Origin of the sequence: Oxalicibacterium flavum, from assembly GCF_014635065.1 — a bacterium.
In the GTDB taxonomy this organism is placed as follows: Bacteria; Pseudomonadota; Gammaproteobacteria; order Burkholderiales; family Burkholderiaceae_D; genus Oxalicibacterium; species Oxalicibacterium flavum.
In genome coordinates this window covers 1-226,600 of record NZ_BMCG01000006.1, presented here as the reverse complement: position 1 = coordinate 226,600, position 226,600 = coordinate 1, and the positions used below count along the sequence as shown (strand labels likewise).

Here is a 226,600-nt window from a genome sequence, read left to right as displayed (position 1 = left end):
GAAGCCGGGCAACGGCGCGGCAGCCGGCTGGCTGACCAGCGTCACGGTATCGCCCACGCGCGCCGCCTTCAGTTCCTTGATGCCGGCGATGATGAAACCCACCTGTCCGGCCGTCAGTTCGTCGCGCGCGATCGACTTCGGCGTGAACACGCCCACGCTTTCCACCAGGTGCGTGGTGCCAGTCGCCATCAGGCGAATCTTGTCCTTGGGCCGCAGCGTGCCGTTCTTGACGCGCACCAGCATCACCACGCCGACGTAGTTGTCGAACCACGAATCGACGATCAGCGCCTGCAGCGGCGCGGTGGCGTCGCCAACCGGCGGCGGCACCTTGGCGATCAGCGATTCCAGCACGTCCTGCACGCCGAGGCCGGTCTTGGCCGAGCAATGCACGGCATCACTGGCATCGATGCCGATGACTTCCTCGATTTCGGCACTGGCGCTGTCGGGATCGGCCGAAGGCAGGTCGATCTTGTTGAGCACCGGCACCACTTCCACGCCGAGGTCGAGCGCGGTGTAGCAGTTGGCGACCGTCTGCGCCTCCACGCCCTGCGAAGCGTCAACCACCAGCAGCGCGCCTTCGCAGGCCGATAGCGAACGGCTGACTTCATAGCTGAAATCGACGTGGCCCGGCGTATCGATGAGATTGAGATTGTAAATCTGGCCGTCTCTGGCCTTGTAGGTCAGCGCTGCGGTCTGCGCCTTGATGGTAATGCCGCGCTCGCGCTCGATATCCATCGAATCGAGCACCTGGGCTTCCATTTCACGATCGGACAGGCCGCCGCACAATTGAATGATGCGATCGGCGAGCGTGGATTTGCCATGGTCGATGTGAGCGATGATGGAAAAATTGCGGATGTTGTTCATTAACCAATTAACGACTACAAAAAAAGCGCTCCATGCGGGAACGTTCTTCCCAGGCGAGCGCCTTGTGACAGATGGATGACGGCCCCGGCATTCTACCGGAATTCAGAGGGGAAAAGCCGGCAAATTGCAGCCGCCCGAACCCTGCCGCACTGCCTGCCCGCTCACTGTGCGGCCTCGGCAAACGCACGTACCGCCGCTTCGTCGAGAAAATAGTGACAGAGTTGCATTGCCTCGCCGGTTGCTTTCACCCCCAGCAGCACCGGCACCAATTCGTCGTAGCGCGCCACCAGATCGGAATCCGCATCCACATCCACCACGTCCAGCGTATAAGGCATGTCCAACTGCAGGCCGATCAGCGCGGCCCGCATGTCCTCGCAAAGGTGGCAATAGCTGCGCGAATAGAGAATGAATCGGAGCACGCGAAGATCCAAAAGAAAAAGGCTGCAGGCCTCGCGGCATGCAGCCTTTGGTTCGATTGCCCTACTGCCCTTTTATTACGGCAGGGGCTTGACCGTCACGAACTGCGATGAGTCGCCGCGCCGTACCAGCAACAGCGTGGTTTTCTTCGCATCCAGCTTGGCGACCAGCTCGTTGAACTGCCTGCTGTCCTTCACATCCGTGTTGTTGACCCGCAGGACGATATCGCCTGCGCGCAGGCCAGCACGCGCTGCCGCTCCCTCCGACATTTCAACCAGCGCACCGCCATCGATATTCAGGGCGCGCAATTGCGTCGGCGTCAGATCGGCAACCACCAATCCCAGCATGTTGGCCGAACGCGGCGCTTTCGGATTCTGCTGTTGCGGCGCGGCCGTCTGATCGGATTCGAGTTCGACGATATTCACGCTCAGATCGCGCTGCGCACCCTTGCGCCATACGGTCACGGTCGAACGCGAACCGGGCTTGGTGGCGCCCACGATGCGCGGCAGGTCGCTCGAACGTTCGATCTGCGTGCCATTGAATTTCAGGATCACGTCGCCCGCCTCAAGGCCGGCCTTCTCTGCCGGACCGTCTGGCTCCACGCGCTGCACGAGCGCACCCTGCGCGCGCGCCAGGCCCAGCGATTCGGCGACATCCTTGGTCACTTCGCCGATCTGCACGCCGATGCGGCCGCGCGTGACCTTGCCGGTCGTGCGCAACTGATCCGCCACGCGCATCGCTTCATCGATCGGCACCGCGAACGAGATGCCCATGAAGCCGCCCGAGCGGCTGTAAATCTGAGAATTGATGCCGATCACCTCGCCACGCATGTTCAGCAACGGGCCGCCCGAGTTGCCCGGATTGACCGCGACATCGGTCTGGATCAGCGGCAGGTAGTCGCCGGTGTCGCGCGCCTTGGCAGAAACAATGCCGGCGGTCACGGTGCTGTCGAGTCCGAACGGCGAACCGATCGCGACCACCCATTCACCGACGCGGATCTTGTCGGAATCGCCCATCGTCAGCCGAGGCAGGTTGCTGCCCTCGATCTTGACGATCGCCACGTCGGTACGCTTGTCGGCACCCACGATCTTGGCCTTGTATTCGCGCTTGTCGGTCAGCGTCACATAGACTTCATCGGCGCCGTCGATCACGTGCGCATTGGTCATGACGAAACCGTCGGCCGAGATGATGAAGCCGGAACCCACGCCGCGCGGCACCTGTTCCTCGACTTCAGGCGCGGCATTCGGTTGCTGGCGACGGCGCGGCGCCGGCTGCTGCGGCAGCGGTGCGCCGAAGAAGCGGCGGAAGAACTCCTGCATTTCCTCGTCCTGCGTCATCGCTCCGCTGGCGTTGGAGCGTACGCGCTCCGTAGTACGGATATTGACGACGGCCGGTCCGGCTTTTTCCGCCAGATCCGTGAAGTCCGGCAAGCCGGCCACGGAAGTCGCCGCCAGCGCCGATGGCGCCAGGCCAGCAGCAGCGGGAACGAACAATGCGCCGATGGCACTCAGCAGCGCAACCGAGAATTGTTTACGGAACAGCTCTTTCGTTTTCATACAACCTGACAGGGAAGGAAGAAAATTAGGGATTGAACTCGATGGAGTTGGCGACCTGCCGGATCGCGGCCGCCGGCACTTCGCCGACGATGGTCAGCCAGTAATCGCCCTGGCGCTTGCCGACGATGTTCATGGCGCCCTGCTGCATCGTGCCTTCGGTGCGGCTCTGCGAGCCGGCTTCGATGAAGACGGAGATGGCTGCCAGACCGTCGGTATAGACGATCTGCGAGACTTCACGCTGCACCGGCTGACCGCCCTCGGCGGGCACGTCGGTCACCAGGCGTTTCATCTGACGCGTCTTCTTGAAGCCTGGCGGCATGGCCTTGACCGACCAGCCGGACAGGTCGGCATCCTGCATCACCGCGTTCTCGACCTGCCAGCCCTGGGTATTGCGGAAGCTCGGCTTGACCGACGCCGCATCCACATTGCCGATCACGATCTGGGTGAAGGCGATCTGCTCGACCACGTCGTTCTTTTCATTGAGCGTCTGCGCCTTCAGCAACAGGCCGGTCGACTGCTCGACCCACAGCTTGTAGCCGTAGCGCAGCTTGTCCCTGGGCGCGAGGACGATAGTCTGGCAATCATGACCGGCCACGCGGCCGACCTCGCCCTTCTTCAACGCATAGTGCTGCAGCAGTTCGTCCGGCTGCGCGCCAAGGATGGCCGGGAACACATCCTGCGAGACACGCTTCTCGACGCGAATGGATTTGTTCTCCGGCACGTAGCAGGCGATTTCCTCGTTGTTGCGGATGTACTCGCGCGGCTTGCCGTCGAGGATCTCGAGCTTCTCGAGCTCGTTGCGACCGCTGCGGATATGCGAGATGCGCGAGGTGCGCACCTGGTTGCCCTGCTGATAGACAAAAGTACCGGAGTAATCGAGCTGCTTGGCGGAAGTCTGAATCTTCTTCAGCCATACCTGCGCATCACGTGCCTCGCCGGCCTGCTCGATACTCTCGGCATGGGAGGTAAATGCCAGCAGGCTCGAAAAAAGAACTACAAACTTGAAGAGGCCTAATGTCTGCCGCATAACCGTTATTTTTCCGAATCAACGGCGAAGGTCGCCGAGCGCGCATATTGTGCCGTGCTGTAAACAGATGGCGAGAAGCGTTGATGCGCCGCCAGATAATCGTCGATGCGCGGGTCGCGCAGGACTTCTCCGTTTTCACTGGAGACGCTGACCGTCTCCGGCGTTGCGCTTGCCACTACAACCGGCTGCGCAACCGGAGCAGACGCCAGGGTCGGCGCCTGTTGCGGCAGCATGTTGGGTACCGCGAGGAAAGCCACCGCAGCAACAGCCGCTGCAGCCATGCCGGGCACGGCAAAACGCCTGACGCTGCCGGTTTGCGGAGTAGCGGCGTTTTTTTTGTTGACCGGCGCCAGGATCGTCGGCTCGGCCTCCAGACGCGCAAACATGCGCTGGTTGAAGTCCGCGCTCAATGGCAGATTCAGTTCATCGGAACGCAGCGCATCACCGATCTGGTGATAGATGTCCCACGCACCACGTGCTTCTTCCTGACGCAAAGCCGCCAGCGCGATATCGACCTGCCCGTCGGCCAGTTCGCTATCGATCAAGGCAGAAATCTGTTCCCGCGTCATGTTCATCGTATTCATCACACCCTCGAAAAATTAAGGCTACCCCTGTATTTGCAACAAAACAGCGTTTTATATCTTTACCAACGTTTGTCGAGTGCCGTATCCAGCAGCGGCCTTAACTTCTCCGAGATGGCTTCGCGCGCCCGGAAGATCCGGCTGCGCACCGTGCCGATCGGACAACCCATCGACTCGGCAATCTCGTCATAACTCAATCCCTCGATCTCTCGCAGGGTAATCGCCATGCGCAACTCTTCAGGCAGTTCCCCCATCGCCACGTTCAGCGTCTGGGCAATCTGCTTGGTTGCCAACAACGATTCCGGTGTATTGATATCTCTTAGGTGATCGCCGTCGTCAAAAGTTTCGGCCTCCTCGACATCGGCTTCGGTGGAGGTCGGCGCGCGACGTCCCTGTGTCACCAGATAGTTCTTGGCCGTATTGATGCCGATTCGATAAAGCCACGTATAGAACGCCGAATCGCCGCGAAATTGCGGCAGCGCACGATACGCCTTGATGAATGCTTCCTGCACCACATCTTCGGCTTCCGCCTGGTCGCGCACGAGCCGCGAAACCAGTCGCATCAATTTTCGTTGGTACTTGACCACCAGCAGCTCGAAAGCCTTCTTGTCGCCACCCTGCACTCGCTCGACAAGCTGTTGGTCAATATCGCGTTCTGTCGTCAATCCTGGTCCCTTGTAATGCTGCAACACGCACGCGGTTCGAGCTGTTGACTGGACGTAACATGAATTAGTTCAAAGATTCCGACATTAATTCTGCCGCACCTGCGGTGCTTCTGCTGCGGAAGCGCGCATTGCGAGCCATCGGCAGGCCACCAGCAACGCATGGAAAGTTTCCGCAGGAACGCAATCGCGCAATATCACGATCACTTCCTTGCTGCCTGCTGCGTCCTGCAAATGCAAAATCATCAAGTGCGACCACAGCGTCGAAACCGGCAGCAGCCGCCATGTCCGGGCATCTTCCTCGGCGAATACAGCCGGCATGCCCGGCGTCACTCCCTGCAACCGGATCTGGCCGTTGGCGGATATCATCAGCCGTTGCCAGCCTTGACGCCTCGACCAGCTGCGCCAGCAAAAGAATGCAATGATCGCACATCCGGGAAACAATCCCCACCACACGTACGTCTGCACGCCGTTTGCCGCGACGAATCCGGCCGGCAAGGCAACCACCCCGGCCAGCACGCACATCGCTGTCAGCATCCGTGACAGCAATCTTGACGGTTTGATCAGGGCGCTGACCGCGATCGACATGACGAAAAGGAAAAAATCCGGTCATCCTCTCGGATGGACCGGATTCGATCAGACCTTGCCGAAGATCAGCGTACCGTTGGTACCGCCGAAACCGAAGTTGTTCTTCATCGCATATTCGATCGGCATGGCGCGCGCCGTGTTGGCGCAGTAATCAAGATCGCATTCCGGATCCTGATTGAAGATGTTGATGGTCGGAGGCGAGACCTGATGATGCAGGGCCAGCACGGTGAAGACCGATTCCAGCCCGCCGGCGCCGCCGAGCAGGTGGCCCGTCATCGACTTGGTCGAGTTGACGGTCAGCTTCTTCGCGTGCTCGCCGAATGCCGCCTTGACCGCATCCGATTCGTTCTTGTCGCCCAGCGGCGTCGAGGTGCCGTGCGCGTTCAGGTACTGCACCTGGTCGGCATTGATCTCCGCATTCTTGAGTGCGTTGACCATGCTGCGACGCGGACCATCCATGTTCGGCGCGGTGATGTGATACGCATCGCCGCTCATGCCGAAGCCGGCCAGTTCCGCATAGATCTTTGCGCCGCGCGCCTTGGCATGCTCGTATTCCTCGAGCACCATGACGCCCGCACCTTCGCCGAGCACGAAGCCGTCGCGATCCTTGTCCCACGGACGCGATGCCGTTGCCGGATCGTCATTGCGGGAGGACAGTGCGCGCGCCGCGGCAAAACCGCCGAGGCCGAGCGGCGAAATCGTCGATTCCGCGCCGCCGGCGATCATGACGTCGGCGTCACCGTACTCGATCATGCGACCGGCTGCGCCGATCGAATGCAGGCCGGTGGTACACGCCGTGACGATCGCCAGGTTCGGCCCCTTGAAGCCGTAGATGATCGACAGGTGGCCGGAGATCATGTTGGTGATCGAGGCCGGCACGAAGAACGGGCTGATGCGGCGCGGGCCGCGATTGGTCAGTTCCGCATGCGTTTCCTCGATCAGCGGCAGGCCGCCGATACCGGAGCCGACCAGAACGCCGATGCGCTCCGCATTTTCTTCGGTCACGACCAGTCCGCTGTCCTTGACAGCCTGCATGCCTGCCGCGATGCCGTAATGGATGAAGGTATCCATATGACGCGCTTCCTTGGCAGGAATGTACTCGTCGATATGGAAGTCTTTTACTTCACCGGCGAAATGCGTGCTGAACGGCGACGCATCGAACTTGGTAATGGTGGCGATCCCGGATTTGCCCGCAGTCAGAGCATTCCATGCATCGGCGACGCTGTTGCCAACAGGAGAGATACATCCAAGACCGGTGACAACAACACGACGTTTACTAGAGCGGCTCAAGCAATTCTCCTGGAGTCGTTCAGATTTACGCTTTGACGTGTGCCTTGGCGTAGTCGATCGCCTGCTGCACCGTGGTGATTTTCTCTGCTTGTTCGTCAGGGATTTCCATTTCGAACTCGTCTTCGAGTGCCATCACGAGTTCAACGGTATCCAGAGAATCGGCGCCGAGGTCATCGACGAAGGACGATTCGATCTTGATGTCTGCTTCGGCGACGCCGAGTTGTTCAGCGACGATTTTCTTAACGCGTTGTTCGATGTCCGACATGTTTAACTCCAATGAGTGATTACAGAAAGTGCGCGCATTTTAGCAGGTTTGCGCATCGATAATTCACTTTCGGCTTTTGTCCCCAAGAAACGGGAAACATGCGCCAAAAGTGCCCAATTAAAAACAACTTAGCTCATGTACATGCCGCCGTTGACGTGCAGCGTGGTACCGGTGATATAGCTCGCCTGCGGCGATGCCAGGAAGGCGACGGCGCCCGCGATATCCTCGGGCTCACCCAAACGGCCAAGCGGAATCTGTGCCTTCAGGCCGTTGATCTGCTCTTCGTTGAGTGCCTTGGTCATGTCGGTGTCGATGAAGCCCGGTGCGATGCAGTTGACGGTGATGCCACGGCTGCCGATCTCGCGCGCCAGCGCACGGCTCATGCCGGCCACGCCCGCCTTGGCCGCAGCATAATTCATCTGGCCCGGATTGCCGGCAGAACCCACGACCGAAGTAATGTTGATGATGCGTCCCTGGCGCGCCTTCATCATGCCGCGCAGCACGGCGCGCGACAGGCGACCGACAGCGGTCAGATTGGTGGCGATCACGCTGTCCCACTCCTCGTCCTTCATGCGCATGGCGAGCTGATCCTGCGTGATGCCGGCATTGTTGACGAGAATGGTCACGGCGCCGACTTCCTTCTGGATGTCGTCGATGACGGCAGCCGAACGTGCGGCGTCATTGACGTCGAGCACGATGCCCTTGCCGCCTTCGCCCAGGTATTCCGAAATGGCGGCTGCCCCCGATTCCGAGGTGGCGGTGCCGATCACCCTGGCGCCCTGACGCGCCAGTTCCTGCGCGATGGCACGGCCGATGCCGCGCGAAGCACCGGTAACCAGCGCGACCTGTCCTGCGAGTTGCTTGTTTTCCATTATTTCAAAGTCTCCAAAACGGCATCGAGCGATGCCTGATCGACAATGGCGTGTCCGGCAACGTCACCGTTGATGCGCTTGGTCAGACCGGCCAGCACCTTGCCCGGGCCACATTCGACGATGTCGGTGACGCCGTCGGCAGCCATCTTCTGCACGGTCTCGACCCAGCGCACCGGGCTCGCGGCCTGGCGCACCAGCGCATCCTTGATGCCATCGACATCATTGACGATCGCCACATCGACGTTGTTGATCAGGGGAATCTGCGGCGCAGAGAACGCCAGCGGCGCCAGATACTCGCGCAGGCGATCCGACGCCGGCTTCAGCAGCGAGGAATGGAACGGCGCCGACACCGGCAGCGGCAAGGCGCGCTTGGCACCCTTGGCCTTGGCGGCTTCGCAGGCGCGTTCGATGGCGGCCTTGTGGCCCGCGATCACGACCTGCGCCGGCGCGTTGAAGTTGACGGCTTCCACCACCTCGCCCTGTGCCGCTTCGGCGCAGGCAGCCAGCACGTCGGCGTCCGACAGACCGAGGATGGCAGCCATGCCGCCCTGCCCGACCGGCGTCGCTTCCTGCATCGCCTTGGCACGGAAACGCACCAGCGGCACCGCGTCCTTGAATGCGATCACGCCAGCGGCAACCAGCGCCGAATACTCACCCAGGCTGTGACCGGCGACGACCGACGGCACCTTGCCGCCGGCCGCGATCCAGGCGCGGTACATGGCAACCGCGGCGGTCAGCATCACGGGCTGGGTATTGGTGGTCAGGTCCAGCTCTTCCTTCGGACCTTCGGAAATCAGCCTGGCGAGATCGAACTGCAGGGCGTCCGAGGCCTCGGCCAGCGTCTGCTGCACGACAGGGTTGTCGGCAAAGCCGTTGAGCATGCCGATGGCCTGCGAACCCTGTCCCGGAAAAACGAATGCGAATGTGGTCATGCCGTCTCTTCTGCTTTTATATATGAATGCCCGAACGGGCGGGATTTTACATAGGGACGAGTTACATGCGGACCAGTACCGCGCCCCAGGTGAAGCCGCCGCCCACGCCTTCCATCATGACGTTCTGGCCCGGCTTGATGCGGCCATCGCGCACGCCGACGTCGAGCGCCAGCGGAATCGAGGCTGCCGAAGTGTTGCCATGCTGATCAACCGTGACGATCATCTTGTCCATGCCCAGGCCCAGCTTCTTCGCCGTACCCTGCATGATGCGGATGTTGGCCTGGTGCGGCACGATCCAGTCAACGGCCGAGGCATCCATGCCGGCCAGCTGCAATGCCTCGTTGGCGACCTTGTCAAGCAGACCGACCGCCAGCTTGAACACTGCCTGACCGTCCATGTACATGAAGGAATTGCCTTCGATGACGCCGTTGGCGATGCGGCCCGGACCGCACAGGATGTCGCCGTAGCTGCCATTGGCATGCAGCTTGGTCGCCAGCACGCCCGGCTCGTCGGACGCGCTCAGCACGGCAGCGCCGGCACCGTCGCCGAACAGCACGCAGGTGGTACGGTCCTTGAAATCGATGATGCGCGAGAACACCTCGGCACCGATCACCAGCACGTTCTTGTGCGCGCCGGATTTGATGAACTTGTCGGCCGTGGTCAATGCATAGATGAAGCCGCTGCAGACCGCCTGCACGTCGAGTGCCGCGCACTCGTTGGTGATACCGAGCTTGTTTTGCACCACGCAGGCCGTGCTCGGAAAGCCGCCGAAGAAGTCCGGCGTCGAGGTGGCGAGAATGATCAGGTCAATATCGTTCGGTGCCAGGCCGGCCATGTCGAGCGCACGCTTGGCCGCTTCGACCGCCAGATCGCTCGATTGCGTATCGGCGTCGGCATAGTGGCGTGCCGAAATGCCGCTGCGCGAGACGATCCATTCGTCCGAGGTTTCGATTCCCTGGGCAGCCAATTGTGCAGCCAGATCATGGTTGGTGACGCGCCGGGGCGGCAGATAGCTGCCGGTCCCGATGATTTTGCTGTGGAGAGTCATGCGGTTTTCTGTTCTATGTTTTCTGTTGCAGTCATCTGGCTCGCAGCCGCGTCGTCGGGCTGCGGCATGAAGTCGGCCATCTTGGAGGAAATGCGGGAAATCAGATCATTCCGGGCGGCATCGAATGCGCGCCGTATCGCCCATTGATAACCATAGGCATCAGCGCCGCCGTGGCTCTTAAACACCAGGCCACGCAGTCCCAGCAGACTGCCGCCATTGTAGCGGGAGGGATTGAGGCGTTGTGAAATCTTCTTCAACGCGCCGCGCGCGATGATCGCGCCCAGCATGTTGAGCGGACCGCTCTTGAGTTCGGTAGTCAGCACGCCCTTGACGAAGCGGCCGAGGCCTTCGGATGCCTTCAGCGTGACATTGCCGACGAAACCGTCGCAGACGACGATATCGGTCGTGCCCTTGAAGATGTCGTCGCCTTCGACGTTGCCGTAGAAATTGAGGGTGCCCTTCTCGTGGTCGGCACGCAGCAGCAAGGCGGTCTGCTTGACCAGATCGTTGCCCTTGATGTCTTCCTCGCCGACGTTGAGCAGGCCGACCGTGGGACGCGGCTTGCCTTCCATCGCGGAAACCAGCGCCGAACCCATCAGCGCGAACTGGTGCAAGTGCTGCGGTTCGCAGTCAACGTTGGCACCCAGGTCGAGCATGTAGGTCGGGCCGTCCTTCTGGTTCGGCAGCAGGCTGCAGATGGCGGGACGATCGACGCCGGGAATGGTCTTGAGCACGTAGCGCGAAATCGCCATCAGCGCGCCGGTATTGCCGGCCGAAACACAGGCGTCGGCCTGCCCTTCCTTGACCAGGTTGATGGCCACGCGCATGGAAGAATCGCGCTTGCGGCGCAGGGCGACTTCGAGCGTATCTTCCATCGTCACCATCTCGGTGGCATTGACGACACGCAAACGGGGATGATTGTCGGCCTTGAGTTTCTTCAATTCCGCGGCAAGCACGGCTTCGGGACCGACCAGGACAAGTTCGGCTTCCGGCTCGCTGTCGGCAAACGCGACGGCGGCAGGAATGGTGACCGCCGGGCCGTGATCGCCACCCATGCAGTCGATAGAAATTTTAATTGTCATCGGATTGATTCAGGGCGCAGTCCAGCCACATTATGGGCCAGAAATTCGGCTTGATCAAAATGACGCAATGCGCTGGATCAGCATATGAAAAAACGGCGCAAAGTGGTGAACCCAACGCGCCGCTTTCTTCGCCTGAACGAGAATGGATTATTCGTCGTTTTTGGTTTTCAGTACTTTACGGCCGCGATAGAAGCCGTTGGGGCTGATGTGGTGACGCATGTGCGTCTCGCCCGTGGTTTGCTCGGTGCTCAGCTGCGGCGCGACCAGGAAGTCGTGCGAGCGGTGCATGCCGCGTTTGGACGGGGTTTTCTTGTTTTGCTGAACAGCCATGATGACGACTCCTAAACCTTAAGTTCGAAAATTCTAACATATTCGCTTTGCAAAACGCTGCAAATCGACAATTTCTGCTACGTGTACTACCTATGGCAACGCCTGCATCGCTGCAGCCGCTGCGAATTACTGCTTCAGCCCTTTCAGCACATCGAAAGGAGAAGGCTTGCGTACTTCTTCCAGACGCGTTTGGGACTCCTGGTCGGGGCATGTTTCGTGCCGCGGCGACGACGGCAATGCGAGCAATGCCTCATCCTCGACCAGATCGACGATCTTCGTCGAACGGTCACCCACGATGACATCGACGGATTCGTCGTCAAGCAGGCTCTCGATTTCGTCGGCCTGCGCATCGTTCTTTGCCAGCACCAGCACTTGCGCACTCTCGACCGGGAAGTCGAACGGCCTCATGCAACGCTGGCAGATCAGGGACACCTTGCCCGTCACCTGCATCGTCAGCTCGGGATGACCGTAGCTGTTGGTGCTGCCCTGCAATGACCAGTCGAGCACCACCGCATCGTCAACCGCTTCGGCCTTCAGCCGGGGCAGATCGCCCGCCGAAAACGTGCCGCTTTGCTGCTCTGCACGCCGACAGAATTCAAAAACGTCGATGACGGAAGCGCTCATGGCTGGCCGGACCCGGAAAACCTGCGATAATAACAGGCTTTTTCCTTATTCGTCAAAGCGTTAGCGCGTCTTTGTTGAGCAGTCATTCAAAAAAACATCAAAATGTCTTCTTCCAGCACACCACCGCGCCTGATTCTGGGTTCCAGTTCGATCTATCGCAGGGAATTGCTGTCGCGCCTGCGCCTTCCCTTCGACGTCATGACGCCCGATATCGACGAGACGCCCTTGGCCGGCGAACAGCCCGAAGCCACCGCATTGCGGCTGGCCCAGGCCAAGGCTGCAGCGATCGCTGCGCAAATGCCCGATACCCTTGTGATTGGCTCCGACCAGGTCGCCACACTGGACGGCAGGCAGATCGGCAAGCCCGGCAACCACGCCAACGCCTTGCAGCAATTGCAGACCATGCGCGGCCGCACGGTCGTCTTCCATACCGCCTTGTGCCTGCTGGACAACAGGACGGATGCCGCGGCGCCGCTTCAGATTGACAACATTCGCACCCGCGTCACCTTCCGCGATCTGCCGGACGCCGAGCTCGACGCCTACCTGCGCGCCGAGCAGCCCTACGATTGCGCCGGCAGCGCCAAGAACGAAGGACTCGGCATTGCCATTCTTTCCAGCGTGGAAAGCAGCGACCCAACCGCCCTCACCGGCCTGCCGCTGATCGCGCTGACCTCGATGCTGCGCCGTGCCGGCGTCGCCTTCTTCCGGGATTGAGCATGGCCGGCGTTCTCTACCTGATCCCCAACACGCTGGGCAATGCTGCCGACACCGGCAGCGATCCGCTGGCCCACATCATTCCCGCTGAGGTGCAGGCGATTACGGCTAGCCTCGGCTATTTCGTCGCGGAAAATGCGAAGACCACGCGCGCTTTCCTGAAGCTGGTGGCAGCGAACGTGCCGCTGGCGCAGCCGCTACAGGAAATCCGTATCGCGGAACTCAACGTCAACACCGACGCCAAGGCCTTGCCGACACTGCTGGAACCCATCCTGGCTGGCGCCGACGGCGGCCTGATCTCCGAAGCCGGCGTGCCGGCCGTGGCCGATCCGGGCACCAACCTCGTGCGGCTGGCGCACGCGCGCGGGATCACTGTGAAACCGCTGGTCGGGCCATCCTCCCTGTTGCTGGCCATCATGGCCAGCGGCCTGAGCGGCCAGAATTTCGCCTTCAACGGCTATCTGCCGGTCGAGCACGCGGCGCGCATCAAGCACATCCAGCAACTGGAAAACCGGGCGCGCGCGGAAAAGCAGACCCAGTTCTTCATCGAAACGCCCTACCGCAACGCCGCCATGCTCGAAACACTGGCCCAGACCTGTCAGGCGCAGACCTTGATATGCGTTGCCACCGATCTGACCCTGCCATCGGAGACAATCAAAACCCAGAACGCGGCACGCTGGAAAGACGATCTTGCCAAGGGAAAAGGACCGGACTTCCACAAGAAGCCGACGGTCTTTCTGCTGCTCGCGGGTTAAGGCGACGCTGCATCTGCCGTTCGACGTCTCGACGCAATAAAAAGCAGCCCATAAAAACGCAAAGCGGCGATATTGCATCGCCGCTTTGCCTGCCTTCCTAGAAGGCATCTGGATGGGTCATGGACCCTGATGTCACCGTGACATGAATATAGACAACCCCATGTTGCGTATATCTTTATCCCTCATCTCTTGATGACGGTGACGATTCCACTATAGAACGACGTGCCAAAAGGTCAAGGGTTGGCACCGCGTTTTTCCATTGCATTACTTGAGCGAGGGCGTCACCAGTTCCGGCAGCGCTGCCTTGATGGCGGCCGCGCCGGCTGCCGCGCCGAATTTCCTCAGCACACGGTCGGAGATGCCTTCGCGCTGCGTGTAGTCAACGATGTTGGTTGACTTGAACTGCTCGCGTGCCACGCTTTCCACCGTGCCGAAGCCATCCGCCAAGCCGAGTTCCACCGACTTCGCGCCGCTCCACACCAGGCCGGAGAAGGTTTCCGGCGTTTCACGCAGGCGCGCGCCACGTCCCTTGCGCACCACGTCGATGAACTGCTGGTGGATCTCGTTAAGCATGTCCTGCGCATAGATCTTCTGCGTCTCCGACTGCGGACTGAACGGGTCCATGAAACCCTTGTTTTCGCCGGCCGTCAGCAGACGGCGCTCGACGCCGATCTTCTCCATCGCGCCGGTGAAACCGAAGCCATCCATCAGCACACCGATCGAACCGACGATGCTGGCCTTGTTGACATAGATGCGATCAGCCGCAGCCGCGATGTAGTAGCCGCCCGATGCGCAGACCTCGCCGACCACCACGTAGATCGGCTTCTTCGGATTCTCGGCGCGCAGGCGCGTGATCTCGTCGTTGATGATTCCGGCCTGCACCGGGCTGCCGCCAGGGCTGTTGATCTGCAGGATGATGCCAACCGAGCTCGCGTCGTTGTAGGCCTTGGTCAGCGCAGAGATGACGCTTTCCGCGTCGCCGGCACCCTTGGCTTCGATGGTGCCGTCGATCTTGATCAGCGCCGTGTGCGGACCGACATTCTGCGCGTTGTCGCCAGTGGTAGTCATGCCGGTCCAGATCGCGAACACGATCAGGCTCAACACCGCCAATTTGAAGAAGATGCCCCAGCGCCGCCGGGCGCGCTGCTCCTTGATGGTCGCGAAAGCCAGCTTTTCCAGCACCTCGCGCTCCCACCCTTCCTTGCGCGGCGTTGCCGGGCGTTCGGAAGAAACCTGCCTGTCCTGCTCGTAATCGTTGCTCATGTTCACACTCGTTGGATGCCGCGCGGCTCATGCGCACGCGGGAATGTTGCATCGTGGTCCGGCTGTCAGCATACCCGATCGTCGCTAGAAAGACGTTCAGGCATTCTGGTTTAGCCATGCATGCAGCTCCGGTACCGAATTGGCTGCATACAGCGGGTCCATCGCGCACAGATCGGCCGGCGTGTGCGCACCGTAATGCACGGCAACACCTGCCGCGCCGGCGTTGCGCGCCAGTTGCAGATCATGCGTGGTATCGCCGATCATGACTGTGCGGTTCATCTCTTGTCCAAGCTCGTTCGTCAGTTCCTGCAGCATGGCCGGATGCGGCTTGGAAAAGGTTTCGTCGGCACAACGCGTGGCGTCGAACAGCGGCGCCAGACCGGACACGGCCAGCGCACGGTTCAGCCCGACGCGGCTCTTGCCGGTTGCCACCGCCAGGAAATAGCCCTGCCCGGCCAAATCCTCGAGCATGTCGCGCACGCCGTCGAACAGGGTCAAACCATGATCCTGGGTCAGATAGTGGTAGCGATAGCGCTCGACGATCTGCGGATAGAAGGCCGGGTCGACATCCGGAATCGCCGTCTCCATCGCACTCTGCAGACTCAGGCCGATCACATGCGATGCGGCGCGTTGATCGGGTACCGGCAATCCCAGATCGGCAGCCGCTGCCTGTATGCATTGCACAATGGTGGCCGTGCTGTCCATCAGCGTGCCGTCCCAATCGAAGACGATGAAGTCGAACTGTTTCTTTGCCATATCCGGGTGACAGTGGTCACCGCTCCTTGCTTGCCTGATCGAGATTGAAAATGCCTGCCGAAACCCGCCTTACGCGACCTTGACCAGGCTGTTGAGAAAACGCTCGCACTCGGGCGGAAGCGGTGCATGGGAAGTCATCTGCTGGCCGGTTTCCGGATGCAGGAAGGTGATCTGATGCGCATGCAGGAACATGCGCTTGAGCGGTGCGCGCTCGCCTTGCGCCTTTTGCAACTCGCGGTTCAGCGCAAAATCGCCGTACTTGTCATCGCCCGCTATCGCAAATCCGCTGGAAGCCAGATGAACACGAATCTGGTGAGTCCGGCCGGTTTTCAGTTCGGCTTCCAGCAGGGCAAAATCTTCGTAGCGCTGTCGCAGGTTGAAAATGGTATGCGACGCCATGCCGTCGGCCTGTACCCGCACGCGCCGCTCGCCATCCGGTGTCGAATATCTATGAAGCGGCAGCTTGACGTGCTGGCGCGCATTCTTCCAGTCGCCGTGCACCAGCACCAGATAACGCTTGTCCGGTTCGCCGTCGCGAATCTGTTCGTGCAGGTTGGTCAGCGCAGAACGTTTCTTGGCAAGCAACAGAACACCGGACGTCTCGCGATCGAGTCGATGCACGAGCTCCAGGAATTTGGCATCGGGGCGCGCGGCGCGTAATTGCTCGATGACACCATAACTGACGCCCGATCCGCCATGCACCGCCACACCGGCCGGCTTGTCGATGATGAGCAGGTGGCTGTCTTCGAAGATGATCTTGAATTCCGCGCCCGGAACTGCGGTCGCGGATTTTTCCGCCATGCGGACTGGCGGGATGCGGACCATATCGCCCTCTGCCAACCGATAGGTTTGGTCTATGCGGCCTTTATTGACACGCACCTCACCCGAACGCAGCACTCTATATATATGACTCTTGGGTACGCCCTTGCAGACGCGCAGCAGGAAATTGTCGATGCGCTGGCCGGCCTCTTCGCCGGAGATCGTGACGAACTGGACCTGCGCAGATCGGGCCGGCGCAGCGTTCTGAGCCTCTTTCCCTGAAAATCTCGCTAAGTCCTTCATTTTGAATATATAATCGATTCGCACCGGCAAAGCGCCAGTGCAGTGTAAGAATAAAAAGCACATTCTACACAGGGGCGTCTCCATCGGCCTCGCCATTTCGCAAATTCGATGGGAAAAGATGTGTATGCACCGCCCCTGTGCGAATCAAGGTTGCACCGTTGTTGCAATCGGATAACGCGCCTGGGTGTTGGTCAAGAATGTCTGGATTGTCAGGATTAAAAGTCCGCCCAGCCTGTCGAGAACGACGAGCTGGGCGGTCGATGCAGTTGAAGTGCGTTTTTTTGCCGTTTGCCATGTTTCGCCAGGCTCGATGTTCTCCTTGCGATTGTGTCCGTCGCGCTCGTGAATGCGAAGCGCACCCGCACAGCATGGCTTCGACCGGCCACGCGTTTCGCTGCATCCGCGCCCGTTGTGACGGCAGCGCCCAGCGCTGAGCCTCACACATATGGCAATTCCCCTCCCCAGCCCTTCCTGCCTCGCGTACATCCCTGTACTTTATTTGCCGTTCGATGACGCACGACGCCATCAACGATGATGCAAGCGCTCGTCGGCTGCAGGCTGCCGCGAACCCGATGGCCACGCCATCGAAGCCTTCGCGCAGCAACCGGCTGACTGCGAGCGCCTGTCATTATTGATGCTGCCTTGCGGCAAGACGGCATTCATGACCCTAGGGTCGCGGAGCAATAAAAATGAAGCGTATGCTTTTCAACGCAACGCAGCAGGAGGAACTGCGCGTTGCCATTGTCGATGGGCAAAAACTCATCGACATCGATATCGAAACCGCCGGACGCGAACAACGCAAGTCCAATATCTACAAGGGTGTCATCACCCGCATCGAACCCTCGCTCGAAGCCTGCTTCGTCAGCTACGGCGAAGACCGCCACGGTTTTCTCCCCTTCAAGGAAGTCGCCCGCACCTATTTCAAGGAAGGCATCGACGTGCGCAATGCCTCCATCAAGGATGCGCTGCGCGAAGGCCAGGAAATCATGGTCCAGGTCGAGAAGGAAGAACGTGGCAACAAGGGCGCGGCCCTGACCTCGTTCATCTCGCTGGCCGGCCGCTACCTAGTCCTGATGCCGAACAATCCGCGTGGCGGCGGCGTCTCGCGCCGCGTCGAGGGCGAAGACCGCCAGGAACTGCGCGAAACCATGGACAAGCTGGATTTGCCGCAGGGCATGTCCGTCATCGCCCGTACCGCCGGCATCGGCCGCAACGTCGATGAACTGCAGTGGGACCTGAACTACCTGATGCAGCTGTGGCGCGCGATCGAAGGCGCCGGCAAGTCGGCGCCGGGCGCCTTCCTGATCTATCAGGAATCGTCGCTCGTGATCCGCGCGATCCGCGACTATTTCCAGCCGGACATCGGCGAAATCCTGATCGACACCGACGACATCTACGAACAGGCCCAGCAGTTCATGAGCCACGTGATGCCGGACATGGTGCATCGCGTCAAGCGCTACCGCGACGACGTGCCGCTGTTCTCGCGCTTCCAGATCGAACACCAGATCGAAACCGCCTACGCGCGCACCGTGCCGCTGCCTTCGGGCGGCGCCATCGTCATCGATCACACCGAGGCGCTGGTCTCGGTTGACGTCAACTCGGCACGCGCCACGCGCGGCAGCGACATCGAAACCACCGCGTTCCACACCAACTGCGAAGCCGCCGACGAAGTGGCGCGCCAGTTGCGCCTGCGCGACCTCGGCGGCCTGATCGTGATCGACTTCATCGACATGGAGAACGCCAAGAATCAGCGCGAAGTCGAATCGCGCCTGAAGGAAGCGTTGCACCATGACCGCGCCCGCGTGCAGATGGGCAAGATCTCGCGCTTCGGCCTGATGGAACTGTCGCGCCAGCGCCTGCGTCCGTCGCTGTCCGAAGGCAGCCACGTGACCTGCCCACGCTGCAACGGTACCGGCCACATCCGCGATACCGAATCGTCGGCCCTGCAGGTGCTGCGCATCATCCAGGAAGAAGCGATGAAGGAAAACTCCGCTTCGATCCACGTGCAGACGCCGGTTGACGTCGCTGCCTTCCTGCTCAACGAGAAGCGCGGCGAAGTGCTCAAGCTCGAAACGCGTCACCGCGTCTCCGTCATCCTGATCCCGAACAAGCATCTGGAAACGCCGCACTACAAGCTCGAGCGCATCAAGCACGACGATCCGCGCCTCGAAGACATGAAGGCCAGCTACGCGATGGCGGAACAGGCCGACACCGACATCAGCTACGGCAAGCGCAACAAGGACGAAGCCGCCAAGCCGCGTCAGGAAGCCGTGGTCAAGGGCATCACGCCCGACCAGCCGGCACCGATCTTCGAGCGCAAGCCGATCGACAGCGCGCCTGTGGCAGCGCCTGCCCCGGTTCAGCCGCAAGGCTTCTTCCAGAAGATCATCGCCTTCTTCACCGGCCCGACCGAAACCGCGCCCACGGCAGCGGCCAAACCGGCAGCCGAGGAAAAAGGTCAGCGCGGCACGCGCGAACGTGGCGAACGCAACGCCGCTGCCGGCAACGGCCGCAACCAGCGCAACCGTAGCCGTGGCGGTCGTGGCAACCGCGAACGTGGCGAGGAGCGCGAGGAAAACGCCAAACCGGCGACTGCAGCAATAGCAGCAACGGAAGCCACGGCACCACGCGCTCCGCGTGAACCGCGTCCGCCGCGTGAGCCACGCGAGGCCCGTGAGCCGCGCGAACAGCGTGAAGGCGGCGAAGGCCGCCGCGAACGCGCGCCGCGCGCACCGCGTGAAGATCGCAACAAGGAAGTCGTGGCCGAGACCGCCGAACAGCTGGTGATCGCACCGGTCGCCGCAGCAGCCCTGCCGGTTGCCGATGAAGCCGCCATCGACGCCGTGATCCTCGACGTCAACGGTCAACCGCTCGAAGCTGCCAGCGGCGACGAGCAGCCGCGCCGCCGCCGCCGTCGCGGCGGACGCAACCGCAATCGCCGCGACCGCGACGGTTCGGAAACCGCAGGCGATACGGAAGCGGGTGAAACGGGCGAAGGCATCGAAACTGCTGAAACCGTTGAAGCCGCCGACGACAACAGCGCACCGGTCATCGCCGCTGCAGCCGTTGACGAAACCACGGCTGCTGCCGTGGCTCCCGTCAGCGTACTCGACAGCGTGATCGCCGCACCGCAGGAACCGCAAGTGGTAGCGCAGGAGCAGGAAGTTGCTGCCGAACCGGCTGCCGTCGCCGAGGTCGTAGCCGAAGCCACGCCAGTTGCCGAAGCCGTGATCGAACCGGTCCCGGTGGTAGCGCTCGATGCCGAATCGCTGGCCGAAGAACCGGTGGTCGAAGCGGCCGAAACCGCACAGGTATCCGCGCCGGCCCCGGTTGCAGTTGAACCTGTGGCACCGGTTGCACCTGCTGCTGCCGCATCCGCAGCGAAGCCTGCCATCAACGGCAGCGCCAACGGCCATGCCGGCGATCTGGATGCCGTGCTGCATGCCGCTGGCCTGGAACTGGCTTCGACCGATCCGGAAAAACTGCGCCGTGCACAGGAGGAAGCCGCCCGCTTCGTGCCTGCTCCGCGCGTACCGCGCGAGCGCAAGCCCTTGCCGCCGCTCTCGTCCGAGCCGCTGGAACAGGTCGAAACGCGTCACTGATCGTCCTGCATCGCCGTCACGGCGATGCAAGGCAACAAAAAAGGGAGCCTGCGGGCTCCCTTTTTTATTTCCGTGCGTTGCCTGTGCCTTGCTTACGCCGCGATACGCTCCTGCAGCAGGTGATCGATCTGCTGCAGGCGCTGGATGGTATCGGCACACGCATGGGCGGCTTCCCTGCCCTTGACCAGGAAATGCTGGAAGAAGAATTGCTGATGCTCTTCGTGCGCATGGAACTGGTGCGGCGTCAGCACGGCCGAGATGACCGGCACTTCGGTTTCCAGCTGCACCTGCATCAGGCCGCTGATGACGGCCTGCGCGACGAATTCGTGACGATAGAGACCGCCGTCAACCACCAGGCCGGTACCGACCACGGCGGCGTAGCGACCGCTCTTGGCGAGCACCTTGGCGTGCAGCGGGATTTCGAAGGCACCGGCGACCTCGAAGAAGTCGATGGCATCCTCGCTGTAGCCGCGCTTGCCCATTTCCTCGACGAAGGCGACGCGGCATTGATCGACGATGTCCTTGTGCCAGCTCGATTGAATGAAGGCGACACGACGCGCGGATTTCGATTTGATATCGATGGCTTGTTGCATGATGGATAAAGCTCCTGTTGCAGATGACAATAACAGGGGGTGTGGAATATCAAGCGGGAATGACAAGACGACCGGCGGCAGGCGCCGCGTCGCGATGAGGCTTCCCGTTCTCTATCATCCGGACTATGACCGTCGGCCCTGGAATCGCACCAGATCTGCTGACCCTGCCGAGGCGGCCTGCGGGAGCAGGCGGAAGCTTCGTCAGGCGCTCGCGGGCTGGATGCTTGCGCATCATCACCGCCGGTGGGGAATCTCGCCCCGCCCCGAGAACGAAACCGATGAAGTGCAATGCTGCTGTTCAGCGCACTACGTTCATCGGCAACAGAGAATTTATCACGGCTGGAAAAATCCTGCCGGCGCGCAAGGACTACGCGGCGTCACTCCTTGTCGTCGAGCAGATCGTCGATGGACTCGCCGCCGAGCAATTGCTGCGCCGCTTCGGTCGGCAGCGCCTCGACCGACTTGAGCTTGCGCGACATCTGGCGCGTGCGCGTCTCCGCCTGCTCAATGTTGCGCGCAGCGCGTTCGAGCGTGGTCTTGGTGGCAGCCAGCACGTCGCCGAACTTCGAAAACTCGGTCTTGACCGCACCAAGCACCTGCCACACTTCCGACGAACGCTTTTCGAGCGCCAGCGTGCGGAACCCCATTTGCAGGCTGTTCAGCAGCGCCGACAACGTTGACGGGCCGGCGATGCTGACGCGATAGCTGCGCTGCAGATCGTCGCACAGGCCGGGCCGGCGCATGACTTCGGCGTACAGACCTTCGGTTGGCAGGAACAGGATTGCAAAGTCCGTGGTCAGCGGCGGCGACAGGTATTTCTCCGCAATCTTCTTCGCCTCACCTCGGATCACGATTTCCAGTTCGCGGCCGGCCGCCAGCACGCCTTCAGTATCGGCGCGGTCGGCTGCCTCGGCCAGGCGTTCGTACTGCTCCTTGGGGAACTTGGCGTCGATCGGCATCCAGACCTGCGTGCCGGCATCGTCCTTGCCCGGCAGCCTGACGGCAAATTCGACGCGCGCGCCGCTGCGCGGAATCGTCTCCACGTTCTTCGCATACTGGTCAGGCGTCAGCAACTGTTCGAGCAGCATCTCGAGTTGGACTTCGCCCCAGGTGCCGCGCGTCTTGACGTTGGTCAGCACGCGCTTGAGATCGCCGACGCCGATTGCCAGCTGCTGCATCTCGCCGAGGCCCTGATGGACTTTCTCGAGCCGGTCCGACACCAGCTTGAACGATTCGCCGAGGCGCTGTTCGAGCGTCGCATGCAGCTTTTCATCGACCGTCTTGCGCATCTCTTCGAGGCGCGTGCCGTTGTCGGTCTGCAGGTCGCGGATCTTCGCTTCCAGCGTGGCACGCACTTCGGCCATGCGCTGCGCGTTCGATTCGGTCAGCGCGTTGAGCGACTGGCTCAACGACTCGCCGAAGCGCTTGAATGCCACCGCCTGCTCCTCCCGTCCGGTCTGCGCCTGCTGGCCGATCGCCTGCCGCATCGCCTCCAGTTGCTGCGCGTTGGCTTCGTTGAGCTTGGCGAGCTGCTGCGCGAAGCTGTCGATCTGGTTGTTCTGCATCGTCGCCACGCTCGTCAGCTGCGCGGCAAGCGCCTGCTGGAACTGCGAGAAGTTGCTGCCAAGCTCCTGCCGCGTGGCTTGCGCCGAGGCATGCACCTGCTCGCGCAGTTCGCGCTCGAGCCGATCGCCGCCCTGCTGCTGGCTGCGCTGCAGTTCAGACTGCAAGGCGGCCAGTTGCGGCGCGACATCGGTGCCGCGGCCGCGCAGCAGCAGGATCAATTGCAGGACGACGATGACGGCAACGGCCGCCAGCAGGATCAGGAAATGCAGTTCGGTCATGGAAAAACCTAGATGGTCGTCAGCCTCGTGCTGAACGAAAAAAGAAAATCGGGGCTCGCGCGATCAGCCGTGCGTATTGCGCATCCAGTCGGCGGTCTCGGCAAACGCCTTGCGCATGTATTCCTGCAGCGCCGGCACCAGGCCGACTTCGTTCATCGCCATGTCCATGCACTGCATCCACTGGTCGCGTTCGCTGATGCCGATCGCGTACGGCAGGTGACGGGCGCGCAGGCGCGGATGGCCGAAGCGTTCGATGAACAGATTGGGGCCGCCGGTCCAGCCGGACAGGAACCAGAACAGCTTGTCGCGCGAACCGTCCAGCGTGGGCGGATGCATGGCGCGGATGCCGGCGAACTGCGGCTCGAGATCCATCAGATCGTAGAAGCGGTCAACCAGCGCCCGCAGGCCGGTTTCGCCGTCGAGCAGCTCGTACAGGGTGTGCTGCGGCTTTTCCGTTTCCTGCGTAGTTTGCGCGGTCGGCGTGGATTGGTTTTCTGCAGTAGTCATGGCCGTCATGATAGCGCATCGGCGGCCGCTTCTGACGGCCGCCGCACGGCTTTCATCAGGCTTCGCGCAACGTCTGCAGCGGCGGCTGGCGCAACACGTGGCGCAGGCCCACCCAGCCGCCGACGAAGGCGCAGGCGGCGCCGATACCTATCCCCGCCAGCCATACCACCGGGCTGAAGACCCAGGAGAAATCGAAGACGAAGTAGGCCAGACTCCAGCCCACTGCCGTCGCGCCGGCTGCCGCCAGCAGGCCTGCCAAGCCGCCGACCAGCACGAACTCGATCCACTGCGCGCGCGACAACTGCGCGCGCGTGGCACCGAGCGCGCGCAGCAACCCTGCCTCGCGCTTGCGCTCGTCCTGCGAACTGACCAGCGCCGCGTACAACACCAGCATGCCCGAGGCCAGCGTGAACAGGAACAGGAATTCGACCGCTGCCACCACCTGATCGACGACGTCCTGGATCTGCTTCACCACGCTGCCGATGTCAACCACCGTCAGGTTCGGAAAATCGCGCGTGAGCAGGTTGTCGAGCGCGGCTTTTTCCGGCGGCAGGTGGAAGGCCGTGATCCAGGTCTGCGGCATGTTCTGCATCGCGGCCGGATTGATGATGACGAAGAAGTTGACGCGCATCGAGCCCCATTCCAGATCACGCAGGCTGGTGATGGCGACATCGACCGTCTCCCCCGCGATCTCGAAGCGCAGCATGTCGCCGAGCTTGAGATTGAGGGTTTTCGCAAGACCGGATTCGATCGAAGCTTCCGGCTTGCTGTCGTCATACCAGCGTCCGGCCTTGATCTCGTTTCCGTCCGGCACTTCCATCATGGTCGACAGATTGAACTCGCGGTCAACGAGCCGTTTGGCGCGGTCCTCGATAAAGGATTCGCCGTTAACGGGCGTATCGTTGATCGCCAGCAGACGTCCGCGAATCATCGGGAACAGCTTGGCATTGACGATGCCGGCCTGCGCCAGACGTTCCTCGATCTGCGCCTTCTGCTCGGGCTGGATATTGATGACGAAACGATTGGGCGCATCCGGCGGCGTGGCCTGCCGCCAGGCGTCAACCAGGTCGCCACGGATCACGGTCAACAGCAGCAAGGCCATCAAACCCAGCGCCAGTGCGACGATCTGCACCACGGTCGCTCCGGGACGCCGCTGCAGCGAAGTCAGGGCAAAACGCCAGTTCGGATGATCGGCTGCCGCACGCAGAAAGCGCAGTGATTTCAGTGCCCCCCAACCAGCCAGCGCAAACACCGCCAGGCCACCGAGGAAACCGCCGGCAGTCATCAGTCCCAGACGCAGATTGCCGGCCTGCCACAGCAGCAGACCGACGAAGGTCAGCAATCCCAGTCCATAGGTCGCCATGGTCATCGGCTGCGGCAACGCCTGTTCCTGGCGGATCACGCGATTGTGCGGCACGTTGCGCAGTTGCAGGATGGGCGGAATCGCAAACCCCACCAGCAGGATCAGCCCGGTCACGATGGCCTGCACGGCAGGTATGAAGGAAGCCGGCGGCAGATCGCCGGTGACCAGTCGGCCCAGCCATTCGATCAGCACGAAATGCGCGCCGAAACCGATTGCCGCACCGACCGCGCTGCCGATCAGCCCGACCAGCAGAAATTCGATCAGATACAGTCCCGTCACCTGATTCTGGGTCATGCCCAGACAGCGCAGCATGGCGCATGCATTCACGTGCCGCAGCATGAAGCGACGTGCCGCCATCGCCACCGCCACCGCGGCGAGCATGGCGGACAGCAGACTGACCAGCGACAGGAACTGTTCTGCACGTTCGAGCGTGGCGCGCATTTCCGGGCGTCCCGATTCCAGCGACTCGAGACGCACGCCGCGCAGCTTCTGCTCATCGATCTGCTGTTCCATGTACCGGCCGAAATCGGCAACCGCGCCCTTCTCTCCCGCGACCAGCAGACGATAACTGACACGCGAACCGAACTGGATCAGATTGGTGGCGGCCAGATCGCTCTGCGCAAGCATGACGCGTGGCGCAAAGTTCATGAAGCCGGCACCGCGATCGGGTTCGAACGTGATGACGCCGGCAATCCTGAAGGTCTTGTCGCCCAGACGCAGCGCATCGCCCACGCGTGCATCCAGACTACTGAGCAGCGCCGCGTCGGCCCATACCGTGCCCGAAGCGGGAATGGCAGTGGCAGGCGTGCCTTCGACATCGATGGCGTCGGCAATCTTTACCGCTCCCCGCAAGGGGTAGCCGGAACTGACCGCCTTGATCGACGCCAGTCTGGCGACACTGTCCTCTCCTGTTCCGATGCCCGCCATGCTCGGAAATACAATGGTTTCCGCCAGTTGCAGTCCGCGCCTTTGGGCCTCGTCGCGCAGGGCAGCCGCAATCGGTTCATCGGTGCGTATCACGAGATCGGCCGCCAGCAGCTGGTTGGCGTCGCGCGCGAGTTGCGCGCGCATGCGGTCGACGAAGAAGCCGACCGAAGAAAGTGCTGCCACTGCCACGATCAGCGCCACCAGCAGAAAACGCAGTTCACCGGCGCGCCAGTCGCGCCTCGTCATTCTTAATGATTGCACCAGCATTCGCGATCCATTCAGAGAGGAGGAAACAGCAGGATATCGGTTGCACGAAACATCCATGCAAAACAAGTTTGCAAGCCTAGCCTAAAAGCGGAGTTCCCGCCGATGCACGCGGCAAACGCGTGCAGCCCAGTCCGTCCGGGAATCTTTGCCGGGCCGCACAGTCAAGCATTGAGGAGCTTGTGCCATGCAGGCGCCAGCCATCGCCCGTCCGGGTATCGATACGCATGCCATTGTCATGCATTCCGGCAAGTGAGCGCGTTTCAGAAAAAAGGAGGATCGAATGGGCATTCCCGTCAATCAATTCGGCATCCCGCAATATCCGCACGACGATGCGCGCCGCCTGTTTGTGCTGGCCTGCGCCATCGACCTGCTGGAACGCCCGACTCCGTCCGCTCTCGACGATTTGACCGGCATCGACCGCACCATCATCGATGAAGCAGTACAAAAACTCTGCGAACAATACGGCATGACCATCCACAAGTTCGGCGATGCCTACCGGATCGAATCATGGGGCGACATTCTCAACAAGGATGGCGTACAGAAAATCATGCGCCCGGCCGCCTGATCCATGACCTCACGCTCTTTTTCCTGCTGCCGCAGCATTGGCCAAGGGAATTCCTTGCGCGTCTTCATAGTCTCGAAAATCCACGCATATTCACGAACGTATAGAAAAACTAGTGCTGAACGGATAGAACTTTGATCGGCCTTATGCGCGTATGTATAGTCGGCCGCATGAATATCGGAAATCGCCTGGACCAGGCAATGAAAGCCGCAAGAATCAAGTCTCAAAGCGAGCTTTCGCGTCTGTCCGGCGTTCCTCAGGCCACCATCAGCCGCATCCTCAAGGACATCGGCGCCAAGGGCCCTGAAACAGAAACCATCAAGAAACTCGCGAAGGCATGCCGTGTCTCGTTTACCTGGCTGAACGAGGGCGAGGAAGACAGTCTTCCGTCTTCTCAAGGCACTGCCGACCCGCTGCTCGATCAACGCATTGCCCATGCGCTGAGGGTCATGCAGCAAATGCCCGAATACAAGCTGAACCAGATCGTCAAGATCATCGATACGATCGCCGAGCCGCTGCCTTTTGAGAAGAGCGACAGCGCCGACACGCGCAAGTCCTGACCCGCTCGCCCTCTTCCTTCGCCTTCCGGTCCACTATTCCGATTTTTATCGCCGTTCGTCAGTCCGGCATGCCGAAACGGCAGAGATACGGTATTTTGCTGGTCTGATGCATTCAAAAGCCTGTAATTGTCACAAAAATTAACCGTTCACGAATTGACATATCAATCCGTTCTCGCATAAATTGCATGATAGAAATCCACACGGTTCGTACAGTAAAACAGCTGCCTGCGGGGCAAGCATGCGGTAAAAGTCATTGAGATGGAAAAACAGGGAAAGCGTTATACACCGCGTCGGGGCAGCAAGGTCGCCATTGCCATCGAGGCCATACAAACCCGGCCTCGCACCACGCGTGAACTGGGCAATATACTCGAGTGCACTTGCAACGCTGTGCGCTCGATGCTGCTGCGGCCTCTTTCGCGCGGCGTCATCGTCAAGGTAACGGACGATGCCGGCAAGCTTTATTTCGCCATGCCCCAGGCCGCCCAGCACGCCGCATTCACTGCCGCTGCAGTGGAACGCAAAGCGCCTTCGTGCGCGAAGCAGCGCCTGCCCTCCCCGGCCAGCGTTGCACCGGCCGCCAAGGCGCCATCACCCGCCCATCCGCCGGCTCATCGCAATGCCATGCGCGGCCTCGCCATGAACGCCGAATCTCCGATTGTCGCGTCATTCTTCCTCAACGGAGAACTGACCATTACCGCCAACGGCGAATGCATTCGCCTCGATGCCACGCAGCGTCAGCAACTCTATTCCTATTTGCACAAGCTCCGGCACGTACGCTGAGTCATTGTTTTGCTGCGGCATCAACCGCCCGCCAGCGTCCGCACTCTCGTCGCCAGCCGCAACGCTCCCGTTCTTGCCATCACTCCTGCGTAGTCAGCCGCAGCGCGACGCGCCTCTTCCTCACTCTGCCATTGTCCGGGCACCATGATCGCCACCGGCGGCTCGCATCGTTCGCCATCGTCCAGCACGCAAACCGATACCACGCCGGCAAACAGATGCGCCTGTATCGGTCGCGCCGCGACCGCTATGCGGTGACCGCAGACTTCTGCAGGACACCCATGCGGCTCCCGCACGGCCGGCGTATCGGCGTCAGTCATGGGCTTTCATATTGTCTATGTAGCGCCGCCCCTGCTGCAATGCATGCTCGGCTGCCTCTTCGGCCTGGCCGAACTCCGCATCCAGAACGCTGATGCTGATGACAGGAAGACCGCTCCTTGCCACATGAAAGCTCCCGATCCACTTGCCGCTATCGTGCTTTTCACTGGTACCGTGCACGTCGTAGCCCTTGTGATTCTCGACATTGGTATGACTCATTTCGCTCCTCCTCCGGTCTTGTTCGCAACCCTGCGTGTTGTGCCGGCAAACCCGTCACGCCGGCCATTCGCCCCTGCTGGCCCCCGACACCCGGCGATCGAGATAATGGGCCGCGCTGATCAATGCCAGATGCGTGAATGCCTGCGGAAAATTTCCACTCAGCCGTGCGTGCACATCGAACTCTTCGGCGTACAAGTGCAAATGGTTGGCGTAATGCAGTACCTTCTCGAACACCAGACGCGCCTCATCGACGCGACCGGCACGCGCCAGACACTCGACATACCAGAACGAACAGGCGGCGAACGCGCCTTCTTCGCCGCGCAATCCATCCTCGTTGCGATAGCGATAGACGAGCCCGTCGTCCGACAATGTCCTGCCGATCGCATCGAGCGTTGCCAGCCAGCGCGGATCGGTCGCGCTGACAAAGCGCACCAGCGGCATCAGCAGCAGCGAGGCGTCAAGCTCCGTGCGTCCCTTGCTTTGCACAAAATGCCCGCCCTTGTCGTTCCAGAAATTTTTCCAGATATCGTCGTGGATCGCGTTGCGTGCACGAATCCATTTATCGAACGGCGCCGCCAGCGAACGCTTGCTGGCAAGACGGATCGCGCGATCGACCGCAACCCAGCACATCAGGCGCGAGTGCAGATGGTGACGCGGCTTGCTGCGAATTTCCCAGATGCCCGCGTCCGGCTTCTTCCAGTCGCGGCAGACATGGTCAACCACCCGCCTGACGCCCGCCCATTGTTCGTGCGAAATGGCGTCGCCATACTTGTTGCTCAGATAGATCGAATCGAGCAACTCTCCATAGATATCCAGCTGGATCTGATCCACGGCATCGTTGCCGATACGCACCGGCACTGCGCCGCCATAGCCGGAAAAATGGTCGAGGATCGTTTCCCTGGGCGGAATGCCGCCATCCAGGGCGTACATCACCTTCAACGTGCCGCTTCGGTCGGAATGCACGGCAAGCCGACCCAGCCATCCATAAAACGCGGACGCCTCTTCCTGATAGCCCAGACGCATCAGTGCATACATGGCGAAGGAAGCGTCGCGTATCCAGGTAGCGCGATAGTCCCAGTTGCGCTCCCCGCCTTCCGCTTCCGGCAGACCGAATGTGGCTGCCGCCACCATGGAGCCGTGCTGGCGCGACGTCAGCAGCTTGAGCACGAGCGCCGAGCGAGTGACGGCCTCGCGCCAATGGCCCTTGTAGCTTGAGCGCGCCGTCCACTCCTGCCAGTAACGGATGGTATAGCGTTCGAGTTCATGCAGATCGTGTTGCGACAGCATTGGCATGTCGTGTTCCTCGAACACGAAATCGGCATACTCGCCCTGCTGCAGGACAAGCTCGGCCGTCGCCTCGTTTCTGCCTGCATGAAAGGCAGCCGGACCGGACAGGCGCAGCGTGGGATGACCATGACTGGAAAAAACCGCACATCCCTCTTCGATGCGCACCTTGAGCGGCGCCCTTCCATAATCGAAGCGCGGCGCGCAACGCAGCTGAATGCGCACCTGCCCGCGGGTGGCCCTGACCTGCCTGACCACGCGCGTCGGACAGGCGCCGTCTGCCAGCGGCATCGGCATCATGTCGATCACCTCGGCGCTCGCTTCGCGCGCAATCCAGCGCGTCATCAGCACATTGGTATCCGGCAGATACATCTGGATCACCCGCGCATCGTCCAATTGCGGAGCGAGCATGTAAGCCCCTCCCTTGTCGGGATCCAGCAGCGCGGCAAAAATGGCGGGACTGTCGAAACAGGGCCAGCACAGAAAGTCGATTGCGCCATCGGTGGCGACCAGCGCCGCCGTCGATAGATTGCCGATCACGCCATGGTCGGCGATCGAACGCGGAATGCGGCTCGACGCCGTCGCAGCCTTGGCTTTTCGTAGCGATGCCTGCTTGCGCGGCGTTGCTGTCTTCTTGTTTTGCGCCATCAACCGTTGTCCTCGAATCCGGGGTACAGCGACATGCCGCCATCGATGTACAAGGTGGTACCGACCACGTAATCGGCCATATCCGACACCAGGAACATAGCCGCGCGCGCAACATCCTCGGGATCGCCGATACGGCCCCAGGGGATCAGTTCCAGCAGCTTCTTCTCGCCGTCGCCCTGCGTCACGTTCTCATTGATCGGGGTACGAATTGCGCCTGGCGCAATCGCATTGACCCGAATTCCCTCGGCCGCCACTTCCTGCGCCAGCGACGCCATCAGCAGCGCGACGCCTCCCTTGGAGGCGGCATAATTGACATGACCGGCCCACGGAATGCGCTGATGCACCGAACTCATGCACAGAATCTTCCCGCGTGCGCGCGACACGCCACGGTCACCCTGCACGCGAAATGCCTTGACGGCCGCCCTGGCGCACAGGAACTGCCCGGTCAGGTTGACCTTCAGCACCGAATCCCACTGCTCGAGCGTCATCTCGGCAAAACCCGCATCCTGCTGCATGCCCGAATTCGCCACCAGGATATCGACCGCACCGAAACGCTCGATGGTTTCGGCGAACAGACGCTCGACATCGGCTTCCTCACCGACATCCGCCTGCACGGCCAGTGCCGCGCCGCCGGCCCGTTCGATCTGCGCGACCACTGCGGCAGCGGCCTTGTCGTCGCGCCGATAATTGACGACAACCTTCGCCCCCGCCTGCCCGAACGCAAGACAGATGGCTCGTCCCAGTCCCGAACTGCCGCCGGTGACGATCGCAACCTGATTTTCCAGCGTGATATTCATTGGTGGCGCGCTCCCCAAATGATCGATATGCTGCGTGAATAGCAATTCCTATTAAAAAGCAGGATGGAGAAATCGGTGTGTAGGACAGGTACACCAGTTTTCGTAGGATGATCGGAAATTCTCCGACAAGCCGGCAAACACGCCGTCGGCAGACGTTTCCACTACGGTAGAATATTTTCCATGCCCCATGACGCATTTCGCCCCGATACCCCCATGTCAGTGCCCGCACAGCCTTCTTCCGCTAACGATTTGAGCCTGATCGAATTGCATCGCTTCCGGCTACTCATCAATGCCATTTCGGATTACGCGATTTACATGCTCTCTCCGGATGGCACCATCGTCAGCTGGAACGAAGGTGCTCGCCGGCTCAAGGGTTACGAGACGCAGGAAATCATCGGTCAGAACTTCTCGCGCTTTTACGGCGCGGACGATCTGGAAAGGGGCATGCCGGCACACGCCCTGCATCTGGCCGAAACGACAGGCAAGTTCGAAGGGGAAGGATGGCGTTTTCGCAAGGACGGCACACGCTTCTGGGCTTCCGTTTTCATCGATGCGGTACGTGATCAGGATGGCCAACTGATCGGCTACGCAAAGATCACGCGCGACATCACCGAACGCAAGCAAGCGGCGGAAGCCCTGCGTGCCAGCGAACGGCAATTCCGTCTGCTGGTGCAGGGCGTCACGGATTACGCGATCTACATGCTCGATGCCGGGGGGATCGTCACCAACTGGAATGCCGGCGCCGCACGCATCAAGGGCTATGCCGGCGAAGAAGTCATCGGCACCCATTTTTCGCGCTTTTACACCGAACAGGATCGCGCAGAAGGCAAACCCGCCTTCGCCCTGGCATCGGCACTGTCGAACGGCAGGTACGAGCAGGAAGCCGTTCGGGTACGCAAGGACGGCAGCCAGTTCATGGCCCATGTCGTGATCGATCCCATTTACGACGATACCGGCACCTTCATCGGTTTTGCCAAGATCACGCGCGACATCACCGAAAAGCTGGAAGCCGCGGCCACCCTGAAGAAGACCGAGATCGCCCTCCAGCAGTCCCGCAAACTCGAAACCATCGGCAAGCTGACCGGTGGCGTCGCGCACGATTTCAACAACCTGCTCCAGGTCATTTCCGGCAATCTGCACCTGCTCGGCAAGGAGATCGGCGACAATCCGCGCGCGCAGAAGCGCATCGCGCGCGCCCTCGATGGCGTCGGACGCGGTGCCAAACTCGCCAATCAGTTGCTCTCCTTCGGCCGGCGCCAGCCTCTGGAACCCAAGGCGGTCAATCTCGGCCGTTTTCTCTCGAACTTCCAGGACATGGTGTCACGCACGCTGGGCGAATCGATCGAGACCGAGGTCATCACTTCCGCCGGCTTGTGGAATGCCATGGTCGATATCGTGCAACTCGAAAATGCGGTGCTCAACCTCGCCATCAATGCGCGCGACGCGATGCACGGCACGGGCAAGCTGACCATCGAAGCGGGCAATGCATTTCTCGACGAGAACTACGCGCGCAAGCACAGCGACGTCAATCCCGGCCAGTACGTCATGCTGGCAGTGACCGATACCGGTACCGGCATGTCGCCCGAGGTCGTGGCCCAGGCCTTCGAACCGTTCTTCTCCACCAAACCAGAGGGCAAAGGCACAGGACTCGGGCTGTCGATGGTCTATGGCTTCATCAAGCAGTCGGGCGGCCATATCGGCATCTACAGCGAAATCGGGCACGGCACCACCATCAGGCTGTACCTGCCACGCACCACCGACACCGAACACATCGTCACGCCACCGGAAGAACAGTTCGTGATCGGCGGCTCCGAAACCATTCTCGTCGTCGAAGACGACGAGCAGGTGCGCAGCATCGTAGTAGACATGCTGCGCGAACTCGGGTACCAGATCCTGAAGGCGGCCGATGCGCAAAGCGCTTTTGCCATCATCGAAAGCGGCGTCAGGATCGACCTGCTGTTTTCCGACGTGGTGATGCCTGGTCCCATGCGCAGCACCGAGCTGGCACGCATGGCACGCGAACGCATTCCCGACATTGCCGTGCTGTTCACCTCGGGCTACACGCAGAATGCCATCGTGCACGGCAACCGGCTCGATGCCGGCGTGGAACTCCTGAGCAAACCCTATACGCGGGAAACACTGTCGCGCAAGATCCGCCATGTGCTCGCCAAGCGCTCTTCATCCTGACGGCAACGTATCCCGAATAAAAACCTTCAGCACTTCAGCGCATGCTGTTGCTGGCGCAATTTGCGTTTCTTCTGCGCCAGCCGATCCTGGCGACGCGCCGTGATTTGCTGGCGCGCCTCGGCCTCGATATCGGCAATGTCCCTTTCCAACGCATCGCAACGAGGCTTACGGTCCGACGGCTTGGCCTGTTCCCCGACCATCGCACCGATACTCTTGGTGCCGGATACTGCGTTTGCCGACGCCGCCATCTCGGCCTGCACCCGCGCGCGCGTGGCGCGGATCGTCTCGCGGTCCGGCGCCACATTGCCGACCCGATCGTCGCGCACCTCGAACCGCTCGTTCTGCGCATCGTCTGCCGCGCAAGCCTTTTCGGAATAAATCGTCCTGCCCTGATGAACGCATTTATAGATGTCCTGCGCATATGCGGCAGGGACGAGCAGGACGAAGAAGATCGTCAACGATACGGGTCGCATGGCAGGCATCGGAAGCTGGAAGAAAGCCGATTATATTGCCTGATCGCAATCCCATCGCCAGCGACAGCGACAGCGATGCATGAAACCGTCAGTCGGATGGTTGCAGTTCTCCGACGGGCATCGATGTGCCTGAGAAGCTGGAGAATGTAAGAAAAATGCGCTGCTAACGTACCGTCAACCAAGCCGTTTTATCTGTGGCCGGATGCCAGGGCGCGGCGACGAGGCTGATCGGACTCCACCAGGAAATCCACCTTTTCGATCGCATGCTGCAAGGCAGAACGCTCCGCATCTTCCCGGGAGGAATACAGTCCGACGTTCTCCATAATCATCACGCGTCGGTCCCGCCTGCTTCTCAAGATATATCGCGCCAGCCAGAACTGACTGCGCGTCAATTCACCGTCGGTGGTGATTTCGTAGTCTCGATAGGGAGTCCTGGAAGACATGGCATTCCTTCCGAAAAGTGGGGCCGTTCAGACGATCTGCTGGTTTGACCCACACATTTTTCTTCAGGTCCAACGCAATATCCATCAGACCCGGACGCGAGTGCGCGTAGGAATTCGTCTCTTCTCCGAGCTGTCTCGGCCCGTTCATGCAAAAGCACATATTCCGTTACGCGAAATAGAGGCACACAGGAGAACAAAACAATAGGCATGCGCATGCCTGCAAATACCTACCACCGGATTCGCACGCCTGCCATCCCGCTCACGCCGCGCTGCTTCTCTCCACCGAGATCGGTCATATACCCGATCGACAGATAGGCGTCGACGTTATCTGCCCATTTCATCGTCATGCCGCCGCGCAACTCCAGCGAAGTGCCATCAAGCTCGGTGGATATATTCGTGTCGCCGAACCTCACGTTCGACTTCTTCGAAAAGTTGTGCCACACGTCGGCACTGACAAAGGATTGCCACGGCCGGCCACCAACGAGCGTGTTGTTCTCCAGCCGCAAGCCCAGCCGCCCAGTGAAAGCGTCGAAGTGACGATAGTCGATGGAAGAATAAGGATCGCGCGTATCCTTGAAGTCCACATACTGCCAGATGAGCTGTCCCTGCGGCTCGAGCGTCCAGGTCCCATTGAGCGGAAACGGGATGCCGCTTTCTATGGAAGCGGCAATGGCATCGCCCCGAGTCTTGGCGCCGACGTTCATATCCGACCAGGCATTTCCTTCGAACCGCGTGTACATGGCGACAGCATCGAGATACCAGCGACTGGAATCGACGCGCGTCCAATAGAGGCCGAGACTGTCGCCATTCAGCGTCAGTCTGCCTGAGCGATTGCCCTCGACCGCCAGCGTATTGCCGAAAACGGTTCCACGCGTCTCGGTATGTGAATAGAACGCACCGGCGCGATCCTCACCGCCGTCTTCATCGTTGCGGACGAACAGGTCTGAACCTATCTGCAGGCCCCACATGCGACTCTCTATCTTCGGCGCAAGCTGATAGCCGGAATCTCCGATCGTCGAACTCCAGCGCTGATCGTGCTTGCCGCCCAGCGCGCGTACCCACACGTTGCTGTTCGCTCCAGCGCTGTCCAGAAATGACTGGTCGCCGCGACGTTCGTGGAACGTACCGAGGGTAACGATGCCCCCCCGTTGCGCCATCGCGGGTCCGAGCACATACCCCGGAATTTCGGGGCGAATCAGCGGCGTTTCAGGCGGCGGCGTCTCTCCCGGCGGTGGCGGAACAGGCGGCCCCGGTGGTCCCGGCGGCAGCGGCGGCGGTGGTTCCGGCGACGGCGGTGGCGGCTCCGGCGGCGGGTCGACAGGCGGCGGCGGGTCAGGCGGCGGCTCGGGCGGCGGCGCAGGCATTGGCGGCGGCGGCGCAGGCAATGTCGTCGGTGGCGATGGTGGAGAGGGTGGTGGTTCCGGCGGCTCTGGTGGCGCCAGCGGAATGAGCGGCGCGGGCGCCGGCAACGTCATCGGCGGGGATGGCGGCAGAGTTGGCGCCGGCGCCGGCAGCACCGTAATAGGCACCAGCGGGTTGCTTACGCTAGAACGCAGAAACCAGTCGTTGTCATTGGCCGTATCGGCCGTCACGCCGCCACGAAAGAGCGCATACTCGTACACGCCGGCTGCCACTCGGCTGCCAAGCACGAAAGCCTCCGACGTAGTCGTGGCGCCGCCAACTGCATCCACCACGCGGATACCGTTGCCGACAGTCATGGCTCCCAGACCGTTCAGATTGCTCACATTGAGCGCGGTCAGGCCGGACGCGGCCGGGTTGGCCGTCGCCGTCGAGTTCTTCTGGATCACGAGCTGATCCGACGGCGAGTCGTCGCCGCCCAGCACCGTCTGCAGATTGAGGCGCCCGTTCTGGCCGACGTAATTGCCATAGACCACAAAGCGGTCGGTCGCCGTCGCCGGTCCGTTGGTCAGATCGATGAGCCCCGCATTGTTGACGGTCGCCAGCGCACTTGGCTCCCACGGCCGCACGGCATGCGTGCCATTGCCGGCCAGCACGATACTGCTGCTGTCGATGGAAAGAACGCCTGTCCCCGTTCCGGGATCTCCCAGGGTCAGCGTGCTGTAATTCTTGAACGTGAGCTGGGAACGGGAGTGCAGTGCGATGCGCTCCCAGTAGGTGAGCTGAGCCACGTCAAGACCCGTGCCGTTCTGCGTGTTGCTCCAGGTCATGCTGTCGTTGCCCGTTCCTCCGTCGACGATCAGCCCCTGCACGAGGTTCGTGGCATTCAGGCCGGACAGTAGCGCGGTATCGTTGTCCTCGCCCATCCGAACGCCGCTGACGATCTGACCACCTTGCCAGACGAAAAGATCGTCTCCCGCACCCGCCTGCACATCAGAACTGATCACACCTCTGACGATGAATGCCTGATCGTTGCCGGCTCCGAGATTCACCGTACAGCACACGGTGCCGTCCATCATCAGGAACAAGTCGTTGTCGTCGCCCAGATTGATGCCGCCATTGGTCTGCGCACGGTTGGTGAAGCGATCGTTGCCGGCACCAAGATTGGTAGGGCCATTGATCACGCCGCCATTGTCCACGCTGTCGAACGAAGCGCCGTTGCTGTTGATGCCGTTGATAACGCCATTGCCCCGGTTGGTAATGACGTTATCGTACTGGTTGGCGGCAGAGTGAGCACCGGTGAACTCCAGCCCCTGATTGAACAATCCTTCGTTGTCGATGATATTGGAAGGCCCCGACAGCGTAAGCCGGTTGATCGCCGCGCCGGCGCGGTTGATGACGGTGTTCGAAGATGTTGCGGTCAGCGTGACGGCATTGTTGAGTACACCGTAGTTGTCGATGCGATTCTGCGCCCCTGACATGATGAGGGTATCGATCGAACGGCCGGTCCGCACCGTCACGCTGTTAGTCCCCGTTCCATCGACCGAAAGCGTCGTCCCGCCGAACGTGCCATTCTGATCGAACGTGAAATCGCCGTTGTTAGTGACGGTGATGTTACCGTTGATCTGGCCGTTATTGTTGAAAACGAGAGACAAAAGGCCGTCGATCGACATGCCCATATTCACCGTTGCGCCAGCCACCACGGTGAGCGCGACATTGGGACCGGGCGGTGGCGGAGGAGCGATGGTCAGTCCATCCGGATCGGTACCCGAACAGGTCACCGTACCGGCATCGTCGACAACGCATTGCGCAAACACCGCGCCAGGGAGCAGCCCCCACAAAATGACCGATCCCGCAATCGTCCTCCATGGCACCAAGCGAAAAAGGTATCGTCGGCCTCTTCCCTGTTTCGCCTCGCTGGGGCTGTGCGGCGGATTGTCGATGCCACCCAACACATCGCTGTCGCAAGTCGAGTATTGCATGAGTCTGCCACCTCTCCGATCATTGTTCGTTCCGAGATGAACCGCACCTTTCCGACCAACTACACCCGGCTGAATGACATTGAAAATGCCTCACCGACCGGCCCGACCCAACCCAAAGACGTTGTGATCGGCACCGCATTTGAACTCCTTGCTCTTGCATGATGCCCGCTGTCTGAAAAATACACGAACGCCGATATTGTTTGCAACAAATTCCTCACCACAAGATTTGCTGGCGAAAATCCCATCATCCGGGTTCTTTGAATCTGCTCGGCCGTCAAATAGGCTACCGCTCTGGTCTGCACGAGGATATGCAGCTTGTCTGATGGCGGAAGCGGTGGGATTCGAACCCACGGACGGTATCACCCGTCGCTGGTTTTCAAGACCAGTGCCTTAAACCACTCGGCCACACTTCCATTCGATATCGATGCTCTGCAGAAAAGCAGGGACGCATCGATTGGCGGGAGGCCGCATTATACCCAACTCCCCTGCCATTGCCGACTGCGGGAATTCCGGTGCTGGTACCGAAACCCGTCTGCACGCTTCAAAATCGGGCTATACAGCATACGGGGCAAACCCGCACGTTCATCAATCGGCCAGGAACAGTTCCTGCAAATCGTTCAGGAAACGGCGCCCCAGCTCGGTCGGCTTGAGCGTCATGTGGTCGCGGTACAGCAGTCCCTTGGACTCCGCCTCGTTCAGCGCGCGCTCGATGACATTCAGCGGCATGCCGGTACGCTCCATGAAGAGGTTGACCTCGACGCCTTCGGTCAGGCGCATGGCATTGAGCATGAACTCGAAGGCCAGTTCGCTGCGCGCGACTTCCACTTCTTCCTGCACCGGATTGCCGCTTCGCATATGCTCGAGGTAGGACTTGGGCTGCTTGTAGCGCGCCTGGCGGATCACGCGGTGCGGAAACGACAGCTTGCTGTGCGCGCCGGCGCCGATGCCCAGGTAGTCGCCAAACTGCCAGTAGTTGAGATTGTGCCTGGCCTTGCGCGTGGGTTGCGCATAGGCAGAGACCTCGTAATGCGCATAACCGGCGGCCAAGGTTTCCTGCGCGATCATGTCCTGCATGTCGGCGCTGGCGTCGTCGTCGGGTACCGTTGGCGGGTACTTGGCGAACACCGTGTTGGGCTCCATCGTCAGGTGGTAGAGCGACAGGTGCGGCGGCGCGAAACCGATTGCGGTCCGCACGTCCTGCCGTGCTTCTTCCAGCGTCTGCGACGGCAGCGCGTACATGAGGTCGAGATTGAAATTGTCGAAATTGGCCTGCGCGATCTCGACTGCGCGGCGCGCCTCGTCGCCGTCGTGGATGCGGCCCAGTGCCTTCAGATGCCGCGCATTGAAACTCTGGATGCCAATCGACAGCCGATTGATGCCGCTGGCGCGGTAGGACTTGAATTTGTCCGCCTCGAAGGTGCCGGGGTTGGCTTCCATCGTCACCTCGATACCCGGATCGAAGGGTATCAGGGTGCGGATATCGGACAGCAGCCGATCGAGTCCGGCCGCCGACAGCAGACTCGGCGTGCCACCGCCGATGAAGATCGTATGCAGCTTGCGGCCCCAGATCAGCGGCAGCGCCATTTCCAGGTCGGCGCGCAGGGCCGACAGATATTCGTCTTCCGGGATATCGCCGCCGGCCTCGTGCGAATTGAAGTCGCAATACGGGCACTTGCGCACGCACCACGGAATGTGCACGTAGAGCGACAGCGGCGGCAAGGCCGTCAGTGAAAGCGTGCCGGGCTTCAGGTAGGCGGTCGCGACACGCGCCGGCTCGGCGTGGTCGAGACTGTCCGCGATGTCCGCGCCGATCGGCCTGATCGGAATCATCCGAGCTTCTCGATCAGCGCGCGCAGCGCCTGGCCGCGATGCGAGAGACGATTCTTTTCTTCCGCACTCAATTCGGCCGCAGTCTTCTGCAGCGACGGGATCCAGAAATGCGGATCGTAGCCGAAGCCGCCCTCGCCGCGCGCGGCGGCGATCATTTCGCCGTTCCAGCGGCCATCGGCAATCACCGGCTGCGGATCGTCGGCATGGCGCACGAACACCAGCACGCAGTAGTAGTAGGCGGACTTGTCGACATGCGGCGCCAGATCGGCCAGCAGCTTTTCATTGTTGCGCTGGTCGGATTTCGGCTCGCCCGCATAGCGCGCGGAATAGACGCCGGGCGCGCCGCCCAGTGCGTTGACGCAGACGCCGGAATCGTCGGCCAGCGCCGGCAGGCCGGTCAACCGCGATGCGTGGCGCGCCTTGGCAATCGCGTTCTCGACGAAGGTGGCGAACGGCTCCTCCGCCTCCGGCACGCCGAACTCTCCTTGGGTGTGCAACTGGTAATCGAGCCGCGCCAGCAGCGCGCCGAATTCCTTCAGCTTGCCGACATTGTTGGAAGCCAGGATCAGGGATTGAGGCATGACAATCTAGAAATGAACAGGATGGATGCCCGACGGCACCGGGCGCACCAGCGCATGGACGCGCCGGTATCGCAGCGATGCATCGTCAGGCGGACAATCCCGCTATTTTACGCAGCAATCGCCAGCGCCTGTTTCTGCAGGACGATCAGGTCGCGGATGCCGTTCTGCGCCAGGTCGAGCAGCCGGTCCATGGTGGCGCGGTCGAACGCCGCGCCTTCGGCCGTGCCCTGGACTTCGATGAAGTGGCCGGCATCGGTCATGACGATGTTCATGTCGGTATCGCAGTCGGAATCCTCGGCATAGTCGAGGTCCAGCACCGGCTGGCCACGATAGACGCCGACCGAGATCGCGGCGACGAAGTGCTTGAGCGGGATCGCCGGGATCAGACCCTGCTCGGCCAGTTTGGCAAAGGCATCGTAGGCCGCGACCATGGTGCCGGTGATGGCCGCGGTGCGCGTGCCGCCGTCGGCCTGGATCACATCGCAGTCGAGATGCAACGTACGTTCACCGAAAGCCTGCAGGTCGAAGGCGGCACGCAGCGAGCGGCCGATCAGGCGCTGGATTTCCTGCGTGCGGCCCGACTGCTTGCCGCGCGCGGCTTCGCGATCCATGCGCGTATGCGTGGAGCGCGGCAGCATGCCGTACTCGGCGGTCAGCCAGCCCTGCCCCTTGCCTTTCAGGAAGCCCGGCACGCGGTCCTCGATGCTGGCGGTGCAGATGACCTTGGTGTCGCCGCATTCGATGAGGACCGAACCTTCGGCGTGCTTGGTGTAGTGGCGGGTGATGGTGATGGCGCGCAGCGCATCGGCGGCGCGGCCGCTGGGACGTTTTTCGAACAGCATGGAGCGTTAATTCCTGGAAGTGATTTTGGATGACTTTTCGATGGCGTTGCGGATTTCCTCGATCGCCTTTTCGATCTCGGCGTCATTGTACGTGTCTGTCGGCTCGGAATCGACATGACGCGGTGCCTGGATGGTAGTAGTGACGCTGCCGATGGGCAGCGTGTTGGTGGTGATGGTGCTGTTGCCCTGCAGGTTTTCGGCGCTTTCCCACATCATCGCGAGTGCCGTCGCGTTGTCGCTGTTGCGGCCGGCGATGCCGGTTGCAGCGGCCAGCAGCTCCGGTACCGCGCGCACGATGGTGTTGTGGTGCAGGCGATGCGCGAGTTCGTGATCGGGCAGCATCGACCACAGGCCGTCCGAACACAGCAGCAGCACGTCGCCAGCCTGCAGCGTGGCGCGGCGCGAGAGTTCGACGATCGGCATGTTGGGTGCGCCCAGGCAGTTGAACAGCTTGTTGCGGTCCGGATGCGTGTCGCGCTCGGACGGATCGACCTTGCCCTGCGCAATCAGCGTTTCGATGCGCGAATGGTCGCGCGTGCGCGCCAGAATCTGGCCGTTGCGCATCCAGTACAGGCGCGAATCACCGCAATGCGCCCAGATCGCGCTGTTGTGCTGTACCAGGCAGGCGACGATGGTGGTGCGCGGCGTTTCCGGCAGGTTGTTGATGGCGCGGTAGCGGTGGATTTCGCGGTGCGCGGCGAGGAAGCTGTCCTCGAGGAAGCGTTCAGGCTTTTTCACATACGACTTGGCGCTTTCCTGAAACAGCGAGGCAATGGTCTGCATCGCGATCTGCGCCGCCATCTCGCCCATCAGGTGACCGCCCATGCCATCGGCCACCAGCAACAGCAGCGCGTCGCGCGTGAAGCTGTAGCCCATGCGGTCCTGGTTGGTCTTGCGACCGCCGATGTGGCTTTCTTGATAGACGGAAAATCGCATGGTCTGATTCGCCCAAGGTGAGGAAAACTAGCGTGTGTGTTCCTGGATCGTCGTTTCGGCGTTGTAGCGCTGCCGCCCCAGGCCGCCGAACATGCCCTTGACGCGGCGCGCCAGGCGCTGCAGGCTGGCCGTCTCCTGCTGCTCCTGCAAGGGTTCGCGCAGCGCCTTCTGCAGGGCGAACACGCTTTGCGGGCGCTGCAGCGGATCGAGCATCAGGCTCCAGCGGATGACCTTGATCAGGTCCGGCGAATAGACGCCTTCGAGCCGGCTGAAATGACCGTCCATCTTGTCGTTCAAGCGGCGCTGGTCGGCCGGCTGCGGCGGCGCGCCGACCATGCATGCGAACATCGAGGCACCGATGCTGTAGATGTCGGTCCACGGGCCGAGGCTGCCGTTCTTCACGTAGAGTTCGGGCGCGGCGAAACCCGGCGTATACATCGGGTACAACTTGGGCATGTCGGCCGTCAAGGTCTGGCGCGCGGCACCGAAGTCCAGCAGGATCGGCGTGCCATCAACGCGCAGATAGATGTTGGCCGGCTTGAGGTCCAGATGCAGCAGCTTGTTGGTGTGCACCTCGCGCAGGCCGTTCATGACGTGGCTGAACATCTTGCGGATGAAGCGCTCCGACACCAGCGGCTTGTCGCCCTTCTCGCGGCGGCGCAGGATGTGGTCCTGCAGCGAGCGGCCCGACTCGTAGCCCATGACCATATAGACAGTCTCGTTGGCGCGGAAGAAGTTGGTGACGCTGACCACGTTCGGATGCGCGATGCGTGCCAGCGCCCGGCCCTCCTCGAAGAAGCACTTGAGTCCGATGCGGAACACCGGCAGGTTCTCGGGCGAGATCGCCGGCACCAGTTCGCCCGGCTGGCGCAGCGCCAGCGAACTCGGCAGATACTCCTTGATGGCGACGGCATTGCCGTCCTCGTCGTACGCCAGATAGACGATACTGAACCCGCCTGATGCAATCTTCTTTACAATGCGATATCCAGCGATTTCCAGTCCATCCGGCAACGGAGCGTTGTTTTGCGCAGCCATGTCGTCCCAGTTTTGATGATCATGGGCTGGCCGCGGCGCGACCGGCCTGGTGAGTAGGATGTTGCCGTCAACGCCTGCTTGGCGGCATGCGTTGAAGATTGTGTGGACAAATCGCCGCTTTGTAAAGAAAGAAAACAAAGGATTCCATTTTGACCATCAGCAGCATGACCGGCTATGCCGTGACCACGCATGAAACCGGCAACGGCACCCTGACCATCGAACTCAAAAGCGTCAACTCCCGCTTTCTGGACCTGCAGTTCCGCATCAACGACGACCTGCGCGCACTCGAACCGCAGCTGCGCGAAGCCATCATGGCGCGCATCACGCGCGGCAAGGTCGAATGCCGCGTCAGCTTTGGCCGCAAGGCGACTACGCCCGCCATTCCCGCCCTCAATGCCGGCGTGCTCGACTCCCTGTCTGGGCTGCAAGCCGGCGTGCTGCAGCTGTTCGCCGATGCGCGGCCGCTGTCTGTCAACGAGCTGCTGCGCTGGCCCGGTGTGATCGAAGAAGCCGAGGTCAGCCAGGAAGCGCTGCAGGCCGAAGTCGCCGCCGCCATGCAGGCCACGATGACGGCCTTCGTCGAGAGCCGCAACCGCGAAGGCGCGGCACTGCAGACCATGCTGCTGTCGCGCGTCGATGACATGGAGGCCATCGTGCAGCGCATCACGCCGCTGATTCCGCAGGTGGTAGCGCAATTCCAGCAGAAAGCCACCGAACGCATGCAGGAAGCGCTGGGGCTGGCGCAGAAGACGGCCGATGGCACGGCCCAGCCGGCCGTCAGCCGCGAGGAAGCGCTCGACCGCATCCGCCAGGAAGTCACGCTGTACGGCATCCGCATCGACGTCGCCGAAGAGCTGTCGCGCCTCGCCGCCCATCTGGCGGAAACGCGCGCCATCCTGGCCAAGGGCGGCCAGGTCGGCAAACGCCTCGACTTCATGATGCAGGAACTCAATCGCGAGGCGAACACGGTTGGCTCCAAGGCGGCTGTCAAGGACCTGGCCGACGCCTCGATGGCGATGAAACTCCTGATCGAACAAATGCGCGAACAGGTGCAGAATCTGGAATAAACCGGATTCATCCCGCCCATCATTCAACCTTTCATTTCCTGCGTATGCAAACGTTCGAGCAAACTCCTTCTTCCGGCAGCCTGTTTCTGGTGGTCGCGCCATCGGGCGCCGGCAAATCCAGCCTGGTCAATGCCCTGCTGCAGCAGGAACCGGCGATCAAGCTGTCGATCTCCTTCACCACGCGCACGCCGCGTCCGGGCGAGGAAAACGGCCGCGAATACTTCTTCACAGATGCCAAGGATTTCCTGGCCCGCCGCGATGCCGGCGAGTTCCTCGAATGGGCCGAGGTGTTTGGCAATTATTACGGCACCTCGCGCATCCAGATCGCCGACCAGATGGCGGCCGGCACCGATGTGTTGCTCGAGATCGACTGGCAGGGTGCGCAGCAGATCAAGAAGCAGTTTCCGCATGCGGTCGGTATCTTCATCCTGCCGCCATCGATCGATGCGCTGGAGGAAAGACTGAAGAAACGCGGACAGGACGAACCCCACGTGATCGCGCGCCGTTTGCTGGCCGCGGGCGGCGAAATCGCCCACGCCGCCGAGTTCGAATATGTTATTATCAATCAAGAGTTTACAGTCGCTTTGTCGGAGTTGAGCGCGATCGTAAAGGCCACGCGTTGCCGCTTTGCGCAACAATCAACCCGCAATGCTTCCCTGTTCGCCCAACTGGGCATCCATGCCAATTTAAGCTGACCTATCAGCCGACACATTCAGGAGTTACACCATGGCCCGCATCACCATCGAAGATTGTCTGAAACAGGTCCCCAACCGCTTTCAACTGACGCTCGCCGCCACCTATCGCGCACGCCAGTTGCTGCAAGGCCATACCCCAAAAGTTGACGCCAAGGACAAGCCGACCGTGCTGGCCCTGCGCGAGATCGCTTCCGGCCAGGTCGGCCTTGAAATGCTCAAAAAAGTACCAAGCTGATCGGTAAGTCCCCTTACCACAGCGAGGCACCGCGATCGGCATGAACACACCGGCAGATTCGACCCTCTCCCTCGTCCCCGACAATCGGGGCGTGTCGGATCGCTCGGCCTCGCCATCGTCGGTCGCTGTCCAGCAGCCGGCCATTGCGCCCGGTGTCGCTTCTGTCACACACCTGACCGACCGTCTGGCGGAATACCTGACGCCGGCCGAACTCAAGAAGGTCAAGGAAGCCTACCGCTTCTCCGACGAGGCGCATCTGGGCCAGATGCGCATGTCCGGCGAACCCTACATCTCGCACCCGATCGCGGTGGCCGAAATCTGCGCCGAGTGGAAACTCGATGCGCAGGCCATCATGGCCGCCTTCCTGCACGACGTCATGGAAGACCAGGGCGTGCGCAAGGAAGAGCTGATCGAACGCTTCGGCGCGCCGGTCGCCAATCTGGTTGACGGGCTGTCCAAGCTCGAAAAACTCGAATTCCAGAGCCAGGTCGAGGCGCAGGCGGAAAACTTCCGCAAGATGCTGCTCGCCATGGCGCGCGACGTGCGCGTGATCCTCGTCAAGCTCGCCGACCGCCTGCACAACATGCGCACGCTCGGTTCGATGGCGCCGGCCAAGAAGCGCCGCATCGCGCGCGAGACGATGGAAGTCTATGTGCCGATCGCGCACCGTCTCGGCCTCAACAACATTTACCGCGAACTGCAGGATCTCTCCTTCTCGCACCTGTATCCGATGCGCTACCGCGTATTGGCCAAGGCGGTCCGGGCGGCACGCGGCAACCGCCGCGAGGTGGTCAGCAAGATTCTCGAGTCCGTCAGTTCGACGCTCGAGGCGACTGGCATTCCGGTCCAGGTCTATGGCCGCGAAAAGACGCTGTACGGCATCTATACCAAGATGGCGAGCAAGCACCTGTCGTTCTCGCAGGTGCTGGACGTCTATGGCTTCCGCATCGTGGTCGACAGCTTCGCCAACTGCTATGTCGCGCTCGGCACGCTGCATGCGCTGTTCAAGCCCATGCCCGGCAAGTTCAAGGACTACATCGCGATTCCCAAGCTCAACGGCTACCAGTCGCTGCACACGACGCTGATCGGCCCCTACGGCACGCCGGTCGAGTTCCAGATCCGCACGCAGGACATGCACCGCGTGGCCGAATCGGGCGTGGCCGCGCACTGGCTCTACAAGGACGACGAAGGCAACCTGTCGGACCTGCAGCAGCGCACGCACGCGTGGCTGCAATCGCTGCTCGACATCCAGAAGCAGACCGGCGACTCGGCCGAGTTCCTCGAGCACGTCAAGGTCGATCTGTTCCCGGATTCGGTCTATGTCTTCACGCCGAAGTCCAAGATCATCGCGCTGCCGCGCGGCGCCACCGCGCTCGACTTCGCCTACACCATCCATACCGACATCGGCGACCGCACGATCGCCGTCAAGATCAACCTCGAACAGGTGCCGCTGCGCACCGAGCTGCGTAACGGCGACATCGTCGAGATCATCACGGCGCCGACCTCGCGCCCGAATCCGAACTGGCTCAGCTTCGTGCGCACCGGCAAGGCACGCTCGGCGATTCGCCATCACCTGCGCACCATCAACCTCGCGGAATCGATCGAACTCGGTCGCAAGCTGCTGTCGCAGGCACTGGTCACGCTGAATCTCGATCCCGAACTGCAGCCGACACTGGCCGAGCGTCTGCTCAACGAATCGAGCGCCAAGTCGCTCGACGATCTGTATGCGGACATCGGCGTCGGCAAGCGCATGGCCGCCCTCGTCGCGCGCCATATCCTGACGCTGGTCGAACACGACACACCGGTCGCGCACCCTGCCATCGACAAGAACGGCGAACTGCTGCCGAAGAAGATCGACCCGGTCGTCATCTATGGCAGCGAAGGCATGTCGGTGCAACTGGCTTCGTGCTGCACGCCGATTCCGGGCGACCGCATCGTCGCGCAGATGAAACGCGATCAGGGACTGGTCGTCCATACCCAGGATTGCGATGCCGGGCATCGCCAGCGCCTGCGCGAACCCGAGCGCTGGATCGAAGTGGTATGGGGGGAAGACATCGACCGCCGCTTCGATTGCCGCATCACGCTGCTGACGCGCAACGAGAAAGGCATCCTGGCGCGCGTGGCGGCCGAGATCGGCGAGTCCGATGCCAACATCACGCACGTCGGCATGGACGAAGACAAGGATCACATGATCACGCAGCTGCACTTCACGGTGCAGGTCGAGGACCGCGTGCATCTGGCACGGCTCATGCGCAACCTGCGCAGCATCGACGGCGTGGCACGCCTGCTGCGCGACAAGGGCTAGTTCATCGGGGACGCCCCTGCCCCGCCATCCTTTCCCTCTTTTCTCTCTGACGTCTCAGGCAGGCGGCGGATAGCTTACTTCCAGTATTTCGAGTTCTTCCAGACCGCCGGGTGTACGCAGCATCACGGTATCGCCTTCGCGCGCCTTGGTCAGTGCGCGTGCCACAGGCGAAATCCAGCTGATCTTGCCGTTCAGGGGGTCGAATTCATCGATGCCGAGGATGGTGACGGTCTGCTCTTCGCCGTCCTGGTTTGCATAGCGCACGGTGGCGCCGAAAAAAACCTGGTCGCTGCCGTGATGCACGGATGGGTCAACGACCTCCGCGAGATCCAGCCGCTTGGTCAGGAAGCGAATGCGGCTGTCGATCTGACGCAGGCGGCGCTTGCCATAGATGTAGTCGCCGTTTTCCGAACGATCGCCGTTGGACGCCGCCCACGATACGGTCTGCACGACTTCCGGCCGCTCGACATCGATCAGGTGCAACAGCTCGTTCTTCATCCGCAGGTGGCCCTGCGGCGTCATGTAATTCTTCGAGCCGGCGGGAATCGGCGGCGCGCCGAAACTGTCTTCCTCATCGTCCGGCGCACTGGTGGAGGATGTGTCGATGGATTGCTTCATGGCGCCCATTGTAGCGCGCCGGTGTCCGTCAAAACAGACGCCGCTCCTCCTAGAGATTGCGCGAAATGTTGTTGCTCCACTCGAATGCCTGGACCTCGAGATCGTACAGTTCGTCGATCGACAGGCCCAGGCGTTGCAGCAAGGGCAGCAGCAGGTCACCGGCCTGTTCGATGCGTTCTATGTATTCGCTCAGTTTCAGCAGGTCGCCATAGACGCCCTTGCGGAACAGCAGCGCATCGCGCACCTCATCGACCACCGCGATCTGCGCCAGGATTTCCTGCATGGGCTGCCCCAGCAACGTATCCATCAACGACATCACGCCGACGGTAAAGGCCATGTCGGCACGACAAGCGCGCGTCTGCGCCAGGCGTTCCGCGACCAGTTCGAGCAGCTTGCCGCGCGTGGTCGCCAGTTGCAGCAGGGGCGACGAGAAATAGCCATCCTTGCCATGCTCGGCATACAACAGTATCTGCAACCAGCGCTGCAGTTGCAGACGGCCCAGCACGGCCAGCGCCTGCCCCAGAGATTCGATACGCGTCGCCACGCCGAAGGCCGGCGCATTGGCCAGCCGCAGCAGATTCATCGCCAGCAACGGTTCCTTCTTGACCACCTGCTCGATCTCGCAGGTTTCGGCATCGCGGCCGATCATGGTGATCAGTTGCAGAATCACGATCTGCGACGGTGCAAGTTTTCTGCCGGTCAGAATGACCGGGCGTGCAAAGTAATACCCCTGAAAGTAATCGAAACCGATCGCCAGACATTGCCGGAACTGCTCGCAGGTCTCGACCTTCTCCGCCAGAAGGATCTTTCCCTGCTGCTTGAAATAGTGCGCCAGCGCTGCGATGTCCGCATTCTCCATGCCGCTGATATCGATCTTGACGATCCTGATCAGCGGCAGCAGCGGCCGTAATGCGTCGTTGCGGCAGACAATGTCATCGAGCGCGAATGTATAGCCGTGCCCGACCAGTTCGGTCACGCGCGCCACCACGGCAGGCGTGATTTCCACCGTTTCCAGCAATTCCAGCACGACCTTGTCGTGCGGCAGGAAGCTGACGATATCGCAGTCGAGGACTGCCGCATCGACATTCAGAAATCCAAGCGCATTGCCGATGACATTGCCAATGCCCAGTTCCGAGGCATGGGCGATCACGGATGCAGTAGCGGACAGGTCGTCGATGACATTGGCTGGCCCGCTCTGCGCGCGACGGAACAGCAATTCGTAGGCAACGGTGCTGCCACGCGCATCGAGAATGGGTTGGCGCGCGAGAAAGAATTCCCTCGTGCGCGGGCGCTCATCAGAGGATGGCTGATCGGAATCGAGGATCATCAAATGTCCTGTCATGGTGGCAATACGCGGCTATCTGGATCTGCCTATGGCAATCGCCTATCGTGCTCGCTAGAACGCATGCCATCGGCCACGGAGGATGGCTTCTTCCTGCGTTCTCGTCGAGAACGGTCTCCTGTCGGGGCCTCTCAGTCCCGCATGTTCATGCAGGAACGTCGGCCACACTCGTTTTTCTTTCTGGTAATAGTGCCAGAAAACAGGGAGCGCATGTCTGACAAAACACGCCTGATGAACAGGCGTGGAAGTTACTGCGTGCTCAGACCGCAGTCCGGCCCTCTTCGATCGTGAAGCTGGCACCGCCATCCCGGCCCAGCACGTCAACCAGATACGGCATCACCTCGCGCAAGGTCGCCTCCAGCGTCCAAGGCGGATTGTGGATGAACATGCCGCTGCTGCGCAGGCCGAAGCCATCGGGCGACGGCGAGGAAATCGAGAGCGTGACATTCAGCCAACCATTGGAAGGCAGCTTCTTGAGCCGCTCCGGCATCTGGCGCGATTCGTTCCGGTTCAGCGCCGGATACCAGATCGCATACACGCCGGTGGCAAAACGGCGCAGGCTGTCCGAGACGGCATCCACCACGGCACGATAATCGCCCTTGTCTTCGTACGGTGGATCGATCAGCACCAGAGCGCGCCGCGATGGCGGCGGCAGCAGCGCCTTCAGGGCGGCAAAACCATCGCTTCGTTCGATCATGACGCGCTTGCCGCGCGCGGTCGGACGCTGGCCCTGCGCGGCGGCATGCGCCTCGAGCTTGCGAAAATTATCGGCCAGCAGCTTGCTGTCGGCGGGATGCAGTTCGAACAGACGCAGGCGGTCCTGCTCGCGCAGCACCTGCTCTGCGCAGTAGGGAGAGCCCGGATAATGGCGCATCTTGCCGCTCGGGTTGAGCGATTTGACCAGCCCGACATAGTCGGCCACCGCAGGCGGCAGATCGTCGCGCTCCCACAAGGGTGCAATACCGGTCTCGAACTCGGCATTCTTGGTCGCATATTCGCTGTCCAGCGCATAGACGCCGGCACCCGCATGGGTGTCGATCATCATGTACGGCGCATCTTTCTGGTTCAGGTACTTGAGCAACTGGATCAGGACCAGATGCTTGAGGACGTCGGCGTGATTTCCTGCATGGAAGCCGTGGCGGTAACTGAACATAGGCGCAATCTTGAAGAAGAACGGAATAAAGATCCTGCAGGCGCAGAATCAGGCAATGCCGCATTCTAGCAAGGACCGCCTTGACCGACCGTGATTGCCCGCCCCAGCGAGCATAAAAAAGCGATTGCGGAATCGCTTCCGCAATCGCTTCGCTTGCATGCCAGGCAGGCGACTTCAGTTTGTCGTGACGCTTTCCTCGCGCAGGCTGCGTGCCGCTACCACCATGTTCTCGAGCGCCGCGATGGTTTCCGGCCAGCCGCGCGTCTTCAGGCCGCAGTCCGGGTTGACCCACAGACGCTGGTCGGGAATCACGCCGCGCGCCTTGCGCAGCAGGCGCTGCATTTCCTCGACCTTGGGGACGCGTGGCGAGTGGATGTCATAGACACCGGGACCGATGTCGTTCGGATATTCGAACTCGCCGAAGCCGTCGAGCAGTTCCATGTCGGAGCGCGAGGTTTCGATGGTGATGACGTCGGCGTCCATCGCCGCGATCCACGGCAGGATGTCGTTGAATTCCGAATAGCACATGTGGGTGTGGATCTGCGTATCGTCCTGCACGCCCGAGGCGCTGATGCGGAATGCCTTGACCGCCCAGTCCAGATAATGCGGCCAGTCGGCGGCCTTCAGCGGCAGGCCTTCGCGGAAGGCCGGCTCGTCGATCTGGATCATGCCGATGCCGGCCTTTTCCAGGTCCACCACTTCGTCGCGCAGCGCAAGCGCGATCTGCAGCGCGGTCTGCTCGCGCGGCTGGTCGTCGCGCACGAACGACCATTGCAGCATCGTCACCGGGCCGGTCAGCATGCCCTTCATCGGCTTGGCGGTCAGGCTTTGCGCGAACTCGCTCCAGCCGACCGTCATCGCTTCCGGTCGATAGACATCGCCATAGATGAACGGCGGCTTGACGCAGCGCGAACCGTAGCTCTGCACCCAGCCATTGGCGGTGAAGGCATAGCCCCACAACTGTTCGCCAAAGTATTCGACCATGTCGTTGCGCTCCGGCTCGCCGTGCACCAGCACGTCGAGGCCGATCTCTTCCTGCTTCTGCACCACGTGGCGGATTTCGTCACGCATGCGGTTCAGGTACTCGAGATGACCGAGCTCGCCGCGCTTGTGCTGCGCACGTGCCTGGCGGATTTCCGTCGTCTGCGGGAAGGAACCGATATTGGTGGTCGGGAATGCCGGTAGCTTGAAACGCGCCTGCTGCTTGGCGATGCGCTCGGCAAAGACCGACTGGCGCGATGCCGAAATCCGATCCAGTTCGCTCATCCGCTTTTGCACCAATGGATTGTGAATGCGCGGCGAGGTCTTGCGCGAGGCGACGGCTTCGGCTGCAGCCTTGAATTTTTCGGCCACTGCCGGCGTGCTGCGATCGCCGTTCAGCGCACGCGCCAGCACCGCGATCTCGTCGATCTTCTGCGTGGCGAAAGCCAGCCAGTTCTTGATCTCCGCATCGAGCTTGGGTTCGTTGGCCAGATCCACCGGCACGTGCAGCAGCGAGCAGCTCGCGCTGACCCACAGGCGATCGCCGAGTTTTTCCTGCAGCGGCTGCAGCGTCGCCAGCACGGCTTCGAGGTCGGCGCGCCAGATGTTGCGGCCGTCGATCACGCCGGCCGACAGCACGCGGTCCTGCGGCCAGTCCCTGGCAAAGGCTGCCAATTGGTCGGGGCCGCGCACCAGATCCAGATGCACGCCGGCCACCGGCAGGCTGTTCAGCAGCGCCACGTGTTCGCTGACGCGGTCGAAATAGGTCGCCAGCAGCAGCTTGGGCGCACCCTCGACCAGCAGTTGATAGGTGGGCAGGAAGGCATCGCGCCAAGCCTGGTCGAGTTCCAGCGCGAGGACCGGCTCGTCGATCTGCACCCATTCCACACCCGCATCCTTGAGGCGCTTCAATACCTGCTGGTAGCCGGCGATCAGCTTGGGCAGCAGGTCGAACTTGCCGGCGACGCCCGACTTGATCTTGCCAAGGTAGAGCAGGCTCAGCGGGCCGACCAGCACCACCTTGGTCTTGTGGCCGAGCGCCACGGCTTCGGCGTTTTCCTCGAACAGCCAGTCAACACCGCCGTCGAAGCGCAGGTCGGCCGTGAACTCTGGCACCAGGTAGTGATAGTTGGTATCGAACCACTTGGTCATTTCCATCGCGAAGTGATCCGGGTTGCCGCGCGCGGCCGTGAAGTAGTCAGCCGGCGTCAGTTTCTTCGGATCGAAGCCGAAGCGCGTCGGCACCGCGCCGAGCAGCGCCAGCGTGTTGAGCACCTGGTCGTACCAAGCGAAATCGCCGACGGTGACGAGATCGAGCCCGGCATCGGCCTGGATTGCCCAGTGGCGCGCGCGCAGGGTCTTGCCGGTCTGCTGCAGGGCAGCGACGTCGATGTCGCCGCGCCAGAACGATTCCACTGCGAATTTCAGTTCTCGCTGCGCGCCGATGCGCGGAAAACCCAGGATGTGTGCCTTTGCCATGCCCTTGCTCCGATCAAATTTTCGAAGCTGGCATGATGCGCGCGCTTGGTCTATGATTCAAACGATAAATATTCAGAATAAACTTGAATTTTACTAATACAACATGAGCTGATCGTCATGCAATCCATTCTCGAACTGCGCCACCTGAAAACCCTGCTCGCCCTGCGCGAAGCCGGCAACCTGCTGCGCGCCGCCGCCCTGCTCAACGTCACGCAGTCGGCACTGTCGCACCAGATCAAGCAGCTCGAAGACCATCATGGCACGCCGCTGTTCGAGCGCAAGACCACGCCGGTACGCTTCACGCCGGCCGGCGAACGCCTGCTCAGGCTGGCCGACAGCGTCCTGCCGCAGGTAGAGGAAACCGAGCGCGATCTGGTGCGGCTGGCGCAGGGCGTGGCCGGGCAGTTACGCATTGCGGTCGAATGCCACACCTGCTTCGACTGGCTGATGCCGGCGATGGATGTGTTCCGCGGCCGCTGGCCGGAAGTCGAGCTCGACATCGTGTCCGGCTTCCAGGCCGATCCGGTCGGCCTGCTCTACGAGCACCGTGCCGACGTCGCCATCGTCTCCGAGATGGACCCCGACGAGAAGGTTGACTACCACGCGCTGTTCCGCTTCGAGATCGTGGCACTGCTGGCGCACGATCATCCGCTGGCCGGCAAGGAATATCTGGTGGCCGAGGACTTTGCCGACGATACCCTGATCACCTATCCTGTTCCGGACGACATGCTCGACGTGGTGCGCCAGGTGCTCAAACCCGCCGGCGTGCAGGTCGCGCGGCGCACCACCGAACTGACGGTCGCCATGCTGCAGCTGGTCGCCAGCCGGCGCGGCATCGCCACGCTGCCGGTGTGGGCGGTGCAGAACTACCTCGACCGCAACTACGTGCTCGCCAAGCGCATCACGCCGCAGGGATTGACCGGCCGGCTGTACACCGCCTGCCTGCCGGAAACGTCGAAGAAGCCGTATCTGGCGGACTTCGTCACGACCACGCGCGAAAGCTGCTATCTGAATCTCGGCAGCGTGGAACTGCTGTAACGCCTGCCCGCCGACGCGGGCGCGGCACACTCGAACCGGGAACGCCATGCCTGCCGACGACGCAACCCTGCCCTTCCCCGCCTTTGCAGACGAACTGGCCGGCGCTGCCGCGCCATCGCGCGACGCCATCACGCGCGCCTGTCTGCTGGATGAAGAGGTCGCGGTCCAGGCGCTGCTGCCGCAGGCGGCCGCCTATTCGGCCCAACATGACGAAACGACCATGCTGGCGCGTCGCCTGATCGAGACCCTGCGCGACAAGCGCAGCCACGCGGCCGGCATCGATGCGCTGATGCATGCCTTTCCGCTGTCGTCCGAAGAAGGCGTCGCCCTCATGTGCCTGGCCGAAGCACTGCTGCGCATCCCGGACCGCGAGACCGCCGACCGCCTGATCGCCGATCGCATCGGCCACGGTGACTGGCAGCGCCATCTCGGCGCCTCGTCCTCGCTGTTCGTCAATGCCGCCGCCTGGGGCCTGCTGCTGACCGGCAGGCTGCTGCACGCGCCGGACGAACATCGACTCGGCGCGGTCCTGACGCGCCTGCTCGCGCGCGGCGGCGAACCGCTGATCCGCAAAGGCATGGATTATGCGATGCGTATGCTTGGGCACCAATTCGTCGCCGGCCGCACGATCGACGAGGCGCTGCATGCAGGCCGCGGGCGCGAAGCGCGCGGCTATCGCCATTCCTACGACATGCTCGGCGAAGCGGCACTGACGGCGGCCGATGCCGAGGCCTACCATCGTGCCTACGTGGAAGCCCTTCATACGATTGGCAAGGCGGCCGACGGACGCGGCATCCGCCACGGCCCCGGCCTGTCGGTCAAGCTTTCGGCCCTGCATCCACGCTATGCACGCGCGCAGCGCGAGCGCGTGCTGAGCGAACTGCTGCCGCGCCTGAAACAGCTGGCGCTGCTGGCACGGCATTACGATATCGGCCTCAACATCGACGCCGAGGAAGCCGAGCGGCTCGAACTGTCGCTGGAACTGCTCGAATGCCTGGTCCTCGATCCCGAACTCGCCGGTTTCGACGGCATCGGCTTCGTGGTGCATGCCTACCAGAAGCGCAGCCCGTGGGTCATCGATCATCTGATCTCTCTGGCGCGGCGCGGCAAACGCCGGCTGATGGTGCGGCTGGTCAAGGGCGCCTACTGGGACACGGAAATCAAGCGCGCGCAGGTCGAAGGCCTGCCCGGCTACCCGGTCTATACGCACAAGGCGCATACCGATCTCTGCTACCTGGTCTGCGCCGAACGGCTGCTGGCAGCCGGCGATGCCGTCTATCCGCAGCTCGCCACGCACAACGCGCTGACGATGGCCGCCATCCATTGCCGCGCACGCGCGCTCGGCGTGACGGACTACGAATTCCAGTGCCTGCACGGCATGGGCGAAGCGCTCTACGACCAGATCATCGGCGCCGACCGGCTTGGCGTGCCGTGCCGCATCTATGCGCCGGTCGGCTCGCACGAAACGCTGCTGCCCTACCTGGTGCGGCGCCTGCTCGAGAACGGCGCCAATTCCTCCTTCGTCAACCAGATCGTCGATCCAGGCATCGATCTCGAACGCCTGCTGCAGGACCCGGCCATGCTGGCCGCGCAATCCGGCGGTGCCATGCATCCGGCGATTCCGCTGCCCGCACGGTTGTACGGCGACACACGCAGGAACTCGACCGGCATCGACCTCAGCGACGAACATGCGCTGCACGCGCTGGCGACGGCACTGCGCGCATTCGACGTCCGGCAATGGCACGCCATGCCCGCACACGTACGGGACGATGCATCGGTACCGCTCGTCCTGCGCAATCCCGCCAGGCACGAGGACGTGGTCGGCACGGCAAGGCAAGCACAGCCGGCCGACGTCGATCATGCACTGGCCATTGCCAGCACCGCCGCTCCCGCCTGGCAGGCAATGCCGCCGCCACAGCGCGCACAGATCCTGCTGCTGGCCGCCGATCTGCTGCAGCGGGAAGCGGCCGAGCTGATCGCGCTGACCATGCGCGAAGCCGGCAAGACGCTGCCGAATGCCATCGGCGAAGTGCGCGAAGCGACGGACTTTCTGCGCTACTACGGCACGCAGATCGCCATGCAAGAGCGCACCGTGGCGCTCGGCCCGGTGGCCTGTATCAGCCCGTGGAATTTCCCGCTGGCGATCTTTGTCGGACAGGTCGCCGCGGCGCTCGCGGCCGGCAATACGGTGCTCGCCAAGCCCGCCGAACAGACGCCACTGACGGCCTTCCACGCCGTCGGCCTGCTGCACCGCGCCGGCGTGCCACGCGAGGTGCTGCAATTCGTGCCGGGGCCGGGCGAAACGGTCGGCGCACAGCTGGTTGCCGACGCGCGCACCCGCGGCGTCGTCTTCACCGGCTCGACCGAAGCGGCACGCCACATCCATCAGGTGCTCGCACGCCGCATGGCAACGGAGCGACGCGACATTCCGCTGATCGCGGAAACCGGTGGCCAGAACGCGATGATCGTTGACTCCTCGGCGCTGTGCGAACAGGTGGTGCGCGACGCGCTGGCCTCGGCCTTCGACAGTGCCGGCCAGCGCTGCTCGGCGCTACGCGTACTGTGTCTGCAGGAAGAGATCGCCGAACGCACGCTGACCATGCTGCATGGCGCGTTGCGCGAACTGCGCGTGGTTCGTCCCGACCGTTTGCGCACCGACCTCGGCCCTGTCATCGATATGCAAGCGCAGCACATGCTGGAAGCGCACATCGATGCCGCGCGCCGTGCCGGCCGCCGCGTCGTGCAGGCCGAGATGGACGCCACCACGCGCCACGGCAGCTTCGTCGCGCCGACCGTCATCGAGATCGACCGCATGGCGGACCTGCAGCGCGAAGTCTTCGGCCCGGTACTGCACGTGCTGCGCTATCGCCGCGACGACCTGCCGCAACTCATCGCCGACATCAATGCCAGCGGCTACGGACTGACGCTCGGCATCCACTCGCGCATCGATGAAACCGTGCACTTCATCACCGAACGCGCGCGCGTCGGCAACGTCTATGTCAACCGCAACATGATCGGCGCCACGGTCGGCGTGCAGCCGTTCGGCGGCGAAGGCCTGTCGGGCACCGGTCCCAAGGCCGGCGGACCGCTGTACCTCAGGCGCCTGCAGCGCGCGGCAACGCCGCTGCTTGCAGCGACGCATGCGGATGCCGCCGCATCACAGACCACTGCATCGGCCCTGGCTGCCTTGCTACAGTGGAGCGCAACGCAGATGCCGGCGCTGGCTGCGCATTGCCGCGAGTACCAGCACACGAGCCTGCAAGGCAGACAACTGAGCCTGCCCGGACCGGCCGGCGAATCGAACGTGCTGCGCTTCGGCGCACGCGGCGATGTGTTGTGCGCCGCCGTCGGCAGCGCTGCCCTGCTGAACCAGATCGCCGCCGTGCTGGCGACCGGCAACCGGCCGCTGCTGCCTTACGCGTCACGCCCACTGCTGCCGGCCGACCTGCCGCCGCAGGTATCCGCCAGCCTGCACTGGATAGCAGACCATCGGGACTGCGCGGAGCTGCGTTGCGTGCTGTACGACGCGGCAAGCGCCGACCTGCTGCCGCAGATCGCGGCGCGCGACGGCGCCCTCGTGCCCTGCCTGCTGACCGACGAGCAGGCGCCGGTCCCGCTCTGGATACTCACGCGCGAGCAGGCGATCTGCGTCAACACGGCGGCGGCTGGCGGCAATCCGGCACTGATGACGCTGCAAACATGAAGCGCTCGGGAGATCGGCATCATCCGCTGCATGCTCGATGCCGATCAGGCGAAAAGATGGATATTTGCGAGGCAGACGCGATGCGCCACACAAGCGCCGACACCCGCACCGCAGCCGTATCCCACAGCCGATGTCAGACAACTGCTCGCCGCGTGAAGATGCGCAAAGCGAGGTGAACTAGCGCACGGAAGCGGCCGATGACGAACCGCATGATGGGTCGAAAAGAAGGAGACCCATCATGCACATCCGGCATCGCATCGCCACTTCCATCACCTTCGTCGCCAGCCTGCTGTGCCTGTCGTCCGCCTTCGCGCAGGGCGACGTGCTGGCCTGCACCGCGGCCGACGGCGCCGTCACCTACACCGACGGCCGGTGCGGCGACAACGAAAAGGCGCGCACGGTGCAGGCCGCGCCGCCGAAGCCGCAGCGCGCCATGGTTGACCGCACGCAATGGGCAAGCAGGGTAGCGCCGCGACAGGTGCGCACGGACGTCGAATCGGTACGCGCCGCCTACGAGGCCTTGCGGCAGCGCGATGCGCGCAGCGGCGACCTGCAGATCGCGGGACATTGATACAGACAAAAAAGCCGGCCACGAGGCCGGCTTTTTTCATGCGACGGTGAATAGCATTCAGCTCGCCTTGGCAAACCGCAGTTCGCCCTGCTCCACCTCGACCACGATCCTGTCCTTGGGACCGAACTTCCCTTCGAGGATCGCCTTCGACAGCGGATTCTCGATCTGCTGCTGGATCGCGCGCTTGAGCGGACGCGCGCCATAAACGGGATCGAAACCGGCTTCCGCGATCTTCTGCAACGCGGCGTCGGTGACCTCGAGCGCCATGTCCATGCGCGCCAGACGCTGCTCCAGCGTATGCAGCTGAATCTTGGCAATCGAGCCGATGTTCTTCGCATCCAGCGCATGGAACACCACGATCTCGTCGATGCGGTTGATGAACTCGGGCCGGAAATGTCCCTGCACCTCGGCCATCACCGCCATCTTGACCAGCGCCGGATCGCTGTCCTCCATGGACTGGATCTTGTGCGAACCCAGGTTGGACGTCATCACGATCACGGTGTTCTTGAAGTCAACCGTGCGGCCCTGGCCGTCCGTCATGCGGCCGTCGTCGAGCACCTGCAGCAGCACGTTGAAGACGTCCGGGTGCGCCTTCTCGATCTCGTCGAGCAGGATCACGCTGTACGGCTTGCGGCGCACGGCTTCGGTCAGGTAGCCACCCTCTTCATAGCCGACGTAACCCGGCGGCGCACCGATCAGACGCGCGACCGAATGCTTCTCCATGAACTCGCTCATGTCGATGCGGACCAGCGCTTCCTCGGTATCGAACAGGAAGGATGCCAGCGCCTTGCACAGTTCGGTCTTGCCGACGCCGGTCGGGCCCAGGAACATGAAGGAACCGTAGGGCCGGTCCGGATCGCCGAGACCCGCGCGCGAACGGCGGATCGCGTCGGAGACGGCGACGATCGCCTCGTGCTGGCCGACCACGCGCTTGTGCAGCGCGTCCTCCATCTGCAGCAGCTTGTCGCGCTCGCCCTGCATCATGCGCGAGACCGGGATGCCGGTGGCGCGCGAGACGACCTCGGCAATTTCTTCCGCTCCGACCTGGGTGCGCACGAGCTGGCGCAGCTCCGACGTATCCTCGCCGGAGACCGCGTTCTTCAGTTGCGCCTCGAGCTCGGGCAGCGTCTTGTACTGGAGTTCCGACACGCGCTGCCAGTCGCTCTTGCGAGTCGCCTCTTCCATCTGCAGGCGCACCCTCTCGATCTCTTCCTTGATGTGCTGGCTGCCCTGCGCGGCCGCCTTCTCGGCCTTCCAGATTTCCTCGAGGTCGGCGTACTCGCGGCCCAGGCGTTCGATCTCTTCCTCGATCAGCTGCAGGCGCTTCTGCGAGGCTTCGTCCTTTTCCTTGTTGACGGCTTCGCGCTCGATCTTCAGCTGGATCAGGCGGCGGTCGAGCCGGTCCATGACCTCGGGCTTGGAATCGATCTCGATCTTGATCTTGGACGCGGCCTCGTCGATCAGGTCGATTGCCTTGTCCGGCAGGAAGCGGTCGGTGATGTAGCGCTGCGACAGCTCGGCCGCCGCCACGATGGCCGGATCGGTGATCTCGACGCCGTGGTGCAGCTCGTACTTTTCCTGCAGGCCGCGCAGGATCGCGATGGTCGCTTCCACCGTCGGCTCGTCAACCATGATCTTCTGGAAGCGGCGCTCGAGCGCGGCGTCCTTCTCGATGTACTTGCGGTACTCGTCGAGCGTGGTCGCGCCCACGCAATGCAGCTCGCCGCGCGCCAGCGCAGGCTTGAGCATGTTGCCGGCGTCCATCGCGCCTTCCGACTTGCCGGCGCCGACCAGCGTGTGCATCTCGTCGATGAAGACGATGGACTGGCCGGCATCCTGCGCCAGTTCGTTGAGCACGGCCTTCAGGCGTTCCTCGAATTCGCCGCGGTACTTGGCGCCCGCCAGCAGCGACGCCAGATCGAGCGACAGCACGCGCTTGCCCTTCAGGCTTTCCGGCACCTCGCCGTTGACGATGCGCTGCGCCAGGCCTTCGACGATGGCGGTCTTGCCGACGCCTGGTTCGCCGATCAGCACCGGATTGTTCTTCGAGCGGCGCTGCAGAACCTGGATCGCGCGGCGGATTTCGTCGTCGCGGCCGATCACCGGGTCGAGCTTGCCGGCGCGGGCACGCTCGGTCAGGTCCAGCGTGTATTTCTTGAGAGCCTCACGCTGGCCTTCGCTGTCGGCCGAATCGACCTTGCTGCTGCCGCGCACGGCCTTGATCGCGGCTTCCAGCGCCTTGCGCGTCAGGCCGTTCTCGCGCGCGATGCGGCCGGCTTCCGACTTGTCCTCGGTCAGCGCCAACAACACCATCTCGGTGGCAATGAATTCGTCGCCATGCTTCTGCGCCTCCTTGTCGGCGAGATTCAGCAGCGACACGGCCTCGCGCCCGATCTGCACGTCACCGCCGTTGCCCGATACCTTGGGCAGCCGCTCGAGCGCACTCTTGAGCGCGTTGACCATGCCGTTGATGTTGGCGCCGGCGCGCTGCAGCAGCGAGCGCGTGCTGCTGTCGTCCTGGCTCAGCAGCGCGGTCAGGATGTGGACCGGTTCGATGTATTGGTTGTCGTTGCCGACCGCATGACTCTGCGCGTCGGCCAGGGCTTCCTGCAATTTTGTTGTGAGCTTGTCGAGCCGCATTGCAACTCCTTCAATGGTTCAGTGATGCATGGAAAATAAGGCCGGATAGCCGCTTTTCAAGCAAAGCCATTTAACAATTCACGAGACTGGGAAAATACGGGCCTTCCCAGCAATATAGGTCAGGCCGACAGCGCGCGATAGGTGGCGAAGCCGCCGGCGCAGAACAGCAGCGAGCCGAACAGGTGGAGCGCGGTATGGGCCAGGGCCCACAGGTAGTCGCCGCGTTGCAGCAGCAGGAAGGATTCGGCGGAAAAGCTGGAAAAGGTGGTCAGCCCGCCAAGGAAGCCGGTGATGGTCAACAGGCGCCATTCCGGCGAAATGTCCGGATGGCCGATGAAGAAGGCGACGGCGACGCCGATCAGGTAGCCGCCGCCGAGATTGGCAAGCAAGGTGCCCAGCGGCACGTGCGGCGCGAATGCATTGAGACCGGTCTGCAGGCCCCAGCGCAGCCAGCACCCGAGCACGCCGCCCACGCCGACCGCCAGCCAGGACATCACTTCTCGCCTCCGCCGAGCGCCACGTCGATGTGCCACTTGCGCAGCGCCGCATCGTCGGTCACGCGCGCATCAACCCAGCGCGCGCCCTGCGGCGTCTGTTCCTTCTTCCAGAACGGGGCCTCGGTCTTCAGGTAGTCGATGATGAATTCGCAGGCGTCGAAGGCTTCGCCGCGATGCGCGGAAGTGACTGCCACCAGCACGATCTGGTCCCTCGGCGACAAGGGCCCGACACGGTGGATCACCAGTGCGTCGGCGATCGGCCAGCGCTGTTTGGCGCGTTCGACGATGTCCTGCAGCGCCTTTTCGGTCATGCCCGGATAATGCTCGAGCTCCATGGCGGCCACGCTGGCGCCTTCGTTCATGTCGCGCACAGTGCCGACGAAGCTCACCACCGCGCCGACCTGCGGACTGCCGGCGCGCAGGGCCGCGATCTCGGCATTGAGGTCGAAGTCTTCGGTTTGCACACGGATCGCCATGATCGTCTCCTTGCCGTTGCTGCGGCTCAACCGCCCGTCACGGGCGGGAAGAATGCCACTTCGCCGCCGTCGCGGATCGCGGTGTCGGCATCGCACATCTGCTGGTCGCAGGCCATGCGCAGCGAGCGGCCTTCGGCCAGCGTCTCGGCCCAGACGCCGCCGCGCTGCTGCAGGAAGGCGCGCACCTTGCCGACCGTATCGATGCCTTCCGGCACCACCACTTCTTCCTGTGATACACCGAGCGCCTCGCGCACGCTGGCAAAAAAACGCAACTGGATCTTCATGTTCACGCCATCAAATCGCTGAAGGAAATAAAACGCACGGTATCGCCACGCGCGATCGCCTGCCCCGGCGGATTGTCGATCAGGCCGTCGCCCCACACGGTCGAGGTCAGCACGCCCGATCCCTGGTTGGGGAACAGGTCGAGTCCGCCCTGCGCATTGATTTTCGCACGCAGGAACTCGTTGCGGCGGTCGGCCCTGGGCCAGTCGAAATCGGCACGCATCGCATAGGCGGGCGCCGCCACATTCTGCACGCCCTGCAAACGCAGGATGAAGGGCCGCACGAACAGCAGGAAGGTGACGAAGCTGGACACCGGGTTGCCCGGCAGGCCGATGAAGAAGGCCGGCGCGCCTGCATCTGCACGATCGACTTCGCCGAAGGCCAGCGGCTTGCCCGGTTTGACCGCGATCTGCCACATGTTGAGCCGCCCTTCGGCCTCGACTGCCGGCTTGACGTGATCTTCCTCGCCGACCGAAACGCCACCCGAGGTGATGATGAGGTCGTGCCCGGCGGCGGCGCGACGCAGCGTGTCGCGCGTGGCCGCCAGCGTATCGGGCACGATGCCGTAGTCGGTGATCTCGCAGCCGAGCTTCTGCAGCAGGCCGCGCAGGGTGAAACGGTTGGAGTTGTAGATCGCGCCCGGCTTGAGCGGCTCGCCGGGCATCGACAGTTCGTCACCGGTGAAGAAGACTGCCACGCGCAACCGGCGCACCACCGGCAGGTTCGCGAGCCCGACCGAAGCGGCCAGTCCCAGTTCCTGTGCGCGCAGGCGCTGACCGGCCTGCAGGATCGTGCTGCCGGCACGGATGTCCTCGCCGGCACGGCGTATCCATTCGCCGACTTGCGGCGTGTGGCGGATCGTCACCTTGTCACCATCGGCCTCGCAGGCTTCCTGCATGACGACCGCATCGGCACCCGACGGAATCATGGCGCCGGTGAAGATGCGCGCGGCGGTGCCGGCTTCCAGCGGCTGACCGACCACGCCGGCCGGAATGCGCTGGCTCACGCGCAGCGTCGCCGCCCCGCTCGCGCAATCGGCAGCGCGCACGGCATAGCCGTCCATCTGCGTGTTGTCGGCCGGCGGCACGTCCAGTTGCGAAGTCTGCGCGGCCGCGAGGATGCGGCCGTGGGCATCGATGGTCGGCAGCGTTTCGGTGTCCGTCACCGGACGCGCTGCGGCGAGCAGAAAATCGAGCGCCTCGGCGACGCTCAGCAATGGTTTGGGTGCACTCATGCTGTACTCATTCCTCGACGATCATGCCACCCGGCGCGATTCATGCAAGCGGATCACAGGCCGGTGTGCGCGGCGATGAACGCCTTCATCTTGTCGATATCGGTGCTCATCACCTCGAAGCGCTGCGGCAGGTCCTCGATGTTCTCGAAGCCGGCCGGACGCTCGGCATCGCGTCCCAGCGCTTCGCGGATGGTTTCGTTGAACTTGGCCGGCAGCGCGGTTTCCAGCACGATCATGGTCACGCCGGGCGTCAGGTGCTCACGCGCGACCTTGACGCCGTCCGCCGTATGCGTGTCGATCATCAGGTCGTGCTTCTGGTACAGGTCGCGGATGGTCGCGACGCGGTCCGCGTGCGTGGATTTGCCCGAGACGAAGCCGAACTGCGGCACCTTGGCGAACTCGTCGCCATCGCTGCCCGGCTTGCCCGACAGATCGAAGCCGCCCTGCGTCTCCACCTTGGCAAACAGCGCGCGCACGCGTGCGCCGTCGCGGCCAACCAGGTCATAGACGAAGCGCTCGAAGTTGGACGCCTTGCTGATGTCCATGCTCGGGCTCGTGGTGTGGTAGGTCTCGGCCGACTTGCGCACGCGATAGATGCCGGTGCGGAAGAATTCGTCGAGCACGTCGTTCTCGTTGGTGGCGACCACCAGCTTGTCGATCGGCAGGCCCATCATGCGCGCGATGTGGCCGGCGCAGATGTTGCCGAAGTTGCCGGACGGGACCGTGAACGAGACCTTCTGCTCGTTGCTGGTGGTCGCGCTCAGGTAACCGCGGAAATAGTAGATGACCTGCGCCACCACGCGCGCCCAGTTGATCGAGTTGACGGTGCCGATCTTGTGCTTCTTCTTGAATTCCAGATCGTTGGAGACTGCCTTGACCATGTCCTGGCAATCGTCGAACACGCCGTCAACCGCGAGGTTGAAAATGTTCGGATCCTGCAGGCTGAACATCTGCGCGGTCTGGAACGCGCTCATCTTCTTGTGCGGCGACAGCATGAAGACGCGGATGCCCTTCTTGCCGCGCATCGCGTATTCGGCCGCGCTGCCGGTGTCGCCCGAGGTGGCGCCGAAGATGTTGAGTTCCGCATGCTGGCACGCCAGCGCGTACTCGAACAGGTTGCCGAGCAGCTGCATCGCCATGTCCTTGAAGGCCAGCGTCGGGCCGTTCGACAGCGCCTGCAGCATCAACTTGGTACCGCCGTTTTCCTCGACCAGCCGCAGCGGCGTGATGCGCGATGCATCCTCGCCGGAGCGCACGTTGCGATACACCTCGGCCGTATAGGTCTTGTGCGCCAGCGCATGCAGGTCGGCGTCGGGAATGTCGGTCGCGAATTTCTTCAGGATCTCGTAGGCCAGATCGGCATACGACAAAGTGCGCCAGGTATCGAGCTCGGCCGGCGTGACCTGCGGGTACTCGGCCGGCAGGTAAAGACCGCCATCGGGAGCCAGACCGCCGAGCAGGATTTGGGAAAAGGACTGATCGGCAAGCGTGCCGCGGGTCGAGATATAGTGCATGAGGTATGGGAAGGAAAGCAGTGGACCGCAAGCCTTGCATTATACCTGCTGCACCGGCTTTGCCGCAGCGCGTTTGCGGACCGGAAAGCCCGGCTCCCGACCGTCCCGCCAAAGAAAAAGGCGCCGTAGCGCCCTTTTCCCGATTTCCCTTTTCCGGTGCGTGCCGTAACCGCGATCAGCTCAGATGCTCGAGCCGCAGCTTGGTCACCTTGCCCAGTACCGTCGGCAGTTTTTCTATCTTGGCAATGGCCGCCTCGACGTTCTTTTCCTGCGTCTGGTGCGTCAGGATGATGATGTCGGTCTGCGTCTCGCCGAGCGCCGGTTCGCGCTGCATCATGGCGTCGATCGAGATCGTCGATTCGGCCAGGATGCTGGTCACGTTGGCCAGCACGCCGAGCTTGTCGGCCACGTGCAGGCGCAGGTAGTAGCTGGTGGTCACCTCGGCGATCGGCAGGATCGGCAGGTCGGACATCGACTGCGGCTGGAATGCCAGGTGCGGCACGCGATGCTCGGGCTGCGCATCGGCCAGACGCGCGATATCGACGAGGTCGGCGATCACGGCCGACGCAGTCGGCTCGGAACCCGCGCCCTTGCCGTAGTAGAGCGTGGCGCCGACGGCGTCGCCCTGCACCAGCACCGCGTTCATCGCGCCTTCGACGTTGGCGATCAGGCGCTTGGCCGGGATCAGGGTCGGATGCACGCGCAACTCGACGCCCTGATCGGTGCGCTTGGCGATGCCGAGCAGCTTGATGCGGTAGCCGAGCTGTTCGGCGTAGCGGATATCGACCGCTTCCAGTTTGGTGATGCCCTCGACATGCGCCTTGTCGAACTGCACCGGGATGCCGAAGGCGATGGCGGCCATCAGCGTCGCCTTGTGCGCGGCATCCACGCCTTCGATGTCGAAGGTCGGATCGGCTTCGGCATAGCCCAGCCGCTGCGCCTCGCGCAGCACGGTGTCGAAGTCGAGGCCCTTCTCGCGCATTTCGGAGAGGATGAAGTTGGTGGTGCCGTTGATGATGCCGGCGATCCATTCGATGCGGTTGGCGGTCAGGCCTTCGCGCAGTGCCTTGATGATCGGGATGCCGCCGGCCACTGCGGCTTCATACGCGACCATCACGCCCTTGTCCTGCGCGGCGCGGAAGATTTCGTCGCCATGCGTGGCGAGCAGCGCCTTGTTGGCGGTCACGATGTGCTTGCCGTTGGCGATCGCCTTGAGCACCAGTTCGCGCGCCACGCCGTAGCCGCCGATCAGTTCGATGACGACGTCGATTTCAGGATGGGCCACCACCAGATTGCCGTCGCCGACGACTTCGCACTGCGCGCCGACCAGTTCGCGCGCGCGTTCCGGGTTGAGGTCGGCCACCATCACGATCTCGATGCCGCGGCCGGCGCGGCGTGCGATCTCTTCCTGGTTGCGCTTGAGTACGTTGAACGTGCCGGCGCCGACGGTGCCGATGCCTAACAGGCCTACTTTGATGGGTTTCATAATCTCTGCATTAAGGGCGGCGGCGCCGGCAGCGCCGCCATCGACCGGAAGAATCAGGCAGCCACGCCGACACGGCGGCGATAGCCTTCGAGGAAATGCGCGATGCGGCCGATCGCCACCGTCAGGTCGTCCGAGTTGGGCAGGAACACCACGCGGAAGTGGTCGGTGGTCGGGCAGTTGAAGCCGGTGCCCTGCACGATCAGCACGCTTTCCTCGGCCAGCAGCTGATAGGCGAAATCCTGATCGTCCGCGATCGGGTACATCTTGGGATCGAGGCGCGGGAACATGTAGAGCGCCGACTTCGGCTTGACGCAGGTCACGCCCGGAATCTCGGTCAGCAGCCTGTGCGCGAGGTCGCGCTGCTTGAGCAGACGGCCGCCGGGACCGACCAGATCGTTGATGCTCTGGTAGCCGCCGAGCGCAGTCTGGATCGCGTACTGCCCCGGCACGTTGGCACACAGGCGCATCGAGGCCAGCATGTTGAGGCCCTCGATGTAATCGGTAGCGTGACGCTTTTCGCCGGACACCACCATCCAGCCGGCGCGATAGCCGCACGAACGGTAATTCTTGGACAGGCCGTTGAAGGTGATGAACAGCACGTCGTCCGCCAGCGAGGCGATCGAGGTATGGACGTTGCCGTCGTACAGCACCTTGTCGTAGATCTCGTCGGCGAACACGATCAGCTGGTGCTGGCGCGCGACCTCGACGATCTGCTGCAGCAGTTCGACCGGATACAGCGCGCCGGTCGGATTGTTCGGGTTGATGACGACGATGGCCTTGGTGTTCGGCGTGATCTTGCGCTTGATGTCCTCGATGTCCGGGAACCAGTCGGCCTGCTCGTCGCAGACGTAGTGCACCGGCGTGCCGCCTGACAGGCTCACTGCGGCGGTCCACAGCGGATAGTCGGGCGACGGCACCAGCACTTCGTCGCCGGTATTGAGCAGCGCGTTGACGCTCATGACGATCAGTTCGGAGGCGCCGTTGCCGAGGTAGATGTCGTCGATCGTGACGCCGGCGACCTTCTTCTCCTGCGAATACTGCATGACCGCCTTGCGCGGTGCAAACAGGCCCTTCGAATCGGTATAGCCCGACGAGTTGGCCATGTTGCGGATCATGTCCTGCACGATCTCGTCCGGTGCGTCGAAACCGAAGGTCGCCAGGTTGCCGATGTTCAGCTTGATGATCTTGTGCCCGTCTTCCTCCATCTGGCGCGCCTTCTCGAGCACGGGGCCGCGAATGTCATAACAGACGTCATCCAGTTTTTTCGATTTTTGAATCGGTCGCACAGCGTGGGTTCCTTGTGTGTTGCAGGAGCTGCAAGAGGCGGCTCGCAGATGCAGGCTGCGCCGTGACCTTCGGCGCCAGGGGGAAAGCGGGACGAGGCGGGGACGAATCCGGCGTCAGGAAAGGCCGTGTCTTGCGGCACGGCAAAGAGAGTCATTTTGCCTAAAATGCGTGATTTTATCAATCGATAAAGGCAGTCGCGGCGATGAAAACGTTACAATAACCCTTCCATTTTTGCCATGCCGACGGCGGACCCGCGCGTTCGCTTGCGACCAATGCCATGAAGCTTCACGACACCTCTACCCAGCAATACCAGACCGTCACCGCCTACGACGACGATGGCGTCGAAATCAACCTCAAGCGCTTCGAACACAGCCTGCTCGTGCTGCCGGAAGCGGCGCCGGTCGCCTGGCCAGTGGCCAGTTTCGACGCATTGTCGAATTCCCACTTCGAGCAGATCGACGCATTGGAGCCCGATGTCGTGATCCTCGGCACCGGTGCACGCCAGCGCTTCGTTCATCCGCGCCTGATCGCGCCGCTGACGCAACGCCGCGTCGGCGTCGAAAGCATGGACAATCAGGCGGCCTGCCGGACCTACAACATCCTCATGGGAGAGGGCCGCAAGGTAGCCTTGGCCCTGATTTTCGAGGACTGACGGCTTTACGGCAGCGCCTTGCTTGAATCATGCCAAAACGCCCCCATATCGCCCTGACAAGGTCTGAACGTTGCCCGCAAGCAGGGGGAGCCTGACTGCCCGCCGCTGACCAGCGGCACCAACCGCCCAGGAAGAGGAAAACATGGAACAAGAACACGCCGCAGCAGAAGCGGTATCCGCTGTCGGCAAGACGGTGCCCGAATTTTCCGCCGCTATGACCGGCGAACAGACATTCCAACTGTCTGATTACAAAGGGAAGAAAATCGTCCTCTATTTCTATCCCAAGGACAATACACCGGGCTGCACGACCGAAGGCATTCAGTTCCGCGACCTGTATCCGCAGTTCCAGGCCGCCAATGCCGAGATCGTCGGCGTCAGTCGCGACAGCCTGCGCTCGCACGAAGGCTTCAAGGCCAAGCTCGACCTGCCCTTTCCCCTCATTTCCGATCCCGGCGAAGAACTCTGCAACCTGTTCAACGTGATGAAGATCAAGAACATGTACGGCAAGAAGGTGCGCGGCATCGAACGCTCCACCTTTGTCATTGACGAGTCGGGCAGATTGGTGAAAGAATGGCGTGGAGTGAAAGTGCCTGGACACATCGATGAAGTACTGGAGTTTGTAAAGGCTCTTGCCTAGGTTGCAGAACCCATTGAATTCAAAAGAATCTTTTTCACGGAAAGCCGTTTGCGGATTAGGCCATGCGCCTTCCCAAACGGCTTTTTTGCTTTTCGATTCGCAGCTTTGGCGACTTTCTCCGCCCGGCGTGTCGCCGTCATCCGTTTTTTCAACCCTTCCGCATCAGTCTTCCCGGCGTTGCCATCCGTTTGTACCGTTTGTTTGCACTGTTCTTCAAACTTTCTAGATCGAGGTCCTGATGCCCCTGCCTAAATTACCGACCAAGCCTGCCGCACTGCTCTCCCCTCAGGATTACCCGAAGGCCGACAAGGACAAGATCGTCAAATCGCTGACGCTGATCGAGCCATCGGCGCGCAAAACCGATCCCGCGCCGGCTTCTTCCCCCATGGCCAGAAGTACCGAAAAGACCACGCCCGCCCGCCCGCGCGCTGCCGCCAACGCGCCGCAGGCCAATGCACCTCAGGCAAGTGCGCAAAAGTCCGGCGGTCGCCGTCAAGCCGCCAAGAACGGACCGACCAAGCTGTTCGTGCTCGATACCAATGTGCTGATGCACGATCCAACCGCACTGTTTCGCTTCGACGAGCACGACATCTATCTGCCGATGATCACGCTCGAGGAACTCGATGACCACAAGAAAGGCATGTCGGAAGTGGCGCGCAGCGCGCGGCAGGTGTCGCGCACACTCGATGCTCTGGTCAGCGGCGTGGAAGAAAGCGAGATCGACGAAGGCATCGTGCTCGCCAAGCTCGGCAACAAGGATGCCGGGGGACGCCTGTTCTTCCAGACCAAGCTCACCGACGTGCCGCTGCCGACCGGCCTGCCCAACGGCAAGGCCGACAACCAGATTCTCGGCGTGGTGCAGGCACTGGAAACCCAGCATCCGGGCCGCCCGGTGGTGCTGGTGTCCAAGGACATCAACATGCGCATCAAGGCGCGTGCGATGGGCTTGCCGGCCGAGGAATACTTCAACGACCACGTGCTGGAAGACACCGACCTGCTCTACTCGGGCATCATGCAGTTGCCGGACGACTTCTGGGAAAAGCATGCCAAGGGCATGGAATCCTGGCAGGAGAACAAGCACGGCACCGGCTACACCTTCTATCGCCTGACCGGTCCGCTGGTACCGCAGATGCTGGTCAACCAGTTCGTCTATATGGAACCGCAGAACGGCGAAGCATCGTTCTACGGCCAGGTACGTCAGATCAACGGCAAGACCGCCGTGATCCAGACCCTGCGCGACTACACGCACAACAAGAACAGCGTGTGGGGCGTGACAGCGCGCAACCGCGAACAGAACTTTGCGCTCAACCTGCTCAACGATCCGGAATGCGACTTCGTCACCCTGCTCGGCCAGGCCGGCACCGGCAAGACCCTGCTGGCACTCGCCTCGGGCCTGGCGCAGGTGCTCGAGACCAAGCTCTACAGCGAAATCATCGTCACGCGCGTGACGGTGCCGGTCGGCGAGGACATCGGCTTCCTGCCGGGTACCGAGGAAGAAAAGATGGGGCCGTGGATGGGCGCCTTCGACGACAACCTCGAAGTGCTCAACAAGTCCGACAACGATGCCGGCGACTGGGGCCGTGCGGCGACGCAGGACCTTATCCGCTCGCGCATCAAGATCAAGTCGCTCAACTTCATGCGCGGCCGCACCTTCGTCAACAAGTTCCTGATCATCGACGAGGCGCAGAACCTGACGCCCAAGCAGATGAAGACGCTGGTCACGCGCGCCGGTCCCGGCACCAAGATCGTCTGCCTCGGCAACATCGCGCAGATCGACACGCCCTACCTGACCGAAGGCTCGAGCGGCCTGACCTACGTGGTTGACCGCTTCAAGGGCTGGTCGCACAGCGGCCACGTGACGCTGGCGCGTGGCGAGCGTTCGCGCCTCGCGGACCACGCGAGCGACGTACTGTAAGCGCATACGCCGCCAAACAAAAAGCCCGCCTTGAAGGCGGGCTTTTTCATGGATGCAGCTCTTACAGGAACTGCACGCCGATCCACCAGGCGATGGCGGCCACGAAGGCCGACGCCGGGATCGTGAAGATCCAGGCCCAGACGATGTTGCCAGCCACGCCCCAGCGCACCGCCGACATCTTGCGCGAAGCGCCGACGCCGACGATGGCGCCGGTGATGGTGTGCGTGGTCGAGACCGGGATGCCGAGCATGGTGGCGAGGAACAGCGTGATGGCGCCGCCCGTCTCGGCGCAGAACCCGCCAACCGGCTTGAGCTTGGTGATCTTCTGGCCCATGGTCTTGACGATGCGCCAGCCGCCGAACAGCGTGCCGAGGCTGATCGCGCTGTAGCAGCTCAGGATCACCCAGGTCGGCAGCGGATCGGAAGCGGTCATGGTGCCGGCCGCGATCAGCAGCATCCAGATGATGCCCATGGTCTTCTGCGCGTCGTTGCCGCCGTGGCCGAGGCTGTACATGGCAGCCGAGATCAGCTGCAGACGGCGGAACCAGCGGTCAACCGTGCGCTGCGAAGAACGCACGAACAGCCACGACACCAGCAGCATCATCAGCGAACCGAACAGGAAGCCCAGCATCGGCGACAGCACGATGAACAGGATGATCTTCAGCAGGCCGGAAGCGATCAGCGCATCGGTGCCCGCCTTGGCGACTGCGGCGCCGACCAGGCCGCCGATCAGCGCATGCGAGGACGACGACGGCAGGCCGAAGTACCAGGTCAGCAGGTTCCAGACGATGGCACCGACCAGCGCGCCGAACACCACGTAATGGTCGATCACGATCGGGTCGATGGTGCCGGTGCCGATCATGGCCGCCACCTTCAGGTGGAACACCGCGATCGCGCTGAAGTTGAAGAAGGCCGCCATGGCGACGGCCGTCTGCGGCTTGAGCACGCCGGTCGAGACCACGGTCGCGATCGCGTTGGCGGCATCGTGGAAGCCGTTCATGAAATCGAAGACCAGGGCCAGGATCACCAGAAAGGCCAGGACGTAAAAACTCATGGTAAGGGTTTGCATGGGTATGATCTTTTTTAATTCGCACGGGTTGCCGCATGGCTTTTCGCATGAGCAGCAACCGGGAAACCGGAAAGCAGGTCACCTGCCCTCCCTCAATGCAAACCGCCGCACAATGGCGGCGGTTTTCGCCCGATCAGGCGTTTTCGACGATGATGCCTTCGATGATGTTGGAAACGTCCTCGCAACGATCGGTCACGGTCTCCAGCAGTTCATAGATGGCCTTGAGCTTGATCAGCGTGCGCACGTCCGGCTCCTCGCGGAACAGCTTGGACATGGCCGCACGCATGACGTGGTCGGCATCCGATTCCAGGCGATCGATTTCCTGGCAGATCTCGAGGATCTGGCGCGAGTTGTCCATGTTGTGCAACAGGCCGACCGCTGCCTTCACCTTTTCGGTGCATGCCAAACACAGTTCGGCCAGGCGCTTGGCTTCCGGCGTGATCGCCTTGATGTCGTACAGCGAGATGGTCTGCGCCGCATCTTCCATCAGGTCGAGGATATCGTCCATGCGCGTAATCAGTTGATGGATGTCATCGCGATCGAGCGGCGTGATGAAGGTCTTGTGCAGCGCATCCAGCGTCGCGTGCGTGACCTGATCCGCCTGCTTCTCGATGCCTTCGATGGCGTGCACGCGGATTTCGAGATCGTCGAAATTGGTCATCAGCGCGACCATTTCCTTGGCACCCTTGACGCAGAACTCGGCATGCTCGTTGAAGAGATCGAAGAATTTGCCTTCTTTCGGCAGAAGTCGTCCAAACATGATTACTCTCTTTGAAGATTAAGACATTGAAATCGATAAGGCACCAGCGACGAGACCCGCGCGGCATGATTCGAAGCAGAACACGGACAAAGCGCGCGACACGGTCATAGAGTGCTCAATCGCCCTGATATACCGAAGCGCCGCCGGTATAGTTTTCGAATTTGGTGTACTGCCCGAGGAAGGTCAGCCGCACCGCGCCGATCGGACCGTTACGCTGCTTGCCGATGATGATCTCGGCCGTGCCCTTGTCCGGCGAATCCGGATTGTAAACTTCGTCGCGGTAGATGAACAGGATGACGTCGGCATCCTGCTCGATGGCGCCCGATTCGCGCAGATCGGACATCACCGGGCGCTTGTTCGGACGTTGCTCCAGGGAACGATTCAACTGCGACAGCGCGATCACCGGGCAGTTGAGTTCCTTCGCCAGCCCTTTCAGACTGCGCGAGATTTCCGAGATTTCGGTGGCGCGGTTTTCCGACGAACTGCCGCCGTTGCCCGACATGAGCTGCAGGTAATCGATGATGATCAGGCCCAGCTTGCCGCACTGACGCGCCAGGCGACGCGAACGCGCGCGCAATTCGATCGGGCTCAGTGCCGGCGTCTCGTCGATGTAGAGCTGCGCATCGTTCATCTTCTGGATTGCATGCGTCAGGCGCGGCCAGTCCTCGTCGACCAGGCGGCCGGTACGCAGGCGGTGCTGGTCGAGCCGGCCGACCGAGCCCAGCATACGCATGGCGAGCTGGGTGCCGCCCATCTCCATCGAGAACACGGCAACCGGCAGGCCGCTTTCGATCGCGACGTTCTCGCCGATGTTGATCGAGAACGCGGTCTTGCCCATCGACGGACGGCCGGCGACGATGACCAAGTCCCCTGGCTGCAGGCCGGAGGTCATGCGGTCGAGGTCGGCAAAGCCGGTCGGCACGCCGGTGATGTCGCTGTTGCTGTCGCGGCTGTAGAGCTCGTCGATACGCTCGACCACCTGCGTCAGCAGCGGTTGAATTTCCTGAAACCCCTGTGCGCCACGCGAGCCTTCTTCGGCAATGGCGAAAATCTTGGACTCGGCCTCGTCCAGCATCTGCTTGACTTCCTTGCCCTGCGGATGAAAAGCGGCACCCGAGATTTCGTCGGCCACCGTGATCAGTTTGCGCAGCACGCCACGGTCGCGCACGATCTCGGCATAGCGGCGGATGTTGGCCGCCGACGGCGTGTTCTGCGCCAGCGCATTCAGATAGGACAGGCCGCCGACTTCCTCGGCCTTGCCGCTGGTGCTCAGCGCCTCGAACACGGTAATGACGTCGGCCGGACGCGAACCGTTGATCAGCTTGACGATGTGCTGGAAGATGATCCGATGGTCGTAGCGGTAGAAATCGTCCTCGCTGACGAAATCCGCAATCCGGTCCCAGGCCGCATTGTCGAGCAGCAGACCGCCCAGTACGGACTGTTCAGACTCGATCGAATGGGGAGGAACGCGAAGGGAATCCAGCTGCGGATCGGATGGGGTGTTCATGGCGCGCATTATACTGCCAGACGGAGATGCTATCGTGGGAAGCCAACAAAAAAGCCGGGAAAAATCCCGGCTTTTTCAACAGACAAAGTGCCTGAAATATGCTTCCCGATCAGGCCTGTTCGCCGATCACGGCGATCGTCACATCGATCACGACGTCGGTGTGCAGTGCCACGGAAACCGTATGGTCGCCGGTGGTCTTGAGCGGACCGTTCGGCAGGCGGATTTGCGACTTCTCGACATCGAAGCCCTGCTTGGCCAGCACCTGGGCGATGTCGCCGTTGGTGACCGAGCCGAACAGACGGCCATCAACACCGGCTTTCTGCGAGATCTGCAGGCTTTGGCCAGCCAGTTTTTCGCCCTGGGCGGTTGCCGCTGCCAGTTTTTCGGCGGCGATCTTTTCCAGTTCGGCGCGCTTGACTTCGAATTCGGCAACAGCAGCCGTCGTTGCACGACGCGCCTTGCGTTGCGGGATCAGGAAATTGCGGGCGTAGCCGTCCTTGACCTTGACGACATCACCGAGGTTGCCGAGATTAACGACTTTTTCCAACAGAATGACTTGCATGTTTTTCTCCTATTTCAGTCGTTGATCAGGCGTTGTGCAGATCGGTGTACGGCAGCAGCGCGAGGAAACGTGCGCGCTTGATCGCGGTGTCGACCTGGCGCTGGTAGATCGCCTTGGTACCGGTCAGGCGTGCCGGCATGATCTTGCCGTTTTCCTGGACGAAATCCTTCAGGGTGTCGATGTCTTTGTAATCAACCTGTTCAACGTGTGCTGCGGTGAAGCGGCAGAACTTCTTGCGCTTGAACAGCGGGTTTTGTTGCTTGCGTTTTTCTTTGAGCTTGTTTTTGTCGAATTTTTTACCGAATGCCATTTTTGGCTCCTGTATCTGAATGTGGTTCTTCGAAATCTGTAAGATGAAATACGAGACTTTTGCTGTTGCGGCTCTTGCGTGCCAGGAAACCCGTGAATCGGTACGTTCCGCCCAGTTCGGCGCGATCGAATCGACCTGAAATCTCGCCCGCCGCCATCGCGGCAATCTCGAACTCGGTCAATCGCGCGACGCCTGCCTCCATCTGCTGCGAACTGTGCACCAATACTGCGGACACAATCGGAATGCCTGCCGGTGAATAGCGCAGAATTTCACGCTCGGCGATGGTGGCAACGATCTGAAGCTGATTCACTCCCGGTACGTCAATGCCCTATCAGGCAGCAGGCGCCTCGGTACGGTTCTTGGCTGCATCTTCCTTCTGCACGGCCTTCATCATCGGCGACGGTGCGGTCTCGGCCTTCTTCATCTTGACGGTCAGATGACGCAGGACTGCATCGTTGAATTTGAAGCCGGTTTCGATTTCGGCCAGCGTTTCGCTGTCACATTCGATGTTCAGGCAGACGTAGTGTGCTTTTGCCAGTTTCTGGATCATGTAGGCCAGTTGACGACGGCCCCAGTCTTCGACGCGGTGAACGACGCCGCCACGTGCGGTGACGATGCCCTTGTAGCGTTCGATCATGGCGGGCACTTGCTCGCTTTGATCCGGATGGACGATGAATACGATTTCGTAATGACGCATGTAAGCTCCTTATGGACTATTTGAAGATCGCCCACCCCGGCGTCGGACGAGTGTGGGAAGAGGAAAACCCGCAATCATACGCGCAAAACGCGCCAAACTCAATTGCCGCAGCCGATCTGCACGGCGATTTCGCAGCCTTTCGGCCCATTTTGTAGCGGAATTGCACGCCACACCGGGATATTTCTGCGCGTCATGTTGTCAATCCACTTGCTTTCCATCATGCACTGTATAAAAATACAGACTGTTCATATCCACAGCCGCGCTCGCGTGGCGACATACCGGGTTCGGCAATGATCAAACTGACAGCACGCCAGGAACAAATCCTGAATCTGATCCGCGACGCGATCGACAACACGGGCTTCCCGCCCACACGCGCCGAGATCGCCGCCGAACTGGGCTTCCGCTCCGCCAACGCCGCCGAGGAACACCTGCAGGCACTGGCGCGCAAGGGTGCCATCGAAATTTCGCCCGGCACCTCGCGCGGCATCCGCCTCAAGGACCACGGCAGCAGCGAGCGCGGCAATACGACACAAATGGCGCTGCCGCATCCTGCCCTCATGCAGCTGAGCCTGCCGCTGGTCGGCCGCGTGGCCGCCGGCTCGCCGATCCTGGCGCAGGAACACATCGAGGCAACCTACGACGTCGATCGTTCGCTGTTCTCGGCCAAACCGGATTTCCTGCTCAAGGTGCGCGGCATGTCGATGCGCGACGCCGGCATCCTCGACGGCGACCTGCTGGCGGTGAAGAAGACCGACAGCGCGCGCAACGGCCAGATCGTGGTGGCGCGCCTCGGCGACGACGTGACCGTCAAGCGCTACCAGAAGTCCGGTGCGCTGGTCGAACTGCTGCCGGAGAATCCCGACTTCGAACCGATCCGCGTCGATCTCTCGCGCGACGAATTCACGCTCGAGGGCCTGGCCGTCGGCCTGATGCGCAGCTGGAACTGAGGCTGCCCCGCCTCACCTACCCTGCCCGGCTACCTGTTCATTCCTTCGTCCTGATGCGCTTGCGCGCGGTCAGGATCTGGCTGGCGATGCCGCGCAGGATGTTCACCTCTTCGGTTTCCAGTTCGGTACGCGCAAACAGGCGCTTGAGGCGCGGCATCAGCTTCTTCGGGTTGTCCGGATCGAGAAAGTCGATCGCGATCAGCGCCTGCTCCAGATGCGCGTACATGCCTTCCACCTGCGCACGGCTCGCCACTTCTCCCTGAAAACCGATACCGGATTCCGCCGCGCCCGGCTCTTCCGCCGCGCACGCCATGCGCGCCTCATAGGAAATCACCTGCACCGCCTGCGCCAGGTTCAGCGACGAATAGTCGGGATTGGCCGGGATGTTGATCAGCACATTGCAACGCTGCACCGCCTCGTTGGGCAGGCCGAAGCGCTCGTTGCCGAACACCACGGCCGCACGCAGATCGGCCTGCTCGTGCAGGCGCGCGGCGAAACGGCGCGGCGTCAGCACCGGTGGCGAGAACTCGCGCAGGCGCGCACTGACTGCCGCCGCGAAATTGCAGCCGGCCAGCGCCTCCTCCAGCGAACCCACGACGCGCGCGGCGGACAGGATGTCCTGCGCACCGCTGGCGAAGGCCACGGCTTCCTCGCGCGCCAATGCATCGTCGAAACGCGGATTGACCAGCACCAGCTGCGAGAAGCCCATGTTCTTCATGGCACGCGCCGTGGCGCCGATGTTGCCGGGTCGGCTGGTTTCCACCAGCACGAAACGCAGGCGGTCGAAAAGAGGCGTGTCGGTTTGCGGCAGGTTCATTTAAAATAGCGGCATTGCGCGGCAAAACGGGCGGAAGCTCGCCAGTTGTTGCCGCATCGCTCATTAAGGTCAAATCAGGCAGTGTCTTTCGCGCTTGCGCACGGCGCCGCCATTTTAACGGAATCCCTATGCATCCCATGCTCAACACGGCGGTCAAGGCTGCCCGCCGCGGCGCTGCCGTCATCAACCGCGCCTCCTTCGACCTCGATCGCATCAAGGTCACGGAAAAATCGCCGAACGACTTCGTGACCGAGGTCGATCAGGCCGCCGAGCAGGCGATCATCGAGGTTCTTCTCAATGCCTATCCTGATCACGCCGTGCTGGCCGAGGAATCGGGTCCTTCCACCAATCTGCACGACGAGAAGGAATACGTCTGGATCATCGATCCGCTCGACGGCACCACCAACTTCATCCACGGCTTTCCGCAGTACGCGGTCTCGATCGCACTCCAGCATCGCGGCCAGATCACGCAGGCCGTGGTCTATGACCCCAACCGCAACGACCTGTTCACCGCCACCAAGGGCGCCGGTGCCTTCCTCAACGAGAAGCGCATCCGCGTCACGCGCCGCGACAAGATGGCCGATGCGCTGATCGGCACCGGCTTCCCATTCCGCACCGGCGACAACATCGACGAATACCTGAAGATGTTCAAGATCATGACGCAAAGCTGCGCCGGCCTGCGCCGCCCCGGCTCGGCCGCGCTCGACCTGGCCTACGTCGCCGCCGGCCGTCTCGACGGTTTCTTCGAGAAAGGCCTGCAGCCGTGGGACGTGGCAGCCGGCTCGCTGCTGATCACCGAAGCCGGCGGCATCGTCGGCACCTTTGCCGGCGACTCCGACTATCTGTACAAGGGCGATGTCCTGGCCGGCAATCCCAAGGTGTTCGCGCAACTCGTCGCGCTGCTCGGCGGCTTCGCAAAGTAATTCTCGCAAGGCCCGGGCGTCGCATCGCGCCGGGCCATTCCTCTCGCAGCACGTCCTTTCCGATCGCAGCGCAGCAGGCATTGCGCCCTGCTGCTATACTGCACGCACGCGGCAGATTCGCCAGTCAGCCTGCCGCTGTCCATCATGACTTTCGTCTCCAATCCGTTTGCCTGAGACTGGCGCCCCAGCGGCGACAGGCCGATCTTTCCATACTGAGTTTTCATGTCATTTTCCGACCTCGGCCTCGCCGAAGGTATCGTTCGTGCCGTAACCGAACAGGGCTATACCCAACCCACTCCAATTCAAACCCAGGCCATTCCGGCCGTCCTCAACGGCGGCGACCTGCTGGCCGGCGCCCAGACCGGCACCGGCAAGACTGCCGGCTTCACGCTGCCGATGCTGCATCGCCTCTCAACCAGCGGCAAGCAACATGCCAACAACACTTCAGCACGCGCGATTCGTGCACTGGTGCTGACGCCGACGCGCGAACTCGCGGCGCAAGTCGAGGAAAGCGTGCGTATCTATGGCAAGTACCTGAAGCTGAATTCCGCCGTGATCTTCGGCGGCGTCGGCATCAATCCGCAGATCAAGCTGCTGCAGCACGGTGTCGATATCCTGGTCGCCACGCCGGGCCGCCTGCTCGACCACATGCAGCAAGGCACCGTCAATCTCGACAATATCGAAATCCTGGTGCTCGACGAGGCTGATCGCATGCTCGACATGGGCTTCATCCGCGACATCCGCAAGGTGCTCGCCGCGCTGCCGCCCAAGCGCCAGAACCTGCTGTTCTCGGCCACCTTCTCCGACGAGATCAAGGCACTGGCCGACGGCCTGCTCGATTCGCCGGCCACCATCGAGGTCGCACGCCGCAACTCGACGGTCGAAGTCATCGAACAGAAGATCCACCCGGTCGATCGCGACCGCAAGCATCCGTTGCTGGCGCACCTGATCAAGAGCAACGACTGGTCGCAGGTGCTGGTCTTCACGCGCACCAAGCATGGCGCCAACCGTCTGGTCGAACAGCTCGGCAAGGACGGCATCAGCGGCATGGCGATCCATGGCAACAAGAGCCAGACCGCACGCACCAAGGCACTCTCCGAATTCAAGGAAGGCAAGCTCCAGGTGCTAGTCGCCACCGATATCGCAGCACGCGGCATCGACATCGACCAGCTGCCGCACGTGGTCAACTACGACCTGCCGAACGTGCCCGAGGATTACGTGCACCGCATCGGCCGCACCGGCCGCGCCGGCGCCACCGGCGAGGCCGTATCGCTGGTCTGCGTCGATGAGCACGTCATGCTCAGGGACATCGAAAAGCTCATCAAGCGCAAGCTGCCGTCGGAAGTGGTACCGGGCTTCGAACCCGATCCGAACGCGAAGCCGCAACCCATCCAGCTGCGCAGCCAGGGACATGGCGGCGGACGACGCCCACAACAAGGCAATGCCCGTCCTGGCGGCAAGCCCGGCGGCGGCCAGACCGGCCGCGGCATGCCAGGCAAACCGCCTGCCGGCACCGCAGCTGGCGGACGTTCAGCCGCACAGCATCGTTCGGGCGGCCGCGGTCGCTGACGAATAACCCGCCTCCCACGCATGCAATGCGCATGGAGGCGGTTCCTTCACGGGAAGATGGTGCGGACGCTACATCCGCTGCTGGAACGCGAGGTAATAGCCGTTGCAATCAACGATGCCGAACTCGATCGCACCGTAAGGCATTTCCTGAATCGGCCACGCCACGATGTTCTTGTCCTCGACAGTCGAGTAATAGGCTTCGATGTCGGGCACGGTGAAATAAACCGTGCCTGAACAGGTGAGCGGCACATTCCACAGATCGCGATCGGTGAAGACGATCTTGCCGCCGTTTTTTTCCACGGTGAGAATGCCGGAAGAGATGGTGACACGGAAGCCGAGAATGCTGCGATAGAAATCCGCAGTCTTCTCCATGTCGTGGCAACGCAAGAGAAGCGTAATGGACATGATGGTGCATCCTTCCGCAGGCTGTTGGATATCGCAATGGCCGCATTCGGTATGCCGCCCATCATGCGACGGGCCGGATACGTGGACAGCTTAGATTTCCCCCGACTTCAAGTCAATGACCTTCAGTGAAGCAGGCCTTTGTATGCGGCGGTACGCCTGTATACAATAATGTCGATTCACCGCCTGCAGCGACAGCGCCGCCTTGTCCATGAGAGCCGCATCCTGTCCGCCCAGGGCGAAACCGTATAAACAGATCGACGATATGCCTCTGAAGAATTCTCAGCCAGCAGAAAAACCCATCACCACGCAAGGCACGGCGGGCGATGCCAAAAGCGCGCATACGCCGATGATGCAGCAGTATCTGCGCATCAAGGCGGACTATCCGACCACGCTGGTGTTCTATCGGATGGGCGACTTCTACGAACTGTTCTTCGAAGATGCCGAAAAAGCCGCGCGCCTGCTCGGCATCACGCTCACGCAGCGCGGCAGCTCGAACGGGCAACCGATCAAGATGGCCGGCGTGCCTTTCCACGCGGTCGAGCAGTATCTGTCCAAGCTCGTCAAGCTCGGCGAATCGATCGCCATCTGCGAACAGATCGGCGATCCTGCCACCAGCAAGGGGCCGGTCGAACGCAAGGTATTGCGCGTCATCACGCCCGGCACGCTGACCGATGCCGACCTGTTGCCAGAAAAGTCGGAACAGCCTTTGCTGGCGCTCTATTGCACCACGCAACGCCGTGGGCTGACGGTCGGCATCGCCTGGCTGTCGCTGGCCAGCGGCGCATTGAAGCTGATGGAATTCACTTCAGAACCGCAGCATGTGGATGCCCGCCTGCGCCACGAACTGGAGCGTATCGCGCCCGCCGAAATCCTGATTCCCGGCAGCATCGATACCCCCATGGGCGATTATGCATTTGCCCGCAACACCACCGTGCCGGACTGGCATTTCGATATCGAACAGGGCAGCCGCGCCCTGCTCGACCAATTGAATGTGGCGACCCTGACCGGCTTCGGTGCAGAATCGATGAGCGCCGCGCTCGGCGCCGCCGGCGCCCTGCTGCGATACGCGCAATCCACTCAGGGACGCGGCCTGCAGCACGTCCGCGCGCTCAAGGTTGATAACGAAAACGAATACATCGGGCTGGACGCGGCCACGCGGCGCAATCTGGAACTGACGGAATCCATCCGTGGCCAGGAACAGCAAGGCGCCACCCTGTTCGCCCTGCTCGATCATTGCCGCACCTCGATGGGTTCGCGCCTGCTGCGTCACTGGCTGCATCATGCGCAACGCGATCAGGCGATTGCACGCGCGCGCCACGCGGCGATCGGTGCCCTGCTGCGTGCCGACGCCACCTCGGGGCTGTTCTCCACGCTGGCCTCGGTGCCCGACATCGAACGCATCACCACCCGCATCGCCCTGTTGAGTGCGCGCCCGCGCGATCTGGCCGGCATGCGTGGCGGCCTGCAGCAATTGCCATCGCTGCGCGCCTACCTCTCGATGTGCAACAAGGATGCCGATTCTCCGCTGTTGCGCGCACTGCACGACGACCTCGCCACTCCGAGCGAATGCCTGGACCTGATCGAGCGCGCCATCGCGATGGAACCTGCGGCCATGGTGCGTGACGGCGGCGTCATCGCGCGCGGCTACGATGCCGAGCTCGACGAATTGCGCGCCCTGTCCGAGAACGCCGGCCAGTTCCTGGTCGACCTTGAAACACGCGAACGCGCGCGCACCGGCATCGCCAACCTGCGCGTCGAATACAACAAGGTGCACGGCTTCTACATCGAGGTCACGCACGGCCAGACCGACAAGGTGCCGGACGACTACCGTCGTCGCCAGACACTGAAGAATGCCGAGCGTTACATCACGCCCGAACTCAAGGCCTTCGAAGACAAGGCGCTGTCGGCACAGGAGCGTGCGCTGTCGCGCGAAAAAGTCCTGTACGAACAATTGCTGCAGCAGTTGCTGACTCACATTCCGGCGCTGCAGGACATCGCCTGCGCGATTGCGCAGCTCGATGTGCTGACCGCGCTGGCAGACCATGCGGCGCGCCACAACTGGATCGCACCGCAACTGGTGGCCGAACCCATGATCCGCATCGAACAGGGCCGGCACCCGGTGGTCGAGAACCACATCGAACGTTTCATCGCCAACGACTGCCTGCTCAGCGACGAACGCAAGCTGCTGCTGATCACCGGCCCCAACATGGGTGGTAAATCGACCTACATGCGGCAGGTCGCATTGATCACCCTGCTCGCCTACGTCGGCAGCTTCGTGCCGGCAGCCAGCGCGGCCATCGGCCCCATCGACCGCATCTTCACGCGCATCGGCGCCGCCGACGATCTGGCCGGCGGCCGCTCGACCTTCATGGTCGAGATGACCGAGTCGGCCGCCATCCTGAACGGCGCCACCGCGCATTCGCTGGTGCTGATGGACGAAGTCGGCCGCGGCACCTCGACCTTCGATGGTCTCGCGCTGGCCTGGGCCATCGCGCGCCACCTGATCGAGACCACGCAAAGTTTCACGCTGTTCGCCACCCACTACTTCGAACTCACCCAGTTGCCCGAGATGCATGCAAGCGCAGCCAACGTGCACCTGTCTGCAGTCGAGCACAAGGACCGCATCGTCTTCCTGCACGCAGTGCAGCCGGGCCCGGCCTCGCAGAGCTACGGCCTGCAGGTGGCGCAGCTGGCCGGCGTGCCGCAGCCAGTGATACGCGCAGCGCGCCGGCACCTCGCTTCGCTCGAGGCCGGCTCGATGCAGCCGACGCCGCAGTTCGACCTGTTCTCGGCGCAAGTGCCGGGCATGGCACAGGAGGACGAGGTTGCACAGGCGCCATCGGCAGTGGAAGAAGCGCTGGCCGGGATCGATCCCGATGCACTGACGCCGCGTGAAGCGCTCGACACCCTGTATCGCCTGAAACAGCTTGGCGAATCATCTGCCTCATGAGCATGCAGTCAAGGCATCTGCTGGCCAGCCTGGCACTGGCACTCCCGCTGCTGGCAGCGGCAGGCACACCGTTCAGCTTCGGCGTGATCGCGCATCCTGAAAATGCCGCGACAGCCGCCGCATCGCTGAAGGAGGCCATTGCCCAGACCGACCGCGACAATCTGGCCTTCATCGTCACCACCGGCATCAAGGCCGATGACGAGCCGTGCAGCGACGAGTTGTATCGGGAAAGGCGCGCCCTGTTCGACAGCGCCAAGAATGGCTTGATCGTTTCGCTTGCCGCCGGCGACTGGGTGCGCTGCCTCGACGCGCGCAAGCGCTCGACGGCGATCGAACGCATTGCGCATGTGCGCGAAATGTTCTTCACCGACGAATTCTCGTTCGGCGACAGCAAGCTGCCACTGGTACGACAATCGGCCATTCCGTCTTTCCGCCTCTATGCCGAAAACATGCACTGGCGTATCGGCGACGTGCTGTTTGCCACCATCAACCTGCCCAACAATAACAATAACTATCTGAATGCCGCGGGTCGCAACAGCGAGTACGAGGACCGTCAGGTCGCCAACAGCGACTGGCTCAAGCGCCTGTTCATCACCGCAAAAAGCAATCGGCTGACCGGTATCGTGCTGTTCGCCGATGCCAATCCGCTGGCGCATCGCGCGCGTACTTCGGGCTTCTTCTCGAGCGAGAAAAGAGAGGGGTTCGCCAGCATCCGCCAGCAGATCGTGCAGGCGGCAAAGGAATACCCGGGCCGCATCCTGATCGTGCATGGCGACAACGATGCGGACCGTGATGCCGGCCGGCAGCATATCGTCTGGAAGGAAAACATCGGTGCGTTGCGCATCGATCCGTCCTGGACCCGTATCCGGATCGATCCGGCGCAGCCTCAGCTGTTCGCCGTTTCACGGCATGTCGGCAACACAGGCACCGCACGACAAACGCCGAACCAGTAAAAAAGGATGCACGAGGCATCCTTTTTTCATGACATGAGACCGTGCCCCATCAATGCAAAGGCACGCTGCGGAACTGGTCGCCGTCTTCGTCATCGTCGGCATGGTGATGATGACCGTGCGGTCCATGCACGTGACCATGCGCGATTTCCTCTTCGGTAGCGGCGCGCACGTCGGTGACCTTCAGCGTGAAGCGCAAGGCCATGCCGGCCAGCGGATGATTGCCGTCCAGCACCACCTTGTCGTCGGCGATATCGGTCACCGTGAAGATAACGGGCATTTCGTCGTCATCCGGTGTTTCGGGCGAACCCTCGAACTGCATGCCGACCTCGAGCGGAGTCGGCAGACGGTTGCGCGGCTCGATCTTGACCAGTTCCGGATCGTAATCACCAAAGGCATCCTCGGGCTCGACCTGAATCGTGTTTTCGTAACCGACATCCTTGCCATCGAGCGCTTCCTCGATCTTCGGCAAGGTGTTTTCGTATCCGCCATGCAGATAGACCATCGGCTCGCGACCTTCCTCGATCAGCTCACCCTGGGCATCCCACAATTTGTAATCCACGGTCACGACCGTATTCTTGGCAATCTGCATGATGATTCCTTTCATTGGAGTAACGCCAATTATACCTGCGCATGTATGTCCGACATTCATTTGGACGCACGTCCGTGACATGTTTGAGACCGCGTGCCTGACCTATAATGCCGCAATGAAAAAATCGAACCTGCTGGGCGGCCTCGGTGCCGCCGAATTTCTGCGCGACTACTGGCACAAGAAGCCCCTTTTGATTCGCAACGCCATTCCGGGCTTCCAGCCATTGCTGACGCGCGATGCGCTGTTCGAGCTGGTCAGACAGGAAGAAGTCGAATCCAGGCTGATCATCCATGCCCGCAAGCAATGGGAAATGGACAGCGGCCCGTTCGATGCGGTTCCGCCTCTGACGCAAAAAAACTGGACCTTGCTGGTACAGGGAGTCAATCTGCATAACGATGCGGCAGATGCGCTGATGCGTCAATTCCGCTTCATTCCCGACACGCGGCTCGACGATCTGATGATCAGCTATGCGACCGAAAACGGCGGCGTCGGCGCGCACTTCGACTCCTACGATGTATTTCTGCTGCAGGCACACGGTCATCGCCGCTGGCGCATCAGCGCACAGACCGATCTGTCGCTGGTCGAAGGCGTACCGCTGAAAATACTGAAGAACTTCAAGCCCGAGCAGGAATTCGTGCTGGGGCCCGGCGACATGCTCTACCTGCCACCCCACTATGCGCACGAAGGCACGGCCATGGATGAGTGCATGACATATTCGATCGGATTCCGTGCGCCTTCCTACCAGGAACTCGGCGAAGCCTTCCTCGAATCCATGATCGATACCATCGATCTACCAGGCCGATATGCAGATCCCGATCTGAAGCCGGCCGCGCGCCCGGCCGAAATCGGCAGCGGCATGCTCACACGCATCAGTCGTGAACTCGACAAGGTGCGCTTCACCCGCGATGACCTCGTCCTGTTCATTGGCGAATACCTGTCCGAACCCAAGCTCAATGTGGTTTTCGACAAGCCCGCCGCCCCGCTCGCGCGCAATCGCTTTGCACAATCGGCAAAAAAGGCGGGCATACACCTGTCCCGCAAGACCATCATGCTATACCGCGGAAGTTATATATTCATCAATGGAACATCCTTCGAAGTCGGCACAGACGACCTCCGAATACTGGCCTCGCTGGCCGACGAACGGCAGCTTTCCGCAGAGAAAATCGCCACGGTCTCCGCAGATGTCATGGATGCATTGCAGACTTGGTACAACGACGGCTGGCTGGTGATTTCACAAGCCTGAAACGCCCGTATTTTTCCGAAAAAAACTTGTTTAAAAACAATATCTTATATTTATCGGGAATCTTTTCGAAAAGAGTGTTGTCCATAGTGACATCGCTCTTGATAAATTACAAAAAACCGTTGTGTCATAGGCAAAAAGAAGCGCTATAATTCTCGGCTAGGAAGCTTCGTTGCATCGCACCGCAGCAAGGTTCGTACAACACCAGCCACCTAAGAGCGATTAATTCCCAGTAATTATTCATCGCCGAAATAAAACGTTGCCCATTGACATTAACATTGACTTATTTGAAAGATAAATCATGACCAAATCCCTGCTGATCGCATCCTTGTTCGCTATCGCCCTGACCGCCTGCAGCAAAAAAGAAGAAGCGCCTGCTGTTGAAGTCGTCACCCCACCGGCAGCCGAAACGCCAGCAGCAGAAGCACCAGCAACCGAGCCAGCAGCTCCTGCAGCAGAACCTGCAGCCCCTGCAGCTGACGCTCCTGCTGAAGCACCTGCAGCAACCGAAGCGCCTGCAGCAAAATAATTCAGTTCTTCTGAATTGGAAAAGCCGACTCAAGGGTCGGCTTTTTTATTGGCTACTTACATTGTGATCGCTGCAGGACGCACTAGTCCGGACCGATTTCCAGCCAGCCAAAACCATCTTCCTGACAAGCAATGGCAATCTCCAGCGAATTTCCCACCACACTCTCCATCGCGGCACGCGCCAGCGCTGGCGTATTGTTCTTCGAACTCAAGTGCGCTCCCACGACGCGCCGCAGCCGAGAGCGATCGATCGCCTCAAGGATGGCGGCTGCAGCATCGTTGGACAGATGTCCGTAATCCCCGCCGATGCGGTGCTTGAGAAACGGCGGATAAGCGGAATCGCGCAACATCTGCACATCATGATTGCATTCCAGTAGCAGGCTATCGCAACCGCCCAAGGCTTCGATCATATGTGCGGTCGCATGACCGGCATCGGTCAGCACGCCCAACCGGCAAGCTCCGTCACTGGCCACATACTGTATGGGCTCGTTGGCATCGTGCGGAACGGTATAGGGTTGCAACAGCAGATCGCCAATCGCAAGCGCATCACCGTCACGGCAGAAATGCAGATCCACCTCCTCGCAGCGGTCATGCACGGCCTGATAGGTGCCGTAACTGAGCCAGACCGGAATACGGTGGCGACGCGCAAACTTGAAGACGCCGCCGACATGATCCTGATGTTCGTGAGTCACGACGATCGCGGACAGGTTTTCCGGGGCCAGTTGAACTCTTGCGAGGCGGCGTTCGGTTTCCCGAATGCCGAACCCGCAATCCAGCATGACAGTGGTGCTCGTCGTGCCGGATCGGGAAGAAATGAGAAGCGCGTTGCCTTCACTGCCGCTGCCAAGGCTGGCAAATTTCAATGCCAACCTCGGCAACGGCAGATCGGAAACGGCATGAAGATTACTTGAGCTGTTCGTTCAGCAGCGTCAGGATGCGCTCGCCGGTCTTGGAAGCTTCGACCTGGCCTTCGTTGTTCAGAACCGTCACCTGGCTGGAATCGGTCGCGCCGCGCACCGAGATACGGTAGCGTGCAGCAGTTTTTTCCTTTTCCTTGCTGGAACCGAAGGAGAACAGATTGCCAAGGAAACCTTTCTTCTGCGTGTTCTGAGCATCATCGCCCTGATCCACATAGCGCACGAAATACAGGCCCTGCGCACGATCCCGGTCCTCGACCGTGAAGCCGACGCGATCCAGTGCCAGGCCAACGCGACGCCATGCGCGGTCGAAGCCTTCGTCAACCTGGACATAGCTGCCCTGCACGCCTGCTACCAGCTTGCTGCGTGCAGCCTGCGGTGCCGCGCTGGCAACTGCCGCCTTGGCACGCGTGCCTTCCACGCCCAGTTGCGTCATCAGGCGCGACAGGAATTCAGCCTCGAGTTCCGGATCGGAAGGACGTGCAGTCCATACCGTACGTTCGTTGTCCTGACCGGTCAGCACTTCTTCCGCGCCGCGATGGCTCAGATAGATTTCGGTGGTACCGTCGGCACCGCGCTCCAGGCGCGTGCGGAACTTGTCACGCTCGCCGGTCGAATACAGCGAATCGAAAATCTTGCCGAGGTTGCGGCGAATGAAGTCCTGCGGGATCTTGGCGCGGTTCTCGGCCCAGTCGGTTTCCAGCACGCCGGTCGAAGGCGAATCGATGTTGATCAGGAAGCCGTTGTCCTGCCAGAAATCCTTGATGCGCGGCCACAGTTCCTCTGGAGTCTGGTTGACCACCAGCCAGCGTTGCGAACCGCTGCGTTCGATGCGCACATCGGCGACGCGGGTCGGCGCCACTGCAGTTGCCGTCGTCTGTTCAGCCGGACGCGTAGCCTGCTGGGTATTGTAGGAAGACGCTGTTGCGGTGCCGCGGTTCTGATCCGGCAATGCGTAGCGGTTTTCACGTTGCAACTGCGTCAGATCGGGAGGAATCTCGAGCTTGGGTGTCTTGTCCGTATTCTGCGTTTCGCTCTTGTAATCAAGGCGGTTCGGTTCGAGCATCGAATTGATCGAACTGCATCCGGCCAGACCGGCCAATGCCAGTGCGTAAACAATTCCGTGTGTTGCGAAGCTGCGTTGAGCCATGAAGAAGTCTTCCGAGTAATGAAGTGAATGCCTGACCATCACCTAGCGCGACATCGGGTCAGCCAGGCCAATGCAAACGCTTATTGTAATACACCCGATTCGCGCATCGCCTTGCGCACGGTCTCGTGGAATTCGCTCGCCAGCGGCACGATCGGCAGGCGCATGCCCGGCGGAATCAGACCGATCTCGGCCATCGCCCACTTGAGCGGAACCGGATTGGGTTCGACGAAGAGCTTGTTGTGCAGCGGGAGCATCTTGTTGTTGATCGCGATCGCATCGGCCACGCGGCCTTCCATCGCCGCCTTGCAGAGCTCGTGCATGGCCCTGGGTGCGATATTGGCGGTTACCGAGATGTTGCCCTTGGCACCGCAGAGCATCAGCGCCATGGCAGTCGGATCGTCGCCCGAATAGACGGCAAAGCCTTCGGGTGCGAGACGCATCAGGTCGCAGCCGCGGCCGATGTTGCCGGTGGCATCCTTGACGCCGATCACGCCCGGCAGTTGCGCCAGCCGCAGGATGGTGTCGTTCGACATGTCGGCCACGGTGCGTCCCGGCACGTTGTAGAGGATCACGGGCAGGTCCACCGCCTCGGCGATCTTCCTGAAGTGCTGGTACATGCCTTCCTGGGTCGGACGGTTGTAGTAGGGCACGACCTGCAGCGAGGCATCCGCGCCGACGTCCTTGGCGAACTGCGTGAGTTCGATCGCCTCGTCGGTCGAGTTGCCGCCGGTGCCGGCGATGATCGGAATGCGCTTTGCCGTATGCTCAACGGCGACACGAATCAGTTCGCAGTGCTCCTCAACGGTAACGGTGGGCGATTCGCCCGTCGTGCCAACGATAACGATGCCGTCGGTGCCTTCGGCGATGTGCCAATCGATCAACTTGCGCAAGCCCGGGTAATCGAGAGAACCGTCTGCGTGCATGGGAGTAACGATTGCCGGAATGCTGCCCTGAATCATGATAGGTGTGAGAACGAAAAAATGAGAATAGGTGATTGTAGCGGATCGTCCGGGCGTATGGTGCAGTCCGGCCCCAAGGAAATCAATCGAGGACGAAGCGCGCCGGTGCTTCGGCACCGCCTGCCTTCGCCATGCAGATGCGCTGCAGCATCGCCGGCTTGGGAGAAGTAACGCAGCCATCCTCGAAAGCGATGACATGCAGACCATGTTCGGCCGCGACCTTCAGCAATTCGCCGCGCGCCAGCAGAAAATCGGGGTTGGAAGGCTTGCCAAATTGCTCATTGCCGACCGCAAAGGTTTCGTAGATCAGGACGCCACCCGGTGCCAGGCTAGCGGCAAGCAGCGGCCATAACGGCCGATGCAGGTAATTGGTCACCACGATGCCGCTGAAGCACGCCGACGTGAACGGCCAAGAACGCGCAGCATCACCCGTTTCCAGATCAAGTTCCTGCACCGCGATACCCGGCCCGGCGGCCGCGGCGAGGCTGGCAGGATTGCGGTCAACAGCCAGGACGGAATGCCCCAATGACGCCAGCAGACGGCTGTGGCGGCCGGAGCCGCACGCCAGATCGAGTACTTCTCCAGATGGAATCAGGCCGACAAAGCGACGCACCCACGGCGACGGCTGGCCGGTGGCTTCGTGCAGATCGGGCTTGCGCAGCGTATCCATGCCCTGCTCCTTACAGCAACAGGAAGGTCAGCGGCATCACCAGCAGCTGCAGTGCCTTGCCGGCGATCGTCATCACCGGCACCATCCAGTAATGGAGGACCTTGAGAACGACCAGGGCAATGACGATGAAAAAACCGTAAGGCTCAAGTTTGGCAAACTTGTAGGCGTAACGATGCGGCAGGATGCTGGTCATGATGCGGCCGCCATCGAGCGGAGGGATCGGGAACAGGTTGAAGGCGAAGATGACAAGGTTGGTAATCACGCCGGCCTGCGCCATGCGCATGAAGAATTCCTCCTGCGCGCCAAACGCAGCCAGAAAAATCCCGAGCAGCATCCACATCAGCGCCATCACCAAGTTCGCGAGCGGACCGGCAAAGGCGACAAAGGCCATCTGCTTCTTTGGATTGCGCAGATTGCCGAACTGCACCGGCACCGGCTTGGCATAGCCGAACAGGAACGGACTGCCGGCGAAATACAGGGCGACCGGAATCAGCAGCGTGCCGATGGGATCGATGTGCTTGATCGGGTTGAGGCTCATGCGGCCCTGCGCATAAGCGGTGTTGTCGCCGAAATATTTGGCGGCATACGCGTGCGCCGCTTCGTGCAGCGTGATCGCAAACACGATCGGCAGCGCATAGACGGAAAAGGTCTGGATCAGGTCATTCATTGGCAAATCTTATCAGAGGGCATGGCCGCATTCCGTCGCTCGGGCGATGGACGCGGCGTGAAATCAGAGACCGAAGGCCGATGCATCGCCACGCCCCTGGCGGCGCAATTCGGGCTGGGCGCCGGTCATGTCGATGACGGTAGTCGGCTCGAAGCTGCAGGCGCCGCCGTCAATGACCAGATCGACGAGCTTGGCAAGGCGCTCGCGCACCTCGTCCGGATCGGTCAGCGGCTGATCCTCGTCCGGCAGGATCAGGGTGGTGCCGAGCAGAGGCTGCGCCAGTTCCTCGAGCAGCGCCTGAGCAATCGCATTCTCCGGCACACGCAGACCGATGGTTTTGCGCGACGGGTGGCTGACGCGGCGCGGCACTTCCTTGGTCGCCTCGAGGATGAAGGTATAGGGACCGGGCGTGGCCGCCTTCAGCATGCGGTATTGCTGGTTATCGACACGCGCGTAGTTGGCGATCTCGCTGAGGTCGCGGCACAGCAGCGTCAGGTGGTGCTTGTCATCGACATTGCGGATGCGCCGCAGGCGCGTAACCGCGTCCTTGTCGTCGAGATGGCAGACCAGCGCGTAGCAGGAATCGGTCGGCAGCGCGACGATGCCGCCGCCACGCACGATCTGCGCCGCCTGCGCGATCAGGCGCGGCTGCGGATTGTCGGGATGGATCTGGAAAAACTGGCTCATGTAAACAAGAACGGCGACAGCATGGTGGGTGCTGTCGCCGTCGCTATCCTTCTATAAAAAAGACATCACTGAAGGTTGCGCAGTGCGGCGATGCGCTGCTCGATCGGCGGATGGGTGGAAAACAGCGCCGTGAAACCCGGCTTGTCGTTGATGCCGAACGACGCCAGGTTTTCCGGCAGGGCCGTCGGCTCAATGCCGCCCAGGCGCGCGAGCGCCTTCATCATCGGCTGCGGCGTACCCATCAGCTTGGCCGCACCGGCATCCGCACGGAATTCGCGGTGACGCGAAAACCACGCGACGATGATCGAGGCGGCGATGCCGAACACGACCTGGCAGACCAGCACCGTCACCATGTAGCCGATGCCGTGCCCTTCGCTGTTGCTGTTGCGCGAAATGGCACGATCGACGAAGTAGCCGACCACGCGCGACAGGAACACGACGAAGGTATTGACCACGCCCTGCACCAGCGTCATGGTCACCATGTCGCCGTTGGCGACGTGCGCCACTTCGTGCGCCAGCACGGCTTCCACCTCTTCCTTGTTCATGCTCTGCAGCAGTCCGGTAGACACCGCGACCAGCGCCGAGTTCTTGAAGGCACCGGTGGCGAAGGCATTCGGCTCACCGTCATAGACCGCCACTTCCGGCATGGCGATGCCGGCACGATCCGACAGCTTGCGTACGGTATCGACCAGCCACAGTTCGGTGCTCGACGACGGCGACTCGATCACGCGCGCGCCTGTCGACCACTTTGCCATCGGCTTGCTGATCAGCAGCGAGATGATGGAACCGGTGAAACCGACCACCAGCGAGAACACCAGCAACGACGGCAGATTGAGGCCCGATTGCGTCATGTAGCGATCGACGCCGAGCAGCGACAGCACGATCGACATCACCGCAATCACGGCAATATTGGTTGCGACAAACAGCAGGATCCGTTTCATTCAATTGCCTCCATCGGGTATTAAACGGGTGTATCGCGGGTATCTCAAGGTGTAAGCGCACGGGCGTCGTCCGGTGCGATCTGGCAGCGTAACCGGGCGCCGTGCGGACGAATCCGGGATGAATATGAGACCGGCACCGCAAAATTCAAGTGCGCAAGATACCGGAAAGCAAGGCTGCGCTCAATGAAATATCTGACGTATTTCAGATCGACCAGTCATGCCAGACCGGCTTCACGCCGGCCGGCAAGGGCGGCAAGGCGCCCAGATCGACGCGCGACTCGCCCGGGCCATGGAAATCGGAACCGCGCGAGGCCAGGAAACCGTAGCGGTTGGCAACCTTCGCATATTCCTCGTACTGGTCCGGCGTATGGCTGCCGGTCGTCACCTCAATCGCGGTGCCGCCGAGATCCTTGAATTCCGCGAACAGCGCATCGAAGGCGGTGTCGCTGAACTTGTAACGGCCCGGATGCGCGATCACGGCAATGCCGCCGGCGCCTTTGATCCATTGAAGTGCATCCGGCAGCGTGGCCCAGCGGTGCGGCACGAAACCCGCCTTGCCCTCCCCCAGGTATTCGGCGAACACTTCCGACAGGTTCTTGCACAGACCGAGCTCGAGGATGTAGCGCGCGAAGTGCGTGCGCGAGATCAGGTCCGGATTGCCGACGAACTTGAGCGCGCCCTCGAACGAACCGTGGATGCCGACCGTTTCCAGTTGCGCCGCCATGTCGCGTGCGCGCCTTTCGCGGCCACCGCGCAGGCTCGCCAGGCCATCGATCAATGCCTGGTTGGTCTCGTCGATCTGCAAGCCGACGATATGCACCGTCTGCCCGGCCCAGGTGATCGAAATCTCGACGCCCGGCACATAAGGCAGGCCGATCGCAGCGGCGGCGGCGCGCGCCTCGGCGATGCCCGCCACCTCGTCGTGATCGGTCATGGCCCAGACATCGACGCCATTGGCCTGCGCACGTGCGGCGAGCGCCGTCGGCGACAGCGTGCCGTCGGAAACATTCGAGTGGCAGTGGAGATCGAAATTCAACATGGGAGTCAGACAGGCGGGCTGGAACATTCAACTTTCATGATTGTACGTGGGTTGGCCGATTCTTTCCGGGCACGCCACCGCCATCGGCCTGCCTTCGCGGCACTCGCACCCCGCCAGTCGCAAGTTCTATTCCAGAAAAGCGTCGATGGCGGCGGCGATGCGCTCGGGCTGGTCGTGATGCAGCATGTGGCCTGCATCCTCGACCGTCAGGCTGTGCACGTCGGCCAGATGCGCCCGGCGCCGTTCGACTTCCGCACGCGCCTGCTGCGCATCGCCGAAGCGCGGCAGCAACTCGCTCTGCGCCGCATCCACCCACAACACCGGCGCGCTCACCTGCTGCCAGCAGGCCAGCACTTCTTCCAGCCGGTACAGCACGGGGTTGCTGCGACGATGGCGCGCATCGGCCTGCAGATGCCAGCGCCCGTCCTCGCCCTGCGCCGCCCAGTGCGTCGCCAGGAAAGCGGCACGGGCGTCGCTCAGGCGCGCATTGTTCTTCTGCAGGCGCGCCGCCACTTCGGCAGACGTGGCGTAGGAACGCAAGGAAGGCGTGTCGCGCACCTCGTCCAGCCATTGCGCGTAGCGGCGCGGCGCTTCGGTCGGTGCCGGCGACGGCATGCCGAAACCTTCGAGCAGAATCAGGCGACGCACGTGCTGCGGCCGCACGCCGGCATAGACGCCCGCCACGTTGGCACCCAGGCTGTGACCGAGCAGATCGACCGGCGCCTGCGGCGAATAATGCGCGATCAGCGCGTCGAGGTCGGCAAGATAGTCGGGAAACCAGTAACCGCCGGGCGCGTGCGCAGTCCCGCCGAAGCCGCGCCAGTCCGGTGCGATGACGTGGACGTCGCGCGCCATCGCGTCCACCAGAAACTGGAAGGTGGCCGACACGTCCATCCAGCCGTGCAGCATGAAGAGCACGGGCGCGCCCTCCTCGCCCCAGTGTCGAACGTGATGGCGCAAGCCGCGGATGGCAAAGAATTCGGAACGCGAGGATTTCATGAAAGGCAAACAAAAATGCCGCATGCAGTGCATGCGGCAGAGAATACGGACAACGATGGCGACGCCATCGACGTCAGTATATAGGGTTAGTCTTTCTTGGCGTCATCAGCTGCGCGCTGGATATCCTGACCGGCTTCCTGGATTTTCTCGCCAGCCGTTTCCGTCGCATTGTCGATCTGCTTGCCGGCACGTTCTGCCGGACCTTCTTTCTGGCAGCCTGCCAGGCCGATTGCCAATGCCGATACCGTCAACAGGGAAAGCAACGCTTTTTTCGTATTCATGATGATTCCTTTCTGATGGGTTGTTTCTTGCGAATTGCTGAAGAGACGTCTCAGTTTTTGGCGTCGTCAGCTGCCTTCTGAATGCTCTTTCCGGCTTCCTGCATCTTCTCTCCAACCTTGGAAGTGACTTCTTCTATCTTTTCGGCTGCGGTCGATGCGGCTTCATCGAGCTTCTTGCCGACACGTTCCGCCGGCCCTTCATCCTTTTTCTGGCATGCCGCCAGTCCGGACAACAGCAGCACGCCTGCCAGCAATGCCATCCATTTTCTTGTCATGATCATCCCTTTCGATTGACTGGCCGGAAAAGCATGCTTGCTTGCCGGCTGTTACTTCGACTTTGGCCTCTTTAACAAGTTCTTGCGCAACAGTAACAAGATGTAATCATTCAGACAACATTTCATCAAGTCTCGAGCAATGCCGCCAGCTCAGCCTCACTGAAACCCGCAGCGCGCCGTGCCGGCAGATTGAACGGGCCGCGCAGCACCGGCGCCTTGTAGTGGCGCGACAACTGGCGGTAGGTGGCGATCGGCTCCAGTCCGCGCGCATCGCACAGCGCGCGATACCAGCGGTTGCCGACGGCGACGTGGCCGATCTCGTCGCGCAGGATGATGTCGATGATGGCGGCCGCCTCGTGGTCGCCGGCCTGCGCCAGCTTGGCGCGCATCGGCGGCGAAGCATCGAGTCCGCGCGCTTCCAGCGTGCGCGGCACCAGCGCCATGCGCGCCAGCACATCGCCCGCGGTCTTCTCGGCCATTTCCCACAGACTGTCGTGCGCGGCGAAATCGCCGTAGGTGTAGCCGAGCGTCCGCAGATGCACCGCCAGCAGCGAGAAATGCAGCGCCTCCTCGCCAGCCACCCTGAGCCAGTCGAGATAATAGAGCGCAGGCATGTCGGCAAACCGCCAGATCGCATCGAGCGCCAGGTTGATCGCGTTGAATTCGATGTGCGTGAGCGCGTGGATGGTGGCGGCGCGCCCTTCGGCCGTATGCATGGCGCGCCGCTCGACGTGCTTGGGCGAAATCAGCAGCGGCCGCGCCGGCCTGCCCGGCACCGTCTGTTGCGTGTGCAGGCTGGCCGCGGGATCGATGCGCAGCGCGCCGGCCTGCCCGGCCTTCGCCAGCGCCATGGTGGCCTCCGCCTTGCGCGCCGGGTCGGCTTCCACGATCAGTTCCAGCGCAGCGTGGCGCAGTTCCGGCAGACGCATGGAGGAAGGAAGTGAATCGGTCATTGGTAACGTAAAATAGCGGTTTGGCCCATTGCAACCCTTGCACGCCTTGCGCATGCCTGCACGACGACGGCCGGTGACAGCCTGCCGGCGCCCTTTCAATTTCCGAAGTCATCCCCAGTTAGGGCGCTTGCGGCAGGCAGGATTGCCGGATCGCGTGTCTCGCGATCTCCGCTGAACCGAACATTCTACTGAAACCATGGCCATCTACCAATTGGGCGAACATGTGCCCGCCATTGCATCGTCAGCCTACGTCACCGATTCGGCCACCGTGGTCGGGCGCGTGACGCTGGGCGAGGACAGCAGCGTCTGGTTTCAGGCGACGATCCGCGGCGATCACGAAAACATCACGATCGGCCGCAACTGCAATCTGCAGGAAGGCGCGGTTCTGCATGCCGACCCCGGTTTCCCGCTGCAGATGGAAGACCACGTCAGTGTCGGCCATCAGGCCATGCTGCACGGCTGCAGCATCGGCGAAGGGTCGCTGATCGGCATCCAGGCCGTGATCCTGAACGGCGCGCGCATCGGCAGGAACTGCCTGGTCGGTGCCGGTGCGCTGGTCACCGAAGGCAAGACCTTTCCCGACAACACACTGATCATCGGATCGCCGGCGCGCGCCCTGCGCACGCTCGACGAGAAGGATATCGCCAACTTGCGCCGCATCGCCGACAGCTATGCCGAGCGCAGCCGGCAATTCAAGACTCAATTGAAAAGAATAGGATAACCATGGCCGACGTGCTTCAAAAATTCTTGTTCGAAGACAGCGCCGTGCGCGGCGAACTGGTCGATGTTTCCGATACCTGGCGCGAGGTGCGCTCGCGCCACGACTATCCACCGGCCGTGAAGACGGTGCTCGGCGAGATGATGGCTGCCGCCGCCCTGCTGTCGGCCAACCTCAAGTTCAACGGCGCGGTCGTCATGCAGATCCATGGCGACGGCCCGGTGCGCCTGATGGTGGTCGAATGTGACTCCGAACTGCACCTGCGCGCCACCGCCAAGCTGGCCGAGGACGCAACCATCGACGACGGCATGACGCTGACGCAACTCGTCAACGCGGAAGGTGACGGCCGCTTCGTCATCACGCTCGATCCCAAGGACAAGCTGCCGGGCCAGCAGCCGTATCAGGGCATCGTGCCGCTGACCGGCGAATCGATCGCGGTCGTGATCGAGAACTACATGCTGCGTTCCGAACAACTCGATACCAGGCTCTGGCTCGCCGCCGACGACCAGGCCGCGCGCGGCCTGCTGCTGCAGAAACTGCCGCGCGAAGGCGGCATTGCCAGCGCAAGTTCCAGCAGCAGCGGCGCCGAGGACGATCTCGCCACCTGGGAACGCACCGTCATGCTGGCCTCCACACTGCGCCGCGAGGAACTGCTGAGCACCGACGTCGAAACCCTGATGCGCCGCCTGTTCTGGGAAGAGACGATCCGCGTCTTCGATCCGCGCCATCCATCCTTCCAGTGCTCGTGCACGCGCGAGAAGGTCGGCGCCATGCTCAAGATGCTGGGCCAGCCGGAAATCGAGGAGGCATTGACCGAACTCGGCAAGCTCGAGGTCAACTGCGACTTCTGCGGCCAGCATTACGAGTTCGACCGGGTCGATTGCGCGCAATTGTTCGCCGTCGAATCGGCGGTGGAAACCATGCTGCCGGCCGACCGCAACACGCACTGATCGCATCGATGCCCTGCGCCGTTTCGCAAGAAAGACGCCCAATGAAAAACGCGCCCGACCGGGGCGCGTTTTTCGTCTGACTGCCAGAACCGTCAGTTCTTTTTCTTCTTGTCGTCCTTCACCGGAGGCGGCGGAATCGCGACGAAATTCGATTTGCGGTTCGGATCGATGATCTGCACGAAGATCTCGTTTTCCTTGATCATGCCGAGCTCGTAGCGCGCCCGTTCCTCGACCGCGCCGGTACCTTCCTTCAGATCCTGCACCTCGGACGCGAGCTTGGCGTTGCGCGCACGCAGTTCGTCGTTCTTGCGTTCGGCCTCCGTCACCTGGCGATCGAGATCCCAGACACGCAGCCAGCCGCCCTTGCCCAGCCACAGCGGGTACTGGATCAGGACGAGCAAGACCGCGAGGCACAGGATGATCAGGCGCATGGGAGCGGGCCGGAACGGTTCCGGCCATGCAACGGCATGGCCGGAGAACGATTACTTCAGGTTGTAGAACGCGTCGCGGCCGGGATAGCTGGCGATATCGCCTAGGTCTTCCTCGATGCGCAGCAACTGGTTGTACTTGGCCATGCGGTCCGAACGCGACATCGAACCGGTCTTGATCTGCAGCGCGTTGGTACCGACTGCGATGTCGGCGATCGTCGAATCCTCGGTCTCGCCCGAACGGTGCGAGATGACGGCCGTGTAGCCGGCGCGCTTGGCCATCTCGATGGCGGCGAAGGTTTCGGTCAGCGTGCCGATCTGGTTGATCTTGATCAGGATCGAGTTGCCGATGTTCTTCTGGATGCCTTCGCGCAGAATCTTGGTATTGGTGACGAACAGGTCGTCGCCGACCAGCTGCACCTTCTTGCCGAGCGCGGCGGTCAGCGTGGCCCAGCCTTCCCAGTCGTTCTCGGCCATGCCGTCCTCGATCGAGATGATCGGGTACTTGTCGCACCAGGTGCCGAGCAGGTTGGTCAGGTCGTTGCTCGACAGCGTCAGGCCTTCGCCGTGCAGTTCGTACTTGCCGTTCTTGTAGAACTCGCTGGCGGCGCAGTCGAGACCCAGCGCGATCTGGCGGCCCGGCTCGTAGCCGGCCTGCTCGATCGCCTGCAGGATCAGCTTGATCGCGGCTTCGTGGTTCTCGACCGACGGCGCGAAACCGCCTTCGTCGCCGACCGCGGTGGACAGGCCCTTGTCGTTGATGATCTTCTTCAGCGTATGGAACACCTCGGCCCCGTAGCGGATCGCTTCACGGAAGCTCGGCGCACCGACCGGGATGATCATGAATTCCTGCAGGTCCAGCGTGTTGTTGGCATGCGCGCCGCCGTTGATGACATTCATCATCGGCACCGGCATCTGCATCGCGCCCGAACCGCCGAAGTAGCGGTACAGCGGCAGACCGGATTCCTCGGCAGCGGCCTTCGCCACCGCCATCGAGACCGCCAGCGTCGCATTGGCGCCGAGACGGCTCTTGTTCTCGGTGCCGTCGAGGTCGATCAGGGTACGGTCGAGGAATGCCTGTTCGTTGGCATCGAGGCCCATGATGGCTTCCGAGATTTCGGTGTTGATGTTCTCGCAGGCCTGCAGCACGCCCTTGCCGAAGTAACGGCTCTTGTCGCCGTCGCGCAGCTCGATCGCCTCGCGCGAACCGGTGGACGCGCCCGACGGCACGGCCGCACGGCCCATCACGCCGGATTCCAGCAGCACGTCGCATTCGACGGTCGGGTTGCCGCGCGAATCGATCACTTCGCGGCCAATGATGTCAACGATTGCACTCATTTGTCTTTCTCCTGATAACTGATTCTTCTTGAGGGTGGCGCAGCCGCCGCCCTTCCGATCTGATTACTTACGCCTTGGCGGCCTGCTGGTGCGCCAGCGCCGCCTTGATGAACGAGATGAACAACGGATGCCCATCGCGCGGCGTTGACTGGAATTCCGGGTGGTACTGCACGCCGACATACCACGGATGCACTGTGCGCGGCAGTTCCATGATTTCGCACAGCGATTCGGTCGGTGTGCGCGCCGACACCACCAGGCCCGCTTCCTCGACGCGGCCGAGGTAGTGATTGTTCGCCTCGTAGCGGTGGCGATGGCGCTCGGTGACCTTGTCGCCGTAGATTTCGGCAGCCAGCGTGCCCGGTTTGACGTCGCAGGTCTGCGCGCCCAGGCGCATGGTGCCGCCCAGGTCCGAGTTCGCATCGCGGCGCTCGACCTTGCCGTCGTGGTTCTGCCATTCGTTGATCAGCGCGACCACCGGCTGTTCGGTATCCGGATCGAATTCGGTCGAGTTGGCCTTGGTCAGGCCGGCCTTGTGGCGCGCGTATTCGATCAGCGCGACCTGCATGCCGAGGCAGATGCCGAGGTACGGAATGCCGTTCTCGCGCGCGAAACGCGCGGCGGCGATCTTGCCTTCCACGCCGCGCTTGCCGAAGCCGCCGGGCACCAGGATCGCATCGTACTTGGCGAGCGCCTGCGGGCCGGTGCCTTCGATCTCTTCCGAATCCAGGTATTCGATGTTGACGCGGCTCTCGGTATGGATGCCGGCGTGGCGCAGCGCCTCGGTCAGCGACTTGTACGATTCGGTCAGATCGACGTACTTGCCGACCATGCCGATGGTGACCGTGTTCTTCGGGTTCTCGAGCGTATGGACCAGCTTGCTCCACATCGACAGGTCGGCGGGTTGCGGCGACAGGCCGAGCTTGTCGCAGACGATGCGGTCGAGCCCCTGATCCAGCAGCATCTGCGGAATCTTGTAGATGGTGTCGGCATCCCAAACCGAGATGACGGCCTCTTCCGGCACATTCGAGAACAGCGAAATCTTGGAGCGCTCGTCGTCCGGAATGCGGCGGTCGGCGCGACACAACAGGGCGTCCGGGAAGATACCGATCTCGCGCAGTTTCTGCACGCTGTGCTGGGTCGGCTTGGTTTTCAGTTCACCGGCCGATGCGATGTACGGCACCAGGGTCAGGTGCACGAAGGCAGTCGCGTTACGGCCCGCGCGCAGGCTCAACTGGCGCGCGGCTTCGAGGAACGGCAGCGATTCGATGTCGCCGACGGTGCCGCCGATCTCCACCAGCGCCACGTCGTAGCCTTCGGCGCCGCGATGGATGTAATCCTGGATCTCGTTCGTGATGTGCGGGATCACCTGCACCGTCTTGCCCAGATACTCGCCGCGGCGTTCCTTGCGGATCACCGATTCGTAGATCTGGCCGGTGGTGAAGTTGTTCACCTTGCGCATCTTGGCCGAAATGAAGCGCTCGTAATGGCCCAGGTCCAAATCGGTCTCGGCACCGTCTTCGGTGACGAAGACTTCGCCGTGCTGGAACGGGCTCATCGTGCCGGGATCGACGTTGATGTACGGATCGAGCTTGAGGAGAGTGACTTTGAGGCCGCGCGATTCGAGGATCGCAGCGAGGGAAGCGGCGGCAATCCCCTTACCCAGGGATGAAACGACGCCGCCAGTGACGAAAACAAACTTGGTCATTGCAATAAGTGCCGAACGGCACGTGCGGGAAATTCAAATTATACCCCAAACCCCGCGCCCTCTCGACCCCGTTGCCGGCAAAATTTGCGGCACCTGCCATAATGCCTTGCAACACCGCGAACCTGTCCCGACGCGCGCTGCACACGCGTCAGCGCCCGTACCAGTAGCGCGCATGTTCGCGCCGGTATTCGCCAACCTCGATACCCTCGCCGAAACGCACCGAAATGGCACCCGCCGCATCGCTGCGCAGGCGCCGCACGCCGAGCTCGCCGTAGCGCTCGACGATTTCCTGCTTGGGATGACCATAGCGATTGCGATAACCGACCTGGAAGATCGCGATCTGCGGCGCCACCGTGCGCAGGAACGGCCAGGTCGAAGACGTGCCGCTGCCGTGATGCGGCGCCAGCAGCACGTCGGCGTGTAGCTCGCTTCCAAAATTGCGCACCAGTTCCGCCTCCTGCTGCGCCTCGATGTCGCCCGGCAGCAGGATCGCATGCCGGCCGCTGGTGATCTTCAGCGTGCAGCTGCGCGCGTTCGGCTTCCAGCGCTCGCTCTGATAAATCTCGGGCGTCGGATGCAGCATCTCGAAGCGCACGCCGTCCCATTCCCACGTCTGCCCCGCCACACAAGGGCGATGCGCCGGCGCCTGCTGCACCACCGGATGCGCGGACGGCAGCGAGGAAGCGGTCCAGCCGATCTGCATGTCGGCAAAGATCGACAGCGCACCGCCCGAATGATCGGTATCGCTGTGCGTGACGATGACGCCGTCGAGCCTATGGATGCCGCGCGCACGCAGGTACGGCAGCACCACGCGATTGCCGCCATCGGCTTCGGGCGAATAGGCCGGGCCGGTGTCGTACAGCAGGCGATGATTTGGCGTTTCGACCAGCACCGCCATGCCCTGCCCGACGTCGAAGGCAGTCACCCACATCTCGCCGGCGCGCGGGTGAAGCGGCGCGTTCAACACCAGCGGCAGCCAGGCGAACAGCCCGAGCCAGCGCATCGGCCAGCCGCGCGGCGCCAGCATCCAGAGCGTGCCGATCACCGCCAGCGCGAACATCCACCACGACGGAATCGGCGCGATCCAGACCGCGGCCGGCAAGGCACTCATCCAGTGCAGCAGGCGTGCCAGCCATTCGATCATCCAGTGCGCCAGCCACAGGCACCAGCCTGCCAGCGGCGCCGGCAGCACGCTGCCGACCAGCGACAGCGGCGTGACCAGGAAGCTGACGAGCGGAATCGCGATCGCATTGGCGAACGGGCTGACCAGCGAGGCCTGTCCGAACAGCAGCACCGTCAGCGGTACCAGTCCCAGCGTGACCGCGTACTGCGTGCGCGTCGCGGTTTCCAGCGCGATGCGCCAGTGCGGCCGCGCGCGCTGCTCCACGGTCTGCGCGCGCCCGACCGTCGCATACAGGATCACGCCGACCGCGCCGAACGACAGCCAGAAGCCGGCACCGAGCACCGCCCACGGGTCCTTCAGCACCACTGCCCCCAGTGCCAGGCACAGCACGTGCGAGACGTTGGTGATGCGCCCGAACCACAAGGCCAGCGCCACCACGCTCAGCATGCACAGCGTGCGCTGCGCCGGCACACCCGAGCCGGCCAGCAGGACATAGACGAAAGCGGCCGCCACACCGGCAATCGCCGCCGCCTTCTGCGCCGGCAGCCGCAGCGGCAGGCTGGCCGTGGTGAAGAAGGAGCGCCGCCACAGCGCGAACGTCAATTGCGCGAACAGCGCGGCGATCATCGTTATATGCAAACCGGAAATCGATACCAGGTGGGATACCCCCGTACGATTGAAGACCGTCCAGTCGGTCTGGCTGATCGCGCGCTGGTCGCCCATCACCAGCGCCACGACCACGCCCGCGTACGGCTGGTCCTGCAAGAGACGCTGGATGCGATCGCGCAGCCAGCCGCGGCTGCGTTCGACTACGGCGCCGAAGCTTGGCACGAAGGCAGCGACGCGTTCGTTCTTCAGCGCCAGCCGCTGATCGGGCCGCACGTAGCCGGTGGCGCGGATGTTCTGCTCGAGCAGCCACTGCTCGTAATCGAAGCCGTGGGGATTGGCATTGCCGTGCGGCCGCCGCAGGCGCACCGTCAGTTGCCAGCGCTCGCCCGCGTGAACCTCGCCGATCTTCTGCATGTCCTCGCCGGCAAAGGCCAGGTACCACGACAGCGCGATCCGGCCCGGCAGTTCGGGCACCGCGCCGTCGGCGGTCGGCAGGACCTGCTCGACGTCGAAGTTGAAGCGCACGCCGCGCTCGAAGTAGTTGGGCAGGCTGTCGATGGTACCGATCACCGTCACGTCCCGGCCCTCCCATTCGCGCGGCAATTCGTCGGCAAGATAGTGATGCGCAACCATCGCCGCCCACGCAAAACCGAAGCTGACGCCAGCCGCCATGAGCAGCACGAAACGTCCGCGCTGCAGCCGCGCAGCGCGCGACAGGACAACCAGCAGCAACGATGCGGAAATCAGCGCGGTGATGAAGAAGACGGAAGGCAGTTCGGCCTGCGTCTGCAACAGCCATGCACCGACGACGAAGCCGATGATCGCGCCGCGCATCGACCGTCAGAGCAGCGAATCGAGGCGCGGCAGGATGCTGCGCGCGTTGGTCGTGGTGATGCGTGCGATCTCGTCCGGCGGCAAGCCGCGCAGTTCAGCCAGCACGTCGCCGATGCGCGGCAGTTCCTCGGGGCTGTTGCGTTGCGGATGCAGCCAGGCCGGCGAGATGTCGGGCGCGTCGGTTTCGAGCACGATGCTCTCGAGCGGCAGTTCGCTGGCCAGCCGGCGTATCTGCAGTGCGCGCGTGAAGGTCATGGCGCCGCCGAAGCCGAGCTTGAAACCCATGTCGATGAATATCTGCGCCTGCTGGAAGCTGCCGTTGAAGGCATGCGCTATGCCGCCGGGCACCGCGATGCGGCGCAGATGCTTGAGAATCTGGTCCTGCGAACGGCGCACGTGCAGCAGCACCGGCAGGCCGAAGTCGCGCGCGATCTTCAGCTGCGCGGCATAGAAATGCGCCTGCTTGTCGCGCATGGCCGGTTCGGTCAGCAGCGGGATGAAGAAATCCAGGCCGATCTCGCCGATGGCGACGAAGCGCGGATCGTCCATCGCGCGCGCCACCTCGTCACGCAGCAGCGCGAGATCGTCCTCATGCGCCTGCGGCACGCAAATCGGATGGATGCCGAGCGCGTAGCAGCAGTTGTCGTGCGCATGCGCGAGCCGCGCCACTTCCGCGAAGTTGCCACGTTCGACCGCCGGGATCACTACCATGCGCACCGCACCAGCGCCTGCCGCGGCCGCGACCTTGCCTGCCTGTCCGGCAAATTCGGCAGCGTCCAGATGGCAGTGGGTATCTATCCACATCGGCTCAATCGTCCTGCTGGAAAAGGCGCACAAGGCGTCGTAATCAATCCCGCTCAGGCAATAGCGGCTTCGACATACGGCTGCAAGCCCTGATCTGACAGGCGCAGAATGCGGTCGCAGTGCGTCGCCAGTTCCACGTCGTGCGTCACGATGATGAAGGCCGTGCCCAGCGTCTGCGCCAGTTCGAGCATCAGGTCGAAGGTCTTCTGCGCCGTATGACGATCGAGATTGCCGGTCGGTTCGTCGGCCAGCACACAGGCCGGCTGCGTGACCAGCGCGCGCGCCAGCGCCACGCGCTGACGTTCGCCGCCCGACAGTTCGCCCGGCACGTGCGTGACGCGATGCTCGAGACCGACACGCGCCAGCATCGCCCTGGCCGCCTTGTGCGCCTGGTCGCGCGGCACGCGGCGGATCATCAGCGGCATGGCGACGTTGTCGAGCGCCGAGAATTCCGGCAGCAGGTGATGAAACTGATAGACGAAGCCCAGCGACTGGTTGCGCACAGTGCCGCGCCGTTTTTCGTCGAGGCTCGCAAAGTCCTCGCCGAGCAGCGTCACAGAACCCGCGGTGGGCACGTCGAGTCCGCCCAGCAAATGCAGCAGCGTCGATTTGCCGGAACCCGAGGCGCCGATGATCGCCACGCGCTCGCCGCGCGCGACGTCGAGCTCGATGCCCTTGAAGACCTCGACCGAATATTTTCCCTGGGTGAAGGTTTTTGCCAGCTTGCGGCAGGCCAGTACTGTCTCACTCATAACGCAATGCCTCCGCAGGTTTGACGCGAGCGGCGGACCAGCTCGGATAAAGGGTCGCCAGGAAGGCGAGCACGACAGAAATGCCGCCGATGGTCCAGACGTCGGGCCAGCGCAGGTCCGACGGCAGTTCGCTGATCAGATAGACGTCCTTGGGCAGGAACTGCACCTGCAGCACGCTTTCGATGAAGGGCACGATGACGTCGATATTCAGCGCCACCAGCACGCCGCCAGCCACGCCAAGCGCGGTGCCGATCAATCCGACCAGCGCGCCCTGGATCATGAAAATCTTCATGATGGACGCCGGCGACGCGCCCAAGGTGCGCAGGATCGCGATGTCGGCCTGCTTGTCGGTCACGGTCATTACCAGCGTCGAGACCAGGTTGAAGGCGGCGACTGCGATAATCAGCGTCAGGATCAGCGACATCATGCGCTTCTCGGTCTGCACCGCGGCGAACCAGTTGCGGTTCTGGCGCGACCAGTCGCGGATCAGCACGTCGTCGCTGACCATGCGCGACAGGTCTGCCGCCACCTGCGGCGCGCGCTGCATGTCGGCGATCTTCAGGCGCAGGCCGGACGGTGCCGACAGGCGGAACATCGTCATCGCATCCTGGATGTGGATGAAGGCCAGCGAGGAGTCGTATTCGAAATGTCCGGAATCGAAGATGCCCGCCACCGTGAACTGCTTGAGGCGCGGAATCACGCCGGCCGGCGTGACCTGCCCCTGCGGCGCGATCATCGTGACCTTGTCGCCGAGCCGCACGTGCATGGCGCGCGCCAGTTCACCGCCGAGCACGATGTTGAAGTCGCCCGGCTGCAGATTGTCGAGGCTGCCCTGCTTGACGTGCCTGGCGACGTCCGACACGTTGGGTTCCTGGTCCGGCAGCACGCCGCGGATCATGACGCCGCGCAGCGTCTCGTCGCGCGTCATCATGGCCTGCGAATCGACATACGGCGCGGTGCCGATCACCTCGCGATCGGCCGAGACTTCCTGCGCCGTGCGCTGCCAGTCGGGCAGCGAGCCGCCGGGTTCGAACACCTCGATATGCGAGAGCACCGACAGCATGCGATCGCGCACGTCTTTCTGAAAGCCGTTCATGACCGACAGCACGATGATCAGTGCCGCCACGCCGACCGCAATGCCGGCCATCGAAATCAGGGAAATGAAGGAAATGAAGCTGTTGCGTCCGCTGCGCTTGCCGGCCCGCGTGTAGCGCACGCCGATCAGCCATTCGTACGGGATGTTTTTAATGATGCTCAAAAAAGGGCTCCTGGTTGCCGCATGCAGTTTGTCCGCAGTTTGCCATAGTTACCGTGCAGCAGCACTCCCATAGGTTTGATGTGCTCTCCTCATGCGAGCCTGCGCGCAGGAATGGACTGCCGCCACGCATTTACGTTCCCTTGCGCAGCATCAACACCTTTGAAACGAAGCGGTCGGCTGCCGCGCCGCCATTCGTTAGGACCTGCTCCGGCTCAATTGCCCTACAATCGCGGGCATGAACCGACTCGAAGTCCTCTTACCGTTTGCGCTGACGCCCGTCGAACTGACGCGCGATCTCGAACGCGAACTGCGTCTGCCCGCGCTCGCCATGCTGCTCGGACGCGGCAGGCTGACACTGTCCAACGAAACCGACGGTTTCTCTCGTGCGCTGCCGCACGAAAGCTGGCTGGCCGGCAGCTACGACAGTCCCGCGCAGGCCGACAACAGCCCGCCGCTGGGCACCGCCCTCGCCCGCGCGGCGAACCTGACGACACCGCCCGGCTGCTGGTTCGTGCTGCAGCCGGTGCACATCCACATCGCGCGCGACCACCTTGTGCTGACCGATCCGCGGCAGCTGCAGCTCGACGAAAGCCATTCCCGCACGCTGTTCGACATCGCCCGTCCGCTGTTCGAGGAAGTCGGCCAGACCCTGCTGTGGATCGATGCCGCGACCTGGCTGCTGCGCGCCGACGACTGGCAGGCGCTGCGCACCGCATCGCCGGACGCCGCCTGCGGCCACAACGTCGATATCTGGATGCCGCAGGGCGAACAGGCGCGCGAATGGCGCCGCCTGCAGAACGAGGTGCAGATGCACTGGCACGGCCACGCCGTCAACGACGAGCGCGCCGCGCAGGGACAGAATCCCGTCAACTCGATCTGGCTGTGGGGTGGAAGCACTGCCGCAACGGATGCTGCCGCTGCACGCAGGATATTCAGCAGCTCGGCCGGGCCGGGCCCGCAACTGGCCGCCCTGGGCAGCCAGCCCGTTGCATCCGTGGACGCACTGCTCGCCGCCTCCGGCGACGACGGCGTGCTCGTGCTCGACGAACTGATCGCACCCGCGCTCAGCCAGGACTGGGCGCAATGGATAGACCATTTCAATGCGCTCGAAACGCGCTGGTTCGCGCCGCTGCTCGCCGCGCTGCAAGCCGGCCGGCTGCAACAGATCGACATCGTGTTCAGCCATCACGCCGTGCTGAAACACGTCGCCACCGGCAAGGGTGCGCTGCGCAAGTTCTGGAAGAAACCCTCGCTCTCCGCCCTGTCCGCATGACCCGCATCGTCGTCCGCTCCTATTCTGCCAGCCACGCCGACAGACTGCGGCAGGCCGGCCTGCACCCAGTGATGGCGCGCATCTTCGCCGCGCGCGGCCTGACGGACCATGCGGAGCTCACCAGCGAACTGAATTCGCTGCTGCCACCGCCCGGCCTGCTGCACATCGACGCTGCCGCCGTCTATCTGGCCGATGCGATTGCCGCCGGCAAGAAGATGGTGATCGTTGCCGACTACGACTGCGACGGCGCCACCGCCTGCGCAGTCGGCCTGCGCGGCCTGCGCGCGATGGGCGCACAGGTCGATTTCATCGTGCCGAATCGCTTCGAATACGGCTATGGCCTGACGCCCGAGATCGTCGAACTGACGGTGCGCGAAAAGAAGCCGGACATCATCGTCACCGTCGACAACGGCATCGCCAGCATCGAAGGCGTGGCCGAAGCGAAACGGCGCGGCATCGACGTCGTCGTCACCGATCACCATCTGCCGGGCGAGCGCCTGCCGGACGCGCGCGTCATCGTCAATCCCAACCAGCCGAACTGCGGCTTTCCGAGCAAGAACCTGGCCGGCGTCGGCGTCATGTTCTACGTGCTGCTGGCACTGCGCGCCGAGATGCGCCAGCGCGGCATCTTCGATGCACAGAACCAGCCCCGCCTCGATGCCCTGCTCGACCTGGTGGCGCTCGGCACGGTGGCCGACGTCGTCAAGCTCGACGCCAACAACCGCATCCTGGTTGCGCAGGGTCTGAAACGCATGCGCGCCGGCCGCATGCACGAGGGCGTGGCGGCGCTGTTCCGCGCCGCCGGCCGCGAAGCGCGGCGCGCCTCGCCTTTCGATCTCGGCTTTGCGCTCGGTCCGCGCTTGAACGCGGCCGGCCGCCTGGCCGACATGTCGCTCGGCATCGAATGCCTGACCACCGACGACCCGGGCCGCGCCTGGGCCATCGCACAGCAGCTCGACGAGATCAACCGCGAGCGCCGCAGCATCGAGGCCGACATGCAGGAAGCCGCGCTGACCCTGCTCGAGCATTACAACCCGCAGCACAAGACCACCATCAGCGTGTTCGACGCCGGCTGGCACCAGGGCGTGATCGGCATCGTCGCCTCGCGCCTGAAAGACAAGTTCTATCGCCCGACCATCACCTTCGCCGATGCCGGCGACGGCTGGATCAAGGGCTCGGGCCGCTCGATCTCCGGCTTCCACCTGCGCGATGCGCTCGACCTCGTGTCCAAGCATGCGCCGACACTCATCGACAAGTTCGGCGGCCATGCGATGGCAGCCGGCCTGACGATACGCGCCGATGCCTTCGATGCGTTCTCGGAAGCGTTCGAGACGGTCGGCCGCGACTGGCTCGACCAGACCCAGCTCGAGCGCGTGATCGAAACCGACGGCTCGCTCGAATCGAGTTACTTCACCACGCAATTCATCGAACTCATGGATACGCAGGTGTGGGGACAGGGATTCGCGCCGCCACTGTTCTGCGACGAGTTCCGCGTGCTGAACCAGCGCGTGCTCAAGGAACGCCACCTGAAGCTGACGCTGGAAAAGGATGGACAGCAATACGATGCGATCTGGTTCGGCAACAGCGCCTCGCTGCCTGGCCATGCGCGCGTCGCCTATCGACTTGACGCCAACGAGTTCAACGGCCGCACGCGCGTGCAGCTACTGGTGGAACACGCCGAAGCCGCCTGACGCGGCAGCGCGCACGCTGCTGTAGTGAACTTCAGCGTACCGGCAGGAACTGGATGAAGGAGCCGCCGAGCAGGTTCTGCACGTAGCTGATGCCGGCACGCCGGTATTTCTCGGTGATGAACACCGCCAGCAAATCGAGCCGCGCCACGATCTTGCCGAACTCGCGCTCGAAACTCAGGTTGCGCCCCGCCTCGCTGATGTCGTCGGCCAGCAGCAGCGGCTTGCCCGTCTCGTTGCGGCGGCTCGCAAGCAGCCAGACCGCGATCTCCATGTTGCGCGCCGCGTTGTAGAGATGCTGGGCGTCGAGGCTGTCGATCAGGAAAAATTCGGTCTTGCCGTTGTGGGCGACAATGATCATGTCCGCGCTCGCATGGATGAAGGCGGCCACGCGGTCGCCGGCGAATTCGGGCTTGAGCGCCAGCGACAGCGCACCGATGTCGCGCTGCTCGGCCAGCGCCGGCCACGGCGCGCGCTGCTCGATGGCGCTGCGCACGCGCTGGATCGCATCCTCGCGGCTGGCCGCGGTCTTCTTCCATTCGGCCGGATTGCGGCGGTACAGCTTGTCCATCAATAGGTACAGGCTTTGCAGATTGCTGTGCATGGCGATGGTGGCGACGCGGTTGGTGTCCGACTGCCCCATTTCGCGGCTGCCGCTCGACATGCCCTGCACTTCGCCGCGCGGCGCCGGCACGCTCGAACATGCGCCCAGCAGGATCGCCGCGCTGATGATGACCAGGGAAAACCGTGCCCCTTGCATTAGTCGCCTCGTTGCCAAAATGACCAGCCCGGATGATGCCATGGAAAAATCCCGCAAGTGCGCTTTTCCATCGAAAAAATGACGCAACAGGTATAATCCCCGGTTTGATTGCAAAAGAAATCGTCATGGAAGCCGAACGCCTCAACTCCCTCGAATCCCTGCTCGCCGATCTAACCGATCGCGCGGCCGAACTTCGGAGGTATCTTTGACTTCGATGTGAAGTCGGAGAAACTCGAGCAAGTCAACGGGGAACTCGAAGACCCCGACGTCTGGAACGATCCCAAGCGCGCCCAGGACCTGGGCAAGGAAAAGAAATCGCTGGAAGCGATCGTCCACACCCTCATCAAGATCGATACCGAACTGGCCGACGCGCGCGACCTGTTCGAGATGGCGCGTGAAGAGAAGGATGACGACACCATCGTCGCCATCGAGGCCGATGCGCAGAACCTGCTGCAACTGGTGGAAGGCATGGAATTCCGCCGCATGTTCAGCAATCCGCTCGACGCCAACAACTGCTTCATCGACATCCAGGCCGGTGCCGGCGGTACCGAGGCGCAGGACTGGGCCTCGATGCTGCTGCGCCAGTATCTGCGCTACTGCGAACGCAAGGGCTTCAAGACCGAAATCCTCGAACAGTCGGACGGCGAGGTGGCCGGCATCAAGACCGCGACCATCAAGGTCGAGGGCGAATACGCCTACGGCTTCCTGCGTACCGAAACCGGCGTTCACCGCCTGGTGCGCAAGTCGCCGTTCGATTCGGCCAACGGCCGTCACACATCGTTCTCCAGCCTGTTCGTCTATCCCGAAGTCGATGATTCGATCGAGATCGAGATCAACCCGGCCGACGTGCGCATCGACACCTACCGCGCGTCCGGCGCCGGCGGTCAGCACATCAACAAGACCGACTCCGCGGTGCGCCTGACGCACGGGCCGACCGGCATCGTGGTGCAGTGCCAGAACGACCGTTCGCAGCACCGCAACAAGGCCGAGGCGTGGGACATGCTGAAGGCGAAGCTCTACGAACTCGAACTGCGCAACCGCATGAGCGAGCAGCAGAAGCTGGAAGACTCCAAGACCGACGTCGGCTGGGGCCACCAGATCCGCTCCTACGTGCTGGACCAGTCGCGCATCAAGGATTTGCGTACCAACTTCGAGACCGGCAACACCAAGGCCGTGCTCGACGGCGATATCGACGAGTTCATCGCGGCTTCGCTCAAGCAGGGCGTATAAGGCAGGCGCGCGGCGCGCGCCTGCATGTTCCATTCATTGCACCACCCTAACAACCACTGTTGCCTTTCATGACTACGCACAACGACGACGCTGCAGCCCTGCTGCCGACTGACGAAAACAAGATCATCGCCGAACGTCGCGCCAAGCTCGCTGCGCTGCGCACGCAGGGAATCGCCTTCCCCAACGATTTCCGTCCGCAGCACAAGGCAGCCGACCTGCATGCACAGTTCGGCGGCAAGACCCGCGAGGAACTGGAAGCCGAACCCGTCACGGTCGTGCTCGCCGGCCGCATGATGCTCAAGCGCGAAGCCGGCAAGAAAGCCGCCTTCGCCACGCTGCAGGACGCCTCCGGAGCGCAGGCCGACGGCCGCATCCAGATCTATGCGACGCAGGACCTGACCGGCGAGGAAGCGATGGCCGCGCTGCGCCACTACGACCTCGGCGACATCCTCGGCGTGACCGGTACCCTGTTCAAGACCAAGACCGACGAACTGACGATCAAGGTCAGCGAACTGCGCCTGATCACCAAGTCGCTGCGCCCGCTGCCCGACAAGTTCCACGGCCTGTCTGACCAGGAAACAAAGTATCGCCAGCGTTACGTCGATCTGATCATGAACGAGGAGACGCGCCGCACCTTCAAGGCGCGCACCGCGGCCATCGCCTCGATCCGCAAGTTCATGGCCGAGCACGGCTTCATGGAAGTCGAGACGCCGATGCTGCACACGATTCCCGGCGGCGCTTCGGCCAAGCCCTTCATCACGCACCACAACGCGCTCGATATGGAAATGTACCTGCGCATCGCGCCCGAGCTGTACCTGAAGCGCCTGGTGGTCGGCGGCTTCGACCGCGTGTTCGAGATCAACCGCAACTTCCGCAACGAAGGCGTCTCGATCCGGCACAATCCGGAATTCACGATGATGGAGTTCTACGCCGCCTACACGGATTACAAATGGCTGATGGACTTCACCGAAGCCGTGATCCGCCAGGCTGCCGTCGATGCGCACGGCACCGCCATGCTGACTTACGGCGGCCGCGAACTGGACCTGTCCAAGCCCTTCCACCGCCTCACCATCGTCGAAGCCATCAACAAGTACGCGCCCGGCTACACCGCCGAGCAGCTGGCCGATGCCGCATTCATCAAGCAGGAACTGCTGAAGTTCGGCGTCAAGCCGCATGCGCACGCCGGTCTCGGTGCGCTGCAGCTTGCGCTGTTCGAGGAAACCGCCGAAGCCCAGCTGTGGGAACCGACCTACATCATCGATTACCCGGTCGAGGTATCGCCGCTGGCGCGCGCCTCCGACACCGTGCCCGGCATTACCGAGCGTTTCGAACTGTTCATGGTCGGCCGCGAGATCGCCAACGGCTTCTCCGAACTCAACGACGCCGAAGACCAGGCCGCGCGCTTCCAGGCGCAGGTTGCCGCCAAGGATGCCGGCGACGAGGAAGCCATGTACTACGACGCCGACTATATTCGTGCACTCGAATACGGCATGCCGCCGACCGGCGGCTGCGGCATCGGCATCGACCGCCTGATGATGATCATCACCGACTCGCCCAACATCCGCGACGTGCTGCTGTTCCCGCACCTGCGACGCGAGGATTGATTTTCATAATTTCTTCCGCGCAATAAAAGGGCTGCTTCGGCAGTCCTTTTCTTTTCCCGTTTTGTTTTCGCGCAACCAATCGGCGTTGCATGCAGTCCAAGTTACATCGCCTTACATCTGACACAACTCCGCGCTTTTTATTCGAGAGGCGAGCGGACATACTTTCCACATGATCAACAGCAGCTTCCTTCGTGGAGGACATCATGGAAATCAAGAATAATTCGAACCGGATTCACCCGCTGATCGCAGCCGCCGCCATCGCGGTCCTGCTGGCCTGCATGGTCGGCATCGCCGCCATGACCGGCATGCTGCCCAACTCCAACAGCTCGACCAACCGCGCCGAGGTTGCCGCGCTCGAACGCGAAGCCGAACTGAAGGCCGCGGAAGAAAAAGCCGCTGCAGCGGAAGCCGAGGCCAAGGCCGCTGCGGAACGCGCGGCACAGTTGCGCAAGGAAGAGGAACGGCGCGTGGCCGCATCCAAGCCGGCATCGCGCGCCGATGACAAACCGGCCAGGCAGGTTGCAGCCGCAAGCTGCAGCAACTGCGGCCGCGTTGAATCTGTACGTTCGGTGCAGACTGCTGCCAAACCGAGCGGCGTTGGTGTAGTGGGCGGCGCCGTGGTTGGCGGCCTGCTCGGTAACCAGGTCGGCGGCGGCAACGGCCGTACCCTTGCCACCGTGGCCGGTGCCGTAGGCGGCGGCTATGCCGGCAACGAGATCGAAAAACGCACGCGCACCGCCACCACCTACGAGGTTCGCGTGCGCATGGAAGACGGCCATGTCCGTACCTTCCCGTACAACAACCAGCCGCCGTGGAGCAGCGGCGACCGCGTGCGCGTGGTGGACGGCTACCTGCGCGCACGCTGATCCGGCGCGACCAGCAAAAAGAGCGGCCAATGGCCGCTCTTTTTTCGTTTGAAGAAGCCGCCTTATTGCGCTTCCTCAATCCATGCCATCTGGATCGCTTCCAGAATCTTCTCGCCCGAATTCTCCGGCTTGTCGTCGAAGCCGTCGAGTTCGCAGACCCAGCGATGCAGGTCGGTGAAGCGCACCGTCAGCGGGTCGATGTCCGGGAACTTGTCGTTGAGTTCCTCGGCGATGCGAATGGTATCTGTCCATTTCATGATCGGCTCCTCAATGATTTTCGCTGGCGTGATTGATCGTATAGCGCGGAATCTCGACCACCAGGTCCTCGTCGGCCACGATGGCCTGGCACGACAGGCGCGAGTTGGCTTCCAGTCCCCACGCCTTGTCGAGCAGATCCTCTTCTTTTTCCTCCGCTTCGTTGAGCGAATCGAACCCCTCGCGCACGATCACGTGGCAGGTGGTGCAGGCGCACGACTTTTCGCAGGCGTGCTCGATGTCGATATCGTTCTCGAGCAGCGCGTCGCAGACCGAGGTACCGGCAGGCGCCTCGATGACGGCGCCGTCCGGGCAAAGAAGATGATGGGGAAGAACGACGATTTGGGGCACTTTGGCTACCTCGGTGGTTGAATGTTCAATACGGCTTAGGGTGAAGATGGCTCAGACTTCGTCCAGTTTCCTGCCCGACAGGGCGCTGCGCACGCTGCGGTCCATGCGGCGCGCGGCAAACTCGTCGGTGCCATGTGCCAGCGCATGCACCGCGGCCTTGATGGCTTCGTGATCGGTGCCGGCGGCTGCGCTACGCACCGCCTCCAGCAGGCGCTGCACTTCCGCACGCTCGTCATCCGACAGCAAATCGCTGTCGGCATCCAGCGCCGATTGCGTGGCCAGCACGATGCGCTCAGCCTCGACCTGCTCTTCGCGCAGCGCGCGTGCCAGCATATCGGTATCGGCCGCCTGGAAGGAATCCTGCAGCATCTGCGCGATCTGATCGTCGCCCAGGCCATAGGACGGCTTGACGCTGATCGAAGCCTCGACGCCCGAGCGCAGCTCGCGTGCCGACACCGCCAGCAGACCGTCGGCGTCAACCTGGTAGGTGACGCGGATGCGCGCCGCGCCGGCCGCCATCGGCGGAATGCCGCGCAGCTCGAAGCGCGCCAGCGAGCGGCAGTCGCTGACCAGTTCGCGCTCGCCCTGCACGACGTGGACCGCCATCGCGGTCTGGCCGTCCTTGAAAGTGGTGAACTCCTGTGCGCGTGCGCACGGAATCGTCGAGTTGCGCGGAATGACCTTCTCGACCAGTCCGCCCATGGTCTCGATGCCGAGCGACAGCGGAATCACGTCGAGCAGCAGCCAATCGTCGCCGGCAGCGCGATTGCCCGCCAGCAGGTTGGCCTGGATCGCCGCGCCGAGCGCGACCACCTTGTCCGGATCGATGTTGCCGAGGGGCGGCGTACCGAAGAAGTCGCCGACCGCCTTGCGCACGTGCGGCATGCGCGTCGCACCGCCGACCAGCACCACGCCATCGACATCCTCGGCCGTCAGGCCGGCGTCGCGCAGCGCCTTGCGCGTGGGTGCCAGGGTCTTGGCGACCAGATGCTGCGTCATCTCGGCGAAGGCCTCGGCCGTCAGCGTCAGGTGTACCTGCTCGCCGTTGCCGAGCAAGGCGTCGATATGCGTCTCGCTCCTGCTCGACAGCAGTTCCTTGGCTTCGCGCGCCTTGGTCATCAGCACGCTGGTGTCCTCATCCGACAGCGGCGACAAGCCGGCTTCCTGGATGATCCAGCAGAACAGGCGGTGGTCGAAGTCGTCGCCGCCCAGCGCCGAATCGCCGCCGGTCGCCAGCACCTCGAACACGCCCTTGGTCAACTTGAGAATCGATACGTCGAAGGTACCGCCGCCGAGGTCATAGACCACGAACACGCCTTCCGACGCATTGTCGAGCCCGTAGGCAATCGCGGCCGCGGTCGGTTCGTTCAGCAGGCGCAGCACGTTGAGACCGGCCAGCGTCGCCGCGTCCTTGGTCGCCTGGCGCTGCGCATCGTCGAAATAGGCCGGGACCGTGATCACGGCACCCACCAGCTCGTCGCCCAGCGCGTCTTCGGCGCGTTGGCGCAGCGTGGCGAGAATGTTGGCAGAGGTCTCCACCGGGCTCTTGATGCCGCCCACCGTCTTCAGCTGCACCATGCCCGGTGAATCGACGAAGTCGTAAGGCAGGTTCTCGGCGTAGGCGATGTCCTTCAGGCCACGCCCCATGAAGCGCTTGACCGAGACGACGGTGTTCTTCGGATCGGTATTCTGCGCCGCCTGCGCCTTGTGGCCGATGTGCGCGTTGCCGTCGGGCAGATAGCGCACCACGGACGGCAGCAGCGAACGCCCCTCCTCGTCGGTCAGGACTTCCGGTACGCTGTTGCGCACTGTTGCCACCAGCGAATTGGTGGTGCCGAGATCGATGCCGACCGCCAGCCGATGCTGGTGCGGCGCAGTGGACATGCCGGGTTCTGCGATTTGAAGTAATGCCATAACGATCGGTAACTTTGCTTGGTGAACCGTCCATCAGCGACGGCCCGGTTCGGTCGGTCAGATCAGTGCGTCCTGCACGTTCGCGACCTCGTCGGAGAATTTTTCCAGGAACATCAGTTGGCGCACCAGTCCGGCCGCCTGCCTGAAGTCGCCATTGTCCAGATGCGCGGCAGTGGCTTCCAGCACCGCCTTGCGTTCGCTGCGGATTGCCGCTTCGAGCGCATCCAGTGCGGCACCATCTTTCGCTGCGCGCGCGTCGTCGAGCGCTTCGCGCCATTCCATCTGCTGCATCAGGAAGGCCGGCGGCATCGAGGTGTTCGATTCGACTTCGAGATCGACGCCGTTCAGCTCGCACAGATAGGCCGCGCGGCGGAACGGGTTCTTCAGGGTCTTGTAGGCTTCGTTGGCGCGCGTGGCCCATTGCATGGCGACGCGGCGCTCGCTGTCGGAGGCATTGGCGAAGCGGTCCGGGTGCACCCTGTGCTGCACCTCGTGATAGGCGCTGTCCAGCGCGGCTGCATCGATAGTGAATTGCTGGGGAAGCTGGAAGAGTTCGAAATGGTTTTGCATGCTGTGCGTTGGCGATTGCTACGCGCGCCGCTGTCGGCGTCTGTGATGAATGACTGCGGTGACTGGATTCCGGTGCAAAAAGAGCCTGCACATCGTCAGGCTCTGTGGCGACGGCGACCTGGGCCGGCGTTCGATCAGATGCGGAAGCTTTCTCCGCAGCCGCATTCATCCTTCACGTTGGGGTTGCGGAACTTGAAGCCTTCGTTCAGCCCTTCACGCGCGAAATCGAGTTCGGTGCCATCGATGTACGGCAGGCTCTTGGGATCGACGAAGACCTTGACGCCGTGCGATTCGAACACATTGTCCTCGGCCGCCTGCTCGTCCACATACTCGAGCTTGTACGCCAGGCCCGAGCATCCGGTGGTGCGCACGCCGAAGCGCAGGCCGATGCCCTTGCCGCGCCGCTCCATGTAGCGATTGATGTGCTTTGCCGCTTTTTCAGTCAATGTGATTGCCATGATCTTCCACCGAAAAGATTGTCACTGATCATGCGGGAAGAAACGCTTCCTGCATGCCCAATCGATCAACAACCTTATGCCGCTTCCTTCGACTCGCCCGCGCCGTGACGCGTCTTGTAATCCTGCACGGCCGCCTTGATCGCGTCTTCCGCCAGGATCGAGCAGTGGATCTTCACCGGCGGCAGCGCCAGTTCCTCGGCGATCTGCGTGTTCTTGATCGCGAGCGCCTGATCCAGCGTCTTGCCCTTGACCCATTCGGTCACCAGCGACGACGAGGCGATAGCCGAGCCGCAGCCATAGGTCTTGAATTTCGCATCTTCGATCACGCCATCCGCGCCGACCTTGATCTGCAGCTTCATGACGTCGCCACAGGCCGGTGCACCGACCATGCCGGTACCGACGGTGTCGTCACCCTTGTCGAAGGCGCCGACGTTGCGCGGGTTTTCGTAGTGATCGAGAACTTTGTCCGAGTAAGCCATTTTGTTGCTCCTTGAATGAATCGCGACAGCCGGATTAGTGCGCTGCCCACTGGATCGTGCTGAGATCGATCCCGTCCTTGTACATGTCCCACAGCGGCGACAGTTCACGCAGCTTGGATACCTTTTCCTTGATCAGGCCGATCGTGAAATCGACTTCTTCCTCGGTCGTGAAACGGCCGATCGTGAAGCGGATCGAACTGTGCGCAAGTTCGTCGCTGCGGCCCAGGGCACGCAGCACGTACGACGGCTCGAGGCTGGCCGAGGTGCAGGCCGAACCAGACGATACCGCCAGATCCTTGATCGCCATGATCAGCGATTCGCCTTCGACGTAGTTGAAGCTGACGTTCAGGTTGTGCGGCACGCGATGCGCCATGTCGCCGTTGACATAGACCTCTTCCATTTCCATCAGGCCCTTGGCGAGACGGTCGCGCAGGCCGCGGATGCGCGCCAGTTCGCTGTCCATCTCTTCACGCGCGATGCGGAAGGCTTCGCCCATGCCGACGATCTGGTGCGTCGCCAGCGTGCCCGAGCGCAGGCCGCGCTCATGGCCGCCGCCGTGCATCTGTGCCTCGATGCGCACGCGCGGCTTGCGGCGCACGTACAGCGCGCCGACGCCTTTCGGACCGTAGGTCTTGTGCGCCGAAAAACTCATCAGATCGACCTTGGTTTTTTCGAGGTCGATCTTGACCTTGCCGGTCGCCTGCGCGGCATCGCTGTGGAAAATGATGCCCTTGCTGCGACACAGTTCGCCAATCTCGTCGATCGGCTGAATCACGCCGATCTCATTGTTGACCAGCATCACGGAGACCAGGATGGTGTCCGGACGGATCGCATCGGCCAGTTGCTGGATCGTGATCAGGCCATTGTCCTGCGGCTGCAGGTAGGTCGCCTCGAAACCTTCGCGCTCGAGTTCGCGCACGGTGTCGAGTACGGCCTTGTGTTCGGTCTTGACCGTGATGATGTGCTTGCCCTTGGTCTTGTAGAAGTGCGCGGCGCCCTTCAGCGCGAGGTTGTTGCTCTCGGTCGCGCCCGAAGTCCAGATGATCTCGCGCGGATCGGCATTGACCAGCGCCGCCACATTGGCGCGCGCCTCCTCGACCGCCTTCTCGGCTGCCCAGCCGTACATATGGCTGCGCGAAGCCGGATTGCCGAACTGCTCGCGCAGATAGGGAATCATCTTGTCGGCCACGCGCGGATCGATCGGCGTGGTCGCCGAATAGTCCATGTAGATCGGGAAGTGCGGCGCCTTGATCGTGTCGAGCAGGCTCTTGTCTAACGGGGCATTCATCTTTTCACTCCAAATTGTCAAACGGCAGCGTGGCTGTTTCGGTGCATGACCACCACACGCTGCTCCAGTACCGCCTGCTTCTGTTTCTGCTGATCGACCAGATCCTTCAACGACACCGAATCCAGGTAATCCACCATCTTTGCGTTGAGCGTGGCCCACAGGTCATGGGTCATGCAGCGACCGCCATTTTCATGTTCCGGACTGTGACAGTTTTCCTTGCCACCGCACTGCGTCGCATCCAGCGGCTCATCGACCGCGATGATGATGTCCGCCACCGTCACATCCTCCGCACGACGCGCCAGGTTGTAGCCGCCGCCCGGTCCGCGCACCGATTCCACGATCTCGTGGCGGCGCAGCTTGCCGAACAATTGCTCCAGATAGGAAAGCGAAATTTCCTGACGCTGGCTGATCCCGGCAAGCGTCACCGGACCGTTGTCCTGGCGCAGTGCCAGATCGATCATCGCAGTTACCGCAAAACGACCCTTGGTGGTCAGACGCATATGCTGTTCCTCACACGAAATGCTTCCGGATTGGTTGAATGTTTTCGTCAAGTATAACAAAGCCGACTAAATCTGTCAGGAATGAAATCGTATCCCGCAGACAAGAAAACAACGCCCCACCGTGTCGCCGCAAATGCCCGTCAATTCTCACCGTTCCGCAAAGCGCGTCATTTTATCGCGAGCCTTTAATGCTTGCTTGGACGCATCTCACCGACCTCCTCTACACCCTACTCAATCGAACAATCGCCCGCCCCATCTCATGCCCACCCACAGAATGAAGGCATGTCTTTCACAAACATATGTCACTCAAAAAGTCGTCATACAAATTTGAACGAACAATCAATTAAATAAATTTTCGTTAAAAATCATGTATTTAATATCAATTCAAAGAAAATAAATCGATTATTAATTTTGAGCGAATATTCAATTTATAATAAAACCTTCGCTCATTGATCGAAGCTTCGCTTCCATTTCTGCATGGCTACCCGCATTTCCAAAACCCCGCAATCACCGACCGCCAAGGCGGACAAGAAACGTGGCGATGTTCTCAAGGCCGCTGGCAAATGTTTTCGCAAAACCGGCTTTCATCAGACGTCCATGCAGCAGATCTGCGCCGAAACCGGGCTCGGTCCGGGCGCCGTCTATCGCTACTTCACGGGCAAGGAAGCCATCATCGAGGCGATGGTGGAGGATGAGCGTCGGCAGGCGCGCGCCATGCTGCTGCAGATGAGGGATGCGGAATCGATACAGGATGCGCTGGCGATGGCCACGCGCATGTTCGCCGAGCGCTATCGCGCCAGCGGCGATGCCGGCCTGATGACCGAAGTCTATGCAGAAGGCATGCGCAGCAAGCGCACCGGCGCCGTGCTGCGCAGGATCGAGGCGGAATGGGTGATGGGATTGACCAATATCCTGCGCGTGGCGCAGGCGCGCGGCCAGCTCGACGCTTCGCTGGATGCCGCGCAGACCGCGCTATTCCTGACCGGCATGTGGGACGGCATGATCATCCGCCAGCACTTCCATGCGCACGACGATCCGCAGGCCCTGCCCGCCTTCTTCGACAACATGATCGCGCGCCTGCTGGCACGCGACGGCAGCAAACCCGAAACGCGCAGCAAGGCAGCGGGCCAGCCAGCCGCCGATCTGCTCACCGGCGTCGAACCGGCGTTCGTGCGCCCGGATACGCGCCAGATGAGTCTGATTTAAAGCAGCTTATTTCTGCAGCAAATGCATGGGACCGAAAAACTCCTGCATCACCGGATTGCCGATGAAACTCAGGTTATAAGGGTGCTCCGCCACCTTTTTCGGAAAACGGGCATTGGCCGGCAGAGCCTCGAGTTGCACTGCAATCTTTCCCCATAAAACCAGCGTCGGCGGCTCCTTCCCCTTGCCTTCCGCATGGTCGGCCAAGGCCGACAACACCACCTGCAGAAACGGCAGCCAGGCCTTGGCCTCGCGCACCGGCGGCACGTGCTTGCGGAACACCAGCGTCGCGTTTAGCAGCAGGAAACCGTGCGCCGTCAGGTTGGCCTGCAGTTCCGGCAGGGTCTGGATCACTTGGTCGGGCGCAGCACGCGCGCGGTCCGAAATCCCGCTCAGCGCCTCACCCGTGGTATTCGTCAGGGTCAGTTGGCCGTCCGCTACCAGCAGCATCTTCATGAAGTTGCGCAGCGAGGTGGCGCGATTGACCGGCTTGGACAAGCCCTTTTCCGACCACAGGGAGCTGACCGCGCCATCCATGAAGCAAACCCCTGTCGCGCTGTCCGGGCGCGGATACGGCCCCTCCCCCACCAGCACATAGCGCACGGCATCCAACGGCTGCCGGAAGGCAGCGAACACGCGTCCGCCATTCGGCAGGAAATGATCGTCGGCCAGTGCCGGCAAGTATTCCGGGTTGTTGGCGGCGACAGCCTCCAGACCGGCACGCAGCACAGGCTGCCACGATGTGTCCGCCTGCTCGAGCATGGCAATGAAGGAATGTGGAATCGTATGGCTCATGACAATCAACGGTAAAGCGGCCGGTCAAAGCCGGCCGCAAAAGAGGAGTAAAAAATACTAGTCGCGCGCCAGCGGCACCACGTTGGAATCGGCACCCGGCGCACCGAACAACTGCTCCTTCAGCACGCGCAGTTGGTCGCGTACCTTGGCGGCTTTCTCGAATTCCAGATTCTTGGCGTGGTCGATCATCTGCTTCTCGAGCTTCTTGATCTCCTTGCTGACCTGCTTCTCGCTCATGGCATCGTACTTCTTGCTGTCCTGCGCCACGGCGAGTTCCAGACGCGCCTCCTGCGGACTATAGACACCGTCGATCAGTTCGCGGATTTCCTTCTTGATGCCGGCCGGCGTGATGCCGTTGGCTTCGTTGAAGGCGACCTGCTTGGCGCGGCGGCGCTCGGTCTCGTCGATCGCGCGGCGCATGGAATCGGTCAACACGTCGCCGTAGAGGATCGCCATGCCGCGCAGGTTGCGCGCCGCACGGCCGATGGTCTGGATCAGGCTGCGCTCGGAACGAAGGAAACCTTCCTTGTCAGCGTCGAGGATCGCCACCAGCGACACCTCGGGAATGTCCAGCCCTTCACGCAACAGGTTGATACCGACCAGCACGTCGAAGGTACCGATGCGCAGATCGCGGATGATCTCCACGCGCTCGACGGTATCGATGTCGCTGTGCAGGTAGCGCACCTTGATGCCGTTGTCGCTCAGGAATTCGGTCAGCTGCTCGGCCATGCGCTTGGTCAGCGTGGTGACCAGCACACGTTCGTTGAGCTTCACGCGCTCGGTGATTTCGGACATCAGATCGTCAACCTGGCTGGACGCCGGCCGCACGCTGATGATCGGGTCAACCAGCCCGGTCGGCCGCACCACCTGCTCGACCACCTGGTCGGCGCGCGCATTCTCGTAATCGGCCGGCGTGGCCGAAACGAACACGGTCTGGCGCATCTTGGATTCGAACTCGTCGAACTTCAGCGGCCGGTTGTCGAGCGCCGACGGCAGGCGGAAGCCGTAATCGACGAGGTTGGTCTTGCGCGCGCGGTCGCCGTTGTACATGCCGTTCAACTGGCCGATCAGTACGTGCGACTCATCGAGGAACATCAGCGCATCGGGCGGCAGGTAATCAACCAGCGTCGGCGGCGGATCGCCGGGACGGCCGCCCGACAGATGCCGCGAGTAGTTCTCGATGCCCTTGGTGAAGCCGATCTCCTGCATCATCTCGAGATCGAAGCGCGTACGCTGCTCGAGACGCTGCTCCTCGATCAGCTTGCCTTCCTTGCGGAAGAATTCGAGCCGCTCGCGCAGCTCTTCCTTGATGGTGTCTATCGCGCGCAGCACGGTCGAGCGCGGCGTCACGTAGTGCGAGCCCGGATAGATCGTGAAGCGCGGGATTTTCTGCTTGACGCGTCCGGTCAGCGGATCGAACAACTGCAGGCTTTCGATCTCGTCGTCGAAGGTTTCGATGCGCAATGCCAGTTCTGCATGCTCGGCCGGAAACACGTCGATGGTGTCGCCGCGCACGCGGAAGGTGCCACGGCCGAAATCGACCTCGTTGCGCGTATATTGCATCTGGATCAGGCGCGCGATCACGTCGCGCTGGCTGACCTTGTCACGCGCGCGCAGGGTCAGGATCATCTGGTGGTATTCGTTCGGATTACCGATACCGTAGATCGCCGAGACGGTCGCCACGATCACCACGTCGCGCCGCTCCATCAGCGATTTGGTGCACGACAGGCGCATCTGCTCGATGTGCTCGTTGATCGAGGAATCCTTCTCGATGAACAGGTCGCGCTGCGGCACGTAGGCCTCGGGCTGGTAGTAATCGTAGTAGCTGACGAAGTACTCGACCGCGTTCTGCGGAAAGAACTCGCGGAATTCGCTGTAGAGCTGCGCCGCCAGCGTCTTATTGGGCGCGAACACGATCGCCGGGCGCCCCAGGCGCGCAATGGTGTTGGCAACCGTATAGGTCTTGCCCGAACCGGTCACGCCGAGCAGGGTCTGGAACGATAGGCCATCCTCCACGCCCTCGACCAGTTTCTCGATGGCCGTGGGCTGATCGCCGGCCGGCGGAAAAGGCTGGTAAAGCCGGAACGGAGAATCGGGAAAAGTGACGATTTTCGACTCGTCGAACGAGGGCACAACCTGGGATAAATCGGACATTGCCATGCGACCTTTGGTAGAATTGTTCGGCTGGATTTCCACTCAAGACTTTTGGTCTTGCGTTCCATACAACCCGTCTGCAAATCCGTCTCTTGCAGCCAACTTTTGATGTTATCACGATGAACGCACCTACTCCTGCTTCACTCCTCCATGCCATCGAAATGGCGCCCCGCGATCCGATTCTCGGCATCACCGAGGCGTATAACGCAGACAAGAATCCCAAGAAAGCCAACCTCGGCGTCGGCGTCTATTATGACGACAACGGCAAGCTGCCTCTGTTGGAATGCGTACGCAAGGCCGAAGCGCAACTGATGGAAAAGACCGGACCGCGCGGCTATCTGCCGATCGATGGTCTGGCTGCCTACGACAAGGCCGTTCAAGACCTCGTATTTGGTGCCGACAGCGCCGTTATCAAGGAAAAGCGCGCCATCACCGCACAGGCGATCGGCGGCACCGGCGCACTCAAGCTTGGCGCCGACTTCCTCAAGCGCTTCTCGCCTGACGCGCAGGTCTGGATCAGCGATCCGAGCTGGGAAAACCACCGTGCACTGTTCGAATCGGCCGGCTTCAAGGTCAACAGCTATCCGTATTACGATGCAGCAAGCAAGGGCGTCAATTTTGCCGGCATGCTCGACACGCTGAAAACCATCCCGGCCGGCTCCGTCGTGCTGCTGCACGCCTGCTGCCACAACCCGACCGGCGCCGACCTGACCGACGACCAATGGACGCAGATCATCGAGGTCGTCACCACGCGCGGCCTGGTGCCCTTCCTCGACATGGCCTATCAGGGCTTCGGCGACGGCATCGAATCCGATGGCAAGGTAGTGCGCCGCTTCGCCGACGCCGGCGGTCCGGTATTCATCTCCAACTCGTTCTCGAAGTCGTTCTCGCTGTACGGCGAACGCGTCGGTGCGCTGTCCATCGTCGCCACCAGCGCCGACGAAGCCGCGCGCGTGCTGTCGCAACTGAAGCGCGTGATCCGCACCAACTACTCGAACCCGCCGATCCACGGCGGCCAGGTCGTCGCCACCGTGCTGGCAACACCGGAACTGCGCGCGCTGTGGGAAGAGGAACTGGCAGCCATGCGCGTGCGCATCCGCGAAATGCGCCAGGCCTTCGTCGAGAAACTCAAGGCCAAGGCGCCCGGCCACAATTTCGATTTCGTGATCGCGCAGCGCGGCATGTTCTCGTACTCGGGCCTGACCAAGCCGCAGGTCGATCGCCTGCGCGAGGAATACTCGATCTACGCCGTCGATACCGGCCGCATCTGCGTCGCTGCGCTCAACAGCGGCAATATCGACTATGTCGTCGACGCCGTTGCCAAGGTGCTTTGAAAAGGATGAGCCTGCTGCAACGATAACCTGCGAAAATTTCTGCGTAAAAACAGAAAAATTGCTTCACAGGCTTTGACAAGCAGCAAAGATTCATACATAATCTTGCTTCTGTTCCCTGATAGCTCAGTCGGTAGAGCGACGGACTGTTAATCCGCAGGTCCCTGGTTCGAGTCCAGGTCGGGGAGCCAAAAAATTCAAGCAAAAAGCCCAATCGCAAGGTTGGGCTTTTTGCTTTCTAGATGCTGCATAGTTTCTGAGGTAACTCCGCCAGCATGCGGTGCAGTCCACTCCCATTCTTCAAAAACTACCGAACATCTCGCTCTCGTTTGGAAACATCCCGGCAGCGCGCTGCCTCGTTTTCCAGTTGAGAAGCGACATCTGCACAATTTTATGTTTCAGCAAGGAAATAGATTTAAACTGTCAAAAGACGATCGGTTGGCACCATATATTCCAGATAATCGTAACGGCATGAAGTAAAACTTGAGCAGATTCGCACAGGCATGGCCGGTACTACAAAGCCTATGAAGCGCCAATATAGGCGCGCATTTAAGGGGATGGAAAATGGCAATGAAAGAAGGAGTAAGTAGAGTCAGCAAACTTATCTCGGGTACCAGCTGGGCGTTATTAGTACTTTTCGCCATCCTCGGCATAGTAGCTGCATTCAACAATGCAGGAGCAATCACATCAATCGTTCTTCTTTTATTGGGGGGCTTTCTTTTTGCCGTTACTCAGGGTTGTGTGTGGGTTCTGGATGGCTTTATAGGCAACACTGGCGTCGACAGCAATTTTCTATGGCCGCGCAAGAGAAAAGGGAGCATCAAGAACAACGAAACTCCATACAAACCGAGCGGCTTCAATGAAAAGCCATTGGTCGGCGTCGGAGGATGGCTCATGTTCTTGGTTGCCAGCCTGACGATCTTTGGCCCTCTTCGTTCCGTTATAACAACTGCCAACGCGATAATGGATGCTGAAAACCTTTATCCAGAATTGCTCAATTTAAGCGGTTGGACAAACTACAAGATAACTGCTTGGCTGATAGCGATCATGCTTAGTGCCGCGTTTATCTGGGCCGGCAGGGGTTTGCTCAAGCACCACATCCCGGCGTCGGTTGATGCTTGCATTCAGGTGATATGGGCAGCACCCTTTGTCGCAATGATAGGCGACCTCTTATCCGCGGTAGTTTTCTTAAAACTCTCCCCTAGTGATTATCTGGGTCCAGAAGTAATCGGAGGCGTATTGCAGGGGATTATGTATGCCGCCATCTGGACTGCCTACCTGAAGCGCTCCCGACGGGTAAAAAACACCTATGGGACAAGCTGAGCGTGGAAATGAATAGAAAGCTACAATCAGCCCCCGTTGCAAATCACCTCAATCAAGCCCGTCGCAAGCGGGGCTTTTTTACGCTTTCTCCGCCCACTCAGTCAATTTTCCGGCTCTCCAAAAACAAAATCCTCGCTGATTGCGAGGATTATTGGTGGCGGCCGGGGTGCTGGCCTGGCAGCAAATTACAGGCTGCGATAGCTCTTCAAGAACTGGTAGTTCGTGCCGCGCGTCGCACACAGCTTTGCGATCAATGCTGCACGGGCTTCTTGAGAGGCTTTTGCTTCTACTGCTTTGGACAATGCTTGTGACATTTGGACTTCCTTTCATAGTGATCTCTTTTGGAGTAACTACATAGTGAGGCCACTACAGATATAAATCCAATTCCGATATCGCATACTTGTTATCACCAAGCAGAATAACTTTCCCACCCTCATATTTATGACTTGTGTTTACCCAGCCTATGTTCGCAGTGATGCACCGGCCATATTGAGCAGAATCAGGGTGAGTAAAATGAAGTCTTTGATTGCCTTGCGGGCCTTGCAACTACCGCTGTAGCCAGAGCATATGGTCTGTACGATCACCATCGCCTCCCGTCAGCCCAATCGCCATTACAATCCCTCTTTTTCTTCAGAAAACTTTAGCCATGCCTCGCACACCCCAGGAATTTGCAGACCGCGTCAACGAACTTGCGACCGATCCTCGTCTTACCGGCAGCCAGCCCCATTACGGTGTGGAACTGGCGCGGGAGCCTTACGGTTTCGTTCTCAAGCTGATCGGCAACACCAACCTCGATTTCATCCGCGATTGCTATGCCGTGGCCTATCAGGAAGGCGCTCCGGTTCCTCTGGTACTGCGCCCCTGAGGCCTGCACACGGGATTCACGAAAGACCAGGATCGCCGTTTCCCTGTCAGATCGGCGGCACAACAGTCGTCGTCGGCTGATGCCAGTTGTAAACGGTGCGATAACACTCGAGGATCAATTCCTTCGGTGCATCCCCCACCGGCTTCAGATGGTAGCCACTGCCGACACGCAGCAGTTCGACCGCAAAACGGGGATCGCTGCCGAGGCGTTCCGGGTCCTGCATGGCTTGGCTGACGAGATCGGCGAATTCTTGTGGGGAAACTTGCATGATGTTGCATCCGTGATCAAATGAAAGACGCAATATACGGCAATTGAGTGGAAGAAGTTCTTTGCCTTTTACTTACGCAGTTGCATCACTCCACACCCACATTCTTCCTCACGCTTTAACCCACTGAAGTACGGAGCCACCTTGTGTAGCTTCGTCACCCCTCCTGGCATCATGCAAGCCAGACCCCCGTGCGGCTGATCGCGGGGAGTACGCTGCTCTTGTGCTGATGCGCCCTACGACACGCTTTCATCCTCCCGCGATATGTCACATATAAATTAATCAAATAACAATTGATTTGAATTGAACATATTAACGAAAACACATCTAATGTGAGGATAAAGCAACCCCAAACAGGCATATCGGTTGCAGGCTTACATCAACACGCGCTGAAGATCGCGCGTGCAAATCAGGTCTGCAGACAACCGAGTGCTGGAAAGCAGCCATGACCGCATCAACCATCACGACCTTCGAGCACACTGCGCATGCACCGCCACGCGGTCGCCTGCCGATGATCGATGTCGCCAAGGGCGTCGGCATCCTGCTGATCGTGCTGGGCCATAACCGGATCTTTTCTTCCCATTACGGCGACGCCGCCAACTTCCTGGCTGCCTTTCGTCTGCCCTTCTTTTTCTTCATTTCCGGCGTGATCTTTTCCGCTGCCAATCGCAGCGTTGGAACGATTGCCTTGATGCGGGCCGATGCCTGGCTGAAGCCGTACGTGATGGCGCTGCTGGTGGGCGGGTTGCTCAAGGTCGTCGCGGGAAAGGAGACCGTGGAATCGGTGCTGCTCGGGATTTTCTACGGCACGGGCTTCACCCTTGGATGGAACGTGCTGTGGTTCTTGCCACATCTGTGGCTGCTGTATGTGAGCGTTGCCGTACTGGTCAGGCATGGCAATGCGCTGATCAAGACGCCGTTGCGCAAGGGACTGCTGCTGCTGTTCTTCCTGTGTGCAGGCTTCTTCTTGATGGATTCCTTCGATACGGTGGCGACCAATCCCGCCTGCCGCCGCATCATGGAAGTCGATCCGGAACTGCTGCACTGCGGCCTGCCGTTCAGCGCCGACGTGCTGCTGCTATCGGCCACCTATTTCCTGCTCGGCCACTTTCTATCGACGCCGGCCAAGGCCTTCCGGCTCAACATCGCCGGCATGCTGCTGGCGATCGCGGTCTCGCTTTATCTGAACATGCAGTACGGCTTTCGCATCGACTTCAACATGCGCCGCTACGACAGCCTGCTGATCTCGACCGTGCAGGCACTGGCCGGCATCTACATGATGCTGTGCCTGTGCACGCTGCTGGCGCGCGTACCGCGCGTGCGCGAGATGCTTTGCTATATCGGGCGCGGCAGCCTGATGATCCTGATCTGCCATGCGCAGATCCAGTTCCCGCTGGTCGCCATGCTGCAGAACCGGGTTCCGCCGCTGATGGCCGGCATCATCGGCTTCGTGGCGTGCGTGTCGGCGTCGCTGCTGATCTGGGAAATCTGCAAGCGCAACCGGCTGCTGTCGCGCCTGTTCCTGCCGCTGCAATGGAAAAAGAAAGACGGGGCAACGTCCTGACCCTGCCGGCCCGGACTGCCCCGCATGTGTCGCCATCGCCTGCGGATGCAGGCTTTTAAAGAGCAATCAGAAACGGTAACCGACGCCCACGCCGATCAGCCACGGGTCAACCTTGACCTTGCTGATGGTGCCGGCCGCCGTGTTCACGTCGGAACGGATCTGGATCTTCTTGACGTCGAAGTTGAGCGACCAGTTGCGATCGAGCTTGTAGTCGATGCCGGCCTGCAGCGCGAGACCGACGCTGCTGCTTTCGAGATCGGCCGCACCATCGAGCAGATGCACGCTCGACAGCCGCGTGTAGTTGATGCCGGCCCCCACATACGGGCTGAAGGTCTTCTCGGGCGTGAAGTGGTATTGCAGCGTCAGCGTCGGCGGCAGATGCTTGAAGCTGCCGATGTCGTTGCCGTCGAGCGCCACGCGCTGCTTCTGCGGATAGGTCAGGATCAGCTCCGCCGCCCAGTTCGGCGTGAAGAAGTAGCTGATGTCGATTTCCGGAATCGTCTTCGAATCCACGGTCAGGCGGTTCGACGCGCCGACGCCGCCGACCGGGTCCGATTTGTCCGCGGGATTCAGATGCGCCGCGCGTACGCGTACCAGCCACGATCCTTCCTGCGTCTGTTGCTGTGCCAATGCCGGCGTGCCTGCGGTAGCCGATAAAAACAGCACCAATGCTGCCATTCCCTTTTTCACGATGTTCTCCAGGTTGATGAAACATCGTTAAGGTAAATGGGCGTTGATATCAACATTTTGATATCAATCAAAAGACAGGAAAATCGCAGTCGCGACCAGGCGGCGCCGCACCCGACGCATACAGGCAGCTTCTATGTGAGGCGCGCGTCGATGTCGGCCAGGCATTCCCGACCCTTCTGCGTGATCTCGAAGGCAGTCGCGCTGCCGGCGGCGATATGCCCCTTCTTGCCGAGAAAGGTCGCCACGTCGCGCGGGAGTTGCGTGGCAGGATCGGCCGCGACCGCGCGCAAACCGTCGATGCAGTTCTGTATGAACAGCAGTTGTCGCCCCTTTTCGGTCAGTTCGAAGCGGCCGTCACGCGTATGCGCGATGTACTTCAGGCCAGCGAGGCGCTTGGCGTTGCGCGACACGCAGGCCGAAGGCCGTCCGCGCCCGCTGTCCTGCGCGATCTGTCTCAATGCATCGAACTCGTCGGTCGTCAGATCGTTTCCCATGTGTTCCTTTCATCCTTCTCTGCCGCCAAACGGCAGACTGCCTATTCATCGAAGCCGATGTCCTTCCGGTCATCGCCGTGCCGCACGCATGGTACGCCCGCGGCACGGTGGCGCGCAAAAGCATTTTTCACAGCGGACAGCCTATAATAGCGCCGCCGATCGGCAGCGCTCGCACGCTGCCGCCCTTCATCATCGACATGCCACGATTGGCAAGGAACCGTTTGCATGAATACTGTTTCTCCCCGCCCGGTTGTTCTCTGTCTGTCCGGTCACGATCCCAGCGGCGGCGCCGGCCTGCAGGCCGACATCGAAGCGCTGATGGCGCAGGGCTGCCATGCTGCGCCGACCGTCACTGCGCTGACCGTGCAGAACTCGATCGACGTTTCCGACTTTCGCGTGCTCGACGCGCAATGGGTGCTGGCCCAGGCCGATGCAGTGATCGGCGACCTGACGATCGCCGGCGCCAAGCTCGGCATGCTGGGTTCGGTCGAGATGGTCGATACCGTGGTGCAGATTCTGAAGCGCCTCGGCGACGCCCCCATCGTCTGCGACCCGGTGCTGCGCGCCGGCGGCGGCGGCGCGCTCGGCAAGGATGAGGTCGGCTACGCAATGCGCGAACGCCTGCTGCCGATCGCCACCGTCGCCACGCCCAACCTGCCGGAGGCGCGCATCCTGGCCGAACTGCCGGAAGGCACGCCCGATCAGTGCGCGGAAAAACTGCTGCCGTTCTGCCGCCATCTGCTGATCACCGGCGGCCACGGCGAGGAAGACCAGGTCCACAATCGCCTGTATTCGCGCGACGGCAGCGTCGCCACCTTCACCTGCGACCGCCTGCCCGGCAGCTATCACGGTTCCGGCTGCACGCTGGCCAGCACGCTGGCCGGCCGCCTCGCCCTCGGCGAGGATATTCGCACCGCAGTAGAGAATGCGCTGGGCTACACATGGCGCACGCTGCGCGACGCCGACCGGCCGGGCGCCGGCCAGTATTTCCCGCGCCGGCTGCCGGTCGATTTCTGCGGCTGATTCCGGCGTTTGCCTCTTCCAACGGCCCGCTGCAACGCGGGCCGTTTTCGTTTGAGCGGTCGCCGTGCTGCGCGTCTTCATTCGCCGCGAAGTCTCATGCATCTTGCAGACGCAACTGTCCCGCCGGCATTGGCAGACAAGGGAAACCGAAGATGGGACTTGCCGGAACAGACAATGAAAAAGGCCATGCCGAGCGACATGGCCTTTGGGGAATGTGGTGGGAAGTACAAGTTTCGAACTTGTGACCTATCGCGTGTGAGGCGATCGCTCTACCCCTGAGCTAACCTCCCGAGCCGCGTATTATGGCACAACTGCTTGCGTGCATCAATTCCCTTATGCAGCTTCCTGAGGCGCCGTACGCCACAGCGATGTGCCCTTGACCTGCTTGTCGAGTCCGTCGAGCAGTGCTTCGTGCGCGGCGAGCTCTTCCTCGCTGGCGCAGTGCACGAGGATGTCGGCGATCGCCACCATTTCCAGTGCCACGCCGCCGCCCGCTTCTTCCTCGCCCAGATCCATCGACAGGCTGTTCTGCCCGCGCGTCATCGCCAGATAGACTTCCGCCAGCAGTTCCGCATCGAGCAGCGCGCCGTGCAGCGTGCGGTGCGCGTTGGAGATGCCATAGCGGTCGCACAGCGAATCGAGCGAGTTGCGCTTGCCCGGATGCATTTCCTTGGCCTGGACCAGCGTGTCGAGAACCTCGCCGATGTGATCCTTGAACACCGGCATGTTCAGCCGCTGCAGTTCGGCATCGAGAAAGCCGATATCGAAGGGCGCATTATGGATGATGACGTCGGCGCCGCTGATGTATTCGCAGAACTCGTCAACGATCTCGGCGAACTTGGGCTTGTCGCTGAGGAATTCGGTGGTCAGGCCGTGGACTGCCAGCGCGCCTTCTTCCGAATCGCGCTCGGGATTGATGTAGTGATGGAAATTGTTGCCCGTCAGTTGGCGGTTGATCATTTCCACGCAGCCGATCTCGATGATGCGGTCGCCCGAACGCGCGTTCAGGCCGGTGGTTTCGGTATCGAGCACGATTTGTCGCATGCATTCCTTCTCTTATTCGGATGATTCGATGATGATGATCGTCAGGCCACGGCTTCCACGCCGCGGTTGGCCAGCGCATCGGCACGTTCGTTCTCGACGTGGCCGTTGTGCCCGCGCACCCAGCGCCATTCGACCTGATGACGCGCCTGCGCCGCGTCCAGCGCCTGCCACAGGTCGGCATTCTTGACCGGCTCCTTGGCGGCGGTCTTCCAGCCGCGCAGCTTCCAGCCATGTATCCACTCGCTGATGCCCTTCTGCACGTACTGGCTGTCGGTATGCACGATCACTTCGCACGAACGGTTGAGCGCATTGAGCGCCTCGATCACGGCTTTCAGTTCCATGCGGTTGTTGGTGGTGGCAGCCTCGCCGCCGAAGATTTCCTTTTCGTGTTCGCCCATGACCAGCAGCGCTCCCCAGCCACCGCGCCCCGGATTCCCCTTGCAGGCGCCGTCGGTATAAATATGTACTTTGCTCATCGCACTCTTTGTCTGTGTATTTTGTTGGTGGCCGGCACGCCTGCCGCCGCCGGCGCCTTTTTCGTTTTCCATGCCGGTCCGATCAGGCGCATCGCCTTGATGCGCTTGATCGCCTGCACGATATACACGGCGCCGAACACCGGCCAGCCGTTGGCGCCCGCGCTTTCCATGAAGGCGCAGCGCTTCAGCCATTGCTCCGATTCGAACGGCGGCGCATAGCAGCCGAAGATGCCGTTGCCGACCTCCATGTTCAACAGTTTGAGCCAGTCACGCATGCGCGGCAGGCCGATGAATTCTCCCTCTTCCGGCAGGAAGTGCGCATCGATCATGCGCCCCAGCGCCTGCCGCGCGCCCCACAGGCTCCACGGATTGAAGCCGCAGATGATGACCTGCCCTTCCGGGATCAGCACGCGCTCGACCTCGCGCAGCACCTGATGCGGCTCCTCGGCGAATTCCAGCACGTGCGGCAGCAAGACGAGGTCGATGCTGGCCGTCTCGAACGGCAGTTCCTCGAATTCCTGGATCACCACCAGCGGCCGCTTTTCATTGTCGTGTCCGTCCGCCGGCAGATTGGTATCGGTCAGCCAGGTGTGCGGCATGCGGCTGCCGCGCAGGGTTTCGATCTGCGGCAGGCCGATCTGGGTCGCGTTGAAGCCGAAGATGTCGGCCGTCAATTCCTCCAGGCGCGCCTGTTCCCAGTCGCGCACGTAATTGCCGGCCGGGCTCTGCAGCCAGGCGCCCAGCGATATAATCGATTTTTCGGAAGAAGAATCGTCCATGCCCATGTTGAAGATACTGACTGTCCCTGCGTTCAACGACAATTATCTGTGGATCATCCACGACGGCACGCATGCCGCCGTGGTCGATCCCGGCGACGCCGCGCCCGTGCTGGCGGCGCTGAAGGAACATCAATTGTCCCTGGTCTCTATTTTACTGACTCATCACCATAACGACCATGTCGGCGGCGTGCCCGAACTGTTGCGTCATGCCAAGGTGCCGGTATTCGCGCCGCGCAACGACCGCATCGCCAACGTCACGACCGCCCTGCAGGAAGGCGACACGGTGCACGTTCCCGAGCTTGGATTGACCCTCTCGGTACTCGACGTGCCGGGCCACACGCGCGGCCACATCGCCTACGTGGCGAAGGAACAGGGCTGGCTGTTCTGCGGCGACACCCTGTTCGCCGGCGGCTGCGGCCGCCTGTTCGAAGGCACGCCGGAACAGATGCTGGCCTCGCTCGACAAGCTGGCGGCGCTGCCGGACGACACCAAGGTCTATTGCGCCCACGAATACACGGTGTCCAACCTGCGCTTCGCGCACGCCGCCGAACCGGACAACCGCACGGTGGCGGAGCGGCTGCAGGCCGAACAGGCCAAGCGCGACCGCGACGTGCCGACCGTGCCGTCCAGCATCGGCCTGGAGAAAGCCACCAACCCCTTCCTGCGCGCACGCGAGCCGGCCATCGTCGAGCAGCTGCATCGCGAAGGCAGGGTCGAGGGCGACGATACGGTCGCCGTGTTTGCCGCGCTGCGTGAATGGAAGAATAACTTCCGTTGACAGGATGGCACAGGACGCGGATTGCGGGCGGCAACCCACGCACAAAAACGCCGGCAAGGCCGTCCGGAATTTCCTGCGAGAACCAGAATCGGCGCGGCTTTCCCTACCGTTTCGTTAAAGGACTTGACGGCCAAAACGGCTAGTCCTTACACTCGCTGGTATTCATTTTCGCCGGCTGTCCATGGGTCGGTATTTTCTGCGAGTTCCCATGCCTCAGTCCGACGTCCGCACCGTATTCAAGCTCCTCTCATCCGCCGCCTTCCTGCTCTGCTCTTCCAGCGCCGTTCACGCCAGCGACCTCTCGCTGCCAGCCTACAACTGGGCCAAGGATGCCGCGCTGCAGAACAATCCCGCGCTCGACGACGATCCGCTGAGCGCCTTCATCGTCGGCAGCGAGACCGACGTCTGGGCACGCATCCGCCGCGGCTTCGGGATTCCCGATCTGGTCGATAACCCGCTGGTCACCAACCAGCTGACCTGGTACGCCTCGCGCCCCGACTACATCGGCCGCACCACCAAGCGCGCTTCGCTGTACCTCTACCACGTGGTCGAGGAGCTCGAGAAGCGCGGCATGCCGACCGAGCTGGCGCTGCTGCCCTTCATCGAATCGGCCTTCAATCCGGAAGCCTATTCGTCGGCCAAGGCAGCCGGCATGTGGCAGTTCATTCCCTCGACGGGACTGGACTACAACCTCAAGCAGACCATGTTCAAGGACGAGCGCCGCAGCGTGATCGCCTCGACCGATGCCGCGCTCAACTATCTGGAGAAACTGTACGGCATGTTCGGCGACTGGCAGCTCGCGCTGGCCGCCTACAACTGGGGCGAAGGTTCGGTGCTGCGCGCGATCAAGAAGGCCGAGGCGGCCGGCGTCGGCACCGACTTCAACAGCCTGTCGGCCTACATGCCGGCCGAGACGCGCAACTACGTGCCCAAGCTGCAGGCGGTCAAGAACATCATCGCCACGCCCGATGCCTACAACATCACGCTGCTGAAGGTCGATAACCGTCCCTACTTCGTCAGCGTCGCCAAGACGCGCGACATCGACGTCAAGCTGGCGGCACAACTGGCGGAACTGCCACTCGAGGAATTCAAGGCGCTGAACCCGCAGTTCAACCGTCCGGTCATCACCGGCAGCAGCAACACGCAAATTTTGCTGCCGCAAAGCAATGCCGAGAAATTTCGCGCCAACCTGGCCAACTGGACGCACTCGCTGTCGTCGTGGACCGCGCACCGCGTGACCAGCGCGCGCGAACGCATCGAGACCATCGCCGCCAGATTCAACACCACGCCGCAAGTGCTGCGCGAGGTCAACCACATTCCGCCCAAGATGGTGCTGAAGGCCGGCTCGACGATTCTCGTGCCGCGGCCGGAAGGCATGCAGAAGGACATCACCTCGGAAGTTGCCGACAATGCCGTCCTCGCCATGGCGCCGGACGTGCCGGAAGGCCGCAAGCTGAGCGTGGCCGTCAGGAGCGGCGACACCCTGTCGTCGCTGGCGCGCCGCCACAAGGTCAGCGCCGCGCAGATCCGCAGCTGGAACAACCTGCGCAGCGACAAGCTGGTGGCCGGTACCAAGCTGGTGCTGCATGGCGCTCCGCAGGTCGCGTCGAAAACCGGCAAGGCCAGCAAGGCCGTCGCCCGCGCCGACAATCGCGGCAAGGTGAGCCTGGCCTCGGCCAAGGTGTCGGCGCGCTGAAGCGCCTCACCTGCCTCCACCTTCAGACCGGGCCCGCTTCTCCTGCGCGGCCCATGTCCATCGATGCGTATGTCGATGCCTGCAGCAGACGCTGCGTGTAAGCCTGCTTCGGCTGTGCCAGCACCTCCGACGTCACGCCCTGCTCCACCACCTTCCCATCCTTCATGACCATCACGCGATGCGCCATCGCCTTGATGACGGCCAGATCGTGACTGATGAACACATAGGCAATGCCGTAGCGCGCCTGCAGGTCGGCCAGCAGGCGCAGCACCTGCTGCTGCACCGAGACGTCGAGCGACGAGGTCGGTTCGTCCAGCAGGATCAGGTCGGGCTTCAACACCAGCGCCCGCGCGATCGCGATCCGCTGCCGCTGACCACCCGAGAATTCGTGCGGATAGCGCGACATCAGTTCGGATGACAGGCCGACTTCCTGCAGCCCGTCGGCCACCGCCTGCCGGATGCCCGCCGCCGTCAGCTGCGGCTGGTGCAGCGCCAGTCCCTCGCCGACGATCTGTTCGACCGTGCGACGCGGCGACAGCGAGGCGAACGGGTCCTGGAATACCACCTGCATGCGCGCGCGCAAGGGGCGCAAGGCACTGCTGCTCATGGCCGCGATGTCGCTGCCGTCGAATGCGATGCGCCCGTCCACCCGCGCGGCCGACAGGCGCAGCAGCGCCAGACCGAGCGTTGATTTCCCCGATCCCGATTCGCCGACGATGCCGAGCGTCTCGCCGCGCCCGATGCTGACGCTGACGTCATCCACGGCCACAAAGGGACGCGACTTGAACCAGCCCTGCTTTATGTCGAAGATGCAGCGCACGTTCTCCGCATGCATGAGCGGCGCGGCGGCGGCATCGACGGTATTGACGAGCTGGTGCGGCTGGCTTGCCAGCAGCTTCCTGGTGTACGCCTCGCGCGGCGCGGCAAACAGTTCGGCAGTGGGCGCAGCTTCGATCAGACGCCCCTTTTCCATCACGCCCACGCGGTCGGCAAAATGCCGCACCAGGTTCAGGTCGTGCGTGATCATCAGCACCGCCATGTTTTCCTCGCGCTGCAGCTGGTTCAGCAGTTCGACGATCTGCACCTGAATGGTCACGTCGAGCGCGGTGGTCGGCTCGTCGGCGATCAGCAGCCGCGGCTTGCAGGCCAATGCCATTGCAATCATCGCGCGCTGGCGCTGCCCGCCCGACAACTGGTGCGGATACGACAAGGCGCGCCGCTGCGGTTCGGGAATGCCGGTCTTGTCGAGCAGTTCCACTGCACGCAGCGCGGCGGCCTTGCTGCTCAAGCCTTCGTGCAGCATCAGCACTTCGGCGATCTGGTTGCCGATGGTGAACAGCGGATTCAGCGCCGTCATCGGTTCCTGAAAGATCATCGCGACGTCCTTGCCGCGCACCGCGCGCATCGCCGCCTCGCTGCGCTGCAACAGGTCTTCGCCGTCGAACAGGATGCTGCCGCCGTAGGCCGCGTCCTGATTCAGACGCAGGATGGACAATGCCGACACCGTCTTGCCCGAGCCCGACTCGCCGACCAGCGCGAACTTCTCGCCCGGCGCGATCGAAAAGCTCACGTCGTCAACCACGCGCTGGCCGTCGAAGGCGACCTGCAGATTGCGGACTTGCAGCAGGCTCATGCCTTCCTCCGCACGTCGAGCGCGTTGCGCAGGGCATCGCCGATATTGGTCAGCAACAGCAGCATCACGGTCAGCACCACGAAGGTCGAGACCGCGATCCACCACGCGTCGAGATTGTTCTTGCCCTGCGCCAGCAGTTCGCCGAGGCTGGCCGTGTCCGGCGGCACGCCGAGGCCGAGGAAATCCAGGCTCGTCAGCGCCAGGATGGCCGCGCTCATGCGGAATGGCAGGAAGGTCACGACCGGCGTCAGGCTGTTGGGCAGCACGTGGCGCCAGATGATCTGGCCGTTCGACAGCCCCAGCGCCCGTGCCGCCTGCACGTACTCGAGATTGCGGTTGCGCAGGAAATCGGCACGCACGTAATCGGACAGGCCCATCCAGCCGAACAGCGAGAGCAGCACCAGCAACAACCCGATGCTCGGCTGGAAGATGGAGGCGAAGATGATCAGCAGGTACAGCTCCGGCATCGCGCCCCAGATTTCCATGAAGCGCTGGAAGAACAGATCGGTGCGTCCGGCAAAATAACCCTGGATCGCGCCGGTCACCATGCCGAGGATGACGCCGGTGATGGTCAGCGCGAAGCCGAACAGCACCGAGACACGGAAGCCGTACAGCAGGCGCGCGAACACATCGCGTCCGCGATCGTCGGTGCCGAGCCAGTTCTCGGCCGAAGGCGGTGCCGGATTGGGGGCCTTGGCGAAGTAGTTAAGGGTGTTGTAGTGATAGCGGTTGAGTGGATAGACGGCCCAGTTGCCATCCTTCTTGAACTGCTGCTGGATGAAGGGATCGAGATAGTCGGCCGGCGTATCGAAATCGCCGCCGAATTTCTTTTCCGAATAATCATTGAAAATCGGGAATACCAGTTCGCCGTTGTAGCGCGCGACCAGCGGCTTGTCGTTGGAGACGAATTCGGCGAACAGGCTGATTACCACCAGGATGCTGAACAGCACCAGGCTCACATAGCCGCGCCGGCTGCGGCGAAAGCGCAGCCAGACGCGGCGCCATGGCGATACCGATGGCGCGGCCGCAAGGCTGGCTGCAGATACGGAAGAAGAAACGGCGCTCATCGATTCAGGCTTTCAAACTGCAGGCGCGGATCGGCCCAGACATAACAGAGATCGCCGATCAGCTTGACCACCAGCCCGATCAGCGTGAACAGATACAGCGTGCCCATCACCACCGGATAGTCGCGCCGGATCACCGATTCGTAGGACAGCAGGCCCAGGCCGTCCAGCGAAAACAGCGTTTCGATCAGCAGGCTGCCGGCAAAGAAGGCGCCGATGAAGGCGGCCGGAAACCCCGTCACCAGCGGAATCAGCGCATTGCGGAACACGTGCTTGTAAAGCACGGCACGTTCGCTCAAACCCTTGGCGCGCGCCGTCAGCACGTACTGCTTGCGAATCTCTTCGAGAAAGGTGTTCTTGGTCAGCATGGTCATCACGGCGAACGCGCCGGCCACCGAGGCCGTCACCGGCAGTGCGATATGCCACAGGTAATCGAGCACCTTGCCGACCAGCGACAGCTGCTCCCAGTCGTCCGAGGTCAAACCGCGCAGCGGGAACCACTGCACGAAACTGCCGCCGCCGAACACCACCAGCAGGAACACGCCGAGGATGAAGCCAGGAATCGAATAGCCGACCAGCACGATGGCGCTGGTCACGCTGTCGAAGCGCGTGCCCTCGCGCACCGCCTTGGCGATGCCGAGCGGCAGCGAGATGAAATAGGTCAGGAAGAAGGTCCACATGCCGAGCGTGATCGAGACCGGCAGCTTGGAGACCACGAGGTCCCAGACGTCCATGTGGTGATAGAAGCTCTTGCCGAGGTCAAAGGTCGCGAATCCCTTGAGCATCTGCCAGAAGCGTTCGGCCGGCGGCTTGTCGAAACCGTAGAGCGCCTTGATCTCGGCCACGCGGTCGGCATCGATGCCCTGCCGGCCGCGATACTGCGAGGCGCCGCCACCGCTGGCCTCGCCACCGCCGCCGATCGCCTTCATTTCCATCAGCGCCTGCTCGACCGGACCGCCGGGCACGAACTGGATCACGGCAAAGGTGATCGCCACCACGCCGAACAGCGTCGGCAGCATCAGCAGCACGCGCTTGAGAATGTAGGACCAGATGTTCATGCGGCGTTCCTCACGGCTTTCTCATGGTGGTTTCTTCAGCGCGGCTTGACCTGCCACCAGGTCGAAAGCACGTACGGATCGGCCTGATAGTAGAGCGGCGCCTGCGCCGGCATGCCGAAGCGGTTGCGATAGGCGATGCGGTGCGTTGACGAATACCAGTGCGGCACCACGATGTACTTGTTGAGCAGCACGCGGTCCAGCGCGCGCGCCGCCGATTCGAGCTGCGGCCGCGTATCGGCCGCCACCAGCGCCTCGACCAGGCGATCGACGGCCGGGTCCTTCAGGCCCCAGACGTTGCTCGACCCCTTCTCGTCGGCAGCCTTGGAACCGAACATGTCGAACATTTCATTGCCGGGGCTGCGGATGTCGGGGAAGCGGATGCTCGTCATGTCGAAATCGAAGTCGTCCATGCGCTGCTGCAGCAGCGCGAAATCCGCCGTGCGCTGGGTGACCTGGATGCCGAGTTTCTGCAGGCTGCGGATATAGACGCTGATGATGCGCGACATGGCCGACTGGTCGTCCATGATCTCGAAGCGGAACGGCACGCCCTTCTCGTTGCGCAGCGCACCGTCGCGGTAGGTCCAGCCGGCCTGGCGCAACAGTTCGACCGCCTGCAGCAGGTTGCCGCGCAGCGAATGCGGCGGATCGGTATTCGGCAGAATCGGCGCCGCACCGAACACGGCCGGGTCGAGCCTGTCGCGCAGCGGCTCCAGCAGCTTCAGTTCGCCTTCTGACGGCAGGCCGGTAGCTGCCATCGGGCTGTTGTTGAAGAAGGAATAGATGCGCGTATAGGAATTGAAGAACAGCTGGCGGTTCATCCATTCGTAATCGAGCGCAAGGCCGAGCGCCTGCCGCACGCGCTTGTCCTTGAACTGGTCGCGCCGCAGGTTCATGACGAAGCCCTGCATGCCGGCACCGTTGGAATGCGTGAGTTCGCGCTTGACGATCTCGCCGCTGTCGAACTTGCGGCCCTGGTAGCTGCGCGCCCAGTTCTTGGCGCTGTATTCGACCACCACATCGAACTCGCCGGCCTTGAAGGCTTCGAGCCGCGCCACGTCGTCCTTGTAGAAGCGGTAGTTGATGCGGGCGAAATTGAACATGCCCTTGCGCACCGGGATATCCCGACCCCAGTAGTTCGGATCGAGCCGGTAGCTGATCGAGCGGCCGGTGTCGTAGCGGTCGATCAGGTAGGGGCCGCTGGCGATCGGCGGCGTCAGCTGGATCTTGTCGAAGTCGGTGCCCTCGGCCCACTTGCGCGAGAACACCGGGATGTCGCCGACGATCAGCGGCAGTTCGTGATTGCGGGTCCTGAAGTCGAAGCGCACGGTGCGCTCGCCGACCACCGTCGCGCCCTTGACGTCGGCATAGATCATCTTGAGCTGCGGCGCACCCTTGCTCATCAGCGTGTCGAAGGAATGCTTGACGTCGGCCGCCAGCACCGGATCGCCGTTGTTGAAACGCGCCTTTGGATTCAGGTGAAAGGTCATCGACAGCCGGTCCGGTGCCAGTTCCATGTCGTCGGCCAGCAGGCCGTACATGGTGGCGTTCTCGTCGGCCGAGGAAGTCGCCAGGCTTTCGAACATCAGGCCCAAGATGCCGGCCGCCGCCACGCCCTTGAGCGAGAACGGATTGAACTTGTCGAAACTGGTGCGACGGTCGGGATTGGCGAGGAACAGTTCGCCACCCTTGGGCGCGTCCGGATTGACGTAATCGAAATGCGTGAAGCCGGCCGGGTACTTGGGCGTGTCGTACAGCGAGAAGGCATGCGCGGCAAAGGCGCTGCCCGCCTGCGACAACAGGCCGGCCAGGAGAAAGGAGCAGAGTGACTTGACCATTCGCGGGAAAGGCGCCTTCTTCGGTGGGATGGATCGAGCGTCGCTTATTCTACAGTGCACAACGCAAGGATTGCAGGATGGGCAACAGACACATTGCATGCAAAAGTTGCTGTCACGGCGACCAACCCCTACAATCCTGCCCATTCCACAATCTTTCGCACGCACTTTCGGAGTCGTTCATGGCATTCCTGCAAGGTAAAAAAATTCTCGTCACCGGTTTGTTGTCGAACCGCTCCATCGCCTACGGCATCGCCGCCGCCTGCAAGCGCGAAGGCGCCGAACTGGCCTTCACCTACGTCGGCGAGCGCTTCAAGGACCGCATCACGGAATTCGCTGCCGAATTCGACAGCAAGCTGGTCTTCGAGTGCGACGTCGCGGAAGACGAGCAGATCACGGGCCTGTTTGCCGAACTCGGCAAGACCTGGCCGAAGTTCGACGGCTTCGTGCATTCGATCGGCTTTGCGCCGCGCGAAGCGATTGCCGGCGACTTCCTCGAAGGCCTGTCGCGCGAAGGCTTCCGCATCGCGCATGACATTTCCGCCTACAGCTTCCCCGCCATGGCGAAAGCCGCCGCGCCCATGCTCAACGAAGGCGCCTCGCTGCTGACGCTGAGCTACCTGGGTTCGGTGCGCGCCCTGCCCAACTACAACACCATGGGCCTGGCCAAGGCCTCGCTCGAAGCCAGCGTGCGCTACACCGCCGAATCGCTGGGCCCCAAAGGCGTGCGCGTCAACGGCATCTCGGCCGGCCCGATCAAGACGCTGGCGGCCTCGGGCATCAAGGACTTCGGCAAGATACTCAATTTCGTCAAGGATCACGCGCCGCTGCGCCGCAACGTGACGGTCGAGGACGTCGGCAATGCCGCCGCCTTCCTGCTGTCCGACCTGTCGGGTGGCATCACGGGCGAAATCACCTACGTTGACGGCGGCTTCTCGCACGTGGTCGGCGGCATGGGCGGCGAATAAACGTTCGCCGAATCCGATCATCAAAAAGCGGTGGACCTCCACCGCTTTTTTCTTTTGCCCTCTCACGCATCGCGGATGCGCGCACTGTTGCAATCGGCCACATGCGCTGCCGTCTATGGCCGTCTTCCCTCGACAGAGGAGCGGTTGTGTAATACAATGCGGCCTGTTCGTTGCCAGCGACATCTTCGGGCAACGTACTTTTGCAGCACCGCGAACCGTTAACATTAACGATAAAGCCCTTCCGCCCCTCAGGTGTTGATTTTTCATACACCGTCCCGGCGCAAAGCTTTTGTGCCGAAATCTCTCTGATTTTTCTCAGCTGTTTCGTTTGGTTGGCGTTGCATTTTTTGCGCTTCACGCAAGGCCTCGTCCGTTCACCCGGCTGCCTTCTGTCGCGCTGACATATACGAAAGAAAAGAATGACATTTGAATCACTAGGCCTGCACGCATCCGTCCTCAAGGCACTGACCGAATCCGGCTATACCGAACCGACGCCCGTCCAGGCGCAGGCGGTTCCCGCCGGCATCGCAGGCCGCGACATGATGGTGTCGTCGCAGACCGGCTCGGGCAAGACGGCAGCCTTCATGCTGCCCGCCCTGCACAAGTTCGCGGTCCAGGCCGACGAACAGCCGATGGGCGGCCGTACCGTCAATCAGGAAATGCAGTCGGCCCGCGCCCGCGGCGAACGCCCGCGCTTCCGCGCCGCGCAGCCCAAGATGCTGGTGCTGACGCCGACGCGCGAACTGGCGCTGCAGGTCACCACCTCGACCGACAAGTACGGCGCCTTCATGCGCCGCGTCAAGGCCGTCTCCATCCTCGGCGGCATGCCGTATCCGAAGCAGATGCAACTGCTGTCGCGCAACCCGGAAATCCTGGTCGCCACGCCCGGCCGCCTGATCGACCACATGGAATCCGGCAAGATCGATTTCTCGCAACTGCAGATCCTGGTGCTGGACGAAGCCGACCGCATGCTCGACATGGGCTTCATCGACGACATCGAGAAGATCGTCGCCAACACGCCGGAAACCCGCCAGACCATGCTGTTCTCCGCCACGCTCGATGGCGTGGTCGGCAACATGGCCAAGCGCATCACCAAGGACCCGCTGATCATCCAGATCGCCAGCTCGGCCACCAAGCACGAGAACATCCAGCAATGCGTGCACTTCGTCGATGACCTGTCGCACAAGAACCGCATGCTCGATCACCTGCTGCGCGACGAGACGATGGACCAGGCCGTGATCTTCACCGCCACCAAGCGCGACGCCGACACCATTGCCGACCGCCTCAACATCGCCGGCTTCGCCGCCGCCGCACTGCATGGCGACATGCACCAGGGCGCGCGCAACCGCACGCTGGACGGCCTGCGCCGCGGCCAGATCCGCGTGCTGGTCGCCACCGACGTCGCCGCGCGCGGCATCGACGTGCCGGGCATCACCCACGTCGTCAACTACGACCTGCCGAAGTTTGCCGAAGACTATGTGCACCGCATCGGCCGTACCGGCCGCGCCGGCCGCAAGGGCATCGCGGTATCGTTGGTCAACCATGCCGAAAGCATGAACGTCAAACGCATCGAACGCTTCATCAAGCAACTGATTCCGGTCAACGTCATCGAAGGCCTGGAACCCAAGCGCACCGCAGCGCCGCGTTCGAACAAGCCGAACGGCTGGCGTCCGGGCGACAACCGCAGCGGCAATGGCGGTCGTCCGGGCCAACGCACCTTCAGCAAGCCGGGCAATGGTCCGCGCCGCGAAGGTTCGGCATACGGCAAGGGACCGCGCACCGGCGACGCCGGCAGCCAGCGCCGCTCCTTCGGCGAACGCTGATCTCGAATCGTCGAGTCGCAAAAGAAAACGGGCCGCAAGGCCCGTTTTCCATTGCGCTCCCGGATTCGTCAGGCCATGCGCTCCGCAAGATAATCGACAAAGGTGCGCACCTTGGCCGACAGATGCTTGCGGCTCGGATACAGCGCATGGATGCCGATCTTCGGCCCCGGATGATCGGGCAGCAGTTCGACCAGGCGGCCACTGCGCAAATCCTCGCCAACGATGAAATGCGGCTGCCAGATCATTCCCGCGCCATCGAGCGCCGCCAGCCTCAGCATGTCGCCGTTGTTGGCACGCATGGGACCGTCTATGCGCACCGCCCCCGCCCCACCCTCAAAGCGCCACTCGTCGCCGCCGCTCGCATAGCTGTAGTTGAGACAGGCATGCCGCGCCAGATCGGCCGGTGCGCTCGGCGTGCCGCAACGCTCTAGATAGGAAGGCGCCGCACACAGGACGATGCGGTCGGCTGCCAGCTTGCGCGCGATCAACCCCGATTCCGCCAGCGAACCGACCCGTATCGCCAGATCGAAACCTTCCTCGATCAGATCCACGCGGCGGTCGGCCAGGGCAATATCCAGCCGGACCTCCGGATAACGGCGCAGGTATTCGGTCAGCAAGGGCGCAATGCGGATGATGCCGAACGACACCGGCATCGCCACCTTGAGCGTGCCGCGCGGCACGGCCGTCAGTTGGGCTGCCGCCTGCTCGGCCTCATCGAGATCGGCCAGGATCTGCAGGCAGCGTTCGTAATACACGGCGCCCGACTCGGTCAGACTCAGGCGCCGCGTGGTGCGATTGAGCAAACGCGTGCCCAGATGGTCCTCCAGCATGCCCACATATTTGGACACCACCGCCTTGGACGCGTCGAGACGCGCCGCCGCGGCCGTGAAGCTCTCGCTTTCGACCACGGCGACGAAGGTTTTCATGCAGGTCAGAACATCCATTATCAACAATACGTGAACAATTTTTCACATATTACCCAATTTATCAATGATTCGATGACGACTATCCTTCTTTCAATGAGAAGGAAAAATGCATGACCTTTGTCGTCACCGAACCCTGCATTCAATGCAAATACACCGATTGCGTCGTCGTCTGCCCAATGGACTGCTTCTTCGAGGGACCTAACTTCCTCGTCATCCATCCGGATGAATGCATAGATTGCTCGATGTGCGTAGCCGAATGCCCGGTCGGTGCGATTGTCGGCGACCGCGAGATCGCACCGCAGCAGGCGCACTTCATCGAGATCAACCGGCAACTGGCGAACAATCCGGACTGGCAACGCATCACCGCCCGCAAGCCGCCGCTGCCCGATCACGAACACTGGGCACGCGAGACCGTCAAGCTGGCACAACTCGAAAGGAAACCCCATGAGCGCACATGACTATCGCGTCACACTCGAATATCTGGGCGGCAAGCATGCCGGCAGCGAGCTGCATGCACCATTGCAATTCGAGGCCGGCAATCACGACGACCTGTTCGACATCATCGCGCACGTGCAGGCCTCCGGCCTTGCCGATCCCGACGAGGCGGCGGCGCTGGCACTCGGTCTCAAGCTGTTCGGCGAAGTGCTGCTCAAGCACCGCAAGGACCCGCTGTTTGCCGAACTGCAACCGGTCTTCGGCGAATTCATCGGTGCCTTCAAGCAGCGCATCCGCGACACGCAGGAAGGCAAGGCTGGCCCGCTCGCGTAACCCTATCCGGCAAAGGAAATCATCATGTCCTCCACCCTGCCCACCCTTTTCATTCCGCACGGCGGCGGCCCCTGCTTCTTCATGGACTGGCCGAGTGATCCGCGCATGTGGAACCGCATGGCAGACTTCTTGCGGCAAACCGGCGAGACCCTGCGCCCGCGTGCCATCCTGGTCGTCTCGGGCCACTGGGAAGAGGACGCCTTCACCACGGGCGCGACAACGCAGCCCGCGTTGATCTACGATTACTACGGTTTCCCGCCGCACACCTACGCGCTCACCTACCCCGCCCCCGGCAATGCCGAACTGGCTGCGCGCGTGCGCACGCTGCTGCAGCAAGCCGGCCTGCCGGTGCGCAGCGACGAGACGCGCGGCTGGGATCATGGCGTGTTCATTCCGCTCAAGGTCATGTATCCGAAAGCGGACATTCCCATCGTGCAGTTGTCGATGAAGAAAGGGCTGGATGCGGCCGAACACCTGCGCGCCGGCCAGGCGCTGCAAAGCCTGCGCGACGAAGGCGTGCTCATCATCGGCAGCGGCATGAGCTTCCACAACATGCGCGGCTTCAGCCCCGCCTTTCGCGACGCCTCCGAACAGTTCGACGATTGGCTGTCGAACATGGCGAGCCAGCCGGCGACCACGCGCACTGCGATGTTGCAGAACTGGCAAAATGCACCGCATGCGCGCGAGGTACAGCCGCATCCGGACCATTTGCTGCCCCTGATGGTGGCCGCGGGCGCCGCCGGCGACGATGCCGGTGCGCGAATTTTCCAGGATACGGTCATGAACGTGGTGGTTTCCGCACTTGCCTTCGGCACTTGGAAAAACGCCACAGAAAACCCTGCAGAGGCGCCCGCGGCTTGACATCGAGCGGTCAGAAGCCTAAAGTAGCAGCATCATGTCCAAGACATCCATCTCTTTCCGCACCCCAATGTACGCTGCCGCAGCTCTGCCGGCAGCGCTACTGCTATCGCTACGACTAATCTGATCGTAGCGTTCTGTCGTGCCCTGCCGGTGCTCCCTTTGCCGGTGTCGTTTCCCCCAATCAGGCTGTACCCGAAAAACATGCATATCCAGGCCCTTCCTGTCACGTTGATTGCCAGCGCCATCGCCGCCGTCATGTCGCGCGCCTGGAACCTGCTATGCCTACCGATCGGTTACCCGGCCATGCGCCCCGTGGCAGCCGGGTAGCCCTCCGCCACAGCCCGATTACCGAACAGCAAACAAGAACACTCAGCAAGGAAGAACATCATGATGTTGAAGAACCCGTCCTCCAAGTACCGCGCCTTCGAACCGGTTCGCCTGACCGACCGCACCTGGCCCAACAAGACCATCACGACGCCGCCGATCTGGATGAGCACCGACCTGCGCGACGGCAACCAGGCGCTGATCGACCCGATGGATTCGGCCAAGAAGCTGCGCTTCTTCGAGATGCTGGTCAACATCGGCGTCAAGGAAATCGAAGTCGCCTTCCCGTCCGCCTCGCAGACCGACTTCGACTTCTGCCGCAAGCTGATCGAAGAAAAGCGCATCCCCGACGACGTCACTGTCGAAGTGCTGACGCAGGCGCGCGAAGACCTGATCCGCCGCACCGTGGATTCCGTCACCGGTGCTCGCCGCGCCATCGTGCACATGTACAACGCGACCGCTCCCTCGTTCCGCAAGATCATGTTCAACATGACCAAGGAAGAAGTGAAGGAACTGGCCGTCAAGGGCACCAAGCTGATCAAGGAACTGACCGACGCGCGCCCCGAGACCGAATGGGTCTATCAGTATTCGCCGGAAGCCTTCAGCATGACCGAACTGGACTTCGCCAAGGAAGTCGTTGACGCCGTCTCCGAAGCCTGGGGCCCGACGCCGGAGCGCAAGATGATCGTCAACCTGCCGGGCACGGTCGAGGTCAGCACGCCCAACGTCTATGCCGACCAGGTCGAATGGATGCACCGCAACCTCGCGCGCCGCGACTCCATCATCATCAGCCTGCACCCGCACAATGACCGCGGCTGCGCCGTCGCCGCCGCCGAACTCGGCGTGATGGCCGGCGCCGACCGCGTCGAAGGCTGCCTGTTCGGCAACGGCGAACGCACCGGCAACGTCGATCTGGTCACGCTCGCATTGAACCTGTACTCGCAGGGCATCGATCCGGGCCTGGACTTCTCCGACATCGACGCGATCCGCCAGACCGTCGAGGAATGCAACCAGATTCCCGTGCATCCGCGCCATCCGTATGCGGGCGACCTCGTCTTCACCGCCTTCTCCGGTTCGCACCAGGACGCGATCAAGAAGGGCTTCGCCAAGCAGAAGAAGGACGAGATCTGGGAAGTGCCGTATCTGCCGGTCGATCCGGCCGACCTCGGCCGCAGCTACGACGCCGTCATCCGCGTCAACAGCCAGTCCGGCAAGGGCGGCATGGCCTACCTGCTCGAACAGGAATTCGGCCTTGTGCTGCCGCGCCGCCTGCAGATCGAATTCAGCCGCGTGGTGCAGCGCGTGACCGACGAGACCGGCCGTGAAGTGGTGGCCGGCGACATCCACGGCATCTTCAAGAGCGAATACGTCGATGCCGTCACGCCCTATCGCTACGTCAGCCATCACATGGAAGACAACAGCGGCGAGATCACCATCAAGGTCGAACTGCAGAAGGACGGCAAACCGCTGACGGTGAGCGGCAAGGGCAACGGCCCGATCGATGCCTTCGTCGATGCGCTCGGTCTCGACATCAAGCTGATGGACTTCCACGAGCACGCGATCGGCTCGGGCGCCGACGCCAACGCCGCCAGCTACATCGAGCTGCGCGTCAACGGCGGCCCGACCCGCTTCGGCGTCGGCATCGACAGCAACATCATGACGGCCTCGTTCCGCGCCGTGCTGAGCGCGGTCAACCGCGACAGTGCCTTGAATGTGAAAGCTGCGTGATCCGTACCTGCAATAAAAAAAGCCGCTGACAATCAGCGGCTTTTTTATTGTGGCGGCGACAAACGTTCAGGACGCGTACTTGACGCTGCAGCCATACGGCCGCGTCACGGCTTGTGCCACGCTCTCGCCTTTCAGCACCGATTCCAGCGCGGTCTTGAAGAGCGGATCGGCCTTCTGGATATCCTCCACGCGCGGCGAGGCGATGCTGTCGATGCCGCCGGCATAGCGCAGCACGCCCTTCGCATCGATCACGTACATGTGCGGCGTGGTGCGTGCGTCATACGCCTTGCCCAGCGTGCCTTGCGGATCGAGCAGGATTGTGCTCGGCGCGGCCTTGCGGCTGGCGGTCAGCTCGTCGGCCTTCTTGCCGTCAACATGCCCCTGCTCGCCGGGTGCCGATGAAATCACGCTCAGCCACACCACGCCGGCATCGGTCGCCTGCTTCTGCAGACCCTGCATGTTGGCCGAACTGTAGTGCTTCTTCACGTACGGACAATCGTGGTTGGTCCATTCCAGCACCACCACCTTGCCCTGGTAATCGCTGAGCTTGTGCTGCTGGCCCTTGCTATCGACGGCCGTGAAGGCCGGCGCCGGCTGGCCGACGGCGGGTGCAGCCGTGGCCGAAGTGAACGCCATGCCGCTGCCAAGCAAAACGGCAGCCAGCGCGGTGGTGCGCAGCATCGCGCGGCGGGAAACGACGGAAAAACTGCTCATGAGATCCTCCTGTACGTAGTAAAAGAAAACGAAACAAACAAACCAACGTCGCAGCGCATCACTGCGGCTGCGCAAAGGCATCGGTCACGATCGACTGCGTCAATACCGGCGGCAGCACCAGCGGTTCCGCGCCAGCCGGATAGAAGGCATAGAACGGCAATCCATCGCGCTGGAAGGAGTGCAGAAAAGCCGTAATCGCGGGATCGCGATTGGTCCAGTCGCCCTTCATATAGACCACGCCATGCTCCTTCATTGCCTGCTGCACGACGCCCGACGACAGCGTGGTGCGCTCGTTGACGAGGCAGGTGATGCACCAAGCGGCCGTCATGTTGACGAACACCGGCTTTCCTTCGGCACGCAAGGCGGCAAGACGTTCCGCGCTGTACGGCTCGGCGTCGGCAGCCTTCACGCCGGCCGATGCCACCTCTGCCTGCTGCGCAGGCAGTACTAGAGTCAAACCGAGCAAGACGACAAGGCCGGCCAGCGCAAGACCGCGCGGCCACCACGCACGCCAGCCGCCATGCTGTCCCAGACCCGCGAGCCACGCCACCAGGCCGACCAGCACCGCGCCCGCCAGCGCCACGCGCAAACCCGGCTCGCCGGCCTGCTGCACCAATACCCAGAGCAGCCAGGCTGCCGTCGCATACATCGGAAAGGCCATGGCCTGCCGCAAGCGCAGCATCCACACGCCGGGCCGTGGCAGTCGCTGTGCCAGCGCCGGGAACAGGCCAAGCAGCAGGAAAGGCAGCGCCAGGCCCAGGCCCATCAGGATGAACACGACGAGGCTGTATAGAGCCGGCGCCGCCAGCGCCGAACCGATCGCGGCGCCCATGAACGGCGCCGTGCACGGCGTCGCCACCACCACCGCCAGCAGGCCCGTGAAGAAGCTGCCAGCATGGCCCTGGCGCGTGGCAAGATGCTGTCCCCTGCCTGCCAGCGACGCGCCGATCTCGAACACGCCGGACAGATTCAGGCCGATCGCCAGCATCAGCCAGCACATCGCCGTCACGAACAGCGGCGACTGGAACTGGAAGCCCCATCCGACCGCCGTGCCGCCCGCGCGCACTGCCAGCAGCGCCAGGGCCAGCGCAAGGAAGGCCGTCAGCACGCCGAGCGTATAGAACAGGCCGGACAAGCGCACCGCGCGGCGGTCGCTGCCCGACATGCCGGCCACCGCCGCCGCCTTGATCGCCAGCACCGGGAACACGCACGGCATCAGGTTCAGGATCAGGCCGCCGAGAAAGGCGAACAGCGCCATCTGCCACAACGGCAGAGCAGCCGGCACGCTCCCTGCCGCCGCAGTGGCAGCAGGTTGCACGTCGAGCGCGAACCAGCGCCTGGTACCGCCGCCATCGGTCACCGCCAGCAAGCCGGCCGAAGCGGCAGTCGGCACGGCGTTCTGCCCTTCCCGCAGCATCAGCGTCAGTACGCCCTCCTCGACCTTCCATTCCTGTTCGGCAACGTGATCGACGACGCCCCAGTCCTCAGGGAAGTACAGCGCCGAACGCACGGTCTGCGCCGACAGCCCCTCGCCGTCCACGCGCAGCTGTAAGCCGCCGTTACCGGCCGGCGACAACGAGACCTGCCACGGCATGACCTGCGGCTGGCGCGTATCGGCCGTCTCGAAGGCGGCCAGCACTTCGGCCGCAGCCGGCTGCGCTGCCGCGGCTACCGGCAGTTCGAGCCGAAAGGTGCCTTCCTCGGGAATGCATTCCTTTTCGCAGACGACCCAATCCGCCTTCGCCTCGATGGCCAGGCGATCGCCTGGCTGCAGATCGCGCGGCACGGTCAGCGTCATGGGAAAGACGATCTCGTTTTCGTAACCGTAACTGGCGACCGGCCCGATGATGAAACGGTCCGGCCCCGGCCATGCGATCTCGCCAACGGTCGCGCCTTGCGGCAACGTGAAATCGACATGCGGTGGTGACCCGGCATCGCCCGGATTCTTCCAGTAGGTATGCCAATGCGGTGCCAATCTCTGGCGCAAGCCAAGACGTACCTCCTGCCCAGGCATCACGACTGCGCTTTCGCTGATCAACGAAACGGTCGCGCGCGGGCTTTGCTGAACGTTGCTTTCCACAGCGCACGCGGCTGACGACAACCAGCCCAGCAGGACAAACAGCACGTGCGCGAAAAAACGCAAGAGCGTCGGGTAAGTGTGACTCATGCTGTTCGAAGTCCGTTCATCGTTTGCCATGAATTTGCAAAGCAGAAGGCATAGCGGTCCATCCAAATTGGGTGCAAGTACATGCCAACAGATGAAGGCACTACGGTGCTCACGATGCGCGAAGTTTCACAGATGTTTCCATCCGCAATGGAGGAATGTGCAGTGTAAACAAAACGATTGCAGAGGATTAACAAAGCAACCTTGAACGGTCCCACCGCAGTCCTAGCCTATCCACGCATTAATTTGACGCTCTTCCCCCGTGTTCAATCATCTTGTGCAACAAATGGAATAAGGAAAGCAAGATTACTTAGTTGACGACAATTCTAGGCGGCTAATACCATGATCGATCCGATTACATCCAGTAAAGCCAGTAATGCCCCAAGCTCTAGATCCGTTCCGTCGGCGTGGAAAACAACACCAGCCATTCGGGGCTTCCTAATGGATGCCTTGGCCGCATATTCAAAGGTGCAGGGAAAAGCCAAGGATGTACTGGCGCGTCTCGGACCGACGATCACACCGCTGGATACGGAACATAGCATCTCGGAACGGGCAATCCGATTACTCCAGGAACGAGGAATTATCGAAACCTGGTACTACGACTGCCCTGCATTCGTTCTACTTGGTTCGCGCAGCAGCATGTCCGCTTCCGGGCGCGATTACATTCCGGCTTCCGAACACGTGGGCCTGCACAATCTGGTCACGGTAGATCTCAGCCCATTGCACGATGGCATATGGGGAGATTGTGCAAGAAGCTTCGTAATCGAACAAGGAAAATGGACGCAAACACCAAAAACCGGAGAGTTCTTACTCGGCCTCCAGGCTGAGGCCCATTTACACTGGGCGATGCGTTCCTTCGTCGAGCCGACGACCACCGTTGATGCGCTCTACCATTTCGGCAATGCTGAAATTCAGCGTCTCGGATTCGAGAATCTGGATTTCATGGGCAACCTCGGGCATAGCATCGCCATGCGACGCGAAGACAGGAGTTACATAGCGCCTGGGGATCATACTCCGCTGAGCAAGCTTTCATTCTTCACCTTTGAACCGCATATCAGACAATACAACGGTGCCTGGGGATTCAAGCATGAAGAAATTTACTACTTCGGTAACAACGGGAAATTGCGGCTGTTGTGATGCCATCATCGATCAATCTGCATATCCTTCTGATCAATCACGCCTCTAATTCACATGAATCTCCTGCGCATCTCGGACCTCGACAGCGAGGATGTGTACAAGGTATTCAATCTTGTCGATGCTCCACCACCACATCTAACAGGTACAGTCGGCTGGTCCTTTGAAGGCAATGGCATTCGCACCCGTACCACCTTCATCCAGGCTTTCCGTGAACTCGGATTGAATTTCACTGAATTGCCTAATCTTCTCAAGACTAGTGAACGCGCATCGGACTTGGCAGGATATCTTGACCCCTTCTATGTACTGTATGTGATTCGCGAATCGAACCATGCGCGCCTTGCCGAATTTGCTTCCGCCTCCTGCCGCCCTGTCATCAATGCCATGTCGCAGGAAGGCCATCCGTGCGAAGTATTGACCGATGCCTATTACATCCATACGCAATTGCAGCCATTGAAGAACGCAAAAATCTGCTTATGGGGACCACCCACCAACGTCTTTCGCTCATGGCATGAACTCGCCGACAGGCTCGGCATTTCCCTTACACATGTCTGCGCTGCCAGATTTCATGAAACGGCGAGAACCGGGATATTCACCGAGCACACGCCCACCTTCGCAGATATCGTCATCACCGATACATCGTCAGCCCACAGAAATGAAACAACGGAAGCCTTGAATAGGACCCATCTTGCAAGCATGGGCAATCCGAAACTCCTTCCGACACCACCTTTTTCGATAGGGAATGAACTTGCATTCGATCCACTTGGCTATCTAGGTTTCTGTGGCTATCGACAAAAAACGATGCTGCTCGCGGTGCAAAAAGCACTGATTCTCTATCTTGTCCAGAATTCGAAGAGCTACTCACCTCTCGCATGAACCAATCATCCTTTTCCTCATCGGGCAATTGTGTAGTCGAACGTGCTCAGGGCGATGCTTCAACCATCATCGCCGAGATGCTTCATCCCTACCTGAGGGAACTTGGTACCAGTGAGCCTTATCCCTATCTGCCACTCTACTGGCAGGAAAAAGAAAGACATCCGTTCCTGATCAAAGACGGTATTAAAGTCATCGGCTTTGTACTAGTCCGCGCTCTTGACGAGCACCATATTTTCGAGTTGGCAGAGTTCTACATCTTTCCAAAAGAGCGCGGAAAAGGATACGGTCGCTCCGCAGTACAGCAACTGTTTTCCCTTTTCCAAGGTCGATGGAAATTAACCATCCTTGCAGGCAACTCCGCTGCGCTCGGATTCTGGCGCAAGGTAATGCCACTATTTTCAGAAGAGATAACGGATAAGGAAGATGGAAGCCAGACCTTTACGTTTCAAGTCGATTTCGGCCAAAATGAGTAATGAACCGTGTTCCAGTCGATCCGACGTCACGATCACTGATGTAACGACAGAGGATCTTGACGAACTGGTCGCCATCAGGATCGAAGCCATGCGCGAAAGCCTTGAACGCATTAAAAGATTCGACCCGGTGCGCGCTCGCGAACGATTCACCAGCAATTTTGATCCCCAAAGGACAAAATTCATCCTCCTAGGACATCAAAGAACAGGCTTTTTCGTCACCAGGATTCTTCCGCACACACTTTTACTTGACCACTTATACATTATTCCCGCTTACCAGAATCAAGGTATCGGCCGACATGTCCTTTCGCACATTTTCAAGGAAGCCGATGGTGTCGGTCTTCCGGTTACAGTAGGCGCATTGCGCGAAAGCGCATCCAATCGTTTCTACCTCCGTCATGGATTCAAGCTTGTAAAAAGCGACGAATACGACAATTACTATCAGCGATGAATGCGATCCAATTGATTGGTCCGGGTGCCGCCGGAAAAACGACGCTGGGCAGGGCCTTGGCAGAGCGGCTCGCTCTTCCTTTCTTCGATCTCGACCAGGAATTCATTCGTAGAATAGGCAATATATCCTCCTTCATTAATACATTCGGCTATCCAGCCTATGCCCGGCAGAACGTGATCCACTATCTGCAAATGACAAAAGGGGCATCCTCTCCAGCCGTCATCGCACTGTCTTCCGGTTTCATGACTTACCCCAAAAACGTCCATCCGGATTATGCCGACCTGCTTGATCAGATCGCCTATGGTCCGTCCACGCTGGTGTTGCTTCCATCCCTGGATTTCGAAACCTGCGTGGCGGAAACAGTCCGTCGCCAAATGCAGCGCCCATTTGCACGCTCGCCGGAACGGGAAGAAGAAGTCATACGAGCCCGTTTCCTGCCATACGCAGAATTACCTGCAAAGAAAATTGAAACCCTGGAACCGATAGAGAAACTGCTGGAAAGCGCGCTCAATCTTCTTGACGACAAATTCACAGAAAATCAAATCCGAAAATCACATGGATAACGCAACTACTATCAGACACTTGCGAGAACAAGGAAAGCACCTAGAGGCGCGCGATCTTGCCGCCGCCCTTGCCAACGCGCATCCCGACAATGCCGAAATTCAGTTCGAGGCTGCCAGCGTCCATGATTATCTGGACGAAGAAGCACAAGCCGTTTCGTACTATCTTCTGGCACTAAAGGGAACTCTGCCCGGCGAGAGACGCCGCGAAGCATTTCTTGGATTAGGCAGCACTTATCGAACGCTTGGCCGTTATCTTGAAGCAGAGACAATTCTTCGGAAAGGGTTGGTGGAATTCGAAGAAGGAAATGAATTCAAGGTCTTTCTGGCGATGACGCTACATCATCTTGGAAAAGGCAAAGAAGGAATGGAGCTATTGCTAAGAACTCTTGCAGAAACGACTGCCGACCGCCACATCCTGCATTATCGACGCGCAATCAATCACTACGCAAAAGATCTTGACGCCCGATTCTGAAGCGGAACTCCTGCTCCGGCAAAAACGTGCGCACATGTCAAGAAACACTCCGACATAGCAAAGCCCCTTCATTGCCCTCGCCTGTTCAATTCCCTCACTAACGCGCTAGCCTGATCCCGCTGAACTGCCAGCGCGCCGCCGACGGAAAGAAGTTGCGGTAGCTGCGCCGGCTGTGCCCGTCCGGCGTGACGCACGAGGAACCGCGCAGCACGTACTGGTTGGCCATGAACTTGCCGTTGTATTCGCCAAGCGCACCCGCGACCGGCGCATAGCCCGGATACGGCGCGTAGCTGCTCGAGGTCCATTGCCAGCACACGCCGAACAACTGCGTCAGGATGCTTTCATCGGACAACATGGCCTGCTCGGCCGCGTGTTCCCACTCGGCTTCGGTCGGCAGGCGCGCACCGGCCCAGCGCGCATAGGCATCGGCCTCGAACCAGGAAATTTGCGTGGCAGCCGCATGCGGATCCAGCGGCTGCAGGCCGTGCAAGCCGAACACGTGCCAGCCGCTGCCGGCATGGCCGAAAGCCTGCTGTCCATCGCTCTCTTCCAGCAACTGCCAGTACAGCGGATGCGCGATGCCTTCGCGCTGCACCCAGTCCCATCCTTCCGACAGCCACAGCGCCGGCTTGCGATAGCCGCCGTCTTCAATGAAGGCCAGGTATTCGCCGTTCGTCACGAGGCGCGAGGCCAGCAGATAGGGTTCGACGAACTGGCGATGGCGCGGCAGTTCATTGTCGAAGCAGAAGCCGCCCGTCGAACCGATGGTGACGATGCCGGCGTCGATTGCCTGCCATTGCAGCGGCTGCTCGCTGGCCGACGGCGGCGGGCGGTTCGCATAAGCGGGCTTGAGCGGATTGCAGGAAAACAGGTGCAGCAGATCGGTCATCATCAGTTCCTGGTGCTGCTGCTCGTGCTGCAGGCCGAGTTCGACCAGATCGGCGACCTGTGCCATGTCGTCGAGCACCAGCGCATAGGCCGGCGACAGCAGCTTGCGCATGCGTTCATCGACGTCGCGGCGATATGCAAGGACCTCGTCCAGCGAAGGCCGCGTCAGCAGACCGCGATGCGGACGCGCGTGCCGGTCGCCGACACCGTTGTAATAGGAATTGAAGAGCACGCGAAAGGCCGGATCGAAGGGCTGGAAATCGCGTTCGAAGCGTTCGAGGATGAAGGTCTCGAAAAACCAGGTGGTGTGCGCGAGATGCCACTTGATCGGACTGGCGTCGGTCATCGATTGCGCGCAGCAGTCCTCGGCGGACAGGGGTTCGGCCAGCGCCGCGCTGTGCGCACGCACATTGGCAAAGCGCGCCGGCAACACGCCGGGATCGATCAGGTGGATGGCTTCGGTCTTGGCGTTCATGCTGGCTCCGAAAATAAATGTCCGCGGGTCACGCGCTCACGCACAACCCGCGGCAGGATGTGTGGCGAATGGATCAGGCGGCGGGCGCTACCCTGCGCGAGCGTGACAGACGATGAACCATTCCTGCGGGTCGGTCCAGACCGTGACGTCCTCGAATCCCGCCTGCGCCAGCAGCGTCGTGAAGTTCTGGCGCGTGTATTTGTAGCTGCTTTCGGTATGGATGCGCTCGCCGGCCTCGAAGCGGCGCACGCCCGAAGGCCAGCGCACGGTCTGCGGCGAACGCGCTTCCAGGTGCATCTCGATGCGACTCTGCTCGGCATTGAAGAAACCGCGGTGCTGCCACTGGCGCAGGTCGAAATCCGTGTCCAGCAGGCGGTTCAGGTGCAGCAGCAGGTTGAGATTGAACGAGGCCGTCACGCCTAGTGCATCATCGTACGCCGCATCGAGAATTTCCGTTTCCTTGACCAGATCGACGCTGATCAGGATGCCGCCATCCGCCCTGCCATCGTGCACGCAGGCCGCATGCACGCGCTTGAGGAAGGCGAGCGACTGCTCGGGCGTGAAGTTGCCGATCGACGAACCCGGATAGAAAAACAGGCGGTTGCGGCGATGCACGGCCGGCGGCAGCGCCAGCCCGCTCGAGAAATCCATGCCGATGCCGGCCATCGCGATCTGCGGGAACTGATGCTGCAGGCGCTCGACCGCATCGCGCAGGAACTCGACCGAGATATCGATCGGTACATATTGTGAAGGCTGCAGGAAGGGAAACAGGCGCGCCGCCTTGGCGCAATTGCCGGCGCCCAGATCGATCAGCGTGCTGCCGGTGCCGGCAGTGGCGGCGATATCGGCCGCATGGCGGTCGAAGATCATTGCCTCGGTGCGGGTCGGGTAATACTCGGGCAGTTCGCAGATCGCCTCAAACAGCTTGGAGCCAAGTGCGTCGTACAGGTACTTGGGCGAGGTGTAGGCGTGCTCGGCGCTGAGTCCGGCGAGCAACTCTTCCTTCGCCTGCGCCGGGTTGCCTTCGGCCAACTGGATGAACTGGCTCAAGCTGCGTTCACGTCCCGCCGCCCCGCTCATGTAGCGGGACCGGTCGGTCTTTGCCGGCTGCACCCTGGCTGCCGGCCTGTCTGTCACGTGCATGCGCGCCCCTTCTCCTTTGAGTGCATTTCCGCCCGTCAAGAAGTCGCCGGCCGGTTCGCCTGCGCTCCGATGCCGGAACGAAACCGTATCAGGTGCTACTCTATGCGCTTTGCCCGCCGCGGCGATGTGCGGAAACGCACTTCCACGTCCGGCAATCCGGGCAGGCAACAATAAAACAGAACCAAACAGAAACGCCTTCATGACTCCGCGTCCCACCCGAGAACAATCCAAGGGCAGCCTTGCCCTGCTGCGCGGCCTGACACGCTTCCTGCGCCCCTACCGCGTGCAGATCGTGCTGGCCGGCATCGCCCTGCTGGTCGCAGCCGCCGCCACGCTCGCGATCCCGTATGCATTCCGCCAGATGATCGATCTCGGCTTCGGCGCCAATGGCATCCAGAGCACCACGCACATCAATACCTATTTCCTTGCGCTGTTCGGCGTTGCGTCCGTGCTGGCAATAGCCACCGCCGCACGCTTCTATGCGGTGTCGTGGCTGGGCGAGCGCGTGACGGCCGACGTGCGCAGCGCGGTCTATGCGCACGTCGTCACGCAAAGCCCGGAATTCTTCGAGACCACGCAGAGCGGCGAGGTGCTGTCGCGCCTGACCACCGACACCACGCTGATCCAGACCCTGATCGGCACCAGCATCTCGATGGCGCTGCGCAACGCGCTGCTGTTCGCAGGCGGCCTGGTGATGCTGTTCGTGACCAGCATCAAGCTGTCGTCCATCATCATCGTGATGCTGGCGGCGGTCGTGCTGCCCATCGTGCTGTTCGGCCGCCGCGTGCGTTCGCTGTCGCGCGATTCGCAGGATCGCGTGGCCGATGCCTCGGCGCTGGCCGGCGAGATTCTCAATGCGATGCCGACCGTGCAAGCCTATACGCACGAAAGCATCGAGGCGCAGCGCTTCGGCCACACCGTCGAGAACGCCTTCGGCACCGCAGTGCGGCGCATCCGCGCCCGCGCGCTGCTGACGGTGATCGCGATCCTGCTGATCTTCGGCGCCATCGTCTTCGTGCTGTGGCTGGGCGCGCATGCGGTGATCGACGGCAGCATGAGCGCCGGCCAGCTGGGCCAGTTCATCCTGTACTCGGCCATCGTAGCGGGCGCGGTCGGCGCCTTGTCGGAAGTGCTCGGCGATGCGCAGCGCGCGGCCGGCGCCACCGAGCGCCTGATGGAATTGCTGGAAGTGCAGTCGCCGATCTCCTCACCCGCCGCGCCGCTCAAGCTGCCGCCGCGCCGCGCCAACGGCGCCGCACTGACGCTGGACCACGTTACCTTCCACTACCCGTCACGGCCGCTGACGCCGGCACTGTCGCGCCTGTCGGTCGCGATCGACGCCGGCGAGACAGTCGCCATCGTCGGCCCTTCGGGCGCCGGCAAGACCACGCTGTTCCAGCTGCTGCTGCGCTTTTATGATCCGCAGGAAGGAGCTATCGAACTCGACGGCATCGACATCCGCCAGCTCGACCTGCACACGCTGCGCGACACCATCGGCATCGTGCCGCAGGACACCGTGATCTTTTCGGCCAATGCGATGGAAAACATCCGCTACGGCCGCCCCGGCGCCAGCGATGCGGAGGTGATCGCGGCGGCGAAGATGGCAGCGGCCCACGAATTCATCGAGCGCCTGCCGGAAGGCTATCGATCCTTCCTCGGCGAACGCGGCGTACGCCTGTCCGGCGGCCAGCGCCAGCGCATCGCAATCGCGCGCGCGTTGCTCAAGAACCCGCCGCTACTGCTGCTCGACGAAGCCACCAGCGCACTCGATGCAGAATCAGAGCGCCTGGTGCAAGGTGCGCTGGAAGCGGCCATGGTCGGCCGCACCACGCTGGTCATCGCGCACCGGCTGGCGACCGTACAGCGCGCCGACCGCATCATCGTGATGGAGCACGGCCGCATCGTCGAAAGCGGCACGCATGCGTCGCTGGTCGCCGCCGGCGGCCTGTACGCGGGACTGGCGGCGCTGCAGTTCGGCCACGCCTGAGGCGGCGCCGATCCATAGTCCCGATGCGCCGCGCCCGGCTCCGCGTTGACGGTAACATTGACGGTAAAATACGGGCTTTTACAGCGGCGCCGCGCCGGCTGTCCCCCATCACGGATCACACATAAAGATCACACTATGAAGCAGTATCTGGACCTGGTACGTACGATTCTCGATACCGGCACCTGGCAGGAAAACCGCACCGGCATCCGCACCATCAGCATTCCGGGCGCCATGATGCGCTTCGATCTGCAGAAGGACGGCTTCCCGGCGGTCACCACCAAGCGCCTCGCGTTCAAATCCGTGATCGGCGAACTGGTCGGCTTCCTGCGCGCCTCGCGCAGCGCCGCGGATTTCCGCGAACTCGGCTGCAAGGTCTGGGACCAGAACGCCAACGAAAACGCCGAATGGCTGGCCAATCCCTACCGCCTCGGTGAGGACGACCTGGGTCCGGTCTATGGCGTGCAGTGGCGCGCATGGCCGGCCTACAAGCTGATCGAGTCCGACCGCAAGGCGCAGATCCAGGATGCGCAGCAGCGCGGCTTCCGCGTGGTCGGCGTGGTCAAGGATCAGGGCACCGACAAGGTGCTGCTGTACAAGGCGATCGACCAGTTGCGCGAATGCCTGGACACCATCATCAAGAATCCGGGCAGCCGCCGCATCCTGTTCCACGGCTGGAACTGCGCCGAGCTCGACGCCATCGCGCTGCCGGCCTGCCACCTGCTGTACCAGTTCATCCCGAACGCGACGACCAAGGAAATCTCGTTGTGCCTGTACATCCGCAGCAACGACATCGGCCTCGGCGCGCCCTTCAACCTGGCCGAAGCCGCCGCCCTGCTGCACGTGGTCGGCCGCCTGACGGGCTACACGCCGCGCTGGCTCACCTATTTCATCGGCGACGCGCACATCTACGAGAACCATCTGGACATGCTGAAGGAGCAGTTGCAGCGCGAGCCGTATCCGTCGCCGCGGCTGGTGCTGTCGGACCGGATTCCGGATTACGCGGCGACTGGCAGATTTGAACCGGAATGGCTGGAGAAACTGGAACCGCTGGATTTCTCGCTGGAAGATTATCAGCATCATGCGCCGTTGACGGCACCGATGGCGGTTTGAGAATTGAAGTGACAACCAGGTAATTGACCTCATGCCCGCACACCTGACCCTCGTCGTCGCCGTCGATGCCCACAACGGCATCGGCATCAACAACCAGCTGCCCTGGCACCTGCCGGAAGACCTCGCGCATTTCAAGCGCACCACCTCCGGCCATCCGATCATCATGGGCCGCAAGACCTTCGATTCGATCGGCCGCCCGCTGCCGAACCGCCGCAACATCGTCATCACGCGCAATGCCGAATGGCAGCATGACGGCGTGGAAGCCGTGACGTCGATCGCCGCGGCAATCGCACTGGTCGGCGACGCGACGGCCTTCATCATCGGCGGCGGCCAGATCTTTGCCGACACCATGACGGTAGCCGATCGCCTGGTCGTCACGCACATTGCCAAGACCTTCGACTGCGACGCCTTCTTCCCGGCCATCGACCCGACCGTCTGGCAGGAAACGGCGCGCGAATCGCATCATTCCGACGCCGCCGGATTCGACTACGCCTACGTCACCTACGACCGCCGCGCGCCCAAGGCATAAGCAGCTTGTCACCCGGCAGTCACAATGCCGCCCTAGAGTGTGGAACTTCGCACACAGGGTGGCAGTTTTCCCCCTCTCGCGGTCCATATCTGCGAAAATTCGCTTTTTCCAAACGGCGCCCCTGAACCGCGCCGCGCCCTGCCATCCGCCTTGCTGGAGACTTCATGAAATTCCGTTTTCCCATCGTCATCATCGATGAAGACTACCGTTCCGAAAACACGTCCGGACTCGGCATCCGCGCGTTGGCGGAAGCGATCGAGAAGGAAGGCATGGAAGTGCTGGGCGTGACGAGTTACGGCGATCTGTCGCAGTTCGCGCAACAGCAGTCGCGCGCCTCGGCCTTCATCCTGTCGATCGACGACGAGGAGTTCGGCGCCGGCTCGTTCGAGGAAACCGATTACGCGCTGAAGTCGCTGCGCGCCTTCGTCGAGGAAATCCGCCACAAGAACGCCGACATCCCGATCTACATGTACGGCGAGACGCGCACCTCGCGCCACATCCCGAACGACATCCTGCGCGAGCTGCACGGCTTCATCCACATGTTCGAGGACACGCCGGAATTCGTCGCGCGCCACATCATCCGCGAAGCCAAGTCGTATCTGGACAGCCTGTCGCCGCCGTTCTTCCGCGCACTCGTCGAATACGCACAGGACGGTTCGTACTCGTGGCACTGCCCCGGCCACTCGGGCGGTGTCGCCTTCCTCAAGTCGCCGATAGGCCAGATGTTCCACCAGTTCTTCGGCGAGAACATGCTGCGCGCCGACGTCTGCAATGCGGTCGAGGAACTCGGCCAACTGCTCGATCACACCGGCCCGGTCGCCAAGTCCGAGCGTAATGCGGCGCGCATCTTCAATGCCGACCACTGCTACTTCGTCACCAACGGCACCTCAACCTCGAACAAGATGGTCTGGCATTCGACCGTCGCGCCCGGTGATATCGTAGTGGTTGACCGCAACTGCCACAAGTCGATCCTGCACTCGATCATCATGACCGGCGCGATCCCGGTGTTCCTGATGCCGACGCGCAACCACCTCGGCATCATCGGCCCGATTCCATTGAGCGAATTCTCGATGGACAACATCCGCAAGAAGATCGAGGCCAACCCGTTCGCGCGCGAAGCCGTCAACAAGAAGCCGCGCATCCTGACCATCACGCAATCGACCTACGACGGCGTGATCTACAACGTCGAAACGCTGAAGGACATGCTCGACGGCGAGATCGACACCCTGCACTTCGACGAAGCCTGGCTGCCGCACGCGACCTTCCACGACTTCTACAAGAACATGCATGCGATCGGCAAGGACCGTCCGCGTGCCAGCAAGTCGCTGATCTTCTCGACGCAATCGACGCACAAGCTGCTGGCCGGCCTGTCGCAGGCCTCGCAGATCCTGGTGCGCGAATCCGAGAGCGTGAAGCTCGACCAGGATGCCTTCAACGAAGCCTACCTGATGCACACCTCGACCTCGCCGCAGTATTCGATCATCGCCTCGTGCGACGTCGCCGCCGCCATGATGGAAGCGCCGGGCGGCACCGCGCTGGTCGAGGAAAGCATCCTCGAAGCGCTCGACTTCCGCCGCGCCATGCGCAAGGTCGAAGCCGAATGGGGCGACAAGGACTGGTGGTTCCAGGTCTGGGGCCCGGACAACTTCGCCGAGGACGGCATCGGCTCGCGCGAGGACTGGATGATCCGTGCCGAGGACAACTGGCACGGCTTCGGCAACCTCGCACCCGGCTTCAACATGCTGGACCCGATCAAGGCCACCATCGTCACGCCCGGCCTGTCGCTGGACGGCAAGTTCGGCGAATCGGGCATTCCGGCTTCCATCGTCACCAAGTACCTGGCCGAACACGGCGTCATCGTCGAGAAATGCGGCCTCTACTCGTTCTTCATCATGTTCACCATCGGCATCACCAAGGGCCGCTGGAACACGCTGCTGACCGCGCTGCAGCAGTTCAAGGACGACTACGACAAGAACCAGCCGATGTGGCGCATCCTGCCCGAGTTCGCCGCCGCCAACCCGCGCTATGAACTGGTCGGCCTGCGCGACCTGTGCCAGATGATTCACGACTTCTACAAGGCCTACGACGTGGCGCGCCTGACGACCGAGATGTACCTGTCGGACATGCAGCCTGCAATGAAACCGTCAGACGCCTTCGCCAAGATGGCGCACCGCGAGATCGAACGCGTCGCCATCGACGACCTCGAAGGCCGCGTGACTTCCATCCTGCTGACGCCGTACCCGCCGGGCATTCCGCTGCTGATTCCGGGCGAGCGCTTCAATCGCACCATCGTCGATTACCTGCGCTTCGCACGCGACTTCAACGAAAAATTCCCGGGCTTCGAGACCGACGTGCACGGCCTCGTCACGCGCGAGGTGGACGGCAAGCGCGGCTACTTTGTCGATTGCGTGAAGCAATAGGAGCGCAGTCATGAAACCGCGCATCTCGGTCATCACGCTGGGCGTCGATGATCTCGAACGCGCGGTGGTGTTTTACCGCGATGGACTGGGACTGCCGACGGAAGGTATCGTCGGCACCGAGTTTGCGCACGGCGCGGTCGCCTTCTTCGATCTGCAGGCAGGACTCAAGCTCGCGCTGTGGCCGCGTGCCAGTATTGCGCACGATACGGGACTACCCGCCACGCCACCGTGCCCGACCAATTGCACCATCGGCCACAACGTCGCCTCGCGCGAAGAAGTCGATGCCGTGATGGCGCAAGCCGAGGCGGCCGGTGCCGTTATCGTCAAGCCGGCGCACGCCACGTTCTGGGGCGGCTACGCCGGCTACTTCCAGGATCCCGACCGTCACGTATGGGAAGTCGTCTGGAACCCGCAGTTCGCCCTGCCCGACTGAATTGCGGTAAGGTCATGAAGACCGTTCGTTCCGCTCGCAATCGTCAGGAGGCATCATGGCCGTACGCATCGTCAGGCTGGGCAGCGCCCGCGCGCCCAATGAAGGCCTACGCATAGGCACCGTGCGGCGCCCGCCGCGCGGCATTCCCAAATCGGAGTTTGCGGAACAGGACTGGTACGACGTCTGGTTTCCCAATCTGGCGCCGTCGCCGGAAACGCTCAAGTTCGCGCATCAGGCCAGGACGCCGGCCGACTGGCGCGCCTTCTTCAACCGCTATCGCGCCGAAATGAGCGCGCCGGACAGCCAGCATGCAATCGAATTGCTGGCTGCTCTGTCGCACACGACGGACTTCTCGGTCGGCTGCTATTGCGAGGACGAGGCGCACTGCCACCGCTCCATCCTGCGCACGCTGCTCGCCAAACACGGCGCGAAGATCGCCGGATGACCTACAATACCCGTCGTCCCGTCTTCCTCCAAAGAGCATAACGATGCGCAGAATTCCGCTATTTCTTCTCGGCCTGATTTTCAGTACCACTGCCCTTGCGATCGATACACAGCGCGTCGTCAAGCATGGCGTACTGCCGCATACGGGTCAGGCGGTAGTAGTGGCGGAAGGAGATCTGGAACCGCGCAGCATCGGCAGCTACGCGGTACGGCTGTATGCAAAGAACGATCCGGCCTATCCCTACGACCGCTTCGTAGCCGGTATCGTCCACACGCGCAACGGCGTGGTCGATGCGCTGCGCTTCGAGGACATCGACGGCGACAACAAGCCGGAAATCGTGGTGATCGTGCGCTATACGGGCAGCGGCGGCTTCATCAGTGCCGACGCCTTCGCGCCGCATGGCAAGACCCTGCGGTTGGTATCCTCGATCGCCGGCCTGCCGGCCGACCAAGACCCCATCCTTGTGCTCAAGCGCAAGCGCGGCAAGCGGCGTTGAGGCCTGGCAGCGACGACTGCCCTAGCCCGCCAGCAATCCCACCAGACCGCCGCCCAGCAGCAGCCACAGCGGATGCAGCCGCGTCTTCCATGACAGCAAGGCGGTGCACGCCGTGATCAGCGCCAGCCACCAGTTGTGGTCCGATGCATGCGCGATCAGCGCCGCGCTGGCCGCGACCACGCCCGCCGTCACCGGCACCAGCCCGGCCTGCACGTGACGCCGCCACGGATGATCCTTGTAGCGTCCCCATGCATGCAGCGCCATCATCGTGAGGATCGAGGACGGACCGAACTTGGCGACGGATGTCACCACGAAGCCGGCCCAGCCCGCCACGTGCCAGCCGATCAGCGGCACGATCATCATGTTCGGCCCCGGCGCAGCCTGACTCAGGGCAAACAGCGCGCTGAATTCCTGCGCCGTCATCCAGTGGTGGATGTCCACCACCTGCCGCTGCATTTCCGGCAGTACCGTATTGCCGCCGCCGAAGGCAAGCAAGGCAAGTTCGGAAAAGATCAGCGCCAGCGCGATCAGGGTCTGCATCATTTGCGCAGCCTCGAGACGAGCAAAATGCTGAGCGGCGTCATCACCAGCATGGTCCACAACAGCGGCAGGCGCAGCAAGGCAATCGCCGCAAAGCTGACGAGCGCCACCGCAATCGTCGGCAAGCCGCCGCGCAACTGCCGCACGATCTTGATCGCCATCGCCACCAGCAGGCCGGCCGCAGCCGCAGCCAGCCCCGCGAACATGTGCTCGACCTGCGGATCGTTCTGGTAGCGCTGGTACAGCACGCCGAGCAGCACCACCGTCATCGACGGCACCGCGATCAGTCCCAGCAGACCCGCGATGCCACCGCGCACGCCGCGAAAACGCATGCCGACCGCGACCGACATGTTGATCATGTTCCCGCCCGGCAGAAACTGGCACAGCCCGAGCATCTCGGTGAACTCGTCCTCGCTGAGCCAGCGCTTCTGCTCGACCAGCATGCGATGCGCAAGCGGCAGCGCACCGCCGAAGGCCATCATGCCAAGGCCGAGAAAACCGAGAAACAACTGTTGCGTGGTCGGTGGCGGCGCATGCGCCGGCTCCGGCAATGCGGATTCGCCTGTCGCCTCTGTCGATTCGGGAGTGTCTTTCATGCGCAAAGGTTACGCGCCTGCCGGCATGGTGTCCAACGGCGGGTCATATCAGGGAAACGTCCGGATGAAACGGTGGAAGGAATGCTGTCATGTCGCAATACGTCACGCTGTACGGCGCAAAACAAAACGCCGTCACATGGACGGCGTTTGATGGATGATCAGGTCTTCGGCAGTGTCACGCCATGCTGGCCCTGGTACTTGCCGCCGCGATCCTTGTACGAGGTTTCGCAGACTTCGTCGCTCTCGAAGAACAGAACCTGCGCACAGCCCTCGCCGGCATAGATTTTCGCCGGCAGCGGCGTCGTGTTCGAGAATTCCAGCGTCACATAGCCTTCCCATTCCGGCTCGAACGGCGTCACGTTGACGATGATGCCGCAGCGCGCATACGTCGATTTGCCCAGGCAGATCGTCAGCACCGTACGCGGAATGCGGAAGTATTCGACGGTGCGCGCGAGCGCAAACGAGTTCGGCGGGATGATGCAGACGTCGCCCTTGAAATCGACGAACGATTTCTCGTCGAAGTTCTTCGGATCGACGATCGTCGAATTGATGTTCGTGAAGATCTTGAATTCGTCCGCGCAGCGAATGTCGTAGCCATACGACGAGGTGCCGTAGGAAACGATCTTCTGTCCGTTCGCCTCGCGCACCTGTCCCGGTTCGAACGGTTCGATCATGCCGTGCTGCTCCGCCATGCGGCGTATCCATTTGTCGGATTTGATGGACATATTCTTTGCTTTGCGTCGAGGGTTGAGGGGAATCTGGCAATTTTACGCGAAACTCTTAAGAGAGAAACACCTACCAGTCTCAATATCCCTCCTAAGCGTCGCATCGTTCCACATGACTTACAACGCCGTGAACAAAGAAAATAACTTTTTAACGATAAAAACACCCAAACCTTTGGATTACTTATTCGCCCGAAAGGAAGAACAGCCTTGAACGTTGTGGGACTCCCAGAAAATTGTTAAGCTCGCCGCTTTGGTGCATCTCTTATCAAAAGCTATTATTCCAATATGATTACATTCGCCATTATTGTGATTTTATCCTTCGTCATATATTCCATACTCAAAGGAAAATCACGTAAAAACCACATCGATTATTTGAGAGCAGTTCGTGATCTCGATGCCAGCATCGCGCAAGGACAGAAAAACAGCGTGCCTTCGTGGCTCAAAAATGACGACAAAGAACGTCAGTTTACAAATGCGGTGCTCGCACTTATTCGTAAAACTACCGTGCCTTTAACCTATGCCGTCAGAGGATTCATGTCTCCAGATGCATCAGCAGTTTTGTTCGGTTTAGCTGCCAATATGGAGACACAAGGCGCCACGTTTATCGAACAACAAATTGCGGCAGTCAGATATATCGAAGAAAACTGGAATCAACTTTCACTCAATGATCAGGATAGCTTTCGAAAGGAAACTCTACTGGAAGAAATGACTTATAAAGCAAATATAAGATAATCTCGCTACCATCCAATATTGGCCTTTAGAATTGATCGCGCAACACGACCTTATGGAAACAGAAAGAAGTCGTGTTCATTGATCAAAATATCGCCGTCAGATTTCTCTCCTAGCTACATCTAACGCTGCATCGATTCCCACACCTTCTGCAACCGCTTGATCGACACCGGCATCGGCGTCCGTAATTCCTGCGCGAACAGCGACACGCGCAGTTCCTCCAGCATCCAGCGATACTCGATCATCTTCGGATCGCCATAGCGATCCTTCAGCGCCCGCTGCCACGGCTGCGCCGCCTGCTGCCATTCGGCCATGGTTTTCGCGTCGCGCGCGGGATCGGCGCGCAGCTTGTCGATGCGCGTGGCCATCGCCTTCAGGTAGCGCGGGAAATGCGATAGCTGCGTGTAGTCGGTATCGGCAATGAAGCGCTTTCCGATCAGTGCTTGCAGTTGTGCCTGCATGTCGTTGAACGCCGGCGTGTGCGCCTTCACCGTCTGCAGCTTCTTCGGCAACGCATGGTATTCGGCGAGGATGGTGCCGGCCAGGCGTGCGATCTCGTTGACCAGCAGGCCGAGGCGGGACTTGCCTTCGTCGCGGCGCGTGTTGAATTCCTGCGCGTTCTTCGGCAGCGGTTCCTGCAGGCAGGCGCGTTCCAGTCCCTTCTCGATGATCTGATCGCGCAGCTCTTCCTGCGAACCGAGCGCCATGAACTGCATGCCCATTTGCTGCAGGCCGGGGATGTTCTTGTCGAGGAACTTCAGCTGTTCCTTCAGTTGCAGCGCAAACAGGCGGCGCAGGCCGATGCGATGCGTGCGCGCGGCTTCGTCGGGATCGTCGAAGACTTCGATGTCGCAATGCGTCTTGCGGTCAACCAGCGCCGGGAAACCGATCAGCTTCTGCTTGCCGCGCTGGATTTCCAGCAGTTCGGGCAGTTCGCCGAAGGTCCAGCCGGTCAGGTTCTGGTGTTCGGCTGAGGTCGAAGCTGACGCATTCTGCTGTCCGCCCTTCGCCGGCGCAGCGGCCGGCTTGCCCGTCGAAGCCGTCGTCTGTTCGGCCACGGTCGGCGCGGTTTTCTCGGCCAGGCGCTGGAAACTTTCGCGCGCCTGCCCGCCGAGTTCCGACCGCAGCGCACCAAGGTTGCGTCCCATTTCCAACTGGCGGCCGTGCTCATCGATCACCTTGAAGTTCATGAAGTGATGCGCCGGCAGCGTTTCGAGCTTGTAGTCGGTGGTCCTGGTCATCACCGTAGTCTGCTCGCGCACGTCGGCGATCACGGCGTCGAGCAGGCTGCCACGACCGAAGGTGTGCTTGTCCTGCACGCGGTCGCAGAAGCCGGCGGCGTAATCCGGCAGCGGCACGCAATGGCGGCGCAGCTTCTGCGGCAACGATTTCAGCAGCAGGTGCACTTTCTCCTTCAGCATGCCGGGTACCAGCCATTCGCTGCGGTCGGCCGAGACCTGGTTCAGCGCATACAGCGGCACGGCAAGCGTGACGCCGTCGCGCGGCGAGCCGGGTTCGAAGTGATAGGTCAGGCCCATCTCGATGCCGGCCACGTTCATCGCCTTCGGGAACAGTTCGGTCGTCACGCCGGCCGCTTCGTGCCGCATCAGATCGTCGCGGTTCAGGTAGAGCAGCTTCGGTTCATTGGCCGACGCATCCTTGATCCACTTCTCGAAACCGATGCCGTTGACCACGTCGGCCGGAATCTGCTTGTCGTAGAAGGCGGCGATCAGGTCGTCGTCAACCAGCACGTCGATGCGGCGCGACTTGTGTTCGAGGTTTTCGATCTCGCGCACCAGCTTGTGGTTGTGCGCGAAGAATGGCAGGCGCGTGTCGAAATCGCCGCCGACCAGCGCATCGCGGATGAAAATCTCGCGCGCTTCGGTCGGATTGATGAGGCCGTAGTTGATGCGGCGCTGGCTATAGACGACGAGGCCGTAAAGCGTCGCGCGTTCATAGGCCGAAACCTGCGCCGTGCGCTTTTCCCATCGCGGCTCGCCGTAGGATTTCTTCAGCAGATGACCGGCCACGCGTTCCAGCCATTCGGGCTGAATCTGCGCAATGCAGCGCGCGTACAGCCGCGACGTATCGATCAATTCTGCGGCCATGATCCACTTGCCGGCCTTCTTGGACAGCGACGAGCCGGGCCAGATGTGGAACCTGATGCCGCGCGCACCTAAATAGTGAGGCTCGTCCTCGGCCTTGAAGCCGATGTTGCCGAGCAAGCCGGTCAGCAGCGCCGTATGCAGTTGTTCGTAGGTCGCCGGCAGTTCGTTCAGCCGCCAGCCCTGCTCGCGCACGATGGTCAACAGTTGCGAATGCACGTCGCGCCATTCGCGCAGCCGCAGTTGCGACAGGAAATTGGCGCGGCATTCTTCCTGCAATTGCCGGTTGGTCTTCTTGTGCTCGATGGCTTCCTGGAACCACTTCCAGATTTTCAGGTAACTCTGGAATTCGGATTTGTCGTCGGCGAATTTCTTGTGCGCGGTGTCGGCCGCGTTCTGCGCTTCCATCGGCCGGTCGCGCGGGTCCTGCACCGACAGCGCCGAGGCGATGATCAGCATTTCGGTCAGGCAGGCATTCTGCCGCGCGGCGAGGATCATGCGGCCGACGCGCGGATCGAGCGGCAGGCGCGCCAGTTCGCGGCCGAGTTTGGTCAGGCGGTTGTCGTCATCGACGGCGCCGAGTTCCTGCAGCAATTGATAGCCGTCGGCGATCGCGCGGCCCAATGGCGGTTCGATGAAGGGGAATTCCTCGACGTCCGTCAAATGCAAGGACTTCATCCGCAGGATGACGGACGCCAGCGACGAACGCAGGATTTCCGGATCGGTGAATTTCGGCCGCTGCAGATAATCCTGCTCGTCATACAGCCGGATGCAGACGCCGGCGGCGACGCGGCCGCAACGGCCGGCGCGCTGGTTGGCGGCAGACTGCGCGACCGGCTCGATCTGCAACTGCTCGACCTTGTTGCGGTAGCTGTAACGCTTGACGCGCGCCAGGCCCGCGTCAACCACGTAGCGGATACCGGGCACCGTCAACGACGTTTCCGCAACGTTGGTCGCCAGCACGATGCGGCGCGCATTGGTCGGCTTGAAGATGCGTTCCTGCTCCTGTGCGGACAAACGCGCGAACAGCGGCAGGATTTCCACGTGCGGCGGGTGGTGCTTGCGCAAGGCTTCGGCGGCGTCGCGAATCTCTCGCTCGCCCGGCAGGAAAACCAGCACGTCGCCGGAGCCGATGCGCGCCAGTTCATCGACGGCATCCACCACCGCGTCCATCAGGTCGCGCTGGCTGCGCTCCTTCGCCGCCTGAGAAGAACGTCGTGCAGCGGCTGCATCAGAGGTCGCGTTCGGGTTGTTCTGCGCATTCGGCACGCGATCCTGCTCGACCGGCCGGTAGCGGATTTCCACCGGATACAAGCGGCCCGACACTTCGATCACCGGCGGCACCTTGTCGCCCTGCGTGAAATGCCGCGCGAAGCGCTCGGCATCGATGGTTGCGGAGGTGATGATGATTTTCAGGTCCGGCCGCTTTGGCAGCAGCTGCTTCAGGTAGCCGAGCAGGAAGTCGATGTTCAGGCTGCGCTCGTGCGCCTCGTCGATGATGATGGTGTCGTACTGGCGCAGCAGGGGATCGGTCTGTGTCTCCGCCAGCAGGATGCCGTCGGTCATCAGCTTGACCCACGCGCCTTCGCTCAGCGTGTCGTTGAAGCGCACCTTGTAGCCGACGTGTTCGCCGAGCGGCGTGCCGAGTTCCTGTGCGATACGCTTGGCGGTGGACGACGCGGCGATACGACGCGGCTGCGTGTGGCCGATCAGTCCGTGCTCGCCACGGCCGAGTTCGAGGCAGATCTTGGGCAACTGCGTGGTCTTGCCAGAACCGGTCTCGCCGCTGACGATGACGACCTGGTTGTTGCGCAACGCGCGGGCAATTTCCTCGCGCCGGCCGGAGACCGGCAGTTCCTCGGGGAAGGTGATCGACGGCAGCGGATGGCGCACCGGCGGCGCGGCCGGCGCGCGTTCGTTGCGGGGGCCGCGCGGGCGGCGCGACGGGGACGGTTTCTGACTGGATTCTGGTGCGGACATGTGGGGCGGATTATACAGGCCGCCGTGCCGGCGCACATGCGCTGGAAACTGCCGGCAGACGGCCGCGGAGCGTCGCAAACCCTGCCCGAAACCCTGGTCAACGACACGCATCGAAGGCGCACATTTGCCCCGGAGCCTGAGGCATAATGAACGCCATGGAAAATTCCGTTCAGTTCGTCCAGTGGCTGCGCTCGGTCGCGCCCTACATCCACGCCTTCCGTGGCCAGACTTTCGTGATCGCCTTTCCGGGCGAACTGGTCAAGGCCGGCGCCCTGCCGGTGCTGGCACAGGACCTTTCCCTGCTGCACGCGCTCGGCATCAAGGTCGTCATCGTGCACGGCTCGCGCCCGCAGGTCGAGGAACAGCTGGCGCTGCGCAACATGGCGCCGCGCTTTCACAACGGCCTGCGCGTCACCGATACGGCCGCCATGGAATGCGCGAAGGAAGCCGCCGGCGAACTGCGCCTCGACATCGAGGCCGCCTTCAGCCAGGGCCTGCCGAACACGCCGATGGCGCATTCGGAAATCCGCGTCATCTCGGGCAACTTCGTCACCGCACGGCCGCTGGGCGTGATCGACGGCGTCGATCTCGAACTGACGGGCGTCACGCGCAAGATCGCGCACGAGGTGATCCGCCCTATCGTCAATGCCGGCGGCCTGGTGCTGCTGTCACCGCTGGGCTTCTCGCCGACCGGCGAGGTCTTCAACCTCTCGATGGAAGACGTGGCGACCGCCGCCGCCATCGCGCTGCGCGCCGACAAGCTGATCTTCCTGACCGAGACGCCGCTGATGTCCAACGCGGCCGGCGACGAAATCCGCGAACTGACGGCGGCGCAGGCCGAAGCGCTGCTGAAGGCGAGCGAACTGCCGCCGGACGTGGCCTTCTATCTCGACCACTGCGTGCAGGCCTCGCGCCGCGGCGTGCCGCGCGCGCACATGGTGCCCTACGAGATCGATGGCTCGCCGCTGCTCGAAATCTTCACCCACGACGGCGTCGGCACCATGGTCAGCTACGAGAATCTCGAAAGCCTGCGGCAGGCGACCATCGAGGACGTCGGCGGCATCCTCAAGCTGATCGAACCGCACGAAGCCGACGGCACGCTGGTCAAGCGCCCGCGCGAACTGATCGAGCGCGAGATCGACCACTTCTCGGTGATCGAGCACGATGGCGTGATCTTCGGTTGCGCCGCGCTCTACCCGTTCCCGGCAGAGAACATGGCAGAGATGGCCTGCCTCATAGTCAGCCCCGATGCGCAAACCCAGGGCGACGGCGAGCGCCTGCTCAAGCACATGGAGAATCGTGCACGCGCGGCCGGCCTCAGGAAGCTGTTCGTGCTCACCACGCGCACCGCGCACTGGTTCCTCAAGCGCGGCTTCATGCCGGCCACCGTCGATACGCTGCCCAAGGATCGTCAGAGCATGTACAACTGGCAGCGCAAATCCCTGGTGTTCGTGAAGAATCTATAATGGCGGCATCGCATCCCGCCGGTGCCTGAGGGCGCCGGCATTCATTCAACCCGGTCCGCGCCGTCACGCATGGCGCGGCATGCTGCAAGCACAAAGGAAATTGGCATGACACGCATGATTCACTGCATCAAGCTCGACAAGGAAGCGGAAGGACTGGACTTCCCGCCGTATCCGGGCGAACTCGGCAAGCGCATCTACGAAAGCGTCTCGAAAGAAGCCTGGGCCGGCTGGCTCAAGCACCAGACCATGCTGGTCAACGAGAACCGCCTGAACCTGGCCGACGTGCGCGCGCGCAAGTATCTGGCAGCGCAGATGGAAAAGCACTTCTTCGGCGAAGGCGCCGACCAGGCGCAGGGCTACGTACCTCCGACCTACTGATCGCCGGGCGACTCAATGAAAAAGCCGACGCATGCGTCGGCTTTTTTGTTGCGGATCCCGATCATCGCCAGACGCTACGAATCGAGGAAGTTGACCTTCCCCGTCTTCACGTCGAGCATCGCGCCAATCACGCGAATTTCCTTGCGTTCCGCCATCTCGCGCAGCACCGGACTCTGATCGAGCAGGTTCTGCACGGTCAGGTGCACGTTCTTCTCGGCCACCGCATCGACGAACGGATAGTTGTGCGAACTGCGGTCGCTGCCGCCCACGTCGGGCGTCGCCTCCACCGCCGGCCGGATGCGTTGCAGCAGCCCGCTCAGATTGCCGAGCGCCACGCTGTCGCAGGCGCCCTTGACCGCACCGCACGAGGTATGGCCGAGGATGACGATCAGCCTGGCGCCCGCGACCTTGGCGCCGTACTCGAGGCTGCCGAGGATGTCCGGATTGACGATGTTGCCCGCCACGCGCGCGCTGAAGACATCGCCCACGCCGAGATCGAACACCTGTGTCGGCGCGGCGCGCGAATCGATGCAGCTGACGATGCTGGCGAACGGATACTGGCCATCGCGACCGGTTGCGGCGACCTGGCGCGGATAGTCATGCGCACCGCCCTTGCCTTCCGTATAGCGCGCGTTGCCATCCTTGAGCAGTTGCAGGGCCTGGTCCGGCGTGATCCGCTGTTGTTCCTGCGCGCTCATGACTGCAGGATGCGTATTCGCCACAGTCGGCTGCTGCGGCCCCTGCGCCGCACAGCCTGCCAGCACCAGTCCCAGCACCAGCGCACTGCCGGTCCGTACCCATTTTCCGTTTCTGCCTTGCTGCATCGACTACTCCTTTCATGGTTGGAAATGTAAATCGTTAATTGACAAAAATTTATCATAATTAACATTTTTTACACAATTCCATCCTGAAGAAAAGACGTCGTGCAGGCGGCGCTTTGCTGCCATTTTTCCGGCTGCATCACCGCGCCTTCATTGCTCGTTTTCCGCATATGGATATGGAAAAAGCTTCGTTGTCGTGTGGCAAACGCTTGAGTAATGTAGCTCACACTTTCTTAACAACGGAGGCGCATCATGAAACTCATCAAAACCCTGCTCGTCGCGGGCAGCCTGCTGCTCGGAACCGCCCACGCGGCGCCAAGCGACTTCCTCGTCAGCACCGACTGGCTCGAGAAGAACATCAGCGATCCCAAGCTGCGCCTGATCGAAGTCAGCGTGAATCCGGGCGTGTTCGAACGCGGCCACATCCAGGGCGCGACCAACTTCTCCTGGCATACCGATCTCGTCGATCCGGTGCGCCGCGACATCGTCAGCCAGCAGAACTTCGAGAAACTGCTGCGCAACGCGGGCGTCAATAACGACAGCACCGTGGTCCTCTACGGCGACAACAACAACTGGTTCGCCGCCTGGGGCGCCTGGGTGTTCGACATCTATGGCGTCAAGAACGTCAAGCTGCTCGACGGCGGCCGCAAGAAGTGGGAAGCCGAGAACCGTCCGCTGACGCCGGTGGCGATCCAGCACGCAGCCGGCAACATCAAGGTCGGCGCGGCCAATCCCAAGCTGCGCGCCAACCTGGGTGACGTAGTGGCGGTCGCCAACAAGCAGAGCGATGCCAAGCTGGTCGATATCCGCTCGGCTGACGAATACAACGGCAAGGTGTTCGCACCGGCCGGCGTGCAGGAACTGGCGATCCGTGCCGGCCACGTGCCGGGTGCAGCCAACGTGCCGTGGGGCCAGGCAGTCGCAGCCGACGGCACCTTCAAGACGGTCGATGAGCTGAAGAAGGTCTATGGCGCGGTCGGCATCGACGGCAGCAAGCCGATCATCACCTACTGCCGCATCGGCGAACGCTCGAGCCATACCTGGTTCGCGCTGTCCAAGCTGCTTGGCTATGACGTGCGCAACTACGACGGTTCGTGGACCGAATACGGCAACGCGGTCGGCGTGCCGGTTTCCAACCCGGCCGGCACGGTCTGGGGCGGCAAATAATGGTCGAGATCAATGGCTGAAGCGGCACTGCCGCCCCTGCGGCGGCTGGTGCCGGCTGCCCTCGTTCTCGGTGCCGCACTCCTGTTCGCGTCCGCTCTCGGCAGCATTGCCGGCAGCGGGCGCGAACTTGCGTTGGCGGCGCTGCTCGGCACGGCATTCGGCATCGTTCTGCAGCGCTCGCGCTTCTGCTTCTTCTGCGTGAGCCGCGACTTTCTCGACCGGCGCGACGCGCGCGGCCTGCTCGGCATCGTCGCCGCGCTGGCGGTCGGCATCCTCGGCTATCACCTGATCTTCGGCGCCTTCCTGCCGGTGCCCGCGCCGGGACGGCTGCCGCCGCAGGCGCACATCGGCCCGATCAGCTGGGTGCTGGCGGCGGGGTCGTTCGCGTTCGGCCTCGGCATGGCGCTGTCGGGCTCGTGCATCAGCGCGCACCTGTACCGTCTGGGCGAAGGCTCGGTGCTGTCGCCGTTCGCGCTGCTCGGCACGCTGTTCGGTTTCTTCCTCGGCTTCCTGAGCTGGAACACGCTGTACCTGGCGGCGATCCAGGAAGCGCCGGTGGTGTGGCTGCCGCACTCCTTGGGCTATGGCGGTTCGGTCGCGCTGCAGCTGGCGGCGCTGGCGGTGATCGCCGTGCTGCTGTGGCGCGCGCATCGCAATGTCGTTGCGGATGCAGCCGCTTCGCCCTGGCAGCGGCGCTGGCCGGCGGCGACCGGCGGCATCCTGGTCGGCGTCATCGGCGTGCTCGCCTATTTCCGTCTCGGGCCGCTCGGCGTCACGGCCGAACTCGGCAGCCTTGCGCGCACCGCGGCCGACGGTCTGCAGTGGCTGCCGGCACGGCTCGAGGGACTCGATACCTTCTCCGGCTGCGCCACGCGCATCAAGGAAACGCTGTGGTCGCAGAACGGCGCCTTCGTCCTGGCGCTGATCCTGGGCGCGCTGGCGGCAGCGCTGTCGGCCGGCGACTTCAAGCCGCGCCGGCCCGCCGCCGGCGAAGTGCTGCGCGCGACGTTCGGCGGCGTACTGATGGGCTGGGGTGCGATGGTCGCGCTCGGCTGCACGGTCGGTACGCTGCTGTCGGGCATCATGGCCGGCGCGGCATCGGGCTGGGTCTTTGCCGTGTTCATGTTCGGCGGGCTGTGGCTGGGCTGGCGCGCACGGCGCCGCTGCGGCTGGAACTGACGAGCGCCTGAAAACGGCCCGCTGCGAACCGCTACCGATTCCCTTACTGCATGCGGGCGTAGCGCCCCGGCGGCTGCCCGACATAACGGCTGAATGCAGTGCTGAACGTGCTTGCCGACCCGTAACCGACCCGTTCGGCGACCGTCGCAATCGCGAGGTCGTGCTTGCGCAGCAAGTCTTTGGCGAGCGCCATACGCCATGCCAACAGATACTCCATAGGCGGTAACCCCACGGCACGAGTGAAGCGCTCGAAGAAAGCGGATCGCGACAATGCGGCGTGCCTTGCCAGCTCCTCGACCGTCCAGGGCCGGGCCGGTTCGCCATGCATAAGCCGCATCGCCGCCGCAAGCCTGTCGTCGGCCAGGCCACGCAACAAGCCTGCCGGCAGGATCTCTTCGGCAGCGGACCGCAGCGCTTCGACAAGCAACACTTCCACCAGCCTGGCGAGAACATGATCACGGCCCGGACGCTGCGCTATGGCTTCCTCCCGAACGAGTCGAACCACTACGGACAGCCGCTCCGCGCCGCGTACGTGCACCAGCACCGGCAACAGCGATACCAGCAACGATGCATCGGGAGAGCCAAAAAGAAAGTGCCCTCCCAGCATGCGCACGTCGGCTCTGCCGCTTCGTCTCCCATGACGCACCTCGCCCGCCGGGGAAGGCGTCATTTTCGGATCGATGTACGACGGTGTCACAGGCTCGAAACCGGACATGACGAAACCGGGCGTTGCAGGCATCAGCACAAAATCGCCCGCCTCGAGCGTAAGCGCCTCTTGCCCTTCGACCTTGAGCAGACAGCTGCCTTCGAGGACGGTACAGAAGCTGGGCTGCTCGAAGGCGGAGTAGCGAACGCCCCATCGGCCCGCTCCGCTGATGATCTTGCTGAACACGGTCCGAGGCTGGAGCAAGGCGATGACTTCCGAGAGCGGATCGACCATTTTTGGACTCTTGCAAACTAAATATGGATTTTTGATTGTAGTCCGTCCTGCATCCATTGGCTATCGTTGCGTCATCCCCACCCACTCAAGGAAACCTCATCATGAAAACGGTATTCATCACAGGCTGCTCCTCTGGCTACGGACTGGCAACGGCTCACCATTTCCACACGCAGGGCTGGAACGTGATCGCCGCGATGCGAACGCCTCGGAAAGAATTGTTACCCAGTTCGCCACGGATGACTGTACTGGCTCTCGACGTCACCAAGCCGGAAAGCATCGCCGTCGCACTGGAAAAATGCGGCCCCATCGATGTACTCGTCAACAATGCAGGAATCGGGCTCTTCGGCGCTTTCGAGGCGACTCCGATGGCCACGGTACGCGAAGTGTTCGAAGCCAACACCTTTGGTGCGATGGCGATGACACAGGCCGTTCTGCCGCAATTCCGCGCCCGTAAATCGGGGACGATCGTGAACGTGACATCGAGTGCAACGCTGGCTCCGTTTCCCCTCGTCGCGGCGTACACCGCCAGCAAGACGGCGGTCGAAGGCTTCACCGCTTCGCTTGGCTTAGAACTCGAAGCGTTCAATGTGCAGGTAAAACTGGTCGAACCCGGTTACGCGCCTTCCACGCGTTTTACCGAGAACGGTCGGCAACGCATGCAGGGCTTGATTCCCGAGCCATACCAAACCTTCGCTCAGGCATGCTTTGCCGCGCTGGGACAGCCTTCCGCCGTGACGTATGAATCCGACGTTGCGCAGACTGTATGGCGGGCTGTCAATGACGAGTCGGAAACCCTGCGCTTTCCGGCCGGCGCCGATGCGCTCGCGCTCGCACAAGCGAATTGCACAGATCGGGCAGCGCCGATGCCGAACCCATGAGACGGTAAGAGTGTGAACGCCGACCGGTACGGCAAACGCTAACGCTCGATCGGAATGATCTTCTTGCGATACAGATTGCCGGTCGCCAGCAAGATCTCGCGCAGCAGGAAGATGAAGCCCAGCACCAGGCAGAACATCGCGAGGATGAAGAACACGGCGATGAACTTGGAGAGGTCGAGATTCAGCGCATCGCCGACGAACAGCGAAGCGATCACCAGGCTGACCATCAGCGCACAGGCGGTGCTGAGCACGATGGCGCGGTTGATCAGGTGGGCGCGCGGATACAGCGTGTTGAGCTCGTCCTGCAGTTCGGGCCGCGACAGGTCGTCGGCCTCGCGCAGGCGTTCTTCCAGCACGCGCGAGCGGTCGGTGATGCGGCCGAGGCGGTTGGTCAGCACGGTCAGCGTGGTGCCGACGCCCGTCAGCAGGAACACGGGCGCGACCGAGAGCTGGATGATGTGGCCGATGTCGGAGACCTGGATTTCCATGTCGTCTATTCGTCAGAGTGAGCGGGAAGAAGGCGCGCTGCCATTATGCCTGCGCGCCGGGTCCCTCGGTCAAGCGTTTGCCACCAGCGGCGCGCCCTGCTTCACTTCGCCGCCGAGCGCCTGCACCAGGTCGCCCAGCAGTTTGCTCAGTTCGCCCGTCATCAGCATGATGTCGGATTCGAAGCGTTCGTCGTCGTTCTTGGCGGTGACGTCGCTGTCTTCCTTCAACACATCCAATGGCGCCACGCGCTTGATGGTCAGGTTCTCGGTCAGCACGAAGGAGATGCGGTCGGCCCAGGTCATCGCCAGGCGCGTGCACTGCTTGCCGGCCGCGACGTGGCGGCGCACGTCTTCCGGATCCAGCGTGTGACGCACGTAGCGCACGGTCGCCTTGCTTTCGGTATTGGCGCGCAGCTCGGTGTCCTGATCGACGGTGAAGCCGCCCGGCGCCTCGTCGGCGACCAGCCAGTCGGTCATGGCGGCCACCGGCGACTGCGCCACGCGCAGCGTTTCCAGCGGCAGCTTGTCGATCGACTTGAACAGCAGCTTGAGCACTTCGTCGGCCTTGGCCGGGCTGCCGGCATCCACCACCAGCCAGCCGTTGACCGGATCGATCCAGACCCAGGTCGAGCGCCAGACGCTGAAGGCGCGCGGTAGCAGGTCGTCGGTGACCTGCTCCTTCAGTTCCTTCATCTGCTTGCGGCCCGGCTTGAAGCCTTGCTGCTCCTCGAGCTCGGCGGCCTTGATCTTGGTGACCTGGTTGATGACGGTGGTCGGCAGCAGCTTCTTCTCGGTGCCGAGCAGGATCAGCATCTGCTTGTTGACCGAATAGACGAGCTGGCCGTTTTCACGCGGCGAAATCCAGCCCTGGCTTTGCATCTCGAGGCTGGCGCACGGTTGGAAGGCATGCGGCGCGAGGTCGGCTTCCAGTTTTTCGGCGCTGACCTGCCACGGGGCGGGAAGACGATAGACCTGAAGATTCTTGAACCACATGGCTTGCTCCGGCAAAAAAGGGGGCTATTCTACACGCGCTCCCCCGCCCCGCAAGCAGGTCGCGTTTGGCACGTGTTGGCAGGCGGCCGCACCTTTTCCATCCGTATCGCTTGCCGGTATCTCCGCTGCATTTCGCGTGCATTTCTTGTGCTGCGGCCCCATGGAAGAAGGCGTTGCAAGGGTTATAATGTCGGTTGTTTTGCGCGGCATTACCGGCCGGAAACCCACTGCATCATCGACCATCGCTCCATGTCCAACAATTCAACCCGCAAGCCGATCGAAATCAAGATTTCCACCGTGGTCGCCGTCTCGGCCATCCTGCGCGAAGCCAACCTCGGCATCCTCGACCAGGCCATGCAGGACATGACCGGCGGCAATGCCGATTTCTTCGACGACGAATTCGCGGTCATCGACGTCGGCGCGCTCGACGCCGCCCTGACCATCGACTGGGCCGGCATCGTGGCGCTGCTGAAGGCCTATCGCCTCAATGCCGTCGCCGTGCGCAATGCCTCGCCCGAGATGCTGGCCGATATCGCCGCCCAGGGCCTGAGCATCGACGGTTCGCTCAAGCCGCGCGACGCCGCGGCGCACGAACCCGAGCAGGCCGAAATGCCGCTCGAGACGCCGGTCGAAGTCATCGAAGCGGCACCGGTCGCCGTCGAACCGCAGGTGCAGCCGGCCGCGCAGACCTTCCAGGCCGCTGCCACCATGATTGTCGATACCCCGGTGCGCGCCGGCCAGCGCATCTATGCGCGCGGCGCCGACCTCGTGATCACGGCTGCCGTCAACAACGGCGCCGAGGTGATCGCCGACGGCAGCATCCACGTCTATGCGCCGCTGCGCGGCCGCGCCCTGGCCGGCGCCAGCGGCAACACCGAGGCGCGCATCTTCACGCTGAGCATGGAGGCCGAACTGGTTTCCATCGCCGGCATGTACCGCACCTTCGAAAACGGCTTACCCGCCGACCAGGCACGCAAGACCATGCAGGTGCGTCTGGTCGGCGATCGCATCGACATGCTGCCGATCAAGGCAGCATAGGCGCAGTCATAACAACATCATTTATACGAAAGGGGCATCCTTTGGCAAAAATCATCGTCGTGACGTCAGGCAAGGGCGGCGTCGGCAAAACCACTTCCAGCGCAAGCTTCGCGTCCGGCCTCGCCATGCGCGGCCACAAGACCGTCGTCATCGATTTCGACGTCGGCCTGCGCAATCTCGACCTCATCATGGGTTGCGAGCGCCGCGTGGTCTATGATCTGATCAATGTCGTCAACCAGGAAGCCACGCTGAATCAGGCGCTGATCAAGGACAAGCACTGCGACAACCTGTTCGTACTGCCGGCCTCGCAGACGCGCGACAAGGATGCGCTGACCGAGGAAGGCGTGGAGCGCGTGCTCAACGACCTGAAGGCGATGGATTTCGAATACATCATCTGCGACTCCCCGGCCGGCATCGAGCACGGCGCCGTGATGGCGCTGACCTTCGCCGACGAAGCCGTGATCGTCACCAATCCGGAAGTGTCGTCGGTGCGCGATTCCGATCGCATCCTCGGCATCATCCAGGCCAAGTCGCGCCGCGCGCTCAATGGCGGCGAACCGGTCAAGGAACACCTGCTGATCACGCGCTACGTACCCAAGCGCGTTGACGCCGGCGAAATGCTGTCCTATACCGACGTGCAGGAAATCCTGCGCATTCCGCTGGTCGGCATCATCCCGGAATCGGAATCGGTGCTGCATGCATCGAACGCCGGCAACCCGGCCATTCACATCGAAGGCAGCGAAGTGTCCGAAGCCTACAAGGACGTCGTCGCCCGCTTCCTCGGCGAAGAGCGCCCGCTGCGCTACACCAGCTACGAAAAGCCCGGCCTGCTGCAACGTCTGTTCGGAGGTAAGTAATCATGTCGCTGCTCTCCTTCCTCTTCAATTCCAAGCCGAAAACCGCATCCGCGGCCAAGGAGCGGCTGCAGATCATCATCGCGCGCGAGCGCAACGGCCGCGCCGGTCCCGACTTTCTGCCGGCGCTGCACCAGGAACTGATCGCCGTGATCTCGAAATACGTGAAGGTCAATCCGGAAGACATCAAGATTTCGCTCAACAGCCAGGGCAACCTCGAAGTGCTGGACGTGAACGTGGTGCTGCCGGAAGACATGGAGCCGGGCGAGGTCAAGCCGGCTTGAATGAGTAATGTCTTTCTGGATTCCCGCCTGCGCGGGAATCCAGAGCGCACCGCAAACAGACCTTTTCCCTGCACACATCATTGCCGTCACTAGCGCTTGAAAGGAATACCGCATGAAAACCAAAGCCGCCGTCGCCTGGAAAGCAGGCCAACCGCTGACCATCGAGGAAGTCGAACTCGGAGGTCCGCGCGAAGGCGAGGTGCTGGTCGAGATCAAGGCCACCGGCATCTGCCACACCGATTACTACACGCTGTCCGGCGCCGATCCGGAAGGCATCTTCCCGGCCATCCTCGGCCATGAAGGCGCGGGCGTGGTGGTTGACGTCGGCCCCGGCGTGAAAAGCCTGAAGAAGAACGACCATGTCATCCCGCTCTACACGCCGGAATGCCGCGAGTGCAAGTTCTGCCTGTCGCAGAAGACCAACCTGTGCCAGAAGATCCGCTCCACGCAGGGCCGCGGCCTGATGCCGGATGCGACCAGCCGCTTCTCGCTCGACGGCAAGCCGATCTTCCACTACATGGGCACATCGACCTTCTCGAACTACATCGTGGTGCCGGAAATCGCGCTTGCCAAAATCCGCGAGGACGCGCCCTTCGACAAGGTCTGCTACATCGGCTGCGGTGTGACCACCGGCGTCGGCGCCGTGCTGTTCACGGCCAAGGTCGAAGCTGGCGCCAACGTCGTGGTGTTCGGCCTCGGCGGCATCGGCCTGAACGTGATCCAGGCCGCGCGCATGGTGGGCGCCGACAAGATCATCGGCGTCGATATCAATCCCGCGCGCGAAGAGATGGCGCGCAAGTTCGGCATGACGCACTTCGTCAATCCGAACGACGTCGAGAACGTGGTGGACGCCATCGTGCAGCTGACCGACGGCGGCGCCGACTACAGCTTCGAATGCATCGGCAACACCAAGGTCATGCGCCAGGCGCTCGAGTGCTGCCACAAGGGCTGGGGCAAGTCGATCGTGATCGGCGTGGCCGAAGCCGGCGCCGAAATCAGCACGCGTCCGTTCCAGCTCGTCACCGGCCGCGAATGGAAAGGCTCGGCCTTCGGCGGCGCACGCGGCCGCACCGACGTGCCGAAGATCGTCGACTGGTACATGGACGGCAAGCTCAACATCGACGATCTGATCACGCACACGCTGAAGCTGGACCAGATCAACGAGGGCTTCGACCTGATGAAGAGCGGCGAGTCGATCCGCTCCGTCGTCCTTTATTAATCGTGCTTTACTAAAACCGGAATCAAGTGGGGAAGAAGTGGAACTGATCAGCCAGCACAAGTGCTTCAACGGCATCCAGGGTTTTTACCGGATCGAATCGTCGACAGCCACCGGACTGCCGATGACCTTTTCGGTCTATCAACCGCCGCAGGCGAAACAGAAGAAGGTCCCGGTCCTGTTCTATCTGGCCGGCCTGACCTGCACCGAAGAGACCTTCATGATCAAGGGCGGCGCGCAGCGCTTCGCTGCCGAGCACGGCATCATGCTGGTCTCGCCCGATACCAGCCCGCGCCGCACCGGCATCAAGGGCGCGGCCGAAAGCTGGGACTTCGGCCACGGTGCCGGCTTCTATCTCGATGCCACGCAGCAGCCGTGGGCCGCGCATTTCCGCATGGAGACCTTCGTGGTGCAGGAACTGCGCGAGCTGATCCTGCGTGAATTCCCCGCCCTGCCTGACCGCATCGGCGTGTTCGGCCACTCGATGGGCGGCCACGGCGCGCTGACGCTGGCACTGCGCCATCCGGACATTTTCAGGTCGGTCTCGGCATTCGCGCCGATCACCGCTCCGTCGTTGTGCCCATGGGGCCAGAAGGCGTTCTCGAACTACCTCGGCAGCGACCAGTCGCAATGGGCGCAGCACGATGCAAGCCTGCTCATGCGCGAGCGCAAGACGCCGTTCCCGGACGGCATCCTGATCGATCAGGGCCTGGACGACCAGTTCCTCGAGGTCGAACTGCTGCCGCATCATTTCGAAGCGGCCTGCTGGGCCGCCGACCAGCCGCTGACGCTGCGCCGCCATGCGGGCTACGACCACAACTACTATTTCATCTCGACCTTCATGGAAGACCACATCGCCTTCCACAGCAGGCTGCTGAACAAGTAAGCGAGCCGATCTACAGAACGCTCCCGTTCGGGAGCGTTCTTTTTTGGCACTCCGGAAAATGGCGGCAACAAAAAAGGGATTCCATTCGGAACCCCTTTTTTCCTACGTGGCGCCAATGACCGCGCCTGTAACGATCGATCAGAACTCTTCCCAGTCGTCCGTACCGTTGCTGGAAACCGGCTTGGCAGGTGCCGCCGGTTTGCGCTGCGCGATGGCTGGCGCAGCCGCCGGACGCGCAATGGCGGGAGCCGAAGCACGCGCAGGTGCCGCCACTGCCGTCGATTGCACGGTGCGCGGCGCTGCAGGCGCGGCCGATACCACACCCGCGCCGATACGGAACACGCTGACGGCCTGCGCCAGGTTGCGCGCCTGATCCTGCAGCGATTCCGCTGCGGCAGCCGCTTCCTCGACCAGCGCCGCGTTCTGCTGCGTGACCTGATCCATCTGCGTGATGGCCTGGTTGACCTGCTCGATGCCGTCGCTCTGCTCCTGGCTGGCAGCGGTGATCTCGGCCATGATGTCGGCCACGCGTTTGACACCGTCGACGATCTCGTCCATGGTCGAACCGGCTTCCACCACCAGCTTGCTGCCGGCATCGACCTTCTCGACCGAGTCGTCGATCAGGCTCTTGATTTCCTTGGCGGCTGCTGCCGAACGCTGCGCGAGGTTGCGCACCTCGGTCGCGACCACGGCAAAGCCGCGGCCCTGCTCGCCGGCGCGTGCCGCTTCGACTGCCGCATTCAGCGCCAGGATGTTGGTCTGGAACGCGATGCCGTCGATGACGCCGATGATGTCGACAATCTTCTTCGACGAAGTGTTGATCTCGCCCATGGTGTTGACGACTTCCGACACCACGGTGCCGCCCTTGACGGCAACGCTCGAGGCAGCCACCGCCAGCTGGTTGGCCTGACGCGAGTTGTCGGCGTTCTGCTTAACGGTCGAGGTCAGTTCTTCCATCGACGACGCGGTTTCTTCCAGCGAGCTGGCCTGTTGTTCGGTACGCGAGGACAGGTCCAGGTTGCCGCTGGCGATCTGGCTCGATGCGGTCGCGATGGTATCGGTGCCCATGCGGATCTGACCGACGATCTTCATCAGGTTTTCCTGCATGCGGCCCAGCGCTGCCAGCAGCATGCCCGGCTCATCGCTCGACGGCGGCAGACTGCTGTGCGCGGTCAGATCGCCTTCGGCCACGGACTCGGCCACCTTGACGGCTTCACGCAAGGGCGTGGTGATGCTGGCCGTCAGGCGCCATGCGATCAAGCCGCCCAGCAAAACCGCAATGATGGCGCCGATGATCAGGGTCATGCGGCCCGACTGGTAATCTGCCGTGATCGAACGATCGGAGGCAGCCACTTCGTCGTCGTAGTAGGTCAGCACGTCCTTGACGCTTTCGACATAGGCGTTCAGCGCAGGAATCATCTTGGAAGCGATCTGCTCATTGGCTTCTTCCAGGGCGCCCGTGCCCTTGAGCTGCACGATGCCGCGACGGATATCGACATAGGTGGTGCGGCGCTTGGCAACTTCTGCGAAGAGTTCCTTTTCCCTGTCGGTCGAGATACGGTCCTCCAGCGATTTCTGGATGTCGTCGATCTGCTTGCTCTGCGCGCTCATTTCCTTCTGGAAGAAATCCTGGGTCGCATCGTCGCCCGCTTTCACCAGTGCCAGCGCGCGCGTTGCATTGACGCTGGTACCCAGCAGCCATGCTTCCGCGGTTTTCTGCTTGCCCAGCGACTCATCGACCAGATGACGGCTGGCCTGATTGATGTTTTCGAGACGCAGGATGCCGGTCACGCCCATCGCGATGACCAGCAGCAGGACCAAACCGAATCCCAAGCCAAGTCGGGCGCCTATTTTCATGTTTGCGATGCGCATCATGTCTCCTAAATTTCCTTACGACGATGTTGAAACAAGCTGACGAACGGGGTTCGCCTGTAGAACTTTCGATGAGAAGCGCCTTTTTCCCTGCGGTAGCGATGGCTGATGGATTCGATACCACTGGCATGGCAGTGAGCGACGCGTGATGCAGGAATCAGGCAGGCAGGTAATGTTATTGAAAAATTACCAATTCACAATATTTCTTAACGGAACTTTATACCGTGTTTATGGGATGCTGCCAATCAAATTAACTCTTTACATGAACTTCTGAAACAATCTTTGACACGCTAAGCGATCAGCTCGAAGCGCTTTCCGGGCCTGCCTCTTGTGGCAGCCCTTCCTCGCGCCAGCGATCGAATTCGGCCATCACGGCCGCATAGGTCCGTTCGCTGATCTCCGGCAGCCTGCCGCCCAGGATCTCGGTCGCTTCACGGAATCCTTTTTCGACTGCTGCCCGGATCGATTCCAGTTTGGAAGAATCGCCACCGATCGCGGCGCGGGAGAAATTCAGGATGCGGGCGGCCGTTTGCTGCACGCCCCACTCGCCATCTTCCGCAATCGCCGCCTGTGCCGCCGCGATGGTCTCGGGATCCGCCTGCAGGGAAGTTTCTCCGCGAATCACTGCGCCCAGCGTCGTTCCCTGGCGGTTGACCATGCTCAGGATCAGATCGACGATCTCCTGCGCCTTGCGGCTGGATTCCTCGAGCATGGCCTGCAGTTCTGCCTGCGACTGGACTGCGCTGCGCGGAACGTTGTACGTCAAGCCCTCTGTGGCCGACTGGCCCAGCGAGACCTTGTCCGTGCCTTCCGTCGTGACGTCCTGCTCGCCGTTCTTGCGCACCGTGGCATTGCTGCCGGTAGCGGATGTGGCGCCGGTCGGCTGCGATATAGAAAAAGAAGAAATCGTCAGGCTCATGGAAACCCCGCATGCGGCGATCAGCCGCGAACACTGTTAGAACGATGCAATTCATGCAAGTCAGCCGCGCCCGTCCACACACCATGCAGACGATTGCCAACTGCTTTCCTGTTCCAGATATCGGCTATCTTTCGGAAAAGATGAGCGTGCGGGGCCAAATATCCATGTCTTCCCGACGACCGTGCGCGCCTTGGCCTGAAAGGATCGCCGCTCCGCAGGACAAGCGCTGAGTACACTGCAAACGGCTCGACAATACAGTGTCGATCTCGCCGCCACGGCCACGATACGGGCGGCCCTGCCAGGCGTTCCGGCAAAAGACCGGCGGCCAGCTTCATCCGGCGTTTTCGGTTATTCTTCCGCCACTTGCCGCCCCGACAGGGGCGGAACACCGAAAAGGGAGCATCTTTTGAGTAACTTGTTTGCGCACCGTCTGGCCTTGCTGGCAGACGACGCACATCGCGGTCTGCTGACCCTGGGTTATCGCGGCATCGAACGCGAGACGCTGCGCGTCAAGCCGACCGGCCAACTGGCACTCGGACCGCATCCGCGCGCGCTGGGCTCGGCCCTGACCCATCCGCAGATCACTACCGACTATTCCGAATCGCTGCTCGAATTCATCACGCCGGCCGAGCACGATGTGAGCATTGCGCTCGATCATCTGGACCGCATTCACCGCTTTACTGCGGCACACCTGCAGGACGAGTTGCTGTGGAGCCAGTCCATGCCCTGCATCCTGCCGGCAGAGGCCGACATTCCCATCGCCTGGTACGGCAATTCAGACATCGGCATGATCAAGCACGTTTACCGGCGCGGCCTGGCAGTCCGCTACGGCAAGGCCATGCAATGCATCGCCGGCCTGCACTACAACTATTCGCTGGCCGAAGACCTGTGGCGCGTGCTGCGGCACGACGTGCAGTCGCCGCTGGACGACAAGGACTTCCAGTCCGAGAGCTACATCGCCCTGATCCGCAACTTCCATCGCTACAGCTGGCTGCTGATGTATCTGTTCGGCGCCTCGCCGGCGCTCGCCACGCAATTCCTGCAGGGCCGCCCGCACAGCCTCGAACGCCTGTCCGACGACACGCTCTACCTGCCCTACGCCACCAGCCTGCGCATGAGCGATCTCGGCTACCAGAACAAGGCACAGGCCGGCCTGATGCCGCCCTACAACGACCTCGACAGCTACATGCGCAGCCTGTCGCGCGCGGTGCGCCAGCCCTATCCCGATTACGAGGCGATCGGCACGCGCCGCAACGGCGAGTGGATACAGCTGAACACCAACCTGCTGCAGATCGAGAACGAGTACTACGCGACGATCCGCCCCAAGCGCGTCATCAACAGCGGCGAGCGTCCGGTCGAGGCCTTGTGCGCGCGCGGCGTGCAGTACATCGAGGTGCGCTGCCTCGACATCGACCCGTTCGAGCCGCTCGGCATCAGTCTCGATACCGCCCGCTTCCTCGATGCCTTCCTGCTGTTCTGCGCGCTCGACGACAGTCCGCTGACCGACGAACGCGCCAGCGCCGAAGCCAGCGGCAACTTTGCGCGCACAGTCAAGGAAGGACGTCGTCCCGGCCTGACGCTGGAACGCGGCGGTCAGTCCATCGGCTTGCAGGACTGGGGACTGGAACTGCTGGAACGCATACAGGCGAGCGCCGATCTGCTCGATGCCCAGCACGACGATACTCGTCATGGCGATGCCTTGGCCCTGCAGAAGAACAAGCTGCGCGATCCGGATACGACGCCATCGGCGCGCGTCCTTGCCGGCCTGCGCGAACACGGCAATTCCTTCATTGCCTTCGGCCTGCAGCAAAGCCTGCAACATGCACGATTCTTCGCAGCCCATCCCCTGGATGCCGAGGAAGAAGCGGCCTTCGCCAATACCGCGCGTATGTCGCTTGCCGAACAGGAGCGCATGGAACGGCAGCGCGGCGGTGACTTCGACGCCTTCGTCGCCGCCTACAATCAGCGTACGCCCAGCCGCCTGTGCGGCTGAGAACTGCGCATGCATACACGGTTCGCGCCCGGCCGGTCATGGCCGACAACGCCGGGCGCCATCGTTTGCAATTATTTGCCTCCCACCTACAACTTTCCTGCGGCAGACTTGTCTGATTCGCATGCCCTGCGCCTCGTGCGCAGGGCAAACATCACATCGCAATCGTGTTCAACATAATTTTTACAAAGGAAGAACTACCATGCGTAAATTACTGATCGGCAGCGTTGCAGCAGTGGTAGCCCTCTCGGGCTGTGCCAACATGAATGAAACCGAACGCGGTACCGCCAAGGGTGCAGGTATCGGTGCCGGCGCCGGCGCCGTCATCGGCGCTCTGACCGGCGGCAGCAAGGGCGCGGTGGCTGGCGCTGCGGCGGGCGGCCTGGTCGGCGCAGTCGCCGGCAACGTCTGGTCCACCCGTATGGAAAGGCAACGCCAGCAGATGGAGCAGGCAACGCAAGGCACGGGCGTGCAGGTCACGCAAACCGCCGACAACCGCCTCAAGCTGGAAATCCCGAGCGACATCTCGTTCGCCACCGGCCGCTCCGACATCAACAGCAGCTTCCGCCCCATCCTGGACCGTTTCGCAACCGGCCTGAACGAGAATCCGGCCGCCACCGTGACCATCATCGGCCATACCGATTCGACCGGTACCGATGCCATCAACAACCCGCTGTCGCTGGACCGCGCTTCGCGCACGCGTGACTATCTGGCCGGCCGTGGCGTGTCGCCGCAGCGCATCGCCGTGGACGGTCGCGGCAGCCACGAACCGATCGCCAGCAACACCACCAACGAAGGCAAGGCCAGGAACCGCCGCGTCGAAATCTACGTGGCCGAACCGCAGCAGCCGCAACAGCAGCAATACCAGCAGCGCTGATCGTCCGCTGCCCCATGAAAAATCCCCGGTCTCGGCCGGGGATTTTTCATGGGCGTTCGGTTTTTCACTGCTGTCAGCGCATCTTTCCTTTAATCCCTGATCGTGCGGTCATGGCTCGTGATCGAATGCCCGCTATCTGATGACGCATCCGTGAAAACGCGAGAAAAAAGAGCCGCTCGAAAGCGGCTCAACATCCCCTGGTAAGACAGTCAGATCATTTGTTCGGAAGCAAACCCTCATACACCTTCTTGATGCTCGCATAGCATTCGCAGATGTGATCCTCGAGACCGACACGGTCGACCACCGTGATCTGGCCGCGGCTGTAATGGATCAGGCCCTCATCCTGCAGCTTGCGAGCCGCTTCGGTCACGCTCTCGCGGCGCACGCCGAGCATGCTGGCGATCAGGTCCTGCGTCATGCTGATCTGGTTGGTCTGCAGGCGGTCGAGGCTCAGCAGCAGCCAGCGGCACAGTTGCTGGACGATGGTATGGTGGCGGTTGCAGGCCACGGTATGCGCCATCTGCGTGAACAATGCCTGCGTGAAACGCAGCAGCAACTGCTGCAGGGCTTCGCCGCGCGCGAACTCTTCCTTCAGGACCGAAGCCTTGATACGGAATCCGTAACCGGCGGTCTTGACGAAGGCGCGGTTCAACGAGGCGCCGCCGCCCATGAAGACGTCATGTCCGACCACGCCCTCGTAACCGATGACCGCGGTTTCCGACGAAGCGCCATCGGCGGTTTCGTACAGCAGCGAGACGATGCTGTTGGTCAGGAAATAGACATGCTGCATCTGTTCGCCGGCTTCGCAGATGGTGGTGCCGAACGGCATCTCGACGAACTCCAGATGCGGCAGGATGCGATCGTAATCGGCAGCCGGCAATGCAGCCAGAATACCGTTGTGCTTGGGGTTATGACCATGCAGGCCGGCCAGCGCGCGCGGCGCGACCGGACGTTTGCTGTGCAGTTTCGCTTCGGCTTCTCTGGCCTTGAGCGCAGCGATCGCCTTGGCGTTGATGACTTGCTGACCGGTGGTGGAAGTGCGAAGATTCGAGACTTGTGCCATGGGTATCTCCCTCAATGTCATAACATCATGGGAGCATCATGGTCGCATTGGCGGTTTTATAAAATCAGCGGTTTTCCCATCTTTGTGTGAGAACACACTGACATTCCGACAAGATCGTCTTACAACTCTTCGGATAAGCGTACCTGCAAGCCCTATAGCGGTACCGGCACCGGCAGCAACTGCTCGAGACCCGGCACATTTTCCAGCAGGAAAGAAAGCATGGGCTGCGCCAGCAGTGCCGCAATCACCCCCAGAACGGTAATCGTCAGCATGGCCAGCGACAGCCGCAACACCAGCGCGCGGTTGTTGGAACGCATCACCAGCGGCAGATTGATCGCCACGCTCGCGAGCGAAGCAATCACCGCACCGGTCGACGCCACGTGGACCGGAATCGAACCGTTGTCGACCAGGCTGGCGGCGGCCGCCACCGCACTGGCGCTGGAGACCACGCCACCGATCACGCTGACGACGTAGAAGCCGGCCTCGCCGAAGGCCTGCTGCGCGAGCACGCCGGCCACGTGCAGCACCAGGAAAATCAGGCCGAACTTGAGCGCAGCCGCCAGCGAGAATGGCAGCGGCAGCTCGACCTGCCCGGTCGGGTCGCTGGAAATCTGTCGCGTCGCGTTGCGGTCGACGAAGAACCATGCGCCGGTCACCAGCAGCATCACCACGAACGGCATGGTCGCCGTCAACGCCACCGAGGGCGCGAGGATGACCAGCAGGCCGCCGTTGCGGATCAGCATGGCGCCGGTGGCAAGCAGGATGCCGCGATACGCGGCGCTGATGGTGTCGCGGTGCTTGTCGCGCGCCCGCGCCGCCAGTTCGCTGACCGTGATGCTGCTGTTGACGAGGCCGCCGAGGAAGCCTGCCATCACGATGCCGCGCGTGCCGTACATCTTCCACAGCACATAGTTGGCAAAGCCGATGCCGGCGATCAGGATCACCGTGACCCAGGCCGTGCGCGGCTCGATCAGCTTCCACGGCCCGATCGCGCCTTCCGGCAGCGCCGGATAGATGACGATCGCGAGGATCGCCAGCAGCAGCGCCGAGCGCATCTCGTTTTCGGTCAGGCCGAGACTAAAGCCGGTCAGCCGGTCCTTCCACGCCAGCAGCGCGGTCACGATCACCATGATGGAAGCCGGCGTCGCCGTGTGTCCCTTGCCGCACAGGATGCCGGCCACGCAGGTGATGATCATGGCGGCCGAGGTCGTCAGTTCGGCGGTTTCGTTGGTGCGCAGGCGCTGCATGTTCAGGAAAATCGTCAGCAGGCCGACCAGCGCCAGGATCAGATAGGCGTAGGAGTCGCCGAGCACGCCGCCCATGCCGCCGAGCAGCGCGATGAAGCCGAAGGTGCGCAGGCCTGCCTCCTTGCCGCGCCGCTCGCGCTCCAGCCCGATCAGCAGACCCAGCGCGAGTGCCAGACTCAGGCGCATCAGGCTGATAGGGTAAGGCCATTTGACTTCCGGCAGGGACATCCCGACCTGGATCAGGGGCTGGACAATGGAGGAAACGGCGTGCGGATCTGGAACGGACATGGCTGGCAGGACGTGGTCAAGAAGAAACTATAAACCAGACCTCCCGGCTTGTCCCTTCAAATTGCGCATGAGCTTATGCGGTTTGCGATACCGCCCATGCTCGAAGCAGGCTAGACCGGATCGGCATTCAGGTCGTCGATCTTGTGACGCGTCCGCGCCAGCACCGCCGCTTTCGCCGCGTCGGCGGTGTCCGCCTCGCAGGGGCCGCCAAAGTCCTGGAACACTTCCAGCCCCTCCGCACCGGGCCGCTCGATATCGCTGATGGCGGACCAGCGTCCATGTTCGAGCGGCAGCACGACCGTATAGATATCGAAACCGCCATGGGTGGCATCCGGAATTCGGCTCATTCTGTTCTCCTTGTCTGCTTTGTCTTGCAATCGAATGCGACGATGCAGGTATCGTGCGTCATTTCATTCCTCCGCACGCTGTTTGTCCGCTGGCGGCAGCATGGCGGTCGCCGCCTGCAAGGCCTGCGCCTCGGCTTCCTCGCGGCTGGCAAATACCTGATCCACCAATACGCGCTGCGGAGGAAAGACGGTATTGCGATGCATGGGATTGGCGGACGGTCCATGTATCGCCACGTGCGCGGCCCAGCCTGCGTCGTCGGGCAACGCCACGCCCGAATAATCGATGTCGTAGTTTCCGATCAGCGTCGTTGGCATCCGTTCCCTCCCTGGTCGTCGTACCTGACTCAGGCCGCCGCCCGGCCGGCCTGTGCAAGCCGGTCCAGCAACGCAACCAGTGCATCCGTATCGACCGGCTTGACCAGATGGTGGGCAAATCCGGCCGCGCTGGTCAACAACCTGTCGCGCTCCTGGCCATAACCCGTAATGGCGATCAGCACCGTCGCCGCATTTTCCGGCTGCGCCCGCAGACGGCGTGCCAGCGCACAGCCATCCATGTCCGGCAGGCCGACATCCAGCAGGCAGACATCCGGCCGCTCCAGACGCGCGCGTTCCAGCGCCCGCCTCGACTCCGATTCCACCATTACCTCGTGTCCTGCCGCTTCCAGGAACATGGCCAGCATGGCTGCGGCGTCCGCATTGTCATCCACCACCAGCAGACGCAGCGACGTGTTCATGCATTCCTGTGCCTGCGAGGCGGGCGGCCAATGATCAGGCTGCGCCATGCTGGCCGGCAGCCGCACCGTGAAGACACAGCCTTCGCCAAGGCCGCGACTTTGCGCGCTCACGCCGCCGCCATGCAGTTCCGCCAGACTTCTGACCAGCGCAAGACCGATGCCCAGCCCGCCCTGCGCGCGGTCGGCGGTGCGTTCGGCCTGCGTGAACATCTCGAAGGCGCGTTCCAGCATGGGAGCGTCCATCCCCACGCCGTTATCGGCGACGGTGACGACAACCTGCCCTTGCTCAAGAAAAGCATCGAGCCGGATATCGCCGCCTTCCGGCGTGTACTTGGCCGCGTTGTTGAGCAGATTTGCGAATACCTGCAGCAGCCGCTTGCCATCCCCGCTCACCATCAGCGGTCGCCCCTGCATCTCGACATGCAGGCGATGGCGCCGCGCATCGATCAGCGGCCTTACCTGCTCCACTGCCCCGCTCACGATCTGCCGCACATCGACCACCGCCGTCTCCAGTGTCACCAACCCGCTGGTGACGCGCGAGACGTCGAGCAGATCGTTGATCAATGCCGTCATGTGCCGTACCTGGCGCGAGATGATCTCGCTCGACTTGCGTACCCGCACGTCGTCGGGCTGCGCCAGTCGCAGCAGATCGGCGGCGGCCGCAATCGGCGCCAGCGGATTGCGCAGTTCATGCGCGAGCATCGCGAGGAACTCGTCCTTGCGCCGATTACCCTGGCGCATCTCTTCTTCCGCCTTGCGGCGCGCAGTGATATCGGTGAACAGAATGGCGACGCGACGCGCCGAGGGATGATCGATACGAAACGCATAGACGTCGTACCAGCGGTGCAGTTTTCTGGCCTCGCTTTCGACCCGGATCGGCCGGCCCGTCAGTGCCACGCCGCCATACATCTCGAACCAGTGATCTTCGTGGTCCGGCACCATTTCGCGCATGGTCCTGCCGACCGCGTTGCGCAGCCCGGTCTGTGTCTCGAAGATGGGATTGACCTCGAGGAAACGGTAGTCCTTCGCCGTTCCGCTCGCATCGAACAATACTTCGATCACGCAGAAACCTTCATCGATCGACTCGAACAGGCTGCGGTAGCGCGCCTCGCTTTCCTGCAGGGCGTCCTGTGCCATGCGGTGATCGTGTACATCGGTCGAGGTTCCGAACCATTCATCGATGCGTCCGGTCACCACATCGATGCGCGGCTCTGCCCGTGCCATGAACCAGCGGTACTGGCCCGACGCCGAGCGCATGCGGTGTTCGACATAGAAGGGCGTGCCGTTCCTGCATGCCTGCTCCCAGGCTTCCAGCGTCGCTGCATAATCGTCCGGGTGCAGAACCGCACGCGCCTGCTCTTCGGTGCGCGCGTAATCGATCTCGAAGCCGGTGTAATTCGTCCATTGCTGATTGAAGAACTGCAAACGGCCCTGTCCGTCGCATATCCAGATGATCTGGGGAATCGCATCCGCCAGTTCGCACAGGCGCGATTCGCCCCTGCGTGCCGCCTCCGCGATTGCCGCGGTCTCGCCGTCGGGAACCGACTTCGGAGAGGCATGAACATCCGTGGCATTGGTTTCAGTTTTCATCGCTTCCGTTGGTCATGCAGCCCCGACCTGGGGAGATGAGTCAATACTGACAACTAACATCCGTTCATGCAAGCTGCTTGCGAACATTTGCGACAGCCGCATCCATGCTGCACTGCCTATATGCGCAGGCCTGCAAATACGGCCGGTATTTTTTACACGTCGCCCGTGAACAAGCATATGCGAGACCTCTGAGCCAAGGGCAGTTCGATGCACATGGCCGTGGAGAAACTCCTTTCCACCCTGCACCGATGGCCATAGTCCGGAACGTTCGCCAGGGCAAAACGGTCGAATCATCCATCTCTCCACCGCTCGGAACCTCCATGACCATCGAACTGACCTTGCTTGCCTGTACGTTGCTGCTGGCGCTGTTCCAGATCATGCTGACCGCTGCGCTGCGCACGCGCGAAACGGGAACCGACTACAACACGGGGCCGCGCGATACCGAAGGTCCGCCTGTCGGCGTGCTGACAGGGCGCATGCAGCGCGCCCAGAAGAATCTGTTCGAAACCCTGCCGCTGTTCATCGCAGCCGTGCTGATCGTCGCCATCGCGCAGCGCGAAAGCACCCTGTCCCTGCTTGGCTGCTGGATGTATCTGCTGGCACGCATCGCCTATCTGCCGCTGTACGCGGCGGGCGTTCCGGTAGTACGCTCGCTGACCTGGCTGGTTTCCGTGGCCGGGTTGCTGCTGGTGATTGCAGCCACCTTCTTCACGCCCGCCTGACCTCTCTCATGTCCATGATGCTGTCGCTGTCCGCTCGCCTGTCCTGTTACTCAATCCCCCGCTCGCCATGGGCGATCCTGCGTGCGCTGTTGTTGCTGTGCCTGTTGCCGTTGCTCCTGTTCGTACAAGGCGTACATGCGCAGGATGCGGCACCGGTCGACGCCGAGCAGGCACTCGACCAGTTGCGCGCAAGAATCACCGCGATCCAGACCTCGCTCAAGGATAACGAAGAACTGCCGGATGCCACGCTGTCGCAAATGAAGGCCGATGTGCTGGCCGGCGCGGCCGAAGCCGACCGCATCGCCAAGGAAGTCGAACCGCAATTGCTGAGCGTACAGGCACGCCTGGCCGAACTCGGCGCTCCGGACAGCGCCAGCACCGAAGTGCGGGACGTTGCCGTGCAGCGCGCGCAACTGGAGAAGAACAACAGCACCTTCGATGCGCAGGTCAAACTGGCGCGCCTGCTGTCGGTCGAGGCCGAACAGGTTTCGGAGCAGATCTCGACGCTGCGCCGTGCGCGCCTGCAGGCACGGCTCGGCGAGCGCACCAGTTCGATTCTTTCCACCCGCTTCTGGGAGCAATTGAACAAGGAGCTGCCGCAAAACCTGCAACGCATGCGCGCCCTGACGGACGACGTCTACCGCGCTGCACGGCAGACCCCGGCGCAGATATGGGCATCGATTGCAATCGGCATCGTGATGCTGTTTCTGCTGCGGCTCTGGAGCGGACGCGCGATGCTGGCATTCACCTCGACGCGCGTCCCGCATGGCCGCCTGCGCCGCTCCGTGCATGCACTGATCATCACGCTGCTGTCGGTCGTCACACCCTTCCTGATTACCGAACTGCTCAAGCTCGGCATACGCTGGGACGACGGCCTGTCGGACAAGGCGATCGGTTTTCTCGGCAGCGTGATCGGCTTCATCTGCTTCGGCGGCTTCGTCGCCGGACTTGGCTATGCGCTGCTGTCGCCCGGACGTCCTTCCTGGCGCCTGCCGCCGCTGCACGACCGGCTGGCGCACCGCATGCGCAAGTTTCCGCTTGCCTTCGCCATCGTGGTGGTATTGGTCTGGATCACCGAACTGCTTTCCACCGTCATCAACACCGGCCTGACCACGGCGGTCGCCGTCAACTGTCTGGTCGCGCTGCTGCTGGGCGCCACCATCGCGCTCGGCATGCAGCGCGCCGAGCATGCGTGGCGCCGCATCCGGCTCGAAGACCCGGACCACGCGGGCGTCACACCGTTCTGGGTGCGCATGACGGCCGTCGTCATCTGGATCGTGCTGGCCATCAGCATCGTCGGCCTGCTGACGGGTTACGTCGCCTTCGGCAGCTTCCTCGTCAAGCAGATCGCCTGGACCGTGATCGTGGTATGCAGCACCTACCTGCTGATGGTGCTGGCCGACGACGTCTGCATGCTGCTGTCCTCGGCCCCTGTCGATCCCGATGCCAAACGCACGGTACTGCCGACCTCGCAGGCGCGCGACCAGGCCGCCGTGCTGCTGTCGGGCGCGGCGCGGGCGCTGGTGCTGCTGATGGCGACGCTGTTTCTGCTGGCGCCGTTCGGCGAAGGCCCCGACGAACTGCTGCACCGCGTCGGCCAGCTCAACGACGGGCTGGCGATCGGCGAGGTGCAGATCAAGCCGGGCGCCGTGACGCAGGCGCTGCTGGTGCTGGTGGCCGGCTTCGTCGGCCTGCGCTTCGTCAAGCAGTGGCTGGAAAAACGCTACCTGCCGACCACCGGACTCGATACCGGCATGCAGGTGTCGGCTTCCACGCTGTTCGGCTACGCCGGCGGCATCGTCGCGGTGGCGCTGGCGATGTCGGCCGCCGGCATCGGGCTCGAACGCATCGCCTGGGTCGCGAGCGCGCTGTCGGTCGGTATCGGCTTCGGCCTGCAGGCGGTGGTGCAGAACTTCGTCTCGGGCCTGATCCTGCTGGCCGAGCGGCCGGTCAAGGTCGGCGACTGGGTCTCGCTGGGCGGCGTGGAAGGCGACATCCGTCGCATCAACGTGCGCGCGACGGAAATCCAGATGGGCGACCGCTCGACCGTGATCGTGCCGAACTCGGAGTTCATCACCAAGACCGTGCGCAACGTGACCCACGCGAGTCCGCTCGGCCTGGTGCAGATCAAGCTGCCGCTGCCGGTCGAGACCGATGCCGAACTGGCGCGCGGACTGATCATGGATGCCTTCGTCACCAATCCGGACATCCTGGAAACACCGGCGCCGGCGGTGCAGCTCGACGGCATCGCCGATGGCTACCTGGTCATCAACGCGACCGGCTTCGCCTCCTCGCCGCGCCTGAGCTACGGCGTGCGCAGCACGCTGCTGTTCGAGATCCTCAAGCGCCTGCGCGAAGCCGACATCGCGCTGACCAAGACCAATGCGATGCGGCTCGATGGCGCCCCGTCGCCGTCCCTTCCGGAACCGACCGCGCCATCGACCTGATGCAGATGCATCTGCGCTTGCCGGCAGACGAAGTTCTATGTCGGCAAGCGCACAGAAGAATTGCCATGCGTGCGCTACGCTCGAGCCACCGTTCATCGCCACGATGAAACTTCCTGAACCCCATTCGGAGAAATGCATGCGCAATCACGTGCCCTACAGCCGGTCCGTCCCGACGGCAGCTTCCCTTCGTCGTCCCGCACACAAACTGTCGCTGCTGGCGGCCCTGCTCGCTTCCACCGCCGCGCTGCCGGCGCTGGCCGATCCGTCGCCGGCACTCGACCGCGTCAGCATCTCGGCCGGCGCCTTCCATGCGCAGCCGCGCTTCAAGGCAGGTGCCGATACGCCCTACGGCCGCATCGAAACGCCCGAGCGGACCAACAGCAGCGTGACGATTCCGCGCATCCGCGCCGAAGTGCTGTTCTGGGATACGCAAGGCATTTCCTTCGACTACTACCGCTACGACCGCTCCTACGTGCAGAACGTCTCCGGCAATTCCACCATCGACGGCCAGCCGGTCAGCGGCAACGCCACCTTCGACTCCAACCTCAAGATCGATCTGGCGCGCCTGGCCTACAAATGGTGGATGGGCAGCGGCAACAGCGTGTTCGGCCTCGGACTGGGCGCCGCCTACTATCGCGCCGACCTGTCGGGCACCATCCGCGGCACCGTCACTGCCGGCGGGCAAACCTATAGCGACGGCGCCTCCGACCGCTATACCGACGATGCAGTGGCGCCGCTGATCGAACTCGGCTGGCGCCATGCCTTCTCGCCCGACGTGCGCATGTACATCGAAGCCTCCGGCGTCAAGAAAAACGGCGGCCGGCTCGAAGGCCATATCTACAACGGCAATATCGGCATCGAGTGGTTCCCGTGGAAGAATGTCGGACTGGTGGCCGACTATGGTGTCTCGCGCGTGAAGCTCGAGCGCAACAGCAGCAATACGCCAGCCGACCTCGACATCCGCTTCCGCGGACCGTCGCTGTTCGTCAAGGCCAGGTTCTGAGCCGGCAGACAGTCGGCGTCGCATCGCACATCCAGCCCCGCTGACCACGCGGGGCTTTTTATTTGCCACAGCGTGCGCAAAAATCGCTCGCCTTCCCGATTTTGTTGTATTATTTTCATTATTAAAAGAATAATAAAACAGGGAGGAGGAATTATCGAAGAAGGAATGCATGACCTCATCCGCATCGATTCCCGGCACCGTGCCGGTCCCGCCCCCCGCCCGCATCGACGAGCTGGAAAGCATCAGGGGCATCGCCGCCCTGCTGGTCGTCATCTACCACATCCCCAACTGGAACAGCCTGCTGTTCGACATCCCGCTGTTCCGCAACAGCTACCTGATGGTGCAGCTGTTCTTCGTGCTGTCCGGCTTCGTGATCTACAAGGCGTATGCGGGCAACATCCGCAGCGGCGCGCAACTGCTGCGCTTCCAGTTCCTGCGCTTCGGGCGGCTGTACCCCGTGCACCTGCTGTTCCTGCTGGTGTTCCTGCTGCTGGAAGTGGCCAAATATTTCGCCGATACGCATTACGGCATCAGAAGCCACAAGACCACGCCCTTCGTCGAGAACGGCCTGACCGCCTTCATCCAGCAGCTTTTCCTGGTGCAGGCGATCGGCCCGACCGGCAATGCGCTGAGCTTCAATGCACCCGCCTGGTCGATCAGCGTGGAGTTCTACACCTACCTGATCTTCGGTCTGATCGCACTGTTCGCCGGGCGCCTGAAGATGATCGTCTTCCTGCTGCTGGGCCTGGGCGCCTGCGCGCTGCTGGTGGCCGAGCCGGAGCACGGCTACGCGCATCTGCTCTCCTGCCTGGCCGGTTTCTTCATCGGCTGCTGCACGGCCTGGCTGTCGGAACGGCTGCCGCTGCTGTTTTCGTTGCGGCTGCCGTCGCACGCCGTCACGCTGTCGGTGCTGTTGCTGGTCGTGTTCCTGCAACTGAAGGCGCCGCACCATTGGTCGGACTTCGTCGTCTATTTCCTGACCGCCGCGCTGGTGCTGGCGATCGTGTTCAGCGAGGACGGCATCATCCGCAGGGTGCTGCGTATGCGCTTCTTCGTCTGGCTCGGCACGATTTCGTATTCGATCTACATGTCGCACTCGGCCCTGCTGTGGCTGTTCAACCAGGTGCATCGCTTCTTCTTCCAGCGCTCCGAAATCCTGATTGAAGGACGCATGGTGCCGCAGCTCGGCTTCTGGCAGGCGCTGCTGTCCTACCTCATCATCATCGGCCTGCTGCTGGCGGTCAGCCACCTCGTCTATCGCTACGTCGAACAGCCGTGGCGCGAGCGTTCGCGGCGCACGGCACTGAAGCTGCCGGCACTGCCGTTCGGCGTGCGTTCGATCAAGTAGGGATGGGAAGAGAAGCGCTGCGCGACAGCAGCGAGGCAGCCGGATGAAGTCAGTGGCGCGGCGCGTCGAGGATCTGCACCGACGCCAGCACCGCATCGATCGCCTGCCCGGCCTGCGGCTCGTCCCACGCGTCGTCCGCCGCCTTGGCAGCCCTGACCGCGTACGAGATGCGGTCCATTGAATAGCAGGTGTCGTGGTGCACCAGCCGGTAATTGACCGCCTTGACCGACTGGCTCATGCCGGCGTCGCTGCTGGTGTAAGCGGTCCAGTTGTGGCCGTTGATGGCGCTGTCCGGCAGGCGCATGCCGTTGCCCGAACTCAGGCCGTAGCTCGTGCAGCTCGCCACCACCGCCGGATCGCGGCTGTGACCGACCTGCACGATCTCCGAAATGGCGCTGCCGTCCGCCGCGCGTGCCGGCAGCGTCAGGCGCGCGATGCCCTGCCCGTTGCCCACCTCCTCGCCATTCCACACCACGCGCCAGCCACTTTGCAGCAGCGCGCGTCCCTTGAAATCGGCAGTCGGCTGCAGATTCGCTGGATGCTGGAAGCGCACCGTCCCATCGTCGCTGACGAACGTCGCCATCTGCGTATCCGGCGCGCCGCATCCACTCACGGCAAGGCAAAGCGCGGGGAAAAGCAGGATGTTCGTTTTCACCATCATTCCTCTTTCTGCGGCAGTCGATGAGCGTCGGTCAGGTAGCGGGAGCCACGCATGCAGCACCCTTGTTATCGAAGCATACGTCGGGGATACGAATGAAAATGTACGCTAGTACACGAGGAAGGGCGAATGCTTTTTGCTGGCGGAGACCGCATCGCCTGCCGCCATCGCCCTGTCGGAAATCGACAGCAACGTGACGATGGCCGAATTTCCCCACCATCCAAAAGAAAAAGCCCGCTTGCGCGGGCTCTTTCTTCGGGAAACACATCCCGTAATACTGGCGGAGAGGGTGGGATTCGAACCCACGGTACGCTTGCACGTACGCCTGATTTCGAGTCAGGTACATTCGACCACTCTGCCACCTCTCCTGATGCGGTCTTCTTCGCGTTGTGCTGCCGCGAAGCCCGCAATTATAGCAGAGCTTTTTGACGATGGGAAACCCCTTGTTGAAAGGCCAGAAAAATCGCCTGCGAGCGAGCGCAGGTCTGGCGCGCACGCAATGTTGCCCATCATCATCCTGTCACAAACGGTTGATAGGATTGCCGCCAGCTCAATCCGTCCAGCCCGCGTCCATGCAGACTTCCGCCCATTCCTTCTCTCCTGCCGCCGCACCCGAGGAGACGCACATGGCGGCGCTTGGCGAGATGTCCCCCTATCGCTTCCGGATCGGTGTGCCCCCGCTGTTATCTCTCGACGAGCAGAAAATCAGGATGAACCAAGCGCCTTCCCCCATCAGCGATCTCGACAGTCACCTGGCGCAGCGCCTGCGCGAAGTGCTGCGGCAGCGACAGCTGACGCCGCTGTTCCAGCCGATTATCGACATGCAGTCCGGCGCGATCATCGGCTACGAAGGCCTGATCCGCGGCCCGTCCGACAGTCCGCTGCATTCGCCGCTCAACCTGTTCAAGGTGGCGCGCGCCTGCGGGCTCAGCGTGGAAGTCGAGCACCTGTGCCGGCGCATGACGCTCGAGCGTTTCGCCGAGCTGCAACTGCCGGGCAAGCTGTTCCTCAACGTCAGCCCCGAATGCCTGGTGCAGGCCGAACGCCGCCACGGCGAGACGCTGGGCTACATCCACGAGGTCGGCATCAACCCGGATCGCGTCATCATCGAGCTGACCGAAAGCCACCCGACCTACGACTACGACCTCCTGCGCGAAGCTGTACGCCACTATCGCGCGATGGGCTTCGTGATCGCGATCGACGATCTCGGCGAGGGCTTTTCCAGCCTGCGCCTGTGGTCCGAAATCCGGCCCGAGTACGTCAAGATCGACATGCACTTCGTGCAGGGCATCAACCAGGACCCGATCAAGCTGCAGTTCGTGCGCTCGATCCAGGAGATCGCCGAGAAGTCGGGTACCGTGGTCATCGCCGAAGGCATCGAGACCGATGCCGAACTGCTCATGATCCGCGACCTCGGCGTGTCCTGCGGCCAGGGCTACAAGATCGCGCGGCCGCACGCCAATCCCGATACGCGGCTGACGAACGACCTGTTCGCCCAGCTGCGCCAGAACGGCGTGAGCATCTATCCGCACGAAACGCGGCGTTCGCACGAGGTCGCCACCGCCGCCAAGCTGCTGCGCCACGTGCCGGCTGTCACGCCCGAGGTGCAGAACAACCGCATCTACGAGATGTTCAAGAACGATCCCTCGCTGCAGATCATCCCGGTGGTGTCCAACGGCGTGCCGGTCGGCCTGATCACGCGCCACAACCTGATCGACCGCTTCGCCCGCCCCTACCTGCGCGAGCTGCACGGCCGCAAGTCGTGCACGCTGTTCATGGACGCCAATCCGCTCATCGCCGACAAGAACACACCGCTGCATTCGCTGAGCCAGTTGATCGTTGACGGCGATCGCCACCATCTTTTCAACGGCGTCATCATCACCGACCAGGGACAGTATGCGGGCATGGGCAATGCGCACGACCTGATGCGCGAGATCACGCAGATGCAGATCAACGCCGCGCGCTACGCCAACCCGCTGACCATGCTGCCGGGGAACGTGCCGATCGACGAGCACATCGACCGTCTGCTCGAGAATCAAACCCCGTTCTGCGTCTGCTATGTCGATCTCGATCAGTTCAAGCCCTACAACGACGTGTATGGCTATCGCAGGGGCGACGACATGATCCGCCTGACCGGCAAGATCCTCGGCGCGCACAGCGATCCCGAGCGCGACTTCGTCGGCCATATCGGCGGCGACGATTTCATCGTCCTGTTTCAGAGCGAGGACTGGAATAGTCGTTGCCAGGCAATCCTCACGGCATTCTCCGAGGCTGTTCCCGCCTTTTACAGCGAGGAGCACCGCCGCAAGGGCGGTTACGTCAGCGAAGACCGGCGCGGCAGACGCGTGTTTCATTCGCTCGCGACGATCTCCCTGGGATTGCTCAAGGTGCAGCCCGGCACCTACGGTTCACACCATCAGATCGCGGCTGCCGCAGCCGATGCAAAAAGACAGGCCAAGAAGATTCCCGGCAACAGCCTGTTCATCGAACGTCGTGGAATGCCGTTCGCATCCGAGCCCGAAGCCATGGAAGAGCAGGATGCGCAGCCGCGGCAAGGTCGGCGCTGAATGCAAAAAGCCGGATGCACATCCGGCTTTTCGATTCACACCACCTTGAGCGAAATGCTCGGCAATCGTTCGATGTAGCCTTCCATCACGTCGCCGCGCACCACCGGCCCGACATTCTCCGGCGTGCCCGAATAGATGATGTCGCCCGGCATCAGCTCGAAGGCGCGCGACAGATTGCTGATCTGCTCGGCCACCGACCAGATCATGTTCCTCAGATTGGAACTCTGCTTGACCTGCCCGTTGACCTTCAGCGAGATCGCGCCTTCAGTGAAATGGCCGATGCCGGCCGCCGGATGCAGCGGACCGATGGGTGCCGAATGATCGAAGCTCTTGCCGATCTCCCACGGCTTCTCTTCCTTCTTCATCGCCGCCTGCAAGTCGCGGCGCGTCATGTCGAGCCCGACCGCATAGCCGAACACGTGCTGCAAGGCGGTCTCGACCGGAATGTCGCGGCCGCCTGTCTGCAGCGCGGCGACGAGCTCGATCTCGTAATGGTAGTTTTTCGTCAGCGTCGGATACGGATGATCGATCGTCTGCCCCGGCGGCACGAACTGGATCGCATCGCTGGGCTTCTGGAAGAAGAACGGCGGTTCGCGCGTCGGATCGGAACCCATCTCGCGCGCATGCGCGGCGTAGTTGCGTCCGATGCAGTAGATGCGGCGCACCGGAAAGCGGTCGCTGCGGCCGACGATCGGAACCGTCGTCTGCGCCACGGAAAACAGCGCCTGCGAACCGCCATCGCTGCGCGAGGTGGCGCAGCCCGCCATCGCGCCCATCGTCAACACACCCGCTGCCTGCAACATCCCACGTCTGGTCATTTCGGTCATGGTGTCTCCTTTGTCGTTGTATGTCGTCATGGACGGCAGGAGCGTGTCGTGCGCCCGACCGCCACCGGTCAGAATAGCCGCGCGGGATGGCGCATGCAATGCCGTGCCGTACGGCAAGCAATTCGGCAGCAGCAACGAAGCAATGCGGCGCATGCATACAAAAAAATCCCGGACGCCTCGCGGCATTCCGGGATTGTTGGTGTCGAGCCCGACCCCAGCCGGGCATCGCAATATCGTCAGCCCTGCGGCGCCAGCTTTTCCAGACCGCCCATGTACGGACGCAGCGCTTCGGGGATCGTCACGCTGCCGTCGGCCTGCTGATAGTTTTCCAGCACGGCCACCAGCGTACGGCCCACCGCCAGGCCCGAACCGTTGAGCGTATGCAGCAGTTCCGGCTTGCCCTGGGCATTGCGGAAACGCGCCTGCATGCGGCGCGCCTGGAAGGCTTCGCAGTTCGAGACCGACGAAATCTCGCGATAGGTGTTCTGCGCCGGCAGCCAGACTTCGAGATCATAGGTCTTGGCCGCGCCGAAGCCCATGTCGCCGGTGCACAGCGTGATCACGCGGTACGGCAGGCCAAGCTTCTGCAGAATGGCTTCCGCATGGCTGCACATCTCGTCGAGCGCCTCGTAGGATTTTTCCGGATGCACGACCTGAACCATCTCGACCTTGTCGAACTGGTGCTGACGGATCATGCCGCGCGTATCGCGGCCGTAGCTGCCGGCTTCCGAGCGGAAGCACGGCGAATGCGCGGTCATGCGGATCGGCAGCGAATCACCAGGGACGATCTCGTCGCGCACGATGTTGGTCAGCGAGACCTCGGCGGTCGGGATCAGGTACAGCGATTCGCCTTCGCCCTCCTGGCCGCCCTTCTTGACGGCGAACAGATCGGCCTCGAACTTCGGCAGCTGGCCGGTGCCGCGCATGGAATCGGCGTTGACGATGTAGGGCGTATAGCACTCGTCGTAACCGTGCGCGCCGGTATGCGTGTCGAGCATGAACTGCGCGAGCGCGCGGTGCAGGCGCGCGATGCCGCCCTTCATCACCGCGAAGCGCGAGCCGGTCAGCTTGGTCGCGACGTCGAAATCGAGGCCCAGCGGCGCGCCGACATCCACGTGGTCCCTGATCTCGAAATCGAAGGTACGCGGCGTGCCGACCTTGCGCAGTTCGACGTTGCCGCTTTCATCGCTGCCGACCGGCACCGACTCGTGCGGCAGATTCGGAATCGCCAGCATGAATTCGCCGAGCCTGGCCAGCACTTCGTCGAGCCGCGCCGCCGATGCCTTCAACTCGTCGCCAAGGCCGGCTACCTGCGCCATCACGGCCGAGGTATCCTCGCCCTTGCCCTTGAGCATGCCGATCTGCCTGGATAGCGTGTTGCGTTTGTTCTGCAGTTCTTCGGTGCCGGACTGGATCTGCTTGCGCTCGGCTTCCAGGGCGTTGAAGGTGGCGACGTCGAGCTGGAATTTGCGCGCGGCCAGCCGCGCGGCGACGCCCTCGATGTCCTTGCGAAGAAGTTGAATGTCGATCATGGAAAGGGTGCGGGAAAAGACTGCAAAAAGAATCGGGAAAACCGCGATTGTACCAAGCCCGCGGCGATTTCCGTGCAATGACGAGGTCGGCGCCGGCGCTCTGCGTTACCATTGGCAGATTCGTCACCGAGATTCAAACATCCGCATTCGCCCATGGAAGACAATCAGGAAACCCCGCATCTGCCACCCCTCGTCCTTTTCGTCGGCCTCGCCCTCGTGCTCGGCTGCGGCATCTGGTCGGGCTCGCTGTTCTTTTTCTACAAGGGCAGCATCATTTATGGCGTGATCGCGGGCGTCTGCCTCGGCGCGACCTATGCCTTCCTCAAGCAGATCAAGGCGCAGTTCTTCAATTCCGGGAAATAAAACGGCGCATCGGTTCGTCGATGCGCTCCCTGCGTCGAGAAACGCTTATTTCTCGCGCTTCTTCGCTTCCTGATCCAGCGCACGCAGGTGCGCCATCTTCTCGCCGATCTTGCCTTCCAGCCCGCGCGGCGTGGGCTGGTACCAGTGCGGATCGGGCATGCCGTCCGGCAGGTAGGTTTCGCCGGCAGCGTAGGCTTCCGGCTCGTCGTGTGCGTAGCGATAGAGCTTGCCGTAGCCGAGTTCCTTCATCAGTTTGGTCGGCGCGTTGCGCAGATGCTCGGGCACCGGGCGCGACTTGTCCTTGGCGACGAAGGCGCGCGCCTGGTTGTAGGCGTTGTAACCGGCGTTGCTCTTGGCGGCGATCGCCAGGTAGATCACGGCCTGCCCCAGCGCCAGTTCGCCTTCGGGCGAACCGAGCCGTTCGTAGGTCGCAGCAGCCTCGTTGGCGATGGTCATCGCGCGCGGGTCGGCCAGGCCAATGTCCTCCCACGCCATGCGCACGATGCGGCGCGCCAGATAACGCGGATCGGCGCCACCGTCGAGCATGCGCGTGAACCAGTAGAGCGAAGCGTCCGGATTGGAGCCACGCACCGACTTGTGCAGCGCGGAAATCTGGTCGTAGAAGGTGTCGCCGCCCTTGTCGAAACGCCGCAGCGCGTCGCCCAGCGTAGCCTTCAGCAATTCCGTATCGATCTCGTTCTGCTTCTTCGCCCGCGCCGCGCGCGCCACTATTTCCAGGTTGTTGAGCAGCTTGCGGCCGTCACCGTCGGCGCTGGCGGCCAGCATGGCCTTGGCCTCGTCGGTGAAAGTAATACCTTCGAGCTCGTCGCGCGCAGCACGGTCGAGCATGGCGAACAGGTCTTCCTCGTTCAGGGACTTGAGTACATAAACGGCCGCGCGCGACAGCAATGCGCCGTTGACCTCGAACGACGGATTCTCGGTGGTGGCGCCGATGAAGGTGAACAGCCCGCTTTCCACGTGCGGCAGGAAGGCGTCCTGCTGGCTCTTGTTGAAGCGATGCACCTCATCGACGAACAGGATGGTGCGGCGCCCCATCGCGTTGCGCGACAGTTCCGCGCGCTCGACCGCCTCGCGGATGTCCTTGACGCCCGACAGCACGGCCGACAACGCGATGAAGTCGGCCTGGAAACTGTCGGCCATCAGGCGCGCCAGCGTGGTCTTGCCGACGCCCGGCGGGCCCCACAGGATCATCGAGTGCGGCTCGCCCGATTCGAAGGCCACGCGCAGCGGCTTGCCCGCACCGAGGATGTGCTGCTGCCCGATCACCTCGTCGAGGCTGTGCGGACGGAGTCGTTCGGCGAGCGGGATGGCCATGGGCGTGCGGAAAAAAAATCGAAAACGGGTGTCAAAAACAATCGACGCCAGCCGGACAATGCGGACTGGCGTCGCGTGGCGCTGCACGCATGCAGCCTATTCTAAGGCTTACTGGAACACGTCCGCGCCCTTGGGTACCGAGAACTTGAACTGGCCGGCCGGCATGGCCGGATTGCGCTCGAAGCTGCCGAAGGTGAGCAGCGATACCTGGCCGAAGGAATCGCGCAGTTCCATCGCGGCCGGCACGCCGTCCTTCATGCCGATGCCGATGCGCTCGAAGGTCGTGTCCTTGGCCTTGGGCGTGGCTTCCAGCCATTCCATGCCATTCTTGCTGCCGGCCTCCTTCAGGGTGAAGTTCTGCTCGAGGTTGTTGCTGCCGAACAGGATGGCTGCCGGCGACGAACCCAGCGCATCGCCGAGCTTCTTGACCGTCACCTGGTTCAGGTCCTTGTCGTAGATGTAGAGCTTTTCGCCATCGGCCTGCAGCAACTGCTCGTACGGCTTCTGGTAGGTCCAGATGAACTTGCCAGGGCGCGAAAAAACAAAGGTGCCCGACGATTCGTTGGATACCTTGGCGGTGCCGCTGTCGACCTTGACCAGTTGCTGCGTGAACGCGCCCTTGGCCGACTGCGTCGAGGACACGAAGGACTTGAACTGCTCGAGCGCCGCGGCCTTTGCCAGCGACGGCAGGCTCAAGGCGGCTGCCACCAGCAGCACGGTCAGCGCCGGCAGGCGGAAATCGAAACGTTTTGCAACGCGAAGCTGTGAATCCGGAATGTGCTGCTTGCCCATGTTTGCCTTCTACTCGTTTGCATTCCCGGCCGGCACCAGGATTTCCCGGTTGCCGTTGGACTGCATGGTGGATACCAGTCCGCTCTGCTCCATCTGTTCGAGCAGGCGGGCCGCCCGGTTATAGCCGATACGCAGGTGACGCTGCACCAGCGAGATCGACGCGCGACGATTCTTGAGCACGACCGCAACCGCCTGGTCGTACAGCGCATCGCCCTCGCCGCCGCCGGCACCTTCGCCGCCCAGCGCCAGATCACCATCCTCGGCCACGCCGCCTTCCAGTATGCCTTCGACGTAATTCGGCTCGCCCTGTTCCTTCAGATGATTCACCACGCGGTGCACCTCGTCATCCGAGACGAAGGCGCCGTGCACGCGAATCGGCAGGCCGGTGCCCGGCGGCATGTACAGCATGTCGCCCATGCCGAGCAGCGCTTCCGCGCCCATCTGGTCCAGAATCGTGCGCGAATCGATCTTGCTGCTGACCTGGAACGCGATGCGCGTCGGGATGTTGGCCTTGATGAGGCCGGTGATCACATCCACAGATGGGCGCTGTGTCGCCAGAATCAAGTGGATGCCGGCCGCACGTGCCTTTTGGGCAATACGCGCGATCAATTCCTCGACCTTCTTGCCGACCACCATCATGAGGTCGGCCAGCTCGTCGATGATGATGACGATGGTCGGCAGTTTCTCGAGCGGCTCCGGCGCATCCGGCGTCAGGCTGAACGGGTTCGGAATCTTCTGCTCGTTCTTTTCCGCTTCCGCGATCTTGGCGTTGTAGCCGGCCAGGTTGCGCACGCCGAGCTTGCTCATCAGCTTGTAGCGGCGCTCCATCTCGTTGACGCCCCAGTTCAGCGCATGGCCGGCCTGGCGCATGTCGGTCACCACCGGCGCCAGCAGATGCGGAATGCCTTCGTAGATCGACAGTTCGAGCATCTTCGGATCGATCAGGATCATGCGCACCTGGTTCGGGTCCGATTTATAGAGCAACGACAGGATGGTGGCATTGATGCCGACCGACTTGCCGGAGCCGGTGGTACCGGCCACCAGCAGGTGCGGCATCTTGGCCAGATCGGCGACGACCGGGTTGCCGGCGATGTCCTTGCCGAGCGCCACCGTCAGGCTCGACGAACTGTCGTTATAGACCTTGGAACTGATGATCTCGGTCAGGCGCACGATCTGGCGCTTCGGATTCGGCAGTTCCAGCGCCATGTAGTTCTTGCCCGGAATCGTCTCGACCACGCGCAGCGAAGTCAGCGACAGCGAACGCGCGAGATCGCGCGCGAGGTTGACGATCTGGCTGCCCTTGACGCCGGTGGCCGGCTCGATCTCGTAGCGCGTGACGACCGGCCCCGGATAGGCGGCCACCACCTTCACGCTGATGCCGAAGTCCGACAGCTTCTTCTCGATCAGGCGGCTCGTGAATTCCAGCGTTTCGACGCTGACGGTTTCCTGCGTCTGCGGCGCTTCGTCTAGCAGCGACAGCGGCGGCAGGTTGGTATCGGGCAGATCGGTGAACAGCGAGGTCTGGCGCTCCTTCTCGACCCGCTCGGACTTCTGCACGGCGACGATCTGCGGTTCGATGCGGATCGGCGGCGCTTCGACGATCTTGGCGCGCTCCTGCACCACGGCTTCCTCGCGCTTGACGGCGGCGACCTGCCCCAGCTGGCGATCCTTGCGCGCGCTGTACAGGTTGCCGATCATGCGCACGCTGCGCTCGAGCAGTTCGCCCAGGCGCTCGGCGACGTTGAGCCACGAGACATGGAAGAACAGGCTGAAGCCGAGGCCGAACAGCAGCAGCAACAGCAGCGTCGCGCCCATGAAACCGAAGGCGTTCTGCGCCGCGTTGCCGATCAGCTCGCCCAGCACGCCCCCGGGCGAGCGCGGCAGTTCGGCGCGCAGCGAATGCATGCGCAGGTATTCGATGCCGACGCTGCCCATCAGCATGATGAAGAAACCGATGCCGCGGGTCAGGTTTTCGTGCGGGACCGGTTCTTCCGGTTCCTTCTTCAGCAGGAAGCGCTGCGACAGGCGCCGGTAGCCGACCCACACCAGCCGCAGGCAGAACACGCACAGCCACCAGGCGGAGAGGCCGAAGATGAACAGCAGCAGGTCCGCCAGCCAGGCGCCGGTGCGCCCGCCGAGGTTGTGCAGGCGCGTCACCACGTTGGCGTGCGACCAGCCGGGGTCCACCGGCGAATAGGTCAGGAAAATCAGGATCAGGTACAGCGTCACGACCGACAGTACCAGCCAGCGCGCCTCGGACAGCAGGCGCGCGATGCGGCCCGGCGGAGGCGGTGCCTTGGATTGGTCGGTCTTGCGGGTATAGGCTTGGCTTGTCTTCGTCATAAATCCAGACGCGTTGCGTCAATAAAAACCGCGCATCGCAAGCGGGTGTTGCGTCTGCCGGAAATGCGGCAGAAGGTAAAACGGCGTCGGACCGGGCTGCTGCGGATGATTGCCGCCGCATCGGCGCAGGTGCACCACGCTGGCGGCAGTCGCCCTTCGCGGTCCGGGCGCTTGGACTATAATCTTAACCAGTTTTGAGTTGTTACACGAATAATTCGGCTCCGCCTTGAAATTCCCGCGCCGGGCCGACATATGCATCCAGGCGCCCCGGAATACGGGGCGCCGCCTCTCCAACCACAGAAAAATCACTTCCATGTCCACCGTCAAACACGCCAAAGTCCTCATTCTCGGCTCCGGTCCTGCCGGCTACAGCGCCGCCATCTATGCCGCGCGCGCCAACCTCCATCCCGTCATGATCACCGGCGTGGAACAGGGCGGCCAGCTGATGACCACCACCGACGTCGAGAACTGGCCCGGCGATCCGCTCGGCGTGCAGGGTCCGGAACTGATGCAGCGCCTGCTGCAGCATGCCGAACGCTTCAATACCGAGATCATCTTCGACCACGTGCACACCACGCACCTGAACGAAAAACCGATCCGCCTGGTCGGCGACATGGGCGAATACACCTGCGACTCCCTGATCATCGCCACCGGCGCCTCGGCCCAGTACCTGGGCCTGCCGTCGGAACAGTCGTTCATGGGCAAGGGTGTGTCGGCCTGCGCCACCTGCGACGGCTTCTTCTACCGCGAACAGGAAGTCGCGGTGGTCGGCGGCGGCAACACCGCGGTCGAGGAAGCGCTCTACCTCGCCAACATTGCCAAGAAGGTCACGGTCATCCATCGCCGCGACAAGTTCCGCGCCGAGGCGATCCTGATCGACCGCCTGCTGGCCAAGGTCGAGGAAGGCAAGGTCGAGATCAAGTGGAATCACACGCTCGACGAAGTGCTCGGCAACGACAGCGGCGTGACCGGCATCCGGATCAAATCGACGACCGACGACAGCACCACCGAGATTCCGCTGCACGGCCTGTTCATCGCCATCGGCCACAAGCCGAACACCGACATCTTTGCCGGCCAGCTCGACATGCACAACGGCTACATCAAGACCAAGACCGGTCTCGAAGGCATGGCGACCTCGACCAGCGTACCGGGCGTGTTCGCCGCCGGCGACGTGCAGGATCACGTCTATCGCCAGGCCATCACCAGCGCCGGCACCGGCTGCATGGCCGCGCTCGATGCCCAGCGCTACCTGGAAAGCCTGGAATAAGCCAGCCTTCACATCCCTAGCAAGCGGCCGCCTTCGCGGCGGTCGCCTCCCCAGCCGCCGCGGAGCCGCCATGCCGCCAGCCTCGATCAAGAATTTCGCCGCGCTCAAGTCCCTGCACAAGGACCTGAAGAAGCAGGAGGAACAGCGCAAGCTGGCCGAGGCCGAACGCCTGCTGGCCGAACGCGCGGCGCAGGTCGAGGCCGAGCTGTTCCGTCGCAGCATCGGCGACATCACGCCGCTCAAGCACGCCGAACGCATCGCCCCGCATACCGAGCGGCCGCTGCCGATCGCGCGCCAGCACCTGGCCGACGAGCAGGCGGCGCTGCGCGAATCGCTGTCCGACGAATTCACGATCGAATCCCTGCTCGACACCGACGAAGCCTTAAGCTACGCGCGCAACGGCATCGGTCCCGACGTGCTGCGCAAGCTGCGGCGCGGGCACTGGGTGATCCAGAGCCAGCTCGACCTGCACGGCATGCGCACCGACGAGGCGCGCGGAGCACTCGGCGAGTTCCTGCGCGTGGCCTTGCGGCGCGGCCAGCGCTGCGTGCGCGTGATCCACGGCAAGGGACTGGGTTCGGTCAACCGCGAGCCGGTATTGAAGAAGAAGGTGCGCAACTGGCTGGTGCAGAAGGACGAGGTGATCGCCTTCTGTCAGGCGCGTGCCGCCGACGGCGGAGCCGGCGCGCTGGTCGTGCTGCTCAAGTCCAGTTAATTCTCGTTCCAGGCAAACAAAAAGCGCCGGCTGCAAACCGGCGCTTTTCCATTGGCGAACGCAAGAACCTAGACCGCGTCCGCGCCCGTTTCGCCGGTACGGATACGAATCACCTGCTCGACGTCGCGCACGAAGATCTTGCCGTCGCCGATCTTGCCGGTACGGGCTGCCTTGATGACGGCGTCAACCGCGCGTTCCAGCACGCTGTCGTCAACCACGGCCTCGACCTTGATCTTGGGCAGGAAATCGACGACGTACTCGGCACCACGGTACAGCTCGGTATGGCCTTTCTGGCGGCCGAAGCCCTTGACCTCGGTCACCGTCAAACCGGTCACGCCGACTTCGGCCAGCGATTCGCGTACTTCATCGAGCTTGAACGGTTTGATGATGGCGGTAATTTGTTTCATTGGTGCTCCTTCGATTTGAATGCGTATTCCATGAATTCCGTCGCCTGCAGCACGTTGGCCACGCTGCGATTTGCAACCATTGTGCCTCAATCGCGATATTTTGAGGTAATCGGATAGCGCCAGTCGCGGCCGAAGGCGCGATGCGTGATGCGGATGCCGACCGGCGCCTGGCGCCGCTTGTACTCGTTGAGCTTGATCAGATGCGTCACGCGGTTGACGTCTTCCTCGCTGTAGCCGGCCGCCACGATCTCGGCGCGGCTGCGGTTTTCCTCCATGTAGAGCTGCATGATGCCGTCGAGGATGTCGTACTCGGGCAGCGAATCCTGGTCGGTCTGGTCGGGCCGCAGTTCGGCCGACGGCGCGCGCGTCAGGATGCGCTCCGGAATCACGTCGGACACCGAATTGCGGTAGCGGCACAGGCGATAGACCAGCGTCTTGGCGATGTCCTTGATGACGGCGAAGCCGCCCGCCATGTCGCCGTACAGCGTGCAATAGCCGACCGCCATCTCGCTCTTGTTGCCGGTAGTGAGCACGATGGCACCGTACTTGTTCGACAGCGCCATCATGATGGTGCCGCGGATGCGCGCCTGGATGTTCTCTTCCGTGGTATCCGGCTTCAGGCCCTTGAATTCCTCGGCCAGCGTGCGGTTGAAGGCGTCGAAGCAGTCGCCGATGCCGATCTCGTCGTAGCGCACGCCGATGCGTGCCACCATGTCGCGCGAGTCGGTCAGCGAAATGTCGGCCGTATAGGGCGACGGCATCATGACCGCCCTCACCTTGTCTGCACCCAGCGCATCCACCGCGATCGCCAGCACCAGCGCCGAATCGACGCCGCCCGACAAACCCAGCAGCGCGCCCGGGAAACCGTTCTTGCCGATGTAGTCGCGCACGCCGAGCACCAGCGCCTGGTAGATCTGCGCCTCCTGCGGCAGTTCCTCGACGATGGTCGCGTCAACCGGCTGCGCGCCCTGGAACTCGACGATCTGCAGGTCTTCCACGCAGTGCTGCAGGTGCGCGCGCACCGCACCGCTCTGGTCCAGCACGAAGGAATTGCCGTCGAAGATCAGCTCGTCCTGGCCGCCGACCAGATTGGCATAGACCACGCTCATGTCCTTGCTGCAGACGTTGTCGCGCATGGTGGCAATGCGCACGTGCTGCTTGTTCAGATGGTAGGGCGAGCCGTTGGGCACCAGCAGCACCTGCACGCCGGCTTCGGCGGCCGCGGCCGGCGCGTGCGTGAACCATGTGTCCTCGCAGATGTTGATACCGAAGCGCACGCCTTTCACGTCGAAAGCCAGCGGCCGGTCGGCCCCGTCGAAATAGCGCTTCTCGTCGAACACCGTGGTATTCGGCAGCTCATGCTTGCAGTAGGTGCCGGCGATCACGCCGTTGAGCACGACCGATGCCGCGTTGAAGCGGAAATCGCCCTCCTGCAGCGGATGGCCGACCACCACGTGCACGCCCTGCAGGTCCGCCAGCTCGGCGGCCAGCGCGGCCAACGTGTCGGCGGTTTTTGCGTAGAATGACGGGCGCAGCAGCAGGTCTTCCGGCGGATAGCCGACCAGCGACAGTTCCGGCGTCAGGACGATGTCGGCGCCCTGCGCGGCGGCGCGCCGGGCGAACTCTGCGATCTTTGCGCTGTTACCGGCGAGATCGCCGACGGTGCTGTTGATTTGGGCAATGGCAACTTTAACGGTCATGGCTGGGTCGTGGCTGAATCGGGATCGGCAACGCTGCTGCAGGAACGCATCGCGTCGTGATGCATGAAAGAGTTGATCAATTGAACACCGATTATCGCACGCGCATCGTCTCTTCCCTATCCGAAATCGGCCAGCCCGCATGGGATGCCCTGCTCGCCCTGCAGGCCGACGCCAACCCTTTCCTCTCGTTCGCCTTCCTCGACGCCCTGCACGAAAGCGGCAGCGCCGCCATCCGCACCGGGTGGCAGCCGCAGTTCGCCACGCTGTGGGACGACGCCGGTTTGGCCGCCGCACTGCCGCTCTACGCCAAGGGCCATTCCTATGGCGAGTACGTGTTCGACTGGGCCTGGGCCGACGCCTACGAGCGCAACGGGCTCGACTACTATCCGAAGCTGCTGTCGGCCATCCCGTTCACGCCGGTCACCGGCAGCCGCCTACTGGCGCGCGACGAACAGGCACGGGTCGCATTGGTGGCGGCACTGGTCGCGCTGCAACGGCAAAACGCGTTTTCCTCCACCCACATCCTCTATCCGCCCGAGGACCAGGCACGCCAGCTCGAGGAAGCCGGCTTCCTGCTGCGCAGCGGCGTGCAGTTCCACTGGCTCAATGCCGGTTACCGCAGCTTCGACGCATTCTTGGACACGCTGGAACGCAAGAAGCGCAAGAACATCCGCGCCGAGCGGCGCAAGGTGGCCGAGGCCGGTGTGGTCTTCCGCCATGTCGGCGGGCATCAAGCGACCGAAGACGACTGGCGCTTCTTCAAGCGCTGCTACGACCATACCTATGCGGCGCATCATTCAACGCCCTATCTGAATCTCGATTTCTTCCTGCGCATCGGCGCGACGATGCCGGACAATCTGCTGCTGATCGTCGCCGAGCGCGACGGCAGGCCGATCGCCTCCTCGCTGGTGGTACATGACGAGCGCACGCTCTATGGCCGCTACTGGGGCGCGCTCGAACACATCGACTGCCTGCATTTCGAGACCGCCTATTACCAGCCGCTGGAATTCTGCATCGCGCACGACATCGCCTGCTTCGAGGGCGGCGCGCAGGGCGAGCACAAGATGGCGCGCGGCTTCCTGCCGCAGAAGACGTGGTCGGCGCACTGGCTCGCGCATCCCGGATTTGCCACGGCCATCGAGGATTTTCTGCAGCGCGAAGGGGGCGGCATCGATGCCTATATCGACGAACTCAACGAACGCAACCCGTTCCGCACCCCGCAGAAAGACTGACGCCACCTCCCTGATTTGTGGGACTTGCCAGCCGGTTGCGGAGCAGGCATGCTGGCAGCACCATGACGCCCACGTCTTCCGCCCCTACTACTCCTGCAACGGACAAGCCAGCCCGTCTCGGCCGTTTCGTCGTCAGGGAGGAAATCGGACGCGGCTCTACCGGAGTCGTCTATCTTGCGCACGATCCCGTGATCGATCGCGAAGTCGCCATCAAGACCTTTCACGGCAATCTCACGCCGCTGGCGCGCAAGCAGCACGAACAGCAGTTCATCAACGAGGCGCGTGCCGCCGGCCGCCTCGCGCATGCGGGCATCGTCACCATCTACGAGGTTTCCAGCGAGGGCAATGCCACCTTCATCGCCATGGAATATCTGCATGGACGCGCCCTCGGCACGCTGCTCGACGAAGGCCATTTGTTCTCGGGCGACGATGTCGCATCGATCTCATGGAAGATCGCCGATGCGCTCGATCATGCTCATCGCCATGGCGTGATCCATCGCGACATCAAACCCGCCAACATCTTTCTGGTCGGCGACCACCAGCCCAAGCTGATGGATTTCGGCATTGCGCGCGCACCGAATCGGCTGATGGAACGCCGGCCGCTCGACGATGCGCCGCAAACGGCCTTCAACGAACGCCTGCTCGGCACGCCCAACTACATGTCGCCCGAACAGGCAGGCGGACACACGCTGGACCCACGCACCGACATCTATTCGCTGGGTGCCGTCATGCATGAAATGCTGACCGGCAGCAAACCCTTTCAGGCCGGCGATCCGGACAAGCTGTTGCAGCAGATCGCACAGAAGACCTTGCCGGCACCGCACCAGCTGGCGCCGGGCGTGCCGATCGCGCTGTCGCGCATCGTGGTCAAGGCCATGCACAAGAACCCCGAGAAGCGCTATCAGACCGCGGAAGACATGGCGCTGGACATCAAGCGCCACCTGACCCGCAGCCGCCGCACGCGCGAACGCGCGGTCAAGTCGCCGGATGGCGATCAGCCGGCCAACTCGCCCGACTTCCGGCAATCGCGGCTGTTCTGGCCGCTGTGTGGCATCACGCTCGCCATCGTGATCGCGGCCTACACGCTGTGGCGCTGATGGATATTGCGGCCAGCCAAACAAAAAGCGCACCCAAAGGTGCGCTTTTTTGATGACGGCAAGCCGAATCGATCAGGCTGCGGCCTTTTCATAATTGGCGACGCCTGCCAGGATTTCGGCCTTGGCTTCATCCGCATTGCCCCAGCCGTCAACCTTGACCCACTTGCCCTTTTCCAGATCCTTGTAGTGCTCGAAGAAGTGCTGGATCTGGTTGATCAGGAACGGATTGGCATCTTCCGGCTTCTGCCAGTCCTTGTACAGCGGCAGCAGCTTGTCGACCGGCACGGCCAGCAGCTTGGCATCGGTCCCTGCCTCATCGGTCATCTTCAGAACGCCAATCGTGCGGCAGCGCACGACCACGCCCGGCAGCAGCGGGAACGGTGTGACGACCAGCACGTCAACCGGGTCGCCATCGTCGGACAGCGTGTTCGGGATGTAGCCGTAGTTGCACGGATAGTGCATGGCGGTGCTCATGAAGCGATCGACGAAGATCGCGCCCGATTCCTTGTCGACTTCGTACTTGACGGGATCGCCGTTCATGGGGATTTCGATGACGACATTGAAGTCGTTCGGCAGGTCCTTGCCGGCAGGGACGTTATTCAGACTCATGATGATTTCTCAAAGTGGGGATGGATGAAGCGAACGCGTGATTATAGCGACTCCGCCCGTTTTTTTCCGGCGGTACCGGCCCGAGCGAAGGCCGGTTGCCATGACGATCTCGATCAGGAGGCCGTTGCCAGTGCGCATTGACGGTAGTGTTCTGCCGCCTGCTCGTGCTGGTTCAGGGCCTCGTGCAACTGCGCGAGCTTGAGGTGGATTTCCTGCGTCTGGCGGGCACTGCCGGCATCCGACAGCGCCTGCTCCAGATGACGCTGCGCCTTGCCCCACAATTGCTGGCGCAGGCACAGCGTACCCAGCGTCAGTTCCAGTTCCGGCTCGCCCGGATGCTGGCGGCACCATTCCTCGCAACGCTCGATCTGCGCCACCAGCGCCGGTGAGCCCTGCTCGGCCGCTGCCGCACGATAGGGACGCAGCAGGCGCTCGTCCCACTCCTGTGCCAGCGACTTCTCGACAATGCCGCGCGCGCCCTCGTGCAGGCCGCGCAGGTTGAAAGCGTGCGCGCCGCGAAGCGCGACGTACGGCTTGACGCGATCCTCGGCCGGGATCGCGAACCAGACATTGCGGATGCCTTCGGCATCGTTGGCCGGATTGCGCAGCAGGTCTTCGTAGGCCAGTTCGCGCAGGCGCGTGGACAGCGCCGGATTCAGCGCATTGTTCTTGTCCAGCGTGCGCACCAGACGCAGCACCTCGGGCCAGTTGTTGGCGCGCTGGTTGGCCTTGAGTGCCATGCGCAACGCATGGATGTGGCGCGTGCCGTTGGCGTTGAGTTCCTCGACCACCTTGAGCGCCAGTTCCGGCTGGCGTTCGTCGACCAGCAGTTCGGTCGCCGTCATCAGGCGCGCGCTCTTGAGCGACTGGTCCGGCTCCACCGTCGCCAGCCAGGTGTCGCGGCGTTCGGTCTGCTGCATGCGATGGGCGGCACGCGCGCCGATCAGCGCGGCCAGGCCGGCGTTCTCGGGCGATTCGGCAGCGCGGATCGCAGCCTTTTCGGCGTGGCCGAAACGGCCCTCGAAGTAATACTTGAGCGCGTCGCGCAGAGCCTGATTGCCCTTGCGTTCGAGCTTTTCATGACGGTAGGCCGCCACCCGGCCCGGCATGCGCTGCGCCACGCGGATGGTCTTGAGCACCGCGTAGATCGCCACGAACAGCAGGATCGCGAGCAGGATGAAGAAATTGAGCGAGAGATCGATCCGGTACGGCGGATAGAAGAACACAACATTGCCCACGTTGTAGTGGGCCGCCACGGCGATACCGATGGCGGAGGCGAACAGGGCAAGAATCCAGAGGAAAAGACGCATGGGTCGTCAAAGAATCAAATTAGCTGCGGGATCGGATGCGCGCACGGCATGCGCGTATCCGACACGCGAAACAACGGCTCGGGTGGATGCAGCAACGCGCACGCGGGCCGCACGCATCACTGCGCCTTGTAGTTGCGCACGGCGTTCAGGCTTTCCGCCAGCGTCGGCATCTCGATCGCCAGATTGCTGGACTGCACCTGCTTCAGCATGGCCTGCGCGGTCTGCGTCTGCTTGGCACGGGTATCGAAATAGCGCGCGATCGCATCCTGCGCCGCGATCATGTCGCTGCGGAAGGCGCTCTCGTTGCGCGACAGCAGCGCCAGGCGTGCGTTGAGCAGGCGCAGCTTGAGGTTTTCGCGTGCGTAGTAGGCCTGGCTCGGCGACAGCAGCAGCGCGTCCGAAGTATCGACGCTGCGGATACGCACCAGTTCGCGGATGTCGCTCCAGAGTTCGCTCGACCAGCTGTCCCAGCGCGCCTTCCAGACCACGCTCCAGTCCTCGCCGGCCGGCGTGCCGTCAGCCCGCACCTTGGCGGCCGGACGATTCTTCGGCTCGGCCGCCTGTTGCGACGGCTGTTCGTCTGCCAGCAAAGGCATGCGGTCGATCTGGCTGATCACGCTGTCGAGACGCAGCGCAACGCCGGTCAGGTCCAGCGCCGGCAGCGCCTTCAGGCGTTCGATGTCGTTGCCGATGGCGCGGCGGATCGTGACGAACTGTGGCGTGTCGGCGCGTGCCAGCCGCGCGTCGGCATTCTGCAGCGCGATCAGCGCGCCCTGCACGTTGCCGGCCAGTTGCAGTTGCTGGCTGGCGGTTGACAGTACCTGTTCGATCTCGGCCAAGGCCCAGTCGTCGCGGCGCTTGAAGAGATCCTGGTAAAGCTGCTCGAGCGCCAGCTGCTGGCTCTGCGCCTCGAGCTGCTTACTCTCGAGCACGCTGACCTTGGCCTGCACCTCGGTCACGGCTTCCTGCACCGACTTGGCGATGATGCGCGTTTCGTTGCTGACGCTGTCGCCAGTCTGCATGCGCTTGGCGACCTCGCCGCGCAGCGAACTCAGTTCGCGATGCGAATACCAGCCCTGCGCCGCCAGCGCGCCGGCCAATATCAGCACCAGCACATACAGCGCGGTCTGGCCGCCCTTGCCGGACTTGCGCGGCGGCTTGCCCGCATCGGCAGCGGGCGGGACGGGCGTTGCCGCTTCAGGAGTCGGTTGCGGCGTATTTTCCTGGGGATTTTGCATGTCATTCATGAAAGGGATTGTAACGCGGCGAGCAGGCCGTCGTCGCCTGATCGCGTCTGTACGATACGGGTAAATCCGAGGGAACGGGCGGTTTCCGCGATACGCATGTGCGGAACGACCAATCGTTGTTGTTGCATTTTTGCCACGCCTCCCGTCTGTCCGAGCTGCTCGACCATGCGCAGCAAAAAGCGCAGCGCTTCCGAGCTGGTCACGATCCATTCGTTCTGACCGTCGAGCAGGCGAATCAGTTCGTCGCGCCGTGCCGGCGTCAACTCAGGCGCAACACGGCGATAGGCGGCAACCGGCGTCACGTGCACACCCGCCGCGCGCAAGGCATCGCCCAGCAGTTCGCGGCCGGTTTCGCCGCGCACGATCAACACCTCGCGGCCGCGCAGCGCCGCCAGGTCGAGTTCGGCCAGCAGGGTTTCGGAATCGCTGCGCTCGGGATCGCGTGGGCTGTGGATGGTGCAGTGCGCATCGTCCAGCCCGTACCGTGCCAGCGCCGCGCGGCTGCCCTCGCCGACCACCGCCAGCGGAACCTGGCGCGGCCAGTCGGGGCGCGCGGCCAGGGCCGCATCGACCGCGTTGGGACTGACGAAGGCAACCAGCGCGTAGCGCTCCACTTCACTCAGCGCCTCGCGCAAGCGTGCCGGATCGGGCGTCGGCAGGATTTCCAACAATGGAAACTGCACCACCTGCCGCCCGCTCTCCGCAATGCGTTGCGCGAGTTCGGCCGCCTGTGCGGCCGGCCGCGTGACGACCACCAGGGCCTCAGTCATCGGCAGCGGAATCGCTGTTGCAGGCGTCTAGGATGGCCTGTGCATCCTGCGCGCGCAATGCCTCGGCGATGCGGTCGCCGAGCGCTTCGGGCGCGTCGGCCGGACCGCTCAGGTCGGCCTGCGCGACGCGCGTGCCGTCCGGCGTGGCGATCATGGCGCGCAGGCGCATGGTGCCGCCATCCAGCGTGGCATGCGCGGCCAGCGGAATCTGGCAGCTGCCGCCGAAGTTGCGCGACACGGTGCGCTCGGCACGCGCCGCCAACGCGCTGGCCGTGTGATCGAGCGGCGCCAGCCATTCGGCCAGATCGTCGCGGTCGGCAGCGATCTCGATCGCCATCGCGCCCTGCCCCGGTGCCGGCAGGCTATCCTCGGGCGCGAGGAACATGCGGATGCGCTGCGTCATGCCGAGGCGCTTGAGGCCGGCGGCGGCGAGGATGATGGCCGCGTATTCGCCCTTGTCGAGACGGCCGAGCCGCGTATCGAGGTTGCCGCGCAGCGGACGGATCTCAAGATGGGGATAGCGCGCCGCGATCAGCGACTGACGGCGCAGGCTGCTGGTGCCGACCACCGCGCCGGCCGGCAGCGCGGCCAGCGAATCGTAGTCGTTGGAGACGAAGGCATCGCGCGGGTCCTCGCGCTCGAGCACGCCGGCCAGCCGGAAACCGTCGGGCAATTGCATCGGCACGTCCTTGAGCGAGTGCACGGCCAGATCGGCGCGGCGCTCGGCGATTGCGACTTCGAGTTCCTTGACGAACAGGCCCTTGCCGCCGACCTTGGACAGCGTGCGATCCAGAATGCGATCGCCGCGCGTGGTCATGCCGAGGATTTCGATCGAACACTGCGGATATAATACGGACAGTTTTTCGCGCACATGTTCGGCCTGCCACATGGCAAGCCGGCTTTCGCGCGAGGCGATGATCAATTTTTTCGGGGGTGGGAATTTCAACTCGGCTGCTTTCTTTTTTGTCGGGACGCGGTGGAAGCTTGCATGCGCCATCGCCTGTCGATGAAGGCAAGGCCGCAAGGAACGTTCCCGGATATCCGGTTCTTACGTGCCTGAAATCTTATCATGCGCCTGCAGCGAAAAACGGCGCGCTTCCCCCTGATTCACCATCAACGAGCTGACTGCACACTTACATGGCAAAACAACCTCCCAAACCACGCACGCGCGCGATTCCGCCGATTCCGAAAAAAGATGCGCCCCTGAAGGAAGACATTCGCCTGCTCGGCCGCCTGCTCGGCGACGTGCTGCGCGACCAGGAAGGCGATGCGGTATTCGAGGTAGTGGAAACCATCCGCCAGACCGCCGTGCGCTTTCGCCGCGAGGCCGACCTGCAGGCAGGGACCGACCTCAACCGCCTGCTGAAGAAACTGGGCCGCGAGGAAACCATTACCGTGGTGCGCGCATTCTCCTACTTCTCGCACCTCGCCAACATCGCCGAGGATCAGCACCAGCACCGCTGCCGCCGCGCCAGCCTGCTCGCCAATTCAACGCCTGAAGAAGGTTCGGTCGCACTCGCGCTCGAGAAGCTCGACGCGGCCGGCGTCAGCGGCGCCGCCGTGCGCAAGTTCTTCCGCGAAGCGCTGATCTCGCCGGTGCTGACCGCGCACCCGACCGAAGTGCAGCGCAAGAGCATTCTCGATGCCGAGAACGACATCGCGCGCCTGCTGGCCGAACGCGATGCACCGATGACCGCCAAGGAGCTCGCCAAGAACACGCAATTGCTGCATTCGCGCATCACCATGCTGTGGCAGACGCGCCTGCTGCGCTACACCAAGCTGTCGGTGGCCGACGAGATCAACAATGCGCTGTCCTACTATCGCCTGACCTTCCTCAACGAACTGCCGACGCTGTACGAGGACATCGAGGCCGACATCGCCAGCCAGTTCCCGCAACGTGGCGCAGCGGCTGCCGCAGCCGGCCGCGAACTGCCGACCTACGTGCAGATGGGCAGCTGGATCGGCGGCGACCGCGACGGCAATCCGAACGTCAACGACGACACCATGCGCTATGCACTGTCGCGCCAGTCAACCACCATCCTCAGCTTCTACCTTGAGCAGGTGCATACGCTGGGCGCGGAACTGTCGATCTCGACCTTCCTCGCCGGCGTCAGCCCCGAACTGCAGGCACTGGCCGACATTTCGCCCGACAATTCCGATCACCGCGCCGACGAACAATACCGCCGCGCGCTGATCCACATCTATGCACGCCTGGCCGCCACCGCGCGCGCGCATGGCGCCACGCATCTGATGCGCCAGGAAGTCGGCCCGGCCGCCGCCTACGGCTCCGCTGTCGAGTTCATCGCCGAGCTCGACGTCATCGTCGATTCGCTCAAGTCGCACCACGGCGCCTCGCTGGTCAAGCCGCGCCTGTCCAAGCTGCGCCGCGCGGCCGAAATCTTCGGCTTCCACCTCGCCACGCTCGACATGCGCCAGAGTTCGGACGTGCACGAACGCACGCTGACCGAACTGTTCCGTCGCGCCCAGGTGGAAACCGATTACTCCAAGCTGTCGGAGGAAGACAAGATCAAGCTGCTGCTGTCCGAACTGGACAAGCCGCGCCTGCTCTACTCACCCTACATCGACTATTCGGACGAAACCAATTCCGAACTGGCGATCATGCGTGCCGCCGGCGAGATTCGCCAGCGCTACGGCTCGCGCGCGATCCGCAACTACATCATCTCGCATACCGAGACCGTGTCCGACCTGCTCGAAGTCCTGCTGCTGCAGCGCGAGACCGGCCTGCTGCGCGGCGACGACGAGAAAGCCTCGGTCGGCGACGTCGAGCTGATGGTGATCCCATTGTTCGAAACCATTCCCGACCTGCGCCAGGCCGCCGCCATCATGGAACAGGCGCTGTCGATCCCGCAGGTGCGCAAGCTGGTCGCCAAGCAGGGTCATCTGCAGGAAGTCATGCTCGGCTATTCGGATTCCAACAAGGATGGCGGTTTCCTAACCTCCAACTGGGAGCTCTACAAAGCCGAAACGGAATTGGTGAAGGTCTTCAACAAGGCCGGTGTCAAGCTGCGCCTGTTCCACGGCCGCGGCGGCACCGTCGGCCGCGGCGGCGGACCGAGCTACGATGCCGTCATGGCGCAGCCGCCGGGCACCGTGAACGGCCAGATCCGCCTGACCGAACAGGGCGAGATCATCGCCTCCAAGTTCTCCAACCCGGAGATCGGCCGCCGCAGTCTCGAACTGCTGGTCGCCGCCACGCTGGAAGCCACGCTGACGCCGCACCCGAGCGACGCGCGCCACGCCAAGAAGCTGGCCGGCTTCCTCGCCGTAATGGAAGAACTGTCGGAACTCGCGTACCGCGCCTATCGCAATCTCGTCTATGAAACGCCGGGCTTCACCGACTACTTCTTCTCATCGACGCCGATCACCGAGATCGCCGAGCTCAACATCGGTTCGCGCCCCGCCTCGCGCAAGGCCTCGCGCCGCATCGAGGACCTGCGCGCAATTCCATGGGGCTTCTCGTGGGGCCAGTGCCGCCTGCTGCTGCCGGGCTGGTACGGCTTCGGTACCGCCATCGAGCAATGGCTGGCCAGCGGCAACGGCGACAAGACCAAGCGCGTCGCCACGCTGCGCGCGATGAACAAGGAATGGCCGTTCTTCGCCACCCTGCTGTCGAACATGGACATGGTCATGTCCAAGACCGACCTCGCCGTCGCCTCGCGCTACGCCGAAATGGTGACCGACCGCAAACTGCGCAACAGCATCTTCAAGCGCATCGTGGCCGAACACGAACGCGTCGCCGGCAGCCTGACCCTGATCACCGGCCACCGCGAACGCCTCGCCAGCAACCCGCTGCTGGCTCGCTCGATCCTGAACCGCTTTGCCTATCTCGATCCGCTCAACCACTTGCAGGTCGAACTGATCAAGCGCCATCGCGCGCTGATGAAGGAAGGCAAGATCGACGACCGCGTGCGGCGCGGCATCCATCTGTCGATCAACGGATTGGCGGCGGGCCTGCGCAATACGGGTTGATCGTCCGCACATCCGGCAAAAAGGGAGCTTCGGCTCCCTTTTTCGTTTTTCCGGACGTACTGCTATGCATAACGCCCTTCATCTGCTCCTGTTGAACGCGCATCGCGCGGCGTATCGTCCCACTCATGTCCGGTACCGCGCCGGCCCGAATGGAGCAGAAAATGAACTTACTCAATGGCATCGACTACGGTACGCCCAAGAGCGAATCCGAAAACATGGTCACCCTGGAAATCGACGGCATCACCGTGACCGTGCCGCAAGGCACTTCCGTCATGCGTGCAGCCGCCGAGTACGGCATCAATGTGCCCAAACTCTGCGCCACCGACAGCCTCGAAGCCTTCGGT

Annotated in this window: 213 protein-coding genes, 4 tRNA genes and 1 riboswitch (1 of these 218 cut by a window edge); of the genes, 84 read left to right on the top strand and 133 right to left on the bottom strand. The window is 62.3% G+C overall.

The genetic code is table 11. From position 1 onward, the window contains the following. The 15 genes from lepA to IEV38_RS14780 form a co-directional block, all read right to left on the bottom strand. Positions 1–864 carry the 5' end (the start) of a translation elongation factor 4 gene (gene lepA / locus IEV38_RS14850; protein WP_188397446.1) on the bottom strand. Its footprint begins 930 nt before the window's first position, so 864 of the gene's 1,794 nt are visible here — the first part of the coding sequence; its start codon is at positions 862–864; the stop codon falls past the left edge of the window. 161 nt (positions 865–1,025) lie between these two features. Beyond that, positions 1,026–1,283, bottom strand: a complete 258-nt coding sequence (locus IEV38_RS14845; RefSeq protein WP_188397443.1) for a glutaredoxin family protein — start codon at positions 1,281–1,283, stop codon at positions 1,026–1,028. Between the two features lie 75 nt (positions 1,284–1,358). Next, entirely contained in the window at positions 1,359–2,837 is a 1,479-nt protein-coding gene (locus tag IEV38_RS14840) for a DegQ family serine endoprotease (protein ID WP_188397441.1), read from the bottom strand. Positions 2,838–2,862: 25 nt separating this feature from the next. Then, entirely contained in the window at positions 2,863–3,864 is a 1,002-nt protein-coding gene (locus IEV38_RS14835; RefSeq protein WP_188397439.1) for a MucB/RseB C-terminal domain-containing protein, read from the bottom strand. Between the two features lie 5 nt (positions 3,865–3,869). Beyond that, positions 3,870–4,448, bottom strand: a complete 579-nt coding sequence (locus tag IEV38_RS14830; protein ID WP_188397437.1) for a sigma-E factor negative regulatory protein — start codon at positions 4,446–4,448, stop codon at positions 3,870–3,872. Between the two features lie 59 nt (positions 4,449–4,507). Then, positions 4,508–5,110, bottom strand: a complete 603-nt coding sequence (rpoE, locus tag IEV38_RS14825; RefSeq protein WP_188397435.1) for an RNA polymerase sigma factor RpoE — start codon at positions 5,108–5,110, stop codon at positions 4,508–4,510. Between the two features lie 84 nt (positions 5,111–5,194). Further along, positions 5,195–5,695, bottom strand: a complete 501-nt coding sequence (locus IEV38_RS14820; RefSeq protein WP_188397433.1) for a protein YgfX — start codon at positions 5,693–5,695, stop codon at positions 5,195–5,197. 48 nt (positions 5,696–5,743) lie between these two features. Then, positions 5,744–6,985 carry a beta-ketoacyl-ACP synthase II gene (gene fabF, locus IEV38_RS14815; protein WP_188397431.1) on the bottom strand — a complete coding sequence of 414 codons (1,242 nt, stop codon included), beginning with the start codon at positions 6,983–6,985 and terminating at the stop codon, positions 5,744–5,746. Positions 6,986–7,010: 25 nt separating this feature from the next. Continuing rightward, positions 7,011–7,250: an acyl carrier protein gene (gene acpP / locus IEV38_RS14810; protein WP_009664389.1), complete on the bottom strand. Its 240-nt coding sequence runs from the start codon at positions 7,248–7,250 to the stop codon at positions 7,011–7,013. Positions 7,251–7,378: 128 nt separating this feature from the next. Beyond that, complete coding sequence (gene fabG, locus IEV38_RS14805; RefSeq protein WP_188397429.1) at positions 7,379–8,122, bottom strand: 3-oxoacyl-ACP reductase FabG; 744 nt, start codon at positions 8,120–8,122, stop codon at positions 7,379–7,381. Next, positions 8,122–9,054: an ACP S-malonyltransferase gene (gene fabD, locus IEV38_RS14800; protein WP_188397427.1), complete on the bottom strand. Its 933-nt coding sequence runs from the start codon at positions 9,052–9,054 to the stop codon at positions 8,122–8,124. Before fabD ends, fabG begins: the two co-directional genes overlap by 1 nt. 61 nt (positions 9,055–9,115) lie before the next feature. After that, the gene (locus IEV38_RS14795; RefSeq protein ID WP_188397425.1) at positions 9,116–10,102 is read right to left on the bottom strand and encodes a beta-ketoacyl-ACP synthase III; all 987 of its coding nucleotides are present in this window, start codon (positions 10,100–10,102) and stop codon (positions 9,116–9,118) included. Next, positions 10,099–11,184, bottom strand: a complete 1,086-nt coding sequence (gene plsX, locus IEV38_RS14790) for a phosphate acyltransferase PlsX (protein WP_188397423.1) — start codon at positions 11,182–11,184, stop codon at positions 10,099–10,101. Before plsX ends, IEV38_RS14795 begins: the two co-directional genes overlap by 4 nt. 147 nt (positions 11,185–11,331) lie before the next feature. Then, complete coding sequence (rpmF, locus tag IEV38_RS14785; protein WP_188380116.1) at positions 11,332–11,514, bottom strand: 50S ribosomal protein L32; 183 nt, start codon at positions 11,512–11,514, stop codon at positions 11,332–11,334. 126 nt (positions 11,515–11,640) lie between these two features. Then, complete coding sequence (locus IEV38_RS14780) at positions 11,641–12,138, bottom strand: YceD family protein (RefSeq protein WP_188397422.1); 498 nt, start codon at positions 12,136–12,138, stop codon at positions 11,641–11,643. Between the two features lie 102 nt (positions 12,139–12,240). Here IEV38_RS14780 and IEV38_RS14775 point away from each other — a divergent pair, with 102 nt between their 5' ends. After that, positions 12,241–12,852: a Maf family nucleotide pyrophosphatase gene (locus tag IEV38_RS14775; protein WP_188397420.1), complete on the top strand. Its 612-nt coding sequence runs from the start codon at positions 12,241–12,243 to the stop codon at positions 12,850–12,852. Positions 12,853–12,854: 2 nt separating this feature from the next. Further along, positions 12,855–13,607 carry an SAM-dependent methyltransferase gene (locus IEV38_RS14770; RefSeq protein WP_188397419.1) on the top strand — a complete coding sequence of 251 codons (753 nt, stop codon included), beginning with the start codon at positions 12,855–12,857 and terminating at the stop codon, positions 13,605–13,607. Positions 13,608–13,871: 264 nt separating this feature from the next. Here the strand turns inward: IEV38_RS14770 and IEV38_RS14765 are convergent, their stop codons facing one another. The 3 genes from IEV38_RS14765 to IEV38_RS14755 form a co-directional block, all read right to left on the bottom strand. Further along, positions 13,872–14,870, bottom strand: a complete 999-nt coding sequence (locus tag IEV38_RS14765) for a S49 family peptidase (protein WP_188397417.1) — start codon at positions 14,868–14,870, stop codon at positions 13,872–13,874. 96 nt (positions 14,871–14,966) lie between these two features. Continuing rightward, positions 14,967–15,626, bottom strand: a complete 660-nt coding sequence (locus IEV38_RS14760; protein ID WP_188397415.1) for an HAD-IIIA family hydrolase — start codon at positions 15,624–15,626, stop codon at positions 14,967–14,969. A gap of 69 nt (positions 15,627–15,695) precedes the next feature. Further along, positions 15,696–16,688, bottom strand: a complete 993-nt coding sequence (locus IEV38_RS14755; protein WP_188397577.1) for an RluA family pseudouridine synthase — start codon at positions 16,686–16,688, stop codon at positions 15,696–15,698. Positions 16,689–17,377: 689 nt separating this feature from the next. Here IEV38_RS14755 and IEV38_RS14750 point away from each other — a divergent pair. Beyond that, on the top strand, positions 17,378–20,290 hold the full coding sequence (locus IEV38_RS14750) for an Rne/Rng family ribonuclease (RefSeq protein WP_188397413.1): 2,913 nt from the start codon (positions 17,378–17,380) through the stop codon (positions 20,288–20,290). A 92-nt stretch (positions 20,291–20,382) separates the two neighbouring features. Here IEV38_RS14750 and IEV38_RS14745 read toward each other — a convergent pair whose 3' ends face one another. From IEV38_RS14745 to IEV38_RS14730, 4 genes are all read right to left on the bottom strand, one after another. Further along, entirely contained in the window at positions 20,383–20,883 is a 501-nt protein-coding gene (locus IEV38_RS14745; RefSeq protein ID WP_229729071.1) for a 6,7-dimethyl-8-ribityllumazine synthase, read from the bottom strand. Positions 20,884–20,985: 102 nt separating this feature from the next. Then, a riboswitch (FMN riboswitch) is annotated at positions 20,986–21,158 on the bottom strand. 102 nt (positions 21,159–21,260) lie between these two features. Beyond that, positions 21,261–22,727 (bottom strand): DNA recombination protein RmuC, encoded by a 1,467-nt coding sequence (locus IEV38_RS14740; RefSeq protein ID WP_188397411.1) that lies wholly within the window; start codon positions 22,725–22,727, stop codon positions 21,261–21,263. Positions 22,728–22,790: 63 nt separating this feature from the next. Further along, the gene (locus IEV38_RS14735; protein WP_188397409.1) at positions 22,791–23,234 is read right to left on the bottom strand and encodes a group II truncated hemoglobin; all 444 of its coding nucleotides are present in this window, start codon (positions 23,232–23,234) and stop codon (positions 22,791–22,793) included. 55 nt (positions 23,235–23,289) lie between these two features. Next, a complete protein-coding gene (locus IEV38_RS14730) occupies positions 23,290–25,791 on the bottom strand; it encodes an ABC transporter permease (protein WP_188397407.1) in 2,502 nt (833 codons plus the stop codon). A gap of 280 nt (positions 25,792–26,071) precedes the next feature. Here IEV38_RS14730 and IEV38_RS14725 point away from each other — a divergent pair, with 280 nt between their 5' ends. From IEV38_RS14725 to IEV38_RS14715, 3 genes are all read left to right on the top strand, one after another. Then, positions 26,072–26,356 carry a hypothetical protein gene (locus IEV38_RS14725; protein WP_188397399.1) on the top strand — a complete coding sequence of 95 codons (285 nt, stop codon included), beginning with the start codon at positions 26,072–26,074 and terminating at the stop codon, positions 26,354–26,356. A gap of 131 nt (positions 26,357–26,487) precedes the next feature. Then, the gene (locus IEV38_RS14720) at positions 26,488–26,913 is read left to right on the top strand and encodes a helix-turn-helix domain-containing protein (protein WP_229729070.1); all 426 of its coding nucleotides are present in this window, start codon (positions 26,488–26,490) and stop codon (positions 26,911–26,913) included. A 258-nt stretch (positions 26,914–27,171) separates the two neighbouring features. Next, positions 27,172–27,693 (top strand): hypothetical protein, encoded by a 522-nt coding sequence (locus tag IEV38_RS14715; protein ID WP_188397398.1) that lies wholly within the window; start codon positions 27,172–27,174, stop codon positions 27,691–27,693. 20 nt (positions 27,694–27,713) lie between these two features. Here the strand turns inward: IEV38_RS14715 and IEV38_RS14710 are convergent, their stop codons facing one another. From IEV38_RS14710 to IEV38_RS14695, 4 genes are read right to left on the bottom strand one after another with little or no spacing between them, the layout of a single operon-like run. Beyond that, on the bottom strand, positions 27,714–28,010 hold the full coding sequence (locus IEV38_RS14710) for a hypothetical protein (protein WP_188397396.1): 297 nt from the start codon (positions 28,008–28,010) through the stop codon (positions 27,714–27,716). Then, positions 28,003–28,227, bottom strand: coding sequence for a DUF6566 family protein (locus tag IEV38_RS14705; RefSeq protein ID WP_188397394.1), 225 nt, complete (start codon positions 28,225–28,227; stop codon positions 28,003–28,005). The genes IEV38_RS14710 and IEV38_RS14705 overlap by 8 nt, the downstream gene beginning before the upstream one ends. Positions 28,228–28,281: 54 nt before the next feature. Then, positions 28,282–30,159, bottom strand: a complete 1,878-nt coding sequence (locus tag IEV38_RS14700) for a glycoside hydrolase family 15 protein (RefSeq protein ID WP_188397392.1) — start codon at positions 30,157–30,159, stop codon at positions 28,282–28,284. Then, positions 30,159–30,956, bottom strand: a complete 798-nt coding sequence (locus tag IEV38_RS14695) for a glucose 1-dehydrogenase (protein ID WP_188397390.1) — start codon at positions 30,954–30,956, stop codon at positions 30,159–30,161. Before IEV38_RS14695 ends, IEV38_RS14700 begins: the two co-directional genes overlap by 1 nt. A 213-nt stretch (positions 30,957–31,169) precedes the next feature. Here IEV38_RS14695 and IEV38_RS14690 point away from each other — a divergent pair, with 213 nt between their 5' ends. Beyond that, positions 31,170–33,143, top strand: a complete 1,974-nt coding sequence (locus IEV38_RS14690; RefSeq protein ID WP_188397388.1) for a hybrid sensor histidine kinase/response regulator — start codon at positions 31,170–31,172, stop codon at positions 33,141–33,143. 26 nt (positions 33,144–33,169) lie between these two features. On the opposite strand, the gene IEV38_RS14685 is transcribed toward IEV38_RS14690, so the two are convergent. The 9 genes from IEV38_RS14685 to IEV38_RS14645 form a co-directional block, all read right to left on the bottom strand. Then, entirely contained in the window at positions 33,170–33,616 is a 447-nt protein-coding gene (locus IEV38_RS14685; protein WP_188397386.1) for a DUF4124 domain-containing protein, read from the bottom strand. 188 nt (positions 33,617–33,804) lie between these two features. Beyond that, on the bottom strand, positions 33,805–34,059 hold the full coding sequence (locus IEV38_RS14680) for a hypothetical protein (protein WP_188397384.1): 255 nt from the start codon (positions 34,057–34,059) through the stop codon (positions 33,805–33,807). A 227-nt stretch (positions 34,060–34,286) separates the two neighbouring features. Continuing rightward, a complete protein-coding gene (locus tag IEV38_RS14675; RefSeq protein WP_188397382.1) occupies positions 34,287–37,400 on the bottom strand; it encodes an autotransporter family protein in 3,114 nt (1,037 codons plus the stop codon). 323 nt (positions 37,401–37,723) lie between these two features. After that, positions 37,724–37,813, bottom strand: a tRNA-Ser gene (locus tag IEV38_RS14670). A gap of 172 nt (positions 37,814–37,985) precedes the next feature. Further along, positions 37,986–39,230 carry a radical SAM family heme chaperone HemW gene (hemW, locus tag IEV38_RS14665; RefSeq protein ID WP_188397380.1) on the bottom strand — a complete coding sequence of 415 codons (1,245 nt, stop codon included), beginning with the start codon at positions 39,228–39,230 and terminating at the stop codon, positions 37,986–37,988. Next, entirely contained in the window at positions 39,227–39,811 is a 585-nt protein-coding gene (gene rdgB / locus IEV38_RS14660; protein WP_188397378.1) for an RdgB/HAM1 family non-canonical purine NTP pyrophosphatase, read from the bottom strand. The genes hemW and rdgB overlap by 4 nt, the downstream gene beginning before the upstream one ends. A gap of 107 nt (positions 39,812–39,918) precedes the next feature. Continuing rightward, positions 39,919–40,653 carry a ribonuclease PH gene (rph, locus tag IEV38_RS14655; RefSeq protein ID WP_188397376.1) on the bottom strand — a complete coding sequence of 245 codons (735 nt, stop codon included), beginning with the start codon at positions 40,651–40,653 and terminating at the stop codon, positions 39,919–39,921. Between the two features lie 6 nt (positions 40,654–40,659). Further along, positions 40,660–41,589 (bottom strand): PP2C family protein-serine/threonine phosphatase, encoded by a 930-nt coding sequence (locus IEV38_RS14650; protein ID WP_188397374.1) that lies wholly within the window; start codon positions 41,587–41,589, stop codon positions 40,660–40,662. 27 nt (positions 41,590–41,616) lie between these two features. After that, complete coding sequence (locus tag IEV38_RS14645) at positions 41,617–42,624, bottom strand: serine/threonine protein kinase (protein WP_188397372.1); 1,008 nt, start codon at positions 42,622–42,624, stop codon at positions 41,617–41,619. A gap of 149 nt (positions 42,625–42,773) precedes the next feature. Between IEV38_RS14645 and IEV38_RS14640 the strand changes: the two genes are divergently transcribed. The 4 genes from IEV38_RS14640 to IEV38_RS14625 are packed head-to-tail and all read left to right on the top strand — an operon-like array spanning position 42,774 to position 46,926. Beyond that, complete coding sequence (locus IEV38_RS14640) at positions 42,774–43,691, top strand: YicC/YloC family endoribonuclease (RefSeq protein WP_371869896.1); 918 nt, start codon at positions 42,774–42,776, stop codon at positions 43,689–43,691. Positions 43,692–43,735: 44 nt separating this feature from the next. After that, positions 43,736–44,386: a guanylate kinase gene (gene gmk / locus IEV38_RS14635; protein WP_188397370.1), complete on the top strand. Its 651-nt coding sequence runs from the start codon at positions 43,736–43,738 to the stop codon at positions 44,384–44,386. Between the two features lie 31 nt (positions 44,387–44,417). Beyond that, positions 44,418–44,621 carry a DNA-directed RNA polymerase subunit omega gene (gene rpoZ / locus IEV38_RS14630; protein WP_188397368.1) on the top strand — a complete coding sequence of 68 codons (204 nt, stop codon included), beginning with the start codon at positions 44,418–44,420 and terminating at the stop codon, positions 44,619–44,621. 40 nt (positions 44,622–44,661) lie between these two features. Continuing rightward, complete coding sequence (locus tag IEV38_RS14625) at positions 44,662–46,926, top strand: RelA/SpoT family protein (protein WP_188397366.1); 2,265 nt, start codon at positions 44,662–44,664, stop codon at positions 46,924–46,926. Between the two features lie 54 nt (positions 46,927–46,980). Here IEV38_RS14625 and greB read toward each other — a convergent pair whose 3' ends face one another. The 4 genes from greB to metE all read right to left on the bottom strand — a co-directional run bounded on the left by greB (position 46,981) and on the right by metE (position 52,499). Then, positions 46,981–47,544, bottom strand: coding sequence for a transcription elongation factor GreB (gene greB, locus IEV38_RS14620; protein ID WP_188397364.1), 564 nt, complete (start codon positions 47,542–47,544; stop codon positions 46,981–46,983). Between the two features lie 49 nt (positions 47,545–47,593). Further along, complete coding sequence (locus tag IEV38_RS14615; protein WP_188397362.1) at positions 47,594–48,871, bottom strand: EAL and HDOD domain-containing protein; 1,278 nt, start codon at positions 48,869–48,871, stop codon at positions 47,594–47,596. A 274-nt stretch (positions 48,872–49,145) separates the two neighbouring features. After that, complete coding sequence (locus IEV38_RS14610) at positions 49,146–50,039, bottom strand: 23S rRNA (adenine(2030)-N(6))-methyltransferase RlmJ (RefSeq protein WP_188397360.1); 894 nt, start codon at positions 50,037–50,039, stop codon at positions 49,146–49,148. 174 nt (positions 50,040–50,213) lie between these two features. Further along, positions 50,214–52,499 carry a 5-methyltetrahydropteroyltriglutamate--homocysteine S-methyltransferase gene (gene metE / locus IEV38_RS14605; RefSeq protein ID WP_188397358.1) on the bottom strand — a complete coding sequence of 762 codons (2,286 nt, stop codon included), beginning with the start codon at positions 52,497–52,499 and terminating at the stop codon, positions 50,214–50,216. Positions 52,500–52,616: 117 nt separating this feature from the next. On the opposite strand from metE, the gene IEV38_RS14600 reads away from it, so the two are divergent. From IEV38_RS14600 to IEV38_RS14590, 3 genes are all read left to right on the top strand, one after another. Continuing rightward, positions 52,617–53,537, top strand: a complete 921-nt coding sequence (locus IEV38_RS14600) for a LysR family transcriptional regulator (protein WP_188397356.1) — start codon at positions 52,617–52,619, stop codon at positions 53,535–53,537. 46 nt (positions 53,538–53,583) lie between these two features. Beyond that, entirely contained in the window at positions 53,584–57,240 is a 3,657-nt protein-coding gene (gene putA, locus IEV38_RS14595) for a bifunctional proline dehydrogenase/L-glutamate gamma-semialdehyde dehydrogenase PutA (protein ID WP_188397354.1), read from the top strand. Positions 57,241–57,478: 238 nt separating this feature from the next. Further along, positions 57,479–57,811: a DUF4124 domain-containing protein gene (locus IEV38_RS14590; RefSeq protein ID WP_188397352.1), complete on the top strand. Its 333-nt coding sequence runs from the start codon at positions 57,479–57,481 to the stop codon at positions 57,809–57,811. 57 nt (positions 57,812–57,868) lie between these two features. Here IEV38_RS14590 and clpB read toward each other — a convergent pair whose 3' ends face one another. The 8 genes from clpB to IEV38_RS14550 all read right to left on the bottom strand — a co-directional run bounded on the left by clpB (position 57,869) and on the right by IEV38_RS14550 (position 67,226). Beyond that, positions 57,869–60,451, bottom strand: coding sequence for an ATP-dependent chaperone ClpB (gene clpB / locus IEV38_RS14585; RefSeq protein WP_188397350.1), 2,583 nt, complete (start codon positions 60,449–60,451; stop codon positions 57,869–57,871). A gap of 119 nt (positions 60,452–60,570) precedes the next feature. After that, positions 60,571–60,945, bottom strand: coding sequence for a fluoride efflux transporter CrcB (gene crcB / locus IEV38_RS14580; protein WP_188397570.1), 375 nt, complete (start codon positions 60,943–60,945; stop codon positions 60,571–60,573). After that, positions 60,945–61,424 (bottom strand): molybdopterin synthase catalytic subunit MoaE, encoded by a 480-nt coding sequence (moaE, locus tag IEV38_RS14575; protein ID WP_188397348.1) that lies wholly within the window; start codon positions 61,422–61,424, stop codon positions 60,945–60,947. Before moaE ends, crcB begins: the two co-directional genes overlap by 1 nt. Positions 61,425–61,450: 26 nt before the next feature. Continuing rightward, positions 61,451–61,708 carry a molybdopterin converting factor subunit 1 gene (moaD, locus tag IEV38_RS14570; protein WP_188397346.1) on the bottom strand — a complete coding sequence of 86 codons (258 nt, stop codon included), beginning with the start codon at positions 61,706–61,708 and terminating at the stop codon, positions 61,451–61,453. A gap of 2 nt (positions 61,709–61,710) precedes the next feature. Next, positions 61,711–62,940, bottom strand: coding sequence for a molybdopterin molybdotransferase MoeA (locus tag IEV38_RS14565; protein WP_188397344.1), 1,230 nt, complete (start codon positions 62,938–62,940; stop codon positions 61,711–61,713). Positions 62,941–62,993: 53 nt separating this feature from the next. After that, positions 62,994–64,454: a threonine synthase gene (thrC, locus tag IEV38_RS14560; RefSeq protein ID WP_188397342.1), complete on the bottom strand. Its 1,461-nt coding sequence runs from the start codon at positions 64,452–64,454 to the stop codon at positions 62,994–62,996. 175 nt (positions 64,455–64,629) lie between these two features. Beyond that, positions 64,630–65,940 (bottom strand): homoserine dehydrogenase, encoded by a 1,311-nt coding sequence (locus tag IEV38_RS14555; protein ID WP_188397340.1) that lies wholly within the window; start codon positions 65,938–65,940, stop codon positions 64,630–64,632. A gap of 53 nt (positions 65,941–65,993) precedes the next feature. Next, positions 65,994–67,226 (bottom strand): pyridoxal phosphate-dependent aminotransferase, encoded by a 1,233-nt coding sequence (locus IEV38_RS14550; RefSeq protein WP_188397338.1) that lies wholly within the window; start codon positions 67,224–67,226, stop codon positions 65,994–65,996. Positions 67,227–67,504: 278 nt separating this feature from the next. On the opposite strand from IEV38_RS14550, the gene IEV38_RS14545 reads away from it, so the two are divergent. From IEV38_RS14545 to IEV38_RS14535, 3 genes are all read left to right on the top strand, one after another. After that, positions 67,505–67,879 (top strand): Mth938-like domain-containing protein, encoded by a 375-nt coding sequence (locus IEV38_RS14545; RefSeq protein ID WP_188397337.1) that lies wholly within the window; start codon positions 67,505–67,507, stop codon positions 67,877–67,879. 142 nt (positions 67,880–68,021) lie between these two features. Further along, positions 68,022–68,516: a peroxiredoxin gene (locus IEV38_RS14540; RefSeq protein WP_188397336.1), complete on the top strand. Its 495-nt coding sequence runs from the start codon at positions 68,022–68,024 to the stop codon at positions 68,514–68,516. 238 nt (positions 68,517–68,754) lie between these two features. Then, positions 68,755–70,431, top strand: a complete 1,677-nt coding sequence (locus IEV38_RS14535) for a PhoH family protein (protein WP_188397335.1) — start codon at positions 68,755–68,757, stop codon at positions 70,429–70,431. A 61-nt stretch (positions 70,432–70,492) separates the two neighbouring features. Here the strand turns inward: IEV38_RS14535 and IEV38_RS14530 are convergent, their stop codons facing one another. The 7 genes from IEV38_RS14530 to rpsF form a co-directional block, all read right to left on the bottom strand. Then, complete coding sequence (locus tag IEV38_RS14530; protein WP_188397334.1) at positions 70,493–71,500, bottom strand: inorganic phosphate transporter; 1,008 nt, start codon at positions 71,498–71,500, stop codon at positions 70,493–70,495. 133 nt (positions 71,501–71,633) lie between these two features. Next, on the bottom strand, positions 71,634–72,260 hold the full coding sequence (locus IEV38_RS14525) for a DUF47 domain-containing protein (RefSeq protein WP_188397333.1): 627 nt from the start codon (positions 72,258–72,260) through the stop codon (positions 71,634–71,636). Between the two features lie 115 nt (positions 72,261–72,375). Beyond that, positions 72,376–73,767, bottom strand: coding sequence for a replicative DNA helicase (locus tag IEV38_RS14520; protein WP_188397331.1), 1,392 nt, complete (start codon positions 73,765–73,767; stop codon positions 72,376–72,378). A gap of 109 nt (positions 73,768–73,876) precedes the next feature. Further along, positions 73,877–74,329 carry a 50S ribosomal protein L9 gene (gene rplI, locus IEV38_RS14515; RefSeq protein WP_188397329.1) on the bottom strand — a complete coding sequence of 151 codons (453 nt, stop codon included), beginning with the start codon at positions 74,327–74,329 and terminating at the stop codon, positions 73,877–73,879. A gap of 25 nt (positions 74,330–74,354) precedes the next feature. Continuing rightward, a complete protein-coding gene (rpsR, locus tag IEV38_RS14510; RefSeq protein ID WP_188380186.1) occupies positions 74,355–74,639 on the bottom strand; it encodes a 30S ribosomal protein S18 in 285 nt (94 codons plus the stop codon). Next, the gene (gene priB, locus IEV38_RS14505; RefSeq protein WP_188397327.1) at positions 74,626–74,949 is read right to left on the bottom strand and encodes a primosomal replication protein N; all 324 of its coding nucleotides are present in this window, start codon (positions 74,947–74,949) and stop codon (positions 74,626–74,628) included. Before priB ends, rpsR begins: the two co-directional genes overlap by 14 nt. Positions 74,950–74,970: 21 nt before the next feature. Beyond that, entirely contained in the window at positions 74,971–75,336 is a 366-nt protein-coding gene (gene rpsF / locus IEV38_RS14500; RefSeq protein WP_188397325.1) for a 30S ribosomal protein S6, read from the bottom strand. 290 nt (positions 75,337–75,626) lie between these two features. On the opposite strand from rpsF, the gene lexA reads away from it, so the two are divergent. After that, positions 75,627–76,283, top strand: a complete 657-nt coding sequence (lexA, locus tag IEV38_RS14495) for a transcriptional repressor LexA (protein ID WP_188397323.1) — start codon at positions 75,627–75,629, stop codon at positions 76,281–76,283. A gap of 37 nt (positions 76,284–76,320) precedes the next feature. Here lexA and IEV38_RS14490 read toward each other — a convergent pair whose 3' ends face one another. Beyond that, positions 76,321–77,100 carry an RNA methyltransferase gene (locus tag IEV38_RS14490; protein ID WP_188397321.1) on the bottom strand — a complete coding sequence of 260 codons (780 nt, stop codon included), beginning with the start codon at positions 77,098–77,100 and terminating at the stop codon, positions 76,321–76,323. A 128-nt stretch (positions 77,101–77,228) separates the two neighbouring features. On the opposite strand from IEV38_RS14490, the gene IEV38_RS14485 reads away from it, so the two are divergent. Beyond that, positions 77,229–78,023 carry an inositol monophosphatase family protein gene (locus tag IEV38_RS14485; RefSeq protein ID WP_188397319.1) on the top strand — a complete coding sequence of 265 codons (795 nt, stop codon included), beginning with the start codon at positions 77,229–77,231 and terminating at the stop codon, positions 78,021–78,023. Positions 78,024–78,245: 222 nt separating this feature from the next. Further along, positions 78,246–79,592: a DEAD/DEAH box helicase gene (locus tag IEV38_RS14480; protein ID WP_188397317.1), complete on the top strand. Its 1,347-nt coding sequence runs from the start codon at positions 78,246–78,248 to the stop codon at positions 79,590–79,592. Positions 79,593–79,661: 69 nt separating this feature from the next. On the opposite strand, the gene IEV38_RS14475 is transcribed toward IEV38_RS14480, so the two are convergent. Beyond that, positions 79,662–79,997, bottom strand: a complete 336-nt coding sequence (locus tag IEV38_RS14475) for a VOC family protein (RefSeq protein ID WP_188397315.1) — start codon at positions 79,995–79,997, stop codon at positions 79,662–79,664. Positions 79,998–80,259: 262 nt separating this feature from the next. On the opposite strand from IEV38_RS14475, the gene mutS reads away from it, so the two are divergent. Both mutS and IEV38_RS14465 read left to right on the top strand, forming a co-directional pair. Next, a complete protein-coding gene (mutS, locus tag IEV38_RS14470; RefSeq protein WP_188397313.1) occupies positions 80,260–82,947 on the top strand; it encodes a DNA mismatch repair protein MutS in 2,688 nt (895 codons plus the stop codon). Beyond that, complete coding sequence (locus tag IEV38_RS14465; protein WP_188397311.1) at positions 82,944–83,900, top strand: hypothetical protein; 957 nt, start codon at positions 82,944–82,946, stop codon at positions 83,898–83,900. The genes mutS and IEV38_RS14465 overlap by 4 nt, the downstream gene beginning before the upstream one ends. Before the next feature lie 49 nt (positions 83,901–83,949). Here the strand turns inward: IEV38_RS14465 and IEV38_RS14460 are convergent, their stop codons facing one another. Beyond that, complete coding sequence (locus IEV38_RS14460; protein WP_188397309.1) at positions 83,950–84,489, bottom strand: FKBP-type peptidyl-prolyl cis-trans isomerase; 540 nt, start codon at positions 84,487–84,489, stop codon at positions 83,950–83,952. 115 nt (positions 84,490–84,604) lie between these two features. Here IEV38_RS14460 and IEV38_RS14455 point away from each other — a divergent pair, with 115 nt between their 5' ends. After that, on the top strand, positions 84,605–85,732 hold the full coding sequence (locus IEV38_RS14455; RefSeq protein WP_188397306.1) for a cupin domain-containing protein: 1,128 nt from the start codon (positions 84,605–84,607) through the stop codon (positions 85,730–85,732). A 298-nt stretch (positions 85,733–86,030) separates the two neighbouring features. Then, complete coding sequence (locus IEV38_RS14450; RefSeq protein ID WP_188397305.1) at positions 86,031–86,258, top strand: hypothetical protein; 228 nt, start codon at positions 86,031–86,033, stop codon at positions 86,256–86,258. An 82-nt stretch (positions 86,259–86,340) separates the two neighbouring features. Here the strand turns inward: IEV38_RS14450 and IEV38_RS14445 are convergent, their stop codons facing one another. From IEV38_RS14445 to IEV38_RS14390, 12 genes are all read right to left on the bottom strand, one after another. After that, positions 86,341–87,120 (bottom strand): MBL fold metallo-hydrolase, encoded by a 780-nt coding sequence (locus IEV38_RS14445; protein WP_188397304.1) that lies wholly within the window; start codon positions 87,118–87,120, stop codon positions 86,341–86,343. Between the two features lie 40 nt (positions 87,121–87,160). Then, the gene (bamC, locus tag IEV38_RS14440; RefSeq protein ID WP_229729069.1) at positions 87,161–88,324 is read right to left on the bottom strand and encodes an NlpB/DapX family lipoprotein; all 1,164 of its coding nucleotides are present in this window, start codon (positions 88,322–88,324) and stop codon (positions 87,161–87,163) included. Between the two features lie 80 nt (positions 88,325–88,404). Then, positions 88,405–89,283 (bottom strand): 4-hydroxy-tetrahydrodipicolinate synthase, encoded by an 879-nt coding sequence (gene dapA, locus IEV38_RS14435; RefSeq protein ID WP_188397303.1) that lies wholly within the window; start codon positions 89,281–89,283, stop codon positions 88,405–88,407. Between the two features lie 82 nt (positions 89,284–89,365). Beyond that, a complete protein-coding gene (locus IEV38_RS14430) occupies positions 89,366–89,953 on the bottom strand; it encodes a class I SAM-dependent methyltransferase (protein WP_188397302.1) in 588 nt (195 codons plus the stop codon). Positions 89,954–89,963: 10 nt separating this feature from the next. Beyond that, on the bottom strand, positions 89,964–90,620 hold the full coding sequence (locus IEV38_RS14425; protein WP_188397301.1) for a site-2 protease family protein: 657 nt from the start codon (positions 90,618–90,620) through the stop codon (positions 89,964–89,966). Between the two features lie 63 nt (positions 90,621–90,683). Continuing rightward, the gene (locus IEV38_RS14420) at positions 90,684–91,307 is read right to left on the bottom strand and encodes an L-threonylcarbamoyladenylate synthase (RefSeq protein WP_188397300.1); all 624 of its coding nucleotides are present in this window, start codon (positions 91,305–91,307) and stop codon (positions 90,684–90,686) included. A 65-nt stretch (positions 91,308–91,372) separates the two neighbouring features. Continuing rightward, the gene (gene htpX, locus IEV38_RS14415) at positions 91,373–92,248 is read right to left on the bottom strand and encodes a protease HtpX (protein ID WP_188397297.1); all 876 of its coding nucleotides are present in this window, start codon (positions 92,246–92,248) and stop codon (positions 91,373–91,375) included. Between the two features lie 202 nt (positions 92,249–92,450). Beyond that, entirely contained in the window at positions 92,451–93,287 is an 837-nt protein-coding gene (locus IEV38_RS14410) for a 3',5'-nucleoside bisphosphate phosphatase (protein WP_188397295.1), read from the bottom strand. Positions 93,288–93,413: 126 nt separating this feature from the next. Then, positions 93,414–94,286, bottom strand: a complete 873-nt coding sequence (locus tag IEV38_RS14405) for an alpha/beta fold hydrolase (RefSeq protein ID WP_188397292.1) — start codon at positions 94,284–94,286, stop codon at positions 93,414–93,416. 86 nt (positions 94,287–94,372) lie between these two features. Further along, a complete protein-coding gene (locus IEV38_RS14400) occupies positions 94,373–94,567 on the bottom strand; it encodes a hypothetical protein (RefSeq protein WP_188397290.1) in 195 nt (64 codons plus the stop codon). Between the two features lie 50 nt (positions 94,568–94,617). Continuing rightward, positions 94,618–94,821 (bottom strand): hypothetical protein, encoded by a 204-nt coding sequence (locus tag IEV38_RS14395; protein ID WP_371869895.1) that lies wholly within the window; start codon positions 94,819–94,821, stop codon positions 94,618–94,620. A gap of 146 nt (positions 94,822–94,967) precedes the next feature. Next, the gene (locus IEV38_RS14390; RefSeq protein ID WP_371869894.1) at positions 94,968–95,795 is read right to left on the bottom strand and encodes a ferritin-like domain-containing protein; all 828 of its coding nucleotides are present in this window, start codon (positions 95,793–95,795) and stop codon (positions 94,968–94,970) included. Between the two features lie 196 nt (positions 95,796–95,991). On the opposite strand from IEV38_RS14390, the gene IEV38_RS14385 reads away from it, so the two are divergent. Next, on the top strand, positions 95,992–96,516 hold the full coding sequence (locus IEV38_RS14385; RefSeq protein WP_188397286.1) for a gamma carbonic anhydrase family protein: 525 nt from the start codon (positions 95,992–95,994) through the stop codon (positions 96,514–96,516). A gap of 2 nt (positions 96,517–96,518) precedes the next feature. Beyond that, positions 96,519–97,463: an Hsp33 family molecular chaperone HslO gene (gene hslO, locus IEV38_RS14380; RefSeq protein WP_188397284.1), complete on the top strand. Its 945-nt coding sequence runs from the start codon at positions 96,519–96,521 to the stop codon at positions 97,461–97,463. A 92-nt stretch (positions 97,464–97,555) separates the two neighbouring features. On the opposite strand, the gene ftsB is transcribed toward hslO, so the two are convergent. From ftsB to IEV38_RS14345, 7 genes are all read right to left on the bottom strand, one after another. Further along, on the bottom strand, positions 97,556–97,894 hold the full coding sequence (ftsB, locus tag IEV38_RS14375; RefSeq protein WP_188397282.1) for a cell division protein FtsB: 339 nt from the start codon (positions 97,892–97,894) through the stop codon (positions 97,556–97,558). 51 nt (positions 97,895–97,945) lie between these two features. Then, positions 97,946–99,229: a phosphopyruvate hydratase gene (gene eno / locus IEV38_RS14370; protein WP_188397280.1), complete on the bottom strand. Its 1,284-nt coding sequence runs from the start codon at positions 99,227–99,229 to the stop codon at positions 97,946–97,948. Positions 99,230–99,296: 67 nt separating this feature from the next. Continuing rightward, entirely contained in the window at positions 99,297–100,934 is a 1,638-nt protein-coding gene (gene pyrG / locus IEV38_RS14365; protein WP_188397278.1) for a CTP synthase, read from the bottom strand. A gap of 148 nt (positions 100,935–101,082) precedes the next feature. Beyond that, the gene (locus IEV38_RS14360) at positions 101,083–103,500 is read right to left on the bottom strand and encodes a DNA internalization-related competence protein ComEC/Rec2 (protein ID WP_188397276.1); all 2,418 of its coding nucleotides are present in this window, start codon (positions 103,498–103,500) and stop codon (positions 101,083–101,085) included. Between the two features lie 6 nt (positions 103,501–103,506). Next, complete coding sequence (locus IEV38_RS14355; RefSeq protein ID WP_188397274.1) at positions 103,507–104,304, bottom strand: TatD family hydrolase; 798 nt, start codon at positions 104,302–104,304, stop codon at positions 103,507–103,509. A 53-nt stretch (positions 104,305–104,357) separates the two neighbouring features. Then, positions 104,358–105,056: a lipoprotein-releasing ABC transporter ATP-binding protein LolD gene (lolD, locus tag IEV38_RS14350; protein WP_188397272.1), complete on the bottom strand. Its 699-nt coding sequence runs from the start codon at positions 105,054–105,056 to the stop codon at positions 104,358–104,360. Further along, a complete protein-coding gene (locus tag IEV38_RS14345) occupies positions 105,049–106,314 on the bottom strand; it encodes a lipoprotein-releasing ABC transporter permease subunit (protein WP_188397270.1) in 1,266 nt (421 codons plus the stop codon). Before IEV38_RS14345 ends, lolD begins: the two co-directional genes overlap by 8 nt. A 235-nt stretch (positions 106,315–106,549) precedes the next feature. Here IEV38_RS14345 and IEV38_RS14340 point away from each other — a divergent pair, with 235 nt between their 5' ends. Together IEV38_RS14340 and recJ are read left to right on the top strand one after the other, a co-directional pair. After that, positions 106,550–107,587: a hypothetical protein gene (locus IEV38_RS14340; RefSeq protein ID WP_188397268.1), complete on the top strand. Its 1,038-nt coding sequence runs from the start codon at positions 106,550–106,552 to the stop codon at positions 107,585–107,587. Beyond that, positions 107,584–109,278 (top strand): single-stranded-DNA-specific exonuclease RecJ, encoded by a 1,695-nt coding sequence (gene recJ / locus IEV38_RS14335; RefSeq protein ID WP_188397267.1) that lies wholly within the window; start codon positions 107,584–107,586, stop codon positions 109,276–109,278. Before IEV38_RS14340 ends, recJ begins: the two co-directional genes overlap by 4 nt. 31 nt (positions 109,279–109,309) lie before the next feature. Here the strand turns inward: recJ and IEV38_RS14330 are convergent, their stop codons facing one another. Beyond that, a complete protein-coding gene (locus IEV38_RS14330) occupies positions 109,310–110,035 on the bottom strand; it encodes a hypothetical protein (protein WP_188397265.1) in 726 nt (241 codons plus the stop codon). A gap of 125 nt (positions 110,036–110,160) precedes the next feature. On the opposite strand from IEV38_RS14330, the gene prfB reads away from it, so the two are divergent. The 3 genes from prfB (at position 110,161) to IEV38_RS14315 (ending at position 113,735) form a co-directional block, all read left to right on the top strand. Beyond that, a protein-coding gene (gene prfB, locus IEV38_RS14325) for a peptide chain release factor 2 (protein ID WP_188397263.1) occupies positions 110,161–111,265 on the top strand; the annotation gives its coding sequence in 2 pieces (ribosomal slippage) (positions 110,161–110,241 and positions 110,243–111,265; 1,104 coding nt in all). Positions 111,266–111,333: 68 nt separating this feature from the next. Further along, positions 111,334–112,869, top strand: coding sequence for a lysine--tRNA ligase (gene lysS, locus IEV38_RS14320; protein ID WP_188397261.1), 1,536 nt, complete (start codon positions 111,334–111,336; stop codon positions 112,867–112,869). A gap of 203 nt (positions 112,870–113,072) precedes the next feature. After that, positions 113,073–113,735 carry a glycine zipper 2TM domain-containing protein gene (locus IEV38_RS14315; RefSeq protein ID WP_188397259.1) on the top strand — a complete coding sequence of 221 codons (663 nt, stop codon included), beginning with the start codon at positions 113,073–113,075 and terminating at the stop codon, positions 113,733–113,735. 62 nt (positions 113,736–113,797) lie between these two features. Here the strand turns inward: IEV38_RS14315 and iscX are convergent, their stop codons facing one another. The 8 genes from iscX to iscR form a co-directional block, all read right to left on the bottom strand. Next, the gene (iscX, locus tag IEV38_RS14310; protein ID WP_188397257.1) at positions 113,798–113,992 is read right to left on the bottom strand and encodes a Fe-S cluster assembly protein IscX; all 195 of its coding nucleotides are present in this window, start codon (positions 113,990–113,992) and stop codon (positions 113,798–113,800) included. Between the two features lie 10 nt (positions 113,993–114,002). After that, positions 114,003–114,341, bottom strand: coding sequence for an ISC system 2Fe-2S type ferredoxin (gene fdx, locus IEV38_RS14305; protein ID WP_188397254.1), 339 nt, complete (start codon positions 114,339–114,341; stop codon positions 114,003–114,005). Between the two features lie 51 nt (positions 114,342–114,392). After that, complete coding sequence (hscA, locus tag IEV38_RS14300) at positions 114,393–116,255, bottom strand: Fe-S protein assembly chaperone HscA (protein ID WP_188397252.1); 1,863 nt, start codon at positions 116,253–116,255, stop codon at positions 114,393–114,395. A gap of 57 nt (positions 116,256–116,312) precedes the next feature. Then, positions 116,313–116,825, bottom strand: a complete 513-nt coding sequence (gene hscB / locus IEV38_RS14295; RefSeq protein WP_188397251.1) for a Fe-S protein assembly co-chaperone HscB — start codon at positions 116,823–116,825, stop codon at positions 116,313–116,315. 134 nt (positions 116,826–116,959) lie between these two features. Further along, a complete protein-coding gene (gene iscA, locus IEV38_RS14290; RefSeq protein WP_188397249.1) occupies positions 116,960–117,283 on the bottom strand; it encodes an iron-sulfur cluster assembly protein IscA in 324 nt (107 codons plus the stop codon). A gap of 74 nt (positions 117,284–117,357) precedes the next feature. Beyond that, positions 117,358–117,762 (bottom strand): Fe-S cluster assembly scaffold IscU, encoded by a 405-nt coding sequence (iscU, locus tag IEV38_RS14285; protein WP_188397247.1) that lies wholly within the window; start codon positions 117,760–117,762, stop codon positions 117,358–117,360. 34 nt (positions 117,763–117,796) lie between these two features. Next, positions 117,797–119,050, bottom strand: a complete 1,254-nt coding sequence (locus IEV38_RS14280; RefSeq protein ID WP_188397245.1) for an IscS subfamily cysteine desulfurase — start codon at positions 119,048–119,050, stop codon at positions 117,797–117,799. Positions 119,051–119,067: 17 nt separating this feature from the next. After that, a complete protein-coding gene (gene iscR / locus IEV38_RS14275) occupies positions 119,068–119,550 on the bottom strand; it encodes a Fe-S cluster assembly transcriptional regulator IscR (protein ID WP_188397243.1) in 483 nt (160 codons plus the stop codon). A 477-nt stretch (positions 119,551–120,027) separates the two neighbouring features. Between iscR and IEV38_RS14270 the strand changes: the two genes are divergently transcribed. Beyond that, complete coding sequence (locus tag IEV38_RS14270; protein WP_188397241.1) at positions 120,028–120,756, top strand: TetR/AcrR family transcriptional regulator; 729 nt, start codon at positions 120,028–120,030, stop codon at positions 120,754–120,756. A gap of 6 nt (positions 120,757–120,762) precedes the next feature. On the opposite strand, the gene IEV38_RS14265 is transcribed toward IEV38_RS14270, so the two are convergent. Next, complete coding sequence (locus tag IEV38_RS14265; protein ID WP_188397239.1) at positions 120,763–121,548, bottom strand: uracil-DNA glycosylase family protein; 786 nt, start codon at positions 121,546–121,548, stop codon at positions 120,763–120,765. 57 nt (positions 121,549–121,605) lie between these two features. Beyond that, positions 121,606–123,702 carry an excinuclease ABC subunit UvrB gene (gene uvrB, locus IEV38_RS14260; RefSeq protein ID WP_188397237.1) on the bottom strand — a complete coding sequence of 699 codons (2,097 nt, stop codon included), beginning with the start codon at positions 123,700–123,702 and terminating at the stop codon, positions 121,606–121,608. Positions 123,703–123,821: 119 nt separating this feature from the next. Here uvrB and IEV38_RS14255 point away from each other — a divergent pair, with 119 nt between their 5' ends. The 3 genes from IEV38_RS14255 (at position 123,822) to IEV38_RS14245 (ending at position 126,356) form a co-directional block, all read left to right on the top strand. Beyond that, positions 123,822–125,036, top strand: a complete 1,215-nt coding sequence (locus IEV38_RS14255) for an amino acid aminotransferase (protein ID WP_188397234.1) — start codon at positions 123,822–123,824, stop codon at positions 125,034–125,036. Positions 125,037–125,148: 112 nt separating this feature from the next. Next, a tRNA-Asn gene (locus tag IEV38_RS14250) sits at positions 125,149–125,224 on the top strand. Positions 125,225–125,597: 373 nt separating this feature from the next. After that, complete coding sequence (locus tag IEV38_RS14245; protein WP_188397233.1) at positions 125,598–126,356, top strand: DUF2569 family protein; 759 nt, start codon at positions 125,598–125,600, stop codon at positions 126,354–126,356. A 185-nt stretch (positions 126,357–126,541) separates the two neighbouring features. Here the strand turns inward: IEV38_RS14245 and IEV38_RS15425 are convergent, their stop codons facing one another. Next, positions 126,542–126,670, bottom strand: a complete 129-nt coding sequence (locus IEV38_RS15425) for a hypothetical protein (protein WP_268234736.1) — start codon at positions 126,668–126,670, stop codon at positions 126,542–126,544. Between the two features lie 332 nt (positions 126,671–127,002). Here IEV38_RS15425 and IEV38_RS14240 point away from each other — a divergent pair, with 332 nt between their 5' ends. Then, on the top strand, positions 127,003–127,221 hold the full coding sequence (locus IEV38_RS14240) for a hypothetical protein (RefSeq protein ID WP_188397231.1): 219 nt from the start codon (positions 127,003–127,005) through the stop codon (positions 127,219–127,221). 46 nt (positions 127,222–127,267) lie between these two features. On the opposite strand, the gene IEV38_RS14235 is transcribed toward IEV38_RS14240, so the two are convergent. Next, positions 127,268–127,489 carry a hypothetical protein gene (locus tag IEV38_RS14235; RefSeq protein WP_188397229.1) on the bottom strand — a complete coding sequence of 74 codons (222 nt, stop codon included), beginning with the start codon at positions 127,487–127,489 and terminating at the stop codon, positions 127,268–127,270. Positions 127,490–127,931: 442 nt separating this feature from the next. On the opposite strand from IEV38_RS14235, the gene IEV38_RS14230 reads away from it, so the two are divergent. Next, entirely contained in the window at positions 127,932–129,050 is a 1,119-nt protein-coding gene (locus IEV38_RS14230) for an acyltransferase family protein (RefSeq protein WP_188397227.1), read from the top strand. Positions 129,051–129,116: 66 nt separating this feature from the next. Here the strand turns inward: IEV38_RS14230 and IEV38_RS14225 are convergent, their stop codons facing one another. Beyond that, positions 129,117–129,740 (bottom strand): OmpW/AlkL family protein, encoded by a 624-nt coding sequence (locus tag IEV38_RS14225; protein WP_229729067.1) that lies wholly within the window; start codon positions 129,738–129,740, stop codon positions 129,117–129,119. 131 nt (positions 129,741–129,871) lie between these two features. After that, the gene (locus IEV38_RS14220) at positions 129,872–130,234 is read right to left on the bottom strand and encodes a helix-turn-helix domain-containing protein (RefSeq protein WP_188397225.1); all 363 of its coding nucleotides are present in this window, start codon (positions 130,232–130,234) and stop codon (positions 129,872–129,874) included. A 225-nt stretch (positions 130,235–130,459) separates the two neighbouring features. Between IEV38_RS14220 and IEV38_RS14215 the strand changes: the two genes are divergently transcribed. Next, positions 130,460–131,257: a bifunctional hydroxymethylpyrimidine kinase/phosphomethylpyrimidine kinase gene (locus IEV38_RS14215; RefSeq protein WP_188397223.1), complete on the top strand. Its 798-nt coding sequence runs from the start codon at positions 130,460–130,462 to the stop codon at positions 131,255–131,257. A gap of 215 nt (positions 131,258–131,472) precedes the next feature. On the opposite strand, the gene IEV38_RS14210 is transcribed toward IEV38_RS14215, so the two are convergent. The 4 genes from IEV38_RS14210 to IEV38_RS14195 all read right to left on the bottom strand — a co-directional run bounded on the left by IEV38_RS14210 (position 131,473) and on the right by IEV38_RS14195 (position 133,556). Continuing rightward, a tRNA-Val gene (locus IEV38_RS14210) sits at positions 131,473–131,547 on the bottom strand. Between the two features lie 43 nt (positions 131,548–131,590). Next, entirely contained in the window at positions 131,591–132,301 is a 711-nt protein-coding gene (dnaQ, locus tag IEV38_RS14205; RefSeq protein ID WP_188397221.1) for a DNA polymerase III subunit epsilon, read from the bottom strand. A 41-nt stretch (positions 132,302–132,342) separates the two neighbouring features. Then, positions 132,343–132,777 carry a ribonuclease HI gene (rnhA, locus tag IEV38_RS14200; protein ID WP_188397219.1) on the bottom strand — a complete coding sequence of 145 codons (435 nt, stop codon included), beginning with the start codon at positions 132,775–132,777 and terminating at the stop codon, positions 132,343–132,345. Next, complete coding sequence (locus IEV38_RS14195) at positions 132,774–133,556, bottom strand: class I SAM-dependent methyltransferase (RefSeq protein WP_188397217.1); 783 nt, start codon at positions 133,554–133,556, stop codon at positions 132,774–132,776. The genes rnhA and IEV38_RS14195 overlap by 4 nt, the downstream gene beginning before the upstream one ends. A gap of 4 nt (positions 133,557–133,560) precedes the next feature. Here IEV38_RS14195 and gloB point away from each other — a divergent pair, with 4 nt between their 5' ends. Further along, on the top strand, positions 133,561–134,334 hold the full coding sequence (gene gloB, locus IEV38_RS14190) for a hydroxyacylglutathione hydrolase (RefSeq protein ID WP_188397215.1): 774 nt from the start codon (positions 133,561–133,563) through the stop codon (positions 134,332–134,334). Positions 134,335–134,542: 208 nt separating this feature from the next. Beyond that, positions 134,543–136,030: a transglycosylase SLT domain-containing protein gene (locus IEV38_RS14185; RefSeq protein ID WP_229729066.1), complete on the top strand. Its 1,488-nt coding sequence runs from the start codon at positions 134,543–134,545 to the stop codon at positions 136,028–136,030. 22 nt (positions 136,031–136,052) lie between these two features. On the opposite strand, the gene IEV38_RS14180 is transcribed toward IEV38_RS14185, so the two are convergent. From IEV38_RS14180 to IEV38_RS14165, 4 genes are read right to left on the bottom strand one after another with little or no spacing between them, the layout of a single operon-like run. Next, entirely contained in the window at positions 136,053–137,663 is a 1,611-nt protein-coding gene (locus IEV38_RS14180) for an ABC transporter ATP-binding protein (protein WP_188397211.1), read from the bottom strand. Next, positions 137,660–138,730, bottom strand: a complete 1,071-nt coding sequence (locus tag IEV38_RS14175) for an ABC transporter permease (RefSeq protein WP_188397209.1) — start codon at positions 138,728–138,730, stop codon at positions 137,660–137,662. Before IEV38_RS14175 ends, IEV38_RS14180 begins: the two co-directional genes overlap by 4 nt. Then, the gene (locus tag IEV38_RS14170) at positions 138,727–139,785 is read right to left on the bottom strand and encodes a microcin C ABC transporter permease YejB (protein WP_188397207.1); all 1,059 of its coding nucleotides are present in this window, start codon (positions 139,783–139,785) and stop codon (positions 138,727–138,729) included. The genes IEV38_RS14175 and IEV38_RS14170 overlap by 4 nt, the downstream gene beginning before the upstream one ends. A 35-nt stretch (positions 139,786–139,820) precedes the next feature. Next, entirely contained in the window at positions 139,821–141,620 is a 1,800-nt protein-coding gene (locus IEV38_RS14165; RefSeq protein WP_188397205.1) for an extracellular solute-binding protein, read from the bottom strand. A gap of 179 nt (positions 141,621–141,799) precedes the next feature. Here IEV38_RS14165 and fabI point away from each other — a divergent pair, with 179 nt between their 5' ends. Both fabI and IEV38_RS14155 read left to right on the top strand, forming a co-directional pair. Beyond that, positions 141,800–142,585 carry an enoyl-ACP reductase FabI gene (gene fabI / locus IEV38_RS14160; protein ID WP_188397203.1) on the top strand — a complete coding sequence of 262 codons (786 nt, stop codon included), beginning with the start codon at positions 141,800–141,802 and terminating at the stop codon, positions 142,583–142,585. A gap of 419 nt (positions 142,586–143,004) precedes the next feature. Next, positions 143,005–144,408, top strand: a complete 1,404-nt coding sequence (locus tag IEV38_RS14155) for a DEAD/DEAH box helicase (RefSeq protein ID WP_188397201.1) — start codon at positions 143,005–143,007, stop codon at positions 144,406–144,408. A gap of 68 nt (positions 144,409–144,476) precedes the next feature. On the opposite strand, the gene IEV38_RS14150 is transcribed toward IEV38_RS14155, so the two are convergent. Further along, positions 144,477–145,334 carry a LysR family transcriptional regulator gene (locus tag IEV38_RS14150; RefSeq protein ID WP_229729065.1) on the bottom strand — a complete coding sequence of 286 codons (858 nt, stop codon included), beginning with the start codon at positions 145,332–145,334 and terminating at the stop codon, positions 144,477–144,479. Between the two features lie 110 nt (positions 145,335–145,444). Here IEV38_RS14150 and fdxA point away from each other — a divergent pair, with 110 nt between their 5' ends. From fdxA to leuA, 4 genes are all read left to right on the top strand, one after another. Continuing rightward, positions 145,445–145,792 carry a ferredoxin FdxA gene (gene fdxA / locus IEV38_RS14145; RefSeq protein WP_188397198.1) on the top strand — a complete coding sequence of 116 codons (348 nt, stop codon included), beginning with the start codon at positions 145,445–145,447 and terminating at the stop codon, positions 145,790–145,792. After that, positions 145,779–146,102 carry a DUF3861 domain-containing protein gene (locus IEV38_RS14140; RefSeq protein ID WP_188397196.1) on the top strand — a complete coding sequence of 108 codons (324 nt, stop codon included), beginning with the start codon at positions 145,779–145,781 and terminating at the stop codon, positions 146,100–146,102. Before fdxA ends, IEV38_RS14140 begins: the two co-directional genes overlap by 14 nt. Before the next feature lie 24 nt (positions 146,103–146,126). Then, entirely contained in the window at positions 146,127–146,963 is an 837-nt protein-coding gene (locus IEV38_RS14135; RefSeq protein ID WP_188397194.1) for a DODA-type extradiol aromatic ring-opening family dioxygenase, read from the top strand. Positions 146,964–147,350: 387 nt separating this feature from the next. Further along, positions 147,351–149,015, top strand: coding sequence for a 2-isopropylmalate synthase (gene leuA, locus IEV38_RS14130; protein WP_188397192.1), 1,665 nt, complete (start codon positions 147,351–147,353; stop codon positions 149,013–149,015). Positions 149,016–149,081: 66 nt separating this feature from the next. Here leuA and IEV38_RS14125 read toward each other — a convergent pair whose 3' ends face one another. After that, on the bottom strand, positions 149,082–149,729 hold the full coding sequence (locus IEV38_RS14125; protein ID WP_229729064.1) for a redoxin domain-containing protein: 648 nt from the start codon (positions 149,727–149,729) through the stop codon (positions 149,082–149,084). A 58-nt stretch (positions 149,730–149,787) separates the two neighbouring features. Further along, positions 149,788–151,896, bottom strand: coding sequence for a protein-disulfide reductase DsbD family protein (locus tag IEV38_RS14120; protein ID WP_188397190.1), 2,109 nt, complete (start codon positions 151,894–151,896; stop codon positions 149,788–149,790). Between the two features lie 339 nt (positions 151,897–152,235). On the opposite strand from IEV38_RS14120, the gene IEV38_RS14115 reads away from it, so the two are divergent. From IEV38_RS14115 to IEV38_RS14090, 6 genes are read left to right on the top strand one after another with little or no spacing between them, the layout of a single operon-like run. Then, positions 152,236–153,030 (top strand): M24 family metallopeptidase, encoded by a 795-nt coding sequence (locus IEV38_RS14115; RefSeq protein ID WP_229729063.1) that lies wholly within the window; start codon positions 152,236–152,238, stop codon positions 153,028–153,030. Positions 153,031–153,084: 54 nt separating this feature from the next. Then, a complete protein-coding gene (locus tag IEV38_RS14110) occupies positions 153,085–153,903 on the top strand; it encodes an ornithine carbamoyltransferase (RefSeq protein WP_188397188.1) in 819 nt (272 codons plus the stop codon). After that, positions 153,900–154,376, top strand: a complete 477-nt coding sequence (locus IEV38_RS14105) for a GNAT family N-acetyltransferase (RefSeq protein WP_188397186.1) — start codon at positions 153,900–153,902, stop codon at positions 154,374–154,376. Before IEV38_RS14110 ends, IEV38_RS14105 begins: the two co-directional genes overlap by 4 nt. Then, complete coding sequence (locus IEV38_RS14100; protein WP_188397557.1) at positions 154,369–154,824, top strand: GNAT family N-acetyltransferase; 456 nt, start codon at positions 154,369–154,371, stop codon at positions 154,822–154,824. The genes IEV38_RS14105 and IEV38_RS14100 overlap by 8 nt, the downstream gene beginning before the upstream one ends. Beyond that, entirely contained in the window at positions 154,821–155,387 is a 567-nt protein-coding gene (locus IEV38_RS14095) for a shikimate kinase (protein WP_188397184.1), read from the top strand. The genes IEV38_RS14100 and IEV38_RS14095 overlap by 4 nt, the downstream gene beginning before the upstream one ends. Next, the gene (locus IEV38_RS14090; protein ID WP_188397181.1) at positions 155,380–155,859 is read left to right on the top strand and encodes a tetratricopeptide repeat protein; all 480 of its coding nucleotides are present in this window, start codon (positions 155,380–155,382) and stop codon (positions 155,857–155,859) included. Before IEV38_RS14095 ends, IEV38_RS14090 begins: the two co-directional genes overlap by 8 nt. Before the next feature lie 97 nt (positions 155,860–155,956). Here IEV38_RS14090 and egtB read toward each other — a convergent pair whose 3' ends face one another. Beyond that, positions 155,957–157,222 carry an ergothioneine biosynthesis protein EgtB gene (gene egtB / locus IEV38_RS14085; protein ID WP_188397179.1) on the bottom strand — a complete coding sequence of 422 codons (1,266 nt, stop codon included), beginning with the start codon at positions 157,220–157,222 and terminating at the stop codon, positions 155,957–155,959. A gap of 87 nt (positions 157,223–157,309) precedes the next feature. After that, on the bottom strand, positions 157,310–158,365 hold the full coding sequence (gene egtD / locus IEV38_RS14080; protein WP_229729061.1) for an L-histidine N(alpha)-methyltransferase: 1,056 nt from the start codon (positions 158,363–158,365) through the stop codon (positions 157,310–157,312). 199 nt (positions 158,366–158,564) lie between these two features. Here egtD and IEV38_RS14075 point away from each other — a divergent pair, with 199 nt between their 5' ends. The 7 genes from IEV38_RS14075 (at position 158,565) to IEV38_RS14045 (ending at position 165,785) form a co-directional block, all read left to right on the top strand. Next, positions 158,565–160,352 (top strand): ABC transporter transmembrane domain-containing protein, encoded by a 1,788-nt coding sequence (locus IEV38_RS14075; protein WP_188397177.1) that lies wholly within the window; start codon positions 158,565–158,567, stop codon positions 160,350–160,352. 135 nt (positions 160,353–160,487) lie between these two features. Continuing rightward, entirely contained in the window at positions 160,488–161,462 is a 975-nt protein-coding gene (locus IEV38_RS14070; protein WP_188397175.1) for a thymidylate synthase, read from the top strand. A gap of 31 nt (positions 161,463–161,493) precedes the next feature. Further along, positions 161,494–161,991, top strand: coding sequence for a dihydrofolate reductase (locus IEV38_RS14065; RefSeq protein ID WP_188397173.1), 498 nt, complete (start codon positions 161,494–161,496; stop codon positions 161,989–161,991). 164 nt (positions 161,992–162,155) lie between these two features. Beyond that, positions 162,156–164,411 carry an arginine/lysine/ornithine decarboxylase gene (locus IEV38_RS14060; RefSeq protein WP_188397171.1) on the top strand — a complete coding sequence of 752 codons (2,256 nt, stop codon included), beginning with the start codon at positions 162,156–162,158 and terminating at the stop codon, positions 164,409–164,411. Between the two features lie 10 nt (positions 164,412–164,421). Next, on the top strand, positions 164,422–164,844 hold the full coding sequence (locus tag IEV38_RS14055) for a VOC family protein (RefSeq protein WP_188397169.1): 423 nt from the start codon (positions 164,422–164,424) through the stop codon (positions 164,842–164,844). 55 nt (positions 164,845–164,899) lie between these two features. After that, on the top strand, positions 164,900–165,289 hold the full coding sequence (locus IEV38_RS14050) for a DUF488 domain-containing protein (protein ID WP_188397168.1): 390 nt from the start codon (positions 164,900–164,902) through the stop codon (positions 165,287–165,289). A gap of 43 nt (positions 165,290–165,332) precedes the next feature. Then, entirely contained in the window at positions 165,333–165,785 is a 453-nt protein-coding gene (locus IEV38_RS14045; RefSeq protein WP_188397166.1) for a PliI family lysozyme inhibitor of I-type lysozyme, read from the top strand. A 21-nt stretch (positions 165,786–165,806) separates the two neighbouring features. Here IEV38_RS14045 and IEV38_RS14040 read toward each other — a convergent pair whose 3' ends face one another. The 3 genes from IEV38_RS14040 to dcd form a co-directional block, all read right to left on the bottom strand. Further along, positions 165,807–166,328 carry a chromate transporter gene (locus IEV38_RS14040; protein WP_188397165.1) on the bottom strand — a complete coding sequence of 174 codons (522 nt, stop codon included), beginning with the start codon at positions 166,326–166,328 and terminating at the stop codon, positions 165,807–165,809. Next, positions 166,325–166,921, bottom strand: coding sequence for a chromate transporter (locus IEV38_RS14035; protein ID WP_188397164.1), 597 nt, complete (start codon positions 166,919–166,921; stop codon positions 166,325–166,327). Before IEV38_RS14035 ends, IEV38_RS14040 begins: the two co-directional genes overlap by 4 nt. Positions 166,922–167,079: 158 nt before the next feature. Then, complete coding sequence (gene dcd / locus IEV38_RS14030; RefSeq protein WP_188397163.1) at positions 167,080–167,646, bottom strand: dCTP deaminase; 567 nt, start codon at positions 167,644–167,646, stop codon at positions 167,080–167,082. A gap of 285 nt (positions 167,647–167,931) precedes the next feature. Between dcd and IEV38_RS14025 the strand changes: the two genes are divergently transcribed. After that, on the top strand, positions 167,932–168,378 hold the full coding sequence (locus IEV38_RS14025) for a hypothetical protein (protein WP_188397162.1): 447 nt from the start codon (positions 167,932–167,934) through the stop codon (positions 168,376–168,378). 119 nt (positions 168,379–168,497) lie between these two features. Here the strand turns inward: IEV38_RS14025 and hrpA are convergent, their stop codons facing one another. Further along, a complete protein-coding gene (gene hrpA / locus IEV38_RS14020) occupies positions 168,498–172,460 on the bottom strand; it encodes an ATP-dependent RNA helicase HrpA (RefSeq protein ID WP_188397161.1) in 3,963 nt (1,320 codons plus the stop codon). Positions 172,461–172,615: 155 nt separating this feature from the next. Between hrpA and argA the strand changes: the two genes are divergently transcribed. Then, positions 172,616–173,926, top strand: coding sequence for an amino-acid N-acetyltransferase (gene argA / locus IEV38_RS14015; RefSeq protein WP_188397159.1), 1,311 nt, complete (start codon positions 172,616–172,618; stop codon positions 173,924–173,926). A 105-nt stretch (positions 173,927–174,031) separates the two neighbouring features. Further along, on the top strand, positions 174,032–174,304 hold the full coding sequence (locus tag IEV38_RS14010) for an oxidative damage protection protein (protein ID WP_188397157.1): 273 nt from the start codon (positions 174,032–174,034) through the stop codon (positions 174,302–174,304). A gap of 74 nt (positions 174,305–174,378) precedes the next feature. On the opposite strand, the gene IEV38_RS14005 is transcribed toward IEV38_RS14010, so the two are convergent. Then, complete coding sequence (locus IEV38_RS14005; RefSeq protein ID WP_188397155.1) at positions 174,379–175,128, bottom strand: carbonic anhydrase family protein; 750 nt, start codon at positions 175,126–175,128, stop codon at positions 174,379–174,381. A 249-nt stretch (positions 175,129–175,377) separates the two neighbouring features. Here IEV38_RS14005 and IEV38_RS14000 point away from each other — a divergent pair, with 249 nt between their 5' ends. Then, complete coding sequence (locus IEV38_RS14000) at positions 175,378–176,292, top strand: sulfurtransferase (RefSeq protein ID WP_188397153.1); 915 nt, start codon at positions 175,378–175,380, stop codon at positions 176,290–176,292. 12 nt (positions 176,293–176,304) lie between these two features. Continuing rightward, the gene (locus IEV38_RS13995; protein WP_188397151.1) at positions 176,305–177,471 is read left to right on the top strand and encodes a YeeE/YedE family protein; all 1,167 of its coding nucleotides are present in this window, start codon (positions 176,305–176,307) and stop codon (positions 177,469–177,471) included. A gap of 43 nt (positions 177,472–177,514) precedes the next feature. On the opposite strand, the gene IEV38_RS13990 is transcribed toward IEV38_RS13995, so the two are convergent. Next, positions 177,515–178,411 (bottom strand): AraC family transcriptional regulator, encoded by an 897-nt coding sequence (locus IEV38_RS13990; protein WP_188397149.1) that lies wholly within the window; start codon positions 178,409–178,411, stop codon positions 177,515–177,517. Between the two features lie 101 nt (positions 178,412–178,512). Here IEV38_RS13990 and IEV38_RS13985 point away from each other — a divergent pair, with 101 nt between their 5' ends. Next, positions 178,513–179,289, top strand: a complete 777-nt coding sequence (locus tag IEV38_RS13985) for an SDR family oxidoreductase (protein ID WP_188397147.1) — start codon at positions 178,513–178,515, stop codon at positions 179,287–179,289. Between the two features lie 38 nt (positions 179,290–179,327). On the opposite strand, the gene IEV38_RS13980 is transcribed toward IEV38_RS13985, so the two are convergent. Beyond that, positions 179,328–179,777 carry a DUF2721 domain-containing protein gene (locus IEV38_RS13980; RefSeq protein WP_188397145.1) on the bottom strand — a complete coding sequence of 150 codons (450 nt, stop codon included), beginning with the start codon at positions 179,775–179,777 and terminating at the stop codon, positions 179,328–179,330. 69 nt (positions 179,778–179,846) lie between these two features. After that, entirely contained in the window at positions 179,847–180,770 is a 924-nt protein-coding gene (locus IEV38_RS13975; protein ID WP_188397143.1) for a recombination-associated protein RdgC, read from the bottom strand. A gap of 249 nt (positions 180,771–181,019) precedes the next feature. Between IEV38_RS13975 and minC the strand changes: the two genes are divergently transcribed. The 5 genes from minC (at position 181,020) to fghA (ending at position 185,048) form a co-directional block, all read left to right on the top strand. After that, on the top strand, positions 181,020–181,808 hold the full coding sequence (gene minC / locus IEV38_RS13970) for a septum site-determining protein MinC (RefSeq protein ID WP_188397141.1): 789 nt from the start codon (positions 181,020–181,022) through the stop codon (positions 181,806–181,808). 41 nt (positions 181,809–181,849) lie between these two features. Next, positions 181,850–182,665, top strand: a complete 816-nt coding sequence (gene minD, locus IEV38_RS13965; protein ID WP_188397139.1) for a septum site-determining protein MinD — start codon at positions 181,850–181,852, stop codon at positions 182,663–182,665. Between the two features lie 2 nt (positions 182,666–182,667). Beyond that, entirely contained in the window at positions 182,668–182,946 is a 279-nt protein-coding gene (minE, locus tag IEV38_RS13960) for a cell division topological specificity factor MinE (protein WP_188397137.1), read from the top strand. Positions 182,947–183,058: 112 nt separating this feature from the next. After that, entirely contained in the window at positions 183,059–184,165 is a 1,107-nt protein-coding gene (locus tag IEV38_RS13955) for an S-(hydroxymethyl)glutathione dehydrogenase/class III alcohol dehydrogenase (protein WP_188397135.1), read from the top strand. A gap of 37 nt (positions 184,166–184,202) precedes the next feature. Next, positions 184,203–185,048, top strand: coding sequence for an S-formylglutathione hydrolase (gene fghA, locus IEV38_RS13950; RefSeq protein WP_188397133.1), 846 nt, complete (start codon positions 184,203–184,205; stop codon positions 185,046–185,048). Between the two features lie 138 nt (positions 185,049–185,186). Here the strand turns inward: fghA and IEV38_RS13945 are convergent, their stop codons facing one another. Further along, on the bottom strand, positions 185,187–186,920 hold the full coding sequence (locus tag IEV38_RS13945; protein ID WP_188397553.1) for a methyl-accepting chemotaxis protein: 1,734 nt from the start codon (positions 186,918–186,920) through the stop codon (positions 185,187–185,189). A 298-nt stretch (positions 186,921–187,218) separates the two neighbouring features. Further along, positions 187,219–187,839: a hypothetical protein gene (locus IEV38_RS13940; protein ID WP_188397132.1), complete on the bottom strand. Its 621-nt coding sequence runs from the start codon at positions 187,837–187,839 to the stop codon at positions 187,219–187,221. Positions 187,840–188,245: 406 nt separating this feature from the next. On the opposite strand from IEV38_RS13940, the gene gshA reads away from it, so the two are divergent. Both gshA and IEV38_RS13930 read left to right on the top strand, forming a co-directional pair. Then, complete coding sequence (gene gshA / locus IEV38_RS13935; protein ID WP_188397131.1) at positions 188,246–189,832, top strand: glutamate--cysteine ligase; 1,587 nt, start codon at positions 188,246–188,248, stop codon at positions 189,830–189,832. Between the two features lie 199 nt (positions 189,833–190,031). After that, positions 190,032–190,706, top strand: a complete 675-nt coding sequence (locus IEV38_RS13930) for a YiaD family glycine zipper/OmpA-like lipoprotein (protein ID WP_188397130.1) — start codon at positions 190,032–190,034, stop codon at positions 190,704–190,706. Between the two features lie 214 nt (positions 190,707–190,920). On the opposite strand, the gene IEV38_RS13925 is transcribed toward IEV38_RS13930, so the two are convergent. The 5 genes from IEV38_RS13925 to IEV38_RS13905 all read right to left on the bottom strand — a co-directional run bounded on the left by IEV38_RS13925 (position 190,921) and on the right by IEV38_RS13905 (position 195,975). After that, positions 190,921–191,769, bottom strand: a complete 849-nt coding sequence (locus tag IEV38_RS13925; RefSeq protein WP_188397129.1) for a Crp/Fnr family transcriptional regulator — start codon at positions 191,767–191,769, stop codon at positions 190,921–190,923. Between the two features lie 152 nt (positions 191,770–191,921). Then, a complete protein-coding gene (locus tag IEV38_RS13920) occupies positions 191,922–193,304 on the bottom strand; it encodes an MgtC/SapB family protein (RefSeq protein WP_188397128.1) in 1,383 nt (460 codons plus the stop codon). Positions 193,305–193,414: 110 nt separating this feature from the next. Beyond that, positions 193,415–193,651: a hypothetical protein gene (locus IEV38_RS13915; RefSeq protein WP_188397126.1), complete on the bottom strand. Its 237-nt coding sequence runs from the start codon at positions 193,649–193,651 to the stop codon at positions 193,415–193,417. A gap of 63 nt (positions 193,652–193,714) precedes the next feature. Then, positions 193,715–193,966, bottom strand: coding sequence for a hypothetical protein (locus IEV38_RS13910; RefSeq protein WP_188397125.1), 252 nt, complete (start codon positions 193,964–193,966; stop codon positions 193,715–193,717). Positions 193,967–193,995: 29 nt separating this feature from the next. Next, positions 193,996–195,975 carry a PAS domain-containing hybrid sensor histidine kinase/response regulator gene (locus IEV38_RS13905; protein ID WP_188397123.1) on the bottom strand — a complete coding sequence of 660 codons (1,980 nt, stop codon included), beginning with the start codon at positions 195,973–195,975 and terminating at the stop codon, positions 193,996–193,998. A 320-nt stretch (positions 195,976–196,295) separates the two neighbouring features. On the opposite strand from IEV38_RS13905, the gene IEV38_RS13900 reads away from it, so the two are divergent. From IEV38_RS13900 to IEV38_RS13885, 4 genes are all read left to right on the top strand, one after another. Then, entirely contained in the window at positions 196,296–196,697 is a 402-nt protein-coding gene (locus IEV38_RS13900) for an MAPEG family protein (RefSeq protein WP_188397121.1), read from the top strand. A gap of 17 nt (positions 196,698–196,714) precedes the next feature. After that, positions 196,715–199,144: a DUF3772 domain-containing protein gene (locus tag IEV38_RS13895; RefSeq protein WP_188397551.1), complete on the top strand. Its 2,430-nt coding sequence runs from the start codon at positions 196,715–196,717 to the stop codon at positions 199,142–199,144. A gap of 136 nt (positions 199,145–199,280) precedes the next feature. Continuing rightward, the gene (locus IEV38_RS13890) at positions 199,281–200,147 is read left to right on the top strand and encodes a hypothetical protein (protein ID WP_188397119.1); all 867 of its coding nucleotides are present in this window, start codon (positions 199,281–199,283) and stop codon (positions 200,145–200,147) included. A 169-nt stretch (positions 200,148–200,316) separates the two neighbouring features. Continuing rightward, on the top strand, positions 200,317–201,495 hold the full coding sequence (locus tag IEV38_RS13885; protein WP_188397117.1) for an acyltransferase family protein: 1,179 nt from the start codon (positions 200,317–200,319) through the stop codon (positions 201,493–201,495). A gap of 49 nt (positions 201,496–201,544) precedes the next feature. On the opposite strand, the gene IEV38_RS13880 is transcribed toward IEV38_RS13885, so the two are convergent. Continuing rightward, complete coding sequence (locus IEV38_RS13880) at positions 201,545–202,078, bottom strand: LOG family protein (RefSeq protein WP_188397115.1); 534 nt, start codon at positions 202,076–202,078, stop codon at positions 201,545–201,547. A gap of 353 nt (positions 202,079–202,431) precedes the next feature. Next, positions 202,432–202,521: transfer RNA gene (locus tag IEV38_RS13875), tRNA-Ser, on the bottom strand. Between the two features lie 342 nt (positions 202,522–202,863). On the opposite strand from IEV38_RS13875, the gene IEV38_RS13870 reads away from it, so the two are divergent. Beyond that, positions 202,864–204,720: a GGDEF domain-containing protein gene (locus tag IEV38_RS13870; RefSeq protein ID WP_188397548.1), complete on the top strand. Its 1,857-nt coding sequence runs from the start codon at positions 202,864–202,866 to the stop codon at positions 204,718–204,720. Positions 204,721–204,755: 35 nt separating this feature from the next. Here IEV38_RS13870 and IEV38_RS13865 read toward each other — a convergent pair whose 3' ends face one another. Beyond that, a complete protein-coding gene (locus IEV38_RS13865) occupies positions 204,756–205,547 on the bottom strand; it encodes a fumarylacetoacetate hydrolase family protein (protein ID WP_188397113.1) in 792 nt (263 codons plus the stop codon). A 236-nt stretch (positions 205,548–205,783) separates the two neighbouring features. After that, positions 205,784–207,079: a serine--tRNA ligase gene (gene serS, locus IEV38_RS13860; RefSeq protein WP_188397111.1), complete on the bottom strand. Its 1,296-nt coding sequence runs from the start codon at positions 207,077–207,079 to the stop codon at positions 205,784–205,786. A 153-nt stretch (positions 207,080–207,232) separates the two neighbouring features. Here serS and IEV38_RS13855 point away from each other — a divergent pair, with 153 nt between their 5' ends. Further along, on the top strand, positions 207,233–207,442 hold the full coding sequence (locus IEV38_RS13855) for a hypothetical protein (protein WP_188397109.1): 210 nt from the start codon (positions 207,233–207,235) through the stop codon (positions 207,440–207,442). 45 nt (positions 207,443–207,487) lie between these two features. On the opposite strand, the gene IEV38_RS13850 is transcribed toward IEV38_RS13855, so the two are convergent. The 3 genes from IEV38_RS13850 to IEV38_RS13840 all read right to left on the bottom strand — a co-directional run bounded on the left by IEV38_RS13850 (position 207,488) and on the right by IEV38_RS13840 (position 211,912). Next, positions 207,488–208,777 carry a replication-associated recombination protein A gene (locus tag IEV38_RS13850; RefSeq protein WP_188397107.1) on the bottom strand — a complete coding sequence of 430 codons (1,290 nt, stop codon included), beginning with the start codon at positions 208,775–208,777 and terminating at the stop codon, positions 207,488–207,490. A 108-nt stretch (positions 208,778–208,885) separates the two neighbouring features. Next, entirely contained in the window at positions 208,886–209,569 is a 684-nt protein-coding gene (gene lolA, locus IEV38_RS13845; RefSeq protein WP_188397104.1) for an outer membrane lipoprotein chaperone LolA, read from the bottom strand. Positions 209,570–209,578: 9 nt separating this feature from the next. Continuing rightward, entirely contained in the window at positions 209,579–211,912 is a 2,334-nt protein-coding gene (locus tag IEV38_RS13840) for a DNA translocase FtsK (RefSeq protein WP_188397097.1), read from the bottom strand. Positions 211,913–212,225: 313 nt separating this feature from the next. Here IEV38_RS13840 and trxB point away from each other — a divergent pair, with 313 nt between their 5' ends. Together trxB and IEV38_RS13830 are read left to right on the top strand one after the other, a co-directional pair. Further along, positions 212,226–213,179 carry a thioredoxin-disulfide reductase gene (gene trxB, locus IEV38_RS13835; RefSeq protein WP_188397095.1) on the top strand — a complete coding sequence of 318 codons (954 nt, stop codon included), beginning with the start codon at positions 212,226–212,228 and terminating at the stop codon, positions 213,177–213,179. Between the two features lie 70 nt (positions 213,180–213,249). Continuing rightward, positions 213,250–213,894, top strand: coding sequence for a Smr/MutS family protein (locus tag IEV38_RS13830; protein ID WP_188397093.1), 645 nt, complete (start codon positions 213,250–213,252; stop codon positions 213,892–213,894). 68 nt (positions 213,895–213,962) lie between these two features. Here IEV38_RS13830 and IEV38_RS13825 read toward each other — a convergent pair whose 3' ends face one another. Continuing rightward, on the bottom strand, positions 213,963–214,301 hold the full coding sequence (locus IEV38_RS13825) for a P-II family nitrogen regulator (protein WP_188397091.1): 339 nt from the start codon (positions 214,299–214,301) through the stop codon (positions 213,963–213,965). 86 nt (positions 214,302–214,387) lie between these two features. After that, positions 214,388–216,001: an NAD+ synthase gene (locus tag IEV38_RS13820; RefSeq protein WP_188397089.1), complete on the bottom strand. Its 1,614-nt coding sequence runs from the start codon at positions 215,999–216,001 to the stop codon at positions 214,388–214,390. 80 nt (positions 216,002–216,081) lie between these two features. Between IEV38_RS13820 and IEV38_RS13815 the strand changes: the two genes are divergently transcribed. Continuing rightward, complete coding sequence (locus IEV38_RS13815) at positions 216,082–217,233, top strand: GNAT family N-acetyltransferase (RefSeq protein ID WP_229729059.1); 1,152 nt, start codon at positions 216,082–216,084, stop codon at positions 217,231–217,233. Positions 217,234–217,295: 62 nt separating this feature from the next. Then, positions 217,296–218,330 (top strand): serine/threonine-protein kinase, encoded by a 1,035-nt coding sequence (locus tag IEV38_RS13810; RefSeq protein WP_188397088.1) that lies wholly within the window; start codon positions 217,296–217,298, stop codon positions 218,328–218,330. 72 nt (positions 218,331–218,402) lie between these two features. Here IEV38_RS13810 and ppa read toward each other — a convergent pair whose 3' ends face one another. The 5 genes from ppa to hemC form a co-directional block, all read right to left on the bottom strand. Continuing rightward, positions 218,403–218,939 (bottom strand): inorganic diphosphatase, encoded by a 537-nt coding sequence (gene ppa / locus IEV38_RS13805; RefSeq protein WP_188397087.1) that lies wholly within the window; start codon positions 218,937–218,939, stop codon positions 218,403–218,405. 113 nt (positions 218,940–219,052) lie between these two features. Beyond that, on the bottom strand, positions 219,053–220,249 hold the full coding sequence (locus tag IEV38_RS13800; protein ID WP_188397086.1) for a heme biosynthesis protein HemY: 1,197 nt from the start codon (positions 220,247–220,249) through the stop codon (positions 219,053–219,055). A gap of 116 nt (positions 220,250–220,365) precedes the next feature. After that, a complete protein-coding gene (locus IEV38_RS13795; RefSeq protein WP_188397085.1) occupies positions 220,366–221,496 on the bottom strand; it encodes a uroporphyrinogen-III C-methyltransferase in 1,131 nt (376 codons plus the stop codon). After that, positions 221,493–222,266, bottom strand: a complete 774-nt coding sequence (locus IEV38_RS13790) for a uroporphyrinogen-III synthase (RefSeq protein ID WP_188397083.1) — start codon at positions 222,264–222,266, stop codon at positions 221,493–221,495. The genes IEV38_RS13795 and IEV38_RS13790 overlap by 4 nt, the downstream gene beginning before the upstream one ends. Continuing rightward, positions 222,259–223,212, bottom strand: coding sequence for a hydroxymethylbilane synthase (hemC, locus tag IEV38_RS13785; protein ID WP_229729058.1), 954 nt, complete (start codon positions 223,210–223,212; stop codon positions 222,259–222,261). Before hemC ends, IEV38_RS13790 begins: the two co-directional genes overlap by 8 nt. Before the next feature lie 191 nt (positions 223,213–223,403). On the opposite strand from hemC, the gene ppc reads away from it, so the two are divergent. Together ppc and IEV38_RS13775 are read left to right on the top strand one after the other, a co-directional pair. After that, a complete protein-coding gene (gene ppc, locus IEV38_RS13780; RefSeq protein WP_188397079.1) occupies positions 223,404–226,256 on the top strand; it encodes a phosphoenolpyruvate carboxylase in 2,853 nt (950 codons plus the stop codon). 161 nt (positions 226,257–226,417) lie between these two features. Beyond that, positions 226,418–226,600: 2Fe-2S iron-sulfur cluster-binding protein (locus tag IEV38_RS13775; protein WP_188397077.1), on the top strand; the 183-nt coding region annotated here is incomplete at its 3' end.

What these genes read in the sequence shown, in the direction of transcription:
- IEV38_RS14840 (WP_188397441.1), bottom strand. Translation starts at nt 2,837, where the DNA reads ATGAAAACGAAAGAGCTGTTCCGTAAACAATTCTCGGTTGCGCTGCTG.
- IEV38_RS14835 (WP_188397439.1), bottom strand. Translation starts at nt 3,864, where the DNA reads ATGCGGCAGACATTAGGCCTCTTCAAGTTTGTAGTTCTTTTTTCGAGC.
- IEV38_RS14830 (WP_188397437.1), bottom strand. Translation starts at nt 4,448, where the DNA reads ATGAATACGATGAACATGACGCGGGAACAGATTTCTGCCTTGATCGAT.
- IEV38_RS14820 (WP_188397433.1), bottom strand. Translation starts at nt 5,695, where the DNA reads ATGTCGATCGCGGTCAGCGCCCTGATCAAACCGTCAAGATTGCTGTCA.
- acpP (WP_009664389.1), bottom strand. Translation starts at nt 7,250, where the DNA reads ATGTCGGACATCGAACAACGCGTTAAGAAAATCGTCGCTGAACAACTC.
- fabG (WP_188397429.1), bottom strand. Translation starts at nt 8,122, where the DNA reads ATGGAAAACAAGCAACTCGCAGGACAGGTCGCGCTGGTTACCGGTGCT.
- fabD (WP_188397427.1), bottom strand. Translation starts at nt 9,054, where the DNA reads ATGACCACATTCGCATTCGTTTTTCCGGGACAGGGTTCGCAGGCCATC.
- IEV38_RS14795 (WP_188397425.1), bottom strand. Translation starts at nt 10,102, where the DNA reads ATGACTCTCCACAGCAAAATCATCGGGACCGGCAGCTATCTGCCGCCC.
- plsX (WP_188397423.1), bottom strand. Translation starts at nt 11,184, where the DNA reads ATGACAATTAAAATTTCTATCGACTGCATGGGTGGCGATCACGGCCCG.
- rpmF (WP_188380116.1), bottom strand. Translation starts at nt 11,514, where the DNA reads ATGGCTGTTCAGCAAAACAAGAAAACCCCGTCCAAACGCGGCATGCAC.
- IEV38_RS14780 (WP_188397422.1), bottom strand. Translation starts at nt 12,138, where the DNA reads ATGAGCGCTTCCGTCATCGACGTTTTTGAATTCTGTCGGCGTGCAGAG.
- IEV38_RS14775 (WP_188397420.1), top strand. Translation starts at nt 12,241, where the DNA reads ATGTCTTCTTCCAGCACACCACCGCGCCTGATTCTGGGTTCCAGTTCG.
- IEV38_RS14770 (WP_188397419.1), top strand. Translation starts at nt 12,855, where the DNA reads ATGGCCGGCGTTCTCTACCTGATCCCCAACACGCTGGGCAATGCTGCC.
- IEV38_RS14765 (WP_188397417.1), bottom strand. Translation starts at nt 14,870, where the DNA reads ATGAGCAACGATTACGAGCAGGACAGGCAGGTTTCTTCCGAACGCCCG.
- IEV38_RS14760 (WP_188397415.1), bottom strand. Translation starts at nt 15,626, where the DNA reads ATGGCAAAGAAACAGTTCGACTTCATCGTCTTCGATTGGGACGGCACG.
- IEV38_RS14755 (WP_188397577.1), bottom strand. Translation starts at nt 16,688, where the DNA reads ATGAAGGACTTAGCGAGATTTTCAGGGAAAGAGGCTCAGAACGCTGCG.
- IEV38_RS14750 (WP_188397413.1), top strand. Translation starts at nt 17,378, where the DNA reads ATGAAGCGTATGCTTTTCAACGCAACGCAGCAGGAGGAACTGCGCGTT.
- IEV38_RS14745 (WP_229729071.1), bottom strand. Translation starts at nt 20,883, where the DNA reads ATGCAACAAGCCATCGATATCAAATCGAAATCCGCGCGTCGTGTCGCC.
- IEV38_RS14740 (WP_188397411.1), bottom strand. Translation starts at nt 22,727, where the DNA reads ATGACCGAACTGCATTTCCTGATCCTGCTGGCGGCCGTTGCCGTCATC.
- IEV38_RS14735 (WP_188397409.1), bottom strand. Translation starts at nt 23,234, where the DNA reads ATGACTACTGCAGAAAACCAATCCACGCCGACCGCGCAAACTACGCAG.
- IEV38_RS14730 (WP_188397407.1), bottom strand. Translation starts at nt 25,791, where the DNA reads ATGCTGGTGCAATCATTAAGAATGACGAGGCGCGACTGGCGCGCCGGT.
- IEV38_RS14725 (WP_188397399.1), top strand. Translation starts at nt 26,072, where the DNA reads ATGGGCATTCCCGTCAATCAATTCGGCATCCCGCAATATCCGCACGAC.
- IEV38_RS14715 (WP_188397398.1), top strand. Translation starts at nt 27,172, where the DNA reads ATGGAAAAACAGGGAAAGCGTTATACACCGCGTCGGGGCAGCAAGGTC.
- IEV38_RS14710 (WP_188397396.1), bottom strand. Translation starts at nt 28,010, where the DNA reads ATGACTGACGCCGATACGCCGGCCGTGCGGGAGCCGCATGGGTGTCCT.
- IEV38_RS14705 (WP_188397394.1), bottom strand. Translation starts at nt 28,227, where the DNA reads ATGAGTCATACCAATGTCGAGAATCACAAGGGCTACGACGTGCACGGT.
- IEV38_RS14700 (WP_188397392.1), bottom strand. Translation starts at nt 30,159, where the DNA reads ATGGCGCAAAACAAGAAGACAGCAACGCCGCGCAAGCAGGCATCGCTA.
- IEV38_RS14695 (WP_188397390.1), bottom strand. Translation starts at nt 30,956, where the DNA reads ATGAATATCACGCTGGAAAATCAGGTTGCGATCGTCACCGGCGGCAGT.
- IEV38_RS14690 (WP_188397388.1), top strand. Translation starts at nt 31,170, where the DNA reads ATGTCAGTGCCCGCACAGCCTTCTTCCGCTAACGATTTGAGCCTGATC.
- IEV38_RS14685 (WP_188397386.1), bottom strand. Translation starts at nt 33,616, where the DNA reads ATGCGACCCGTATCGTTGACGATCTTCTTCGTCCTGCTCGTCCCTGCC.
- IEV38_RS14680 (WP_188397384.1), bottom strand. Translation starts at nt 34,059, where the DNA reads ATGTCTTCCAGGACTCCCTATCGAGACTACGAAATCACCACCGACGGT.
- IEV38_RS14675 (WP_188397382.1), bottom strand. Translation starts at nt 37,400, where the DNA reads ATGCAATACTCGACTTGCGACAGCGATGTGTTGGGTGGCATCGACAAT.
- hemW (WP_188397380.1), bottom strand. Translation starts at nt 39,230, where the DNA reads ATGATTCCGATCAGGCCGATCGGCGCGGACATCGCGGACAGTCTCGAC.
- rdgB (WP_188397378.1), bottom strand. Translation starts at nt 39,811, where the DNA reads ATGCCTCAATCCCTGATCCTGGCTTCCAACAATGTCGGCAAGCTGAAG.
- rph (WP_188397376.1), bottom strand. Translation starts at nt 40,653, where the DNA reads ATGCTGTTCGAAAAACGTCCCAGCGGCCGCGCCGCCGATGCGCTGCGC.
- IEV38_RS14650 (WP_188397374.1), bottom strand. Translation starts at nt 41,589, where the DNA reads ATGCGATTTTCCGTCTATCAAGAAAGCCACATCGGCGGTCGCAAGACC.
- IEV38_RS14645 (WP_188397372.1), bottom strand. Translation starts at nt 42,624, where the DNA reads ATGGCTGCGCAAAACAACGCTCCGTTGCCGGATGGACTGGAAATCGCT.
- gmk (WP_188397370.1), top strand. Translation starts at nt 43,736, where the DNA reads ATGCAAACGTTCGAGCAAACTCCTTCTTCCGGCAGCCTGTTTCTGGTG.
- rpoZ (WP_188397368.1), top strand. Translation starts at nt 44,418, where the DNA reads ATGGCCCGCATCACCATCGAAGATTGTCTGAAACAGGTCCCCAACCGC.
- IEV38_RS14625 (WP_188397366.1), top strand. Translation starts at nt 44,662, where the DNA reads ATGAACACACCGGCAGATTCGACCCTCTCCCTCGTCCCCGACAATCGG.
- greB (WP_188397364.1), bottom strand. Translation starts at nt 47,544, where the DNA reads ATGAAGCAATCCATCGACACATCCTCCACCAGTGCGCCGGACGATGAG.
- IEV38_RS14615 (WP_188397362.1), bottom strand. Translation starts at nt 48,871, where the DNA reads ATGATCCTCGATTCCGATCAGCCATCCTCTGATGAGCGCCCGCGCACG.
- IEV38_RS14610 (WP_188397360.1), bottom strand. Translation starts at nt 50,039, where the DNA reads ATGTTCAGTTACCGCCACGGCTTCCATGCAGGAAATCACGCCGACGTC.
- metE (WP_188397358.1), bottom strand. Translation starts at nt 52,499, where the DNA reads ATGGCAAAGGCACACATCCTGGGTTTTCCGCGCATCGGCGCGCAGCGA.
- IEV38_RS14600 (WP_188397356.1), top strand. Translation starts at nt 52,617, where the DNA reads ATGCAATCCATTCTCGAACTGCGCCACCTGAAAACCCTGCTCGCCCTG.
- putA (WP_188397354.1), top strand. Translation starts at nt 53,584, where the DNA reads ATGCCTGCCGACGACGCAACCCTGCCCTTCCCCGCCTTTGCAGACGAA.
- IEV38_RS14590 (WP_188397352.1), top strand. Translation starts at nt 57,479, where the DNA reads ATGCACATCCGGCATCGCATCGCCACTTCCATCACCTTCGTCGCCAGC.
- clpB (WP_188397350.1), bottom strand. Translation starts at nt 60,451, where the DNA reads ATGCGGCTCGACAAGCTCACAACAAAATTGCAGGAAGCCCTGGCCGAC.
- crcB (WP_188397570.1), bottom strand. Translation starts at nt 60,945, where the DNA reads ATGTCCTGGCTGGCGGTCGGCGTGGGCGGCGTGCTCGGGTGCTGGCTG.
- moaE (WP_188397348.1), bottom strand. Translation starts at nt 61,424, where the DNA reads ATGGCGATCCGTGTGCAAACCGAAGACTTCGACCTCAATGCCGAGATC.
- moaD (WP_188397346.1), bottom strand. Translation starts at nt 61,708, where the DNA reads ATGAAGATCCAGTTGCGTTTTTTTGCCAGCGTGCGCGAGGCGCTCGGT.
- IEV38_RS14565 (WP_188397344.1), bottom strand. Translation starts at nt 62,940, where the DNA reads ATGAGTGCACCCAAACCATTGCTGAGCGTCGCCGAGGCGCTCGATTTT.
- thrC (WP_188397342.1), bottom strand. Translation starts at nt 64,454, where the DNA reads ATGCACTATATCTCGACCCGCGGCACGCTTGCCGATCAGTCCTTTTCC.
- IEV38_RS14555 (WP_188397340.1), bottom strand. Translation starts at nt 65,940, where the DNA reads ATGAAACCCATCAAAGTAGGCCTGTTAGGCATCGGCACCGTCGGCGCC.
- IEV38_RS14545 (WP_188397337.1), top strand. Translation starts at nt 67,505, where the DNA reads ATGAAGCTTCACGACACCTCTACCCAGCAATACCAGACCGTCACCGCC.
- IEV38_RS14540 (WP_188397336.1), top strand. Translation starts at nt 68,022, where the DNA reads ATGGAACAAGAACACGCCGCAGCAGAAGCGGTATCCGCTGTCGGCAAG.
- IEV38_RS14535 (WP_188397335.1), top strand. Translation starts at nt 68,755, where the DNA reads ATGCCCCTGCCTAAATTACCGACCAAGCCTGCCGCACTGCTCTCCCCT.
- IEV38_RS14530 (WP_188397334.1), bottom strand. Translation starts at nt 71,500, where the DNA reads ATGCAAACCCTTACCATGAGTTTTTACGTCCTGGCCTTTCTGGTGATC.
- IEV38_RS14525 (WP_188397333.1), bottom strand. Translation starts at nt 72,260, where the DNA reads ATGTTTGGACGACTTCTGCCGAAAGAAGGCAAATTCTTCGATCTCTTC.
- IEV38_RS14520 (WP_188397331.1), bottom strand. Translation starts at nt 73,767, where the DNA reads ATGAACACCCCATCCGATCCGCAGCTGGATTCCCTTCGCGTTCCTCCC.
- rplI (WP_188397329.1), bottom strand. Translation starts at nt 74,329, where the DNA reads ATGCAAGTCATTCTGTTGGAAAAAGTCGTTAATCTCGGCAACCTCGGT.
- rpsR (WP_188380186.1), bottom strand. Translation starts at nt 74,639, where the DNA reads ATGGCATTCGGTAAAAAATTCGACAAAAACAAGCTCAAAGAAAAACGC.
- rpsF (WP_188397325.1), bottom strand. Translation starts at nt 75,336, where the DNA reads ATGCGTCATTACGAAATCGTATTCATCGTCCATCCGGATCAAAGCGAG.
- lexA (WP_188397323.1), top strand. Translation starts at nt 75,627, where the DNA reads ATGATCAAACTGACAGCACGCCAGGAACAAATCCTGAATCTGATCCGC.
- IEV38_RS14490 (WP_188397321.1), bottom strand. Translation starts at nt 77,100, where the DNA reads ATGAACCTGCCGCAAACCGACACGCCTCTTTTCGACCGCCTGCGTTTC.
- IEV38_RS14485 (WP_188397319.1), top strand. Translation starts at nt 77,229, where the DNA reads ATGCATCCCATGCTCAACACGGCGGTCAAGGCTGCCCGCCGCGGCGCT.
- IEV38_RS14480 (WP_188397317.1), top strand. Translation starts at nt 78,246, where the DNA reads ATGTCATTTTCCGACCTCGGCCTCGCCGAAGGTATCGTTCGTGCCGTA.
- IEV38_RS14475 (WP_188397315.1), bottom strand. Translation starts at nt 79,997, where the DNA reads ATGTCCATTACGCTTCTCTTGCGTTGCCACGACATGGAGAAGACTGCG.
- mutS (WP_188397313.1), top strand. Translation starts at nt 80,260, where the DNA reads ATGCCTCTGAAGAATTCTCAGCCAGCAGAAAAACCCATCACCACGCAA.
- IEV38_RS14465 (WP_188397311.1), top strand. Translation starts at nt 82,944, where the DNA reads ATGAGCATGCAGTCAAGGCATCTGCTGGCCAGCCTGGCACTGGCACTC.
- IEV38_RS14460 (WP_188397309.1), bottom strand. Translation starts at nt 84,489, where the DNA reads ATGCAGATTGCCAAGAATACGGTCGTGACCGTGGATTACAAATTGTGG.
- IEV38_RS14455 (WP_188397306.1), top strand. Translation starts at nt 84,605, where the DNA reads ATGAAAAAATCGAACCTGCTGGGCGGCCTCGGTGCCGCCGAATTTCTG.
- IEV38_RS14450 (WP_188397305.1), top strand. Translation starts at nt 86,031, where the DNA reads ATGACCAAATCCCTGCTGATCGCATCCTTGTTCGCTATCGCCCTGACC.
- bamC (WP_229729069.1), bottom strand. Translation starts at nt 88,324, where the DNA reads ATGGCTCAACGCAGCTTCGCAACACACGGAATTGTTTACGCACTGGCA.
- dapA (WP_188397303.1), bottom strand. Translation starts at nt 89,283, where the DNA reads ATGATTCAGGGCAGCATTCCGGCAATCGTTACTCCCATGCACGCAGAC.
- IEV38_RS14430 (WP_188397302.1), bottom strand. Translation starts at nt 89,953, where the DNA reads ATGGATACGCTGCGCAAGCCCGATCTGCACGAAGCCACCGGCCAGCCG.
- IEV38_RS14425 (WP_188397301.1), bottom strand. Translation starts at nt 90,620, where the DNA reads ATGAATGACCTGATCCAGACCTTTTCCGTCTATGCGCTGCCGATCGTG.
- IEV38_RS14420 (WP_188397300.1), bottom strand. Translation starts at nt 91,307, where the DNA reads ATGAGCCAGTTTTTCCAGATCCATCCCGACAATCCGCAGCCGCGCCTG.
- htpX (WP_188397297.1), bottom strand. Translation starts at nt 92,248, where the DNA reads ATGAAACGGATCCTGCTGTTTGTCGCAACCAATATTGCCGTGATTGCG.
- IEV38_RS14410 (WP_188397295.1), bottom strand. Translation starts at nt 93,287, where the DNA reads ATGTTGAATTTCGATCTCCACTGCCACTCGAATGTTTCCGACGGCACG.
- IEV38_RS14405 (WP_188397292.1), bottom strand. Translation starts at nt 94,286, where the DNA reads ATGAAATCCTCGCGTTCCGAATTCTTTGCCATCCGCGGCTTGCGCCAT.
- IEV38_RS14400 (WP_188397290.1), bottom strand. Translation starts at nt 94,567, where the DNA reads ATGAATACGAAAAAAGCGTTGCTTTCCCTGTTGACGGTATCGGCATTG.
- IEV38_RS14390 (WP_371869894.1), bottom strand. Translation starts at nt 95,795, where the DNA reads ATGACCGATTCACTTCCTTCCTCCATGCGTCTGCCGGAACTGCGCCAC.
- IEV38_RS14385 (WP_188397286.1), top strand. Translation starts at nt 95,992, where the DNA reads ATGGCCATCTACCAATTGGGCGAACATGTGCCCGCCATTGCATCGTCA.
- hslO (WP_188397284.1), top strand. Translation starts at nt 96,519, where the DNA reads ATGGCCGACGTGCTTCAAAAATTCTTGTTCGAAGACAGCGCCGTGCGC.
- ftsB (WP_188397282.1), bottom strand. Translation starts at nt 97,894, where the DNA reads ATGCGCCTGATCATCCTGTGCCTCGCGGTCTTGCTCGTCCTGATCCAG.
- eno (WP_188397280.1), bottom strand. Translation starts at nt 99,229, where the DNA reads ATGAGTGCAATCGTTGACATCATTGGCCGCGAAGTGATCGATTCGCGC.
- pyrG (WP_188397278.1), bottom strand. Translation starts at nt 100,934, where the DNA reads ATGACCAAGTTTGTTTTCGTCACTGGCGGCGTCGTTTCATCCCTGGGT.
- IEV38_RS14360 (WP_188397276.1), bottom strand. Translation starts at nt 103,500, where the DNA reads ATGCGCGGCGCGATCATCGGCTTCGTCGTCGGTGCATGGCTGTTGCAG.
- IEV38_RS14355 (WP_188397274.1), bottom strand. Translation starts at nt 104,304, where the DNA reads ATGTGGATAGATACCCACTGCCATCTGGACGCTGCCGAATTTGCCGGA.
- lolD (WP_188397272.1), bottom strand. Translation starts at nt 105,056, where the DNA reads ATGAGTGAGACAGTACTGGCCTGCCGCAAGCTGGCAAAAACCTTCACC.
- IEV38_RS14340 (WP_188397268.1), top strand. Translation starts at nt 106,550, where the DNA reads ATGAACCGACTCGAAGTCCTCTTACCGTTTGCGCTGACGCCCGTCGAA.
- recJ (WP_188397267.1), top strand. Translation starts at nt 107,584, where the DNA reads ATGACCCGCATCGTCGTCCGCTCCTATTCTGCCAGCCACGCCGACAGA.
- IEV38_RS14330 (WP_188397265.1), bottom strand. Translation starts at nt 110,035, where the DNA reads ATGCAAGGGGCACGGTTTTCCCTGGTCATCATCAGCGCGGCGATCCTG.
- lysS (WP_188397261.1), top strand. Translation starts at nt 111,334, where the DNA reads ATGACTACGCACAACGACGACGCTGCAGCCCTGCTGCCGACTGACGAA.
- IEV38_RS14315 (WP_188397259.1), top strand. Translation starts at nt 113,073, where the DNA reads ATGGAAATCAAGAATAATTCGAACCGGATTCACCCGCTGATCGCAGCC.
- iscX (WP_188397257.1), bottom strand. Translation starts at nt 113,992, where the DNA reads ATGAAATGGACAGATACCATTCGCATCGCCGAGGAACTCAACGACAAG.
- hscA (WP_188397252.1), bottom strand. Translation starts at nt 116,255, where the DNA reads ATGGCATTACTTCAAATCGCAGAACCCGGCATGTCCACTGCGCCGCAC.
- hscB (WP_188397251.1), bottom strand. Translation starts at nt 116,825, where the DNA reads ATGCAAAACCATTTCGAACTCTTCCAGCTTCCCCAGCAATTCACTATC.
- iscA (WP_188397249.1), bottom strand. Translation starts at nt 117,283, where the DNA reads ATGGCAATCACATTGACTGAAAAAGCGGCAAAGCACATCAATCGCTAC.
- iscU (WP_188397247.1), bottom strand. Translation starts at nt 117,762, where the DNA reads ATGGCTTACTCGGACAAAGTTCTCGATCACTACGAAAACCCGCGCAAC.
- IEV38_RS14280 (WP_188397245.1), bottom strand. Translation starts at nt 119,050, where the DNA reads ATGAATGCCCCGTTAGACAAGAGCCTGCTCGACACGATCAAGGCGCCG.
- iscR (WP_188397243.1), bottom strand. Translation starts at nt 119,550, where the DNA reads ATGCGTCTGACCACCAAGGGTCGTTTTGCGGTAACTGCGATGATCGAT.
- IEV38_RS14270 (WP_188397241.1), top strand. Translation starts at nt 120,028, where the DNA reads ATGGCTACCCGCATTTCCAAAACCCCGCAATCACCGACCGCCAAGGCG.
- IEV38_RS14265 (WP_188397239.1), bottom strand. Translation starts at nt 121,548, where the DNA reads ATGAGCCATACGATTCCACATTCCTTCATTGCCATGCTCGAGCAGGCG.
- uvrB (WP_188397237.1), bottom strand. Translation starts at nt 123,702, where the DNA reads ATGTCCGATTTATCCCAGGTTGTGCCCTCGTTCGACGAGTCGAAAATC.
- IEV38_RS14255 (WP_188397234.1), top strand. Translation starts at nt 123,822, where the DNA reads ATGAACGCACCTACTCCTGCTTCACTCCTCCATGCCATCGAAATGGCG.
- IEV38_RS14245 (WP_188397233.1), top strand. Translation starts at nt 125,598, where the DNA reads ATGGCAATGAAAGAAGGAGTAAGTAGAGTCAGCAAACTTATCTCGGGT.
- IEV38_RS15425 (WP_268234736.1), bottom strand. Translation starts at nt 126,670, where the DNA reads ATGTCACAAGCATTGTCCAAAGCAGTAGAAGCAAAAGCCTCTCAAGAA.
- IEV38_RS14240 (WP_188397231.1), top strand. Translation starts at nt 127,003, where the DNA reads ATGCCTCGCACACCCCAGGAATTTGCAGACCGCGTCAACGAACTTGCG.
- IEV38_RS14235 (WP_188397229.1), bottom strand. Translation starts at nt 127,489, where the DNA reads ATGCAAGTTTCCCCACAAGAATTCGCCGATCTCGTCAGCCAAGCCATG.
- IEV38_RS14230 (WP_188397227.1), top strand. Translation starts at nt 127,932, where the DNA reads ATGACCGCATCAACCATCACGACCTTCGAGCACACTGCGCATGCACCG.
- IEV38_RS14220 (WP_188397225.1), bottom strand. Translation starts at nt 130,234, where the DNA reads ATGGGAAACGATCTGACGACCGACGAGTTCGATGCATTGAGACAGATC.
- IEV38_RS14215 (WP_188397223.1), top strand. Translation starts at nt 130,460, where the DNA reads ATGAATACTGTTTCTCCCCGCCCGGTTGTTCTCTGTCTGTCCGGTCAC.
- dnaQ (WP_188397221.1), bottom strand. Translation starts at nt 132,301, where the DNA reads ATGCGACAAATCGTGCTCGATACCGAAACCACCGGCCTGAACGCGCGT.
- rnhA (WP_188397219.1), bottom strand. Translation starts at nt 132,777, where the DNA reads ATGAGCAAAGTACATATTTATACCGACGGCGCCTGCAAGGGGAATCCG.
- IEV38_RS14195 (WP_188397217.1), bottom strand. Translation starts at nt 133,556, where the DNA reads ATGGACGATTCTTCTTCCGAAAAATCGATTATATCGCTGGGCGCCTGG.
- gloB (WP_188397215.1), top strand. Translation starts at nt 133,561, where the DNA reads ATGTTGAAGATACTGACTGTCCCTGCGTTCAACGACAATTATCTGTGG.
- IEV38_RS14185 (WP_229729066.1), top strand. Translation starts at nt 134,543, where the DNA reads ATGCCTCAGTCCGACGTCCGCACCGTATTCAAGCTCCTCTCATCCGCC.
- IEV38_RS14180 (WP_188397211.1), bottom strand. Translation starts at nt 137,663, where the DNA reads ATGAGCCTGCTGCAAGTCCGCAATCTGCAGGTCGCCTTCGACGGCCAG.
- IEV38_RS14175 (WP_188397209.1), bottom strand. Translation starts at nt 138,730, where the DNA reads ATGAGCGCCGTTTCTTCTTCCGTATCTGCAGCCAGCCTTGCGGCCGCG.
- IEV38_RS14170 (WP_188397207.1), bottom strand. Translation starts at nt 139,785, where the DNA reads ATGAACATCTGGTCCTACATTCTCAAGCGCGTGCTGCTGATGCTGCCG.
- IEV38_RS14165 (WP_188397205.1), bottom strand. Translation starts at nt 141,620, where the DNA reads ATGGTCAAGTCACTCTGCTCCTTTCTCCTGGCCGGCCTGTTGTCGCAG.
- fabI (WP_188397203.1), top strand. Translation starts at nt 141,800, where the DNA reads ATGGCATTCCTGCAAGGTAAAAAAATTCTCGTCACCGGTTTGTTGTCG.
- IEV38_RS14155 (WP_188397201.1), top strand. Translation starts at nt 143,005, where the DNA reads ATGACATTTGAATCACTAGGCCTGCACGCATCCGTCCTCAAGGCACTG.
- IEV38_RS14150 (WP_229729065.1), bottom strand. Translation starts at nt 145,334, where the DNA reads ATGAAAACCTTCGTCGCCGTGGTCGAAAGCGAGAGCTTCACGGCCGCG.
- fdxA (WP_188397198.1), top strand. Translation starts at nt 145,445, where the DNA reads ATGACCTTTGTCGTCACCGAACCCTGCATTCAATGCAAATACACCGAT.
- IEV38_RS14140 (WP_188397196.1), top strand. Translation starts at nt 145,779, where the DNA reads ATGAGCGCACATGACTATCGCGTCACACTCGAATATCTGGGCGGCAAG.
- IEV38_RS14135 (WP_188397194.1), top strand. Translation starts at nt 146,127, where the DNA reads ATGTCCTCCACCCTGCCCACCCTTTTCATTCCGCACGGCGGCGGCCCC.
- leuA (WP_188397192.1), top strand. Translation starts at nt 147,351, where the DNA reads ATGATGTTGAAGAACCCGTCCTCCAAGTACCGCGCCTTCGAACCGGTT.
- IEV38_RS14125 (WP_229729064.1), bottom strand. Translation starts at nt 149,729, where the DNA reads ATGAGCAGTTTTTCCGTCGTTTCCCGCCGCGCGATGCTGCGCACCACC.
- IEV38_RS14120 (WP_188397190.1), bottom strand. Translation starts at nt 151,896, where the DNA reads ATGAGTCACACTTACCCGACGCTCTTGCGTTTTTTCGCGCACGTGCTG.
- IEV38_RS14115 (WP_229729063.1), top strand. Translation starts at nt 152,236, where the DNA reads ATGATCGATCCGATTACATCCAGTAAAGCCAGTAATGCCCCAAGCTCT.
- IEV38_RS14110 (WP_188397188.1), top strand. Translation starts at nt 153,085, where the DNA reads ATGAATCTCCTGCGCATCTCGGACCTCGACAGCGAGGATGTGTACAAG.
- IEV38_RS14105 (WP_188397186.1), top strand. Translation starts at nt 153,900, where the DNA reads ATGAACCAATCATCCTTTTCCTCATCGGGCAATTGTGTAGTCGAACGT.
- IEV38_RS14100 (WP_188397557.1), top strand. Translation starts at nt 154,369, where the DNA reads ATGAGTAATGAACCGTGTTCCAGTCGATCCGACGTCACGATCACTGAT.
- IEV38_RS14095 (WP_188397184.1), top strand. Translation starts at nt 154,821, where the DNA reads ATGAATGCGATCCAATTGATTGGTCCGGGTGCCGCCGGAAAAACGACG.
- IEV38_RS14090 (WP_188397181.1), top strand. Translation starts at nt 155,380, where the DNA reads ATGGATAACGCAACTACTATCAGACACTTGCGAGAACAAGGAAAGCAC.
- egtB (WP_188397179.1), bottom strand. Translation starts at nt 157,222, where the DNA reads ATGAACGCCAAGACCGAAGCCATCCACCTGATCGATCCCGGCGTGTTG.
- egtD (WP_229729061.1), bottom strand. Translation starts at nt 158,365, where the DNA reads ATGCACGTGACAGACAGGCCGGCAGCCAGGGTGCAGCCGGCAAAGACC.
- IEV38_RS14075 (WP_188397177.1), top strand. Translation starts at nt 158,565, where the DNA reads ATGACTCCGCGTCCCACCCGAGAACAATCCAAGGGCAGCCTTGCCCTG.
- IEV38_RS14070 (WP_188397175.1), top strand. Translation starts at nt 160,488, where the DNA reads ATGAAGCAGTATCTGGACCTGGTACGTACGATTCTCGATACCGGCACC.
- IEV38_RS14065 (WP_188397173.1), top strand. Translation starts at nt 161,494, where the DNA reads ATGCCCGCACACCTGACCCTCGTCGTCGCCGTCGATGCCCACAACGGC.
- IEV38_RS14060 (WP_188397171.1), top strand. Translation starts at nt 162,156, where the DNA reads ATGAAATTCCGTTTTCCCATCGTCATCATCGATGAAGACTACCGTTCC.
- IEV38_RS14055 (WP_188397169.1), top strand. Translation starts at nt 164,422, where the DNA reads ATGAAACCGCGCATCTCGGTCATCACGCTGGGCGTCGATGATCTCGAA.
- IEV38_RS14050 (WP_188397168.1), top strand. Translation starts at nt 164,900, where the DNA reads ATGGCCGTACGCATCGTCAGGCTGGGCAGCGCCCGCGCGCCCAATGAA.
- IEV38_RS14045 (WP_188397166.1), top strand. Translation starts at nt 165,333, where the DNA reads ATGCGCAGAATTCCGCTATTTCTTCTCGGCCTGATTTTCAGTACCACT.
- IEV38_RS14040 (WP_188397165.1), bottom strand. Translation starts at nt 166,328, where the DNA reads ATGATGCAGACCCTGATCGCGCTGGCGCTGATCTTTTCCGAACTTGCC.
- IEV38_RS14035 (WP_188397164.1), bottom strand. Translation starts at nt 166,921, where the DNA reads ATGAAAGACACTCCCGAATCGACAGAGGCGACAGGCGAATCCGCATTG.
- dcd (WP_188397163.1), bottom strand. Translation starts at nt 167,646, where the DNA reads ATGTCCATCAAATCCGACAAATGGATACGCCGCATGGCGGAGCAGCAC.
- IEV38_RS14025 (WP_188397162.1), top strand. Translation starts at nt 167,932, where the DNA reads ATGATTACATTCGCCATTATTGTGATTTTATCCTTCGTCATATATTCC.
- hrpA (WP_188397161.1), bottom strand. Translation starts at nt 172,460, where the DNA reads ATGTCCGCACCAGAATCCAGTCAGAAACCGTCCCCGTCGCGCCGCCCG.
- argA (WP_188397159.1), top strand. Translation starts at nt 172,616, where the DNA reads ATGGAAAATTCCGTTCAGTTCGTCCAGTGGCTGCGCTCGGTCGCGCCC.
- IEV38_RS14010 (WP_188397157.1), top strand. Translation starts at nt 174,032, where the DNA reads ATGACACGCATGATTCACTGCATCAAGCTCGACAAGGAAGCGGAAGGA.
- IEV38_RS14005 (WP_188397155.1), bottom strand. Translation starts at nt 175,128, where the DNA reads ATGCAGCAAGGCAGAAACGGAAAATGGGTACGGACCGGCAGTGCGCTG.
- IEV38_RS14000 (WP_188397153.1), top strand. Translation starts at nt 175,378, where the DNA reads ATGAAACTCATCAAAACCCTGCTCGTCGCGGGCAGCCTGCTGCTCGGA.
- IEV38_RS13995 (WP_188397151.1), top strand. Translation starts at nt 176,305, where the DNA reads ATGGCTGAAGCGGCACTGCCGCCCCTGCGGCGGCTGGTGCCGGCTGCC.
- IEV38_RS13990 (WP_188397149.1), bottom strand. Translation starts at nt 178,411, where the DNA reads ATGGTCGATCCGCTCTCGGAAGTCATCGCCTTGCTCCAGCCTCGGACC.
- IEV38_RS13985 (WP_188397147.1), top strand. Translation starts at nt 178,513, where the DNA reads ATGAAAACGGTATTCATCACAGGCTGCTCCTCTGGCTACGGACTGGCA.
- IEV38_RS13980 (WP_188397145.1), bottom strand. Translation starts at nt 179,777, where the DNA reads ATGGAAATCCAGGTCTCCGACATCGGCCACATCATCCAGCTCTCGGTC.
- IEV38_RS13975 (WP_188397143.1), bottom strand. Translation starts at nt 180,770, where the DNA reads ATGTGGTTCAAGAATCTTCAGGTCTATCGTCTTCCCGCCCCGTGGCAG.
- minC (WP_188397141.1), top strand. Translation starts at nt 181,020, where the DNA reads ATGTCCAACAATTCAACCCGCAAGCCGATCGAAATCAAGATTTCCACC.
- minE (WP_188397137.1), top strand. Translation starts at nt 182,668, where the DNA reads ATGTCGCTGCTCTCCTTCCTCTTCAATTCCAAGCCGAAAACCGCATCC.
- IEV38_RS13955 (WP_188397135.1), top strand. Translation starts at nt 183,059, where the DNA reads ATGAAAACCAAAGCCGCCGTCGCCTGGAAAGCAGGCCAACCGCTGACC.
- IEV38_RS13945 (WP_188397553.1), bottom strand. Translation starts at nt 186,920, where the DNA reads ATGCGCATCGCAAACATGAAAATAGGCGCCCGACTTGGCTTGGGATTC.
- IEV38_RS13940 (WP_188397132.1), bottom strand. Translation starts at nt 187,839, where the DNA reads ATGAGCCTGACGATTTCTTCTTTTTCTATATCGCAGCCGACCGGCGCC.
- IEV38_RS13930 (WP_188397130.1), top strand. Translation starts at nt 190,032, where the DNA reads ATGCGTAAATTACTGATCGGCAGCGTTGCAGCAGTGGTAGCCCTCTCG.
- IEV38_RS13925 (WP_188397129.1), bottom strand. Translation starts at nt 191,769, where the DNA reads ATGGCACAAGTCTCGAATCTTCGCACTTCCACCACCGGTCAGCAAGTC.
- IEV38_RS13920 (WP_188397128.1), bottom strand. Translation starts at nt 193,304, where the DNA reads ATGTCCGTTCCAGATCCGCACGCCGTTTCCTCCATTGTCCAGCCCCTG.
- IEV38_RS13915 (WP_188397126.1), bottom strand. Translation starts at nt 193,651, where the DNA reads ATGAGCCGAATTCCGGATGCCACCCATGGCGGTTTCGATATCTATACG.
- IEV38_RS13910 (WP_188397125.1), bottom strand. Translation starts at nt 193,966, where the DNA reads ATGCCAACGACGCTGATCGGAAACTACGACATCGATTATTCGGGCGTG.
- IEV38_RS13905 (WP_188397123.1), bottom strand. Translation starts at nt 195,975, where the DNA reads ATGAAAACTGAAACCAATGCCACGGATGTTCATGCCTCTCCGAAGTCG.
- IEV38_RS13900 (WP_188397121.1), top strand. Translation starts at nt 196,296, where the DNA reads ATGACCATCGAACTGACCTTGCTTGCCTGTACGTTGCTGCTGGCGCTG.
- IEV38_RS13895 (WP_188397551.1), top strand. Translation starts at nt 196,715, where the DNA reads ATGCTGTCGCTGTCCGCTCGCCTGTCCTGTTACTCAATCCCCCGCTCG.
- IEV38_RS13890 (WP_188397119.1), top strand. Translation starts at nt 199,281, where the DNA reads ATGCGCAATCACGTGCCCTACAGCCGGTCCGTCCCGACGGCAGCTTCC.
- IEV38_RS13885 (WP_188397117.1), top strand. Translation starts at nt 200,317, where the DNA reads ATGACCTCATCCGCATCGATTCCCGGCACCGTGCCGGTCCCGCCCCCC.
- IEV38_RS13880 (WP_188397115.1), bottom strand. Translation starts at nt 202,078, where the DNA reads ATGGCGACGTTCGTCAGCGACGATGGGACGGTGCGCTTCCAGCATCCA.
- IEV38_RS13870 (WP_188397548.1), top strand. Translation starts at nt 202,864, where the DNA reads ATGAACCAAGCGCCTTCCCCCATCAGCGATCTCGACAGTCACCTGGCG.
- IEV38_RS13865 (WP_188397113.1), bottom strand. Translation starts at nt 205,547, where the DNA reads ATGACCGAAATGACCAGACGTGGGATGTTGCAGGCAGCGGGTGTGTTG.
- serS (WP_188397111.1), bottom strand. Translation starts at nt 207,079, where the DNA reads ATGATCGACATTCAACTTCTTCGCAAGGACATCGAGGGCGTCGCCGCG.
- IEV38_RS13855 (WP_188397109.1), top strand. Translation starts at nt 207,233, where the DNA reads ATGGAAGACAATCAGGAAACCCCGCATCTGCCACCCCTCGTCCTTTTC.
- IEV38_RS13850 (WP_188397107.1), bottom strand. Translation starts at nt 208,777, where the DNA reads ATGGCCATCCCGCTCGCCGAACGACTCCGTCCGCACAGCCTCGACGAG.
- lolA (WP_188397104.1), bottom strand. Translation starts at nt 209,569, where the DNA reads ATGGGCAAGCAGCACATTCCGGATTCACAGCTTCGCGTTGCAAAACGT.
- IEV38_RS13840 (WP_188397097.1), bottom strand. Translation starts at nt 211,912, where the DNA reads ATGACGAAGACAAGCCAAGCCTATACCCGCAAGACCGACCAATCCAAG.
- trxB (WP_188397095.1), top strand. Translation starts at nt 212,226, where the DNA reads ATGTCCACCGTCAAACACGCCAAAGTCCTCATTCTCGGCTCCGGTCCT.
- IEV38_RS13830 (WP_188397093.1), top strand. Translation starts at nt 213,250, where the DNA reads ATGCCGCCAGCCTCGATCAAGAATTTCGCCGCGCTCAAGTCCCTGCAC.
- IEV38_RS13825 (WP_188397091.1), bottom strand. Translation starts at nt 214,301, where the DNA reads ATGAAACAAATTACCGCCATCATCAAACCGTTCAAGCTCGATGAAGTA.
- IEV38_RS13820 (WP_188397089.1), bottom strand. Translation starts at nt 216,001, where the DNA reads ATGACCGTTAAAGTTGCCATTGCCCAAATCAACAGCACCGTCGGCGAT.
- IEV38_RS13810 (WP_188397088.1), top strand. Translation starts at nt 217,296, where the DNA reads ATGACGCCCACGTCTTCCGCCCCTACTACTCCTGCAACGGACAAGCCA.
- ppa (WP_188397087.1), bottom strand. Translation starts at nt 218,939, where the DNA reads ATGAGTCTGAATAACGTCCCTGCCGGCAAGGACCTGCCGAACGACTTC.
- IEV38_RS13800 (WP_188397086.1), bottom strand. Translation starts at nt 220,249, where the DNA reads ATGCGTCTTTTCCTCTGGATTCTTGCCCTGTTCGCCTCCGCCATCGGT.
- IEV38_RS13795 (WP_188397085.1), bottom strand. Translation starts at nt 221,496, where the DNA reads ATGAATGACATGCAAAATCCCCAGGAAAATACGCCGCAACCGACTCCT.
- IEV38_RS13790 (WP_188397083.1), bottom strand. Translation starts at nt 222,266, where the DNA reads ATGACTGAGGCCCTGGTGGTCGTCACGCGGCCGGCCGCACAGGCGGCC.
- ppc (WP_188397079.1), top strand. Translation starts at nt 223,404, where the DNA reads ATGGCAAAACAACCTCCCAAACCACGCACGCGCGCGATTCCGCCGATT.